Source organism: Phaeodactylibacter xiamenensis, assembly GCF_965229835.1.
Taxonomy (GTDB): Bacteria; Bacteroidota; Bacteroidia; order Chitinophagales; family Saprospiraceae; genus Phaeodactylibacter; species Phaeodactylibacter xiamenensis.
In genome coordinates this window covers 3,689,127-3,890,000 of the sequence record NZ_OZ245931.1, presented here as the reverse complement: position 1 = coordinate 3,890,000, position 200,874 = coordinate 3,689,127, and the positions used below count along the sequence as shown (strand labels likewise).

Sequence of the window (200,874 nt, the reverse complement as noted above, 5' to 3'; positions counted from 1 at the left end):
ATCCTCCAAGGCTAAATACTCCTGAGAGACCGATAGTGAACCAGTACCGTGAGGGAAAGGTGAAAAGAACCGCAAGAAGCGGAGTGAAAAGAACCTGAAACCGTGCGCTTACAAGCGGTCGGAGTCCCGGTGTTACCGGGATGACGGCGTGCCTTTTGCATAATGAGCCTACGAGTTGCTCCTGTCTAGCGAGTATAAGGCCTTCAGGGCCGGATGCGCAGCGAAAGCGAGTCTGAATAGGGCGAGAGCTAGGCGGGGCAGACGCGAAACCGTGTGATCTACCCATGGGCAGGTTGAAGTTGGGATAGTCTCCCAATGGAGGACCGAACCGGTACATGTTGAAAAATGTTCGGATGACCTGTGGGTAGGGGTGAAAGGCCAATCAAACTCGGAGATAGCTCGTACTCCCCGAAATGCATTTAGGTGCAGCGTCAGGAAGAGTATCATGGAGGTAGAGCTACCAATAAGGCTAGGGGGCTTCACCGCCTACCAACCCTTGATGAACTCCGAATGCCATGATACTGCACTGGCAGTGAGGCAGTGGGTGCGAAGGTCCATTGCCGAGAGGGAAAGAACCCAGACCATCAGCTAAGGCCCCCAAGTGTACGCTAAGTTGAATGAACGAGGTGGGGATGCTATGACAGCTAGGATGTTGGCTTGGAAGCAGCCATTCATTTAAAGAGTGCGTAACAGCTCACTAGTCGAGCGTTCCTGCGCGGAAAATGATCGGGCATCAAGCGTGCCGCCGAAGCTATGGATGCTGACATCTTCGGATCGTCAGTATGGTAGGGGAGCATTCTGGTTGCGCTGAAGCAGTACTGTGAGGTATTGTGGAGCGGCTGGAAAAGAAAATGTAGGCATGAGTAACGATAAACAGAGTGAGAAACTCTGTCGCCGTAAGACTAAGGGTTCCTTGATCGATGTTAATCAGATCAGGGTTAGTCGGGTCCTAAGGGGCAGCCGAAAGGCGAACCTAATGGCAAACAGGTTAATATTCCTGTACCTGCATACACTAAAAAGGGGACGGAGCTGTGGATTGCCCGCGCACTGATGGAATAGTGCGTTAAACCCTTCGGGGGATAGTACAGCAAGCCTGCGAAGGCGAGCTGATAGTAGCAAGAAGCAGCTTCCAAGAAAAGCCGAAGTATGCAGCCCGTACCGTAAACCGACACAGGTAGTCGAGGAGAGTATCCTAAGGCGCTCGAGTGATCCGTGGCTAAGGAACTAGGCAAAATAGCCCCGTAACTTCGGGAGAAGGGGCGCTCCGGTTAACCCCGGAGCCGCAGTGAAGAGGCCCAGGCGACTGTTTAGCAAAAACACAGGACTCTGCGAAGCTGAAAGGCGAAGTATAGGGTCTGACACCTGCCCGGTGCCGGAAGGTTAAGGGAGGCGCTAATCTTCGGAGAAGGCGTTGACTGAAGCCCCGGTAAACGGCGGCCGTAACTATAACGGTCCTAAGGTAGCGAAATTCCTTGTCGGGTAAGTTCCGACCTGCACGAATGGTGTAACGATCTGGGCACTGTCTCAGCCACGAGCTCGGTGAAATTGAAGTATCGGTGAAGATGCCGGTTACCCGCAACGGGACGGAAAGACCCCGTGAACCTTTACTACAACTTCGTATTGTGCTAGGGTATAAAATGTGTAGGATAGGTGGGAGGCTTAGAAGCTGCCGCGCCAGTGGTAGTGGAGCCGTCCTTGAAATACCACCCTTTTTATACTTTGGTCCTAACCCTTCGGGGGACAGTGCGTGGTGGGTAGTTTGACTGGGGTGGTCGCCTCCTAAAGAGTAACGGAGGCTTACAAAGGTACCCTCAGCATGGTTGGTAATCATGCGCAGAGCATATGAGTATAAGGGTGCTTGACTGAGAGAGGGACGCCTCGAACAGGTGCGAAAGCAGGTTCAAGTGATCCGGTGGTCCCTTATGGAAGGGCCATCGCTCAAAGGATAAAAGGTACTCCGGGGATAACAGGCTGATCTCCCCCAAGAGCTCATATCGACGGGGAGGTTTGGCACCTCGATGTCGGCTCGTCACATCCTGGGGCTGGAGAAGGTCCCAAGGGTTGGGCTGTTCGCCCATTAAAGTGGCACGCGAGCTGGGTTCAGAACGTCGCAAGACAGTTCGGTCCCTATCTGTTGCGGGCGTTGGAATATTGAGGAGGGCTGACACTAGTACGAGAGGACCGTGTTGGACGTACCGCTAGTGTACCAGTTGTGCCGCCAGGTGCAGTGCTGGGTAGCTATGTACGGAACGGATAAGCACTGAAAGCATCTAAGTGCGAAGCCGGCTCCAAGATGAGTATTCCTAGAGGGCTGTAGAAGATGACTACGTAGATAGGCTACAGGTGGAAGCGCAGTGATGTGTGGAGCCGAGTAGTACTAATTGCCCGAAAGCTTCCCGTGAAAGGGAGCAAGCGCACACTACAGCGCTATTAAGGCTTGATTTCAAAGAACTTTCTGACCCCAACTTGTCAAGATATAGCCTGCCAAAGGGCAGTGCAAGAATTGCTGGTGGTTATAGCAGGGAGGTTCCACCTCTTCCCATTCCGAACAGAGCAGTTAAGCTCCCTAGCGCCGATGGTACTACGAAAGTGGGAGAGTAGGTCGCTGCCAGCTCAATCTAACCTTAAGCCCCGTTGCAGAATACCGCAGCGGGGCTTTCTGGTTTTATAGCCATACGATATAACCCAATATGCACTGAATGTAAAACCTGTCCAGCCGGGGGGCTGAAATAATGCATGGCTTTACTATTAACAGTTGTTGTAGATTAGTACTCGGTGTTTGTCATTCAAGGTCCTTTCTCGTATCTTCAACCTTAAATTAGAAATAGAAGGAGTAGATGGGCTCATGCAACATAATGCTCCTACATAACAACAGACTCTCCCTTCATTGATTAATTGCACATTTATTTTTATCGGATACTCCCTCGGCTGAAACGTTAAAGTTTATAGTAGTTCAGCATTTAGGAGTAACTTATTTCGGAAACTTGCGTCCCAATAGTTCCAGTATGGAAGTTACAGGGGCGGTGTCAAAACAAGTACCCCTTGGAAAACACTTGCAATAAAGAGATGAAGGACCTGAAGGTCATTCATAGTTACCTCGAAACGCAGGCGGCTGCTTGCTTCAAGGTGCTATATGATCGTTATGTCGGCAGAATCTATGCCAAGTGCATCTCAATGCTGAAAGATGATGCACTAGCCCAGGATGCGACCCAGGAAATCTTTACAAAAGTGTTTCTCAATCTGTCGAGGTTTAAGGAGCAGTCAAGGTTTTCTACCTGGGTTTATTCTATTACCTATAACTATTGCATCGATTACCTGCGCCGCAAGAAAAAACAAAAGGATCTGTTCTCTGATGACATGGAGCAGGCTCCGGACCTGGCAGAAGAAGAGGTTTCGGATAAAATTATCTTTGAAATAGAACTGGACCAGCTGGAGCAGGTCCTGCAGGAAATACCGGATAGCGACCGTATGGTGCTTTTGATGAAGTATCAGGACCGTATGTCAATTAAGGAAATCGCAGATATAATCGGCAAAACCGAAAGTGCAGTGAAAATGAAAATCAAACGGGCAAAAGCCAAAGCTCAGGAAACGAGGCAGGCTTTATTCCCCCAACCAATAATGTAGTGGCATGGAAGAAGGACCGAACAATTTCGAACGGCTTTTAGAGCGGCAGGCGGAGGCCATTCGCCCTGATGTACAGGAGCGGACGGAGCAGGGGTTGTTCAAAACCTTTGAATCACTTCGGTTGGTGGGGCAGTTGCTCGATGTCTTTGTGCCCAAAATGGTCGATGTGCTGGTCGTGGCAGCAGGAGGAGACTCTAGCACGAAACCTGTTTCTGCCGGGCTGGACGCACATGCCCGCAAAGGCCCGGCTGCGTCTCCAGATAACCATGGCCCTTCACTGCCGAAAGAAGGCTTGGATGAAATCAGATAATCAATAATTCAAAACAATTCCACCGTGGACACAACCAACTTTAATCTGTGGAAAATCCTTGAACAATTACTGGCGGGCTTTGCTGCCGTAGTTCCTAACCTGCTGGGCGCATTCGCCGTATTAATCATTGGGCTGATCGTATCAAAAATGGCTAGACGGCTGGTCCGTAAGATGTTAAAGAGTATCGGCGCCGACCACCTCGCCGAGCGGTTGAATGAAATAGAGCTCCTTAGTAATAACAACATACGTCTCGTACCCAGTAAGCTGTTGTCTACGGTTGTCTATTATTTCCTGTTGTTCATTTTTGTGGTAGCCGCTACGGATATCCTTAATATGGAGGTGATCTCCGTGCTCGTTGGCGATATACTCAACTACGTCCCGGTGGTGATTTCCGCTTTAGCTGTTTTGGTTATTGGGCTGTTCATCAGTGATTTTCTAAAGAATATTGTCAAAACCACTTGTGACTCGCTGGCTATCCCGGCAGCGGGGCTTATATCCAATATTGTATTTTACTTCTTATTTCTAAATGTGATCATGATTGCCCTGTCACAGGCTAAAATCGATACCGGTTTTATCCAGGACAACTTATCCATTATACTGGCAGGCATCGTATTTGCTTTTGCGATCGGTTACGGTTTTGCTTCCCGCAGCATCGTGGCCAACTTTCTGGCTTCCTTTTACAATAAAGGCAAAGTCAGCCTGGGTGATAATGTCGAAATTGAAGGCGTGACCGGAAAGGTGATCGCAATCGATAATAGCACGATCACTCTTGATGCGAAAGACCGACGGGTGATCGTACCCCTGAGCAAGCTTACCGAAAAGAATATTGCCATCCTCAAGTCTGACGCTCCGGCCTAGCTAACGCTGGGCCACTTCTGACAACACCGGAGCAGGAAAATAACAAAGGCTGTCCAGTTGTGCCATATCTCCCTGGAAGACATTAAAATCCACAGGGCCCGCTATGCCCTGGAGATTGCCGCGGTTGCCATATTGCCAAAATTGCCAGTCCCGGCCACAGGCAGGGCGGGGCTCCCGACGGCTGTACCGGGCGATCCATAACGGATACTCATCGAAGTGCCCTGCCAGGTACTTATTATAAAATTTAAGGTTGGTATACAAAATGGGTTTGACGCCGTAGTGAATTTCCGAAAGGTAAAGCCAGGTGAGCACACTACTGACCAGCTTCACTTTAGATACGCCGTCCAGCACTTCCACATCCAGCACAGGAGGGAGGTCGCCCGGTTCGATCTGTACGGCCGTCTGGAAGTTGAAAGCCTGCTCGTATACAGGGGTTTGAGGCCTGAAGAAATGGTAGGCACCACGCCGGATATCAGCCGCTTTCATGGCCGCCCAGTTGTCACAAAACAGCGTATCAATGAGGGTCATCCCTTCAGAAGCTTTAACAAATGCAAACTGCACGCCCTGCTCTGCGACCGATTCCCAGTCAATTTCCGCCTGATAATGAGAGACATCAATCCCATGTACCTCGTAGCCGGGCATACGGGTCGTCTCCTGTTCGCAACCGAACAGGAAAAAACTCAGACCAGCAATCACAAAAAAGTAGCTTTTCGAGCCCACCGTTTTCCTGCGTTTAATGCCTAAAAATAAGTAAAAGCCGGAGTACCTTGCAGGTATCTGAACTAATATCGCTGATTAAAAGGTGCTTGTAAAGTGCTTACAGCAGCTTTAGTATTTTGATAACAAGCATAGTTTTATTAAATACGGTGCAGCTGCCTGTAAAGATGCGGAAACCCAATTTAATTTACCCCGCTTGTCGAGTGCAGGACAAAAAATCAATTTATGAACCTTCGTCAGCTGTTTTTACAACATGTCGCTCAAACCAGCGCTTTCCCTTTGATGCTGGAAATTGATTCTGCGCAGGGCATGTACCTGCACAACAAAGAAGGAAAGGCTTATCTTGACCTGATCGCAGGAATTGGGGTCAGTTGCCTTGGGCATAAACATCCGGCAGTGGTAGAGGCAATTAAAACCCAGGCAGACCGCTATTTGCACACACTCGTGTACGGAGAGTTTGTCCTGGCGCCACAGGTTCAGCTGGCAGAATTGCTGGCCAGGCAATTGCCGGATTCTCTGGAAAGTGTATACTTTGTTAACTCAGGTACAGAGGCTACGGAAGGGGCGATGAAACTGGCTAAGCGCTACACGGGCCGTACGGAGATTATTTCCTGCAAAAAGGCCTACCACGGCAGTACACAAGGCGCTGCCAGCCTGATGTGGCCCAAAGATTTTACACAAGCCTTCCACCCTTTGCTGCCGGGCATAAGCCATATAGAATACAATTGCGAATGGTGCCTGCAGGACATTACCTCCCAAACTGCGGCGGTAGTCGTAGAGACGGTTCAGGGGGAATGGGGCGTGCGGCCACCCACCGAAGGGTACCTCAAAAAGCTGCGCCAGCGGTGTACAGAAGTAGGCGCCTTGCTCATCTTTGATGAAATACAGGCAGGCTATGGACGGACGGGCACGCTCTTCGCCTTTGAGCAGTATGATGTAGTACCTGATATATTACTGCTGGCCAAAGGTATGGGGGGGGGGATGCCTATTGGGGCGTTTATAGCGAGTCGCGAAGTGATGCTGGCCCTTTCTGATAAGCCCATTCTCGGGCACATTACAACTTTCGGCGGCCACCCGGTGAGCTGTGCTGCCGGGTTAGCGACCTTGCAAACACTCCTTTCCACAGACTATATCCAACAGGTAAAGCAAAAAGAGGCGCTTTTTCTCGAATTGCTAAAGCACCCGGGCATACGGGAAGTGCGCAGTGCCGGTCTGTGGATGGCCGTGGAAATGATCGATTTTGACTTTATTCAGGCCGTCATCAAACGCTGTTTGCAAGCAGGGTTGTTAACCGATTGGTTCCTGTTTAATGACCGCTCCCTGCGCATCGCCCCGCCTCTCATTATTACAGAGGAGGAGATCCGATGGGCCTGCGAGGTTATTCTTGACGCCGTGGAGCATACCTTTAAGGACAGAGGGCTTACTCGCTGGGATGTACTGCACTAAGAAGCGACCAGGGTATTTTGACTACATTTCCGGGACGCAGCTTGGCATCGGACGCCAGACCATTCATTTTTATAATATCGTTCACGTGCACACTCTGAAATTGACTGGAAAACTCCAGTAAACGCTGGCGTTGGCGTATCACAAAATGAGCAGGTACTGCTGGTAGCTCTGGCTGATATGCGCCGGGTAACTGCAGGGCAGCAGGCAATGGGACCGCTGGCAGGTGGTCAAGATCAGGTACCCTGGGCATTGGTTGGAACCGGCGGATTTTTTTAGGATAAAAAACCCTGAGCTCTAGCCCTGCGTCAAGGGTATCCGTTTTGAGCTGGTTCCAGGCAATAAGTTGATGGACAGAAACCTTAAGCCGTTCTGCAACCGCTGCAACTGATTCTTCCTGTGTAACAAAGTAAACAGTTTGGTGGTACTGATCAGGGATAGGAGGTAAGGCTTTCACCGGGCTCCCGTCAAAGAAAGCGTCTGCCAGGTGGTCGGGCCGTTTGGCTTCCATATAGTCTTTGACTGCCTGCATGACACGCTTGGGCAGAATAAGGAAATTGCCAGTCGGGTCATTCGGGATTAAGTCCCGTTTGTAAGCAGGATTAAGCGTTTTTATCCTGTCAATGGAAAGCCCGGTCAACTGGCCAATACGGTAAAAGCTAATTGCATCATACACCGTAATGGCTTCTGTGATTTGCAGTTCCAAATCTGGATATACGGGTTCGATATCGTACTGCTTGTAGTATTCCATAAGATACGTAGCAGCAATGAATGCAGGTACATAGTTGCGGGTTTCCCTGGGCATATAACGGCGGATCTTCCAGAAGTTCTTGCTACGCCCTCTTTTGATCGCCCGGCTTACCCGGCCAGAACCTCCGTTATAGGCAGCTAGTGCCAGAGCCCAGTCGCCATACTTCTCGTAAGCCTTTTTGAGGTAATGTATGGCAGCTTCCGTTGACTTATGGGGGTCCCGCCTTTCATCAACATAATCGTTGACTTTCAGCCCGTAATCGGCAGCAGTACCGGGCATGAATTGCCAAAGGCCTTCTGCACCCACCGGGGAAATCGCATGCGGGTCAAGGGCAGACTCGACTACGGGAAGGTATTTAAGCTGCTGTGGCATGCTGTGCTTAGCCAAAAGCGCTTCTATCGTTGGAAAATAAAGTACTGCTCTGCCTGTAACAAGCTCGGCCTTCCGGGCTTCCCGGCGGTAAAGGTAGCCCCGGATGTAGGCACCTACAATACTGTTATACTTTAATTCAAAGATGGGGTCTTCGATCTGTTCCAGGCGGTCGATAATGGTCGCCTCGTCAAATTCGGGGGTGCTGTCTGCATAAAGAGGCTGACAGGAAAGCGCTAAGCTAACCAACAGCCCTAAGGACAGTTTGAAACACTGGGTTTTCATGGGTAGACATTATTGTGTGAACAGCACGTGGGGCTCTGCCTCAAGCACTGTTAGCCTCCAAAATTACGAAAAATAGGCAAGCCATACCCCGACAAAATGTTAAGATCGGGTTTGGGATTGATAATCAGGATGTTAAAGAGGGGGTTGAGGCGGTTGCTGAACAGTAAAAGCCCGTTTGTGTTCAGTGGAGCAGAAATATAGACCTGGTATTTCCTCTGGTCAAAAGCGTACAGCCTGCCTTAGTTACCCTTGTACAGGAAATGTTTTGCGAAAATTCGCTAAAAACCCCTATTTTTGATCTCTATGAGCAGTAAGACCCAAAATGAGCGAATACTTTTCGGATTGAAAGTGAAGCAGTTACGCCAGTCAAAAGGCTTTTCCTTTGCGGAGCTTTCCAGGGAGTCAAAATTATCAGTCTCTTATCTGAATGAGATTGAAAAAGGAAAAAAGTACCCGAAGCCGGATAAAATTGAGACCCTGGCAGTTGCGCTTGGGGTACCGAGAGCAGACCTGACCTCCTTCGAGCTTAGCAAAAGCATGGCACCGGTCGGAGAATTGCTGCAGTCGAATTTCCTAAACGAGCTGCCCCTTGATCTTTTTGGCATAGAGCTGTCAAAAGTAGTGGAGATCATCGCGAACGCTCCGGTGCGGGTAGGGGCATTTATTTCCACACTTTTAGAATTGTCCAGGAATTACGCGCTCAAGGAAGAGAATTTTTACTTTGGGGCCCTACGTGCCTACCTGGAACTGCACAACAACTACTTTGAAGATCTGGAGGAAGAAGTAAGCCGTTTCATAAAGCTTTACGAAATACCCGAGGCCCGCCCCATCCCGGAAGCCACGCTGCGCCAAATCCTGGAAGACCGCTTTCACTATGAAATTGTGGAAAACGGGCTTGACCCTTACCCGGAGCTCAAACCACTGCGGTCCGTATTTATCAGCAAAGACAAGAAACTGCTGCTCAACCGAAAGCTCAGCCCCATGCAGCGGGCCTTTCAGTTTGGTAAGGAACTGGGCTTTGAAGTGTTGCAGCTGAAAGAACGGGCGAGTACTTCTTCCCTGCTCAAAGGGCGGGTGTTTGAAGAGGTGATCAACCATTCCAAAGCCATTTACTTTTCCGTTGCTCTGCATATCCCCCACGATCCTGTCATTGCGGATATGAGAGCCTTCTTCGCTCAGCCTAAGTGGGACGGGGAAGCCTTCCTGAGTATCATGAAAAAGTACGAGGCGACTCCCGAAATGTTTTACCACCGCCTCACCAATATCCTGCCCCGTTTCTTTGAGATGGGAAAGCTGTTTTTTCTGCGTTTTCTGCATGATCCGGAAGAAGACATATTCGAAATCGATAAAGAACTTCACCTGAGCCGGCGCCACCATCCACATGGCAATGGCCTGTTCGAGCATTACTGCCGGCGTTGGGTGGCTTTGTCGCTGCTTAAAGACCTTTTTCAGATGCAGCGGGAGGGGAAATACGTCGACAATATTGTCCGTGCACAGCGGTCCAGGTATATGGGTACGGCTGATGAGTACTTTTGCCTGACGATTGCCCGGCCGGCTTACCCCTCACCCGATCAGAACGTCAGTGTAACAATTGGTATTCTGATCACCCCGGAGGTGAAAAAGCGGATTGCCTTCCTCGAAGACCCGGCCATTCAGTTCCGCGAGGTCAACAAAACCTGCGAGCGCTGCCCGGTACCGGACTGTGCAGAGCGTGCCGCGGCTCCCAAGGTGGTCACCCGCAGGGAAAACCTGAAGCGGATTCAGGCCCGCCTGCAGGATCTGGAAGGAGCGGCGCACTGACATTCCCAATAGTAGACCCCCGGTTTACAGAACAATCCCTCAGGAATTCCCTATTTTCGCAACGTTGAATTACATAAAAATCCAATCCCGATATGAAGAAAGTAGTATGGTTCATGTTATTCCTGCCTGTTTTTGCAGGATTGCACGCCCAAAAGGATATCACCCTCGAGGGTATTTGGAAAGATTACGAGTATGTTGCCAAATCTGTACCAGGCTTTAACTTCCTGAACGATGGCAAGCATTACACCCGTCTGGAAGACAACAAGGTACAGCAGTATGACATCACCACCGGTGCCCTGGTCACGACCATTTTTGACCCGGCTACAGTTCGGGACAATAAAGACTTTACCGGACAGGTAGATGGGTATGAATTTAGTGCCGATGAGTCCAAAATGATCATCCGCAGCGGGACGGAGCCTATCTACCGGCGCTCTGTGAAAGCTAATTATTTTGTGTATGACCGAAAGGCAGGCACCCTGACCACTGTTTTCGACGAAGGCAAGCACAGCTACGCCAGTTTTAATCCTCAGGCTGACCGGGTGGCGTTTACTTATGAAAACAACCTCTACTACCGCGATTTGTCTACCGGCAATGTGACACAGGTGACTACGAATGGCGAGCAGAACAAAATCATCTACGGTTCTGCAGATTGGGTGTATGAGGAAGAATTTGGCTTCGCAAAAGCCTTCTTCTGGTCAGAAGACGGTCAACGCCTGGCCTACTACCGGTTTGACGAGCAGGAGGTGCCGCAGTTTACGATGACCAACTACCATGACGACCTCTACCCGGATTACGAAACCTTTAAATACCCAAAAGTGGGTGAAAAGAATTCCGTTGTGGATATCTACATTTATGATGTGCGGCAGGCTAAGTCGCTCCCGGTTGTGCTGGGCGCGGAAAAAGACATTTACGTCCCCCGCATCAAGTGGACCAAAGATTCGGACAAGCTTTGTGTTTACCGGATGAACCGCCATCAGAACCAACTGGAGCTGCTTTTGGCTGATGCCCGCTCCGGTGAGACCAAGCTGTTGCTGAAAGAAGAAAACGATTACTACATTGCCGAAAGCGTACTGGACAACCTGATGTTTCTGGAGGATGGCAAGCGCTTCGTCTGGAGCAGTGAGCAGGACGGCTGGCACCACATCTACCTTTACAGCATGAAAGGGAAGAAGCTGGAGCAAATTACCAAAGGCGAATGGGAAGTAACTGAGCTCTATGGTGTCCATGAAGCAGAAGGCCGCATATACTATCAGGCCGCTGACAAATCCCCCATGGAGCGGCAGGTATACAGCATCGGGCTCGATGGCAAAAACCGTCAGATCATCGCGGGGGCCTCCGGTTGGAACAGCGCTCAGTTTAGCAGTACTTACGATTATTACGTGGGGCAATTCTCCACAGCTAATGCACCGGCTACCTACACCGTTTATGACAAGAAAGGCCGCACGCTTCGGGTAATCGAAGAAAATAAAGAGCTGAAGACCAAACAAATGGAATATGGTACACAGCCAGTTGAGTTTTTCAGTTTCGAAACCTCAGAGGGCGTGGAGCTCAATGGCTGGATGATCAAGCCCCGTGATTTTCGTGAAAACCGTCAGTACCCGGTCTTCATGTACCTTTACGGAGGCCCGGGCAGCCAAACGGTAACGGATTCCTGGAAAGGCATGAACTACTGGTGGTTTCAGATGCTGGCGCAGCAGGGCTATATCGTAGCTAGCGTGGACAACCGGGGTACCGGTGCGCGCGGAGAGAAATTCAAAAAAATGACGTACCAGCAGCTGGGGCATTATGAGACGATTGATCAGATTGAGGCCGCCAGGTATCTGGGCAGTCTGCCTTATGCTGATGAAAACCGCATCGGTATTTTCGGCTGGAGCTATGGCGGATACATGTCCTCTCTATGTGTACTAAAGGGCAATGATGTCTTCAAAGCTGGCATCGCTGTCGCTCCGGTAACCAACTGGAAGTGGTATGACACTATTTACACCGAGCGCTACATGCGGACCTATAAAGAGAACGAGTCCGGCTACCGGGACAACTCACCGGTGTACTTTGCTGACCGTCTGAAAGGGGACTATCTGCTGGTGCATGGTATGGGGGATGACAACGTGCACTTTCAGCACACCGCTGAAATGGCGAATGCCCTGATCGCCGCCAATAAGCAGTTTGATACCTATTTCTACCCAAACCGGAACCACGGCATCTACGGCGGTAACGCCCGCCTGCATCTGTACCGGAAAATGACGGACTTTCTGGAAGAGAGCCTGGATCCGGGAAAGAATATGATTGCGACCCGTCCGGGGCAGTCTCTCCGTAAGCAGAAAATGCTAAAAGCTAATCCGAATATAAAGGTGGCTCCCGCAGAAAAAATGGCGCCCTTGCAAAAACAGAAAGCAGCAGAACAGTAGCCGCATTGAGGATGCCGGAGGTGACCGTGCGTCATGGCTTTGTGCTGTGGCGCACGGTCCGCTTTCAGGTGAACTATTAGGTTTTCATTGTGGTTAAACTAATTGGACTCGTAGAAAAACCGGACGAATGGGCATAAGAAAGACTAAGGAACACGACGTAGAGATTATCAACCGCAAAGCAGGCTTTGAGTATCGCTTTTTGGATACTTTTGAGGCAGGTATCATGCTGCACGGTACGGAAGTGAAGTCTATTCGGAAGGGCAATGCCAATCTTCGGGATGCCTATTGTTTTTTCAGAAAGGGAGAGTTGTACATCAAAAGCCTTTTCATCGCGGAGTATGAGCATGGCAACATGTTCAATCACGAATCCCGCCGTACCCGAAAGCTATTACTCAAGCGCCGGGAGCTGGGCAAACTGGAGAAGCAGCTCAAGGAAAAGGGGCTGACGATTGTCCCTGTACGCCTGTACATCAATGAGCGGGGGCTGGCCAAACTGGAAATAGCGCTGGCTCAGGGTAAGAAGGTCTACGATAAGCGGGAGTCCATCAAGCAGAAAGATGTTAATCGTGATCTGGACCGGATAAAGAAAATGTACTAATCTCACTCTTCTAAACAACCGCTAGGCTTACCCAATTTCCTTCTGTACGAAAAGGTGCTGGCTGACTTTCTTAGTAAGTAGCTGTTCCCGGTCCGCGCCAATCCGCACTCTTACCGATTCATCGTACTCAAAGCATTCCAGTATTTCCACCTGTGTGCCCAATATGAGCTGCATGCGGTCGAGGTACTGCAGAAACCCCGAAGTGTGGTCATTGACTCCTACGATTGCGCCCTTTTCTCCCGGTTTCATTTCGTTGAGCAGGACCTGGCTCCGCTGAGCAAAGTTGCCATCGGCATCCGGTATAGGGTCGCCGTGGGGGTCAAACTTGGGCAGGCCAAGGTGTGCATCGAGGCGTTCTACCAGTTTAGGCGATTTGATATGCTCCAGTTGTTCGGCAATCTCATGTACCTCATCCCAGGAAAAAGACAGCTTGTCCACCAGAAAAACTTCCCAAAGGCGGTGCTTTCGGATCAGGTGGGTGGCAATGCGCTGCCCTTTGTTGGTCAAGGTAGCCCCTTTGTAGCGTTCATAGTGGATAAGGTCCTTGTCAGAGAGGCGTTTGACCATATCTGTGACCGAGGCAGCACTCGTGCTCATTTCTTTTGCAATAGCGTTAGTGCTGGCCGCTTTATTCCTGCGCTCAGAAATTTTGAAAATGGCCTTCAGATAGTTTTCTTCCGTGTGTGATATTTCCATATTGGTTAAGAGCTGTCGGTATTGAAACAATCCAAACGGAATACCGTTGATCTTTACCGGGCTTGTACATAAATTTACGGTATGTTGTTTTTTCGGCACTTATATTGCCGAAGCGAAAAAATTACTCATCCGACTGGTTTATTGGCAAGTTCATATTTGTATATTGCACATTTCAATTTTCCCGGCGGCTTTATGAAAAATAAGAGAAATTGGCGACTTCTGCTAGCATCACTGCTCTTTTCAGGGCTGGCTTTTGCATTTTCCGACCCCTTTAATACCCCGCCGATATTCCTTGCGCCTCAGGATGGGACCATAGAAGTTCTTACAGAACAGCCTTTTGAGCTGGACATTGAAGTGGAGGATATTGATAACGATATTTTGAATATCCGGGCAGAACATCTGCCGGAATGGATCACCTTCGACCCCTACCTGCTTCAACTTTACGGGCAGCCGACACGCCTGGACCGTGGGACTTACTACATTACCATCAAAGCTGATGATGGGCGGGAGGTACGCTCCAAGCGGCTCGAACTTAAAGTGAAATACGGGCATTCCGCTCAGCAACACCTCGAAGAGACGGTGCGAGCCATCTGTCAGGAGCGGCTAGCCAACCTCAAAGGGGTTTCCGCCGCAGTGATCGGGCCGGATGGTCAGTTGTCTACTGTGGTCCACGGGCACAGCGATGCTGCCCGCCGGTATGCATTGGAGCCCAATCATCGGTTCAGAGTAGCTAGTGTCACTAAGCTTTTTACCTCCACTCTTATCATGCGGCTGGTCGAGTTCGGCTATTTTGAGTTGGATGACCGCCTGGCGGAGTACCTCGAAGTGCCGGGCCTGCCTAATGGCAAAAGTATTACCATCCGACAGCTGCTCAGCCATACAGGAGGTGTGATCGATCACCTCAACCACCCCTCCTTTTACCGCGGCAACTGGAAATACCGGACCTGGGACGAAGGGGATATTTACCGCTTTGCTGCCGTCCGAAGTCCCCGGTTCTCCCCCGGGCAGGGGTACGACTATTCCAATACCGGATTTTACCTGCTGGGAGAGCTGGTGGAGGCGGTACTGGAAAAGCCATTGAAGGATGCCTTCCGGGAATACATCTTCACACCTGCCGGGCTTAATCAAACGATTTACGATGACTTCAGCGACCGCCGCCACCGCATTGACAGCCTGGCGGATAACGGCCGGGCTTATGAATACCACCTTTCCGCAGTTGGTGCAGCGGGTGCTATCGTAGCCACACCGGCAGATGTCGCACGTTTTGGGCATGCACTTTTCAAAGGCAAACTGGTTAGTGCACAATCCCTGGAGCTTATGCAGCAGGACCTGGGTTACGAACAAGGCGGTGACCACTATGGACTGGGTATGCGCATGTGGGACGATCACGGGATCAAACACTTCGGGCATACGGGTGCCCTGATGGGCTACCGCTCTATTCTCATGTACCTGCCGGAATACGAAACGACAATAGCCCTGTCCACCCACCATAGTCATTACCGCTGGTATGACCTGGTGAATGATGTGTTGTTGGAAATGGCGGATTACTATAGGTAGCAGTAAGGCCTTAACAAAACAACATTGTGTTATTGTTGGCGTTTTACTGTCAAACAACCCCTTCGATCATGCAAATTAGCACGCTCATCTTTGCTCTGGTCGGTCTGTTAGCCCTTCCGTTATCAGCGCAGTACCACAGTCCTTTCTCCATTTCAGCAGGCGCGTATCTCAGTATCGGCTCTTGGAGTCGAGAATCCGACTATGGCCCTGATGCCGCTAAGCAACTGCCAAGTCTTGAAGATGGCCCCGGGGTACAGGTTGCTGGCAGGTGGTTGCCCATGGGTAAATCTCTTGGAGTGTCTGTAATGGTGGGTTTTCAGCCCGCTCAGGCAGCAGTCGGGGATATGTATGACAGGCTTGCTCAGGTTAGGCATGAGGCGGTTTCCAATGCAGGTAGTGATTGGTGGCTTCTGGGCGGCCCAACTCTTCTGCTAAGAGAAGGCCCCAATGGTGACCGGGTCTTTTTTAATCTGCTTGGCGGTTATCGTCAGGTTAGAATGGAGGATATTACTGAAACGTTTATTAGCTTATCAGACCTGAAGTACCGGGAGAACCTCTATCGGTTCACAGGCGAAGGAGGGTGGATGATTATGCCAGGAATCTGCGCAGAAGCCCCCCTCTTTGGTCCAGTCAGTTTGCAGGTCTCTGCTAATTACACCTACGCCGAAGTAAAACAGCGGGTAGAGCGGTTAAATGTTTTTGGACCGACAAGACCCTCGGTATATCCTCAACAATTGACGCTCCGGCAGCATGCATTTTTTGGGACACTTGGCTTTACGGTTGAACTTTAAAAACTTGATTATGCGACATTTCGTTTCTTGCCTGCTCCTTGTCCTGATCGGATCGGGGTGCGTTCAACTTACTACTGACTACGATAGTACCTCGTATCCATCAGAAGAAGACTTTCTTGCTAATGACACCATCGCCTTTTTTCTCAATGATTTTCTGTGGCTGCCTCTTGGGAACACATCCGGATTCAAGGGATGGTCTGCTGGTAGCCCGAATACCTTTCAGTATCAGGCAAGTTATGATTCCACTGAAAATACCTATAGTTTTCGCCTCTTCCCATTTATGAACATTCAATATGAAGGGGAAAGAATTTTCAGTCAAAGCATGGATACGGAGATACTTAATGTCCCTGAGGAAGTGGTCCGGGAAGGGGGGACTGTGTTATTAGACGGAGCTGAAGGGCGGATGATGCAACTGGATGATGCAGTCAGAAATGAGGGATATTTGAATACCGAAACCCATACGGTACGGGTACTATTTCTCCCAATTGACCCTGCCACTAACCGGGTGGAAGCTCTATTTGATGGAGAAGTTGTTGCCCGCTTTGATGATGCTGACGTCTTTACAGTAAGAGACGGGCGTGTCACTATGTTTGTAGAATAAGGTTGACTGCGGAACCCGAACGTACTCAGGCTCCGCAGTCAGGGATTAAACTTACTCTTCCATACCGAGCTCCCGCATCATAAACCGGTACCGGTGTTCGTAATAATCAATCAACTGATCCGTTGATTGCCCGGAGCCGTGCCCGCTATCATAATTGATGTAAAGTAGAATCGGGTTTTCCTGCCCGAGGTTGTTTTGCAGGGCTGCGGCAAACTTTTTGGCGTGCAACGGGTCGACCCGGGAGTCATTTTCGCCTGCCGTCACCATCATCGTGGGGTGGTCTACGCCCATACGGATGTTGTGGTAAGGCGAGTAGCGCAGGATATTTTGGAAATCTTCCTTTTTGTCCGGATCTCCATATTCCGGAATCCAGTACCGGGCAATGAGAAATTTGTGAAAGCGGATCATATCCAGCAGCGGTACGCCACAGATGGCGGCTTTAAAGAGGTCAGGCCGCTGTGTTACTACAGCTCCCACCAGCAGGCCACCGTTGCTTCCCCCTTCAATGCCCAGCTTTTCAGTGCTTGTATAGCCTTCTTTGATCAGGTACTCACCGGCTGCGATAAAGTCATCAAAGGTATTCTGCTTTTTGAAGAGCATGCCGTCTTCGTGCCATTGCTCCCCGTACTCATCACCACCCCGAAGCCCAGCGTGCGCGAACACTCCTCCCCGGTTGATGAACATCGCCCGCATGCCAATAAAAGAGGGCGAAATACCGATGTTGAACCCACCGTACCCGTAGAGGACCGTTGGGTTATTCCCATCGAGCTCCAAGCCTTTTTTGTGGACCAGGAACAGCGGTACTTTGGTGCCATCTTTGGAGGGGTAGAAGACAATCTTGGCTTCAATCTCATCGGTATTGATGGGCACATCCTGCTTGTAGTACAATTCCCAGTTCAGTTGCTTTTTGTCCAGGTCCTCCGGATCAAGGCGGTAAATTTGGTAAGGGCTGGTGAAGGTGCTCAGCCCCACGAAAATGGCATCCACATCGCGGTTGTAGCTTACGGATGCGACGTTGCCGACCTCCGGTGCAGGAATCTCTTTGATCTTTTTGCCCTTGAGGTCGCGCAGCACCATCCGGCTTAGGACGTCTTTCTTTTCTACGGTGATCAGGTAATCGTCAGTGACGGCATAGCTCTCCAGCACGATGTCTTCCCGTTCCGGCACAAGCGTTGCCCAATGCTCAAAGCCCGGTTTTTTCTGATCCGCGACCATGAGCTTAAAGTTGGGCGCTTCGTGGTTGGTGTAGAAATAGATTTTCCCATCAATGGCGTAAGGGGAAACCCGGAATTTTTGGTTGGCATAGATTTCCGCCGGTTCGTCGTCGGAGCCCGTCTGCTTCATGCGCAGGGAGTGGGTAGCGTAAAAGTCACCCTCACTGTAGAAGGTCAGGTCGGCGTAGCGGGCATCGCTCACGCTCGCTGTATTTTTGGAATCTTCAGGCACGAGCAGGGTGATGTCCTCCGAGCGGTCACTGCCGATCTTGTGAAGGCGTACTTCGATAGGCTTTTGCGCATCGATCATTTCCTGTGTACGCACCCAGATGTAGGCGTGTTGCTCGTCCTTCGTCCAGGAAAAAGCACGCAGCCCCTCAACAGGGTTGCCAAGCACCTTGCCCGTCTGCGTGTCAATGATATAATAGGTGCTGATTTCCGCCCCTTTGGATTGCATGCCTACAGCTACCCGGCTGCCATCCTCTGTAAAGCTGCGGCCCGAGAGCGATGACTTACCGGAGGGGTCAATGGCTTCCGGGTCGAAAAGCAGCAATTCTTTCCCATCGATCAGCGTGTAGAGCTTAGATTGCTTTTCCCCCTTTTTGCGGCGGGTGAAAAACTGCCGGTCAGCTACCAGTTGCATGGGGCTCTCGATATCCCGGTCGATGTAAGCCTGAATCTCTTCCCGCAGTCCCGGAATAGAAGGGCATTCCGTATCGATGTAATTCAGCGTGGCATCGTGTTGTGCCCGCGTCCATTTTTGGACCTCCGGGTCAGTTTTGTCTTCCAGCCAGCGGTAAGGGTCCGTAAGGCGGTAGCCGTGAAGGGTGTCAGTCACCGGGCGGGATTCGGTATGCGGGAAAATGAATTGTGCGTGTGCCTGTTTCATACCTGCAAAGGTAAAGAGAAACAACAAAGCGGGTTGTAAATAGATCAGCTTCATATTGAGCGTCGTGGTTTTACAGGCAATATACGGCAAATGAGGGGTTCAAAATTGCAAAAAGGCTTGCTCCTGCCCGTTACCGGACAAGAACAAACCTTTCTTGCAGGGCGAGCAAAGGCGGTTCGCTCCAGCCCTGCCCCTAATCGGCAATCATAATTTTATAAGCTATAGTCTTCTAAACTTCTTACCGGTGGGCGCCGCTTTACGGAACGGTCAGGCGGGGAATCAAATCCTTCCCGTTGTGCTGTAGAGTACAGTTCGAAAATCCAGGCAGCACCACCCAGGAATATCAGGTTGCCAATAATGCCTAAGTATCCGGTCAAAACAAGCGCCAGCCATATACCAATGACAGCTACGCTGATGACCGCAAATATTGCTCGGAATGCTTTGGTTTGGGTGCGCATAACTGTAAATTTTTAATTCAGTTTCAAGGTATAGCAATTCACAGGTTGGCGCTATGATTTTGGCTACTTCGGGTGATGAGAAAAGTCATTCTGCTGCCTCACTCCGGCCGTGCTTCACTTCCTGCCAAAATTCCTCCGTCAATGTGCAGCTCAGTGCCGGTGACGTACTTCGATTCATCAGTAGCGAGGTAGAGCGCGGCGTACGCCACATCCTCCGGCTCACCAAATTTGCCGAGGGGAATGCCTGCCTCCACATTTTTTATGATTTGTGCTCTTTGTTCTCCTTCGCCGAGCATGGCATCCCACATTGGAGTCATAATGGCGGCCGGGTGGATGCTGTTACAGCGGATACCGTATCCTTTTTCTGCACAGTACAGGGCTACGCTCTTGGTGTGGTTGCGGACAGCAGCTTTGCTCGACGCATAGGCTACAGCACCCGGTATTCCCACAATCCCACTGCGGGAGGAGATGTTGATGATGCTGCCCCCGCTTGTTTTCATCAGCCCAATACCGTATTTGCAGCCCAGCATAGTACCCGTGCTGTTCACCCGGTGTACGGTGTCCCAGGTGCTTAGGTCGGATTGCTCGGGGTTAAAAGGGCCGGGTGCTTCCAGAAAACCGGTGATGCCGGCGTTGTTGACCAGGACTTGCAGCGAGCCGAAGTGCTGCCGGATAAAATGGTCTGCCGCCTGCCAGTCCGCTTCTTCCCCAACATCAAGGTGGAGGTAGTGCGCCCGCTCGCCCAGTTGATCAGCAATGGCCTGCCCTTCTTCATCACGTATGTCTGTGAGCAATACTGTGGCGCCTTCGGCGTGAAAAACGGTAGCGATGGCTTGCCCGATGCCCCGGGCGGCACCGGTGATGAGGGCGGTTTTGTCTTTTAGTCGTGCCATATTTTTTCTTCAAAGATAGCGGAGATGCCTTCTAGAGTCGTGCGAAAATGAAAAACCGTACCTCTTCTGTAGGCTTTAGCTTATCCGCAGCCCGTTAGGTACGGGCAGGTCGGTATTTAGCAAAACCACCCCGCCCGCTTCGCCCACCGCGCCCAGCACCAGGCACTCGCTGATCATATTGGCAATTTGCTTGGGGGGGAAGTTGACCACTGCAATAACCTGCCGCCCCAACAGCTCTTCAGGCTGATAGTGGTCTGTGATTTGGGCAGAAGTCTTGCGCTCGCCCAGCGGGCCAAAATCAATATGCAGGATGTAGGCGGGCTTCCGGGCCTGTGCATTGGGGTAGGCTTGCAGAACAGTGCCCACGCGCATGTCCACTTTCGTGAAATCGCTCCAGGTGAGGGCGTTATCGGAGGCATTAGGCTGAGACATAGTCAATGGATGGTTCCCTGCAAAAATAGGCCCCTGCATGGAATTTCCATGAGGAGCCTGTCTAATCTTGGGTGGAAAAAAGCAACAAGGGAGGCTTTATTCACCAATTTCCCCTTCCTGAGCGGCTTCCTTGAGGTCTTCATTCGCAACGATAGCTACCTCCACCCGGCGGTTTTCCTGTCGCCCGGCAGCGGTTTCGTTGGTGGCCACCGGCTTTTCCTCTCCATACCCTCTCACGGTAAACCGTCTGGAGCTCACATTTTGCTTGGCGAGGTATCCGGAAACGGAACGGGCGCGGCGCTCGGATAGCCGCTGATTGTAACTGTCTGTTCCCTGACTGTCGGTATGCCCTTCAATGATGATGTTGGTCTCATCGTACTCCTTAAGGGCATCAGACAACTCGGTCAGGTTTTCTTTGGTCTCTGCCCGGAGCTGATAGGAATCGAGGTCGAATAGCAGCCCGGAGTCAAAAGTAATGAGAATGCCCTCGCCTACACGTTCCACTTCGGCATCTTCGAGGTCTTCTTCAATTTCATCGGCTTGCTTGTCCATGTAATTGCCAATAAGGGCGCCGGCTGTACCACCTATGGCAGAGCCGATAATAACGCCCGCAGCGGTATTGTCCTCCCCGCCAATAACACCGCCGATGACGCCTCCGGCTGTTCCGCCAATCACGGCACCTTCTGATGTTTTTGTGGTATTGCAGGCTGTACCAAGCAGCAGGCTAAGGGCTAGTACAGGTACCCAGAAAAATCGAATTGTTGTTTTCATGGTTCAATAGGTTTATTTGCTGTAAAAGGCGTAGATCGCAGTGGTGTTCGTTTGTGGGCTGTTTCGAACACCAGCTACAACTTTCAGTTTCTAAAGCGAATGAAAACTGTATAAACCATGAACTACTTGAAAAAAGTAACACTGGCTGTTTTTGCCTTTATGTTCTCAATGGCTCTACAGGCTCAGGACCGTAATCCGGGCTCTGTTGGTATCGGTGCGCAATTCGGGCAACCAACCGGGCTGAGCGTGAAAGTGTACAACCCCAATGGCATGTCAACCGATATCCTGGCAGCCTGGGACTTGAATGATTTTTTCTTCCTCAATATCCACGGACTCATAGAAAACCATATCGGGAGTTCCGGACGCTTGCACTATTTTGTAGGGCCAGGTGCCTTTGCGGGCATTCGTGACACCGGAGGGGAGTCTCTATCGGATCAGGATTTTGAAGCTGGTATTAGTGGCAATTTTGGCCTGAATATCATTTTCGGTACCATTGAAGTCTTTGGGCAGGTGACTCCGCGCCTGAAATTGACTGATGGCACAGCCGGTGCCGTGGGTGGAGGCGCAGGTATTCGTTTTTATCTGCCATAACTTGGCGCTCATTTACTTTTTAAACCCTTCGATCCTGGTAAGCTGAGCTACCGCCTCCATGAAGTTGTGGATGGCATCAAAGTAAACTCCGGGCTGGTCAAGCCAACCGTAATGTCCGCATTCCGGTATCAGGACAAGGGTGGAATTGGGGAAAGCCTGATGGGCCCTTTCCCCAATTTTGGGTATAATGACATCCTCTTTTCCCTGAATAATCAATACCGGCTTATGAAAATCACTGGCTGCGGCTTTGGCATCGTACCCAATCCGTTGCAGGTCCTGCCAGATCAACTGGTTGATGCGCATATTACCCTGCGCCAGCCGGTCCGCCACCTGAAGGGCATATTGGTCATCATAAACATAGGCAGTAGCCATAAAAAAACGCCGCTGTTGTTGTGCAGTTTGTGTTGTGTCGCCGGCTTGAAGCTGTTCTGTCCAGTATATAAAGGAATCCCGCTGGGTTTCCGTCATCATGCGGGTGATATCATAATCTTCAAGCAGCCCCAGATCAATACCCCCGGACGCGGAGGAAATCAGAGCTTTAACTGCAGCCGGATATTTGGATAAATAGTAATTGCCGAGTATGCCGCCAAAGGAATGGCCCAGGATGGTCCATTGCTCTAATCCAAGGTGGATACGCAGCGCTTCAAGGTCGGCCGCCATCAGGTCCATCGTCATATTGTCAGCAGTGATCTTTTCCATTTTAGACCGTCCCGTACCCCGCTGATCATACAGGATGGCCTGATAATCTTCACTGAGGGATTCAGCCAGTGCCTGAAAGCCTTTGCTGTTGAAGCCCGGGCCACCGTTGATAATGACCATTGGCGTTCCTGATCCGTAAACTTCGTAATATATATTTACGCCTTTGGACGGGGCAAACCCGCTTTTGGATTGTGCATCAAGGAATAGCCCGGTAAGCAGGAAAAGAGAAAAAACAAAAGATCGCTTAGCAGTCATAACAGGTGATTTTTCTGAAAGCTAAGCGATCTTAGGTGTTAAGAGCGGTCAATTATTGCTAAATGCAGACTACTTCCACAGGTGCTTAGGGTACTGGCCTTCTGCCGTCAGTTTGGCGAAAGCTTCCTGTACCATGGGTTTGTCTTCCTGGTAAGTCACGCCGTACCAGCGCTCCGCATTAGGGATGACAGTGAGGTCAATTTTACCCTCATTGATCAGACGGTTGATGACGAGCGGGATGTAAAACTCCGCACGGGGCTGATCCCGGTGCGCTTCTACAAACTCGATGAAGTGCTGCCGGGTGACCTCAAAAACGTTGGGATGGAAACCCCAGAAGTTCATGGACACCAGTGCGTCCGGGCTTAGCGGGTGCTGTCCGTCATTTTCTTCGTATACAATGCCATTGGGCGTGCGCTGAATTTTGTGGCGCTCCACCACATCGGTCAGGTGGCCGGCTTCGTCTACTTCACACACCCCACGGTTGACATGGCCGGCATCAGAGAGTGTCTTATCCAGTTGGTAACCAATCATGCTGTAGTGGTCCGGTGCGCAGTCGTTTTTCAGGAAGTCTGCCATTGCCTTGAAGCTGCTGATGCCGTAGTAATCATCCGCATTGATGACCGCGAAGGGCTCGTTGATTTTGTCGTGAGCGACCAGCACAGCGTGGGCTGTACCCCAGGGCTTTTCCCGTTCAGGGAGTTCGCTGATGCCCTCCACGGGGGTATTGATGGCCTGAAAGGCATACTCGATTTCCACCTTATCGTCGAACTTGCCGCCGAACTTTTCGCGGAAAGCCTCCTCAATATCTTCACGGATGACAAAGACGATTTTGCCAAAGCCGGCGCGGATGGCATCGTAAATGGAGTATTCAATGATCACTTCTTCGTTGGGGCCAAGGCCGTCGAGCTGTTTGAGGCCACCGTAGCGGCTGCCCATACCGGCTGCAAGGATAAGCAAAGTTGGTTTCATGGATTTTTGCTGCGAATATAGTGGGAATCACCGGCATTGCCAGCCCGAAAGACGTTAAACCGGTATTACTTTTCCTGCCGGAGCAGTTTTTCGCGGCGGATTTGCTGTACCATCCGCTCTACCCGTTGTTCGACCCGAAACCGGTGCCATAATAGCCCCCCGACCAGAGACAGACAGCCAATGCCGAAGATAGTATTCCGGGAGCGTTCCACGAGGCCAGTGTGCATCTCATAAAAAGGACGGACGAGCAGCACTTCGATAGAAATCACCAGTGCGGCAAGCAGGAAAAGAAAAATAGCCGTGGCTTTGGCACGTTCCAGGAAGGCAGGCTCCATCCGGCGAAGGCATTTTTTGAGAAAGCCAATCGCGTCATTGTGGTAGGGGTCAATTCGGATAAGCTGCAGCAGGATGTAATGGCACTTTTCGTATTGTAGGCACTGAAAGTGAGAAGCAGCTTTTCTGAAAAGTAGTTGTTCGTAGAGGTTTTCTCCCGGCGGGCTCGCCACATTCTGCACAATGACCTCCTCGATCGCCACATCGACCATCAACAGATGCTTTTGGTGGAAGCCCACTTCAAAGAGACTATTGACATAAGCCACAAGCATTTCGAAGTATTCCTCAAAGTCCAGTCCGCGAATCGTGTCCTCCCGGTCTTCGTAGAAATGGATAATACGCCGGTAGTTGGTGGCCTCAATCCCTTTGAAGTCACGGAAAGTTTTGGAATGGTATGTGGACTGATAAAATGGCATCTATTCGAAGCGTTCTAAAGCGTACAGAACCGGCTTGCTCGGGCTGGCGTCGATTTCAAAGCTGGCCACCTGAAGGTTCAGTAAGTATAAACCATCCCGGATGGAATTGTTTACGTAAATCAGCTCAGTTATGGTACAATGTGCCCTGGGAGCCTCCGGATATTGCCAGAAAGCCCGGTGCCCGAGTAGCTGCCCGCCATCCTCTTCCCGGTCTACAGAGGGCAGGTCGAGCAGCAAATGTTCAACGCCCCGTTCCACGAGGTAGCTAATGGCCTCGTGGTGCAGATAAGGCGGATTGGCTCCGGAGTAGTTGGTGATCATTTTGAGGTCATCATTGGGCAAGGTACGAATGATCAGGGCGGTCGTGGGCGGATGTGCTCCAAGCAGAGCCTCAAGTTGTTCCCGGTAGATTACCCGGTCTCCCTCATCAGTTTTGGTGGGGAAGACGCTGATAAGCTGGCCTGGAAAGTGGAATTGTTGCAGGCACTGATTGATAGTGTAGGTCTCCTTTGCAATGTGCCCTACACATTCGGTATGAGTGCCGTTGCCGTGTGGCGTCAGGCGTACGGTGAGGAAGTTAACCGGGCCGCCTTCCTGTGTAGACCCGATGAAATCACCGGCTACTACGGGGCTGTGTTCCATAGGAGGGGCATAAAAACAATTGACTGTTTCCAGTCCCGCTTTGAGTGGGATAGCAATATCGAGTGGCTGTTGTAAGTCAGTGCTGTAGGTCTGTCCGTTCAGTTGCAGTGTGGTTTGCATGGGAATTGTGTTTTAGAGTGTTACTCATCATTTCGCGTATCTGATCCCCAGGCGAGCTTTTGCCGGATTGTGTCCATAAAGCTGACGTCATGAAGCTGTACCAGGCGGATACCAAAGTCGTTCTTACGGACGGCCAGCTGATGGGCTGCCGTGATCGTCTCGAAGCGGGAGTCCAGCGTGCAGAGGAAATTTTCTGCCCGCCCTTCAATTTCGAATGAAATGACGGAGCTTTCTGAAATGACAATGGGCCGGACATTAAGGTTGTGCGGAGCTACAGGGGTGAGGACAAAGTTGCCGGAATTGGGGAAAATAATGGGGCCGCCGCAACTCAGGGAGTAACCGGTGGAGCCCGTTGGTGTCGCCACAATGATGCCATCCGCCCAGTAGGAGTTGAGGTAAGCCCCGTTGATGAAGGTGTGAATGGTGATCATTGAGGAGGTGTCCCGCTTGAGCAGCGTGATGTCATTTAGCGCAAAGCGGATTTCCCCGAATATGGGCAGGTTGGATTCCAGGTAGAGCATGGAGCGTTCCTGTATGCTGTACATACCACGCTTGAGCAGTTTGATGGCGTCGTGAATGCGCTTTTTCTCAATACTGGCCAGAAAACCGAGCCGCCCCAGGTTGATCCCCAAAATAGGAACCTTACTGTCACGGATGTGGGTAGTGGCGGCCAGAATCGTGCCATCGCCTCCCAGCGTGATAAAGAAATCGAATTTATGGGTGGTAAAGTCCAGGTAGCCTCCAAAGGTGCCCACTTGTGCCGGCAGGCGGATTTCTCCCTTTAGCTGCTCCAGATAGGGGGCATAGACGTAAGCGTGGATGCCTTCCTCATGCAGGGCATCGAAGAGGTGCTGAATGTGCGGGATGTCTTTTTCCTTGAGAACTTTGCTGTAAACGACTACTTGCATCTTCTGGAATGATTCTAAAAGCCCTGGAGTTTTTATAAGGTAACACCAACAAAGTTGACAAACCTGAAGTGGCTGCTCTTTGAGCTACACTAAATATTCATGCTAAGGTGTAAAAATAACCCTTTTTCCATCAAATCGTTGAGGCTGTATTGGATTTGGATCACTTTGTCGTAGTAGAGCACGATGTCGAGCCCTATGCCGCCGCCCCATAGCAGACGGTTGCTGTGCGGGTTGTCGGGGCGGGCGTAGGGGCTGTTGACGTAGCCCAGGTCGTTGTTGAGCGAGAGGTTAAGTTTGATGGGCATGCGGCGGAGTTGACTAATTGGCATAAGTTTACCAAAGTTGAAATTATACTCGGCAAAACGAAAACGAAGGCTCGATTGGCCCATCGCCATGTCCATGCCATCGATGACATAGTATTCCCATCCCCTCATGGTATGCCCACTGAAGCCCAGCCCCCGGTTGTCCTGATAGGGCTGACGGGAGCGGATGATGGACAGCTTGGTGCGCATCACCAGGCCCAGGCTCCAGCGCTCGCCCCAGGGGATGTATTTTCCGTAACCGGTGAAAAGGGTAAGCCCGGAGCGTTCCCCAAAGAGGCCCAGGCCCTCTTTGAGGAGGCTGCCATAGCAAAATGACCCCTCCCATGGATAGGGGGCCACGTCCCGGTTTTCGTGGAAGTAGTTGTAGCGCAGCGCAAAGTAGCGGATGCGGTGCCGCCCGTCCAGCAGATAGTCCGGGTTGAGGTCCAGGGCGATTTCATCCCCAATGCGCTTTTGCGTGAAGCTAAGTTCCAAATCGTGATAAGATTGTAGCTGTGGCCGGAAGGTAATGCCTGCTTCACCGGTAAACCGCTCGTAAATGAAGCCTTCTTCTGACCGGAAAAACTGCTGCCGGCTATCGGTCGTGCGGTAATTGACCTCCCGGTTGCGCCAGTAGCCCACCCCTGCGAAGGCGCCCAGGGTTTGGGCTTTGTTGAGGTAGGGCATGCTGTAAGACAATGCATATTTGCGCGTGTAGCCATACTTCACCGACCCTTTGAGCTTGTCTTTGCGCCCGGTGAGGTTGATGTGGGCAAAGTCCACACCGTAGTTGGTGCGGTCAAGCGAGCGTTTTTGGTCTACCCACCAGACATTGAAGTTGCGGTCCGCCAGCTCAAACACCGGAATAGGGTACAGGTACCACATCTCTTCCACCGTCACCAGCAGTTGGACTTCATTGGTTTCCCCCTTCCAGGCCTGATAGCTGATCTGCGCCCGGTTGAACAGCCCGGTGTTCATAATCATCTGTTCGGACCACGTAATCTTCTCCGGCAGTTCCTCCAGGAGTATCGTATCCCCTTCCCGTATGGACATCTCCCGCAGGATGATTTCCGATAGCGTTTGCTTGTTGCCGGTCACAGCGATGGAGTCGATGTACACCACTTCCCGGTCACTGCTCCATGCGTTGAAGCAGCTCACCAATCCCACAGTAAGCAAAAGAAGACGGATCATGATGGATAGTGTTCCCTGGGGTATGCGTAGTTTTCTGTTTAGAGCTATGCCCTCAATTTAAAAGGTTTTAGGTAGGAAACAAAAATAAATAAGCAGCGGGTAAGGCAGCGGGCAGAATTAAAAAAATCCATCTGCCTTGCACTTTTGAAGGGAAAAATGTAAATTTAACAATGTTAAACACAAAAGCGCACTCTAACTAACCCGTTTTACGCCGTTCTGTCTGATCATCAGATTGGCATCAAACTACATTAATTGCACGAATCCAGGAACTGGGCTTTCAAAGAGTGTGAGAACATTCGTTGAGTTGCCCTTGCACTGTCTTTGCCGGGATTGTACTTGTGCAATGGCATAACAAAGAATCGCGCAAACCCCTAAATACCAAAAAGATGAAACTAATCGCTCAACTTCAACACTTAGACCGCCTGGACGATCTGATCCGGCGCAAAGCCACAGGCTCCTCTGATCAGCTCGCCGCCCGCTTTGGCTGCAGCCGCCGTACCATCTACAACTACCTGAAAATACTGAAAGAACTGGGGGCCGAGGTCGTCTACTGTGACCAACGCCGCTCCTATTATTACGAAACGCCATTGCCGGGAGACCTGCACGGGCTGCTTTATCCGGGTGAGGCGGGGTCGGAGGAATGATTTGGTGGGGTTTTTCGCCAAAAACTTCAAAAAAAATGGCGGGAAAATCGGGGAGTGCAAAATTTTTGCACAAACGGGGCTTATGTTTGTAGGGTACCTCAAAATTTTCAATCATGAAGCATTTAATTTTAATGGTTCTCTTAGGGCTGACAGCGTTCAGTTGTACTCACGCTCAAAAGGGCTGGATGGCCATCGGAGAGATCTAGGATAGTAAAGCAGTGCTGACTGCTGACAAAACGGAGCTGCTGCGGGCTTACAACCAAAACCTACAGCGGTTTTCAGGAATCAACGGTGAATTTACGGAGGTGAGCATAGAAACAGCTGCTCAGGGAGCTTATACATTGGTGTTTTTAGGCAAAGCCTACAAATCCACATTTCGGGTAGAAAAAGCAGATGGCACTGTATTGAGAGTAAATTACACGATTAGTTGTACCACCTCTGATTGTTCTCAAGAAACCGGCGGTTGCGAGCCAAGGTTCAACGGTGGAGACCGCGGCAACTGCAGCCCCTGTAGCAATGATGGAGAATGTACAAAAACGGTGAGCAGCAGTTCACTTCTGAGTGTTGGTGGCAAAGAGTAGGGTGGTTGAAATTCATAGAGTTTTGATTTTAGAGTGGATGATTAACAAACGAAAAAAGCCATAAAATAAAAATGCGATAGTGTTGCGATGAGCATCACTATTATGATTCGGAGAAAGATACAAACAAGAGGTGCACGTTTTACCTTTATTCCTTTAAAAGCGATATTGCTGGAGCAGTGAGGGCCTCTCAAAAAGAACGTGCCTGCGAAAACCTACTTTTAACTTTTCTGCAATGACTATTTTAAAATTTAGCTTTGTCACCTTTGTATTAGTTGGTGTGTTGTTATCCTCATGTTCAAAAAATGATGGTTTAACACCAGAAGTAACCTCTAAAGACGAGGTTTTGAACCAACTTACCCCGCAAAGTGCAAAAACAGATGAAAACATTATTTTCCTTATTGACGATGAAGTTACTGACAAAAGGAATTTTCAATTTAGAACCAAAGGGATGACTTATCATATTAGTATTGGGGAGAAAGACAATCCTGAATCAGAGAATATCTACTATATGGCGTTTTCAAACCCTAATGACTACGATAATTATATGCGTAGTGAAATTGGAAGAAAGTACGATGTACAACAAGCAATAATTGCACATTTAAGAGATTATGCACAAACAAGTGGCGCAGTTGATTATTTAGAGAGAAATGGTGCTGTCCCTCAATTTTATTTAGACTACGAGCAACGCTATTTGGAAGAGAATTTACCTACAGATTTTGCAAATGCTAATAACCAGAGAACAGTGATGGGCGTTCTTTTTAAAAATCTATTTTGCAACGATGCATTTAATGTTACACTTCCTTTAGCTGGCACTCCTTTCTTTATTTTTAACAATAATGAGGCTTCGGCATTTGAGGGGCTATTTATCGGTGGTTATCATACTTGTTTTGATAGGTCATTTTATAGAAGACCGATCTTTGGTTTAACAGTTTGGGGTTTTAACTGTTTGAACTTACCTCCCTCAGTAGAAGATAGAGCCTCGAGTTGGTGGACAGTTGGCATTTAATTTTTTACACTTAATCATAGGAGGCTAATTTTAGCCTCCTATGATTAAGTGTATGTTTGGAGGTGCACTTCGGCTGATAACCAAAGTGCACCTCCAAACATACACTAAGATTAAAGTTTAATGAGGAAAGCCATTGATTTTAAGATTTGTATTCTCAGTATAATGTGTTTTCTGTGTTTAGGTTTGAATGGGCAAACTAATGAATGGTCCAAAATGCCCGCAATCGAGGCATATTTTACTACTTTGAAATTAGAACGCTACTCTATTTCTTCTAATGTAAATTCAAATGAGTTTTACTATGAAAACACGACAAATCTTGCCCTTACCTGGCCGATCACAGAACGACTAAGAATAGGTACTCAACTTATGTCTATTGCGAATAGAGTAATTAGAGAACCTATAGACCGGTCTTACGGAGGAAGCTTTTTTGCGCAGTTTAATTTCCGCGCTCAAAAACGATTAGGTATTTACTTAGAAACAGGCTATGCTTTAACAAATCATTGTCCTTGTGGAGATGAGGAAGGTCGTTCAATTGATCGAATCAATCATTTTTTTCAAATGGGCTTAGGTGCAAATTTTAAAGTAAAGGATAGAATACACCTAAAAGCAGGATTTATAAATTATTCACCGCTTCAAGGTCCGGAAGATATTTACAACTGGACACAACCATTCATTGGATTGAAGTATCATTATTCAAAAAAATACAACACACCAGTTAAATCTCGTTTTTTGAAAAAGCCAAAAAAACCCGAGACTTACGTGCTTTTTTGGGAAGATGATAAAATAAGAAAATGGAATTTTGGAATCACATCAGCGGGGATAACTTTCACAGAGTATCAAAGCAGACCAGGACAAACAACTCCCTTGGCGCGTTACCGTGAGTTTACTATTGTTCCAAGAGTGAATTATTGGTTTAATCAAGCGATACTTTTGGGAGTTCAGGGAACCTTTTATTATTACGAAAACAATCTTGACCCAATAATTAATCAAAATAAAGGTTTTGGAATTGGTTTGCAATCAAGATTCTATCCACTTTGTTTTAAAAATCCAAATAAATTTCGAGCAATTCGTATTAGTAAAAACGGGAATTGGAATATTTCACCAATGCTTGGAGTAGAAGTGCATTTTGCCAATTATTCTTGGTTAGCACCACAAGAAGCAGGTGCTAAATGGCAGTACTTTGATGCTCAACCTTATGTTGGTTTTGTGCTTTCTTATCACCAGCTTTTAAATTTCACATGGAGTGTAGGACCTACATTTTCTGTTGGAGAAAATGAAGGGACCTCACCAGTTAATGGAGTTCGAATTATGGGGCTGGAATATAATTTTTAGCCTAACTCAACGGTTGCTGTAAAATCAGGAAGATAGCAGAGTGCAAAATTTTTTCACAAAGGCAGTTTAAATTTATACGATTATAGAGCACGTCTATAGCCAATGCTCCTGATTTTACCCACGATACAGGCGGTGGGCTCACTTTTTAAATGAAAAAACATGATTAAGCACACATTATTCTTGATAATTCTAATCTGCGCAAGCGTGAGTACACAGGCACAGGAAACAGACCTAAGGTTTGGCGTAGGCGGTTCCTTCTTAGGCTCAGGTGACATGCGCGCCATTATGCTGGAAAACGAAGCGAACCTCAAATTGAACCGGTACTTTGCGTTGAGCGGGGGATTGGGTTTTGGTACGAGCAATGACGGCGCTCTTGATCAGGCTTCCTTCCTGCAGCTAAACGCCAATGTCTATGTCTCGCCATTCAGGAATACAGGCAGAAATGACTTCAGGCTCGGAACAGGGCTGAGCTGGTATACGGTTTCAGAAAGTTACAACGCCTTATCGATTTCCCATACCGGAGAAATTGTTGATTCAAAGCTGCAGTCCGATCAACGTAACGCATTGGGCTTCAGCCTGATCATCGAAAACACCTATTCTGTGACGGAACGGCTGTTGGTGGGGCTGAAGGCCTTTACACAACCTTATCAAAATGGGGATATCAATTCTGGCATTCTGTTGAAGTTTGGGGTGAAGCTTTAATGCGACGCTACAGCTAATTGTGTTGGGTCGATTCCTAAAATAAGTTGAAAGATGACCGGGACAAATTTGAATTGTACGTCCGGTTGCTGCCATAAACATTGACAAAAACAACAAACATGTACCCCAGACTTTTCCTTTTAGGAACCATCCTACTCCTCTGCACCCTCACCCTCCCTGCCCAGTCCGGGCAAGTGATTTACAAACTCATCAGTACCGCTGAGCGCCACGCAACTTTGGATGAAGCAGCAAAAAGCCTACCCCCGGAACAGCGGGAAGGTTTTAAAACTAGCATGAAGGGTATGGAAGCAGAGTACCCTCAAATGCGCTTTGAACTTCTTTACACTTCCGAACATGCGCAGTACCGGCTTATCCCCTATCTACCCGTGGGTGATAAATTGGGGCATATAATGGCTAAAAGCACCACGGGAGCCAATAATGTATACTACCGCAACACCCAAAAGCAGGAGAAAATCAAGCAGGTGGAACAAACCGGGCAGCGCATCAACGTGCAAATGCCCTACGAAGAATACGAGTGGGCCATCACAGAGGAAGAACGCTACATCGGTCAATATGCCTGCAAAAAAGCGACGGCAGTGGTGGATTACTATGATAAAGGTCGCGAGCGGCAAATATACTATGAGATCGAAGCGTGGTTTACTACGGCAATCCCGCTGCCCTATGGCCCCAAGGGCATGGATGGGCTGCCCGGGCTGGTATTGGAGGCGGGGGTGGTAGGCAAACCCTGGTCCACCTTTACGATCGACTCCCTCACCGAAGGCTTATCTGCCGAACAAGAAAAGGACATCCGGCTCAAAAAAGGCAAAACGATTAGTAAGAAGGAATACGATGCCTACAATGAGCAACAAATCAAAAGCCGGCAGTAGTGTGGAACAACCGGATTTTTATAGCCGGGCTGCTCCTGCTGGCTGGGTGTCCCCTCCTGGCTCAATCGCGCCAAATTACCGGACAGGTACTGGACGATAGCCTGCGCACGCCTTTGCCTTTTGCCAATATTTCCTTCGTACCGGTAGAGGAAGGAGCTACCCTGCGTTTTGCAATGACGGATCAACAGGGGCGGTTCCGCTTTAAGGCAAGTGGCGCTGCAGGCCTGCGAATGACCACTACCTACCTCGGCTATCAGTCCACCTCTATAACCCTGCCTGCCGGAACAAAAGATACGACCCTGCAAATTACCCTGCGACTGCAACCCCTCGACCTGGCGATGGTGGAAGTCAAAGACCGTGCCCCACCGGTCGTGGTCCGTGGCGATACGGTCACCTATCAGGCAGATGCTTTCCGGGAGGTATTCGACTGGAAGCTGCAGGACCTGCTGCGCCGCCTGCCAGGTATGGAAGTGAATGAGCAAAACCGCCTGCGCTTCAATGGGGAAGTGGTGCAGCAGGTGATGGTGGAAGGGAAGCCCTTCTTCGGGGGCAGTTCCAGGTTGGCGCTAGAGCATATCCCGGCAGAGGTGATTGCCAAGCTGGAGGTCATCGATAATTATAACGCCGTTGATTTCCTGCAACCCCTGGGCACGGGCAATCAGCTGGTGCTCAATGTACGCCTGCGGGAAGACAAAAAACGCTTCGTTTTTGGGGATATCGCGGCGGCGGCTGGCCCCGAAAAACGCTACCTTGCCCACCCCAACCTCTTCTACTATTCCCCTGAGGTAAGCGTCAATAGCATTGGCGACCTGAACAACGCCAATCTGGAGCCGCTGTCTTTTTCCGATGTCATTCAGATGCAGGGCGGTATGGGCCGATTGCTGGCAGAGGGGCAAGCCGGGCTGTCGGGCCTGCAGCAGGATTTTATGCCTTACCTGTCACCGGGTAATAACCGCTCCGGCCGCTCACAGTTTGGCGGGCTGAATGTCAGCGCTGCGCCTCTCCCAGACTGGACCGTTTACGCCTATGGGCTGGGGCTCCGCAGTGTGCAGGGCTACCGTTCGCTGTCGCGCAATGCCTTCTGGCAGCAGGATGGGGCACCACTCGTTACCGAAAACCGGGAAAGCGAACGCGATACCGAACGGGCTACTTCCAATGGCAAGCTCAGCCTGGTGTACGATCCCAAAGAAGACTACTACCTGTCCCTGGAGTCCGACCTGCAGGTTGGAATGGCGGAAGATGCTTCCACCTTGCTTTCGCAAACGGTGCAGACCGGGCGTAACCTGTTCACAGAAGAGGAGCATGACTTTCAAAACCACAGCCATACCCTGGAAGCCCACCATAAATTCAGCGGGCATCACATTGGCACTTTGGAAGCTTCCTGGCAGCAGCGCAGAGCGGAGGACGAGCTTGGTCTGCAATCTAATCAGCCCCTGCTGCAAGGGCTGATTGGCTCACCACCGGAACCGAATGCCGGGCTTTCGCATCAGGGGCAGACCCGGCTTTCTGCTCTTTCCACCGCCTACCGGCATTACTGGGTGCTGAGTCCGCAGAACCACTTCGAATTCCAGCTGGGCTACCGTCAGTTGCATAGCCGGGCGCAGACCATGGACAATTGGTTGGCTGGTAACGGCACGCCCTTGTTGCTGCCTATTGATACCACCCGGTTTGGCAACGGCCAAAAGCTTCGGTTGGAGGATGCCTCGGCCCGCCTGTCTTATAAGTACACCCGCGATGCGCTGGAGGGCGAACTGGGCACCACCGTCCACCGTATGCAATGGCGGATTCGTGATGAGGGGCAGGCGGCTGCCCGCCAAAGGGAATGGCTGGCCCTGCCTTTCGCCAAAGCCACCACCACCTGGACGAATGTGGGCGAATTTGAACTGGGGTACCGCATTAGCCGGCTCTTCCCGGAAACGGAAGCCTGGCTGAGCCGGGCAACGATCACCGGCTTCAATCAGCTGGAACAGGGCAATCCGGATCTGCGCAACAGCCTTTCTCATATTTGGAACCTGGCTTACCGGCGCAGGGACTTTTTCACCCAGCGAAATTGGTACCTGCAGTTGTCGTACGCCCTGCGGAGCCTCGCCCTGCAACAGCGCATCAGCGGCACCGGTATCGATCAGCTACGGGAAACTTTCCTCCTTCGGGATGCTGGCCACGAATGGTCTTTCCGCGGGCGGATGAGCCAAAAAGGGGATCGTCTGGAATGGTCGGTCAACTTCAGGGGCAGGCAGTCCGCCTTCCGGCAAATCCTCTATGGCATAGACAGCCGGGTAGCGGAGTGGCAAGCCTTTGTAAATCCGGAAATCCGGTGGGAAATCAGCAAGGCAGCCGCCCTGCGTTTGGCCTACAGCCGGTCGCAGCGGTGGGTACGTCAGCAAGGCAGCTCACAAGCCCGGTTCGATCAGGATGAGCTGTCGCTGTCATGGGAAGTCCTGCCCATGGAAAACCTGCAGGTCAAAGGGGCAGCCGCTTTACATGGCTTTCGCCGGGCCGGGCAGTCTTACGATTTTTACAATGAGGTATCCCTTGATGCCCGTTACCAATTTGATGGCGGCCGCTGGGCGCTGACCCTTCAGGGCACCAATCTGCTGAACAACCGCTCCGTACTGAGCAGCCAAGTCACTCCCTTTTCATTTAGGGAGTATGAGGTTTTCCAGTTTCCGATGGTGTTGTTGGTGGGGGTGGTACGGAGGTTGTGACCTTACACATTCAAATAAGCCATCAAAGAGTCATAACGGTCGCGCAAAGAGTCGAGGTACTCAATCTCATTGAAGGAAGCCTTGACCTCGTATTCATAGCGCTCGAAAGTAGCCAGGATGTTCTGAATGTTCTGCCGGTTGATCTTAATGGTAACGTCCACCCGGATGGAATCAAGGCTGGTGGTAATGAAAGCGCTGAGCACGGCGGCATTCTCAGACTCCACAATTTGCGCAATCTGTGAAAGCTGATAATCGTGGCGGCTCATCTCCAGGACCACAATACTGCCTGGCTCAGAGAAGGAAGCTGTCTTGGTGAAGTACTGTAGCACATCTTCCATAGTGACAAGCCCGATGTAGTTCTCTTCTTCATCCACCACCGGGATTAGGGTGAGATGGTACTCCGCGATCAGGCGCAGGATTTCGTAAAGGTGATCGTTATACTTAACGTACGGGCGGATGAGCGAAAGCTGAAAGGAACCCACCGGCTCGTGCGCATCGTGCTCCAGAATATCTTCTTCGGAAATCAGCCCAAGCAGCTGCTTGTCATTGACGATAGGAAGGTGACGGACGTAGAAGTCATTCATAATGCCCAGGGCTGTATCTCCCGTTTCAGAGGTACGCAAAGGGATAATGCTGTCTGAGATGAGCTGTTGGGCCGTCATGCTTAATTGTCTTTCTGATTCATGAGTTCTAACGCAATTTAGCGAAACCTGTTGAGCCGGACCCTATCATTTGTACAATTCTGACAAATTCATGGCGGGTTATCCAAGCAGCCGCTTCTTTTGGATCGCAAATTCCTCTTCGGTGAGCAAGCCCTTTTCTCTCAGTTCGCCCAACTGCTTGAGCTGTTCGAGCAGGTGAGAATGGTCTTCCACTTCTTCTTCAGCAGGCATTCCCTGTTTATTAGACGATGCGGAAGGCGCAGACGCTGCCTCATTGCCCGGCAGACGGAAGCCATTCTTGGCAAAATCCTCAAATTCATCCTGAATGCGGAGATAGGCGAGCTTGTCGTGCTCCCGGATTTTCTCAAAGTCATTGAAGCCAAACTGCACAGCCAGATCGAGGTGGCGGAAGGCTTCCTCCGGCTGCTCACTAATCGAGTAGGCGCAGGCGATGTTGAAGTGGGTGGCCACATCACGGGGCTCAATCTTGAGTGCCTTTTTGAAGTCGGCAATTGCTCCGCTGTAGTCGTAGTCCTTGAATTTTTGCACACCGGTACTTTTGTATGGGTTGGCAGGTTTCTTAGCCCGGCTTGGGGCGCTTTGGCGCTTCGGCGTATTGTGCTTCTTAGGGCGGTAGTAGCTCCGCTCACTGCGGCTTTCCCGGCGGCGCTCGTAACGTTCCATACGGCGCATGGCCTCATCATCGCGGTAGTCGTAACTGCGTTCCTGCTCGCGGCGGTAGAGCAGCTCCCGGTTGTACTTTCGGTCGAACTTCTCGTTGTCCATAGAGAAAAACGCAATCGCATCGATCAGGCCCACAATCCACATCACCGGGAACCAGAAGAAGATCATATAAAAAATGCCCAGCCCGGTTTGGCCCAGGTAAAAGCGGTGGACGCCAAAGCCGCCCAAAAATAATGCGAGTATGCCTGCTACGTTTTTTTCTTTCATGCCGGAAATTACAAGTGCGCCACTGCTGTTATATGCGTGTCGAAATATCATTATTATTTGTTTAACATGCAAAGACAGGCAGAAGTTAAGGCCACACCGCCCATAATGCCACTTCTTTGGACGAACCTGTATGAACTTCAGACCGGGGCGCTCAACTTGTCCGCAGCCGAAGATGTTTCCTGACTTTAATCGGGGCATTGCCAAAAAGGCCCTACCTTTGCGGCAACTTCTTATTCCTCCTAAACAAAGGGCACACAGCCATGAGCGATCAGATCAAACACGAGTGCGGAATAGCGATGATCCGCCTGCTCAAACCGCTTGATTATTACCATAAAAAGTACGGTACGGCCTTCTACGGCCTGAATCAGCTGCAACTGCTGCTGCAAAAACAGCGCAACCGCGGGCAGGACGGTGCCGGCATGGCCACCATCAAACTTGATGTGCAACCCGGCAGAAAGTACATCAGCCGCAAACGCAGTGTGGCTTCCAATTACCTCGATGACCTTTTTCAGCAGGTACACCGCCACTTCAAAGACCTGACGCCGGAGCAGCTCAACGACCCGCAGTGGCTCAAGGACAATAAACCCTATGTAGGCGAGCTCCTTCTGGGGCACCTGCGCTACGGTACCCACAGCAATAATGGCGTGGAAACCTGCCACCCTTTCCTGCGCCAAAACAACTGGATTACCCGTAACCTCCTCGTCGCCGGCAACTTCAACCTGACTAACGTCGATGAGCTCTTTCAGGAACTCGTGGAGCTGGGGCAGTACCCCAAGGAAAAGTCAGATACCGTCACCGTGCTGGAAAAAATTGGCCACTTCCTGGATGATGAAGTGCAGCGCCTCCACACCTGGTACAAGCCCGATGGCTATTCTAATCAGGAGGTCAACGAGCTGATCTACAAAAACCTGGATATTCAGCGCCTGCTGCGGCGCGCCAGCAAGAAGTTTGACGGCGGCTTCGTTATGGCCGGGCTCATTGGCCATGGCGATGCTTTTGTACTGCGTGACCCGGCCGGTATCCGCCCCGCATTTTACTATCAGGATGACGAAATCGTAGTCGTGGCTTCCGAACGGCCCGCTATCCAAACCGTTTTCAATCTTCATATTGGCGATATTCAGGAATTGAAACGGGGGCACGCCCTCATCGTTAAAAAGGATGGCCGCGTTAGCGAAGTACGCTGTATGGACCCGCTCGACCGGGCGGCTTGTTCCTTTGAGCGTATCTATTTCTCCCGTGGCAATGACCGTGACATTTATCTGGAGCGCAAACAGCTCGGTCGGCAGTTGACAAAGAAAGTGCTGAAAGAGGTGGACTTTGACTTTAAGCACACCGTCTTCTCCTTTGTGCCCAATACGGCAGAAACTGCATTTTATGGCCTGATGGAAGGGCTGACAGATAGCCTGAACGAAATCAAAAAGGATAAAATCCTCAAGAAAGGCAAAGACCTGAAACCGGATAAGCTGGAGAAAATCCTGGCCATGAAGCCAAGGATGGAAAAACTGGTGGTCAAGGATGCTAAACAGCGCACCTTTATTGCGGATACGACCTCCCGGGAAGCTATGGTGGCACATGTATACGATGTGACCTACGGCATCGTGACTAACCACAAAGACACCCTCGTTCTACTGGACGATTCTATTGTACGGGGCACGACCCTCCACGATAGCATCATTAATATTGCCTCCCGCCTGCGGCCAAAGAAAATCGTGATTGTCTCCTCCGCCCCACAAATCCGCTATCCGGACTGCTACGGCATCGATATGTCGAAGATGAAGGAGTTTGTTGCCTTCCGGGCTTTGGTGGAACTGCTAAAGGAAAACGACAAGGAACACCTCCTGCACGAAGCTTACGAACGCTGCAAGGCACAGGAACATAGCCTGAAGGAAGACATCACCAATGAAGTGCAGGCGCTTTACGACGAGTTTGATTACGAAACCGTCTCGGATAAAATTGCGGAGATCGTTTCGCCCAAAGGCATAGAGCCAGAGATCAAGGTCATTTACCAAACGGTAGAGGGGTTGCAGAAAGCCTGCCCCAAAAACAACGGTGACTGGTACTTCTCCGGTAACTACCCCACACCGGGGGGCAACCGGGTCGTCAACCGGGCCTTTATCAACTTCATGGAAGGTAGGGACGAGCGGGGGTACGATTGATCCCGGTCAGCGTTTAGGGACAAAAAAATCCCGGGCTGCAACAGTTGTGCGGCCCGGGATTTTTTGTAGTCAGCGCAATGAAGCGTTTAGCCCCCTTCTTCAATGACGGCAGACAGCCCGCGGTCAATGAGTGCATCTTTTTTGGGCTTCAGTACATCCTTGGGAGCAGTTTTAACTGTCGCCTTGCCTTTGAAGTGGATGATGAGCGCCAGCTGTTCTGACTGCTCGTTGCTGTGGCCCAGGATATCCATAAAGCACTGAATCACCCAGTCAAAAGTATTATGGTCATCATTGTAAACAATGAGCTGGGCTTTTTCCCCTGTGCCCGAGTCGTCCTCGACCACAACCTCTTCTACTTCCTCCACAGATGTATTGAATAACTCATTGATCATACGCTGAAATAGTCTTGCTTCATTGACACCAACTAGTTAAGCTGGCCCAAAGTTTCCTTAATGGCCTCAAAATTAGGAAGATTTCCGGCATTATCAAGGACCTCCGCATAACGAACCACCCCTTCCTTGTCCACGACAAAGGCTGAACGCTTGGAAACCCCCTTCATGCCAAAGAAATCATCATAGATAGCACCGTAAGCTTCAGAAGCCTCTTTGTTAAAGTCAGAAAGCAGCGGGAAATCCAGGTTTTGCTCAGCTTTAAACTTGCCGAGGGTGAAGGGCGAATCTACGGAAATCGCCACCACATCAGCGTTCAGCTTTTGGTATTCCGCCATATTGTCGCGCATGGTGCACAGCTCCTCCGTGCAAACGCTGGTGAAGGCGAGGGGGAAAAACAAAACGATCAGGTTTTTGCCTTCATAGTCACTCAGGGCAACTTTCTCATTTGCGGTATTATTCAGGGCAAATGCCGGGGCTTTATCGCCAACTTGTACAGCCATTTTGGTTTAAGTTTTGGTTTGATATTAAGATGAATGACCACCTAACACCGAAAGGCGCAAACCCGTTTACGGAACTCCAAACTTTATACAGGGCAGGGCCTAATGATTTCTGGTTTTTTGCGTTGCTTTACAGCAAAATCAACCGGAACGCCATGCAGGAGGAAAAAAGAGCTTATCTGGAGCTGCATATTGCTGTTTTTCTATTTGGGTTCACCGCCATTTTGGGCGACCTCATTCAGCTGTCCGCCCTTGTCATGGTTTGGTGGCGGGTGCTCATTACGAGTGCAAGCCTGCTGCTGCTCATTAGGGTAGGGCGGGTGATGAAGGCCTTTACCCGGGCGCAAATCCTCCGCTTTATGGGCATTGGTGTACTCGTAGCGCTGCACTGGGTGGCTTTCTACGGAGCCATCAAGCTGTCTAATGCTTCCATCACCCTCATCTGCATGGCTACCACATCTTTTTTTACGTCCCTCATAGAGCCCGTGGTCATGCGGCAACGGGTACGCTGGTACGAATTGATGCTCGGGCTGCTCATCATTCCGGGCATGGCGCTCATCGTAGGCAGCACTGATGCCTCTATGAATACGGGTATCCTGGTCGGGCTGGCTTCCGCCTTCCTGGCTGCCTTTTTTGCCACCCTCAATAAAAAATATATCCGGCAGTCCTATGAAATGGGCATCACCTTTCTGGAGCTGGGGAGCGCCTGGCTTTTCCTCTGCCTGGTACTGCCGTTTTACCTGTTCTTTTCAGAAACCCCTGTACAGATGCTGCCGGTCAGCCTGACGGACTGGGGGTACCTCCTGGTTTTGTCTCTCCTTTGCACCACGCTGGCTTACGTACTTGCCCTGCGTGCCCTCAACCACCTCACGGCCTTCGCTTCCAACCTTACGGTCAATCTGGAGCCGGTCTATGGTATCCTGCTGGCCTGGATTCTGCTGCGGGAGAATGAAGAGCTGACACCGGGTTTTTACCTGGGCGGTACGGTCATTTTGCTGGCGGTCTTTAGTTACCCGCTTATCCGGCGCTGGCGCAGAAAGAGAGGCTTGGAGGCTTAGTTTTTGGGGCCCGGCTGAGTGAGCTGCTGGAAGTATGTTTCCCGAATAAGCCCCCGCTCTGCCGCATCCATAGCCGCCTGCTGATAGTTGTCCACGAGCTTCATATCCACGCCGGTTTGTGCGATAAACTGCCGGATTCTTTTAGCCCGCCGCAGCGAACGGACATCCCGTATGTAAATGGCACGGATGCGCCCGGGGCGGGCTTTGGCTACCGCTTCATAAATATAAGGGTCTTGCTCCCCGCTATCGCCGATGAGGACAAAGGGCAAGTTAGGGTAGGTATCAATAATACGCAGGATACTGCTGTGCTTATGCCCCAGATAACCTTCCGGGTGGTCCTGGTAGGGCAGCCCAAAGTCCCGCAGCAAAATTGGGCCTGCCGGCAAGTCATTGAGCGCAAGGAACTCTTCCAACAGGTCGTACAAATTCCAGGGGCTGTTCGAAACGTAGAATATCGGATTGCAGGGCTGCTGGCTCATACCACGCTGTAAGGCCTGGAAAAAAGCCGCAGCTTTACTGAAGGACTGCCGCAGGTCAGCCGTTTTCAGAAAAGTATGGTAAAGCACCCGCAGCTTCAGCAATGAAGTCACATCGGTCTTCATAATGGTGTCATCTACATCGCTGATGCAACCAAAGGAAGCCTGAGGATGTGGCACTAAGATGGGCACCTCAGCCCATACATCGACTTTTCGCCTGGGCGTTTCCCGCAGGTGCACCCTGGCGTTAAACCATTGGTCTTTGGGTTGTGGGACAGGCTGTTTTAGGGGGCGCTCCAGCAGGAAGTAGCCCTCTTCATCGGTCTGCACCGTGAAGGCTTCCCTATTAATTTCCACATGCACGGTGGCGCCCATCACTTCCCGGCTGTTGAACCGTTTATAGTTGTTGATCAATGCCCGCCAGGTGGAGTTGACTTCATCTTTAATAATACGCCGGTCCTTGATCACCCGGCCGCGCAGGCTGATCCAGTTGGGCCTTCCGTAGCCCCGGTAGGGCGCTATAAGGATGGGCCAGGTAGGCTGTTGCCCCAGCCACTCCCGCACGGTTCTGCCCATGCGTACGAAGAGGCGATCGAGCTGTTTAAGAGTTTGGAGTAAGGGACGCTTCAAAGTAGACCGTAGATTTTGATGCACCGGAAGATACAAAACCGCCAACAATTTTTCCCTTTAAGGGTTCCTCCATTCGTATGATGAATGTATTGATGTTACATGGTAATGGTGGTGGGCGCACCCGTTTTCTGCCTTTCCTGGAGGCGCTGCAGGATAAGCAAGCTGTGCCTTTTCGGGTACATCTCCCTGAGTTGCCTGGCTTTGATGGCCGCACCCTGCCGGAATCAGCGGATGGATGGGTGCCCTTTATTGATGCCTTGCAGCGCACAGTAGCGCCCCTGTGGAAGGAGCCATGGATCGTATATGGGCACGGAATTGGCGGAAGCCTGCTGCTGGAATGGGCAGCACGGGGCTGGGTATTGCCGGATTCAGCGGACTGGCAGCCCCAAAAGGTGTTGCTGCATGGTATCATTGGCGCATCCCTGGAGCACCGTTTCTTCCCTAAGCTAATGAAGCCGCTGTTGATCCGGAAAACCATGCAGGCACTGATTGCCTGGCCACCGATGCGCCCGGTCTGGGAAAAACGCCTGTTCCTGCAGCCGGAAAGTATCCCGGAGACGGTGCGGAAGCAATTCTTTAAAGACTATGCTCTGTGTGCAGCCTTTCCCGTTTTTTTCGACCTGATCACCCCGGCCTGGTACCGGGAGGTGCAGCAAAAGCTTCAGTACGAGGCATTCAACTTCATCTGGGGAAGCCGGGAGCGGGTTGTCGCCTCCAAGTACCTTTCGCTTTGGAAAAACGACTTCCCAAATGCTACCTTTGATGTTATTGAGGACTGGGACCATTTCCCGATGCTGGAAGACCCTGGTGGATTTTATGAAAAACTAACAGCCTACATCCTGCATGAGCAAGCTTAGCCAGCTCCAACAACTTGAATCCCTGGGATGGCCGGTGCCGGCTTTCACCTCTGTGGCTTATGCTGACTTTTTGGCCGGCGAGCGCCCCGAAGGATTGCGGTTCCCGGTGGCCGTCCGCTCTTCCTATCTCACGGAAGACGGAGAGGAGAACAGTCAGGCCGGGCAGTATCTGTCCCGGCTGAATGTTGGGGAATCTGAGCTGGAGGCAGCGATAGCCGACGTTTTCAACAGTTATCCGACTCAGGAAGGCACGCAGGTACTGGTACAGGAAATGGTGGATCCTGACTTCAGTGGCGTACTCTTTGCTTTCCGCGAAGGCAGTTGGAAGCTTGAATATACAGAAGGGTTAGGCGAGGCACTGATGAGCGGGCAGAAGAGCGGCCAAACCCTCCTACTGCCCCGCTTTGGCGCCTGGGATGTCCGGTGGTCCGCTATTTTTAACTTCTGGAAAGGCGCAGAGACGGGCGGTAAGCCTCTAAGGCGTGCATTCATACAACTAAGTTACATCACCGGGCAGCTTCTTGAACAACTGGACGCCCGTCACGGGCTCGATATCGAATTTGCTGTATCCAAAGGAAAGCTCTGGCTGTTGCAGGCGCGGCCCATCACCACACCGGAGGAGGCGGAAGAAGTACTGACTTCGGCTAACCACAAGGAGATTCTGCCTCCCGAGCCTTCCCGACTGATGACCGACCTGATCACGGATGCCGGTCCTGCCCTGTTCGGCTACTATCGCGATTTAGACCCTTCCCTTCCGCAGCGTGCTTTCCTGCGTGCTGCCGGAGGCATGCCCTGGATCAACCTTTCGGCCTTGCTGGATACCATGGTGCACTGGGGGCTGCCCACGCAGTTGGTATGCCGTTCGGTGGGTGCTGAAGATTTCTATCAGGTTGGGCTGCGCCCCTGGCGTTGCCTGGCTAAGCTGCCAGTCTTTTTTAAGGTGTTGGGCCAGCAGCGGCAGGCAAAGCAGCGTATACAGACGTGGCAGCGCAAAGCAGCGGTAGAAACGGATCTGGGCAAAGCAGAGCGAGAACCATTTTGGCTCATTGACCCGGCAAAGGCCTTCAGCCACTGGTGTGACAGCTTTTCCAGCCTCTATGTAGAATTGGTAACGAATATGCAGATTCTCACCGGGGCCATGTCCGGTCCGGTGGGGCTGCTGGAACGGCTTGGGCTGCTGCACCGACTGGCGGCGGCCATACAGCAAAAGAGTGCCAGCACGGATTACCTGCAGGCTTTTCGGGAGTGGGAACGAGGGCAACGGTCCACTACTCAGTTTCTGGAAGCATTTGGGCACCGGGGCTTTTATGAGTCCGACCTGGGGCAGCCTCGTTTTCGGGAATACAGCGAGGCAGATTGGGAAGCCCTTCGGAAAGGAGTGGACTTCACTGCTCCATCCAAGCCCCAGCCACGCCGTAAGCGCCAACCACTTTGGGCGTGGTTATTTCGTCCAGTCATTGACCTGATCCACACCCGGGAGTGGATCAGGCACGAAACGATGAAGTTGTTTTGGGAATACCGCGAAGAGCTCAATGGTAAACTGCCTTTTGCGCCGTGGTCTTTTACACAGGCAGAGCTCAGCGCGTTCTTCGAAAATGAATGGCGGGCTGATGAAATGGCAGAGCGGCAACCGCCAAAACCAGTAGGCTGGGATATGGATACCTTCCTGTGCAATCAGTTGGGGCGCCGCCTGCCGGTTACCGTGCTGTCCAACGTTTCTGCCAGTCAGCAAAATCATCAGCAAGGTATTGGGGTCTATCCCGGCAAAGTGAGGGGGCAGGTTTGGCGCGTAGCTTCCGCTGATCTGCGTACCGTAGCACCTCCCCCCTTTCCAGTCATTATTCTGGTAGCGGATGCCCTTGACCCCGGCTGGGTACCCTTTTTCTCAAAGGTAGATGGCGTGGCATCCTACGTAGGCGGGCTGCTTTCCCATGCTTCCATCATGCTGCGGGAGGCGCAGGTGCCGAGCATCACTCAAATTCCAGCTCAGTTAGACTTCCAAACCGGGGACTGGGTGGAAATGGATGCCCAAAAAGGCACGATTCGGCGGGTAGAGGAGGGTTAAGTGCCCCGGATGCTGTATATTTCAGGTCTAAAACACAGACTTCAGTGATATGGCAGACCTGACCCGTAACCTTCCTCAACGTCTCCTTTGGACGCTAATCATTACGGCCCTGTCCGGAGCACTACCACTCGCCGGGCAATTGCAGTGGCTGAAAACCATTCCGGAAATTACCGAAGAGACACCTGCCTGGGCGCAGCTGATGTACGCGCCCGAGCCGAATATCCGCCTGGTAGATAGCGCTTATCAGGCTTACTATCGTACCCATACCTTTGAAAAAAATACCCATACCCAAAACTACAAGCACTGGCGGCCTAAGGTAGAACCCTACGTTCAACAGGATGGAAGCCTAAACTGGCCAACGGCTCAGGAACGCCGCCAAACGGAAACGGCCTATCAGCGTGCACTGTCCGGATACGATGCTCAACGGCAAACCGGAATGTGGACGAATATTGGCCCTTTTGAGACGTTTACGCAAGGGCAGGGACAGTTCGAAGTATCCTGGCAGGTCAATGTCTACACCCTCGATCAGTCGGATACCAATCCTTCCGTGCTGTACTGCGGCACCGAAAGCGGAGGCGTATTCCGGTCAGACAACAGCGGGCAAACCTGGGCGCATGTCTCTGCCAATACGATGATGAACAACGTCCGTATCGTCCGCATCGACCCCAACAATGCATCGGTCGTGTACGCCGGTGACTGGGAGCGCCTTTACCGCACTACAGATGGGGGCGAAAGTTGGGAGATAATCCTGGATGCTGCCGACCTGCCACAGGCTGCACTCGGCGTAAACGCCATAGCGGTCAGCCCGGCAAATGGGCAGCGCATCCTGGTTGGGGGCGTGGGCGGGCTCTGGCTGACCGAAGATGAGGGTGCGAACTGGTCCCACCTGACGGGTGCTTCAGTTTATGATATCGAATTTAAGCCCGATGATCCACAGGTGCTGTACCTGGTACGTAACCACGGTACCGAGCCTCGTTGCATTTTTGAAAAGTCGGAAGATGGCGGCCAAAGCTGGACGGTTAAAGCCGAAGGCTGGTACAATCCCGACCAGAGCAGCCCTTTCCTGAATGATGGCGGTGCGAAGATCGCCGTCTCTCCGCTCGATCCGGACCTGGTGGTCGCCGGGCTGATCGGCAACTCAAAGGCAGGGGACGATGGTTATCTGGGGGTGTGGAAAAGCACGGACAGTGGGGAATCCTGGAGCCTTCAGGGGCCTCACGTGGGCGGGCCCTACGAATACAGCGGTGGGCCTGCCAGTCACAAAAATATTATGATCAATGAGGGTGGGGGAGGCCCGTATCAGGGCTTTTATGATTACGTGCTTGCGATTTCGCCCTTTGACGAAGCGATCATTTATACCGGTGGGGTCAGCCTGTACAAGTCAACAGATGGCGGTGCCTCATTCAACGTCATAGGCGGCTATCAGGGCAACACCTGGATCCACCCCGATATGCAGGAGATTACGGTCGGTCCGGACGGAATGTGGCTTGGCACCGATGGCGGCATAGACTTCACCGATGACGAATTTGCCACGGTAGAGTCGAGGAAGTACGGCATTACGGGCTCTGAGTTTTGGGGCTTTGGCAGTGCCTGGAACGAAGACCTGGTCGTAGGTGGGCGTTACCACAATGGCAATACGGCTATCCGGCCCGAATTTGAGCAGGGGCAGTCCCTGCGGCTGGGCGGAGCGGAGGCCCCAACCGGCTATGTGCAGCCGGGCGGGCGTAATATCGCTTACTTTTCCGATATCAATTCGCAAATTGTGCCGCAGAGTTTGTCCGGTGCCGTATTGCAGGCACCCAAGCTGGAGCTCTACCCCACGGAGTCCTATTTTTCGACCCACTCCAGCGAGATCGAGTTCTTGCCTCATTGCTACAACCATTTCTATCTGGGGCGGGAGAACAAAATTTGGAAAACGACCGATGGCGGACGTTCCTACACCCTGATCGCTGAGTTTGGCAACGATGATCAGCCAGTGATGCAACTGGAAGTTAGCCGGAGTAATCCGGATGTCGTATACGTTTACCAGCGCACTACTTTCACCGGGGCGCACCTGCTGCGCACTGAAGATGGAGGAGCCAACTGGACGGCCCTGGATTTCCCCGGTAGCCCGGTTTCGAAGCGTGCCGGCGGGCTGGCCCTCAATCCCGAAAACGAGAACGACATTTGGGCTTACTTCGCCCATAATGCCAACGACGGGGCCAAGGTCTTCCACTCGGTTGATGGTGGGCAGACCTGGGAAAATGCAACGACCCCGCTGCTGGACGGGCACCGCATTCATACCATGCTCTTTCAGGCGGGTACGGATGGCACGGTGTATATCGGTACCGACAAAGCCGTTTTCTACCGGGATGAAACCATGGAGGACTGGGCATTCTACAACGAAGGCCTGCCGATGCGCACGAACACCAATATTTTCCGACCTTTTTACCGGGATGGCAAACTCCGGGTTGGCACCTACAGTAACGGTGCATGGGAAGCTCCATTGGTGACTCCGAGCCGTTTGATGGTACAGCCTACGGTGGATAAGCTGGAGGCTGGCTGTTCACGGGATACCTTCTACTTTGATGATTACTCTGTACTCCGCCACGAAGGCGCTTCCTGGTCGTGGGCATTTGAGCCCGCCCCCACTTATATTAGCGATCCACAATCCCGCAACCCTAAAGTGGTATTTGGAGCTCCCGGAACTTATACGGCTGTACTCAGCATTACTGATGGTACGGGCGAAAGTGGCATGCGGGCCTTGCCGCCGATCACCGTGGAAGCCTGCCGGGCAGATAGTATGCCCGGCTTGTGCATGGAAACCCAGGAGTGGGGCGATTACGCGATTATTGACGGCCTGCCTGCCACGGCACCCGAGCTCACCCTCACCGCCTGGATACATCCCTACGGCGTACAGGCGGAATACACCGGTATTGCCATAACGGGAAGCGGGCCAGCCGCTGGTCTTAATTTTCGGCCAGATATGGAATTAGGCTACCACTGGCCGGGTGGTGCCTGGTGGTGGAGCAGTGGCCTTTTTGTACCTGCCGATGAATGGTCGCACGTAGCTTTGGTGGTAAAGCCTGATGGCATTACCGTTTACCTGAATGGCGAATCGGCTACCCATACTTTTTCCCCAGAGGCGGTGGATTTCCGCAATACAGCCCTCTTCCTTGGCAGTTACCGGGGATGGGTTCAAAGAGGCTTCAAAGGGCTGATGGATGAGGTCCGGATATACGACCGGGCGTTGTCGACCGCTGAGGTACGCCTAAGCCGTCACCTGACTGCCCGCCCCGAAACAGAACAAGGATTGGTCGGCTATTACCAATTCAATGAAGCAGAGGGCAGTATTCTCAACAAAGCTGGCGTCAACCATGCATTCCTGACCGGAGCTGCCGCCCGAACACTCTCGCAGGCACCGGTAGGAGGTGGGCAAAGTGCGCGGCAAACGGTCCAAAATGCAGGCAGTTATGCTTTCGGAGAGACCGGTGTAAGCCTGAGCCTGAATGCAGATCAGCCCATGGCGTCAGTAGTAGTCGCCACCCGGCTAAATGTACCGCCTAGCCTCGTAGCCGGGCCGATGGTACAGCCCGATACCGGTTACTGGATACTAAACACCTACGGCAACCTGCCAACCGCTGAGCCGGAGACGACCCTGCAGCTTTCCGGTTTTGAGCTTCACCCCAACGCCCCGGGGCAGCCGGAAGCCTTTGAGCTGGCCCGCCGGGATGCCAACGCGGGGGATACGCAGTGGATGACCGCAGGTGCGGCACTGGACGTACTGCCGGACAGCGAGGAAGTCGCCTTTGCATGGGAAGACGCGCTGAATGGTATGGATGGAGCGCAACTGCAAATCCTTCAGGGGGATCTCAACTCTACTGTAGGATGGCCAACGGGGCAGGCGGTTTTGGTGTATCCCAATCCGGTAAGGTCCGGGCAACCGCTGGAAGTTGTGGCTCAGATGGAACTACCTGCTGAGTTTTTCGTATACAATGCTCAGGGCCAACTGGTTTATCAGCAAATACTGGCACGGCAGCAGGTTTCAATCATGCCAAACCTGGCATCAGGTTCGTACACTTACCGGCTTACTGGTGCAAAAAAGATGTATACCGGAAACCTGGTCATTATACGCTAAAGTCCCTATACCCCCCCATTCATACGGTAAGGGTTAATTTGAAAAAACTAAAAGGACACTCATGAAAAGACAAATCTCAGTTTTAGGGGGGATGCTATTCCTCATCGGCATGATAGTGCAGTCCTGTGGGGGCACGCAGGCAGATGCGGCAGGTGCAATGGAAGCCTCTGCGGAACAGTTCACTATGCTGCCGGCATCCGAAACGGGCATTGATTTTGAGAACAAGATTATTGAAAAACCCAATCATCACCTGGGCTACTACGATTATTACTATAACGGGAGTGGCCTGGCTGCCGGTGATTTTAATAACGATGGGCTTACCGATCTGTTCTTCTGTGGTAATCACGCGGACAACACGCTGTACCTGAATGAAGGCGGGCTGAAATTCACTGATGTCACAAAGCAGGCAGGCATTATCTCAACCAATAAATGGTCGACCGGCGCAACGCTGGTGGACATCAATGAAGACGGATGGCTGGATATCTATGTCAGCAACTCCGGGCCCACCAACGACGGGCAGAAGCTGGCCAATCAGTTGTATGTCAATAATCAGGACGGCACCTTCACCGAACAGGCGGAAGCTTACGGCATAGCCGATGCTTCCCGTACAACACAGTCCTCCTTCTTCGATATGGACAATGATGGCGATCTCGACCTCATTGTGATGAACCATTCGCTGCGCAACCGGGAAGGGAATGCGGTAAAATGGCCATCTACATTTGCGGCTCTTGACCCCGAGATACAAGAACAGGACATCAATACCCTCTACCGTAATGACGGCAACGGAAAATTCACCGACATCACCCGGGAAGCGGGCCTGTATAAGCCGGGTTTCGGGCTGGGGCTTGCTATTTCTGACTTTGATGAAGACGGCTTCCTTGATATCTACATTGCCAATGACTACTTCATGCCTGACTTTTTCTACATGAACAACGGTGATGGGACCTTTACGGATAAGATCAAGAGCTATAACTCACACATCTCTTTCTACTCCATGGGGTGTGATGCGGCCGATATCAATAACGACGGCCTGGTCGATTTGTCCGTGGTGGATATGACTCCGGCAGACCACTTCCGCAACAAAACCCTGATGGCCTCCATGAATGTGGATCAGTTTACCTGGCTGAATGACATTCAGGGGTATGCACCGCAGTATATGTTCAATACCCTTCAGCTGAACCGGGGCTTTGGGGTCTTTAGTGAAATTGGCCTCATGGCGGGCACTTCGCAGACCGACTGGAGCTGGGCAGCATTGCTGGCAGATTTCGATAACGATGGGCTCAAAGACTTTCTGGTTACCAATGGCTACTACCGGGATACGAAGGACAACGACTGGCGCATCGGGCTGCAGGAGCGCTACGAGGCAGAAGGCAAATCACCGGAGGTCTACTACAAGCATCTGCTGACAGCGAATTCCCAACCCATTCCCAACTACATGTACCGCAACAAGGGCGACCTGACCTTTGAAGATGTCAGTAAGGCCTGGAACCTGGATGAGCCCTCTTTCTCGCACGGGGCTATATACGCTGATCTGGATCAGGATGGTGACCTCGACATCGTGACCAATAACCTGGCAGGCAAAGCGTTTGTGCTGAAAAACAACAGCCGGGAAAAAGGCAGCGGCAATTATATCCGGTTTAACCTGAAGTCAGGCAGTAACTTTAATGACTGCCTGAACGCCAAGGTGAGGATTTTCTACGGTGACGGGCAGCAGCAAATGACGGAGTACAGCTTTACCCGTGGGTATCAGTCCTATGTGGAACCGGCAGCGCACTTTGGTTTGGGCGAGGCCTCAGCAGTAGACCGGGCTGAAATTCACTGGCCGGACGGGCAGGTGACCACCCTGCAGAAGCCCGGTATCAATCAGGTGCATACCATTGATAAAAATAAGGCACAGCGCACTGCAAAACCGCAAGACAGCCGTCAGCCACTGTTTATGGATATCACAAGCCAGCAGCGGAACCTTACTTTCGTACATCAGGAAAACGACTACAATGACTTTGACACCGAGGTACTGTTGCCACATCGGCAATCCCGTCTGGGGCCATGTGTAGCGGTAGCAGACGTCAATGGTGATGGGCTGGAAGATTTTTACATTGGTGGTGCGAAAGGGCAGCCCGGCGCACTTTATCTGCAGCCGAATACTATGGTTTTTGAGCCTTCTCCGCAACCGGTCTTTGCCGCAGATGTCGGCTTGGAAGATTTGGGCGCACTGTTTTTTGATGCCGATCAGGATGGTGATCTCGATTTGTATGTGGCGAGTGGAGGCGGCGGGGCTTTTCGCGAAGGCAGCAAGCAATTGCAAGACCGTCTGTACCTGAATAACGGCAGTGGGCAATTCTCAAAAGCGGCGGCAGCACTGCCCCGCATCACGGCAAGCACGGCTGTAGTGGAGGCATCAGATTGGGATAAAGATGGCGACCTGGACCTGCTGGTAGGCGGGCGGACCTTCCCCGGGATGTACCCTAATCACCCGCAGTCCTATTTGCTGCGCAACGACGGCGGCCAATTTACGGATGTAACGAAGGAGTTGTACCCTGACCTGGAGCGTATAGGCATGATCACAGACGCCTCCTGGACCGATGTGGACGGAGACGGCTGGGAAGATCTTATGATCGTCGGAGAATGGATGCCCATCACTTACCTGCGCAATCAGGAAGGGCAGCTGCAGTCTATGCCGGTATTGGAAGACAAAGGCATACGCGGCTGGTGGTACAGCATTGAGCCTGGTGATTTTGACGGGGATGGCGATCAGGATTTCATTGCAGGCAACATTGGGCTAAACAATAAATTCCACCCCAGTGAAAAGAAAAACCTGCATGTGTTCTGCAACGATTTTGATAGCAACGGCACACCCGATATTGTGCTGAGCAAGCATTACAAAGGCGAAATTGTTCCCGTTCGGGGGAAGGAGTGCTCGACCACGCAAATGCCTTTCCTTGCCGATAAATTTAAGTCTTATGCCTCCTTCGCTTCTTCCTCCCTGGAAGATATCTACGGGGCGGATATGCTGGCGGAAGCACTGCATCTGCAAGTGGACAATTTCGCTACCGTGTACCTTGAAAATACAGGAAGCGGGTTCAAGATGCATCAATTGCCGAATGAGATACAATTGGCTCCTGTCAACAGCATTGTCGTGGAAGATTTCGATAAAGACGGCTACCTGGATGCGGTGCTGGCCGGCAATATTTTTGAAACAGAGGTAGAAACTGCTGCTTATGACGCAGGCAAGGGTTTGTACCTGAAAGGCCATGGCGATGGCACGTTTTCAACCTCGCTTTACATGCCGGAGAGTGGCCTGTTTGCGCACCGGAATGTAAAGGACATGGCGCTTATCCGTTTAGGCGGGCAGCGTCCGGCCCTGATCATTGGGAATAACGACTCCTCGCCTCAGGTATTTGCCTGGGTGGCAGACCGTGCGGTACAGTAACCCACAAGTGCAGCACGTAGACCGGGAGTAGGGCAACAGCAGCCTTGCTCCCGGTTTTTTATCGGTTGAAGGGGCTTTCATTGACCCAGTTGAACCCACGGCCCATCAGCAGGAATTGCTCCTTGTCCCACCGGGTAGCCTGCACAGATACCGTATCGCCCCGAACGATGCCCCGGAATAGCCAGGTAACCGCACCGGTACGGTCGTAGTACAACGTATCGCTGAAACGCCCCTGGGAGAAAACAGCCCGCTGCGCCGAGGTGTCCACTTCGAGATCAAACCAACGCAGGTGCCCCGGCATGGTTTGTATCACCGCCCGCCCGGGGAATTCTATTGCAATATGCTGCCAGCGCCGCCCATCCGTGATTAGCGGAGGCAGGGTATCCTGATTGCGCACCATCGTATCCACTTTGTACAACCCGTACATGGGCGGCTTAGGCTGATTGGAAAACTGGGTAGTAACGATAGCTGCCAGGGCGAGCCCTCCAATTATCGCCAATCTCTTCAGAATATTCTTGATGTTGCGGTAGCGGGCGCCTGAGAAAAGCTCCGGTGCGTGGGCAGGAGCAGTGGGCTGGTTGAGCACAAAAAGCCGGGCCAGCCGCGGGCCATCAAGTGCCAGCAGGAACAGGCAGAAGAGGACTAAATGGGTAGACAGCAGTTTGACCGGTACGTCATAGCAGAAGTTGAGCACCATCACGTTTGCCATGACACCGAGCGTGACGAGTGCGCCCAGCGTGGTGGTGGGTCGAAACAGCAGCAGGGCCGCTCCCATCAACTCGCCTATGCCCGTAAACAGGTTGTACCCATACGAATAACCCATGAACGTCCACAGCAGCCCCATAGGAGAGGACTCGCCAAACGGTTGCAGCAACCGGTGAAAAGCCGGCTCCGGAAATTGGGCGTGGAGCACTTTGGCCATACCGTAAAGCGCCATCTGCACCACCAGGTAATAGCGCACCACTACAATGAGCGCCTGTAGCAGCCAATCGTAGGCCTGCCGCTTGTCCAGTGTGGTCCAGATGAGCGTACTCAGCAGCGACAGCGACAAAAGGAAGACTACGCTGGCATAATTGTAAAGCCCGTCCCCACTCCCCGTATGCAGGACCTCCGTGCTGATTTCAGCACCGAACAGTGCTTTGGCGAATGCCAAAATAAGAGGGTCCCACAGTCCCCTCAGCAGGTTGGAGATGCCCGACTGATTGGATAGGATAAACAACAGAAAATAGGAGAACAGGAACCGGAAACCAGTCCTTGACAAGGCAGTCCACTTGAGTTGGCGGCTAAGGGTCATAGGGGGCAGCATTAGTTGTTCAGAAGATAGACGAACAAGCAGCCGTGAAAGTTAACAATTCTATCCTATCGGTGTTAAACTCCCGCTTTTGAGCAGTAAATGGCGAGTCACGGCCATTCCAAAGTTGCACAAAAGAAATAAAATCCTTATTTTTGATGTTTAAACACTGAATTGAAATATTCTGCTATGATGAATCAACAATTGCTGGACAGCAAATCGGCAAAAACAGAGACTTCGATACACCCGCTGATTAGCAAACGATGGAGCCCCCGGGCTTTTTCCAGTCAGCCCGTACCACAAGTGATCCTCAATACGCTGTTTGAAGCCGCAAGCTGGGCGGCTAGTGCATTCAACGAGCAGCCCTGGCAGTACATCTACGCGCATCATGCGGACGAAGCAGGTTTCAGCCGTTTACTGTCCTGCCTCAATGAGGGCAATCAGGCCTGGGCAAAGAATGCGGGAGTATTGGTGCTCAGCCTTGCTCAGCCTAATCTGAGCTACAATGGCCGCCCCAACCGGCACTACATGCATGATACCGGTGCTGCCAATACCAGCCTGTTGCTACAGGCGGCAGACCTGGATATCTATGGCCACATGATGGGTGGCTTTGACTATGAAAAAACCGTTGCAGAATTTGATCTGAACAAAGATGGGCTGGAACCGGTCTGTTTTATAGCATTGGGCTACCTGGGCGATCCTGAGCAGCTTGATGAGCCTCTGCGCAGCCGTGAGCAAGCCATCCGCAGCCGCAAACCACTAAATGCCTTCACCCATAAAATTACCGGATCATGAAAATCTTCCTTCCCTTTCTGGCCATTGCCGGGATGTTCGCACTAACGGGCTGTGCTTCTGAAGCCGCACCCCAAGAGTCGGTTAAATCGGTAGCGGTTGCACAGGCCGTTGCCGCCGATCCGGGCTTCAAAAGTGTATTGCATAAAGCAGATACCCGGGGCGAAACCCGTGCCAGCTGGCTGATTGGCAAACACTCCTTTTCCTTCAACCGGTACTATGACCCCGACCGGATGAACTTCGGGCTGCTCCGCGTACTCAACGACGACTGGATTGCCGGCGGTGGCGCATTTCCCATGCACCCGCATGAGAATATGGAAATTATTACCATTCAGCTGGAAGGCGGGCTGCAGCATACCGATAATAACGGTGGTCAGGGCGTCATACGCGAAAACGAGGTGCAGGTGATGTCTGCAGGGACCGGTATCCGGCATTCTGAAGCCAATGCAAGCCCAACGGAAGTATGCAGGCTGTTGCAAACCTGGGTATTTCCTAATCAGATGGGATTAAAGCCCCGTTATGATCAGCGGCGGTTTGATCCGGCTGGCCGGGACAACCAATGGCAGGTACTGGCGTCTCCGGAAGAAGGGGAGGCCCTGTACATTCATCAGCAGGCGGTATACAGCCGGGGCGACTTTGATGCCGGGAAAACAGTTAAGTACCCTATCCGGTATACGGGCAATGGAGTCTACGCATTTGTACTGGAAGGGCAATGCACCATCAACGGGCAGCCGCTGGAGCGGCGTGATGGTTTCGGCGTTTGGGAAACGGATGCCATAACGGTGGAAGCGACCACCGATACGGAATTGATCCTTATTGAGGTCCCGATGATTAACAAAGGATAGCTATGATGTTGCTGCACAATGCTTTCGCACAGGAGTTTGGCACCTATTTACAACTGGGCTTCACCCATATACTGGACCTGCAAGGGTACGATCACATTCTGTTTATTGTAGCCCTCTGCGCGCTATATCGTTGGGAAGAATGGCGTAAGGTGCTGGTACTCGTGACTGCCTTCACTATTGGGCACAGCCTGACGCTGGCGCTGGCTGCCCTGGATGTCATCCGGGTGCCGCAGGGCTGGATTGACCTGCTCATTCCGCTCACTATTTTGCTGACAGCGGTGCATAACATCAGGAGAGGGGCCGTTCAGGACAGTGGGCGGCTATTTGACCGCAGGCAGGTATTTAATTACGGGGCGGCACTGGTATTTGGGCTGATCCACGGGATGGGCTTCTCGAACTACTTCCGGTTTTTGCTTGGTGAGGAAAACAGCATCGTCAATCAGCTGCTGGCCTTCAACCTGGGGCTGGAAGGCGGGCAGTTGATCGTTGTGGGGTTGTTCATGCTGCTGCTGTTGTTGTTTACCCGCGCCCTGCGTGCCCCGCACCGGGAGTGGAACCTCGTGGTGTCAGGGGCGGCAGGCGGCATCGCGATTACCATCATCCTGGAGCTAATGGTAGCGGCATGAGGATGAGGTTGTCTTTGGCTGGCGTTTTGCTGATCGTACTTTGCTGTAGCTGGCACCCGCTGAAGATGAGTTATACTGCCGTGAAATACGAGCCGGAGAGGCGTTGCCTTGAAGTGAGCTTCCGGGTATTCCAGGATGATGTGGAAGCCGCTTTTTTGCGCAACTATGGCTATCGCTGCAATATTGTTCAGCAAGCGGAAGACCCGGAATTGCTCAGCTATCTGGAGGGTTACTTTGATCAGGTCTTCGATCTGTGGGCCGGCGGGGAAGAAATCTGCCTGGATTATCTGCGGATGCAGCCGGAGCAGCAAATGGGGCTGGTGCTTTATTTCAAAAGTACTCCGTTAACACCTCAGCAGCTGAGCAGGCTACAAATATATAATGCGATATTAGTCACCACATTTCCTCAGCAGGTCAATATGTTTTTTCTTGGCCTGGACGCTGACCGCCGCTACACTACCCAAATGGACGTGGAAGAGCAGCAAGTCAGCATAAATTTTGAACAATGAAAATTGACCTTACGCAACACCCGGTGGTGCATAATCCTGAGCGCCGCCGGTTCGAGGTGAAAATCGAGGAGAAAACGGCCGTGGCAGAGTATATCATGACGAGCCAGAAACTGATTCTGTCGCACACCGAGGTGCCCCGGGGGCTGGAAGGGAATGGCATTGGTAGCCACCTTGCCATAGCGGCCCTGACCTATGCGAAAGATAATGATTTAGTCGTGATGCCTCTTTGCCCCTACATGGCGGGTTATATCGCCCGGCATCCGGAGTGGAAAGCCATTCTGGCAGCGGGTATCAATGTCAGCGAATAATGACCCCTTGATATTCCGGAAAAACTCCCGGAGAATACGTACTATTGCAACTGAAACGAATCCATTCCATGAGCAGCATACGCGTTTTTCGGGACGAGGTCCCCACTCTTGATGTCCCCCAAATGATAGAAGTCGACCGTTTGATGACGGAATTCTATGGCATCACTCTTTTACAAATGATGGAAAACGCGGGGCGCTGCCTGGCGATTCTGGCCAGAGACCGCTTTCTAGATGGTATCCCCGCCGGTAAGTCGGTAGCCATCCTGGTTGGGAAAGGCCACAATGGTGGAGGCGCACTGGTTGCTGCCCGCCGGCTCATCAACTGGGGGGCCAAAGTACAAATCTTCCTCAGCCATTCACCCGAAGAGCTCACCAAAGCCACTGCTCAGCAGTATCAGACACTATCGGCGATGGGGGTGAACTTCCTCTCTGTAACTGATCTGCCTCCGCGTATGGAGGGTGAACTCATTATTGATGGCCTTATCGGCTACCGGCTGATGGGCGATCCACAGGGCATCATCAAAGCCTACATTGAGTGGGCCAACCGGCAGGCATCGCCCACACTGGCTCTGGATACGCCTTCTGGCATTGAGCTTTCAGCTGGTACTGTGCACACCCCGGCTGTCAAAGCCCGGGCAACACTTACCCTGGCACTCCCCAAAAAAGGGCTGTATGAGGAAGCGGTGCAACGCTACCGGGGCGAATTATACCTGGGCGATATTTCAGTGCCGCGTACGCTTTATGGTAACCCCGGGCTGGAGATCAATGTCCCTGACCTGTTCACAGAGTCGGATGTGCTTCGGCTTCCTTAGCAATCTCCTGTCTATTATATAGAGGAATGCTTAGTAAAGAGCACGGCTCTGTCCCCTGTGTCTGCCTATCCGTGTCTCCTCACCTGTGGGCTTTGGCCACCGGAAATTGTACTCAAAGAAATAAGAGTCAGGTATTTACACTGGGAAGTGGCTAGCGCTTGCCCTGACAAGCTACGCTTCGTCAGTGGCCGATGTCGCAAATCCAAGATTCCAGACGATGAATGTCTGTACTGTAAGCCAAACATTTATCGTTCCCCCGTGCTGGCCGTCAGCACCAGTAGGTGACCACTTCGTATTGCGTATAATGTAATATGATAAAGGAAAGGAGCGCGGCTTCACGCCGCCCTCCTGCAATAAAGGGCTTATTTGAATCTGTATAAGCCCCCCTTTAAAAGTCTTCTTAGTTGCCTTGAGTTACAGTCGATACGTTATGGTTTCCAGTCATTGAAGTGAAGGAAGAGTGATTGTCGCCAGACTGATGAATGTCAACTGTATTCATATCTCCGGTGATTTCCACCCCGTCGGTAGTGAACCAACTGCTACCTACACGGTTGCCGTCACCATTTTCTTGTATGATATCAATATCGTTATTATCACCATTCACGCTACCGGTTGTAAAGTTGTTGTTGCCGTTGTTGACAGTGATGTCTAAAGTGTTGTCATCTGAACGCTCCGGGAAACTTGAAGAAATACCCCAGGAACCTCTATTGCTGTTTCCATTCACTTCCAGGTTAGCCTCATTGTTGTCGCCTCTAAATCCAAAGCGGTAAAAGTTATCATCCCCCGTTTGTGCGCCGTCTAAAGTATTATTTGCTGAGCCTGCCACCAGTTTCGTTTCCAGGTAGTTGCCACTTCCATCCTGGTCAAAGCTCACACTGTTAGCGTTTGCTCCACCGAATACGCCGGCTTCAACTAAAACGTCATTATCATCACCTTGCTGGATTACATCTACATCGTTGCGGTCTCCCATAACGGTCACATCAATGTTGTTGAAATCTCCGTACTGTTCCATAGTCATCCAGTCATCACCAGCTGAGCCATTGGCTGCATTGCCGTTATCATTACCTGTGATGCTGATAGTAGCAGTATTGGCTTCGTGGTTGCCTCCGCTAATCCCCTGGAGCACCTCTGTTTTGTTGGCATCACCAAGCTGGTCCAGGTCAGTGCGGTTTGCTACAGGAATGGCGCCACCAAAAGCAACCTGCGCTACGTCGGCTTCGTTGTCCATACCAATTTGCTGAACATAAGCCTTGTTCTTTTGATTGCCCTGATACAGGCCCATTGTATTGTTGCTGCCATCCTGAAGCAGGGTGAAATCAGCTGTTGCTCTTTGGCGGGCGGCATCGCCAGCCTGCGTTTTTGAGTTTTGAAGGGTGTTGTCATCACCACTCTGAGTAATAACCGCAGAGTTCTCTTTTACCTCCTGGCTAAGTTGACTCAGGTTGTTCGCTCCGGTCTGTGTAACCGTAGCGCCGTTATTGTTACCGCTTTGGCTTACGTCCGACTTGTTGCCCTGAGCCATAGCCATGCTCACGCCCAATACCAGGGCAAATGCTGTTAGAAGTACCTTTTTCATTGTTCTAAGGTTTGTGTTAATTAGGTTGATTACAAAATGAGAATTTTCACCTTTTGCAGGGATGAGCAGTTAGCCGCGACATACGCGAGTCCTCGCGATAGCAGAGCCTTTATCGCTCTTTCGCCTCCAAATTTTTTGTGATACCTGAAAGTAGAAGATAGTCTGCCGGGCCGTTACGCTGAATCAGTAGGACTCGGACCTGCGACAGACCGTCCAGTATAAAATTACCGGGAGGTAAAACAGGGGGGTAAATAAGAACAAGGCGCCTTGACGGGCCATGACCTTATCCTGAAATTTTGTAGTGTGCACTCTTCCGAATACACAGTATAAAATTACACGCTCCTTTCCTTATTATCCAGACGTTTGGGTCCACAATCCTGCCAAAATACAGCAATACAAGCCCTGTGTGACATAACGTAAACTGGCAGGCCGCCCGAAATGAACCCTGATGATGCCGGCAAGCAGGGCAGGAAGCCATACAGCGCTAACGTGGCGAGTTATACCTTATTGGCATTTCCGCTGTGCCGTAATTCCGGACTGGGATCAGTATAACGGTTTGGACTACCAGTTCGGCTGCTGCAAATGTCATCGCATGTCGGCCATAGATGCATCTTCGAATAAAAAGCGGCGCTCTGTACCGTCAAGCTTAACCGACATAATCGAGGAGGGGCCCACCCCGTCATTGGGCATACTGGTAAAAATGACTCTTCCCCCCGTAGAAGAATACCGGGCCTGAACATCGTTGGTACCGGCAGCCTTTTGTCCTGACAAATTAAGAGTGCTGCCAGTACTAATGCTCCGAATGAAAATTTCCGCATCAATCAGCCGGCCATTGGCGTTTTGGCTTTCGCTGACGTCATAAGTATAGAGTACGGCCGTCCCATCTACTGAAAACATAGGGTTGCCCAGGGTGCCCGGCTGATCAGCCACGAGCATATTCATAGTGCCGGCAGGGTTGATCAGGTAAAGTTCATCCTCGTAGTGGTTGTTGCCTCTTACCCTTGCTGCCACGTGATTAGAGTGAGCGGTCCAGTCGAACCCGGTAAACGCCCTGTTCTGAGGTGCCTGAGCAAATAATTCCATCCCGGTACCATCGGCATTGATTTTGTAAGCCCGGTCAAAATTCATGAACAGAAGTTGCCCGCTGTTAGGCGACCAGGCATAGTCAATCTGCTCAATTTCGTAGCTCATCACGGGAATTTCATCGGTTACCTGACGGACGTTACTGCCATCCCGGTCCATCACAAACAGGTGCGGGGCTGTACCGCTGAAAGAGAGGAAAGCCACTTTTTCCCGGTTGGGGCTCATCCGGGGTTTCCAGCAGTCGCCCATACCGCTTGTCAGTTGAATCTCCTCTATGCTGTTTCCCTGGAAATCGCCGGTCTGCCCGGTAAAAACGTTGAGTTCTCCCGTGATGCTGTCTGCCCGTACGTAGTGGTAGCGGTAATCGGGGAATATTTTGGTTGAGAATTTCCAGACCGGGCCAAAGACGGGCTCCTGCTCTCCATTATCAGCCCTGACCTGCCAAAAGTAGGTGGTGCCGTAGTTGAGGTCTTCCAAAAGTACAGAAGTGTCAGTCGTGGCCTCAGCAACCACCCTGCCTTCCGGGTCGTGTTCTGAATAAAGGAGCACATCGTAGTAGATGGTATCCTGAGTGGTGTTGCCCGGCGACCAGGAAAGCGACAATTCAACCTCGAGCCCTTCCAGCCCATCCTGTGGCTGTGGTTCAACCGGAGTGCTGAGTGCATCAACTGTCTCGGGCTGCGCAATCATCAGGATAGTAGATTGCCGGGTCCGGTCGGGCTCAATTTCCACATTCTGGAGCCCTTCCCGGTATCCATCCGCCTTAATACGTATGGTATAGTTGTCTGCTGCGAGGGAGTCGATAAAGAACCTGCCCTGCTCATCAGAGATGAAAACATTGGTGGTAGGGACCGTTGTGATAATGGCATCGGGTATAGGCTCGAAGGTTTCTTCATCGAGTAGGGTGCCCTCAAGGCTTCCGTAGGCATCGACCTCAATAGGGTCTTCCTGGCAAGCCGCCAGAAAGCCTGTCAGGAGCACAATAAGGAGGAGTTGATAAATGGACTTCATGGTTATACCTGCTTATTTGTTAATGAAAAACTTCACGCCTGCCCGTACCCGCCAGAGGAGGTCATTGTAGCGCCCTGAGCGGATATCGTCCAGCTCATCGGTGAAGAGAAAGTGATAATCAGCGCTGGCATCAAGCGCCATCCAGTCATTGATATAAAATTCCATGCCGATGCCGGTATTGGCCTTAAGGTAAGTCTGTCCAGTCCCGCCTGCGGAAAGGGTGTTGGTCTGGTCCAGGATTGCACCGGCTCCAAGAAACAGGTACGGAGAAAGCCTGTCTCCCGGAAGTATACGTGTAATGAGGTTGAGGTCACCGTACAGGATACGTTCTTCATAGAGCTCGGAAGCTACGGCCAATTGGCTGGTGCCGAGGTTGAGCTGAGCCTGAAAGCGTGGGGAAAGGGAAATGCCAAGGCCTACCTCTGCACCAGGCCTTAATCTTGACTGGGGGTAGTCGCCATCGTAAATCATTCCGCTGGCAGCAACAGTGATGGATGCGCCGGCTTCCCGGTCATAAAGGGTACGGCCAAGCAGTTGGGTCTCCTGCATTTCCGCCCGCTCCTGCTTGAAGAGAGCGACTTGCCGGTCTGTAGCTTTCTGTTGCTCCGGGTCTGCGGCCCATAGTCCATCAATCAGCCCCTCCATAACGAGTGCATAGACGGCTTTTTCTATCGCCTCTGTTACGGCCATTTCGGAAGGTTCGTTGTAGGTGAACCCGGTTTCTGCTTCCAGTAATCGCTGGAACCGTACGAAGCGGAAGAGGCCGGCATCGACCGACTGAGACAGAATGGTTTTGGACGTATAAACGGTCTTGAGGACTTTGCCGTTGGAAGTGGAAATGGCCCGCAGGTAGACGGTAACCCGGTCTTGGCGGTACTGTCCGGAAGCGCCGGCTCCAAAATAGCGGAGCCCGGCTCCACCCGTTACAATATTGGCATCATAGGAAACGATGCCCCCTTCCAGGATAATGCCGGCAAAGAGCAGGGGAGGGAGCACCGGGCCGGCATTGTTCTGTTCGTACTGCTGCCGGCTGGAGCGGATGATTTTACGTTCATTGAGCAGATTAGCCACATTTTCCCGTTCAATAGGGACAAACCAGCCGGAATCATCCATCGCTTTGATAAGGATACTGGTACCGCCCTGTGTGACGGCTGTTGACCAGTTGGCGCCAATCTCGGCGGGCCGGTACTGCCCGGACTGATCGCGGAATTTATATACGGCAGCTACAACTTTCTCTCTGGGCAGGGGCAACCGCCGCAAATCATCGGTGATTTCTGTTTCCTCGCCCAGCCGGGCAGGGGAGCTGCTCAGGGGCTGGTTCATGTATGCCCCACAACTGCTGAGCAGGAGCATCACGATCAGGCTTGGCAGCCAGGTTTTAAAAATGAAATTCATAGTGATTAGAGTTTGGAGCGCCCTTGTGTTTGGAAAAAGCTTAGCCACCCATCTAGCCTATAGAGGAAGACAAAATATATCTTGCTTTCAGTTCATTAAGGCCAGGGCAGCCAAGCCATCCAAACTCTACCTTTCAGCCAAGGGCTTAGTTTTTATAAATACAGGGGGGAGGGGCTGTATTTTACTTTGATTTGGTTAGAAATAGGGTACTGTGATTTGAGTCTGTCCTCCATTGGCGAAGTCAATAATAGTCACGTTGAGCCCGTCCAGGCCAGGGACCACAGTGATTTCAAAGTCGCCGAGGTTGTAAGTGCCTTCTTCCAGCCCGAATTCACCAAACTGGCTGGTGACCAGTTGGCGGGAGATCTGGCTAAGCAATTGACGGTTGAGGGTTTCCGTGAAGTTGTCCAGTGAGCTACGGCTGTTGGCTGGACTCCGCCGGTCTGCATTATTCTCCAGCGCGGGGTCTGTGAGTCCGTTCTGGACATTTGCGGAGTTGAGCATCCAGCTGTAGTTGAGGTAATTGCCGCCAAAGGCAGGGTTCTTAGGCTGGTAAGTGAAATCCTGCGCATGCAGGGAGGATTGCCCTGCCAGCAGAATCAAGCTGAACATGACAAGGAAGGAAAAGGGTTTCATGGTTTCAAAAATTTAGAGTTTGGAAATCATTCCGAAGCAGTGAGGCTTAATACAAGCCGCTGCCAGTTTGGTCGCCTTCGAGCGCCTGCTCGACCTGCGCCTGTTGTACTACTTTTTGGTTGATGTAATTAGCCACTGCCTCGGCAAGCTCCCGGATCAGTTCGGATTTGGGCGGGAGCATTCTGGCAAAGACCTCTTCGCCATCGAGGATGACATTGATGCGGGTAGACCTTCCCGGAGCAGGTTTTTCTTCAATGCGTATAAGGTAGCCCAGCTGTGTTTGCGGCTCCTGCCAGCTTTGATAGAAAGCCTCGTAAAACTCCTGCCCGGAGCGTGTGCGGGTCTCATCCACGATGAAGCCGCCACCGAGCTCTATATCCTGTCCGGCTGAGCCGTACCCGTTTTGCGGGCCATTTTTTTTTATATCCGGAGTAGGTGAAGGAGCCGCTTTGGGCTGGGTATCTTTTTTGGGGATCTCACCAACAACTTCCCTGGCCTGTGCGAGAAGATTTTCACCTTCGTAAATATCCAGTGTAGCGAGTACGTAGCTGCCATCATCGATGTTGACAGACGTGACGGACAGCCGTCGCTCGCCCTCATGGCCAAGTTCAAATGATCCGCCCTGTTTGGAGGAGGACCGGTTTTGCCGGGTATCTATCCTGAGCATGGTGAGCTGGTAGGACAAAGACCGGTCTCTCCCGGAGTTATTGGTGCAGTGGGCGGAAAGTTCAAGCTGGCCATCCGTTTTCGTGACCTTTAGGGTGGCTAGTATATCTTCCGTTTCTTCTGTTTGGGCAACAGCGGCAGTGCTGAAAAAGAGTCCCAGGAAGACGATAAGTGCTGTAATCCTGAAATTCATGGCTTAAGTTTTTTAATTACTGCCCCCGTTCCGGATAGAAGGAGGAAAATTGGATTTGAATATTGGCACCACCGGATTGCCGGACCACGAAAGGGTTTTGGGTGGCCGGTGTGAGGCCATCTTCGACCTGCTGCAGCTGATTGCCATTGCCCTGTTGCTCAACGATCATGTTGACGCCATCGACTTCCGGCGTGAATCCTGCGGGCCCTGAGCGGTCGTAAAGGTTATTATCACCCTGCTGGGCTACGATCATCCGGTTGTTATCGCCACTGAAGCCCCCAAGGTTCGCCTCGTTGTAGAAGCCCTGCTGTGTGACGAGGAGCTCATTAGCCTGCCCGGTATTGGAAAAGTTGATATTGTTGAAACTGCCTCGTTGTTGGAGGTTCAGGCTTTCTTCCGACGTTTGTTGCTGCTGTATAAAGATGTTATTGTTATCGCCCTCCTGTAGCACGCCGAGCCCTTCGGACAGCCCCAGCTCATCCAGGTTGAGCCCATTGTCGAAAAGGGCCTGAGGGGCAGGTGCATTTACGGGCTGACTGTAGCCGGTTATCCAGGCTGATGCGAAAGCGAGGAAAAAGATGAAGTTGCGCATGAGTTTGGAATATCTTGGTTAAGAAAAAACCCGCAGTGCAAAAACCTTGCACTACGGGCATTATGATCTTATGGTGTAGGGCCCTGCTTAACAACGCAATTGTTGTTATTGCCAAAAACCGCTACATGCGAGTTGTTGAATGCTCCGGTCTGTTGGACATCCACCATATTCATGTTACCGAGAATGCCGACTTCAGAGGTATTGAAGCTGCCATTCTGTGAAATATTGATGGTATTGTCGCTACCGATCATGTTAATCGTTGACAAGTGCCCGGTACCATCCTGGTCAATCATTGAGCGGTTGTCGTTACCGAACAACTCAGTGATCAGGGAGGTATGCCCCAGGCCATCCTGCCGGACCTCAGCATAATTATTACTGCCACCAACGTCCCCCAAGACGGAAAGGTGGTCGTTGCCGTTTTGGTAAATATGTGCATCATTGGCATCCCCCATCAGCTGTCCTGCAACTGAGGCGTTATTGTTGCCATTTTGGTAAACTGATGCGTAGTTTTGGTTGCCATTGATCTGCCCGATGAGTGAGCTGTTGTCCTCACCGATCTGATCTACGTAGGCCTCGTTTCCAGTGCCGGTTTGAAAGGTACTGGCAGAATTTCGGGAGCCATTTTGGTTGGTGCGGGCGGTATTGTTGGTACCATCCTGCACTACGATAGCTTCCCCTTCGAATGCATCACCAAGCCCGGCCATCCCCTGATTGATTTCAGCGGAGTTGCTGCCGGTTTGGCTGACGCTTACTTCGTTTTCATTGCCTTGGGTATTGATAAGGGAGGTATTTCCCAATTGAGCAAAACTCAAGGTATGGATGACCAAGAACAGACTTACCGTAAAAAATAAATTTTTCATTGGTTCCTGAATTTGAAAGTGTGCAAAAGCATGGTCGATAAAGAGTTTGGAAACTTTTGTTGTCATCCTAAGGATGGGAGAGCAAGCCTTTGATGACTAGCCCTCCCGATCTTCTTAGCATAGCGGACTTTTCACAAAGTTTAGGGAAAAACCATCTTCCCTTATGAAGATGTGTAAAGCCGAGCTATGTTTCTGTAGGATCTACTTTGCTATAGTCATTTCCTTTCTTCATCTGACTTTCAGCAATTCAGTTGATTAAAGACCGTTGTTCTGATTAACAGTGATATTGTTACCGTTGCCAACTGCGCGGTTAGTAGACATGTGGTTTTCACCAGTCTGATTGATAAGCATTGTGTTGTTATCACCACCGATGAGTACACCATCCTGAGACCACTGGCTGCTGGAGGTCACTTTGTTACCAGTGCCATCCTGATTAACATCAATATCATTGAATGCGCTGCCATCACCTAGTCCACCGGAAATAGTGTTGTTGTCTCCATCCTGCATCAGGTCTATCGTGTTGTCATCAATGGAGCCAGAACCACCAACTGGAACGGCGAGACCGTTGCCGTCAGCGTTAATGAAGATACCGTTGTTGTCTCCAAGCTGGCTGGAAGTGATTGCATTACGGCTGCCTTGCAGCTCATAGCGGGTGCTGTTATCGTTACCATCCTGCATTGAAGTAATAGTGTTATCGTCATTCATACTTCCAGTCATGAAATCGCTGTAGGCATTACCATCGCCCAACTGAGTAACCGTAGTTTCGTTAGCGTCACCTTTCTGATTGACAGCAGCAGAGTTATCGTCACCCATCTGTGTGATTCCGAAGTTGGCAGCGCCGCCTGGAGTAGCATCAAAAGGAGCTGAACCAACGTTGTTACCGTTACCATCCTGGTTAACATCAATGGAGTTACCAGCACCATTAGATGTAGTGCTTGCCTCGTTGCCGCCACCGTTTTGGTCAATTTCGGCATCATTGCCACCTAATTGGCGTACGAAAATACCGTTGTCATCTCCGACTTGGCGCAAGTCTGCGTCATTGGAGCCATTTTGGTTCAGGATAGAGGAGTTGTCATCACCATCCTGGAGCTGGTACCCACGGTTACCATCAATGCCGCCCTGAGCGTTTGCACGAGCAAGGTTGTCATCACCTAGCTGAGTCTGTGTATGCACTTGTGTAGCAGAAGTAGCAGTGTTGCCAAATGTAGTCTGCCCCTGTATGAAGGCGCTGTTGCGATCACCATCCTGAAGCTGTGTAGCGATGTTCCAGTCACCTGCCTGATCAGTTACGGCTGTATTGTCGTCACCCATCTGGTCGATATCTGCACTGTTATCATTGTGAGGTAGTGCAGCTGGTCCAGGAGTGCTTGCGTCTCCCTGTTCAACGGTGGCACTGTTGTTCTGACCGGTTTGGTCTACAGTAGTGGTGTTGTCGTCACCCACTACATTTACGTCTGACTTGTTTGCCTGAGCCATAGCCAGGCTTACGCCCAATACAAGGGCAAATGCGGTTAAAATTACCTTTTTCATTGTTCTAAGGTTTGTGTTAATTAGGTTTATTAAAAAATGGTTGTTCACTGTTTTTGAAGCATAGCTCGGGCATTGCCTCTGGATGCAACAGCACACTAAAGGGCAAAGAAAGGGCTGCCGCCGTACAGGCTACTTAATGTGCTGCACAGCGATACCATACCCTGCATCTGCACATTCCATCACGCAAATAGCATTCAGGGAATATGCATGACAGCATAGCCGGTTCGGAATAGCCGAAATGTAAAATTGTAAGCGGGGGAATAATGAGTGGGAAGTCAATCGCTGGTCACTTCCCGGAAACTTAAATCAGTTATTCATAGTGTTGTATGTCCCTCCATAAGGACAATACAAATGTAAGTAAGGTATTCCGCACAATTCTGACACCTTATGCCACAATTCTGCCAAAGTCAGTTATTCTTGATTTCTTCATTAGGACGCACACCATAATGCTTATAATACACGCTGGAGAAGTAATCCGCTCTTTGGTAGCCAACCATCTTCGCCAGTTTGTTGAGGTCTCCTTTATAGCCTTTCCGGATAATCTCTCTGGCTTTTAGCATTCTGGCCTTGCGAATATATTGGTTCGGTGTTTTGCCCGTCAGTTTTTTTAACTTGCGGTAAAATTGCCGTTCACTTACGAATAGCCGCATCGCTATTTGTGCTACTACAAAAGAAGTGTCTTTCAGGTTGCTCGTAATGATACGGTCAACTCTTGCCAACCACTCTCTTTGCGCTGGAGAATGGTTTGATTTTGATGCTTTGGTTGAAGGGGATAACATAGCTTTGGTGATTGATTGTGATTGTTCCGTGCAGCTGGTAAAATCCGTGATGCTCTGTGTGGTGTGCAATGTGCAACCTTGCAGAACAAAAGCCGGAAAGGACGTCCTGTGCAGGAACGTTGGTTTAATTGCATATTGGCTGGTCTCTCATGGTGAGCCCTGATCTTTAAAAAACATCAATAGACTGGCTGGGGCGAAAACCATATCGTGACTCGAATAGCTTAGAGAAGTAATTGGTTTTCGCATACCCAACCAGGTTGGCCAAATGGCTTATGCTTTTTACTTTTCCAGCATCTAAGAGTGCTTTTGCACGCTCCAGGCGCCAACGTTGCATAAGTTGGTTAGGGGTGCGGCGGGTAACTTTTTTGATTTTCCGGTAAAATTGGCGTTCACTCATGTGCATTTGAGTGGCAATTTCATCTACGGTAAGTGAAGGCGTAGATAGCTGCTGTTCTACTTTCAGCTTAACTTTTTTGAGCCATAGCTCATCCTCACTTGGCGGTTTGCTTTTTTGAAGGTCCCCTTTTGCAATTGAATGAAGGAATGGTGTTGTGTTGGACATTGGGTTCGGTTTAAGTGCTCTATCATTCACCGTGCATACCTGTCCTTGTCAGCATTCAATCTGTTGAGCATAGGCATACTTTCTACGTCAGCCATAGGCTCATTGTAATTTGTGTAAGAGGGATACTTTTTGATATTAGGGCTAAGGCAGTAATTGTTTTCTTAAGAAAATGAAAAGAGTTAAAGCCAGTTGGAATAACCTGGTAAAACAGGCTGTAGTTTGCCCTAATATTAATGATGAGATAAAGGTAAGATTTTTCCAGCCTATTATTCTGCCAACATTGGTGGTTTTGGCTAATTATGCTTGGTTTTGTAACAGGGCTTCCAATTTTAATATTGGTTTAACATCAAGCATGTTGATTTTTACGTTATGTCGGCAAGTTTGGCCTTATAAAACAGCTCCGAACAGTTCTCTTCGGTGAGAATGGCATTGGCGGCCCGGTGCAGGTCTTTGGTGGTAATTTCCTGGTATAAAGCGGCTTCCTGATTGATGAGGTCTGCATCGCCGAGCAACTCGAAAAAGCCAAGGTTCATGGCCTTATTGACTACATTGAGCTCTGAGAAAATCAGTGTGCTTTCCACCTTGTTCTTTAATTTTTCCAGTTCTCTCTCCGGTATTGGAGAAGCTTTGAGCAATTCCAGTTCCTTCCAGATTGCTTCCGCTGCGGCTTCCAGGCTTACCCCTTCTGCTGGCTGGCCTTCAATAACGAGGAGGCCGGGGTCTATACTTCCGGTGACGTAGCAATCAATGGTAGTAAAGAGCTGTTGCTCCTTTAGCAGCCTGCGGTACAGGCGGGAAGAGCTGCCATTGCTGAGCACATCAGAGATCAAATCGACCACATAGTAATCCCTTTGGTAGCGCGAAGGCATATGAAAAGCCAGGTATAGCGCATCCACGGGCACATTGGCTTCATTGATGCGTTTTTCGAACCGCTTCTGTGGGGGCTCCTGAGGCAGTTGCCGCTTTCTTTCTGGGCCACGGGGGATTTCACCAAACCACTTCTCGGCCAAACGGCGGACTTCAGTAGTAGTTACATTCCCTGCTACAGATAAAATGGCATTATTAGGCCGGTAATGGGTGTAGAAAAAGTCCTTCACATCCTCAATTGTAGCATCTTCTACATGCTTGGGCACTTTTCCAATGGTGGGCCAGCGGTAGGGGTGGACCTTGTAGGCCATGTCGGCAATATGGTGCCATACATCCCCGTAAGGCTCGTTGAGGCAGGTCTCTTTGAACTCTTCGAGCACCACTTTGCGCTGCACCTCCAGCACCTCCTCATCAAAATTGAGGGCCATCATGCGGTCGGATTCCAGCCAAAACGCCGTTTCCAGGTTTTCGGCAGGCAGCACCTCGTAGAAGTTAGTGATGTCATTGTTGGTAAAGGCGTTGTTGTCGCCCCCTGCCATTTGGATGGGCGTATCAAAATCAGAAACATTGGCAGAGCCGCCAAACATCAGGTGCTCAAAGAGGTGGGCAAACCCGGTCTTCTCCGGAGATTCATCTCTTGCCCCTACATTATACAGCACGTTTACTGCCACCATGGGGGTGCTGTCGTCCTCATGAACGATGACCCTCAGGCCATTTTGGAGTTCAAACCGCTCGAATTGTATCACTTGCTCTGGCTTATTTTGTTTCCGTTAAACTACTATATGGACACTGCTTGCACAGCGATTGTCCGCTATTTACTGACAAATGCTTGAAAAATCAAGCCCTATGCACCAAACAAGAACATTTCTGCATCTGTCAGGTTGTAATCGATTCCCGAAAAATTAACCACACTGGGCCCGGTGGCAAAACCATTGCCATCATGAAAAGAACAGATATTTCCCGCCTGCGGTATGCCCGCAGCGCCAATCTTCAGCTTGGCCTGATCGCCGCTTTAGGTCTGGTGATCACCGCTTTTAACTGGACTATAGAAGACCACTTTCCTGACCGTTATGAAGAACGTATGCTGACTAATGAGCTGGAATACGAAGTGGTGCGCACCCAATCCGCTCAGCCCCGTCCTAAACCACCGCAGCTACCTACTGCCGAAATAGAACCTGTGGAAGAGCCCATTGCGGCATTCACACCGGAGCCGGTAATCATTGACCTGCCCGTTATTTCAGAACCCGGCCCTGCAGTTGGCACACCGGAACCGGTCATTTATGAACCTGCGCCAATACCGCCCAAACCTAAAGACGAAGCTCCACCTGTTTTTAAGGTCGTGGAAGAAATGCCGGTTTTTGGAGACTGTGCTGTATTGCCTTTAGCCGAGCGGGGGAAGTGCTCCGACGCGGCTTTGCTCAGCTACATCTACAAACACATCCGCTACCCGGGAGCAGCCCGGGAAAATGGCATAGAAGGAACCGTCTATGTGCAGTTTGTGGTGGAAAAGGACGGTAGCGCGAGCCAAGTCAAAATTCTTCGGGATATTGGCGGGGGCTGCGGCAGAGAAGTGGAGCGGGTGGTGGCCAAAATGCCGAAGTGGTCAGTGCCGGGCAAACAGCGGGGGCGGCCGGTGCGTGTACAGTTCAACCTGCCTGTCAAATTTAAACTTCAATAGAATGCACCGGATACTTTTGTTTTTGCTTTTAGGGCCGCTTTTAGCTTGGGGGCAGGCGGAAGAAGGTGCCGCTAAGGAAGAATCTATCTGGCTTAACGGCGATGAACCCCCTTACCTTGCGGCATGTGCAGGAGACAAGGGGCAACGCCGGAGTTGCACAGAATCGTTGTTTTGGGATGCTTTATTAGGCAATCTTGTAAGCCCGGAAATAACAGATCGCCTCAACCCTAAAGCTTATATAGTTTTGCAATTTGAAATTACTGCTGAGGGCTATATGGAAAACGCCCGGATTGCCATAGACCGGTTGGGGCCCTCCTTCGCGGATGCTGCTTTAAGTGCTTTATTGAAAGTCGTCAATAAGGCTGAGAAAATGCGCTGGGTGCCATTCAAATCGTTTGGCAGGGCTCATCGGGTGACCTACAATATACCTCTCCGGGGGTATCATTTTTTAAGATTGAGGGCGTCACAGAACAATCTGGCAAACAAGAGCAAAGAAGATTCTGTAGTTGTGATGCTCACTTTCAGAGGCGCTGGAATGCCTGGTCAGAGGCAGGTGGCTCCATATGCTGTGCCTCAGTTAGCAGCTTGCAATGAGAACACTGTAAAGGGGGGCGTCAGCGAATGCACCCTGTCCCGAATTCAGGAGTACTTGGGAGCCCATTTGCGCTGCCCTTCGCAAGAGAAAGGCTTTTCGCCTCAGTATCCTGGCGTTACCGCCCGCTTTATCATCCGCGCAGATGGGCAGATGGAGCCGGAAGCAGAGGTGGTCCGGACGATTGGGCCAGAATACGGTCGGGCTGTTCGGTTGCTTCTCCGGCAAATGGCTCGCGATACTTCTATAAGGTGGACGCCGGGTGAACGCAGCGGACAGGTTGTGGACACAGAGGTATTCCTTTTTGTGCCTTTGGAAATCTTTGAGCAGGCCTGTTTGAGCAACCCAAAGCTTTTGACACCACCACCCCCGCCGCCACCCCCGCCGCCGATAATCCGTTGCAGTGAAATATTCAAATGGGTGCCAAATATGCCCCGCTTTCCAGGCTGTGAGGATCTGGCAGACCGGAGTGACCGGGAAAAATGTGCAAAGGAGCAATTGAATGCCTACCTGCAATCAAACATTCAGTACCCGGAAGAAGCCGTCCGCCTTGGCATAGAAGGCACAGCTAAAATCCGGTTCATCGTGGAAAAAGACGGAACAGTGAGCAGTGAAACTATTGTGCGTGATCCTGGCGGCGGGCTGGGAGAGGAGGCGTTGCGTATTGTGCAATCCATGCGCCAACAGGGGATTCAATGGGTCATTTCCGGAAGGTCAGGGAGTCGGGCTGTTGATGTGCAGTTTATCGTTCCAGTTGTATTCAGGCTGTCTGACCATATGAAAAAATAAGAATTACTGGTAGTTTTTCGACAGAGCAGTGGCCTGAAGTTTGGGCCCTGCTCTTTTTTTGATTCGACTGCAGTGTGCCAGCGCGGGCAATACAAAGTAAAACGAGTTAATCGCTGGCAATGAGATTTCAAGTCGACATCCTAAAAGAATAATTCCTTTACCTCAATACTTTGAGATAAAATCTGGAATGGCTCTTCTACTTCGTCTTCGTACTTTCTCCAAATGAAATTTGCGATCCAATCAATAAAAATTAGCCTTTTGTTGTTGTGGCTTTCTTCCGGCTGGTAGCTTATTCTCACTGTTGAGCTACGATTGAACCATAACTCCGTTTTCAAAAGATCCGGGTAACTATTAAAACTTTCTCTTGGGACACTTCTTTTATCAGGAATAACATTAACCTTCTTTAGGGCGATGAGATTAGAACAAAGGGCTTCCTTTGCCATGTAGTTGTACAGGATGTTTTCGCTATTTTCTTCCTTGATGCAATCGGGGGTCTTAGATTTTTTGGCAGTTATCGCTCCTATTATAATATTTGGATGCCTTTTGAGCATATTCGAAATATCCCTGGCCATTGACCTGGCTCTTTTGTTTGAAAAGTCAGACCCTTTATATTCTTTTTCTGAGCCCCTCTCTTTATTGAATTTGGTGACGAACCTGTTGATGTGCTTATTTTGTTCATTTGGTATGATTAGGTAGGCAATAGTAAAGAACTGACTTGACCCTCCTTTCCTGAACCTTCTATCCAAAATCCAGCCGAGGTCTCCGCTCTCGTCGAAGTAGGCATCGTAGTCCATTTATCTTTGGTTCCCGGGGGTTAAAAAAGAGGTCTTCAGCGTGATACTAAAGACCTCTTTTGAAGAAGCAACCTACCGGCGACGTACTCAAATTACGTTTAGGATAATGCGCAGTGAACTACGGATCGTCCCGCTTGGAGTAGGATTTTTAAGTCTTCTAAACAAAAATATGTCTTTTTAAGAAAGCATGCAACTGTTCCATACAGTTTTGTATAACAAATCGGTGAAGATATACCTGCGATCCTCTTCGATATACAACTATTTGTTTAGCATCCGCGCTCCAGGCAGAACTTTCAGGAAAAGGTAGCTACCGTAAATCTTTAATTCAGTGTTTTTGAGGATTTGTTTGACATGGCCTGACAATTATCATTCGAGTCCTAATCGGCTGTTTCTTATATTTGGAGCCGTATCAAAAGCCATCTATTATGCCACGCCCGGATTATAGCAAGCTCGAACTAGACTTTGACCTGCTCACCGATCAGATCCCTGAGGGAGAAGCCTGGGAAACCCCTGAGAAAATTGGAGTGCCTCCTTCGGTCACCCCTGATTTTTCCAAAGACCTAAAGCATTTGGCTTACGCTGCCGGATTGCCGCCCTACCTCAGGGGGCCATATAGTTCCATGTATGCCGTTCGCCCGTGGACGATTCGGCAATACGCTGGCTTTTCTACTGCAGAGGAGAGCAACGCCTTCTACCGCCGAAACCTGGAGCAGGGACAAAAAGGCTTGTCGGTCGCTTTTGACCTGGCCACCCACCGGGGTTATGATTCTGACCACGAGCGCGTAAGTGGCGATGTGGGCAAAGCAGGCGTGGCCATCGATTCTGTAGAGGATATGAAAGTCCTCTTCGATCAGATACCACTGGACAAAATGTCGGTGTCCATGACGATGAACGGGGCGGTGATCCCGGTCATGGCCTTCTACATCATCGCAGCCGAGGAGCAAGGAGTGAAGCCGGAGCAACTTAGCGGCACCATTCAGAACGACATTCTCAAGGAGTTCATGGTACGGAACACTTACATTTATCCGCCGCTGCCATCTATGCGGATTATTGCGGATATCTTCGAGTACACGGCTAAGCATATGCCACGCTTCAACTCGATTAGTATCAGTGGGTACCACATGCACGAAGCCGGGGCTACGGCTGATATCGAACTGGCTTATACCCTGGGCGACGGGCTGCAGTACATCCGCGCCGGTTTGCAAGCCGGTTTGAAGATTGACGACTTTGCGCCCCGCCTGTCCTTTTTCTGGGGCATTGGCATGAACCACTTTATGGAAATTGCCAAGATGCGGGCTGGCCGTATGCTTTGGGCTAAAATTGTGAAGCAGTTCAATCCGGAGAACCCCAAGTCCATGGCGCTGCGTACGCACAGTCAGACTTCCGGTTGGAGCCTTACCGAACAGGATCCTTTCAACAACGTCGGGCGTACAGCCATCGAGGCGCTGGCGGCTACGCTGGGCGGCACACAGTCCCTGCACACCAACAGCCTGGACGAAGCGATTGCGCTGCCCACGGATTTCTCTGCCAAGATTGCCCGCGATACACAGATCTACCTCCAGAAAGAATCGGATATTACCAAAGCGGTCGATCCCTGGGCCGGCTCTCACTACGTGGAGTACCTGACCAATGAGTTGGTCAACCGCGCCTGGAAACTGATCGAGGAGGTTGAAGAACTGGGCGGCATGGCTAAAGCGATTGAAGATGGCCTGCCTAAACTCCGTATCGAAGAAGCGGCTGCCCGAAAACAGGCTCGCATTGACAGTGGAAAAGATCAGATTGTAGGCGTCAATGTGTTCCGCCTGGATACGGAAGACCCCATTGATATCCTGGAAGTGGATAATACGGCTGTGCGGGAATCCCAAATCCGCCGTATCAATGAGGTGAAAGCTAACCGTAATGAGGAAGCGGTTCAAAAAGCACTGGAGGCCATATACGAGTGCGCCCGCACCGGGGAGGGCAACCTTCTGGATAAAGCGGTAGATGCAGCAAGAGTCCGGGCTACCCTTGGTGAAATTTCGGATGCGATGGAGCGCCACTTCGGCCGTTTTGTAGCACAGACCAAGTCAATATCCGGAGTGTACTCCAGTGAAATTAAAACCGATCAGGAATTCAAAATGGCACATGAGCTGGCGGACCGTTTTGCAGCACTGGAGGGCCGCCGTCCTCGTATTATGGTAGCCAAGCTGGGGCAGGACGGGCACGATCGTGGTGCCAAGGTGATTGCGACAAGCTTTGCTGACCTGGGCTTTGATGTCGATATTGGTCCGCTCTTCCAGACCCCGGAAGAAGCGGCGCGTCAGGCTGCAGAAAACGATGTGCATATTCTGGGCATCTCTTCTCTGGCTGCCGGCCACAAAACGCTTGTTCCGGCTACTATCAAAGCCTTGGAGGCCATTGGGCGCGAAGATATTATGGTGGTGGTAGGTGGTGTCATCCCCGCTCAGGACTATCAGTATTTGTACGATCAGGGAGTTGTGGGCGTTTTCGGGCCTGGAACAAAGATTGCCAAAGCGGCCTCGCAAATTTTGCAGGTGTTGATTGAGGGCGTAGAGGAGACTACCGTATAAAAAAACACCCCACCTCAATGGGAACGGAGGTGGGGCATCTAACCGCTAATTTTTTGGAACAGCCGGGTGGACTCGTGCCGGGTTATAACCCCCCTTTTGGATATGCTCTGCACGAAATAGCCAGCAACTTAAAAATCAGCAGCGGTAATGGTATTGATTTGACTAAGATTAAAATGGGTCAAACAAACGAACAAATTGTTTATAGTGCTTCACAACGCTCATCTGCGTCGGGAGAATTGCTTATAGCTAAGGGTGTGTTTCCGCTTTAAAGATAACTTTGTGATCATCACTGTCACAATCAGGCAGTCATAGCAGACACCTTGGGTTCGAAGCTTCGGATTTCCCGCACGAGGCGGTCATTAGCACGAGGGGCAAAAAGCGAAGCCATGCCCTCGCGGTCGTCCTGTACTTCAATGCGCAGCTCTTTGGCAAAACGCTTCGCCAAATCGCCCATGCTACAGGCAAATGTTTTGGTTTTGCCCATCGCCATGAACTGATCAATAACAGCGGTACGGATTAGCTCATAAGCATCAAGTTGCAACAGCATTTGCCGTTGTGTTTTGCCCTGAGCGGGTTTGCCCATCGCCATTAGTTTGCGCCTCAGTCCGGTCGCAGAATAGCCCAGGACCTCAGCACGGTATTTCCACCAGTTGGCGGTCTGACCGCCGTTGCGGGCCTCGTATACTTTAAGGTGGCTCTTTTCTGCCGCTTCCTGACAGGACACCATGCTCATCGCCTTGGTCAGTTCCAAAACCTTCATCACATCTTCTTCATTGAGGCGGGCTGTATTGGCTTGCGCTTCTTCCGATTCAGTATGCGATAACAGTTTGGCATACTTCAGCTTCACCTTGCTTTTGGACGACAGGCAAATGAGCTTGGCCAGCTCTACGGTCAGGTAATAATCCTTTAAAATTGGATTGCCCTTGATCTTCCGGTTGGCGAAGTCACGAAGCTTCTCAGGCCGGCGGATGTCATCCCGGAACTCGTAGATGTCCGTAATCCACCGCTTCACATTGGTCGCGTAGTGGTGGTCGGTGAGCTGCAGCGCCTGATGCAATTCAGTAGCGGCTACTACTTTCGTTCCTTTTTTGCTGATGTAAATGGGCAGGTCCATATGCTACGTATCTGATTACGTATACAAAAATGCACGAAATGTTTTTATTTGTCAAGTTTTTAAACAAATAATTTTTCACTTTTTTGTTGCTTCTCTTTTTTTGTTGCTTTAGTTATTGTTTGTCAGGTGTTTAGGGGTGTGATTTTTAGAGGGTTATTCCTGTTTAAAATAGAGTTTAATTTATTTGGTGATGTTTTAGAGGGCGATAAAATGGAGGGTTGTTTTAAATGAGTAGCTTTAAATTAGCCCTGCAAGGCCTTGCAACAGTTACTTGCAGTTTGCGCTCTCAGGTTAGGAAAGGGGAATGTATTTTAAGAAATCGCGTTATTTCTTAAAGTCAACTTTACCAAATCACGTAATTTCCAAAAAGTTGGGAAACCTACCACCAAGCCACCTACGACACGGTAGACCAGGACAACTTTCTAAACTTTGTGGTGTAGCGCAACCGGGGCGTACGCTGCTACTTGTCTGTATTCACAAGCAGCCCCAGTCCCCCCATTTTTTGCAGCAGCGCTTCATTGACACTGAGGTCATAGTCTATGGGGCCACCCACGACTTCCAATTCTGTTGAACCCGGTGGGATGAGGGCGTGGCTGGGATAGCCGCATAGCTTCAGTTCTCCGCAAAGCTGTTCGGTCTGACGGGCGGTGAGCAAGTGGTGCGCTCCACTCAGGTTATGCGCTTCGATGACGGACCTCCACCTCGGCTCCGGCGACCGGGAGGCGAGGAACAGCGGTTGCACCCGGCTGGTATCCATTTTGGCCAGAAAGGCATTGTAGTGCGGTATTTCCCGCATACAGGGGCTGCACCAGGTGCCCCAGCTGACCAGATAGATGTACTTTTCCTGGTAGGGCTGCAGCAGCTGCTTCAGGTCTTCGGAGGCTAGGTCTATACTTTGGGCATCGTTATTGGTGGGCGCGATTTCCGGGTTGGTATAAGGCTCGTAGAGCGCTTCCAAATCTTTGAGGAGGCCCTCGTGGGTAATATGCGCTTTGTATTCTTCGTATAGTGCCCACCGGTCAGCATCTGTTAGTTGTGTAGACTCTGCCAGGCTATACAGAGACCGGATTAGCAGGGCTTCGCGCAGGGTTCGGTTTTCGGTTGCAAAGGCAGCTTCGAGCATAGCCCGTTTGATCACCTTTGCATCGCCCCTAATATTTTCGAATTCGTGTAGTTGATATTGGGTCTCCGCTAGAAAGTAATGGTAGTATACATTCAGGAAGCGGCGGTAATATAAATTGGCCTCATAGCTGGGATGGTATTTAAAACGGTCTACGTCTGCTGCGTATTGGGGTGGGAATGCCACGGTAGAGGGCTGTATATCCTGGCTCAAAGGTTTAAACAACCGATAGTTCAGCTTCTGCCTCAGGTACTTGAAGTATATATCGTTTTGTGCCCACTGATATAAAAAAGGGTGTAGTTCATGCGCATCATGGTAGGCCTCAAGAAAGGCTGTTCGCCGCGCGCGGATGGTCTGCAATGCCGCCAGAAAGGAGTCGATTTCCATGGTTTCCATCTCTTTGGTATACACATAATTGGGACCATCGTCCAAATCTGCTTCCAGATATGCGTGCAATTGCTGATGCAATTCCTCCGTGATTGCACTGCCGCTGACCCCTAACCCATCCTCGCCACGGTAAACCAACTCTATATGTTCGTTAGGAATCAATAAGACATGGTGGTACTCCCGGGCTCCAATGAAAGCTTCAATGGTATGTGGTAACTCCAACTCCAGCCGAAATCGCCCCATGCTGTCAATAGGGCACCGGTGCCGGACCGCCTCCCCGGAGTTCAGGTCATCGTAAGACACTACAAGTGCTTCCACATCACTAGCGGGGCCATAGGGCACTACAGTTCCAGTAAGGACGGTCTTGCCAGGCTCCATTAATGCGGAATCTTCCGGTGTGCAGCTGACGGTAAACAGGGCTGCGATGGTCAAGGTAGTAAGTAAGAGGTCGCGCATAGCAGTAGGGTTTCTTATAAAAATAACCATTTTTCGGTTAAATGTCTACTGCTCAGCGCTTTTTGCTATCAGGATCAACCGGTTTCCTGCTTTGCAATGCTGCGGTGTAAAGTTTTTGGCGTGCCAAAGTTCTGCACCATCCTTCCCAGTCCCTCCTCGTACCCCGTCACTTCAAAACCCGGGAACCGCTCCCGAAATTTCCGGTCGGACATCACATAGGGGTAGCGGAACTGATAGCCCATCTCCCGCACTTCGCGCAGGGGCGGGATGAACAAGCCGGTCAGGCGTTGCAGCCAGAATGGTAGCATGCGGGCTTTGAAAGCAGTGCCAAGAAGCTGGTTGAAAATAGTTGTGGCCTCCTGCATGGTAATGGGCGGGTTTACCGGCAGGTGCCAGGTCTGCCCGTAGGTGTCTTCCGCCAGAGCCAGGGCAACCAGCGCCCGGCCAATATCTACTGTATCTGAATACGTATGAGGAATGTCGGGTGGAAAGAGTAACTGCGGCGCCTTGCCCTTCAGCATGTGCTCCAGGAAGGAAACATAAAGCATGCTGTTGGTGGCGTAAGGCCCGTAAAAGTCGGCCGCCCGCCCAATAACGGCCTGTACCGTTCCCTTGTCCATAGCGCTTTTCAGCAAGTCGAGGGTAGCCTTCCTGGCTTTGCCTTTCTCGCTTTCCGGCTGTTGAGGATGGGATTCGTCAAAGGGTTGCTGAAGTGGAGCCGGGCCATACATGTACACGTTGTCCAGGAAGATGAGCCGGGCATCGTTTGCCGCACAGGCATTGATGACGTTGCGCATCAACAGCGGCCAGTCCCGTCTCCAAACCAATGCAGCATAGGGCAGCCCTACGCACAAATAGACGTGGGAAGACCCGCGGATGGCCCGATGGGCGTCTTCCACCTGCAATAAATCTGCGGGCACTGTGGCTATTCCCGATTTATATATGGAGCGGCTGACGGCACGTGCCGGAAGCCCCCGGCCGAGCAGCTCATCGACAACGGCCCGGCCAACTGCGCCGGAAGCACCAAGGACGGTGTGCAAATTGTAGTGAGGCATAAACAATGATTTTGCCTTAAAGCTAAGGAGTGGTCATGCCCCAGTCCACCTTTTTGCCGCCAAGGGCCGTAAAGCGCTGGCGAATCAGCATAAAACCAAAATGAAGCGTAAGTAGCGAGAAAACGATTATTCCTCGGACTGCCTGTACGGCAAGGTAAAAAAGAACGTGCTCCCTTCACCAGGGCCAACGGATTCCACCCAAATCTTGCCTTTGTGCTGCTCCACGATCTTCTTGCAAATACTCAGACCCAGCCCGTTGCCTTCAAACTGCTGCTCCCGGTCGGCCCGCTGGAATAAACCAAAAATGCGTTTCTGGTCTGCTGGCCTGAGCCCGATCCCGTTATCCTTAACGGCAAACCGGTACCCATTTTGTGTAGGCTCTGCTTCCAGATGGATGAATGGCATACGGCCTTCCGGGGTGAATTTGATGGCATTGATGATCAGGTTCTGGAGCAACTGTTGCATTTGCCGGTAATTGGCCTGAATGGTGGGCAGGTTTTGGTATTGAAGCTGAGCTTTACGCTGCTGAAGGGTCAAAGACAGTTGCCCTTCAATTTTGTAAACCAATTGTTGAAAGTCCACCTCTTTCATGTCCTGTACAGAGGAGGTCGACACCCGTGCATATCGAAGCAGCGCATCTATGATATCACTAAATCTTTTGACCTCTTCCCAAATCATTTCGATGTACTCGCGGCTGGCCGGGCTGATGCCAGACTGATCGCGCCGAAGTAGATCAGCAAAGCCCTGCACATTGCGCAGTGGTGCTTTCAGGTCGTGGGAGACCACATAGGCAAACTGTTCCAACTCCGCATTGGAGCGCAGCAAATCATTGGCTTTGGCTTCGAGCATCTGCTCCATGCGGCGGCGCTCCCTGATTTCCTGTTTGAGCAGCTCATTGGTCCGGAAATTATACATCAGGTAGCTGGCCTTAGTAGCCATTACGGTGAAGGCGTGCCGGTCTTTCGGGTTGATGGGGTCATAAAACCGCTGATCGGCTTTCTGCTGACCAGCAACGACGAGACCGTAGAAGGAGTTGTCGGGGCGGTACATAGGAGCTACGAGGGCGTCCTCCAATTGCAGAAAAGCCAGTTTGGTTTTAAAAGACGGGTGCTCGCCCAACAAAAAACCTGCACGCTCAGGCAGGTCTTTGGACAGTAATGGCAATACGCAGGGAATCACCGTATTGTTGAACCCAAATTGCCCAATGACCTGAAGTTGTCCATCCTCCCGGCATTCAGCAAATAAGCAGTGGGGCTGCTGAAAAGCTTGTATGAAATACTCCGTTGCCACTGTGGCAAAGCCTTCTATAGAATCCTGGAAAAGGCCTTCTTTACTAAAATCCTGTATGATTTTGAACCGGTTGAGTTCCTCATCAAGCTCGTTCTTGATAGAGATCAGCTGCTGCTGCGTGCTGATACCACGGGTGACCCGGTCTTGCAATTCTGCGCAGAGCCGGCTCAGTTCTTCATAGCTGAGCTTATCCTGGTCTGAGGAGTCAACGGGGTCCATAAGCCTATCGTCTGATCAGTGCATAAATTGAAGTCGTATAGTTGTGAAAAAGGTTTTTGGCTTTTAACCGGGTGAATTCCCCAAACCCATACATGCCCAGCCAGGGTAGGGGCGTGCCCTTAGTAAGGGGCTGCTGCATATTCTCGATAATCTCATCCTTGACGATTGCGTCAAACATGGCCCGGCCGCGCGCTGCACAGTCCGTGTGGAAAACCGCAGCCACTTCCCGGTTGCCAATTTGGGCCGTTAGGCGCTTCATCATTCGGTCCAGTCCGCCAAAAATCAGTTCTTCGTCTCTTTCCACTATCCAAAGGCGGGTGCCCTGGGGGCAATCTACCGGCATATAAAAACTACCGTCTTCATCTACTTTCACGATAACCCGCAGGATATGATTATTATCATAAGGTTCCCGAAAGTCTTCAGGCAGTAGTTCTGCCATACCCGCTACCGGGATACAGGGCCCGGGGTGAGTATCCGCCGGGAAGTCAAGCTTGCTCATCAGATAAGGCCACGCTGCCTCTCCTTCTATCTCGATAACCCGGTTGCCTTCTGACCGGGTCACCGAAAAAGGTTGCCCAATGGGTACGCTGCCGTGGTGCACGCCCATTTCCACTGTCAATGTGGGGTCAGAATAGCCAATCATGATCGCTCCCCGTTCCAATACCTTACCATCAGCAAACTGGTAGGAGCTAATAGCGCGCATATTATCAGAGCTGGTGCCGCCAAAAATGGGAATGTTCTCTCCGAATACAGACTCAATGCCTTCAATGGCACGGTCGGCAGCAATATCAATACCAGAGGCGAGAAATTGTATCATATTGATATCCGCTCCTGTTGTTTTCAGTTCCAGTGCCATTTTTCGGGCTTCTTCATAGGAGTTGTGCCCGCGGATGTTGTCGCAGCTCGTCACATGGTATTCCTGTGCTTCGCCGGGTACGATTGCCATCACTCCCAGTGCACGCATACTTTCATTGGCGCCTTCCTTGCCAATTACGCCCGCACAGGTACAACCTACGAGCTCTGCCTGCGGGCAAACTTCGCGGGCACCAGCTATGATTTCATCAAAGTCGTGCCCAATGGTACTATGAACCACGATCAGCATTTTATCCCGAAAAGTGCTGGGCGGCGCTTCACCTAACGCAGCAGTAAGGCACTGCTGAATGGCCTTTTTAGAATTAACCTGCCCGTTGCTGGCAGAATAAAAATTCAACATCGTTTTGGTGTTTAGTTGAGTTTGGAGAAAAACATTTGGCGGCAATTGGCATTTAAATATACTAATTTCATTGATCTATCCGGGGCATTCCGGATTTTTTAAACTTTATGTAATCAAAATTCGGAATGGACCTTTACGCTACTTTTGACTTCGATGCCTTCCCGGTTGTGGTGGTTGCCTTCACAGGAAGCCAGGCAACGGAAGAGAATTTCCGGCAGTACCTCAATGATTTATACGAAGCTTATGACCGGGCGTTGCCCTTTGCCTATCTTTTTGATGCACAAAATGCTGTATTGCCGGGATTTAAATTCCAAAAGATGCAGGCCGAATGGCTGAAGGCGAATGAAAGCCTGATGAAAAAACACTGCCAGGGCACAGCTTACCACATTCCAAACTCCATCATCCGGACTGCGCTTAAGGGTATTTTTGCGCTACAAAAGCAGCCGGTGCCCTATAAAGTAGCAGGGGATTTCCAAACGGCAATGCAGTGGTGCAAAGACGCAGTAACTTCAGGTTAACGCGCGGCGGCCCGCCGCAACCGGTCATTGATGGCCCGCCCAAGCCCTTCTTCCGGGAGCAGCTCAGCTACGATAACGGACAAGGGTTGACTATCGAGCTGCCGCATCCCTGCAAACAACCTCCGGGCGGCTTCCTGATCGTCCCCTGAGGGGGATAGAATTAACTGCTGTGCTTTGGGCACGCCATGAAATGCCTCTTGAAACCGGATGCAGCCTATCTCTTCAACCCGATATTTTGCGATGAAGTCTTCAGGGTTGCCCAAAACCATGGGCGTGCGCGGGGCATAATGGCTTTTTAGCATTCCAGGTGCCTGTGGGTTGGATGAAGAATGAGCTCTGACCTCAACCGGGCCAGCCACACCTTCCAGGGCTTCTACAGCGATGCCGCCTTTACGGTAGACTGTGGGCTTCCCTGCTGGGAACCCTACGATGGTACTTTCCAGGCCTATCTCGCAGGGCCCGCCATCCAGAATATAAGGTATTTGTGGACCGAGTTGCTCATCGACATGTGCTGCCGTAGTTGGGCTGATGTACCCAAAAGGGTTGGCACTTGGTGCTGAGAGTGGGAAGTCGAGCCTTGAAAGCAACTGCTGTGCCATGGGGTGGGCCGGTATGCGCACTGCCACCAGCGCAGATCCGGCGGTGACTATATCGGGCACTTGTTCTGATTTTTCCAGGAGTAGTGTTAGAGGGCCGGGCATAAAAGCAGCAGCCAGTACGGCCGCGGCTTCAGGTATAGCTTTTACATAAGGGGAGACAGCAGAGAAAGCAGGCAAGTGGATGATCAGCGGGTCAAAACTCGGACGGTTCTTAACTTTAAAAATTTGAGAGACAGCGGAAAGGTCAAGTGCATTGCCGGCAAGGCCATACACCGTTTCGGTAGGAATAGCAACCAATTGCCCTGCTTTCAACAAAGCCACCGCGTGATTAATATCTGTGCCGATCATTGCCAACTTTTGTTTAGCCTGCAAAAATCAACACTTTAGCGGGAATTTCAAAGAACCGGACCTGCATATCAAAACATACGCGATAACCGCCAACGAAGCCACTGCCATCCGGTAGTACGGTAATTAATGCTGAGCTGCCCATCGGGTCGACGACTCAGTATTTCCCTACGGCCAAGGGTCACGGATATGTCCTGAGGCATCTGCTTCAAAGACTCCAGTAATTTACCTGCTTCGGCAGGTTGGATATGAGGCCGGACAGAAGAAAGGAAGTGCCGGAAAGTCGGGGCGTTCTCAAAGTGAAGGCGAATCTGATTATCGGGCCGGGAAGCAGTAAAACGTGCTTCACCATGGGGCGACTCCAGATTGAGTTGCCCTTCAATGGACAGCTGGGAAAGATAGGTGGAAATATTCATCGCGATAGGTCTAAAAACAGGCATTGCTCTCGGGGGAGAGCAATGCACAGGGTTCAGTGTAGGGATATCTTATTTCTCAGTAGTTGTGATTTTCAGCGTACCGTTCATTTTCCACTGTGCATGCTCTGCATCATCAGCGGTACTGCTGGGCACGTGAAGTTCGAAACCCTCAAACTGATAAGAAATTTCTGCGTTTCTGCCAGTTAGGCGTTCAAACAATCCAATCGCGAGGTCTGGCCAATTCTTAGTTTCGTTAGTCATTTTCTCTTCTTTAGTTTACTAATTTTCAATGATATAACGAGAGTGGCCCTTCGATGTTCAGGCTATTTGCAACTGTTCCCGCCGGCGCAGTAGCCAAAACCCACCGGCAGCTACAGCGCTTGCTGCGAAAAGCACATACCAGAGCGTTCCGAAACCTGCCCAGGCTACCAGTTGCAGCCCCAGATTGGGTGCTATAACGTGCGAAAGGGAGTAGGTGACCGAAAACAGGCCCATGTAAGCCCCCCGGTTGCGTTTATTGGTAAAGCCCATAGCCATGGTAGCGATGAAGGGCAGGCTCAGAATTTCCCCGAAAGTCAGCATCAGCATGGCAGCAAGGGCGACCCATGCCGCCGTGCCCAGACCACTGAATAACAGGTAAGTCAGACCGATCATAAAGGTGCCAAGTGTGATGATCTGTGTAGCACTGAAGCGGCGCTCCAGCACATAGATCAGGGGCATCTCAATTAGGGCGATCACCAAGCCATTCATGGCCATCAGCCGGCCAATCTGCCCCTCGTCGAGCAGGACTTCCTGCTTAAAATAGACCGGAAGGGTAGAAAACAATTGCATAAAGGCAATCGCATTGAGCAAAGCCAGCAGCAGGAAAAATAAATATCGCTTATCGTGGTGGGCTTTGCCCTGAAAAATGCCTGTTTCGGTTTCTTCCTCCTCATCGGTTTCCAGGAAGCGCTTAGGTAGAGCAGCCCGGAAAAAGAGAGCGGCAGCTATGCAGGTCAGCCCGTCCACCCAAAACAGCCATTCGTACCCGTAGGCAATAGCGACCATACCACCTACGGCGGGCCCTACAGCCCAGCCCAGATTGATAGCGAGACGGAGCAGGGCTACTGCCCGGGTCCGGTTGGCGCTGTGGCTGTAAGCGGCTACAGCCGCGAAGTTGGCCGGGCGGAAAGCATCTGCTACCGTACTGGCCAGGAATACCATCGCGCAAAGCCCGTAGAAGCCTTTCACCTGCCCCAGCGCAATGAAGATAAACCCGCTCAGGAATAACGACCAAAACTGCGTCTCGTAGAACCCAATCCGGTCTACAAGTTTGCCACCCGCATAAGCGCCAAGAATGGAGCCTCCGCCAAAGCAGCTCATGATCCAGCCCGCCTGGGACAGGCTGAAGCCTACGTCTTGTGTAAGATAAACAGAAAGGAAAGGAAGGACCATCGTGCCGGCCCGGTTGATGAGCATTACGCTGGAAAGGAGCCATATCTCTTTGGACAGCCCCCGGAAGGCATCCACATAAACAGCAAAACCTTTTTGGAACATTGGGTGTACTTTTCAGCAGCGGTTGCCTGCTATAGTTATGCAGTAATTATGGAATACTACACACAGGCACTGCGGATAAGTTCCCCGGCAGGACTAAATTATGATTGCTTTTCGCGGTCTTCGTACCAATGCCCGTCTGAAAAGGTCTTTTCACTGCGCTCGCTGGAACGCAAGACAATCACGGTCTGTACCAGGAGTAGTACCGGCACCAGGAACATGCCCAGACCGATTACCAAGCCCGTGGGGTAAAGCATCATTAAGACGACACTCAGTACCAGAACCGCGAAAATCCAGGCCGTAGCCGTTTTGTAATGCATAAAAAATGGTTTTAGGCAGCCGTTAATACGTCTGCTTCGAGTTCGTTGAGGACATCCAGCCAGCATCCGCCGTTATAGACCTCTTCAAAACCGAGGGTTTGTAAGGACAGGGCGACTAATCCGGAACGGTAGCCTTCTTCGCAGAAAAAGACGAGCGGTTTGGGGTATTCCATCAGCTCATCCAGATAGTAAAGGTGAAGGTCCCACGGAATGTTTACCGATCCTGGTACATTGCATTGGTCAAACTCTTCCCGGTAGCGCACGTCAATCAGCGTTCCGGCTCTGACGTTCTTGATATCTTTAGTCCACATGATAATCAGGTTTATGGTGAAAAAGCAAGATGAGATTCAAAATACGAATATCTGAGCCTGCCTGCACTGTCATTTATCACCCTAAGGCACTGATTTTCAAAATTATGCTGACTTTCGGACTAAAAAACAAACTGTCCAGGCAAGGAAGCCTTGCCTGGACAGTTGCATTCGAACTATTAATCCACAAGCGGCTCCACCGTGTAACCTGCCTCCCGCAACAGCGCGATCACCCCTTCCTCACCGCCAAGGTGGCCTGCACCAACGGCGAAGAACGTAGGCCGCTGTTTCATAGCTTCCTCCATGATGGGGATCCAGTTGCGGTTGCGGCGCACCAGCAGCAGGTCTTCGTACCCGGCAATGCCGCCTTCCTCGTCCATCATGCTCTGCATAGCATAGATGTCCTGATCTTTGTAGAGCTTGACCATCTCATCAAACTGATCAGTGGCGCCACCGCCTTCAGCGTTGATGGCATCCATCAGCATTTTGGCCTGCACGCTGTAGGGGATGCTGTCAAACATGCTCATCTGGAACTCAGCGGTCTCCAGCCCGTCAATGTCCATTTCCCTTTCCTGCGCCATTTTCATGAATTCCATCTCGTAGGAAACCATGCTGCTCTCGGCATTGGGATTGAAGCTCATCATGTCCTCGCCGCTGCCCAGTACCGACAGGAACATCGGCTTGATGCGGTCCACAAACATCATCGGTAGCCCTGCCTGCTGGAAGTGCGCGCTGACCTGTGCGTATTCCTCTTCGGTCAGTAAGTCCTTAAGGGTTGTGTCGCCCACCATGAAGGCCTTCATCATCAGCGGCATCATTTTGGACATGTCTGTCATGTCTTCCATGTCAATTTCAAAAGCTACATGCTTAACAGACTCAAAAGCTTTCTTAGCCGACTCGGTCAGGAAGTAGTCGTCCCGGCCAATCATGTGAATAGTGCCGTAAACGTAGGATGGAACCTCGAGGTCGTTGCCTGTTACCTTCCAGAGCAGCGCTTTGTCGGTAGGCGCTGGTGCGTATTTGGCCGAAGCCGGTTGCGCCCAGAGATTAACTGCTGCAATAAGCAGTAGGAAAGAAAATGCGAATCTTCTCATTGGTGTTGACTTAAGATGTACAGGGCAGTACCCGCTTTCTGTAGCGAGCCAGCTGCCCGGAGTATTACAATAGGTTTAAAACGTGAATATTCAGCGCCAAACGGAGCACTATTTACTACAAATGTTGCTCCCTACGATCATACGTTTGAGCGGCCTGAATTATTTTGGCTGGCTGTTTGCGTTCAGATTTTCGTAACAAAGGAATGGGCTTTCGGTTGCATGCCATAGCAGTTTTAAGACCTTTTTACGATATTGGCATCAAAACATGACACCATTCCACCTGGCTTTTCCGGTTAGTGATATTGAGGCCACCCGTCAGTTTTACGAAGGCACCCTGGGCTGCAAAATAGGCCGCAGGGCCGAACGCTGGATCGACTTCGACTTCTTTGGGCATCAGCTATCGGCACACCTGACGGATGAGCGCCCGGCAGACCCTATGACCAACCCGGTAGACGGAAAGACGGTGCCGGTACGCCACTTCGGCGCTATTCTTGACATGGAAACCTGGGAAAAACTGGCGGACCGGCTGCGGGCGGCAGGGACTGATTTTGTCATCGAGCCTTATATCCGCTTTAAGGGGGAACCCGGTGAGCAGGCAACGATGTTTTTCCTCGATCCCAGCGGGAATGCCCTGGAGTTCAAAGCCTTTCGCGACCGGGCGAAGATTTTTGCCACCAGCTAAAACAAAACTGCCCGGAGCGTTATCGATCCGGGCAGTAGGTATTAAGGTTTAGATCATGTTTTCCGGGCGAACCCATTCGTCAAACTGCTCTGCCGTAAGCAGGCCCAGCTCAATGGCCGCTTCCTTGAGGGTGGAGTTCTCAGCATGCGCCTTTTTGGCAATCGCCGCTGCGTTGTCGTACCCAATGTGGGTATTCAGTGCGGTCACCAGCATCAGCGAGTTGTTGAGATTCTGTTTGATACGGTCGTAGTTAGGCTCGATACCCTTGGCGCAATTCTCATCAAAGCTTACACAGGCATCACCGATCAGGCGGGCGGAAGTCAGGAAGTTGAAAATCATCACCGGTTTGAAGACATTCAGTTCAAACTGCCCGGTCATGCCGCCCACGTTGATGGCTACATCATTGCCAACCACCTGCGCCATCGCCATCGTCAGGGCTTCTGACTGGGTCGGATTGACCTTACCAGGCATAATAGATGAACCCGGCTCATTGGCAGGGATGATGAGCTCGCCAATGCCGCAGCGGGGACCGGAAGCCAGCATACGGATGTCGTTGCCAATCTTCATAAGCGAAACGGCGACAGTCTTTAGTGCACCGTGTGACTCTACGATAGCGTCGTGTGCTGCCAGGGATTCGAACTTATTGGGTGCGGTCACGAACGGCAGCCCGGTGAGGTCAGCGATATGCTTCGCCACGTTTTCTGCATAGCCTTCGGGTGTGTTCAGGCCCGTACCAACTGCTGTGCCGCCGAGTGCCAGTTCTGCCAGGTGAGGCAGGGTATTCTTAATGGCACGCAGTCCGTGGTTGAGCTGAGCCACATAGCCGGAAAGCTCCTGGCCCACCGTGACCGGCGTAGCATCCATAAAGTGAGTACGGCCGATTTTCACGACGTCCATGAACTCCTTTGACTTGGCGTCCAGCGTATCGCGCAGGGCTTCGATGCCCGGGACGGTCGTTTCCATCAGCATCTGGTACGCCGCAATGTGCATGGCCGTAGGGAACGTATCGTTGGATGATTGCGACTTATTGACATCATCGTTAGGGTGGAGGAATTTCTTCTCGTCTGTCAGTTTACCGCCTTTGAGGACATGAGCGCGGTTGGCCACCACCTCATTGACATTCATGTTGGACTGCGTACCGGAGCCAGTCTGCCAGACTACGAGCGGGAACTGATCGTCCAGCTTGCCCGCCAGGATTTCATCGCATACCGCCGCGATAGCTTCCGCTTTGTCAGCCGGCAGAACGCCCGCCTCCTGATTGGTCATAGCCGCTGCCTTTTTGAGAATGGCAAAGGCGCGGATGATCTCCTTCGGCATAGTGTGGCCACCGATGCGGAAGTTCTCGGAAGAGCGCTGGGTCTGGGCAGCCCAGTATTTATCAGCAGGTACATCTATGTACCCAATGCTATCTTTTTCCTTTCTGAATTCCATATTCCTATTGGTTTTTGATCTCTAAATTAAGCGCCGCTAAGGTACAGCATAGCGGGTGATTTTGGGAGCCGACAGCCAAAGATATCGGGCAGGACCGGTCAACTCTGCGGCTTTTTAGGTAAACTTAAAATGAGGCTCGGCGTTATCCCTGTAAGAACGGTCTGTTTGAGTGGCAGGCCGTTGACAAAACGAATAAATTCCATAACTAATCAAAACTCCAAAATTATGGCTTTCGAATTGCCAAAGTTACCTTACGCCTATGACGCCCTGGAGCCGCATATTGACGCGCGCACCATGGAAATCCACCACACAAAGCACCACGCAGGATATACCTCTAAGCTGAATGCCGCTATCGAAGGCACAGACCTGGAGAAGAAAAGTATTAAGGAAATTCTCGCCCATGTATCGAAGCATAGTGCTGGCGTACGAAATAACGGCGGTGGCTTCTACAACCACAAACTGTTCTGGGAAGTAATGTCTCCGGACGGTGGCGGCGAGCCATCCGAGCGCATGAATATCCACAAGGCGATTATGCGCGACTTTGGTTCTTTTGAGAAATTCAAGGATGAATTCGCCAATGCTGCGGCAACACAGTTCGGTTCCGGCTGGGCATGGTTGTGCGTAGACAAAAATGACAAACTGTTCGTCACTTCTACCCCAAATCAGGACAACCCGCTGATGGACGTCGTGGACGCGGACGGCACGCCTATCCTTGGCCTGGACGTATGGGAGCACGCCTACTACCTGAACTATCAGAACCGCCGCCCGGACTATATCGAGGCATTCTTTAATGTCATCGACTGGGGCAAAGTGAGTGAAAATTACAATGACGCGAACGAAGGTGCTTCATCCTTCTAAACTGACATTTTAAGAAAACTTTGACATAGGCGCTTTCCTGGTATTGGGAGAGTGCCTGTTTCTTTTTTAGACGCTGGCTGTCAGTGATTTATTCTTTGTGCAATGCTTGTTTAACGGAATTTGGTATTGTCGTTTGGCAGGCATAGAGACAATAGGCACCTTGCGGCGAGTGGCCAAAATCCGTATCTTTGAGAAAGTTAATAAGATGTTCTTTTACAAACAACATGCTAAAACGATCTGACAGTCATCTGGGTGTCAGGCCGGGAGAAGAATGATATCAAACCCATTTATTCACTTTTAATCCCTTTCCCATGATCATTCTAAGCATTCTTCTGTTGATCCTGATCTTCTTCAATGTCGATGTACTAAAAGAAGCATTTTAGGGTCCCATTCAGAAAATCACATGTACGAAAAAAAGGCTTCCGCAGTAATTTGCGGAAGCCTTTTTCTGTCTAAGGCGCTACTTCGCCCGGCGCACTACTTTCGCCGGGTTTACTTGCCTTTGAGATATAGCAGACCGGGTGAATGCCCCAACACCGGCTTGGGTTAATGCACCCGGTGAGATGTGTATCAGGTTTGCTCATGAAGCTTACCCCTCCATCGTTCTCCCTTACTGCTTCACCGCCTCATAAATCCGCTCGGCCTCTTCAAGAGATAAGGTGCTCGCCATCCCGGCAGAGAAAATGATCTCCTGATCGCCCTGCAGATGGATGTAGCGGAAGTTGTAGTTCAGGTTGTTGCTGTCGAGTGCCATTTCGTAGAGGAAGCCCTTCTCCTCCTCGCTGACGATTCGGGAGAAGTAGCGGTTGGTCTTGACGGTCGCAAGCTGCTCCGCCTTAACGCGCGCCAAATCACTGGTCGTCGCACTCGAAGCCATGATTTGCAGGTCGTAGTTTCCTTCGCCTTTGACCGTGACGTCTTTCATGAGCGTACCCATATTGCGGGCCTTGACTGTAGCACTGTCCGGAGCCATAATTGTAACAGGCACACCGTGCTGCATCAGGTCGGTTTCTACCAAATCTGAGCTTCCATCGGTTTGGCAGCTCCACAATAAAACAACGGACAGGAGGGTAAATAGTACTTTTTTCATTTTATCTGGTTTCATTTTATTCGAATTTCATGCATCAATCCGGGGCAAAATAACGGATTTGCCGACAAATTATTGAGCAACAGCTTTGATAAGCGGCCGCAATTGACCAATTTCGGGCAACGCGCCGGAAACGCGTAGCGGCAGGACACCAAACACCATCTTTTAACCGGGCTCCAATAATCGGGAAAAGCCGTACCTTTGCCCTGCAAATTTTGAACATTCGCTATGATTGAGCGCCTTCACATCCGGAATTACGCCATCATCGAGGAGTTGACGATCGACTTCTCGAAGGGGCTCACCATTATTACTGGTGAAACCGGGGCCGGTAAGTCTATTTTGCTGGGCGCGCTGGGCCTGGTCATGGGCCGGCGTGCGGACATCAAGTCCCTCTACAATCTGGACTCCAAGTGCACCATCGAGGGCTTTTTTAATGTCGAAGCTTATGACCTGCGCAGCTTCTTTGATGAGCATGACCTGGACTTTGATCCTCAGGTGGTCATTCGGCGGGAGATCACGCCTTCCGGCAAATCCCGGGCGTTCGTCAACGATACACCGGTAACGCTCAACGTACTGCAGGACCTGAGCTCCACGCTTATCGACCTGCATCAGCAATTTGACAACCTGGACATCCACAAAGTGTCTTTTCAGCTACGGCTGTTGGATGCCCTGGCAGAGAACCGCCCGCTGCTGGCACAGTACCAAAGCCTGTTTAGTGCTTATCAGCAGGATCAAAAACAGCTCAAAACCCTCATCGCCCGTCAGCAACAGTCTGCCAAGGAGCTCGAGTTCCTGCAGTTCCAGCTGGAGGAGTTCAATACAGCTGAACTGGTGGATGGAGAACAGGAGGAACTGGAGGAAGAGCTCAGCCGCCTGACCAATGCCGAGGACATCAAGCGCACCCTGGCGGCTTCTTTTCAGCAGTTGTCTGAAAGCGAGGTCTCGGTGATCGGGCAAATGGAAGAACTGACGCAGGCTATCAAGTCGGTCAGTAGTTTTGACCGGCGTATTGAAGGGCTCTATGGCCGATTTAGTGGGCTCGTGGAAGAGCTTCGGGATGTGGCGCAGGAGTTTGAGTCTATCGCGGATGAGACCGAGCATGACCCGGAGCGTACGCAGGAAGTGCAGGAGCGCCTCGATATGGTCTACCGGTTGCAAAACAAGCATCAGGTTGCTTCCATCAAAGAGCTTTTGGACATACAGGCAGATTTGCAACAGCAACTTGATGATATTGGTGACCTCAGCCAGGAAATCGAACGGCTACAGCAGTCCACGCAGGAGCAGCGCCAACAGCTGGAGACGATGGCTGAAGAACTGAGCACCCGCCGTCATAGCGTGGTGGGCGGCTTTGAGAACAAAGTCGAGCAAATGCTGGCACAGCTGTCCATGCAGCATGCCAAACTTAAAGTTGATATCAGCAGAACAGAAGACCTCGAGCTTACCGGGTTTGACGAAGTTAATTTCCTGTTCGCCGCCAACAAAGGCGGCCGCCTGCAGCTGATCAAGGATGTGGCCTCGGGTGGTGAATTGTCCCGCCTGACCCTTGTGGTGAAATCCCTCGTGGCCAGTGCCATCCCGCTGCCGACCCTGATCTTCGATGAGATTGATACCGGTATTTCCGGGGACGTGGCCCTGAAGATGGGCTCCATCTTGCGGCAACTCAGCAATGAGCATCAGGTGGTGTCCATTACCCACTCTCCGCAGATCGCCTCCAAGGCTAATGCCCATTACTTTGTGTACAAAAAAGACAAGGAGGACCGCACCGTCACGGAGGTCCGCCCCCTCGAAATGGAAGGCCGGGTGTATGCTATAGCGACTATGCTCAGCCAGGACCCGCCCAGCGAGTCCGCCATCAATACGGCTAAAGAATTATTGCTGCAGAGCAGTTAAATGAAAAGCAGAATTCAAACGATATGAGTACCAACTTACTAGCAGGAAAGCGCGGCGTCATCTTCGGTGCGCTTGATGACAAATCAATCGCCTGGAAAGTGGCCGAGCGCTGTGTGGAAGAAGGCGCCACCATTACCCTGACCAACGCCCCCGTTGCACTGCGTATGGGCGGCATTCAGGAATTGGGCAAAAAACTTAATGCCGAGGTCATCCCGGCCGATGCCACAAGCGAAGCAGATCTTGAGAAACTCTTCGGCGAATCACAGGAAATTCTGGGTGGCAAGATTGACTTCGTGCTGCACGCCATTGGCATGTCGCTCAATGTGCGAAAAAACCGCACCTACACCGACCTGAAGTATGAGTGGATGCAGAAAACATTCGATATTTCAGCTATCTCTTTCCACAAAGTGATGCAGCAACTGTATAAAATGGATGCGATGAGCGAGTGGGGCTCTATTGTGGCTTTAAGCTACATCGCAGCTCAGCGTACCTTCCCGGACTATAGTGAGATGGCGGAGTCTAAAGCCCTGCTCGAGTCCTTTGCCCGTAGCTTTGGCTACCACTTTGCAGAGAAAAAGGTACGCGTGAATACCATTTCCCAGTCTCCAACAGTTACGACTGCCGGCAGCGGTATCAAAGGCTTTCAGGAGTTCTTCGATTATGCCGATAAAATGTCGCCATTGGGCAATGCTTCGGCGGAAGCCTGTGCGGACTATTGCGTAACGATGTTCTCAGACCTGACCCGCATGGTGACCATGCAGAATCTCTACCACGATGGCGGCTTCTCCAATATGGGGATGAGCCCGAAACTGCTGGAAGAGTAAGGTGAAAGTTGAAATGAATCTATACAGAGGGCAGGCTCCAGGGCTTGCCCTTTTCATTAGACCTGCCACATATCACCCCACAGGCGGGACCCTCCGTCGATGTAAAGGGTCTCGCCCGTCACATAATCGGCCAGCGACAGGAATAAGACCGCTTCTGCTACTTCCTCCACCTTGCCCAGCCGCTTTACCGGTATCGTGCTGCTAACCTGAGCCACCATTTCCGGCGGATAGTTTTCCAGGCCAGAGCTTTTGATGATACCAGGTGCCACAGAATTGATGCGCACATTGCGGTTGGCCCACTCCACGGCAAGCGATTTCGTAAGGTTGTCTACACCTGCCCGGGCGGCACCGGTATGTGACATGCCCGGGAAGCCCCGGTAGTGATCTACGATGATATTGACGATGCTGCCTGATTCCTGAGGGAGGAAAAAGGTATTGGCCATGGCTTGTGTCATAAACCAGGTGCCGTTCAGATTAGTGTTGATGACGGCCAGCCAGCCCTTTCGGGCAATGCCTTCAGCAGGGGAGGGGAACTGCCCGCCTGCATTATTGATCAACAGGTCGAGCTTACCGCTCTTGTCCATGATGTATTCCGCCAGCTCATCAATTTTTTCCGGCTCCCGGATGTCGAGGGCGAAGTGGTGGCAGGTGCCCAATTCATTGAGCGCTGCTGCTGCCTCTTTCAGGGGCTCCTCCTTGCGGGAAGCGATGTAGACCTCTGCGCCGTAGTTAAGCAGTTGACGGGCAATTTCGTACCCAATGCCACTGCGGCCGCCGGTGACAAGGGCGGTCTTGCCTTCAAAAATCTTGTCCTGAAACATGTCGTTCGTCTTTTTGCGGAGGGCAAGATAGGAAAATTGGTAGAGTTGGGGGCGGAGGGTTTTACGCTGAGGTCGCAAAGGAGTGGGCGCAAAGATTGCGGAGGGCTCGGGCAGGGTAGGAGGTTTTTGCCTGTAGGCTTACTTTGGTACGTGTTTTCTGACCTCTGAACGCGAAGTACTGTGGGGATGCTAATATTTTCCGGTCATTTTGTCACTTGTTATTGGTTGTTGGTGTCAAAATGACATGTGTTTTGTTGTTTTCCCGGTAAGTTTGTCCGCCCTTCCGGGTTGGTATGCCAATTGCATAGCATAAAGTGTAATTAATCAGACAACCAACAAAAAAGAATACAACCATGACACTTGTAACCGTTAAGCCAAACCGCACTGCAGCCCCCTCGCTTTTCACCGACTTTGACCGGGTGGTTAATGAAGTTTTTGGAGCGGCCCACCGGCCGGTAGGCACTCGTACTTTCAAGCCTGCGGTGAACGTCATCGAGCGTGAGGACAACTTTGAGCTTCAGGTAGCAGCTCCGGGGCTGCAGAAGTCCGACTTTGAGATTGAGCTGGAAAAAGGCCTGCTTACCATTAAAGTAGAGCGCGACTGTAGTGCCAGGGAAGGCGAAACCATTAAGCGGCAGGAATTTGGCAACTACCGTTTCCAGCGGTCTTTCCGGCTCGGTAAGCTGATTGATACGGAAAACGTGGAAGCTACTTACGAGCAGGGCGTCCTGCAGGTTAATCTTCCTAAAAAAGAGGAAGCCAGGCCCAAGCCTGCCCGCAAAATTGAAATTGCTTAGACTATTGCTTTTACACAGCTTTTACACAAAGCAGTGAATTTCAGCAGCAACCTATTTGTTCTTCTAAGTAGAGTGTAGGGGATAATGCAATGAAAGCAATGGGTACCTGAGTGTGTTAACCTTCATCTGTGCGCTCATTGCTCTTATTGCCCACGAAATCTGTCTAAGAAGGCTATTTGTTAAACCAAATGTTAAATGCTATGAAAAATCTGGTGAATTATCAACCAACAGGAATCAGCAAGATGTTTGACAACTTCTTTGGCAATTCCATCACTGACTTCATGGGTGGGGACTTTGCGATGACTCAGCCCTCCGTGAACGTCGTGGAAACTCATGACCACTTCCGGATTGAAGTGGCTGCTCCCGGCCTCGAAAGAGATGACTTTGACATTCAGGTGGAAAACGACCACTTGCTGATCAAAGCAGAACGAGAGCACAAAGACGAAGTAAAGGAAGATAACTTCGTCCGCCGCGAGTTCAATTACACTTCTTTCATCCGTAACTTCCAACTGCCTAAATCTGTAAATGGTGAAGGCATCGGAGCGAAGTATGAAAACGGCGTGCTGACTATCGAGCTGCCGAAAAAGGAAGAAGTCAAAGGACAGCCTGTAAAGCGCATCGAAATCAAGTAGATGCTGTATCAGGGTCAGGCTCCGCACCCTGACATTTAACGGAGCCAAAAATAGTTAATAGGGTTTTAGGTGTTTATTTTGGTAGCCGGTACATACAATTGTACCGGCTTTTTTTATCCTATCTTTCCACTCATGCGTTATTTTTTTGTTCTTTATTGGAACAAGGGTCTAAAATGCACTTTCTGCGTTTGAAATCCCGGTTAACCCAACCTATTTATGTCAAAAGTTATCCTTATCACCGGTGCCAGTTCTGGGCTGGGAAAAGCACTTGCCCGGGAGCTCAGCCATCAGGGGCACACCGTGTTTGGTACGAGCCGTTCGCCCGGGGGCGATCAGGGCAATATTCGCATGATTACAATGGACGTACAGGATGAAGCGAGCGTGGCGTCCGGTGTGGAGCAGGTATTGGCTGAAGCCGGGCGGCTCGATGTCGTGGTCAACAACGCGGGCATCGGCATAGCGGGGCCTCTGGAAGACTGTAGTATGGAGGAGGTACAGCGGGTCATGAACACTAACGTTCTGGGTGTTATCCGGGTATGTAAGGCAGCGCTCCCCATCATGCGGGCTCAGGGGCAGGGGCAGATTTTTACCATTAGTTCTATCGGAGCTAAGGTCGGATTGCCCTACCGGAGTGTATATTGTGCCAGCAAGGCAGCAGTTGATTTGATCACGGAGTCGCTGCGCCTCGAAATGAGAGGGCTGGGCATTCAGATCACTGGCATTCACGCCGGCGATATCCGGACCAATATCAACGCCAACCGGATCAAAGCCTATGACCCCAATGGCCCTTACGCCAAGAGTTTTGAGCGCGCCTACAGAATTATTGATCAGGAGGTGGAAGAAGGACTGCCCGCCGAAGTTGTCGCGAAAACTATTGCCCGCCGTATCAACAGAGGGCACCTTCATCCGTTCTATGCTATAGGGAAACCGTTGCAAAGGTTATCCCTTATACTCAAGCGGCTATTGCCCGGTGCGTGGTTTGAACGCCTTATCGCCCGTTATTCCGGAGTGTAACCCTTGGCAGATTGCCGCGAATTATTTACTTTCAGATTACTCAAATGACCAATCGCCCTATTATGAAAACCCTGAATATTTTAACCTTCGCCCTCGCCGCACTGATTTTTACAGCCTGTGGCGACCCCAGCCGTATGGCGGATGAGGACAAACCCAAAGACCGGCTGGCAGAAGAAATTTTGGCTCTGGAAGGGACGTTGAAAAAACAAATGGACAACCCTACGATTGACACCGCCTCTGCAGTCAGCCTTATTAATAAATCGGATCTTTTCGCTGACCGTTTTCAGCAGGATTCCCTTACGCCTCATTTCCTGTTTAAATCCGGTGCGGTTGCCAGGGGCATTGGGCAGTACGAAAAAGCAATAGACCTTTGGGACCGTGTGGTCACCGTTTATCCGGATTTTGAAAAAGTACCGGAATCATTGTTTTTTCAAGGCTTTACCTACGACAACGACCTGGAGAATATGCCGAAGGCTGAGGAGAAGTACGAGGCTTTTCTGCAGCAGTTCCCAAAGCACCCTATTGCCAAAGACGCTAAAATGCTGCTTGCCGTCGTTCAATCTGGTAAGTCAGCTAATGAAGTCGTCAAAGAATTTCAGCAAAACAACCAAGCAACGGAGTAACTCATGAAGCGTAATTTTATACTGTCATTTTTCGCCATACTTTTTTTCCTGTCCGGCAGCAGCAACCTGTTGTCCGCTCAGGGCATTGAATTCTATCAGGGGTCCTGGGAAGATGCCTTGTTGAAGGCTGCCCAGGAAGATAAAATCATTTTCGTAGACGCCTACGCAGAGTGGTGTGGCCCCTGCAAACGGATGGCCCGGGAAGTTTTTCCGCAGGAGGAGGTCGGTGCCTTCTTCAACCGCCACTTTATCAATATGAAAATTGATATGGAAAAAGGGATGGGGCTGGAGTTCCGCAAGAAATACCCGGTCTCGGCTTTTCCCACCTTGTTTTTCATTGGTCCGGATGGCGAGGTCGTCCAAAAAGCCAAAGGTGCACAACAGGTGGATGGACTCATTAAACTGGGGCAGACGGCCCTCTCCCAAGCCGATAACCTGGAGGAGTATCAGGCGCAGTACGAGGAAGGCAAGCGAGACCCTGCTTTTCTCTACCGCTATGTAAAAGCCCTGAACAACGCCGGGGAGTCCAGCCTCCGCGTAGCCAATGAATACTTCGACACCGAGCCGGACCTTAGTGCTGAACTGAACCTCAAGTTCCTGTTCGAGGCTGTGACGGAAGCGGATTCCAAACTTTTTAATATGATGGCAGAGCGGCGGGAAGCCATCTCCGCTATTGTAGGCAAACAGGCAGTGGCCGATCAGTTGCGCCGTGCCTGTGAGGCAACCGTGCAGAAAGCCCTGAAATACGACAGTGAGATGTTGCTGGAAGAAGCCATCAGCAAAGGCAATGACTATCTGGGCGATGAGGCAGAAGCTTTCGAGCTGGAAGCCCAACTCGCTTTTTATCAGTCCCGGGGACAGGCCGATGACTATCGGAAAGCGGCTAAAAAGTATGCGAAAAAATGTATTGATAAAGACCCCGAAGCATTGGCTACACTTGCCAAAGACATGTCCGAAGCCTTCAAAAACGACGACAAAGTGATGTCTGAAGCACAGGATATTGCAGAATCAGCGGCTTCCCAGACCACCAAATACCAGCATGTGCTCATCTATTCCAATATTCTCCTGCAAAACGGAGACCGTACGGCTGCATTGGAAGCAGCCAACCGTGCACTGGAAATGGCAACCGCTGACAGCCCGTTAGCGGTTCGTGCCGTAGAGCACTACATCAAGCAAATTCAATAAATACCATACCAATGAAGAAATTATCCATCGCCTTAGCACTGATTGCAGCTGTTGCCACCGCCGGACTGGCGCAGGAAGGCATTCAGTTTGAAGAGGGCAACTGGAAAAAAATCCTGGCCAAAGCAGCGGACCAGGACCGCCTGATCTTCGTGGATGCCTACGCCGAATGGTGCGGGCCCTGCAAAATGATGGCCAGGGATGTGTTCACCCAAGCCGAGGTTGGCGAGTACTACAACAGCAATTTCGTCAATGCCAAAATTGATATGGAAAAGGGTGAAGGGACCGGGCTGGCACGCAAGTACCAGGTACGTGCCTATCCAACGTTGCTGTTTATTGACGCCAATGGCCAGCTGGTGCACCGTGCCGTAGGCTATCAGGATGCAGAAGCTTTCCTGCAGCTTGGCCGGGAAGCTCAGGACCCCTCCAAACAGATTGCCGCTATGGAGCGCAAGTTTGAGGCAGGCGAGCGCGATCCTGAATTTCTGAGAAACTATGCTATCGCTGCTGCCGATGCAATGGCCGCAAATGCGAATGAGATTGCCACTACTTACCTGAGCACCCAGAAAGACTGGACCGGAGAGGCTGAAATGCAGCTCATCTTTCAGGCGGCGACTCAAATGGATGACCCTTACTTCAAGGAAATCCTGAAGCGGCGCGAAGCCTACGAAGCATTGTTTAGCGAACGTTACATCACTAATAAGATTCAGCGCGCTATCCTGCAGACGCTGAGTGCAGAGGATGGAGAAGAAAAGATGATGGCAGATGCGGAGGCGAAGTTCAAAGCTGCTTTCCCGGAAAACCCGGGGCCCATTTTTGCCAACTTCAAAATGAATTACTACAGCATTAATAACCCGGACGCTTTCCCCCAGGCTGCAGTGGATTACCTTAGGGATTATCCTTCCGAAGATGCCAACGAGCTGAACTCCATCGCCTGGACTTTCTACGAAAGCGTAGACGACAAGAAGATGCTGAAAGAAGCCGTGAAGTGGGCCGAGCGCTCTGTGGAGATCGAGTCCACTTTCTACAATAATGACACCCTTGCTGCCCTGTACTACAAACTAGGCAACAAAAAAGCGGCCAAAGCCGCCGCAAAGAAAGCCATCGAACTAGCCAAAGCCAGTGGCGAAGACTATACCGAGACCAAGGAACTGCTCGAAAAAATAGAGCGTCTGTAAGTTTGGCCGTACCTTTGCGCGCCAATACAGCAAGATATAAATTATGGCCAACGAATCTAATACGCCCAAACGCACCGACGTGAATACACTCGGTGAGTTTGGGCTTATCGACCACCTCACGCAGCGCTTTCCGCTGCACCACAGATCTTCCGTTAAAGGCATAGGTGATGATGCCGCGGTGATTGACCATCAGGGCGCACTTACCGTTGTTTCCACCGATATGCTGGTGGAGGGGATACACTTCGACCTGATGTATACGCCCCTGAAGCACCTGGGGTACAAATCGGTGGTCGTCAATCTTTCTGACATTTACGCCATGAATGCCATCCCTCAGCAAATTACGGTTTCAGTGGCGCTGTCTAACCGCTACTCGGTTGAAGCCATGGAAGAACTGTACGAAGGAATCCGTATGGCTTGTAGTGTTTATAATGTTGACCTTGTGGGCGGAGATACCACTTCTTCGCCCAAAGGACTGGTCATCAGTGTGACTGCGATCGGAAAGGGGCATAAAGAGCGCCTGACTTACCGCAATACCGCAAAAGTGGGTGACCTGATTTGCATTACCGGCAACCTGGGGGCCGCCTACATGGGGCTGCAAATTCTGGAGCGGGAGAAACAGATTTACCTGTCTGACCCCGAGCTGCAACCTACGCTGGAAGGGCACGACTATCTGCTGGAGCGCCAACTCAAACCAGAGGCCCGAAAGGACATGATTGAGGCTTTCGCCAAAGCAGGCTTGGTGCCCACGGCTATGATCGATATTTCGGACGGGCTGGGCTCCGAGCTGTTCCATATAGCGAAGCAATCGGGCGTAGGTGTGCTGCTTGAAGAAAGTGGCGTGCCCATTCACGAGGATGCACAGTTCCAGGCCATTGATTTCAATATGGACCCGATTACCGTTGCCCTGAGCGGGGGAGAGGACTATGAGCTGCTGTTTACAGTAGACCCAAAGGACCTCGATAAGGTGAAGTATATGGCGGATATTTACATCGCCGGAGAAATCGTGCCTGCCGAAGATGGGGTGAAGCTCAATTCCAAAGGAGGCAAACTTCACGACATCACCGCGCAAGGCTGGAAACACTTCGATCCGTCTAAGAATTAAGCAATTAATATCATGCAAAGAATAATTGTAGTCCTGGGGTTCAGCCTTTTGCTGTTGCTGAACAGTTGTAGCACGGATAGCAGTAGTGAAAGCCTCCCGCCTCCTCCGCCGAAAGAGAAAGTCAGCGTACCGAAATTTGAGCGCGACTCCGCTCTTGCTTATGTCGCCCGGCAGGTCGAATTCGGTCCCCGCGTGCCTAATACCGAAGGGCACCGTCGGACCAAAGCCTGGCTGGTGGAACAGTTGGAGCGCTTCGGCGCAAAGGTCATAGCGCAGGACTTTGAAGCCAAGGCCTACACCGGCGAGGTGCTGCAGTCCACTAATATCATTGCCCAGTTCAACCCCGGGGCCCAAAAGCGTATTCTCCTTGCCGCCCACTGGGATACCCGCCCCTTTGCAGATTCTCCAATCAGTGAAGAGCGCCGGGACGAGCCCATCCTGGGTGCAGACGATGGGGGCAGCGGCGTTGGCGTGCTACTGGAAGTCGCCCGTCAGCTACAGGCTAATCCTATCGAGATGGGCGTCGATATTGTGCTTTTTGATGCCGAAGACTTTGGCGAAAGCGGTGGCGAAACCCCGGATACTTACGCATTGGGGTCTCAGTACTGGTCGCGCAACCCTCATGTCACCGGTGCACAGAAGCCAAAGTACGGTATCCTGCTGGATATGGTAGGCGCAAAGGGCGCACGCTTCCCCAAAGAGTATTTTTCCATGCAGTATGCCCCGCAGATTATGAATAAAGTGTGGGCGCTGGCACAGAATATGGGCTATGGCAATTACTTTGTCAATCAGCAGGGGGGCGCCATTACCGATGACCATTACTACGTCAATACCATCGCACGCATCCCAATGATCGACATCATCAACCGGGCGCAGGGCACCCAAACCGGCTTTGGCGAGCACTGGCATACCCACAACGATGACCTCGACATCATCGACAAACGGACCCTCCGGGCAGTGGGGCAGGTGGTCCTCGCGGTGGTATACCGGGAAGCTAACGGCGAATTTTAAGATTAAGTCCGCTTTTTCATTCCCGGACGATTGCCGGAACAGGTTGCAGCACCTTTGTATCAAACAAAGATGATCGCTAATGAAAACGATCCTAACTGCAACCATGATGCTATCTTTCCTTTTCCCTCCGAAGCCGGGGCCTGCTCAGCGGCTTAAAAAAGCAGAGCGCAAAATTGAAAAGCTGTTTCAGCGTGAGCTGGATAAGCCCAAGGTTCACAATGCCTTCCTCTCCGTCTATGCGCCGGGCCGCGGCCTGCAGTGGACTTTCACCGGGGGACAATTTGAAGACGGCAGCCTGGTCAGCCCTGCCAATCCCTTTCATTCCGCAAGTATTGGCAAAACCTTTACCGCTACACTAGTCATGCTGCTGGTGGAAGAAGGGAAGCTGGAGCTCGATGCGCCACTAAGCCAATACCTTCCGGAAGAGGCCTACGCCGGGCTTCATGTGTGGAATGGCGTGGATATGACCGGGCAAATCACCATCGCTCAGTTGCTGCAGCATACCTCCGGGCTGCCCGATTGGTTTGAGGACTGCCCGGAGCAGGGCATGGCTTTTCTGGAGCGTATGCTGACCGAGCCCAACCAATTCTGGACACCTCAGGCCATTTTGGACTATACCCGCCAAAACCTGAAGCCCCACTTTCCACCGGGGCAGGGTTATTACTACACCGATACGGAATATTTTCTGCTCGGGCTAATTATAGAACGGCTGTACCGGCAGCCCCTGCACGAGGTGCTGGAAGCCCAAATCCTGGAACCACTGCAGCTCACCCAGACGAGTATGTATTTCCGTTCGGACCCTTTGGATCCCTACATCGGGCGAATGGCAGAACTTTATGCAGATGATGTGGAGATCAGCACCTTTAGAAGCCTAAGTGCCGACTGGGCTGGCGGTGGGCTGCTCACTACCACGGATGACCTCCTGCAGTTTATGGAAGCCCTGAATACTGGCAAGCTCATCAATCGCAGTACCTACGAGGCTATGCAACAGTGGGTGCCGGAAACCCGTGGTATGGAGTACGGTTATGGCCTCCGTAAATTTCGCCTGAGGGGGCTTTTTCCCCTGCTGCCTGACCTGACGCTCATCGGGCATTCCGGCTCTACCGGCTCCTACATGTACTACTGCCCGGAACTGGAAGTCTACCTGGCTGGCACTTTTAATCAAACTGGCTATATGAAAGAGCACGTGGTCTTTATGGTGAAAGTCCTGAGCGTGCTAAAGAAGCAATTTTAAAAAAAAGCTGAGCTGCTGTGATTTTTGCCCCGCCCACATCGAATAATAAGATGTAAACCAATTCAACCACACGCATCGTGCCAAACAAAGCTAAACATCCGGCTCCCGATTTCGAAACTGTACTGCAGCAGCACCGTGGCATCATCTTCAAGGTAGCTCGCCTGTACACCCGCAATGAGGCTGACTTTGAGGACCTGGTGCAGGACATCAGCATACAGATTTGGCAATCCCTCGGCAACTACAAGCCGGCCTATGCTTTGTCCACCTGGCTTTACCGCATCGCCCTGAATGTCAGCATCGACCGGCTGCGGAGGGAAGAGCGGCGCCAACGGCATCAGGAAGTTTTTGAAGCACTACCCCATACCGGGCAGCCTGGGCAGCCTTCAGGGCGAAGTGAGCAACTGCACCGCTGGGTACAAGCCCTGCCGCCTTTGGAGCGCGCTTTGATGCTTCTCTACCTGGAAGATTACCCGCATGAGGAAATCGGAGAGATGCTGGGCATCAGCAAGAGCAACGTGGGCACGAAAATCAGCCGGCTGAAGCAGCGGCTCAAAAAAGAACTAAAATAAGACCATTATGGAAACGAATGACTGGAAAGCCCTCTGGAAAAGCCATCAGGCGCAATTGGACCAAAATACCCGGCTAAATCTGATGATCGCCCGGCAAATGGAGCAGCAAGCCGCTCGCCGCCCTTTGCGGGCGCTGTGGGCCGCCCGGATAGCCGAAACGCTGGTTTGGGTACTCCTGCTGGCCGGGCTGAGCACCTGCATAGCCACTTTTCAGGGGCATACTGCTCCGCAAATATCAGCAGTGGTATTGAGCTTATTCGCAGTGGTGGGCATAAGCGGCAGTGCAGGGCAGCTCATCCTGCTGGGCATGCTCCAATTTGACGGGCCGGTAGTGGAGGTGCAAGTGGGGCTGGAACGCTTACGCAAGCACCGCCTCGCCATTACCCAAATACTCATGGGCAGTGTGCCCTTCTATCTGGCGCATGTATTTTTCTGGTTCCAGCTGCTCTTCGGCATTGATCTTTTTGCCAGCGGGGACCCGCAGTGGCTGCTCGCGCAAATGGCACTGAGCATAGCCCTTCTGCCTTTTACCTTTTGGCTCATCCGGGAAATGGGCAAGCCAACGCCCCGTTATACCTGGATTACCGGGCTGCGGCGGAGTATTGCCGGCGAACGGGTGGAGCAGGCGGTGCGGGGGGTAGCCGAGCTGGAGGATTTTAGCACCCGATAATACGTCGTCTGGCTGAAGGAGTGCTCTTATATGGAATAACTATAAATTGACAAATTTGACAGCTAATTCAGTATTGACGGTGCTTTGCAGCTTGAAAGCTCATGGCAAAATTTGAGAACCTCAGAAAATTGTAATTGCAAGGGCTTAGCGGTGGGCATACATTTGTGGTAACAACAGAAAAAGCCACAACAAATGTCACAATGTAAATTTTCAGTATGCCTTCGGGGCGGGCTGATTGCAATGGTGTTATTCCTTGGGAACGCCTGTACCCAGGAATACATTGAGCCTGATTCCGGTATTTGTTTTGAACAGGATATTCTTCCCGTCTTTATTTCGAACTGCACGCAGAGCGGTTGTCACAACAGTATTGACAGAGAAGAGGGATATGACTTCACCTCTTACGAGAAAATTGTAAGCCGTGGCATCGTTGCCGGTAACTACAAAGCCAGTGAAGTCTACAAGGTGCTTGTCAAGCCCTTCGGCGAAGAGCGCATGCCCCCAGCCCCCAATGAAATGCTGTCTGTCAGAAATATTCAGAACATTGCGCTCTGGATTGATGAAGGCGCAAAGCCTACTACCTGCGCCCCTGCTGCCTGTGATACGGCGGCTATCTCTTACGCCCTGCATGTACAGCCGCTTATGCAAACCTGGTGCAATGGTTGCCATTCATCAGGCGCCCCTTCGGGCGGCATTGCTACCGATAATTATCCTGGCTTAAAATCAATAGCAGATAATGGCAGCCTGATTGGCTCAGTTGTCCACGACTCCAGCTACGAACCCATGCCTCAGAACAGTGATCCGTTGTCAGCCTGTGATATAGCCCTCCTACAGCAGTGGGTGGCGGATGGCGCACCCGAAAATTAGAGCTTTCCCAAACTATAAAAACAAAAAATCATGATAACCACCATTCGAATGATGATGGGGCTGCTGTTGTGCACCGCCTTGCAGACAGCCTTGCCTGCCCAAAGTAAGTTTTTTACCCGTAGCGGTCAGATCACCTTTGATGCCGAGGGCATCACGGATTATTTCGAAGAAATTAAAGCCCTCAATAAAGAAGCGGTCTGTGTACTTGACTTTCAGTCTGGAAAAATGGAATGGGCAGTACGTATGAAGGGGTTTCATTTCAAAAATGGCCTGATGGAGGAGCATTTCAATGAAAACTACGTGGAGAGCGAGCAGTACCCGAAAGCTGTATTTAAGGGTGACCTGACCGGGCTTCCCGATGAGGCAGCTCTGCAAAAAACTGGCTCCTGGCCGGTAACCGCCAAAGGGTTGCTTACCCTTCATGGCGTGACCCATCAGGTTAGTTCAACGGGGAGTATTCAGAGTGATGGGGAGGGGCTTCACGCTGTGGCTGCTTTTTCCGTCAAACTCGAAGACTACAAAATCAAAATACCCTCTATAGTAGGCAGTAAAATTGCAGAGGTTGTCGATATCACAGTAGACGCCAATCTTCAACCCCTTAAAAAATAGTAACGATGCACAAATTGAAAATCATAGTTGCAGGCTTATTGATGCTGTGGGTATGGCTGCCTGCTGCCTTGGCTCAGGAAGATGATTTGCTGAGCCTGATCGAAGAAGAGCCTGCCACAGAACAAATCACCAATGCCTTCAAAAGCAGCCGGGTCATTAACGGGCACAGCATGGAGATGATAGGCGAAGGGGTTCTGGATTTCCGTATCCTTCACCGCTTCGGGCGAGTCAATCAGGGGTACCAGCAGTTTTTTGGTTTAGACCAGGCTTCTATGCGTATGGGTTTTGACTACGGTGTTACCCCTAATCTTACTGTAGGGGTGGGGCGGTCTACGTTTCAGAAAGAGCTTGATGGCTTTGTGAAGTGGCGCATCCTGTGGCAGTCGAAAGGGGCGAAAACTATGCCTGTCTCTCTCGTCTGGGTTAGCGGGGCAACATATAACGGCCAGGAACAACCCTTTCCCTTTACAGAAGTGGAGCCAACCTTTACCCGCCGCATGGCGTACTACCACGAGCTGATTATCGGGCGCAAATTCAGCAACGAGTTCACCCTGCAGCTCTCCCCGGTCCTCGTGCACCGTAATATTGTGGAAAACCGCCTGGCTACCAATGACTTTTTCGCCCTCGGCATTGGCGGGCGGTATAAGTTGACGAACCGGGTGGCGCTGGTGGCCGATTACTACCACGCCTTCAACCGTTTCCCCAATAGCTGGGTGTACAACCCATTGTCAATCGGAGTGGATATAGAAACCGGGGGGCATGTTTTCCAACTGCACTTCTCTAACAGCAATGGTATGAACGAACGCGCCTTCCTGCTTGGCGACAATGGTTCCTGGCTCAACGGAGACATTCAGTTTGGCTTTAATCTTTCCAGGGTTTTTCAGGTTAAAAAGCCTGTGCTGAAGTAACACAGGCACAAATACTTCAAATTATGCAACTTAAACATCAATTGCTCGCGGCAGTAGTACTGGCTTACCTGTTGATGCCTGCCTGTGAGCGTGAGCCCGCGGTGGTCCCGGGCCCCAATTCAACAATCAACAACGGTACCAATCCCTCCAACCCAACAGATAGCACTGATACAACGGTAAACACTATGCCCTGCGACCCGGACAGCGTTTACTTTGAGCAGCAATTATTGCCGATCCTGGTTTCCAATTGCGCGATGTCGGGCTGCCATAGCACAGAGTCCCACCGCGATGGCGTCGTTTTAGTCGATTATCAATCGGTGCGCACGACCAGCGGTATTCGACTGAATGACCCTACAGACAGCGAGCTTTATGAAGTCCTTTCGGATAGCGACCCGGAAGACCGTATGCCGCCCGCGCCCCGTGACCCACTCAGCAGTTCAGAAAAAGCGATGATCCTGGCCTGGATTCAGCAGGGTGCACAAAATCTTCACTGTGATCAGGCTTGTGATACGGTCTCGGTAAGCTTCAGCCTCCATATTGCCCCTCTTGTACAAACCCAGTGTGCTGGCTGCCATCAGGGTAGTAATCCAAGTGGAGGGGTGCTCCTGAACAATTATGCCACGATCCGCGAACAGGCGCTTAGTGGCCAGTTAGTGGGTACAGCCGCCCATCTGCCGGGATTTCAGCCTATGCCGCCTGCGGGTGCCGGTATTTCAGATTGCGAAGTGCGGCAATTGGAGTTGTGGGTGGAAGCCGGCGCTCCGGAAAATTAAAGTGGGATGCATGAAAATGTGGATTTTAGCGATGAATTTAGCGAATTTTCGCTAAATTCATCGCCACAAATTAATCCACCATGCACCCAACTTACCCAAAGCTGCTTGCCCCCCTCGACCTGGGCTTCACCATCCTCAAAAACCGTGTGCTCATGGGCTCCATGCATACCGGGCTGGAGGAAGAGAAAAACGGATTCGAAAAAATGGGCGCCTATTTCGCCGAACGGGCCCGGGGTGGCGTCGGGCTAATGGTCACCGGGGGCATTGCGCCTAACCGGGCAGGCTGGGTGAGCCCTTTTTCTGCCAAGCTCTCCAACCGCAGGGAGATGCGCAACCACCGGGTTGTAACCGATGCCGTGCACGAAGCGGATGGCAAAATCTGCCTGCAAATCCTGCACGCCGGGCGCTACGGTTACCATCCATTGGCCGTCGCGCCTTCCCGCCTCAAGTCGCCTATCTCACCTTTCAAGCCGTGGAAACTGAGTGGCGGTGGGGTGGAGCGCACCATTCGTGCTTTTGTACGCACGGCCCAACTGGCACAGGAAGCCGGGTACGATGGGGTGGAAGTCATGGGCTCAGAGGGCTACCTCATCAATCAGTTTATTGTTGCCAAAACCAATAAGCGGACCGACAAATGGGGCGGCCCTTACGAGAACCGTATCCGTTTCCCGATTGAAATCGTACGCCGTACCCGGGAAGCAGTGGGGCCCAATTTCATCATCATTTACCGCTTGTCTATGCTCGACCTGGTGCACGACGGCAGCAGTTGGGAAGAAGTGGAGCACCTCGCCCGGGAGATCGAAGCGGCCGGCGCGACCATCATCAATACCGGCATTGGCTGGCACGAAGCCCGGGTTCCGACGATTGCGACGATGGTGCCCCGGGGCGGATTCAGTTGGGTCACACAGCGCCTGATGGGCAAAGTGGGCATCCCGCTCATCACCACCAACCGCATCAATACACCGGAAAAAGCGGAAGAAATCCTCGCGGCGGGCCATGCCGATATGGTGTCAATGGCGCGCCCCTTCCTCGCTGATGCCGACTTCGTGCAGAAAGCGGAAGAAAACCGGGCAGACGAGATCAATACCTGCATCGCCTGCAATCAGGCTTGCCTCGATCATGTGTTCAAACAAAAAACAGCCAGTTGCCTGGTCAACCCACGTGCCTGCCACGAGACGGAGCTTAACTACACGCCTGCGCAGACGAAGAAAAAGCTGGCAGTGGTAGGCGCTGGCCCGGCAGGGCTGGCCTTCGCTACCGTAGCCGCACAGCGTGGACATGAAGTCCACCTTTTTGAAGGCAGCCAGCAAATTGGCGGTCAGTTCAACATGGCGAAGCGCATCCCGGGCAAGGAAGAGTTTTACGAAACCCTGCGTTACTTTGAGCGTCAGATTGAAATACAGGACGTCCACCTCCACCTCAATACCCGCGTGGACGCCGATGACCTGACGAGTCAGGGCTTCGATGAAGTCGCCCTGGCTACCGGCGTTGCTCCCCGGCAGATTCAGTTGGAAGGCATCGACCACCCCAAGGTGCTGAGCTATGTGGACGTCCTCCTGCATAATCAGGAAGTAGGGCAGCGCGTTGCGATTATCGGTGCCGGCGGCATTGGCTTTGATGTCTCTGAGTTTCTCATCCACCCACCATCGGATACTCCTCAGCCTGTGGAGGCATTTATGGAGGAATGGGGTGTGGATACCAACTATCAGAACCCCGGCGCACTGACCAAGCCAAAGTCAACACCGCCTGTCCGCCAAATCTACCTCATGCAGCGGTCCAAAGGGAAGCCCGGTGCCGGCCTCGGCAAGACCACCGGATGGATTCACCGGCAGAGCCTGCGCAAGAAGGGCGTGGAGATGCTCAGCGAAGTGCAGTATCAACGGGTGGATGATGCCGGGCTGCACATTCTGCATAAAGGCGAGCCCCGCCTGCTGGATGTCGATCATGTAGTGGTCTGCGCCGGGCAGGAGCCCCTGCGTACCCTGCAGCCGCCCCTGGAAGCAGCCGGGCTCAAAGTCCACCTCATCGGCGGCGCGGACGAAGCCCGGGAATTGGATGCCAAGCGGGCGATCAGTCAGGCGAGCTGGCTGGCGGCGGTGGTGTGAGGCGGGCGCCTCACCGGGTGCACCCAAACAAAAACCCCGATCCAAACGAACCGGGGCTTTCAACCTATCTAGCATTGTCTACAAAAAATCTTAGAAGCAGTAGCCGTTCGCTTCAATCATGCGGTCGGCAATCATGCGGCGGGCTTTCTTGACGTTGGTCGGTGTGTACTTGGTGAAGCGCTTCAGACCCATCAGCATGGTGCGCAGCAGATCGCCTTCGGCAAAGGAAACCAAGGCATCCGTGCCGTTTTTGTGGATACGGGCGGTGGCATCGGTCATAAAGACTTTCAGCATAGCGTCGTATATTTCCTGTGGCTGCTCCTTATTGTCCATCCCCGCTAGTTTCTCCACCCGCATCAGCATAGATTCTGCGGTGAGGGTGTCGAGCAGCATATCGGAGACATTCATGATGATCTCCTGCTCTTCCTTGAGGTTGAGCTCGCCGTCCATTTGCATTTTAGCAGCAGCACCAGCCGTCATCAGTACGGCTTTTTTGAACTCCTTGATCGCTTTCTTCTCGGCGGCGTAGGCGCCCTCGGGCTGATCAAAGGAAGGCATAGACGCCAGTTCCTTCTGTACTTCCCAGGCTGGCCCGACGATATCGAGGTTGCCCTTCAGCGCGCGGCGGAACAGCATATCGATGGAAAGCATGCGGTTGATTTCGTTGGTGCCTTCGTAGATGCGGTTAATGCGGGCGTCGCGGTAGGCGCGGGCAGCGGTGCCTTCTTCAGAGTAGCCCATACCACCGTGTACCTGCACGGTCTCGTCGACTACATAGTCCAGTACTTCTGAGCCGAGCACTTTGAGCAGGGCGCACTCGATGGCGTATTCTTCGGCTGCTTCGAGCTTCGCTTCTGCAAAGGTTTTTCCTTCTGCCATCAGAGCCTTATTCTTTTCCTGTAGCAGGTGAGATACACGGTACATGGCGCTCTCCGCTGCGAAAATCTGAATGGCTTGCTCGCCCAGTTTGTGCTTGATGGCGCCAAAGTTGGCAATCGGCTGCTTGAACTGAATACGCTCGTTGGCGTACTGCACGGCGGTCTCAGCGCTTTTCTTGGCACCGCCTACGCAAAGTGCGCACAGCTTAAAGCGGCCAATATTCAGGGCATTGAAGGCAATAAGGTGACCTTTGCCAATTTCGCCCAGTACGTTTTCTTTAGGCACTTTTACATTTTCAAAGAAGACCTGACGGGTGGAAGAGCCCTTGATGCCCAGCTTTTTCTCTTCTGCGCCCAGGGTTAGCCCCTCAGAATCACGCTCCACGATGAAGCCGGTGAACTTGTCGCCGTCAATCTGTGCGAAAACAATGAAAATGTCTGCAAAGCCAGCATTGGAAATCCACATCTTCTGGCCATTGATGACGTAGTGGTTGCCATCCTCGCTCAGGTCCGCCCGGGTTTTGGCAGCCAGGGCATCAGAACCGGAACTTGGCTCCGTCAGACAGTAAGCGGCTTTCAGTTCGCCATTGATCAGGCGCGGTAGGTAAGTAGCTTTCTGAGACTCATCTCCAAAGTAGAGAATGGGCAGCATGCCAATGCCAGTGTGAGCGGCATAAGAAACGGTGAACGCAGCGGCCGGGCCAAAAACATCACAAATCATGGTGTTGGTGTTGGTGTCCAGCTGCATACCACCATATTCCTCGGGCATGTGAGAGCCCAGCAGGCCGAGCTCTGCCATTTTTTCCAATAGCTGTGGGGCCAGCCCTTCTTCCTGCGCCTCAATGCGGTCGATGTTTGGGAGGATTTCTGTATTCAAAAAGTCCCTTACCGTATCGCGGATCATGAGCTGTTCCTCATTCATTTCTTCCGGGATGAAGGTCGACTCCGGGCCGGGCGTATCGCTGATCAGGAATTCGCCCCCCTTGAGTACATCGGTTTTGCTGAGCGTGTCTTGCATGGTAAAATCTTATTTTAGTAGCCTAATGCTTCGTTAAAGTTGCTGAGTTACGGAGCGTGGAAACCACTCCGGATTCGCCTGTAGTTTGTTTAAAAAGGCTTGATTTGTAGCGCCTTGTAAATCATTCAGCGAATTTTCGCTACTAATTTAGGGGCTTATCGGCAGAAAGTAAAGGATAAGGGCTGAAATTTTGCGAATTTTCGCTAAATCGTGACTTTGGTCCGTGTTTTGGCGGTTTATAGAACGATTTTCCAATAAAAAAAGCCCCGGCGCACCACAGCACCGGGACTTTCAGATCAAACCAAAACGTATTTTTTATCCTATTATTAAGGCAAGTGTTGTCAGCAGACCGGTCAGTGCGCTGAGGGCTATCGTATTTTTGTTGGAAGTCACCAGTTCCCGGTCCTGATAGTGCTCCCGAATATGCCGGAAGATCAAAATACCTACAGCCAGTGAAGCAACGCTCACGCCAATCAGCCAGGGATTGGTGTCAGGCAGGAACCAGACAATCGCGAGATTAGACAGAAAAGCCATAATCAGTATCGACAGATATATATAGGTGCTCTTTTCCTTGCCGAAGGTAACGACGAGGTGGTTTTTGCCGGTCTTAGCATCTGACTCCGCATCCGGAAACTCATTGATGAGCAGGATATTGGCGGTTAGCAGGCCCACAGGCAGTCCAATCAGGAACGCCATTGGGGAAAGCTGCTGCGTTACTACATAAGCAATACCCAAAGTAACCAAGGGACCAAATGCCAAGGCAATCCCCAGTTCTCCCAACCCTTTACGAGCGACCAGGCGTACCGGAGGCGCGGTATACAAATAGCCGATAGCCAGTCCCGCCAGCCCAATCAGTAACGTCACCCAACCGGTGACTGCTGTCAGGTAAATACCGATGAGTGTCGCACCGGCAATCAGCGCCAGACCCAGGCGTTTAGTACCTTCGAGGGTAATTAGCCCGAGCTCTATAGCCCGGCTGCCGCCAGAAAATTGCAGGAAATAGTCGTTATTCGCCCCATCGGTGCCGTCCTTGACATCGAAGTAGTCGTTCATGACGTTGCTGCCGAGGTGGAGCAGCGCCACGCCAATTACTGCAAGGGTAAACAACCACCAGTTGAACGCACCGGGCGAACCCAGCTCGTAGTGATAAGCATACGCGCCCCCTATAAACGCTGGCATCAGCACTGCCGACAGAAAGGGCATACGTGTGATCGCCAGCGCTTTGATCAGCTTGGTGGAGAACTTAATAGTTGGGTTGACCTCCTCCTCAATCACTTCAGTCACCCCGCAATAACCGGTTTGCCCGTTGTCCTTCCCATTGGCAAAAGTGGGCGTAACGCGGATTTTGGCATTGAATGGCGTGCCATCTTTACGCACAAACTTGGTTTTGGCGGTGTATTTGCCGTGCTTACTGGCTTCATCGAGCCAGACTGGTACATTTTGGAGCACAATCTCTCCCGGAGAAAAGACAGAAACCCGCTCTTTCCCGATGACCTCATCCGCAGGATACCCGAACATTTCTTCCGCGCCTTTATTAAAGGTCTCAATCCGACCCTCCATATCACAGGTGATGACACTTTTCATATTTTAAATTCGTTATTTTCAGTAATTTTTGAAAGTATAACACGCAAGCTAAATTTTGGTTCTTCCGCAAGGCGATTAAGCACTCATTATTTGCGTGTATACCTGATAAATATGATAGTTGTTAAAGGCGAAGACCACTGCGCCTAAGAAACAGGGCGCCATGAGCCAGCCTGCAGCCTTGTGGTGCCGGTAGAATTGCAGACCTGCGACTCCAATAGCCGACGCCACGACAATCATATCGATAAATGCAGCAAGTGGAGATTGCAGCCCGAAAAAGAGCAGCGACCAGCTGCTGCTGAACAGCATGACGCCAACGTAGGCAAAGGCCGGCCAGAAGATTTCGTGCAGTGACCGGTTTTTCCAGACGAGCCAAAAGGCAAAGCTGCTTGTGAGGTACAGCACGATTTCCGCAATATCGACCTGCTGGAAAGTAAATGTCCAGGCATTGGCCTGTACTTCATCATACCAGTCTGGAATCTGAAAAAGGTTATTCAAGCCGAACGCCCCGATACTAAATAGAAGAACGGGAAATAGCTTTTCGTACTTAGGCGTATCCATTGTTTTGATTTTCAGTTACTAATGCATGTGTAACTGGAACAAGGACAGGGCGCAGATGTTGATTTTTGCTACGGGCGGCTGACTTTGAAACTCAGTGCGCCAAGTGGGAACGGGCTGTAATAGAAGCCCCCGGCATTCCAGCCAATCGGGTAGGTAAGGTTGAAGTCCAACCGCCGGCCAATGAGCTGTATGCCGGGTAGGACAACCGTGCCTTCTATAGGGGCACCGGTCAGTATTTCTGCCTGTAGGGCGAAAAAAGATTTGACCGACCAGTTCATATTCATGGTGTAGACCGGAGAGGGGCGCAGGTTGCCCTCCACCTGTACCATTGCCAGCCCTGTCGAGAGGTTGCGGCTCCGCGAGCCCACAGAGAAAGTGGCGTGGTAGAAATTATGGGTAGAGAAACCGCCTTCGTAATCAGGCAGGTTCAGAAAAATGCCACCGATCCCTACGTTGATCAGGTCCTTTCGGATGGGGATGCTGAACTTTGGGGCGATGGCATAGGTGAAAGTATGGTCAGAGGCAGTTAAAATACTGGAAGCAATATCGAAGCCGGCACCGATGGAAAAGTAATCCGTTATCCCCACAGCGGCAAAGTTGGCGGTGAGCATATAGGAGCGCCAGTAAACCTCGCCCTTCTTGAGCCCGTAACCGGTATTGGGACCAATCTGATTCAGGTAACTGCCTACCGGCGGGCTCCACAGCCCCAGTGTATCAATGCGATGGATTTGATCTTGGTTGATCATCGTTTCCCGCCGTGCATCTTTTAGCCAAAACTGGTACCCGCTACTGTCCTGCCGTACACTACGCCCCTTCAGGGCCCGCCCGTCTGTTGTGGTGATGAGGACTTCGTAGTCTGGCGTGAACTGAGCTGCCGCAACAGCGGGGAACAGGCTCACAAAAAAGAAGAAAAGGACGGAAAGCCGGGAAACACTCCAATAAGGCATTGACATCTCGGATGATTTAAGTCATTCAGTCTATAAACACAGACCGCTTATCAACCCGGCATTGCCCATCGATATAGACGCGCTCCACCAGATCAGTGCCGAATGCGTAAGGCAGGTACGCCAACGAGGGCAGGGGAGCAGTAAGTACAAAACTGCCGCGTTTGCCCATGGCTATGCTGCCGAGTTCGGCTTCCAGCTCCATAGCTTTGGCGCCATTCAGCGTGGCGGCACAGATTGCCTCTTCGGGCAACATGCCACACTTCAGGCAAGCCAGGGCCAGCACGAACTGCATCCGTCCGGAAGGGGTTGACCCCGGGTTGTAGTCCGTGGCTAGAGCAACGGGTAAGCCGGCATCAATCAGCTTACGGGCGGGTTGATAGTGTCCTCCAATGAAGAAGGGGGCCGAGGGCAAAAGGGTTGGGATGCTTTGCCCGCTTTTTAGGATTTCCAACTCTGCATCCGAGACGACTTCCAGATGGTCTACCGAAACAGCACCATGGGCTACCGCTGCTTCAATACCGCCCATGCTGTTGAATTGGTTGGTGTGTACTTTGGCTTTCAGCCCGTATTTGGCACCCGCTTCCATGACGCGTTCCATTTCGGCAACGGTAAAGAACCCTTTCTCGCAGAAGGCATCCACGTAATCCGCCAGGTTTTCTTCCGCAATGCGGGGCAGCATTTCATTGACGATGAGGTCGAGGTAAGCTTTGCGGTCTGATTGGTAAGCCGGCGGCAGGGCATGGGCACCAAGGAAGGTCGATTTGACGGGGATAGGGGCCTTTTCGCCCAACCGGCGGATGACCCGGAGCATTTTGAGCTCGCTCTCTACAGTCAGCCCGTAGCCGCTTTTGATTTCAATGGCCCCTGTACCATAGCTGATGACCTCGCGGAGGCGCCCCCATGCAGACTCGAACAGCTCCGCTTCGGAAGCTTCCTGCAACCGGCGGGCAGAGTTGAGAATGCCACCGCCCCGGCGGGCAATTTCTTCGTAGCTGAGCCCTTTGATACGGTCCACGAATTCTTCTTCCCGGCTGCGGGCAAAGACCAGGTGGGTATGGGAGTCGCACCATGCGGGCAAAACAGCACGCCCGCTGCAGTCCACCACTTCGTCAGCTTGGACCGGGCAGGTTTCCATGGGGCCAAAGTTGGCGATCTTGCTTTTTTCGATGAGCAAAAAAGCATCTTCCATTACCGGTATGTGCTGCATGGCAGTGCCGGCATAGGAAGCCTGAGGGTGAGTCTCTGCGAGGGCGAGGAAACGAATATTACGGAGGAGGAGGCTGGACATGGTTCTCAAGTTGGTGAAGGGCAAAAATAAAAAACGGATGCTCTTAAAGAAGAACATCCGTTAAGCTGGGTCGGCCAGCTGGCCTGAAAATACGGGGGGTAAGGCACTTTGCTGGATCAGCTATTCCATTCCATTATTTTTCAATCTCTTTGACAAAGCTGTCGGGGTATCTTGCAGCTACTGTTTTTTGGTACTGTTCAGCCTCTGCCCTGGTATTAAAATCAACGGCGCATAAACGATATACGGTACGACCATTTGAGCCTTTTACAGGGAACACATGCCCTGTTGCTCCGTAGCGTTCAAGGTTGCCCTTTTCCCGGTAAGCGTTCTGATAGTTGGAGAAGACGCCAACCTGCAAGGCAAAGGAGCTTTCCGGGCGGGCTGCTATATGGTTTTGTGGACGGGTATAAATACTAGGGTAGTGTTCCGTATAAGCCGGGCGTACTGCCTGTACCTGGTTTTGAGTCAGGCCTGATTGCTGCCGGGAATAGTCAGCGGCACTGCCGGAAGCAATATCAGGAACCAGCCTCGGCCTGAAGATTTTGCGGTCTACAGCTTTGTAGGCAGCCGGCCACGCATTTCCACCTTTGGCTTTGGCAGGCAAAATACGGTATTCCGGTGTATCGTAGTTGCGAAGCGTAGCCAGCATTTCATTAGCGGTCTGCTTGCCGGTGAGGCCACCGATAAGTTCCCCTTTTGTACTAAAGATTAAGGTAGTGGGCAGCTGATTGATCTCATACTGATGTTGTAAACGGGCACCTTCCGGTTGTTCTATGTCCACTTCAGCTGCCAGGTAATTATTTGAGATATATGCTGCTAACCGTTCGTTGGAGAACGTGTGCTTTTCCATCCAGATACACTGCTCGACATGATCAGCTGTAAAGTGTAAAAAATAAAGTTTGCCTTCTGTTTTTGCTTTTTGCTGGATTTCGAGGTAATCAGACGCTGTAAACTGAAGCGGATTATTAGGTCCCGTAATGGTATCGGCTGCACAAAGGCAGAAGCCGGGCAGCAGCACGGCCAGGGTGAGTAAAATTTTCATAAGATACGGTTTTCGGTAAGTACTAATCTTGACAGGTGTAGTTTTTGTGCACATCATTTGTACGGTCGTTTGAGTAAATAGATTCATATATACAACTCATCTTCCGGCTGGGTAATTACCGAAAAAAGGGTTTTCTCATTGTAACTGAGCTGCGTGGTTAAATCCGGACATATTGAATGCAGGACGCAGCCAGCCCCAAGTGCTGTGGTATATAGTGGTTTGTTCTTAGCTGTGTTCTGTGTTGACTGGTATCAGGAGGAGTGTTGTGCCAAAGTGCCGCTTGAGTAGAATGATCAAGCTGTTTGCAAGAAGTGTTGGGAAAATAACTTTTGTGAATATAAAGATAAGGGAACGTCAAATAACAGTCAAGAATCAGGTGGGAATATTTGAATAAAAAATAATTATTTTCCTTTGATGTGACACTTTACAAAGTCAATTAACGCTTTATGATTCCCTGCCAGTTCTTCTGATGCATCAAAGAGTTCTTCGAATTTCATAGCCGCCATTTGATAGGCTTTTGAGCCGCGCGTCGATTCATCAAGCGAATTGGTCTTATATTCGAAGCAAGTATGTATGCTATTGATTACCTTAAGGAGCTCGTCTGCCCTTTTTGTGAATTGCTCGATCAGTTCAGCTTCATTGGCAGAAGGCGCCTGATAATGATCATTGGCGGCCTGAAGGTTGTCCACCACACTTAAATCCCGCTTGGTCAGGTCAAGAATGGGGACACCGAAGAGGTTGGAGAGTTTCAGCAGGTTACATATCTTGGGTTCTGCACTACCGTTTTCGTAGGAGGCGATATTGCCCCGGTTGAGCCCGATGCGCCTGCCCAGTTCTTCCTGACTGAGTTTCATTTGCTTACGTAAAAAGCGAATGTTCCGATGTAGTAGAATGGTATCTTGTTGTTCCTTAACCAGGCTCATGATTGGATGGCTTTTCCTGCAAAAAGACCGAACGATGAAGTTTACCGTTTTGCATTATTCATTCTAAAATACAAATGAAGCTCCGCATGGTTTAGTTGTGTTAAGATTTTTAACGATTCGGAGGGGCATTGCCATTGAACTGTCAAATCAACTACACCTGCAGCAGAAAGCGCCGTCCGAGGGAAATTTTATTTGCAAAATTGATGTTGGAACTGTAAATTTGTAAATAATAATTACAAAAGCTAATTCATCAAACATAAATCACCGACTATGCTATATACAGTGCAAAATCAGATTCAGGAACAACTGGACAGCATCAGCAGTTCGCTTCGGGCGTTTTCGCTTAAGCTGACCGGCAATCCGGTTGATGCTGAGGATCTGTACCAGGATACAGCAGTCCGCATCATCACCAATGCAGATAAATACAAGCAAGGCACGAACTTCAAAGCCTGGGCGGTGACCATCATGCGTAACATCTTCATCAACAATTACCGTAAGAAGGTGCGCCGTAATATGATCATCGACCAAACGCCCAATAATTATTACCTCAACTCCGGAGATAAAACAGTGGAGAACGATGGGGAAAATAATGTGGCCTACAAAGAGCTGATGAAAATGGTTAACTCTTTACCCGAGGACTTCTGCCGTCCCTTCATGATGGCTTATCAGGGGTATAAGTATGACGAAATTGCAGAGCAACTGGGCTCTCCACTTGGTACCATTAAAAGCCGTATTTTCTTTGCACGCAAAAAGCTGCAAAAAATGTACGCTGAGGCTCAAAAAGAGCGCCGGGCTTAAAAAGTGCCGAAAGATTAATGTTGTTGTAGATAAGCGGGGTTGAGCTATTCAGTAGTTCAACCCCGTTCCTGTTTCTATGCCTTAGGGCAAGCTCCTGTGGTACAAAGGCGCTATTATCCATGAAATATTTCTATATTGGTTATCGGTTACCAAATCCCCGAAAACAAAGCACATGAGCAAACTTAAAGTCCGCAGTGGTAAAGGTGAACTCACCCTCAAAAAAAGTAAAGCCCTGGTGGGGCTGCGCACCGCTGAAGAAAAAGCAACCGAAGACCAGCCTTTCGTCAAAAAGGAAGTCCACCAGAACCTGGGCGGTTTCAAAATCGTAAGCCTGAATGCAGAAGGGCAGAATATTGATCAGAAACTGGACGCAGTGCGTACCCGCGATGAAGTAGCCGTAGGCACTCATGTATACTACGCTGAGGGCAGTGACAAGCCTCTTGTTGCTACAGGTGAGCTGTTTATTACCTTTGAAGAGGGCGTGGATGAAGAAGAGCAGGGCATTGTACTGGAAGAGTACAAGCTGGAGCTCGTCGAACGGCGGGACCAACAGCAAATCGTTGCCCGGGTAACAGCAAACTCCCCCAATCCGCTGAAAGTCGCTCATTTGCTGCAGGAAATATCTATGGTGAAGGTCGCTGAGCCTGACCTGGACACGCTGCTCGATGAGTACGAATACCATGAGCCCAACGATGATTTGGTCACTCAGCAGTGGCATTTGCGCAATCGTGGTTACATTCCTGGTGCCAACTACCGCCTGCGGCAGGGGGCTGATGCGAAAGTGTTTGATGCCTGGCGCAGGCTCGATGGCATGGGCTCTGACCGCATTACCATCGCCATTATTGATAATGGCTTTGACGTCAACCATCCGGATTTGAGGACTAAATTATTCCGGCCTTTTGACCTGTGGACCGGTTCTTCCAACATGACGATGGGCGATGCCCGGTTTACACACGGTACGCCCTGTGCAAGTGTTGCCCTTGCGGTAAGCAATGGTCGGGGCATCGTAGGCGCAGCACCGGAATCCCGGTTTATGCCGGTCAATGGCACTTCATTCAGTAACCGGGCTACGGAACAGATGTTTGACTATTGCATGCGCAATGGAGCAGACATCATCAGCTGCAGCTGGGGCACCACAGACCCTAAGTTCAGCCTGGGCAGCATTAAGGAACAGGCGATTGCGAAAGCCGCACGGCAGGGCCGTAATGGCAAGGGCTGCGTCATTCTGTATGCGGTAGGCAACGATGATAAAGATTACGTCAACTTTTATGCCGCGCACCCCGATGTCATCGCGGTGGCTGCCTCCACCAGTAAGGATACCCACGCCAGCTATTCCAACCGGGGGCGGGAAATTGATATTTGTGCACCTTCCAATGGCGATTGGCCAATCCTGGCTGCCCGGGCATCATGGGACCCCGGGCTGAGCTGGGAAACGGGCGTCTACAAGTATTACCGGGACGGGCGTGACCGGGGCCCGCACTACAAGCACTTTGGTGGCACTTCCAGTTCCACCCCTTTGGTTGCTGGTATTTGCGCCCTTATGCTTTCCGCCAATCCTGACCTTACAGCCCGGGAAGTCAAAGAAATCCTTCGCGCTACCGCAGATAAGATTGGCGCTCCATCCGAATACGTCAACGGGCGGTCTTTGAAATATGGCTACGGCAGGGTCAATGCCGATAAAGCAGTAGCAGAAGCCTTGCGCCGGCGTGACCGTCGCGAATCGTCTAATGTGGTGCCACAGCCCACACCAAAGCCTTCTCCCCGCCCAACCCCGTCTCCGTCGCCTGCTCCGTCGCCCTCCCGGGGGAGTGTAGCCCCGCAGGTTTCATCAGGGCAAGGGTTGTTCCGGTTTAAGGTTGCGCCTCAACCGGCTCGGGGCTGGGGGGTGCAGATTGGTGTATTTGGTGATTATGGCAATGTGCTGGTACAAGCAGAAAAGCTGGAGCGGCAGTTTGAGCAGCCCGTTATCGTCAACATCGCCGATCTCAATGGCAAAACGGTTTACAAAGTGATTGTGGGCGCTTTTGATAACTTTGATCAGGCCCGCCGGCTGAATGATCGCGTGAAATCAGAACTAGGACTGAGCACCTTCCCCGCAGACCTTTCAAAAATGGGATAAGATGAAAAATAAAGGGTTCCGGGCGTTGGCGATCCTGCTTGTGGTCGCAATGCCCCTCGCACTGTCGGCTCAACTTGCAGACAGCTGCCGCTTGCGTATTGGTACTAATCTGGCAGGGCCGGCAGACTGGGGCAGCGAATGGCCCTTTGCTGATATTATGAAGTACGGGCGTACCTGGATTACCCACAATGCCTATTGGGTAGACGGGGGCGCGAATGACTGGGACACCGATGTCCTTACCTACATTCCTCTGGATGAGCACGGCTATCCGTTGTCATTGCCGGTAGCGGATATACCTGGTACGGAAGCACCGCAGATCGTCCGGTCTGTTTGGGCAAATACGGAGGCACTGCCGGAAGGGGTATATGTTGTGCTGTACGAAGGTACAGGAGCCTTTGATTTTTGGGGTGATGCCGAAGTGATCACCGCTGTACCTGGCCGGATAGAGGTTGAAGTCACCCCTGGTATAGCTGATATTATGGCCATGGAGCTAATGTCATCAGCAGCAAACGACCCCGTAAGTAATATCCGCTTTTTGCTGCCCGGCACTGAAGCAACCTATACAGATCAGCCCTGGTCAGAAGCCTGGTTGAGCAAACTGGAGCCGTTCAACGCGCTAAGGTTTATGGACTGGGGGCATACCAACAGCTCGCCCCTTCAGCACTGGGCTGACCGCCCGCAAATAGACGACTACACCTATACGCCTCACGGTATCCCCTATGAGTGGTGGGCCGAAATCTGCAACCTGAAGCAGGCAGATGCATGGGTGTGCATCCCCCACGCTGCTGATGAAGACTATATCCGTCAAATGGCGAGGTTATTCCGGGATGAACTGGACCCCGGCCTCACTATCTATGTGGAATACTCCAATGAAATCTGGAACTGGATCTTCGAACAGACCCACTACTGCCATGACAATGGTGATCAGGAGGTGCCCTGGCCGGAGCGGATCGTCCCCTTTGTACAAAACGCTCTGGATATCTGGACAGAGGAGTTTGAAGGGCAGGAAGACCGGCTCGTGCGGGTGGTGGGCGTACAGCTGTCATGGCAGGACGTAAGCAACCGCATCGTATTCAATATGGAGCCCGGTAGCTTTGATGCCTTTGCACCAGCTGCCTATTTTGGCTTTTCAGATGAAGGCATTGCGGCTTTGGAATCATTGGGGGCAGCGGCCTCAGCGGGGGATGTCCTGGATTGGGCGCGTGATGGGATGCTGGGCAGGGCTGTTCCATGGGTGAAGGCACAACAGGCGTCTATCGCAGACGAACTGGGCATCCCCATGCTTTTCTACGAGGGCGGCCAGCACCTGACGCCACAGCCCTTTGGCTCTGAGCAACCTTACAATCCGGCATTAGTTGACGCACAGTCCCACCCGGGTATGTACGATCTGTACCAGGAATGGTATGATTCGCTGCGTACGTTGTCTGTTGGCCCGGACCCCACGTTGCTTATGAACTTTTCCTTCATTGGCCCTACTAGCGGGCGGTACGGGAGCTGGGGGTTGCTGACGAGTCAGTTTTATCAGGATGCGCCCTATGAGGATGCGCCCAAGTACCGGGCGGTCCTTGACAATATTTTTGATTGTACACCGGCAGTCGCTACCGAGGAGCCTTCATTTCAGTTTTCGGTAAAAGCATTTCCCAACCCGGCAGGAGAATGGTTCTACCTGTCTGCAGGGGTGCCATTCAAAAATACCGGGCAGGTGGCCATCTACAACAGTCTTGGGCAGTGCGTACAGCAGGGCATTTGGCCGGCTGGGCAAAGTCAGTTGCAATGGCAGTGGGGGGCACTCCCTCCCGGCTGGTACGTAGTGGTGGTGCAGGAAGGGGCACAACGCTGGCAGTCCACTGTACTCAGGCAATAACGCATACGCCGCCTGCAGCAAACAGGCTACAGGCGGCGTACGCTTTAACGTCTTTTGGGATCGTGTTTAATTGCTGCCCAGTGGCTTACTGCCTTTCGACGGAGCGTCCGGGTTAAGCCCCTGAAAAGTATTCAGCCCACATTCCAGGAATTCAGCATAATCCTGAACGCCCTCCTTATAGCCGCGGGGTGGGGCAAGGACTTGCTCGTCCGGGCTCATCATGACGTAGAGCGGCTGAGAGTTCTGCTCAAAATTGACGATCTGGAAGTCTGCCCATAGGTTGCCCACATTGCGCAGCTTCTCCTGGCGAGGGATAGACAGGAGGGTTTCCTCCAGTTCCTTCCGGTCATCCACATAAAGTGAAATGAGCACAAAGTCCTGCTCCAGTTTGTCCTTGACGACATCTTCCACCCAGATGTGCTCTTCGGTCTTACGGCAGTTGACACAGCCATAGCCGGTGAAGTCAAGCAGAATAGGCATATCATTCTCTTTGGCGTAAGCCACGCCCTCTTCGTAGTTTTTGAAGCAGTCCAGGTCATTGGCACACTTCGTAAAGGAAGGGTACTTGGCCTTGATACTTTCGTCTGCCTCTCCTTTGGCCAGCAGGATGTTGTAATTGGCAGGAGGCGCCAGGCCGCTCATAAGCTTCAGGGCATTGTAGCTCTTAGTATCTTCGTTGTACATGAAGCCGGTGACGAGGTATATGGTGAAGGCCAGCGACAAGGCGGCAAAGCCACCTCGGGTGGGCGATAATTTCTTAACAGGGCTGTCGTGCGGGAATTTGATCCAGCCAAAGAGATAGGCTGTCATGGCTGCGAAGACCAAAATCCATGCGCCCAGGAATACCTCGTAGGGCAGAATGCCCCAGTGCATCGTCATATCCGCAACCGAGAGGAACTTGAGGGCCAGTGCCAGCTCCAGGAAGCCCAGGACTACTTTCACCGAGTTCATCCAGCCGCCCGAGCGGGGCAGCGAATTGAGCCAGCCGGGGAAAGCCGCGAAAAGTGCAAACGGCAGTGCCAGCGCTGTGGAAAAGCCGAGCATCACCACAAATGGGCCGAGGCTGCTGGTAGCCGATTGTACCAGGGCCGAACCAATGATTGGGCCGGTGCAGGAGAAGGAAACGAGAGCCAGGGTAAAGGCCATAAAGAAAATGCCAATCAGCCCGCCGCGGTCCGCCATGGCGTCACTCTTATTAGCCCAGGAACTGGGCAGGGTGATCTCGTAATACCCAAAGAAAGAAAAGGCAAAGAATAAAAAGATTACGAAGAATAAAGTATTGGCAATCCAGTTGGTCGACAAGGCATTCAGTGCGGTGGCACCGAAAATCCCAGTAATGAGCAAGCCAATAGCCACATAAATCACGATAATAGACAAGCCATAAATCAGTGCATTGCGTACGCCTGCGGCCTTATCCTGAGAACTCTTGGTGAAAAAGCTCACCGTAAGCGGGATCATAGGGAAGACACAGGGCGTCAGCAGAGCTAAAAGGCCACCTGCAAAGCCGAGGACGAAAGTCCAGAGCAGGCTGCTTTCTTCGTCGCTTTGGGCTTCCTTGCCACAGGTTGCTACCGGTGATTTGTGTGTTTCGCGTATGGCAGGCACCGTTTGGTCAATCGCTTTGAGCCCGCTGGCCGGGTCTACCTGTACGATCCCCCCTGCACCGGCTGCCAGGTTGATGGCAAAGTCCACATCGGCAGGGATGCACTCGGCATCATTGCAGGTCATATAAGTCAGATAACCGGTTACAGGCTGAGTGGGGTCCATCGCAACCAGCTGCTGAGTGAAAACCGCGGGGCTTTCTACAAATTTCGTCACTTCTACCTTGAAAACCGGGTCCATTCCTGTTTTAGTCTTTCCGGATTCGGAAATGGCGCCCACCAACTGATACTCGTCGCTGTCTTCAAAGTTGAAAGTGGTTGGCAACGGGCCGTCATCAGGATTGGTATGGACGGAATAAATCGTCCAGCCCGCTTCGATATCGGCGGTGAAGGTCACTTCGTAGAGGCTATCCTGTAAGAGCTTGCTGCTAAAGGACCACTGCACCGGCTCCTTCATACCCGATGAGGCGCCTGCATCGCTGACCAGTGCATCTTCTGTACCGGAGATGGAAAATTTCGGGGCTGTTTCAGCTGTTGTTTCATCAGTAGCCGGCGCTGTTTCGGTTTGCGCAGACTTGGGCTCTGCCGTTACTGGAGCGCTTGCGGTGGGTTTCAGGCTAAAGCTGAAGTCCTCTGCGGATGGTGGCAGGCATTTCTCTGCGTCACAAGCCATGCATTCCACATAGCCAGTAATGGGCTTCCCGAAGTCACTGACCCTGACCCGCTGCGTGAAGGTGGCATATTTCTTAAAGTAGGCCACCGTGATGTTGTCAAACAAAGGCTCAAGCGCTTCCTGACGGTTGTCAGACTCCTTTAGCTTGCCGATGGTCTCAAAATGATCGCCCTCGTCAAAGTAGATGCCGGTAGGGACCGGGCCGAAGACGTCATCGCCGTAAGACTGAAAAGGGGAGTAGGTCTTCCAGCCATCAGCAATATTGGCTTTGAAGACCAGGTCATAGGTGTTCTCACCGGCAGGCTTGGCTTCGAACGACCAGGTAACCGGCGTTTCAACCTGCCCCATCAGCAGGCTTGCCAGGAAAAGTATCGGAAGGAGCAGAAGCGTTTTTTTCATGACTTACGTTTAGCTTTGCAAGATTAACAAGGTGTGCGGGAGGTCAGTTGAAGCGCAAAGATAATAACCTTTAGCAGCTTAAATTGTGATCTGGAGTACAATGCCCTGCTTCGGTCACCCGCGGAACGAAAACGCAAAGGGTATTTCTGTAGGGGGCAGGCATTGCTCATCGTCACAGGTCATAAATTCGATATAACCACTGACGACTTTTGTCTTCTCGGAAATGACGGCTCTTTGAGTAAAAACGACTTCATTTTTGAATTTCCGGACGTTCATTTGAAAGAGCTCATCCATGCCTTCGATTACCGGGCCGGCTTCCTTGGTCTTACCAATCAGTTGTAAGCCCTCTGCCGGGTCAAATGCAATGGTGGTGGGAATGGGGCCGCCCTCTTCCAGGTCCTGTGCATAGAGGTACCATCCCTTTTGGATTGCGGCAGTAAAGGTCAGGTCAAAGGTGGTATCATTGACCATTTTGGCCTCGAATGCCCAGTTTACTGGCTGGAGCATATCTTGCTGTGCTGTAAGCTGTACTGTTCCCCATCCAAGGAGCAAACACAAAAGGAGGTATTTCATAGTCTGGCTTTGTATTATGATGAATACGGTAAATTTACACGCTACCATGCTAAGTTACTGAAGCTCAGCAAGGCAATAATAAAAGTTTAACAGTTGAGGAGGGTCCGGGAAGAGGGAGGCCTTGATGTGGGCTGCTGCTATGTGGAATGACATACGGCGGTGGCTGTTTTTGCATCAGTAAAGGGGACTGTATTTGCGCGCTCCAAACCGCACAAGAGAGCTACAGATCCGGGAAAATCATAGGCTGGAACTGCAGGGCCAGAGCAATCACGAGTAACAGGAGGTGCAGGACTTCGGCCATGCGGCCAGGCATACGCACAAAGTTGAGGGAGAGCAGCAGTCCGATAGGCGCTGCTGTAATCAGCAAGTGGTCAAGTTGGATGTCGGCCTGAAAGACCAGGCTCAGCGTAGTAATAATCAGGCCCCAGTATACGATGCTGATCTTGCGTTGCACTTCAATATTTTGCTTCAGCATATAGCTGCGGTGGCTGAACAGCACCACAAGCACCAATGCGCTCATAATGCCAAGGTCACGATATACCCGTACCGGCGAGGCTGCTACATAGCTTAGCCACTCGAATCCATCGGTTAGTATTTGGGCATAAGCTGGGTACCAGCCGTTCCAAAAAGCCCATACACCGCCCAGGAATACCGGGATGAACAAACCGGAAAGCGCCATCAGGCGCTCTCTTATCTTGAACGCGCGCAGAATATTGAGCCCCGTAAATCCGAACAGCAACAAAAGTATAAGGGAAGGATAAAAAAGAAATCCTACACCGGACCAAAGCCCAATATTGAAAATCCGGTCGGCGACCATGTTCTTTTTGTAAGTGGCAAAAACTTCTCCCATTACAATCAGGAAAAAAGTATTGCCCATTAAAACCGGTGATAGGTAGTGAAAGGAAGGGAGCAAGCTGCAGATCAGCACATAGAAAACGCCAGGAAACAAACTGACTTCACTGGCCAGCCGGTGCTCCATGACCATGTAATTCAGATAAAAGCCCTGTAGCAACAACAGCACCATCGCCACAATAGATGGTAACTGCCCACTGTGACCGATCCAGTCATAAATCCAGATGGAGAAAGGACCGGCACCGTGAGGCGCCATATCAACAGGCACAAAGAATACAGAGCCTCGCACAAGCAGGATGTAAAATGCGAGCAGTACACTCGCCATAAGCTGGTTGGATCTGAATATGGCTAACACAGCAATTCGTTCTGTTGATGCTCAAATGTACCGAATTCAACCTAATGGAAAAAACGAAAACTAAGTCTCCTGCCTGCGAACTAAGATAAATCGATGGATTATTGGGGGCAAATGATTTTTTTTAAAACTACGCCGGGTTTCAAAGTGCTGATTGTCAGAATTTTAGATAGAAACGAGGTAAAAAAATAAAAAAAGTGCCTTTTCATTTGTGGAAAATCGGCGCGCCTTTACTCTTATCTGCAAAACCATTAAGAAAGCATTTAGACCTTGTATAACCCCAAGGACTCACTTATCAATCCCTACAAATTTTGAGAGAGAGTAACCCCAAAAAACTAAATCTCTCCAGATTCGTTCTCAATTTGCTAAACCCGGCGCCAAAGCCGGGTTTTTTTGTTGGCGTTTATAGGTGCAGGCTTTTTAAAAACCGTAGCGATTGTTCGACCAATTCCCGGCTATGGGCAGGTAAGGCATCTTTTTCAAACGGGTGCTGTCCGCCAAAGACGTGGTCTGCGCCCTCGATCAGGTGCAGCCGGGCATCTGTTTTGCCCTCTTTCAGTGCCTCCGCAGCCGAGGCGGGAACTGCCGGGTCTGCTGTGCCGTGCAGAATCAGCATGGGGATGTCCAGCCGCTGAAGGGCCCGCTTTACATCCATAGCTTCCTCCCGGGCTTTGTAGTCGCGGTACATTTGAAAATAGATGGGCATTTGTTGCCCGGTCCGCCCATTGACCACTACATATTGCCCGTCTACTTCCCACTGCGCAATCATGTCCGGTGTTTTCCAGGCATAATCCAGGCTGGCAACCGAAGCCCAGGTCAGCAGGCTCGAAATCCGCTCATCCTGGGAGGCGTAAATGATTGAAATTGCACCTCCCCGGCTATGACCGATCAGGTGAATGCGCCCAAGGTCGGCTTCTTCAGCGGGCAGCCTTTCATCACCGTGGTGCAGCCAGGTGAGTACGGCCTGCAGGTCATTCAGCTCTTTGGAATAGTTATTCTGCCCGAATGCTTCCAGGTCAGCAAAGTCGGTTGGCGCAGCCAGCGTCGTGCCGTTGTGCGAAAAGTTGAATTTGATAAAAACAAAACCGGCTTCCGCAAACTGCCGGGCAATAAGGTCCCAGTGGCCCCAGTCCTTGAAGCCTTTAAAGCCGTGGGCGAACAGCACAATAGGCTTGGGCTGGCTGCTTGGCACGTAGTACGCATCAAGGAGGAACGGGCGGGCAGCTGCCCCGGTGAGTTGCAGATTGCGGAGGATTTGCATGGAAGTTTTACAGAGGAAACAAAACAGAGGGGGGCGTTGGTTCAATAGTTGGGAAACTCCAAATTTGACGGGAGGATTGCGGGAATAAAAATGAGAAATGCTCCAAAGCGAAATTTCGGGTAGTAGTTTTAGATCTTATCTTTTAACTAAACTACTTACTGAATGAACCTTAGACGTTTCTACTTATTGTTTGCGCTCTTATTTGGAGGAATCCTTACTAACGCTAATGCCCAATGCTCTGTCGGAGCATTACTCACCAACGGATCTATTACAATTACCTGCGATGAGAACGACTTTTTTGACCTGGAGTTAGATGGTACAAGTACCATTCCTGCGACAGGCGGATTAGGTTGGGAGTTCTCCGATGCTCTTGGTGGCACAGGTGGGCTTGCCGGTGGTTTTACGATTACCAACTCAAGCACACCCAATTCTTTTGATGCCAGCCTTAATGGCATCATGCCCGCCAATAACCTGAATAACCTTTCCGGGACATGGGTGGTTAAAGGCGTGGTGTATGAAGATGCCGGCGATCCGCTGAATACCGTTTGTGCAACGACTACTGATTCGTTGATCATAGATTTTCTAAGTGAGGAAAGCCCGGTGATTACAAGCCTGGTTGATAACGAAGATGGCTCTGCTACCGTTGAGGCTAGTGGTGGAACGGAACCTTACACCTATCTCTGGTCTGATGGGCAGACCACTGCTACCGCTACCGGGCTTACAGATGCTGTATATACCGTTACTGTTACGGGCGCTAATGGTTGTACAACTACAGGAGAGGTAGCCGTTGGGAATGCTGTTACCTGTCAGGTAGGCGTATTAACTACTGCCGGGGAAGTATCAATATGTACTGCGGATGGCACCTTTGATGTTGCTACTGATGGTACAGAAACGATTCCTTCGTCCGGCGGGTTTGGCTGGGTATTCTACAATGCGCTCGGCGGCACAGGAGCGCTCGGCGGTGATTTTATCCTGACCAATTCACCTGCCAGCGCTGCCTATGATGCGGATCTTAACGGGGTGCTAAGTGGCAACAACTTCCCGGCATTTAGCGGTACCTGGGTCATTAAAGGCGCTGTCTATGAGGATGCGGGCAATGCTTTCAACTCGATTTGTTCCCTTACTTCAGACTCTCTGATTGTTAATTTCGGAGGTACGATAGCTATTCTGGAATTGGTGGATAACGGTGATGGCTCTGCTACGGTAACTGCAGAAGGTGGCACGCCACCATACACCTACATGTGGTCAGATGGGCAGGAAGGCCAAACGGCTGTGGGCCTGGAAGAGGGTTCATATACTGTCACCGTAACTGACGCAGATGGTTGCAGTGCTTCTGAAAGTATTTCCATTGGAGGAGGTGCAGAACCTTGCCTGGACTGGATGGAGCCTAATCCGGGAGAAGGCTGGATTGACTTTAATTCCAACTTTGGAGGTGCTCCCTGTGACGATGGGAGTGGGTGTCCTTTCAACGAGATCACAGACTTTGAAGTGTTTGCATCGGAAGCGTACTCTGTAGATGGTTTCCAGGAAGGCGGAACGTACACCTTTAGCATGTGTAATGGCCCGGGTGCCGGAAGCTGGGTACCTGAGTTTACGATTATCGCGCCCAGTGGCGAAGTGGACGCCTTCGGTGCTGGTGACGGCGATGCCTGCTCCATCACCTGGACGGCATCAGAAAGCGGTACTTACCTGATCGTAATCAACGAAGCCGGCAGTTGCGGTGGCGGCGACAATATCGCCACAAGCAATGGCTTCCCTGCGCTGACTTGTACTGGCGGCCCTGAAGTGGCTTGCCCTGTAATTTCCTGCGCCGTGGGTGAGCTGGCCACTACCGGTGAAACAGTAGTTTGTGGTCCGGAAGGGACTTTTACTATCGAAACTGACGGTACAGATACTATTCCTGAAACTGGTGGTTTTGGCTGGCAACTTAGCGATGCTCTGGGCGGTACCGGGGGCTTGGCTGGCGGATTTACCCTGACCGGCTCTAACCCAAGCTCTACTTTTGATGCCGACCTGAACGGAGTTATGAGCAGTAACAATCTGGACCCGCTTGGCGGCACCTGGGTATTTTACGGAGTGGTCTACACCGATGCTGATAACGCTACAGGAACCATTTGCGGAACAACAACCGATTCACTCATCGTAACCTTTAATCCTGAGTTGCTGGCTTCCGCAGTGGATAATGAAGATGGGACAGCAACGGTAACCGCAGAAGGTGGCACGCCTCCATATGCTTACGAGTGGAGTGATGGACAAACGACTGCTACGGCTACCGGACTGATGGAAGGCGTGGCTTCTGTTACCGTAACCGATTCTAATGGCTGCACCGCTGTAACAGAAGTGGAAGTCATTTCCAGTGTTGGTGTGATTAAAGGGTTGAATAGCCTCTATCTGGGTCCGAACCCAACGAATGGGCAGCTGACAGTTCAGTTGGAACTGGATCAGCCAAAGGTACTGCGTTTGGAAGTAGTCAATACGCAGGGGCAAATTGTTCAGCGTGTTCAGGCAGGCAAAAATGCAGTGCTGAACCATAGCTTTGACTTCAGCAACCGCGCAGATGGTCTTTACTTTATCCGCATTATCGCGGGTGATGATGAGGTGACTCGACGGATAGTCGTCACGAAATAAGGAATGAAAATTTAGTTTAAAGCTGTAAAGAGAGCGGCTGTATCAATGATGTATTGGTACAGCCGTTTTCTGTTGTGGGGTCAGTTGAGGGAAAAAGCAGGTGTAGCTTCAGCCGTATTGAAAGAAGTCAGCTGATTGATTTCCACTTGCATGAAGGGCGTGAGCGGGAAGTCCGACAGCATTTCGAGCACCTCCATTTCGGAGTTGGCATTAAAGATAGCCCAGAGCTTGGCACTTTCCAGAGCCAGGGCATAGTTCACCAGGGAGCCTTCCGACAGGTAGCGGTCCACCACAGCCCGCTGATAGGGGATGAGGTCTGTAAATTCGGTGGAGAGTTCCTCCGGGAGCGTAAAGTCTACCATGAACTGACTGGTCGGATTGATCATGCCACTTTTTTTGCAAACATACTCAAATTCAGAGGCTTTGTGTGCCGGATGAGGCTGAAACCCGCTCGCTTTGCGTTCAATCTGACAATTCTGATCCCGTAGAATGTGCTATATTCGGCCCATGGTAGCACGTGTGATGATAGAACCTTACAGCGCTGACTGGGCAGTGGCTTTCCAGCAGGAGCAGGGGCGTTTGGAATCCTGTCTTACTGTTTGGTCGCCCGAAGTGCAGCACATCGGTAGCACAGCAGTGGAAGGGCTGGGTGGGAAGCCCGTCATTGACATCATGGTGGGCTTTTCGGATGAAGAAAGCCTAAGTGCTGCCGTGGATCCACTTTTGAAAGCAGGTTACTGTTATTATCCCTGTTTTGAGGAGCCTCCTTTCCGCGACCGGCGCTTCCTGGCCCGGTTGCAGGATTTTCCGGCTACTGTTTTTGAAAGCCCGGAGGACTTCCCTGACCGGGTTGCCCATCCGCCTGTTTTCCATCTTCATCTGCTACGGCACGGCTCTCCTTTCTGGAAACGGCACCTGGCCTTTCGTGATTACCTGCGGCGGCACCCGATCACCCGCGACGCTTACTACCGCATGAAAGTCAAGCTGGCCAAGGGCGTTTGGGAAAGCCATAACGATTACGCCAAAGCCAAAACCGCGTTTATCCGCCGGGTGGAGCGCCTGGCGGAGCTGGAGGGCTGAAGCTATTCAGGAACCTGACTTTAGCGATGCTTTTTCCTTGCACATCAGGCGGTAATTTTGCATTTTTCCTCAAAAAACGATGCGCCCCTTCTTTCTGCTCTGCTTTTGCAGCTGTTTTGGATTTCTTTTTGGGCAGGATTTTACGCCCAAGTATGAATATTTCCATGGCAATAACCTCCGTTTCAGCGTAAGCTCGGATGGGCGGCTTTTTCACGGAGGCAGGGAAGGCGATTTGAGGCTCGACTACCTGGAAGACCGGGGCGATTACGCCAGTAGCCTGCAATTTACCGGGCTTTGGATGGGAGCGCTTAATGCGGTTGGCGCGCTGTACACCACCGTCCATATGGAGGATGACGAGGAAAACGGCTTCTGGCCGGGCATTGCTTTTTCCAACCTTAAAGGAGCAATGCAAGACTCCATCCTGGAAGGCACCAACAACGTTTGGCGGGTCACCCGCGCCGAAATCCTTAAACATCAGCGCGACTATGCGGACAATGGTAGGATTGATGACCCGCAGCCTGCCATTTATGCCTGGCCAGGGGCACGCAACCCTCATTTCGGGCCCTATAACAACAATACAACAGGGCTGCCTGCCGAATTACTTGGACTGGCGCCCTTCTGGGATGAAGATGCCGATGGGGTCTACAATCCGGATAATGGGGATCACCCGGTACACGATGAGTCTACATTATGTGGAACAATAAGGATCATGCCTGACGAAATTTTCTGGGTACCTTTTCATAATTTCAAGCCTGCTGCCTTTCTTAACGAAGGCTACAGCGGGCTACAGTTTTATCTGACCGGCACGATTTACTACTGTGGCCGTAACCGCTTTGCTGAAGGAGCCAGGATTGCAGAGATGAGCCATACGGTCTTTCTCGATTACAGGTTCCAGCACAAGGGGCTTACGCCATTGGATTCCATGTACATCGGGCTGTTCATGGATCATGATCCGCAGTGTGGCCCCGGAGGTTACCTGGGCTCCAAGCCGGAACAGGAACTATTGTATTTTTATAATACCCTGCCCTCCTGGACCTTAGGCTGCGAGCTGACGGAGGCGGTAGGGTGTACCGTGGTAATCCCTCCGTTTAACAGAACGCATGCATCTAATGGTACGGATACCCTGGTTGAATCGCGCTTTCAAAACTTCATCCAACTGTTTCCGGAAGGAGAGGAGCCCACACCAGGGCAGCGTTTCCCGCAAAGTCCATTTGAGGTATACCGCTGCCTGAATGGGCAATGGCGAGACGGTACGCCCATAACTTACGGAGCACAAGGCTATGAGGCATCTGGGAATGTTGTAAATGCCATCTTCCCGGATTTTCCTGGCGAAGGGTCCGGGTGGTCTGAACTCGCAGTAGGCAATAGCCCCGGCCGAAGGATGGGGCTGATGACCGCCGGGCCATTACAGATCAATCCTTTTTTTGCAGGTCGTTTCAAAGTCGCGCTTCAGGTCAGCCGTCCCTACTTCGCGGACGAACCGCTTAATTTGTTTTTCGCAGATGGGGAGGCAATAAGCCACTGGGACGACTGCTTTCCGCCTATCTATCAGGGCTGCGTACAGGAAGACCTCACTCCTCCGGAACCAGAGGAGCCACCGGTTGAGCCTGCACTTTTTCTCTGGCCTAACCCAACCCGCTCCATCGTCACCCTCAATGCAAGGGGCATACCGATCTACTGGTACCGCATTTACAATACCAAAGGACAGCTGATGTACGCCAATGATGCACCGGATGAGGTGGAACAGGTGCCGGTAAGTGGCTGGCAGACCGGCGTGTATTTTGTGCAGGCCGGCTGGGGCGGCGAGGTGGTGACGCGGAAGCTGCTGGTGCGGTAGGGGGGGAGAAAAAAGTTGTTATTAGCGTTGCGGTGTCGCTGACTTTCCTGGAATTCCGGGATGGCTTTGATGTTTTGCCATTTTTGCAATGTTTTTCCTGAGAAAACTTTGAAAATATTTGGAAATATCGCGGGGGGGGGGATCTTGCATCTAATTGAATGAACATTGCGGCACAAAATTTCAGAATAGGGTCAGATCGATAAGTTTTATTGCCTGACCTGGAATGTAGTTTCTTTCTAATGAATGCACGCGCTGGCGCTTACTAAAACTGTATGAAGCGTGTTTTTTTTGGACTTTTTTAGGCATCAACCTGGCCCGTACGGGCCAGGTACATTAATTTTTGAACATGCGAAATTTTTTGATTTTACTCTGCTGTATGGCCGGATTTACCTCCAACCTATCCGCCCAAAAACACGATTACACCTGGCTGTTCAGTGAACAATACATCACTAGTAATGACTGGGGGGAAGCGTCTATGCTCGACTTTAATTCCAGCCCCCCTGCCATCACTGCTCCAGACAGTGTACAGATGATTTTTGGGGGTACCAATTTTACCATGAGCAATGCAGAAGGGGAACTGATTTTTTATACTAACGGGTGCGAAATACACAATGCCCAGCACCAGCTTATGGAAAATGGGGATGGAATTAATCCAGGTGATGTGCATGATGTTCATTGTGACGAAAGCCAACACTCTCCTGGCTATACAACCCCTTTTCAGGGTTCACTAGGTATTCCAATGCCAGCCAGTGATAGCATTTTTTATTTATTTCACATAAGGTCTGCTTACGACCCGGTAAACGGTCCTCCATATGGAGCGGACATTCAACTACTCTATACTGTCATTGATGTTTCCCAAAACTTTGGTAACGGAACTGTATACGAAAAAAACACAGTCTTGATAGATAATTTTGAAAGCTTTACTTCCTTAGGCGAAATCACAGCGGTCAAACATGCCAATGGACAAGACTGGTGGGTGGTATGCCCTGAAAAGGTAGGCAATAAGTACTATTTTTTTCTGCTCACTTCAGATGGGGTTGCTTTTAGCCACGAACAGGAAATAGGGCACGCTCAAACTGATTATTTTTGGGGGCAAACTGTTTTTTCACCCGATGGGTCTCAGTTTGCCTACTGTGTCAATAACGAAAATGACGGGGTCCGCCTTTTTGACTTTGACCGTAGCATAGGGCAGTTTAGCAATCCCAGATTCTTTCCAATGCCTGAGGATTATGGATGGCAAACAGGTACTGCTTTTTCGCCAAGTGGCCAGTACCTTTATGCCAGCATTAATCTAGAGCTGTACCAATTTGATCTTTGGTCCTCTGACATTGAAGCGAGCCGCATTCTCATAGACACTTACGATGGGTACGCGGACCCTATACCTACTCACTTTTCAAATATGCAATTAGGACCGGATTGTAGAATTTATGTCTTTTGCTCAAGTTGCACTACGATCCACGTAATCCATAATCCGGACGAAGGAGGAACAGACTGTAACTTCGAGCAGAACGCCATTCAGTTGCCCTTTGGCATGCGCCAGGCATCTAACTCTATTTACCCCAACTACCGCCTCGGGCCCATTGACAGTCCCGGTGAGCCCTGTGACCCTGGTATCGTTAATAGTTCCAATACCTTACTGCCCGCGAAAGGCATTTCCCTTTTCCCTAATCCTTCGTCAGGGGAGGCCATTCATCTTCAAACCGGCTGGACGGAAGCCAATACGGCAGAGGCCATACTGTTTAATGCCCTTGGGCAGCCAGTCTGGCAACGTACCCTTGAGCTCGCAGGCGGTAATGCCACTTTCCGGCTGGACCACTTGCCGGAAGGCTGGTATCAGTTGAGCCTCCGGGCGAAAGGGGAGCAAAACGTTATTCCGCTAATGATACAGCGGTAGGGCTTTTCTGAAAAACGAAGGCTCCAATTAGCGCTATGAAAGTACTTCACCCCTCCACCCGCTCAATCCGTGCACCCAGGGCTCTCAGCCGCGCATCAATCTGCTCATAGCCCCGGTCGATCTGATGGATGTTGTGGATGACGCTCTTGCCTTTTGCCGAAAGGGCCGCAATCAGCAGGGCTACCCCGGCACGGATATCCGGTGAGGACATTTCGATGCCCCGCAGCTGGTTTTTCCGCCCCAGCCCGATGACGGTAGCCCGGTGCGGGTCGCAGAGAATGATCTGCGCGCCCATGTCAATGAGTTTATCCACAAAAAACAGGCGGCTTTCAAACATCTTTTGGTGGATGAGCACGCTGCCCTTGGCCTGTGTGGCGATGACCAGCATAATGCTCATCAGGTCGGGCGTAAAGCCGGGCCAGGGGGCATCGTAGATGGTCATGATGGAGCCATCGATGAAGGTTTGTATCTCGTAGGTGTCCTGCTGCGGGATACGGATGTTGTCGCCTTCGAAGTCGAGCTTGATACCCATACGCCCGAAGGTAGTGGGGATGATACCAAGCTGATCTATCCGGGCATCTTTTATGGTGATGTCTGACTGAGTCATGGCGGCCAGGCCGATGAAGGAGCCAATCTCAATCATATCGGGCAGGAGACGGTGTTCGGTGCCTTTTAGTTCGTTTACCCCTTCTATCGTCAGTAGATTGGAGCCGATGCCTTCGATTTTGGCGCCCATTTGCACCAGCATGCGACAGAGTTGCTGCACGTAGGGCTCGCAGGCGGCATTGTAAATTTGTGTGGTTCCCTTAGCGAGGACGGCAGCCATCACTACGTTGGCGGTTCCTGTGACGGAAATCTCATCCATCAGCAAGTAGGTGCCTTTCAGCCCTTCCGGTGCGGTAACGGAGTACTGCCGTTTGTCAGCTTCGTAGTCGAAATGTGCGCCGAGCTTTTGGAGGCCGACGAAGTGGGTATCCAATCTGCGTCGGCCGATTTTGTCGCCGCCTGGTTGTGGGAGAAAAGCCTGTCCGTACCGGGCCAACAGTGGCGCAATAAGCATGACAGAGCCCCGGATGCGGCTGGCATCCCGGCGGAATTCCGGTGTTTCAAAGAAGCCAAGGTCTATAGCATCGGCCTGAAGCTGATAGGAGTGGGGGCTTTTTTGTTCCACCTTTACGCCCAGCCCGCGCAGCAGGTCGAGCAGGCGGTTGACATCAAGGATGTTGGGGAGATTGGAAAGAGTGACCGGGTCGATGGTCAGAAGGGTGGCACAAAGCACCTGAAGGGCTTCATTTTTGGCACCCTGTGGGGTGATGTTTCCGCTCAGTGGCAAACCACCGTGCACTTCGAAGGCATCGAAAGACATAGCGTTGTTTTGGTTTTACCGCAAAGGTAAGCCCAAAAAGGAGGAAAGTCGAATGTAAGAAGAGATTCCTGTTCCCGAAACAGTAATCATTTCGGGAACAGGACTGAGGTCATCTAGCGTTTGCTACGGCGGTAATTGCTGCGCCCTCCGCGGGAGCTGCCACCACCGGAACGCCCGCCTCTGGAGCGGCCACCACCGGACCGTTTGTTGTTGGAGCGGCGGCGGTTGTTGTTGGTGTTATTACTATTGGTGATGTTGTTGTTGCTGCCTTTAGCGAGGTTTTCGATATTCTCGTCCTCATCCATGGTCAGCTCGCCTTTAGACAAACCTTTAAGGTCAGACTTGATGACTTCATCACTAACATAGTGCTCCTTGTTCCAGGTGCGGTAGGCCAGCTTCATGTAAGAACCAATAGTAGCGACAAAGCCGTCCCGCTTGGGGCCTTCCGGCATTTCCTTTGCTTTTTTGATGAGCTCCTGCACGTTATGGCCATAGTGACGGTAGCGCGCTTCCCAAATCGGGTAAGGAACCTGTTCGGGGCGCTTGCGGTGCTCCTCTTCAGTAGGGGGCTCACCGTAGGGGTAATCTACATCAAGGTCGTATTCTGCAATGCGGTAGACGTGCTTCCAAAGGCGCTCGCGGTAATCTTCGATACTGCGGCTCTGCGGGTGCATCATCTGCATCATGTCGATGATCTTTTCGATGTGAGCCTGCCGCTCAGCTTTGTCCTCTAATGCCTTCGCATAGTGGATCATTTTCTGCACATTACGCCCGTATTCCGGGATGATGAGGTGCTCTCGGTTAGAGTTATACTCCATCCCGATTTTGTTCGGATCGTTCATAAAAATTCGTTGACGTTGTTTTACTCAACAGTTACAGACTTCGCCAGGTTTCGTGGCTGGTCCACATTACAGCCGCGCATAACGGCAATGTGGTACGAAAGCAACTGTAGTGGGATAACGGAAAGCAACGGCGTCAGCGGCTCTTCCGTATCTGGTATTTCAATAGTATAGTCCGCCATTTCGCTAATGGTTTTTTCACCTTCAGTGACGACGGCGATAACCATGCCTTTACGGGCTTTCACTTCCTGAATGTTGCTGACTACCTTGTCGTAGGCACTCCGGTTGGTTGCAATCACAATGACCGGCATTTCCTCGTCGATCAGAGCAATAGGGCCATGCTTCATTTCTGCTGCCGGATAGCCTTCTGCGTGGATGTAGGAAATTTCCTTAAGCTTAAGGGCGCCTTCCAGTGCAACGGGGAAGTTGAAACCTCTGCCGAGGTAAAGGGCGTTTTGGCGATCTTTTATTTCTTTTGCAATATACTTAATTTGCTCTTCACACTGTAATGCCCGCTCAATTTTTGCAGGAATATTGTGCAATTCGCTGATTAATTTATGGAAATAGGAGTTGGGGATACGCCCTCTTTTGTAGCCCAGGCTGATGGCCATCATCGTCAATAACGCCACCTGCCCTGTGAAGGCTTTGGTGGAGGCCACCCCGATTTCCGGCCCGGCGTGGATGTAGGAACCGGCATCGGTCAGGCGGGCGATGGAAGAGCCAACAGCATTCACCACCCCATAAAGCATCGCACCTTTGTCTTTGGCCAGCTCCAGAGCGGCCAGGGTATCTGCAGTTTCTCCAGACTGAGAAAGGGCAATCACCACGTCGCCTTCCTGAATGATAGGGTTGCGGTAGCGCAGCTCAGAAGCATACTCTACCTCCACGGGTATACGGGCAAGGTCCTCAAAGAGATACTCTCCAATCAGCCCGGCATGCCAGGACGTACCACAGGCGGCAATAATGAAGCGCTTCGCGTTGGAGATGGTTTTTTCGTATTCATCAACCCCGCCCAGCTTGACGTAAGGGGCTTCCAGGCTCAGCCGCCCGCGCATACAATCAGCAAGGGTTTGAGGCTGCTGATGGATCTCCTTTAGCATGAAGTGTTCGTATCCACCTTTTTCCAGTTCTTCCACCTGCATGTCAAACTCCTGAATGAAAGGAGTCTGCACTTTGTTGTGAATATTTTTGATCTGCAGGTCCCCATTGCGGTGTACCACGGCAATCTCTTCATCATTCATGTAAATGATCCGCTTGGTGTGCCCGGCGAGCGGTGCTGCGTCCGAAGCGAGGAAGTATTCATCATCGCCAACGCCGATAACAAGGGGGCTGGCTTTTCGGGCGGCGACGAGCTTGTCGGGGTGTTCCCGGTCCATCAGCACAATCGCATAGGCGCCTACCACACGATCCAGCGCCAGGCGTACCGCCTCTTCGAGTGGCAGATTGCCATGGTCCTGTATCTCTTCTATGAGGTGCACCAGCACCTCCGTATCGGTTTGGCTCTCAAAAACATGCCCTTCTTTTTGCAGTGCTGTCTTCAGAGAGCCGTAGTTTTCAATAATTCCGTTGTGGACCATCACCAGCCGGCCGTTCCCGGATCGGTGTGGGTGGGCATTGATATCGGTAGGCTCGCCGTGGGTAGCCCAGCGGGTATGGCCCAGGCCGACTGTACTGCTGTGGTCTTGCCCCTCAATGAAGGCTTCTAATTCTGCAACTTTGCCTTTGCGCTTGAAGACTTTCAGGTCGCCGTTCAATACCGCAATGCCGGCACTGTCGTACCCGCGGTACTCCAGCAGTTTCAGGCCGTTAATGAGAAGGGGGCTTGCCTGGCGGGGCCCAATGTAAGCAACAATTCCGCACATAGCTCTTTGGGTTTAAAGTTGTACAATGATTATGATGTGTTGGGGTACAGGCAGCTACTGATTGGTCTTCCGGAGAATTGTACCCTGGTAAAAAAATCAGTAGTATAGCCGCATACTTATTTTGAGCGTCGCTCGGTACTCCTAACGTAAAGCCCGGGGAACGCACTTTGGGTTCATTTCATTAATGGCTTTATCAACCATGAACAGCCTTGGAATTTAATGGGATTAGGATTCAATATGGTGCGAGTGTTGTTCTGGTAAAGCAGAAAACCAACTTGCTGTTCAGTGCTTTACCGAAGCTTTGTTTGTTCCCGAAACAGGCGCGGGTCCGCAAAGTACAAACTTTTGAGGATTCCCGCATCACTTCTGATAAGATATTCCATTTTACAATGTTACAACCGTGTGAAAGTAACGCTCAGTGTGACAGGAAATTGTGGGTGGTTTCCTCCGTAGAATAGCACCCGTTCTGCTACTTCTGATCGCTTCGTATCGGTAAGGTCGTTGTTTTCAATGGGTATGAGGTAAAACTCATCGGACATCCTGCCTTCCAATACCTCCTGCAGGTAAGTGGAAATGGCCATTCGGTATCGGATGGCGCCCTTGGATTCGATAAATTCCGGAACACCTCCAAAACCGGAGGCAAAGGGTATCTGGGCGTTATCTGCAACAATCATATCTGAAATAAACACTTCCTCCCCTACGTCATTTTCTGCTTTCACCGCTATTTGCCTTGCAAGGGGGTAGTTAGCGGTGTCGAGGCTTTCTCCTCTGGCAACGTAAAAGTCAAGGAAGGCTTGGTTGATGGCAACATTCTCAAATACGCTGAGGTCAGGAAGCTTAATCTTTGAGCGTAAACCGGCCATGCCCTGAACAAAGAGCAGGCTGTCATTCTCCTCTCCGTTTTCGAGGAGCGCCACGGCGTCAGTATCTTCGTAGTTGTGCTCAAAAGTGGCGAATTGAACGATCGGATCAAGCTGGTCGTTCTCGAAAAACAGCTGATAATCACGGGGAGAATCGGTGCTGTCCCGGTAATAAATATGAACTCCTGCCCGAATAGACTGCAGCGTAAAAGCGAGCATGCCGGCGGTTGGCAGGGTGGGCTCCAGCTGAAAGCCCGGGAAGCGTTCCAGAAAGCGGTTGCTTTCATTGAACACGGTCGTATCCGCCAGATAAAAGCTGATCAGGGAGTCTGCCCAAACGGTAGGCAGCGGGACGCGAAGATGCGGAAAGCTAACCGTGTCGGCTTCTGCCGGCTCTGCCAGCGAATTATTATCCAGGTAGTTTGTATAAGGTATACTATCGAGCGTGGCGACGAATTCAATTTCCGCCAGGGGTGCACTGGCAATGCCCGCTTCGTGATCAGAGAAGTACTCCAGGTCCTCGTTAAAAACCTCGGTCAGCTCTGTAACCCGTATCCCGAAGGTTTCGCCTTCCGTCTTCCCGTAGAAGCCACCACGTGTGTAAGGCAGGATCAGGACAACGGAGTCCACGCCGGTGATGTCCGCAAAGTTTGGGTGAAACACAGGGGCACTATTCGTACGTGGAGGCACCAGCTGCACATTGATCGTCGACTTGGCTTGCCCGAACACCGGGTCCCGGAAATCCCCGAACAGAAACCGGTCTGCCTGCAAAACGGGAAAAGGAGAGTAGGTCATAAGCGGGTCGCTGAGTTCGGTAGCGACTTGTAGCGTGAAGGTGTCCGTAAATCCAACTTCTGCCCGGTCTTCATCAAGCAGCCCTCCTCCTACCAGAGTAGGGTCAGAGCAGGCATTGATGAGCATAGTGGCGAGGAGGGCTCCCAGCCCCCAGAATATATTCCGTTTCATAATTCTTTTTTTGCTAAAGCTTGCGCGTAGTGGATAACTCCACCTGTTTTTAACGCCAGACTTACCGGAGCATTTCAATCAATGGGTTAGGTTTGTCTTTCCTGCGCAAAAGTAGTTACCTGAAGGGAAAGAGTAAAAAAAAGATAAGCCCGTTGTATACAGAAGAAAAAATTCAGCCCTGCTAAACCGTTTGGGGAGAGCAGGGCTGAAATTGGTGTTATGGCAAAGTTTTTTGAACTAGCTTTCCTCCACTTCCTCTGTCACGAGGGTTTCGAAGAACTCCTTAATTGGCGCTTCGAAGCCTTCTTCACCCTGATAATCCAGGACGGGCTTGTCGGTATCAGAGAGGGCTTTGCTGACACTATCGTCAATCTGCTCGCTACCCTGAATCAGGGCATCGGCGAAGTTGATCGCGCCGTGGTGAAGGGTTACTCCTTTGCCATTCTGATAGGCGCTAAGGTCATCCTCTGTCAGGTTATTGATAGAGGCTTTAGCCATGAAGGCGTCTGAAAAAGTCTTTTCCGGAGACCCATTGTAGATAGAATATACCACTTTGGCATTCTGGAAAAGTGGCTCATTCTTGTACGCCGTCTTGAGGTATAATGGGATAAGGCTCGTCATCCAGCCATTACAGAAGACTACATCCGGAGCCCAGCCAAACTTCTTGACCGTCTCAATAACGCCTTTGCAGAAAAAGACCATGCGGTCGGGGTTGTCTTCGAATGGTTGGTCATCAGCATCCGTGAAGATGCGTTTGCGCTTGAAGAAGTCTTCGTTGTCCAGGAAGTAAACCTGCATGCGGGCCTCAGGCAATGAGGCTACCTTTATAATCAGTGGATAGTCGTCGTCATCCACAATAATGTTCATTCCAGAAAGGCGAACGACTTCGTGCAGTCTGTGGCGGCGCTCGTTAATCGTGCCAAAACGTGGCATAAGCACCCTGATTTCCATTCCGTTTTCCTGTATATATTGCGGAAGCTTCCGTGCTATATTGGCAATTTCTGACGCAGCGGTATAAGGCTGCATTTCCTGCGAAACAATCAGCACTCTTGTCTTACTCATAAGCGGTAAAAATTTAAAAAAATAACGATGTCACCGAAGGTTCAATGAACAAGTTTGCAAATTTAACAAAAAAATGCTGTTATTGCCGTATTTGTCTGGCTCTTAATGCGCTGTTAACAAAAACGTCTATATTTGCGCCCTGATTGGCCGCCCTATTGGCCGTGCCATTGATTTTTGAACTTTACCTGATGTATTTATTCAAGAAATCAGCGGACTTACAGGCTTTTCTGGCGGACTATCGCTCCAGAAACCGGCAAATTGGCTTTGTTCCTACAATGGGCGCATTGCACAAAGGCCACCTCTCTCTGCTGCACGCTTCCCAAAATACTGCCCACGTTACCGTTTGCAGCATCTTCGTCAACCCCACACAGTTCAACGAATCTGCTGACCTGCAACATTACCCCCGCACGCCGGGCAGAGACATTGATCTGCTGCACAACGCAGGGTGCGACATCTTGTTTATGCCAGAGGTGGAGGAGGTGTACCCCGCGGAATATGAGGTACCGGTGCCGGATGTTGCGCTTGGCCATTTGGCAGAAGTGATGGAAGGCGAGCACCGGCCAGGGCACTTTGAAGGGGTGATGCAGGTGGTGCTGCGGCTGCTCAGTCTGGTACAGCCGGATTTTCTTTTCATGGGGCAAAAGGATTATCAGCAGCTGACCATCATCCGCGAAATGATCCGGCAATTGAGCCTGGAAGTGGAGCTTGTCGGTTGTCCTACCCTTCGGGAGCCCGACGGGCTGGCCATGAGCTCGCGTAACGTACGGCTTTCGCCGGAAGACCGCAGCCGGGCTCTGGCCATCAGCCAGACACTGGCCGAGGCAGGCAGTTGGGCGGCAGCTTTGTCTCCGGGCGAAATACAGGAAAAAGCACTGAATGCCCTTCGTGAAGCGGGCCTGGTACCCGAATATTTTAAGCTGGCTGATGCGGAAAACCTGCAGCTGGTCGATACCTTTGAAGCGGGCCGGGAGGTAATCGCCTGCGTGGCTGCCCGCGCCGGGGATGTGCGCCTGATTGATAACCGGGTGATTTATCCGGGATAGTCTTGGGTCCACCTCAAAAAAGCAGGTGGTGAAGACTCTGGAGTATAAACCTTACGTAATTTTGTATTGTTATTGAGGCGTTTTCAGGGCGAGATAATCTAAATGTGCCTGAAAACTATTACCTGAACAAAATTTCATTCCTTTCGGAATATATCATGCTGATTCAAAGATTCAAATCCAAGATACACCGCGCAACTATCACGCAAGCCGACCTCAACTATGTTGGCAGCATTACAATCGACCTCGACTTAATGGATGCGGCGGGGCTGATTGATGGTGAGAAAGTGCAGGTGGTTAACAATAATAACGGCGAACGCCTGGAAACATATGTCATTGAAGGCGAGCGGGGCTCCGGCGTGATTTGCCTCAACGGCGCAGCCGCCCGGCGGGCGCAGGTGGGCGATACCGTCATCATTATAGCCTACGCATGGATGTCAGAGGAAGAAGCCAAAGCTTATCAGCCGAAGGTCGTCTTCCCGACAGATGATAACCGGTTGCCAGGCTAAGCAAACCTCCCTGGCTCTGCTTCCTGCATCATTTCAAGAATGCGCTCAAACACATCCTCCGGATTGGGTTTGGAGTAGTAGTCGCCATCCGTCCCGTAAGGAGGCCGGTGGTCTGTCGCGGTAATGGTTACCGGCTTGCTGTCCAGCCATCTGTAGCCGCCCTGTTTTTCCAGTACCTGTTGCAGCAGATAGGCAGAAGCGCCACCGGGCACATCTTCATCAAGCACCACCAGGCGGTTGGTCTTTTGAAGAGAGCCAACGGTCAGGTGCTCCAAATCGAAAGGCAACAGGCTTTGGGCGTCTATCAGTTCCACCGAAATCCCTTCTTCTTCCAGTTGGTCACAGGCTGCTTCGGCAACCCTTACACAAGAGCCATATGTGAGCAAAGTGACGTCTTCGCCTTCTCTGAGGATTTCCGGCACCCCAATGGGTACCGTAAAGGTATTGAGGTTGTCTGGTAGCCGTTCTTTTAGCCGGTAGCCATTCAGGCATTCGATAATTAGTCCGGGGTCATCAGACTGTAGCAGTGTGTTGTAAAACCCAGCCGCCTGCACCATATTTCTGGGGACCAGCAGGTGGATGCCCCGCAAGGCGCCCAGCAACACGCTAATTGGAGAGCCAGAGTGCCAAATACCTTCCAGCCGGTGGCCTCGGGTACGTATGATAGCCGGGGCAGCCTGTATGCTGTTGCTGCGGTAGCGGAGTGTGGCGAGGTCATCAGAAAGCGGAGAAAGACCGTAAATCAGATAGTCCAGGTACTGAATTTCCGCAATTGGGCGCAGCCCGCGCATCGCCATGCCCAGGGCATAGCCCATGATGGTCCACTCCCGGATGCCGGTATCAAAGATGCGTTCTGCGCCGTGCTTTTCCTGCAGCCCGGCAAAGCCCTGGTTGACATCGCCGATTTTACCGACATCCTCTCCGAAGGCAAAAAGCTCCGGCCGGCTGTTCATCGCCTGATCGAAGAACTGATTGAGGATTTCATACCCGTTCAGGAGCGGTGCATCGTCGCTGTAAACGGCTGGGTTTACCGGTACCTGCAGGGCTGCACGATCTGTTTGGCTGTAAAGGTGAGTGTGGTAACGCTGCTCCATGGTCTGGTTGACCTCCTCAAGGAAAGCTTGCAGGCGCTGCCGCTCTGGTGTGTCGAGTTGCCGGGTGGCAAAAAGCATTTGCCGGATCAGCTTGACGATATCCGCCCGTACCGGATTGATCAGAGCTTTTAGGGCATCCTCAATGCGGCGGGCACGGTCTGTGCCCGCATCGGTTGCCAGCTGGGCGAAATCAGCCTTTAGGGTTTTCCAAACCTGCTGAATGGGCTCGTTGTATCGTTTCCAGGCCCGGCTACGTGCTTGTTTTACCGCTTTTTGGGCTTTTTGCTCCAGGTCTTCGAGCTCCTGCTCGCTTGCGATGCCTTCCTCCAGCAGCCAGCGCTTAAACTTACGGTTGCAATCGTGTTCGGCTTCCCATTTCAGGCGGGCTTTGGACTTATACCGCTCGTGGGAGCCAGAGGTGGAATGCCCCTGTGGCTGCGTCAGCTCCTCCACGTGAACCAGTGCAGGGCGGTGGTTAAGGCGGGCTTGGGCAGCGCTTTGTTCATAGGCCTCGCACAAAGCCGGATAGTCCCAGCCTTTGACCTTGTAGATACCAATACCGTTGGTGCCTGATGAGGCTTCCATACCAGCCATGGCTTCACTGATGCTGTCTTTGGTCGTCTGTACTTCCCGGGGTACGGAAATGCCATAGCCATCATCCGCTACCGTCGTTACCAGTGGCAATTGATGGACCCCCGCGGCATTCATGGTTTCCCAAAAAGCACCTTCAGAAGTCGAGGCATCTCCAATACAGCAAAAGACCACCTCCTGCCCGTTATCGGAGAAATTTTCTGCTTTCAGGTCCGGCCGGTCTCTGTACTTTTTGGAAGCCATGGCCAGGCCGATCCCACGGGCCATCTGCCCGGCAGTTGTGGAAATATCGGAACTGAGGTTGTAGCGCTCCCGGTGATTGAGCCAGTCGCCTTCAGGTGTGATCAGCGGAGTGGCATGGTGGTTATTCATCTGACGGCCGCCGGAAAAGGGGTCGTTGTCGGCGTCTGCATAGAGTTGTGCAAACAAGTCCTCAGGGGTGGCCAGCTCGAGCGCCAGCAATAAAGTATGCCCCCGGTAATAGTCTGATCTGAAATCCCCTTTTCGAAACGCCTTGGCCATAGCCACCTGAAAAAGCTCTTTGCCGTCATCGGAAACGCCGAATTTAGCCTTCCCGGTGAGTACTTCCCGCCTTATCGTCAGGCTAACCTCACGGCTGAGGCAGCAGATGTAATAATCTTGCAGCGCCTCCTCGGGCGCTATAGGGAGAACATCTTGTTGAACAGTCGTTTTTTTCAAAATACTCGGCGTCGCTTGATTCAAAAATGTACCGGCATCACGGTGGTCAGCCGACCGGCGATTGGGTATAATTAGATGGGGTTCAATACCTTGCGGGGTGCAAATATACGACTATATTCCCGAATATGGTTGTGGTGGGCTGCCAATGCCTGAATCTGACAGGCTGTTGGGGAGGCTTGGAAATCGGAAGTGGCAAAAGGAATGATGGGGCGGATTGCTGGTTCTCCAAAATAAAATGCTTAACTTTATGCCAACGCGATATTAATCACGTTCGCCTGTCAGCATCAAAAATAATCTCAAAGCGTATTGCTTTGGTGGATTTTCCAAATTAGCATTTCATCTTTACTTATTTTATTACGCCCGGTTATTAAGAAAACTGTGGTGCCCTGAGTGCTGCAGGTTCTGCAACTTGTTTATTGGATTAGTATGAAAAAACAATTAGGCGGTCTTCCGTATGGAAGCCGCCTTTTGTTTTGCGCCGGTAGTTCAGTCGTTTTCTCATTTTACACCTCCGGCAAAGGATGCAACCGCTGCGCCTCAATTGATGCGGGCAATTGTCTGTTCGGGCTGTAGCCAATCAGAAAACCGCCGCCGCCGGCACCACAGAGTTTCAGGTAAAACTGATGGGATTGCAGCCCCTCTTCCCAAACTGGCCGGAAGAGCTCTGGAATAAAGTCCCTGAGCAGGTTGAGCTGGGCTGTCGCGATTTGAAACAAGGCGCGTTCGAGCTGGGCTGTATTTTGTTCCAGATAGGCATGGGTGGCAGCGGTGGTTGGCGTAGCCAGTTGGCGCAGTGCCTGTTCCCGGAAATGATCAGACCCACACTTGGCTTTGAATTGCTGAACCAGGGGCCCTGTTCGCCGGCTAATCCCTGTATCTATAAGGAAAAACAGGCCGCTGTCTCCGGAGCTTTGGGCTACAGAGACCGGCCGGATAGTATTTTGCTCAATTAGCAGGGGGTGCTGCAGATAGCAGATCAGGGGGTCTGCCCCGGAGCTTTCCCCGTGGAAGTAGCTCTCCAGTTGTGCCAGCTGTTGCTGCAGCGTAGAAAGGGCGGTGGTATTGTCTTTTGCGATTGCCGGATTAGCATAGCGTTCATAAACAGCTGCGCAAAGTGCGCCAGAGCTGCCGGCACCATATCCCACCGGGATGTTGGAATGGAAGTACAGGCCAGATTTTACCTCCTGAAGGAACCGTTGAGTGTCAAGGGGAGCCAATAGTCGCCCCTCCTGATCCAGGAAATAGAGGTGCGCTGCAAAAGGTAACAGGTCGTGGCTCGGTGGGGCAGAACCGGTTGCCCATTCTCCAAAAAGGTGGGGTAGGGGCAGTGCCAGAGCCGTGCTGCCCAGCAAGACGGTGTATTCACCAAAAAGGAGCAGTTTTCCGGGCGTACGGGCGGTACTCATGCAATCAGCCGTGGTGTTTCCGTAAAGAATTTTTCTTTCCATTCTTCCGGGCAGATCAGGTAGCCAAGGTTGGGTTTGGGAGGCGGCTTCCCAAATTCTACCGGCTGCCGGTTGAGGTAACTGTGGCTGTACCCTAGCTCTTCAACAATAACTTTCTCTCCGCTTAAGTCCCAGTAAGGGATTCGGGGGGACAGGAATATATTAACGTCAAGTTCGCCCTTCGCCATCATGAGGGTACGCCGGGCATCTGTCCGGAGTATCCGGTCGTCATCAGCGCCCAGTTTGCGGTAAAGGTTGTTGTAACGTTCGCCCCGGTAGCGCAATGGATGTGCGAAAGTAAGGGCTTCGACCGGCTTAGGAGCAGGAGGGGTGATCCGTTGTGGTGCGGCTCCTCCTTCTTCAATATAGGCCCCTTGTCCCTTAATTGCGTAAATCAGCGTGTCAATCCGGGGATAATAAACCAGGCCTACGCACAGCCCATGCTCGGGATGATAGTAGGCTGATTGATGCGAAAACCCTTTTTTAAGGTCTATGTAGTAGCTCGTGCCGTCAAGCTCATCGGCTATAATGTAAGGCCTGCTGCGGTCGATCGCCGACTTGGGAGACTCTTCGCTGTATAGCTCGATCCCATTGAGTTCTGCTTCCACCTGAGCCTGCAGTAGCTTAGAGATGGCCAGGTCTACATCCGTTACCCTTGAATGGTCGGGCTTCTCGTAGACTTTGTATTGCCCGTCAATCCGTTCCATCATTATAGATCCGGCTTCCCGGGCGATCCGCTTAAGAAAATTGAGGACGTGTGTTGCGTTCATAGCTCAAAGATACCGCCAAAAAAAAGAAGTTTGCAAATCTGAGTATTCGATAGCACAAACCTGGGGCTCCTATTGTTAATATTTTGCACGTTTACGAGGGTGTTATCTTTGTTTTGGTAATTATTTGAGCGATTTTAGGGGTTGGTGAAGCTGGAGTAGTAGTTAATTACCAAAAAAAATAGCTTAAAGGTCAAAATGCCCTTTTGAAGTGATAAAAAGTGAAAAAATTTGGAATTCCCGAAAATTTCATTCATATAAAAGTGGTCCCGGAGAAGCCCGGTGAACTGAAATCATTGAAATCATAAAACCCTTAAATATTTATGGCTAACTGTTTTGCACTCATGGGCTGGAGCCTGCCCGTGATTGAGAGTGTACAAAAATCTGGTCTCCCTTACGTTGTTGTTTCATTTCCTGAATTTGGCGCTTATGCCAAAGAGCATAATATCCCGTTTGTCGGATACAAACTGGATGAGTTTGGTTCGCATTCCAATTCTCTGGAATTAGTAGAATTGCTCAAGCCTTTCAATGCTGATGTAGCAGTACCCCTTTATGAAGAAACTGTGGAATGGGCAGGAGCACTGAACTCGATCTATCGTGATGACCCCCGCGTACTCAACCGGGCCTTCCTTTTTCGAAATAAGGCAATGATGAAACGTAAGGCGCTGCTGGGCGGCCTGAAGGTAGGGCTGTTCGAAGAGGTCTATGACAGAGAGCATGTCCATAAGTTCCTTGATCGCCTCAATGAAGCAGAACTGCAGTTGCCCGGCGAGGAAGATGCCTGGTTCCACGCCAAACCATTTGCAGCAGCGGGTACGGTTGGGCATCACTTTATCCGGTCCCGTGATGATATAGACCGTAAGATGACGGTTAAGGATTTTCCCTGCCTGGTGGAAAGCCACCTGAGCGGCAAAGAATTTTCCTGTGAAGCTTTTATCCACAAAGGAAAGATCCGCTTTCTCAATATAACAGAATACGTAAAGCTGGGCTATTCCAACTTCATCCCGGCAGGCCCTGAGCTTGAAGCTAAGCGGGAGCTGATTCACAATGAAGTGCAGAAAATGGTGGACATCTTCGGCATAGAGTTCGGAATGGTCCACCCGGAGTGGTTTGTCAGTGATGATGGCAAGACCATTAATTTCGGCGAGGTCGCCTGCCGGATTCCCGGTGGTCATATTTTGGATCTCTGTGGGCAAGCTTATGGCTTCGACGCACTGCTCGCTTTTGTAGTCAGCCACGACCCCAATATGTCGGAGGAGGAACTGGACAAATATTTCCCACCCAAGGGCTATATGCCGGAGAAAAAGTACGGCAACGTCATGGTGTTCCCCAAACCCGGACAAATTTCCCGCTTGGAAATCCCGGAAGAACTATTGGAGGAGCCTTACTATCTCGATAATAACCTTGTAGAACCGCTCGGTCCACAGAAAATCACGGAGCGCAGTGGTTTTGGTAATCACTTTGGTACGGTTAACTTCGCTGGAGAAGACCCCGAACGCATGCGGGAATTGTTGAAACATTATGAAGATGTACCTTTTTACGTATAAATAATATATGGCATTAACCTTAGATCAGTTGGAAGACCGTTTTCTGCATAGCCTGCAAGCTTTTCAGGAAGCACCTTCTTTTAGCAAGGATGACAAGCGGAAACGGCTCATCAGTCAGATCGACTTACTTAGCCGAAATGAAGAGGGAGGGCAACTCCTGTATCACCGGCTTCCCGAGCTGGATGAATCCGGATTTTTTAACGGGACGGTCTGGGAAAATCCTAACAATCTCATACCCGGACTGGTAAGAGGGACACTGCTTGCGGGCTCGCCCACGAGTACGATCGAAATGCTAAACGAATTTCGAATACTCAATATCAGCGAAGGCAGGATCAGCCACCCTGATTTTTCGGCTGAACAGGCAAGGGGCTTCATCTACAGTATGCTTGTGAATACCTTTGAGTTGGCCTTTGAGGATTTTGAGCACGAAGGGTGGAGCGCCCGGTATGCAGATGGAGAGCTGAAAAAGATCAGAATGCTCTTCGGTATAGTCCGGGAGCGGGTCGACCTGCAGCAGATTAAACCTCATTTGCTGGAAAAAATCGAGGTTATTGTAGCGCACCGCCCTGTGGTCGTTACCCGTATTAAGCGGATTTTAAGCGTAATCAGCCGGGAGCTTACACTTGACCTGAGTGAAAAGCAGGACCGCCGGCTGAGCTATTTTATCAACACCCTCTTCGGTCCTACAGAGCTTGCCCGCAAGTATAAATCTCCCGGGCAGTACGAGACCGCCCTGGAAAACCTGGATGCAGATGCCTTGCGGCGGGAGTGTCAGGAAGTGGGCAAAATGATGGTGGATACCGGGCTGGTTTCGGAACATCAGTTGGTGCTGTTGCAATTTGTGCGCAAGTATCATACGGATATGATACCTGAAGTGCTGGCCCTGAACGCTCATGGCCGGGCAGATTACGAGCGGCATCAGGATTTTGTACATCAGGTAATTCAGGATTTTATTGTTCCCGGCAACAAACAAGCGGTGTATGGGCTGGCGAGAGTACTGCAGCGCAACATCTTTTCCCAAAAAACAGCCTGGCATGCCATCAACCGGTTGGTGAAAATCAAGGTGCACCCTGAGGTTGCAAAGCGGCTTGAACAAGGTAACCTGACCCGGTTTGATTTGTCTCCCATACAGTCACTTATCGGGGGGATACTCTGTGTGCTGGGGCTGCCGCTCGGCGTCCGTCAGGGCAACAACCCTACTTGCCAATCTGCAAGAGGCATTAGTATGTGGAGCCGCTACGCACCGGCCAAGCTCATCAATATGATGATTGATGCTGCAACTACCAATAATGTAGTCTTCCGCTACGAAGGTGATCAGATAAAATCGCAGGATGTCACGGAGGGTTTGACCCAGCAGTTCGACTTTCAGCTGGATCCGGTTTCCATTGTTTTGGTCCCGCTGCTGGATAAGGTGTACAACGAAATGATGAAACGCGCCGGGCTAAAGCACTTTGGCAAAGATCCCCATGCGTCGGTAAACCCTGCCTTTTACGGGCATTGGATCCAAACCGGCTTCCGTTCGGTGTACAACCCTGCACTTCATGCCGTGGAAAAGTACGATGAGTTTGTGCGTATTTTCTATGCTTCCTTCCATCCGGATTACAATGGAGGCCACCATCTGATTTATCCGGTGCCTACGGGGATTTTCATTACAGACTCCTCGGCTCAGATGCTGGGCTACCATGCTATTTCGCTGTTGCGCATTGAAACAGCACCCGAATCGGAAGAATGGCGGGCCTACTTCTTCAATCCCAACAGTCAGGGCAAGCAGGACTGGGGACAAGGCATTCAGCCAACAGTTTGGGGCAACGGAGAGCGCCATGGAGAATCTTCGCTCCCGGTAGACGAGTTCGTCTCCCGGGTCTACGCGTTCCATTTTAATGAGTTGCGACTGGAAGATAAACACCAGAAAGTGCCAGCCGGGACAGTTTCAAAAGTTACCAAACTATCAAAGGAAAGCTGGGGGCGAAAGTACCGTTGGATTTAACGAAAAAGAATTATGACAAGAAAGCAAATCGGGCACTTTGAGCCTTTCGTAAGGAACGTGAAGCACACCTCCCGCATTGAGCTCAGTCAGTCCGGGCTAAAGAAGAATATCAACTTTATTCGGAAGAAACTATCTGAGGGCACGCGCCTGTCCTGTGTGGTAAAAGCTAATGCCTACGGGCACGGCATACCGCAAATCGTGACTATGTTGGGCAAGGTTGGTGTTGACCACATTTCTGTGGCCTCAGCTTACGAAGCGGAAGAGGTACTTGAGTTCCGGAAAGCAGGTACAGATATTATGATCATGGGCATTCTGTATGATAATGATATCGAATGGGCCATTGCGCATGATATTGAATTTTATGTGTTCAATTACGAGCGGCTGAAGCTGGTGTTGGAGAAAGCCAAAAAGCTTAATCGCAAGGCCAAAGTGCATATTGAAGTGGAAACGGGCACCAACCGTACCGGCATGACGGAAGAGTATTTCAAGAAAGCAGTTACTTTCCTCAAGCGCAATAACGAATATATTATCTTCCAGGGGTTGTGCACCCATCTTGGAGGCGCCGAGTCTCTGAGCAGTACTTTCCGGACAGAACAACAAAAAGAACGATACAAAAACTATTTGGCAGAATGTAAAAAGCGAAAGTATATGCCAGTAACCCGGCACATCGCCTGCTCTGCTTCTGCTTTGGTAATGCCCGAAACGCACTACGATATGGTTCGGGTTGGTGTGGCAACCTATGGGTTTTGGCCGAGCCCGGATGTTTACTATCAGCACCTGCAGTCCGTGAATAAGATGAAGGATACTCCAATGAGCCGCATCATCACCTGGAAGTCGGATATCATGGATATCAAGCATGTGCCGAAAGGAGACTTCATTGGCTACGGTACGGCTTTTCAGGCTACGCACGATATGGACATCGCTGTCATCCCGGTGGGCTACTGCAATGGTTACCCCCGCGGGCAGTCCAACCGGGGCTATGTGCTGATCAATGGCCGGAAAGCCCGGATCACAGGCCTGATTAATATGAATCTTTTTATGGTGGACATCGGCGACATCCCAAACGTAAATACAGGGGACGAGGTGGTACTGCTGGGCAAGCAGAAGAACAACACCATCAACGTCAGTTCATTTACCAATTATACGCAGTTGCTGAACAATGAGATGCTGAGCCGTTTGCCCACTGCTATTCCCCGAAAAATTGTCCGATAGAAGAATTTATGGAGCAGGAACCTATAGTATTAATCAAGTACGGTGGCAACGCTATGCTCAACGACGAGCTGAAGTCTGCTGTAGTCGCTAGCATTAAAAAATTACAGGAGTCAGGTGCCAGGGTGGTGTTGGTGCACGGTGGCGGTCCGTTTATCAAAAGTATCCTGAAAACGGTGGGTATTGAGTCCGAATTTATCGGCGGCCACCGCAAGACGACACCGGAGGCGCTGAAGTACATTGAGATGGCGCTCAAGGGCGAAGTCAACAGCAGCCTGGTTCATTTGTTAAATAAAGCAGGAATGCGTGCGGTAGGCTTGTCTGGTAAGGACGGGCGAATGGTCACCGCGGTAAAGCGTTACCACGAAGTGACCGAAAACGGGCGGACTGAACGTTTCGACCTCGGTCAGGTCGGGGATGTCACTAAAGTAGACACCCGGCTTTTGGAGACGTTGCTTTCGAATAACTTTGTGCCTGTTGTTACCTGTATTGCTTCCGATGAAGCGGGGCAGGACTACAACGTGAACGCCGACATGTTCGCCGGTGCACTGGCTGGTGCCCTGAAGGCACAGGATTACCTGGTGCTGACGGATGTTGACGGGCTGCTAAGGGATATTGACGACCCGTCTTCGCTCATTCGGCGGCTAACGCTTGAAGAATTGCCTGGGCTTTATGGCAGTGTGATCAAAGGCGGCATGATCCCCAAGTTGGAATCCTGCCAAATTGCTTTGGAGCACGGTGCCCGGCATGCCCGCATTATAAATGGCACGAAGCCAGACACTATCGCTGAAGTCGTGCAATCCGATAACCACTCAATAGGAACAGAAATATGCTTGTAGAGGAACAAACCACAAATGCCACCTTACATCAGGTAGATAAGCAATATTACCTGCCCACTTTTAACCGTATGCCGCTGGCGTTCAGCCGTGGTGAGGGCGCTAAGCTCTGGGACGTGGAAGGCAACGAATACCTTGACGCCCTGGCAGGCATCGCTGTTTGCAATTTGGGGCACTGCCACCCGCACGTCGTGAAGAAGCTGCAGGAGCAGGCGGCCAAGTTGATGCATATTTCTAATTTTTTCGTAAGCGAGCCGCAGGTGGAACTGTCGGAGCAACTAGTGAAGCGGTCAGGTCTGGACCGGGTGTTTTTCTCCAACAGCGGCGCAGAATCAGTGGAAGGCGCTATCAAAATTGCCCGTAAGTATGCCCACTCGAACGGGAGGGGGGGCACCATTATTTCTATGCAAAAGTCCTTCCACGGGCGTACACTAGCTACGATTGCTACCGGGAAAAAGAAAATGCAGAAGGGCTTCGGCCCTATGCCTTCCGGCTTCCAGAAGGTGCCTTTCAATGATATTGAAGCGGTGCGCGCAGCGATTACCGAAGAGGTGGCGGCCATCATCGTAGAGCCTGTACAGGGCGAGGGCGGCATTAATGTAGCCAAGCCTTGCTACCTGCGTGCTTTGCGCGAGCTTTGCGATAAGGAAAACATCGTGCTGATTTTCGATGAGATTCAGTGCGGAGTCGGGCGTACGGGCGAACTTTTTGCCAAGGACCATTATGAAGTACAGCCGGATATTATGACGCTGGCGAAAGGACTGGGCAATGGATTGCCGGTTGGGGCCATCCTGAGCAATGAGAAAGTAAGCAGCACCATCGAATTTGGTGACCACGGAACGACTTTTGGAGGCAACCCTATGGCTTGTGCTGCCGGATTGGCCGTTCTGGAAGCGATGGATCAGGAGGGCATTTTGCAGCAAACCCAGCGCAAAGGTTTTTGGCTGAAGGAAATGCTCGACGACCGCCTGGGTACCCACCCGAAGCTACGTCAGATTCGCGGGCTGGGGCTGATGATTGGCGTGGAGTTCGACTTCCAAACCAAACCGCTCGTGCTGGAAATGCTGAAGCATGGTGTTCTCGCTAATGCCACAGCCGACAACGTGCTGCGCATGGTGCCCCCACTGGTGATTTCCTACGAAGAGCTGGAGCGCCTGGCAGACACCATCGTCACTTGCATCAAAGCACTGGAATCGCGCGGCGAGTTGTAAAACCACCCACAAAAACAATGACACCTACATATAGATGATCAAAACAGCAATAGTTGGCGCTACGGGCTACACCGGGTCTGAGCTTGTGCGTCTGTTGTACAACCACCCGGATGTGGAAATTCAAATGATCACTTCGGAAAGCCGCAAAGGAGAGCCCTTTTCGGCCGTCCACCCACACTTTGAGGGGTTGGTCGATCATGTCCTGCAGCCGGCTTCGGCTGTTCTGGAAGCAGAGCTGGATATGGTATTTCTGGCGCTCCCGCATGGTGTTTCCATGGACTACGTGAAGGGGTACCAATCGGCAAAGTTTAATGTTGTCGACCTGTCCGGGGATTTCCGGCTTTCTTCCCCTGAAGTTTATGAAGCCTGGTATAAAAAAGACCACACTCATCCCAAAGGCTTCGAAGATGCCGTTTATGGGTTGCCTGAACTGCATAGCGCTGCCATTGAAAAATCCTCATTAGTTGCTAACCCCGGCTGCTATCCTACGAGCGCTATTCTGGGGCTCGCACCGCTGATTGATGCAGGTTGGGTGGATCCGGCACATGTGATTGTCGACTCTAAGTCAGGCATAACGGGTGCCGGCATCAAGGCAAAACCTACCACGCATTACTCCAACGTCAGCGATAATTTTAAAGCCTACGGGCTGAAGTCTCATCGCCATACTGTGGAAATACAGGAGCAGCTGTCCGGTCTGCGGCCGGAGCCTCTTCAAGTACAGTTTACACCCCATTTGCTGCCGGTTGACCGGGGTATTCTGTCCACCATTTACACCACCCCCATTCGGGAGGAGGTGAGCGATCAGGCGCTTAGGAAGCTGTACGAAGACTTCTACGCAGATGCTCCTTTTGTGCGTTTGCGCAAAACACCACCTACCCTGAAGGACGTGCGGAGCTCCAACTTCTGCGATATCTTCACGACTTACGACGAGCGTACCAACCGGATCATCACCTTGGCTGCCATCGATAATTTGGTAAAAGGTGCGGCAGGCCAGGCTATGCAGAATATGAATCTGCAATTTGGTCTGCCCGAAACCCGTGGCTTTGTATCCTTGCCACTCAACCCATAAACCCTATATACTGCATGAACACCAACAACAAAATGATAAGAAACCTTACCACGGTCCGGGGCATCAAATGCTGGGGCGCACACATTGGTATCAAGTCGATGCGGCGTGACCTGGCGCTTATTTACTCGGAAGTGCCTGCCAGTGCGGCTTGTACTTTCACTCAGAACGAAGTAGTGGCCGAACCGGTCAAGCTTTCCCGGGAGCACATCAAAAGCGGGAAAGCCCAGCTCATCGTTTGCAATGCCGGCAATGCTAATGCCTGTACCGGCGAGCAGGGCCGCCTGGCAGCTGAAGCCATGGCGCAGTCGGCTGCCGAAGAACTAGGTATCGAAAAAGAGCTGGTCATTGTAGCCTCTACCGGTCTGATCGGTGAGCCTTTCCCAACTGAGGATGTCGTCTCAGGCATTCGCGAGAATATGGCGAAGCTTTCCAATGATGCTAAAGCCGGCTCTTTTGCGGCCAACGCCATCCTGACCACCGACACCTTCGCCAAAGAGGGCTTCATGGATTTCGACCTGAATGGCACCACCATTAATATTGCGGGTATCTCTAAAGGGTCGGGTATGATCCACCCCAATATGGCGACCATGCTCGGCTTTATTGTCTGTGACCTGGCCATCGAGCCTAAGCTGCTGAACAAAGCGGTAAAAGAGTGTGTCGACCTGTCTTTTAATATGATCACGGTAGATGGGGATACCTCTACCAATGACATGGTGGCTGTACTCTGCAACGGCATGGCCGGGAATGAAATGATCAAGTCAGAACAGGATGAAGGGTATCAGCTGTTCCGCAATCGACTGGAGGAAATGATGGTCCACCTCGCGAAGCTGATCATCTCCGATGGGGAAGGGGCGTCCAAGTTCATTGAGTATCAGGTTGTCGGTGCACCCTCTGACAAAGTGGCGCGCACGCTGGTCCGCGAAATTTCGGACTCCACCCTGGTGAAGGCTGCCATGTTCGGGCGTGATCCTAACTGGGGGCGTATTGTTTGTGCGGCGGGCAATGCCGGTGTGTCATTCGACTACGCTAATGTCGATCTGCATCTGGGCGATAATGAGACTTTGATACAGGTACTGGACAAAGGAAAGCCCGCAGACTTCGACCGCAACCACGTCAAGCGGCTGCTTCGGGAGTCTCACCTGCGCATCCGGCTGGATATGAATGCCGGCGACGGGCAGGGCGTTGGCTGGGGAGCTGACCTGACAACGGATTATGTAATGTTCAACTCGGTTTATACAACCTGATTGGTCTGTTACGGAAAGAAATACCGGGCAGGTGTTGAGCATGATCAGCACCTGCCTTTGTACTTTTAGGCCACTTCCTTCAGCTTTTTCTTCAGCGCAAAGAGCTCGTCCCGGAATTGTGCAGCTGAGATGAAATCCAGTTCCTTGGCTGCCTTTTTCATCTTACGCTCGGTATCTTCGATCATCTTTTCCACCTTGTCGCGGCTCATGTACTGTAGCACCGGATCAGCAGCGAGGCTAGGCTCTTCAGGCTCCACATAGGCACGCTTCTGATTGCCCCGGATGTCGAGAATGGACTTCTTGGCCATAATTTCGTCCCGGCTCTTGCGGACGGTCTGTGGGGTGATGCCATGCTCCTCGTTATAAGCTGTCTGTATGGAACGCCGGCGGTTGGTCTCGTCGATGGTGCTTTGCATGGCATCGGTGATCTTGTCGGCGTAGAAGATGACTAGACCATTAGAGTTTCGGGCTGCCCGTCCGGCAGTCTGGGTCAGGGAGCGGTTGTTGCGCAGGAATCCTTCCTTGTCAGCATCGATAATGGCAACAAGAGACACTTCCGGCAAGTCGAGCCCTTCCCGCAGAAGGTTGACCCCAACAAGCACATCAAATTCACCCAGGCGGAGGTCACGCAGGATTTCCACCCGCTCCATCGTGTCCACCTCACTGTGGATGTAGCGGACCTTGATATTCATCTGCTGCAGGTATTTGGTCAGTTCCTCGGCCATTCGCTTGGTGAGGGTGGTGACCAGTACACGCTCCTCCCGTTCGATACGCTTTTGAATTTCTTCCATGAGGTCATCAATCTGATTCATGCTCGGACGCACTTCAATGGGCGGGTCGAGCAGGCCGGTGGGGCGAATGATTTGCTCCACCAGTTCACCTCCGGTTTTTTCCAGCTCGTAGTCGCCCGGCGTCGCACTCACGAAGACGACCTGATTGATGAGGGATTCAAATTCAGAGAAATTCAGCGGGCGGTTGTCCATGGCCGAGGGCAGGCGGAAGCCATTGTCTACCAGGCTCAGCTTTCGGGCGCGGTCGCCTCCGTACATACCCCGGACCTGAGGCACCGTCACGTGGCTCTCATCAATAATCATGAGGTAGTCGTCCGGGAAGTAATCGAGCAGGCAGAAGGGGCGGGTGCCCGGGCGGCGGCCATCAAAGAAACGGGAGTAGTTTTCGACGCCGTTGCAATAGCCCAGTTCCCGGATCATCTCCAGGTCGAAGGTAGTCCGCTCCTTGATGCGCTTGGCTTCGAGGAAGCGGAGTTCGCGCTCAAAGTATTTCTCCTGTTCGTGCAGTTCATCCTCAATGTCCCGGATGATCTGATTCATGCGGTCTTTGGGGGCGATGTACAGGTTGGCAGGGAAAATCGCCGCGGTTTCCATGCCTTCAATCCGCTTGCCGGTTTCAATCTCAATGCGGTCAATGGACTCAATCTCGTCCCCGAAGAAAACTACCCGGTAGCCGAAGTCAACATAGGGCAGGTTGATGTCAACGGTATCGCCCTTCACGCGGAAGGTCGCCCGCCGGAAGTCAGTCTCGGTGCGCGAATACAGGCTGTTCACAAGGCTGTACAGGAAGTTGTTCCGGGAGATTGTCTGTCCCACTTTGATCCGGATAATGCTGCTTTTGTAGTCTTCCGGGTTGCCCATACCATAGATGCAGGACACAGAGGCCACGATGATGATGTCGCGCCGCCCCGACAGGAGCGAGGAGGTCGCCCTGAGCCGCAGCTTATCCACTTCTTCGTTGATGGCAAGGTCTTTCTCAATAAAGGTATCGGTAGTGGAAATGTAGGCTTCCGGCTGATAGTAATCGTAGTAGGAGACAAAGTACTCCACCGCATTATCGGGGAAAAATTCCTTGAATTCACCGTAGAGCTGTGCGGTCAGGGTTTTATTGTGGGTGAGAATAAGGGTCGGGCGGTTCAGGCGGGCAATGGCGTTGGCCATGGTAAAGGTCTTACCGGAGCCGGTTACGCCGAGCAGTACCTGCGCCTGTTCTCCCCCTTCCACACCCTGAATGAGCTGCTCAATGGCCTGTGGCTGATCGCCGGTGGGGCTGAAGGGGGATTGGAGATTGAAGGGCATAGAAAATTGTTATTTATTCTTCTTCCTGCGTTTGTTCCGTAAGCTCCTGTTCCAGTAGAGCTACAAGGTTTTGGATATAGGACTTTGGCAAATTATCTAAGTCTGATTTGTCGAAAAGGTCAAGTAAGTAAACTTCTTGGCTTTCGGTATCTGCTATTCTGCTGTAAAGGAAAGTGATAACTCGCAGGCCGCCACTTTTGCCTTTTCCTTTGCTTTTTACAGCTAGCCTTATCTTGTAAGTGTTTTCGCCAATTTTGATCCCTTTTACAGGGTTCTCCTCCAGCTCTGTAATCAGCCCTAGTAAATCCTTTTTTAATGACCTATATTTTTTGCTCAACCGCTTGGCTGTCTTTTTGAACGTGGAGGTCAGGTAAACTACAACCATCGGGGCAAAGATTAAAGCGCTTCAATAAAAGACCGAGCCTCTTCTTTAGGCACTTCCCCCTTGATCATTTGCGCCACTTCTGCATAGGCCTTTCTCAAAGGAGTGTTTACAGCGCTCATCTTTTCGAGCTTCAGCAAATCTTCTTTTAACTTCAGCCAGTCTTCGAGTTGTATTTTAACGGCAGTTGTTGCACCGGAATCATCCGTTATGTATTCAAGCTCAATATTTTCTAAAGAGGAAACCATATCGATAAGCTTTGAGAAGTGATGAAGATCTAACTATAAATATACAACTTTTCCACACCAAACGTTCCCCCTTACCGCTTACGGGCCACCAAAAGCCCATCACGGATCGGCAGCAGCAGATTGTCCACCCGCTCGTCTTCCTGCAGCGCTACATTAAAGGCGTGCAGCTGCTTCGTGTCGGCATCGGTTTCCCGGAGACCAGTAGCCACTTTGCCACTCCAGAGGACGTTATCGGCAATAATCAGCCCGCCGGATTCCACCCGGTCAATGATGAGGTCATAATAGGCCTGATAGTACTGTTTGCCGGCATCAATGAACACCAGGTCGAAGGTGCCGGGCAGAGTGGGAATGACCTGCATGGCATCCCCAATATGGACTTCTACCTTGTCTTCCAGTCCCGCTTTTTTCAGGTACTTCCGGATAATATACTCCAGCTCCGGATTTGCTTCAATGGTACGCACCCGGCCCTCCTCCACGAGCCCCTGCGCCAGGCAGATCGTGGCGTAGCCGGTGAAAGTGCCAATTTCCAGTACAGACTTTGGTCGCTGCAGTTGGCTGAACAATTTAAGCAGCTGGCCCTGCAGGGCACCGGAAAGCATCTGCGGGGCGAGGGTCCTGAGGTGTGTCTCCCGTTCCAGTTCATACAGCACCGGGTCGGGAGGTGCAGACCATTGCTCGCAGTAGTCGAAAATAGTAGCGTCTAATCGTTGCATACTCGAATCAACGCTTAATTAGGCCAGAGGTTGAAGGGTTAAAGCTGCTTCGTCAGTTCCGCAAGGTCCACCTTCGTCATGAGGTGGAAGTTTTCCCGGAAAATTTTGATGGCAATCGCCAGCAGGATGATGCCAAAAACTTTGCGGAGCACGTTGGCACCGCTCTCGCCCAGCTTTTTGCTGATCCAGTCGCTACTGCGCAATACCAGGAAGACAATCAGAGTATTGAGGACAATGCCCAGGGCAATATCAATTGGGGCGTATTTGGCTTTCAGGGTCAGAATAGTGGTCATGGTACCGGCGCCGGCCAGCAGGGGGAAGGCAATAGGCACAATCGTTCCGGTTTTTTCCTCCAGGTGGTCATCCCGGAACAACGTAATGCCCAGCACCATCTCAATGCCCAGCAAAAAGATGATAATAGAGCCCGCTACGGCAAAGGACTCCACGTCCACGCCAAATAGGCTCAGCAAAGGGCGGCCGGTTAACAGGAATAACAGCATCAGCACCATAGCTATCACGGACGCTTTAGCCGATTCAATCTTCACGCCCCGCTTCTTCATATCGATAATCAGAGGGATGGAACCGATAATATCGATAACAGAAAACAGGATCAGAGATACAGAAATGAGGTCTTTTGGATTAATCATGTCGGATGTTGTGTTCATGGTTTCTCAAAAAAGCGCGCAAAGGTATGCCCGAAATTTTGAAAAAGTAAACCCCGGCAGGATTAATTGTGGGTTAAGATTTTCGCTGATTTAAAAGAGCAGCAGATGCAAGTCAAACAGCTTCACAATAGCCAGTAAAACCACGGCTACCAGCAGGCGGTGCGCCCATACATTAGCCTGAGGGTAGGTCGCTGCGTAGTGTGCAGTAAAAAAGCCCCCAATCGTTTGCCCCACCGCCATGAGCAGCCCCACTTTCCAGTCGATGAGCCCCTGCCATTGGAAGATCAGGATGACGAGAAAGGTGTAAGCGCCCACGACAAAGACCTTAACGGCATTAGCATCAACCAGGCTGTACCGTGCATACAACACCATCACGGCCAGAAAAAAAACACCCATGCCCATCTGAATGAAGCCGCCGTAGAATCCCAGCGCGAGGTAGAGTGGTACAGCAATCCAGGGGTTGGTCTGTTTGCTCAGGTCAGATTCCCGCAGCCAGCGTTTTGGCTTTACGAGAATAACGATAAGCATGAGAATCATCAGGAAACGGAAGACGCTGCGGAAGGCTTCATTGCTCACATTCACGGCCACCGCTACGCCCCCTATTGCTCCAATAATGGTAAACAGGATTGGCCAGCGGCTGCGCAATAGGTCGAGTTTCCCACCCCTGAAAAAGGCATAGGAGCCCGCTGCACTCTGTGTAAAGATGCCCACGCGGTTGGTGCCATTGGCAAGATTGCCAGGCAGCCCCAGCAGCTCAGTCAGAATGGTGAGCGTAATAGCTGAGCCATTGCCCGCCAGCGTGTTGATGCTGCCAGCCAGAGCACTGCCAAAAAAAACGATAAGGAGGTGTTGCCATGAAATATCCATAGCTGCCAAAGGTAGCGGTTTCCGGCTTAGGGCTTCTCGAAAAATCAGTTTTCGAATTGGGTTTTGCTTTGGGGAGGCACAAAACCAACCATCGTACGGGTGGGGACTTCTTAATGTAAAAGCTACCAGAGCAATTGATCCCGATAATTATCTGGATTGGCCCACTACTTATCGAAGGTAGGCTCTGAGTAAATCCATTTCCACACGCAGATCATGGCTTGGATGATGCTGTACGTAGCGCAGCAAGCCCACGTCCTGCGCAAAGAAAAGCGTATCGTAACGGATCTCGGGGTTATCTCCGTCAGGCGTATACAGAGCCACTTCCATTGAGTAGGCCCGGGTGGCATAAGTGCCATAGGCCGTGGTCAATACCGGCCCCTCATCAATGCTGCCGGTTGCAGATTGTGCGTTTTCAGGAAGTAGGCTGTGGGGCACGCTGAAGTTGCTCTTGTTGATTTGAGTGGAGAAGTAAAGCTGGCCGGAGGTGTCTACGGCTTCAGGGCCGGAAACCCGGAGAACGGACTCGAAAGCCGCGCCCAGACGGGTGCCTTTTTGCACGTGGTAGAGTGCCCGGTCAATGAAGGTATCGGAGGCGACATGAATACTGTCCAGTTTGGAAAGCGAAAGGGTGTCACCGGTTTGTAAATTGATGTTCCGGCTTTGATAAACCCATGCATTGCCCGGGCTAAGCTGCAAGTACTGATTAGCAGGTACAGATGGCGGTAGCGTTGGTAACGGCTCAGGCAGTGGCGCATCTTTGCTGCATGCCCAGAAAGCCATCAAAAGCAACATTATAGGGGCGCGGTTGAATATCATAGGTCGTTTTCTCGATAATCGGTTCCTTTCGTAGAGCCTTTTTGAGCGCAATTCGCTTCCTGATGCTCAAAAATTAACATTCTTAGGCGGAGGTTTCGGAAAAATGGGAGATGCAATGAGCATATGACCCTAAAATCCGTTGTATAATAAATTACTGAAAATCAAAAAGTTAAATATGAAAAGGGACGGAAGTCGCATATCAACTCACGAACACGAAGATATCCTGTCATGGGCAGAAGCCCGGGAAGCCCGGCCAGTCGAGGTGCGCAACTTCGATGGGGAGAAAATTAACGACCGGGTCCGGTTCCGTTTTCCGGGAGAGGAATACCCCGATGAGTCTGACCTGGAATGGGATCAGTTCTTCGACATCTTCGACCGCGAACAACTTGAATTTCACTTTGAGGATATCGCTGATGAAGCATTGGAAAACAGGAATGTCTATCAATTCCGGCCACGGTCTTATTGACACGGTGCTTTCAAAATATTAGTTTGGTTTAGTCGATCAGGTGTGTGGCATTGAGCTGCGCACCTGATTTTTTTATCCCGCCGGCTATTTCTGCTGTAGCCACTGCTGAAGCTGATCGAAGGCTGTATTCATTTCCGGGCAGCAGGCTCTGACGAATCCTTCATCGAGGGGTTTGTCTTTGTAGGTAGTGCGGGCGAGCTGAAGGGCCATCGCGCCATCGAAGTCTACGTACGACAGTCTGGCCGTCAGTTCTTCAGAAGGGCGGCCAAAGTCATAACTCGGGAGCAGGGCGATGCCGGTATCTTCCAAAAGGCGCTCACAGAGCTGCCCGCTGTTGCTGATCCCTTTATTACTCAGGTTGCTTTGGTAAAACGCAAAATTGGGGAACAGATAAAAACCGCCTGCCGGCTTGGGTGCAAATACCCGCATTTGAGTCAGGCGGCTGTGGAAGTGCCGGCCTACACTCCTGAGGATGCGCTGTGCATCCCGAAGATACCGGTCAATTTCCTCGTGGGGGCGGAACGCTTCCACCGCCGCATACTGTATGGGTGCACTGGTAGAGGTAAAGGTTTCGCTGGCCACAATAGCCATGGCATCAAGCAGCCACCGGAGTTCTTCTGGAAATACAAACATGCCCAGCCGCCAGCCACCTGCGCCACACCACTTCGAAAGCCCGCTGCTGATGATGGTGCCCTCGGGGTAGTACCTGGCTATACTGACGTGCTGGCCGGAGTGGTGGAGTTCCCCGTAGATTTCATCAGACAGCAGGATAACCTTGTATTTTCGTGCCACCTCTGCGATTTTCTTTAGCCGGTCTGCGGTGTACGTGGCACCGGTGGGGTTGGCCGGGTAGTTGAGAATGACAATGCGCGGGCGCTCAGGGTCAGTCTCACAGATGCTCTCCAGTTCCTCCGGTGTCAGGCGCCAGTCATTTTCCTGATGGGTTTTTACCCAATTGACCCGCCGCCCCAGAATGATAGCCTGTGGAGAATAAGAGACCCAGCTGGGTGTCGGAATAACCAGGTCGCCGTAATAAGCGAGTTGGAGAATGAAGAGCAGTTCCTTTGAGCCTGGCCCGATGAGCACATCCTCGGCGGTCCGCTTTATGCCCTGCTGCCGCTCGTAAAAGCCGGCAATAGCCTGCCGTAGAGCCGGTAAGCCTTTTACCGGAAGGTAGTCCTTCTCATGGGCGTGCTGCCGCAGGCTTTCCACTACGGGGTCCGGTACCGGGAAAGGGGACTGCCCAAAGCCCAGTTTGTACACTTGCCGCCCCTGCTCCTGCAGTTCGCGGGACTTTTCGTTGATGGCTAAGGTTGCGGATTTCTTCAGCCCCCGGATATTGAGGTTGAGGTCGATGCGGACATTTTGCCGTTTTGCCACGATGCGTTGTTATTGGTTTATAAGGTTCAAGTTATCAAAATATTGGAATAAAGAGCCCCTGAAGCGTCGTTCTATCCACACTTCAGGGGCATCATTGGCTGTCTGGCTTATTTAGTTCAGTGCGGCGCCCTGCGCTATGCCATTTGAAATGCTTTTAGACGGCTTAGTGGATTTTGCTGGCCGAATGATCGGATATTCTTCCTCAAAGAAGAACCGTTCCTTACCAAAAGCAGGGTAGAGGTCGTCCAGCCAAATCGCTTTAGGGTCGTATTTGGCAAAGAATGGCCGCGCCACCCAGTCCGGATTGCGCCCCTGCAAAAACTGTAGGGTAAAGACGCGCTCGCCAGCCACCTCGCTCACGCCTACGATGTGTACTTTGCCGGGGCCTGCCGACATCGACGGCCCGCGCACGGTCCGTGCAACGCCACTGACCCGCTGATACGCTCCCCGGAAAATGCGCCAGGCGCGTTCAAGTGACACCGCGAAGTAGTCCTGAGCGCCAGTATCCCGGGCGACAAAGAAGTAATACGGCACACAACCCAGTTCCACCTGCTCCTGCCACATTTCAGCCCAGGCATCCGAGTTGTCATTGATTTTTCGCATGACGGGCGATTGTGTGCGGATCACGGCACCGGTATTGAGGATGCGGTCAATCGCGGTCTTTACTTCATCGGTGCGCAGTTCTGCGGGCGCATTGAAGTGGCCCATGAAGGCAATATGCAGGCCTGCCTTTTTGGCTTTCTCAAAAACACGCAGCAGCTCATCCGCATCATTGTCCTGTGTGAAACGCTGCGGCCAGTAGCCGAGCGCCTTGGTGCCAAAGCGGATGGTGCGGAGGTTGGGCAGCTTTGCCTCAATCAGCGCATCAATGTAGGCACTGATGATTTTGGTCTTCATGATGAGCGGGTCGCCCCCTGTGAACAGGATGTCCGTCACACGCGGATGAGCACGCAGGTACTTAATGACCAGCTCAGTGTCCCGCATAGCAAACTTCAAATCGTTCATGCCTACAAACTGTGGCCAGCGGAAGCAAAACGTGCAGTAGGCATGGCAGGTCTGCCCCTGACTGGGGAAGAAGAGCATCGTCTCCCGGTATTTATGCTGTACACCGGTGAGCTCAGTGCCATCAATCTGCGGCATATTTTGAGAGCGTTGCCCGGCCGGGTGCGGGTTCAGCTCCATTCTTATTTTGTTAGCGATCAGCTTGAGTTCAGGTTTGCGTGCACCGGCGCGGATGGCGCTCGCCATTTCTTTGTAGTGTTGGGGTTGCAGCATGTCCCTTTGCGGGAACGTCAAAATATAAATAGGATCCTCCTGGTAATTGTTCCAGTCAATCAGTTGCTCAACAACATAATTATTGGCTTTAAAAGGCAGGACATTGCCCACGACCTCGATATCGAATAGCTCTTCTTCGGAAAGGTGTTGTTGCAACTGAGGGATTTCCCGGAAGTTCCGTAAAGTATAAGCGCTGTATTTTTCCATGGCTCCTTAAATTTATAGGTGGTACAAAGGGTTGAATCAGGATAGTAGGATATTGGGGAGCCGGTTATTCTGGAGGGATGTACATGAATTTTTGTCCGCCCCATGTACAATGACGGCTTAGCAGGTAAAAGAGTCTGGTTTTGGAATGCATCATACGCGATTTGTTTATGGTGTTCAGAAAAGGGTATACGCTGTTGCTTAATTTGCTCATTTGACAACATGCATTAAGCCAGTGAGGCCTGCCAGGCAGGTTCACCGATGCTTTTTGTTTGCTTGGGGCAAGGGCCTGGTGGATGGGGCCGCAACTGCATGATCAGTTAACCCCGATAGCTGTTGGAAGGCAATAGCAAAGACTCCGCAGGCAAAAACTAGCAGTTAATTTGGGCTAGTCGTACCAGGCACTTATTCAGCAAATTATCCTATAGGCTGTTGCTGTAGCGGAAGGAGCCTGGAGGCGATATAATACGATACCCTGTTGATGCCCTAACATTCGGCTTCATGCAGGTGGCAGACTAGTTTCGAGGCGCTGGAAAAGCACAAACGGTCACCGGCTGCAAAGACATGCAGCGTTGAGATTCGCATGAATGGTGTTTTGAAATGCTAAGGACAGGGAATGAACCCTCTAAGCTCCATTAGTGATTCACAAGATAAGAAAAATACTGGATATTTTGGGACTGAATCCGTCCCATGTGTGTATAACAAATTGCACAGCTATGCCGCTGCGACAAGTTGCTGGATCGTACTCCACGCTCCACTTTTACGATAGCACCGCAAATCCGCGATGGCTTGCGCCCCATCAACCGTCCAGCGTTGGCCGGATAATTTGAGCCGCTGCTGCAAGACACTACGATGAGCGGCCTCTACTGGTCCAGAGCCGATGAGCAGCCCTTCATCCCTGTAGGTTTTGTACTGCATACGGTCTTCATGCTCTTCGTAATAAGATAGCAGTTTCGCCTTAGCTTCCCGGGCTTCGTGATTTCTCGCTCTGAGGCAGCTTACGTTATCCACTACCTCGTGCACTCTATTGGCTGAGAGTACTTCACACTGGCCAGCCACCCAGGCTTTGCGTTTTTCATCTACTCTAAACTGATGTTTTGCAAAGAGCACCAGTTTTTCTTTGGCGTGATAGAAGTCTAATATTTGACGGGCCCCAGGGAAGTTGTCCTCGGCCCAACGCCATATCCATGGGGCTCCATCTCCCAAAATGACCTTTTTTTGATAGGGTACTAGATGGCGCTCCAGTTTAGGGAAAAACTGGTCGACACTGCCAAAATGGGACACATAGACGGATTGGCGTATTTGTCTGCGCTTGGCCGACAGTTGTACCACATCTTGGTGTTGAAATATGCGGCCGAGCTTAATTTCTTTCCAGCTCTTTTCCTCTCGTGTAGGGAGCATCATGCCATCCATCATCACATAAGTAGGCGCTTGCTCATCAGTAATTTCTAAACTGGGTATGGCCCCTTCCGCATCCGCGCTGACCAATGGGCCTACTAAACTGCCATAGTGCATACAGACACGCTGTATTTGCATACCAGATAAGTCTAGCCTAAGCAGTTCTTCCAGTGTCTCGCTAGCCTGCTCGTAAACACTGCCCTGTCCTAGCAGGCAGCACAGCTCCCGCAGGCGCTCACTGAGGGCAAAGCGTTTTGTGCCTTGGCATAGCACGTGGTTTTTAGACAGCGTAAGCTGCCCAAAACTTGTCAAGACTTTTTTTTAGCGTTGCGGCTCTTTGGCAGTGGCCCATCTTGTTGGGTAGCTACCTTTTGGGCAAATTGGCGGGCTAAATCTAAAACGCTATTCTCATAAGCTGACGATGAGGTCGCGTTGGCTTGAGATTGCAGAAAGTCGAGTAGCTCGGCACGCATGCCACTTAGTATCTCGTCGGCAACTTGTTCTAGCTCGCTCGGGGTGGGGGTTGGCTTCTTCATACTTTAAAGATAGCTAACTTGTGCAATTTGTTATACACACCCGTCCCATTGAGAGCGAAAAGGGGTTGCACCGTGCGGGAATATGGTGCACGGTGCGTAAAAGATTCCTGAAAGTGTGCTTAATGACCGCACGTTGTAAGGTGCGAAAAGCGCTTTTGATCACTTAAGTATTGGGGGGCGTTAAGATTAATCTTCGTCCTCCTCGTCATCTTGCAGGCGCAGGTCCTGCTCATCGACATCCGTATCGTCGTCATCCTGCATGCCTTCAAGGCTGATCATATCGCTGTCAATATCATCGACATCGATATCATCATCATACACACCATCCACGTCAAAATCATCTTCATCGTCCAGGTCAACGGGCCGGACTGGTTTGGCGGCAGTTGATTTCCGGATCACGCGGGTAATCACCTTGTTTTTCGGAGGTTTAGGTGTTTTGCGCTTTGGCTCTTCGTCTTCATCGTCTTCAGGCGTACTTAGCGGACGGGTAGACACCGGAGGCTGGGTTTTAGCCGCCAGGCTTTTCGTAGTGGTTGGTACCGCCCGCAACCGCTTTTTATCGATAAGCTCGCCGGTGACGGTGCAAATGCCGTAGACTTTATTTCGAATTCGGATCAGCGCATTTTGCAGGTCCTGAATATACCGGCGCTGACGGATGGCCATATTATTAAGCATTTCGACATCGCTGCCGGTGCTGCTGTCATCCATCCAGTCCACACCGTGATCATCACCGGAGTTTTCGGCAATTTCCAGTATTTGCTCCTGCAGGGAGCTCAGCTGAATTTGTGCTTTTTCGAGCTTGGACTCAATGAGTACTTTGAATTCTTCAAGCTCAGCATCGGAGTATCTTACAACTGTATTAGCCATTATTCTAAGGTTTGCTGATTAGGGATAACCGTTTTGCCTTTATTTTGCGGGTGCAATCTGAAGTATTCTTTTGAAATAATCAAGCATTATTATCGAATTATAGCCCCGCGTTATTCTAAATGTACGCTTAACATACAAAGTTTGCAGCACTTTTTCCAGTATCGTAATTTTGTCAAAAATAATATGACAGACGAAGGCTACATCAAATTTTCGGCTGATTGGCAGCATGCACCGCCTTTTCCGGCAGCAGCAACCGCACAGCTTAATGCCTTTCGGCAAGAGCTTTACGAAATGGGACTGATTGGGGCTTATGAGAATGGTATTGGTTTCGGGAATATCAGTTGCAGAGCGGAAAATGGGGGATTGTTCTATATTTCGGGTTCAAAAACGGGCAACTTTGCAGAGTTGGATAGCCGCCACTACGCTTTGGTCACTGATGTGGGGGCTCCCGAAAACCGCCTCAGCTGTACCGGTCCAATCATTGCGTCTTCCGAGTCTATGAGCCATGCTGTGATCTATGAAGAGTGCCCCGATGTGAACGGTGTGATCCATGTCCATGACTTCCATCTTTGGAAAAGCCTGATGCACGAGGTGCCTACTACTGAGGCCTCCGCACCCTATGGCTCTCCGGAAATGGTGGAAAGTATTCGTAGGTTACTGGTGGAGGCCGACCTGAAAGCATGTAAAATCTTTGTGATGGAAGGACACGAGGAAGGTATTTTTACTTTTGGGAAGGACCTTGCAGAAGCAATGGCCGTTCTGAAAGCCTACTTATAAAAAATGCCCCCGCGACGACGGAGGCACTTGACATACAATTAGAATCCCATGATAAAAAGTTACACCACTTTTGTGGTGGAATTGCGTTCTTAACAGGTGTTGGATAAACGTCTGCCTCCCTGGTATAATTGCATAAAGCAATAGGAATCTGGCGGGAAAATACGTTTTCGGGACAAACGCAGGGGTGTGTTATTTAAGAACGCTATCTTTAGCGTATATTGTTACTTCTTTTGCATCTCCCGTCAAAATGAAGCACACTCATTATTTTATCAAAATCCATAAAACAATTGCATTATGTCTGTAAAGGCGAAATACCAACCCGTACTCGACCTCGGCGAAGAGCTCAATATTCAGGATGGCTACGTTGAGGAGCTGGATGGCGTGCTCAAGGTAGGCGGTACAGCAAGCACTCAGTACCATAAAAACCTGCTTTGGGATAAAATCAAGGAAATTGGCGGCGAAAATCCTTCTGATATTCAGGCGGACATCAAAATTGCCACTGAAGACTATTTCCACAAGCATACTGTGAAAGGTGGGGACAGCCTTTCTAAAATCGCGAAGCACTACTACGGCGATGCGTCTAAGTACATGGTGATCTTCAATGCGAATACGGACCAGCTGAAAGACCCTAACCTCATCCATCCGGATCAGGAGCTGACCATTCCTTTCCCAGCTTAAGGTGCGGTGAAAATTGCAAACAGAGCAGGCTGCGTACTCCTTGACGTGCGTAGCCTGTTGCTGTTTAGGAAAGAACCGTCTTCAGGATGCTATGGGCGTTAATCTCCGGAAAGTTGTCAATATGATAGCGGTAGAAGGCCAGCAGTTTGTCGAGCAAATCCTGGCGCATCTGCCGGCCGATCCTGACGTTATGGCACTGGGCGTAGTCGCACCGCAGCAATTGATAAAGCACCTGGCTGGTAACGATGTCAAGGTACTGGTGGCTGGTCGCTTTGCTGCTAGCGAACAAGCCTTCCTGCAGATCAAAGTATGGCGTTTCCTCTGACCATGCTCCTCCAGGGACAAAGCCCAGGTGAAAGCTCAGTTCCAACAGGAAATGAAGATGTAGATTGGCGATGGGCAAAGCGGTCTGGTCCAAAAACTGAAAGGTGCGGAACAGGAACTCAAACAACCGGGGGTTCTCCTCGGGCTCCCGGATCGACTTACGGGCAACCTCTGCGATGAACAGACCCACAGCACTTTTGTGGACCTCGAAGGGCAATGACTGGTACACCACTGCGCTTTTGATCTCCCGGATCCGGTTGAGCCCTTTTTCACTTTTCTCGTAAGCTACCATATCAACTAGCGACATGACCTGCAGCAGCCCCGGGCTGATCCGGGCATTTTTTCGCCTTACGCCCGGCACGAGATAACTGCGCATGCCCCGCTCCTCCGTGAAAATATCCACTATTACGCTTGACTCGCTGTACTTTATTGATCTGAATACAATACCCCGTGTCTTGATCAGCACGCTTTCAGGTTTTTAGGCAAGGTACGCCAATTCATCGAAAAACTATCCGGGCTCATCCATCTAACTGGACTGGTGCAACCTTCCGGGCTTACCTTCGTCTATATAAAAAAGCAACAGCCTTACCCGTTGTTGTGAATCACCCGACTTAAAAGAAAATGATGAAAACCCTATTCCTGACAACCCTGTACATGGGGTTTAGCTTCGTGGTATTGGCATCGGCTGACCCTTCGCCCGCTAAACCGGAATCCTGCCTTGTAGCTCCTGTTCTTGCAAAGCACTTGCCTAATGGTGTTTGGTTGGGGACAAGTGCCGATGGGCAAAAGCTCTCGGTTGTTTTTTATGAGAATGGTGTCGCGCAGTGGAACGAAGGCGCTGGTCAGGTTCCTGAAGTTGCCTTATATGGCTGGGAGGTCATACCTGGCGTTGGCGGTTGTGCATTTTTGCAGATGACAGGACAGGCGTCTGGTAACACCTATAGCTATGCAGTAGATGTGAAATGCAATCAATTACAGTTGATCGCTACAGATTTTTCAGCGCATTCCCTGAAACAGATTAAAGCCGGGAATGGTGAAAAATACAGGCAGCTGCTTAGCGGCGCATGGGGCAATACCACTTACCCGTTTGAAGTCTCCCGCCGCAAAGCGCCTGATATGGAAGACGCTTATCTGCAATACCAGTTTTCTGAAGATGGTACTTTTGTGCGTAAACTCGGCAATGGCAACCGGAAGTTAGAGGAAGCGGGCTCGTATTTGGTCAGCGATGATGGGCATTATGTGCTGTTGCAATTTGATAACAGTTGCATCACTGTGGTAGCGCTGAAGTACCTTCAGTTAGACGAGTTGGTGCTGCAACATGTACTCCGCTGTGAAGACCCGGCCTTTGCCACGGGTAGAAAAGACTTCTACTTCAATAAGTTATAAAATACATTTCCTGTTTTAGAATTTTGGCTTGGCCACGGAGGATATTTTCCTGCCGTGGTCATCTTTTTTGGCAGAGCTGCTATGGTGTCCTCGAAAACACCCTGACCAAGTCATCCGCTTCTTTTTCATAAACCCTGTTTCCCTGATACCGGACCTGTACATCTGAATTGATACCCCCTCTCAATACCTGTTCCTGTAAAGTTTCCGGATTGTAGGCACGGACACGGTGGTCGCTGTACAGGACCAATTTCCCATCTTGTAGTTGCAGGGACACCACATCCGGGTAGGGGAGGAGTTGATGGAACTGCCCGAAATTATCAAAGACATAAACACCCTGCCCTGGACAGTTGAGGTACACGATATTGTTATTGGCTAGTAGTTGTGTCGCTATTGGAGGAGCATCAAGCAGCGAGCTCAGGTTATCGCTTTGGATCAGCACTTCGCCATTTTGGCCCACCTTTTTCAAACGGAACGCTGCCTGATCATAAACCCAAATGTTGTTGTCCGTAGCCAGCCCGATCGCCGTAGCATTAAAAATCCCCGCGGTGAAGAGCTCGAGTACTGCGGTTTCATTCATGGTTCGGTCTAAGGTCGCCACCACTTGCAGCTCCGGATAAAACAAAAGCAGATTAAAAGGATCAGTAGGGTCAATATATTGTAAAGTGCCCCGGGTGTTATTATTAAAATGGAATTGCTCCCGCCCATCCGGCCCGTATTTATGCACCCGGTTATTTTTATCAACTACATAAACATTCTGTAACTTATCAGTAGTAAAGTCCCGACAAGGCGTTGACAAAGTATGCAAGTGCCTTTGAATGCGCCCCGTATCAAGAACACCCACTCCCTCACTGCCCCACTGCCCACTGCCCCACTGCCCACTGCCCCACTGCCCACTGCCCACTGCCCCACTGCCCACTGCCCCACTGCCAAACTGCCCCACCGCCGACTCAAAACCTGCCCACTGCCCCACTGCCCCACTGCCCACTGCCGAACTGCCCACTGCCAAACTGCCCACTGCCCCACTGCCAAACTGCCCCACCGCCGACTCAAAACCTGCCCACTGCCCCACTGCCCCACTGCCCACTGCCAAACTGCCCACTGCCCCACTGCCAAACTGCCCACTGCCAAACTGCCCCACCGCCGACTCAAAACCTGCCCACTGCCCCACTGCCCCACTACCCACCAGAAAACTACCCACCACCAAAAACCCGACCTTCTTCATTTTCAAAAAAAGCTAAATTGACAGAATCACCATCGAAGACAGCGTAAGAATTACTGAAGAGCCATTCCCCCAGATTAATATAACGGCTGTACCCGTTCTTTAGCGTGTATTCGATAGGAAGATGCCGGTGCCCGAACACGAAGTAGTCGATAGGCTCCCTTTCCAGCTTGCGGTTAGCGTAGGTGATCAGCCATTCCCGATCCTCGCCCAGAAAATCTTTTTCTTCGGGGTGGTCCGCTGCCCGGCTGCGTTGTGACCAGAAATTAGCCAGCCCAATTCCAAAGTTTGGATGTATACGCTCAAACAGCCATTGGCACGCTGGATTAGCAAAGACTTTCTTAATGCGCTTATAGCCATAATCACCAGGTCCCAGCCCGTCACCGTGCCCAATCAGGAACTGTTTGCCCATGATCTCCCGGCGGATCGGTTTGCGGTAGGTTGGAATACCCATTTCTTCTTCAAAGTAGCGGAAAACCCACATGTCGTGGTTGCCAGTAAAAAAGTAAATGGGAATACCCTGATCGCGCAGCTCCGCCAGCTTTCCCAAGAGCCGTACATACCCTTTAGGCACTACCGTCGTGTACTCAAACCAAAAATCAAATACATCCCCCACCAGGTAAATCGCTGCCGCATCCTCACGGATATACTCCAGCCAGCGGACAATCTGCTTTTCCCGCTCACCACTCGTCAAACGGCCATCAATACCTAAGTGAAAATCAGAAGCAAAGTATACTTTTTGCATAGGCTATCATCTACCCCCACAAAAGTAAGTAAAACTCCCCAACTGCCCACTGCCCACTGCCCAACTGCCCACTGCCCAACTGCCCACTGCCCAACTGCCGACTAAAAAACTGCCGACTAAAGAACTGCCCACTGCCGACTAAAGAACTGCCGACTAAAGAACTGCCGACTAAAGAACTGCCGACTAAAAAACTCCCCCACTCCCCACTAAAAAACGCCCCAACCCCCTACTGCTTCTCCATAACCGTCCCACAATTATCACAGGTCCGCAGCTCCTCCGAGCCCATGAAGTTCTGAATAGCCGCCTTCAACTGCGCAACGATATCCTCAAGCGGAAAAGACTCCTCGTGCAATTTATGGTTGCAATTTTCACAGAACCACATAAGCTTGTCCATCTCACCATCCCGGCGGTAGCGCTCAATGACCAGCCCAATGGTATTCGCAGGGCGTTGCGGTGAATGTGGGATACGCGGCGGCAACAGGAACATTTCGCCTTCTTTGATAGGAATTTCTTCCGGATCTCCACCTTCATTGATGATCTTCAGGGTAATGTCGCCTTCAATTTGGTAGAAGAGCTCTTCCCCCTCTTCCCAGTGATAATCCTTACGGCCGTTTGGGCCCCCCACCACCATGACAATGTAGTCATCGTTGCCTTTATAGACTTGCTGATTGCCCACGGGAGGCTTAAGAAGGTGACGGTTGTCATCTACCCATTGCTGAAGGTTGAAAGGTTTGGCTAGTGGCATAAGTTAAGGTTTGTATGAAATTCTTTAAATTTAGCCGGAATATACAAAACACACTCCATGAACTTAGATTTGAAAGGAAAAAATGCGCTCGTCTGTGGCAGCAGTAAAGGAATTGGAAAAGCCGCCGCTTTTGAACTGGCAGAGTTGGGCGCTAACGTAACCCTGGTTTCCCGTTCTGCTGATAAGATGGCAGCCATCACCAAGGAAATGGCACGGGTCAAAGGGCAGCAGCATGACTTTCTTGCTGCCGATTTTACCGATACCGCTGATCTGCGAAAGAAGGTCCGGGGGCTCACCGCCACCAAGCCTATCCACATCCTGGTCAACAATACCGGTGGTCCTCCCGGCGGGCCGATTACGGAGGCAGAACTAGAGGAATTCACCAAAGCCTTCACTACACACCTCATCTGCAACCACCTTTTGGCGAAAGCTGTACTCCCTGGCATGCGCAAGGAAGGCTACGGCCGCATTATCAATGTGATTTCCACTTCCGTAAAGGCACCATTGCCTGGCTTGGGCGTGAGCAATACAGTACGTGGAGCCGTGGGCAACTGGGCTAAGACCCTCGCCAATGAAGTGGGGGCGGATGGCATCACTGTTAATAACATCCTCCCCGGAGCCACCAACACTGGCCGCCTGCAGGAAATCATTGAGAAAAAGGCCCTCGCAACCGGAAAGTCTGTAGAGGATGTAACGGCTGCCATGCAGAGCAGTATCCCCCTGCAGCGCTTCGCAGAACCCGGAGAAATCGGCGCTGCCATTGCTTTTCTGGCTACACCTGCGGCTGCCTATATCACAGGGGTCGCACTGGCTGTGGACGGGGGACGCCTCAAAAATATGTAACAAAAAAGTCACCGAAATGCGTTGCTCTGTAGTATTCTTTTTATTGTCTCTGCTGCCTGTTGCAGGCTTAAAGGCACAGCCTGCTACAAATCACCAACTATTGTGGGCCATAGACGGTCCGGATCTACCGGGGACTTCCTATCTGTACGGGATGGTATATCTGGAAGACGAGCGGGTCTTTCGCTTCAGTAATGAAATTTGGGATAAGCTTTTGGAGACAGAGGTTTTGATATCCGAGATAGACCTCGAGACCTTTATTACCTGGACACGTGAAATCGGCGTTGATGAAAGGCTGACCCCCCGCTTGAAAACCGTGATGACACCGGAGAAAATCTTTCAGCTTGATAGTATACTGCAAGCGGCAGGCTATCCTCCAAATCCCAGGCTGGCAGATCAATATCCTTCCCGGATTCGTGACGAAATCAGCAATTGGTATAGCCCTTCCGGACTGCGAGGGCGAAATATTGATCTTGCGACGCTTTTCTTTAAGGTAGCGCGGAGCCTGCGCCTTACTGTAGAGCCTCTTGATGATATCGAAGCCTTTAACAGATATGCCGTAGCCGACTTGCAGGCAATTGTCGCTGGAAATATAAAGGTGCCGCCAAGAGATTCAGGGGCACTGCAAGACAGTCTGTATGAAACAGGCATTGCAGCATTTCAGTCCGGAGATTTGAGCCGCATTCGGGAGGTTATGCCCAAAGAGGGACTGAATAACGCCTTCAGTAGCTATCGGGTCGGGTCCCGGAGCAAGAAGTATGTCCGGCAACTATTACCCATCCTGAAAAGTAAGCCTGCCTTTATCACTCTGGGGGTAGGTATGCTGGCTGCAGAGGAGGGAATCCTTGGCCAGTTAAGGGCAGCAGGGCTGACGGTGAAGCCGGTAAAAGTTACCTTCGATGGTGCGGGGCCCGCTCCTCCGGAAGGGGAAGAGCCTGTTCCTGTAGTCAACTGTTATACCGATAGTATAGCTGGTTACCGGTTATGCACACCTGCTTTCTCATATGAAGAGCCGGCGCCGGTTGATTTAGATGCCTACATACAATATGACTTTTGGGGCTTTGATTACCTGAGCAAAACTAACTATATAAGTGCTCATATTGACGATGCTCCGCTGGGTGGTAAGCCTATGGCGAAGTCGCTGGCCAAAGCTTTTGCCCTGAACTTAGGGTGGGAAGCAGGGCCATTAAAGGAAATAGCCTCGAACCGGTACAAGTGTTGGGCAACGACTCAGCAGGGCGGTCAGTTTGAAGTCCGGCTCATTCAGCGGGATAAACAGTTTTTTATCCTGGCAGCAGGGAGGGTTGATGAGGAAGTGCCAGCTATCTATACGAAGGGCTTTTTCGAAAGTTTTACCTTGTTGCCACCGCACCCGGAAGCCTATTGGTTGCTGTCGGCACCGGAGCTGGGTTTTGAGCAGAGGTTCCCCCGCCGGCCAGCCTATTATTATTCAAGTCAACCCTGGCCGGAGGATTCCCTGAAGTATTTCCGGTCCCATACTTACAGGTGGACGAGTGCCGACGAAAAATGGGATTATATAACGAGCGTCAAAGATTATCCGATTGGGATTACGGTGCTTAATACCGGTGAACTGCTGGATAATAGCGAGCGCGAGATACGATCTTTATTGGAAGATGCAGAGGTCTCGGTGGATACCTTCCCAATTGATGGGTTTCATGGCCGGCAGATGGTATTGCTTCAGGACGAAGTGCGATACGAGTGGAAAATGCTGATTCGTGGCAGCCGGTCTTATATACTGTACGCCAATGCGCCCGATTCCGCACCCAAAGATACACTGAATGCCTTCTTCCGTACCTTTAAGCTGATGCCTCTATCGGATTCCTCCTATCCCCTGCGGCGACTGAAAAAGCACAACCTTTCTATCCGAACCCTCCCCATACTCCATATTCAAACAGAAGAGGTCGCTCCTGACGACCATCCGTTGATGGATATGGTGTACTATTACATGGAAGACACACTCAGTGCCCGGGACATGTTTGTGCAGGTGAAATCCCTTGACCCTTATATTACGCTGGATCAGGAAGCGCTGGCATCAGAGCTGGCCTTTAATGCAGGAGCGTATTTGGAATCTCCAAGACTACTTTTTGCAAAAGACACCACTGTACTTGGGTACCCCGCTCTGTGGCTGCGTTTAAAATTGGTGGCTGGGGTTGGTGTTGAAGATCAGCTCTTGTTTTTTCATGGCCCCTACTTTTATTATATCTGGCATGAAACGGGCACAGATGAGGAAAGGTGGAAGGAGCTATGGGCGTCTATTCAGCCTCTACAATCGTTTCCGCCTGATTATTGGCAGCAAGACAAAAAGAGTGAACTGGTTAAAGATCTGGGGAGCCAGGATCCGCATACTCGCCGGTTAGCTATGCGGAGCCTTGACCGGTCTATGCTCACCCGGGAACAACTGCCTTTGATCTATGAGCTGCTGCGGCAGGGCCTGCCTGAGGACACTATTAATGAAGTACCGCTCCGGTATCAGTTGATTCGGGAGTTTCAGTATAATCAGGACGAGCACACCCTGCCTTTTATCGACAGCTTGTTCCGTACAGCCCCGCCTGAAGAGCAGAAAGAATTATTGCTGGTTTTAGGTAAAATCAAATCCCGGGAAAGCTACGATCAGTGCCTTGCTTTGGTGGAAAGGTTGGATCAGGATACTACTGCTGCGTCTCTTGATTTCGGAGGGCTTGCCATCGTACTAAAAGACAGTACAGCCTTACTTTGGCCCCATACCGATCAATTGTTGAGGCTGCAAAAAAAGCCGGCAGTGGATGAGCTGGCTTACGAGCTTCTCTATCACCTTGTGCTTTCTGATACAACGGAAGGATTCGCAGAGCGGCTCCAGCCTTATCAGGGTTTCTATCTGGAGCAGGCACAGCTTATTTTGGAAAAGGCAAAAGCTAATACCATTCAGGATACCCTGACCGCTCTGGAGTCTCCACGACTGTCGCAGCTCTATAATTTGTGCAGCTTACTAGGGGAGCTTCCACCACAACCGGAAGTGGATACTTTCCTGAATGAGGTGTTGCAAGCCGGAGCCCCTTTTTTAATGCCTCCGGCAATAGATGGCCTACTGATGCATGGTGCACCTGTGGATAGTGTTCATTTTGCAGTGCTTCGACAGTATCCTTACTATTGGGGCAACTTATTACATATGCTGGATTACGAAGGCCGTCTTGAAGTCATCCCTTCATCCCTGTATTCTCCTGAAAGTATGGTCAAAGCGTATGCTTACTTCAAATTTGGGAATGATGTGGCACCGCTGACTGGCTTCGACTGGTTTGATGAATTGCCATTTATAAGTGAGGGGACCGTTTACACCTTGTATTACTTCCTGTTCGAGCTGGAAGGGTACGAGGGGACTTATATGGGGATCGGAGGCGTGCCCAATGATGCTCCGCCCAGCGCTGCCCCTTTCTTTTTTGACTACTCAGGAACACCTTACGATGGGTACAACAGTGATGCACTAATAGAGGAAATATTACAAAACTGGTAATGCCGTTTTTATGGTAAGCTTGGTTAACTTGGTGGAAAAATGCGATACTGGACTTTTGTTATTTTAATGCTTCTCTTTATGGGCTGTCAGCAGGAGAAGCCTTCCGCTGAACCGTCCCGCTTTCAGCCTTTTACTTATGAAGACTCTGAGTTTATCGGGCCGAAAAGCGGGCAGGTGTACCTACCTCCTTCCTACTTCACAGATACGCTGCGGCAGTACCCGGTGCTCTACATGATGGACCAGCAGAACCTCTTCTTTGACAGCCTGGCCTACGGTGGTGCAGCCTGGCAGATCCACCGCACTACAGACAGCCTCTCCTCAGCAGGGCAAATGCCTGAAGTCATTATCGTTGGGGTCAACCACGCCAGAGAAAAACGTTTTCAGGAGTACCTTCCTGAAAAGCCTGCGGCCCGCTTCGATAGCCTGCTTGAAGCGCGGGTGGGCGGCACCGCCTTTTCTGATGCTTACCTGAAGTTTCTCACACAGGAGCTGAAGCCTTACGTCGATCGCACTTACCGCACCAAACCAGGCAAGGGGCATACCTACATCGGTGGCTCAAGTATGGGAGGGCTGGTATCTATGTATGCGGTGTGCGAGTACCCGGAGGTTTTTGCTGGTGCCCTCTGCCTGTCTACGCATTGGCCGGTTTCCCTGCAGGATGACACTCCGGAGGCAGCTCAGGTCATCATTGACTACTTTGCCGCCCATTTGCCGAAAGGCAAGCGCTGGTACTTCGACTACGGCACAGAAGGGCTGGACCAATTCTATGCGCCCTATCAGCAACAGGTAGACTCCATCCTGCAGGCGCAGGGCTATCAGGCGGGGCAAAACTGGATGACACAGGCTTACCCCGGTCACGACCATAACGAGCGCTACTGGCGGGAGCGGGTGCATTTGGGGCTGCGTGGTGTTATTCAGGAGTGAAATTCTGCAAAAAATGCCTATTTTTCCCAAAATCAAACTAATGACCGATTACATGCAACGTCTGACAATCCTGGCGCTCCTGACTCTTTGGAGTGCCGCTCTTTTCGCCCAATCTCCCCTGCAGCGCGTAGAGCCGCCCAACTGGTGGGCTGGTATGCATAACCCTGAGCTCGAACTCCTGCTCTACGGAGACAATCTGGCGCAATACAAAGCTGCCCTGAGCGACTACAAGGGTGTGAAAATCACCTCTACGGTGCGGGTGCAAAACCCCAACTACCTCTTTGTCAACCTGGAACTGGCCGAGGGCGTGGAGCCGGGCATTTTTCAGGTGCAGCTGCTGGATGGCAAAGATGTCGTGGCCTCCTACGATTATGAACTGCGGGAACGCGAACCGGGATCTGCCCTGCGCGAGAGTTTTACGCCGGCAGATGTCATGTACCTCATTACTCCAGACCGCTTCGCCAACGGCAACCCTGATAACGATGCGGTGGCGGGCATGATGGAAAAGCCCAACCGCGACTTCAAAGGCGGGCGCCACGGGGGCGACATTCAGGGCATCATCGATCAGCTGGATTATATTGACGATATGGGCTTCACGGCGATCTGGCTCAATCCGGTTTTGGAAAACGATATGCCTGACTACTCCTACCACGGCTACGCAGCCACGGACTTCTACAAAGTGGATCAGCGCTTTGGCAGCAATGAAGAGTACCTCGACCTCATTCAGCGGGCAAAAGATAAGGATATCAAGATCATCATGGATATGATCCTCAACCACTGTGGCTCTGAGCATTGGTTCGTAAAGGATATGCCCACGGATGACTGGATCAACTTCGGAGGGGAATACGTCAATACCTCCCACCGCCGGAATACCGTGCAGGACATCCACGCTTCGGAGTACGACAAGCGCATGTTCTCCGATGGCTGGTTTGTGGAAACCATGCCGGACCTCAATCAGCGCAATCCGCTGCTGGCCACCTACCTCATACAGAATACCATTTGGTGGATTGAATACTCCGGCCTTTCCGGCATCAGGATGGATACCTACCCTTATCCGGATAAAGACTTTATGACAGAATGGACTTGTGCCCTGCGTGCTGAATACCCCAATTTCAACACCGTAGGCGAGGAATGGGTGACCAATCCGGCTATCGTATCCTACTGGCAGGAAGGCAAGGACAACCACGATGACTATACCTCCTGCCTGCCTAGCCTGATGGACTTTCCCATTCAGTTTGCGCTTACGCAGGGGCTGGTACAGGAGGAAAAGCAATACGGCAGCGGGCTCATCGAGCTGTATAAAATGCTGACGCAGGACTTCCTTTACGCGGATCCCTACAGCCTTGTGACCTTCCCGGACAATCACGATATGGATCGCTTCTACACGCAGGTGAACGAAGACCTCGACCTCTTCAAAATGGGCGTTGCTTACATTCTGACCCTTCGCGGTACACCTCAGCTGTACTACGGCACCGAGATACTAATGGACAATGAAGGCTATCCGGGCGACCACGGTATCATCCGCACCGACTTCCCCGGCGGCTGGGCAGGCGATGAGGTCAACGGTTTCACCGGCAAAGGCCTGACAGAAGACCAAAAAGAAGCCAAGGCCTACATCAAAAAGCTGCTCAACTGGCGCAAAACCAACGAGGCGATCCACCATGGCAAGCTCATGCAGTTTGTGCCGGATGGCGGCTTCTACGTCACCTTCCGCTACACCGACACTAGTAAGGTCATGACCATTCTCAATAAAAACGAGGACGCCACGCCTCTGCAACTCGACCGCTTTGCAGAAATGCTGGGCGGTACCACGCAGGGCAAAGACGTAATGACCGGGAAGGCCTACAAAACTTCAGGAACCATCAATGTACCAGGCAAGTCAGCCATGATCCTGGAAATCGAGTAACCCCCTATACGGTTAGCTCGTAAGGATTGGCGATGGTTTTCCGGCCGAATCGGCGGAGCAGTTGGGCTTCATTGTTGATATCCAGGTGCTCCGCTTTGATGATTTCCCGGACACGGGGCTGACCTAAACCAGGAATGCGGATCAGGAAGAACGGCCAGAGAGACTTACTTTTATAGACCTTGTTCAGGTCGGGGAAACCTACGATAGGATAGAATTCATCAGACCGGGCTTTGAAGTCCTCACTGTAGGCGAAGGTCCATACGCCTTTCTCACAGCTCAGTTCTCCTACTTTCAAGTCCTTTAAGTATAGGGTAAAGCGCTGCTCTTCCTCTTTGGGGAGGTGGAGGTTAGAACCGGTGGATTGGTCCTTTTGGAATAGTTTGCGCAGCTTACTAAGTAGCCCTATCATGGTTACGAAATTGATAATACTTCCTTGTGTTGGCTAATGTGAGCAATCGTTTGCTTGAGATAGTTAGGGTTAGAGAAAAGGCTCCGCTTACGGTCATTCCAGCTATTGAGCTTTTCCTGTATAAAACCAAATTCAAGTGTACCGTGTTCCTGGGCAATAAAATCTACAGAAGACAACAACTCAAGGGAGAAGTCAGCGTAATAACCATTGAGAAAAGCCTTAGTCTTTCCAGCGATTTCAGTTAGTGCTACGTCCTGTTCCATGTAGGCCTTAACATCTTGATAGCCTTCTCCGATAAGTGTCAATGGGGCAAAAGGTTTTTTGCTCATGTCACTGTAGCCCATAAGGTAACTCCCATTCAGCTTATTCAGGAGAAACCGGACTTTTCCAGAGTAAGGCCCGTAAAAGTAGGGCTGGTACTCCAATTTCAGGTGTTGCCGTGCTCCAAATCGCTGAAGGAAGTAACACACTTTTTCGCTGGAAAATTCAGATACGTATTCGCCTTGGCTTACCAAGTCGTAGAGTACGCTTAGTAGGAGGGCTCGGGAGGGGGTGAGTATCTTAAATATCATGTGTTTTATGTAGAGGCTTTCTTATTTTTGCATATATTTTGAATATTGGATCTGAAAATCTTACATGTCTTTTATCTCTAGAGAAAGTCAGAACAGGAGATATTTCAGTGCTATTTAGCAAGGTATCCATGTATTGTGATGGCTTAGTAAGATCATAAATTTCTCTCGCTTGATCATATATGTCTTCTATTAAGATGTAGTTCTGTTCTGCTAATGCAAAAAGCTTTAACATCAACTCTGTTTCAGAAGATGTTCTACATAGCGAGCAGTATCTAAATTCTTGCGTTATAGATATTTTCCCTTCTGTTAATCGCTTTTTTATATGATCATATGTTTCTAGAGTTGCTATTTTCCTTTGTTTTTTAAAAGTCTCTAAAAGTAATTCTTTGCCCAGTAGGTGAATGAAATATGGAAAGCCTTCAGAATCCTTGATCATAGCTTCTTCGACTTCTTTTTCAAATATAATCGCCCCTTTTAGAGAGTCAATAGCAACTTTGATGATTTGTCTTAACTCATTAGAAGGCATTGGGTTAACCAGAATATTAGTTATTTGCCTTCCAATTGATGAATGGTTTTCGATTAATTCTTCAACGTTACTACCTATTCCAACTATACCAAATTTTACAAATTTTGAAGTACAAGATTTTATCAATGACGCAAATCCTGTTTTATCACTTATTATATCAAATTCATCAATTAAAATAAGGAGACCATCCTTTTTTTGATTATCCTTTTGGGTAGTTGAAAGTGCAAGTCTAAATTGCTGAATCAAATCATCAGAAATATGAGTTTCAAAAGTTTTCTCATCTTCTCTATGAACGTCACCTTTAAATACACCTCCATTCACTCCGCCAGCTATTTTGTTCTTTTCTTTGAAAGAGGCTAAACGTTTATCTCCATTCTTGTTGTGATGAAAAATAGATGAGTTTTTATCATCTCCATATAGAATCCTTTTAATCAGTGCAGGAATATCTTTTACAAATTCATCACAACTTACTAAATGGACAATATAATTGAACCCTTTTCTTGGGAGTAGGTATTCCAAGTGAAGGTTTTTGGGAAGAGTTTTATCTCCCTCTGCAATTAACTTAATTTGATTGGCAATAGATGATTTCCCAATTCCTCGTAGGCCAAAAATTGAGATAAATGCACCATCCGTTGTTAAGCTTAGTATTGCAGACTCAATTTCTTCATACCTACCTATAAACTTTTTGGGATCAGTAATTTCTATAGATGGAGAGAAAGCGGCGTTGATGTCAGTAATATCTATTTTCATAACTTGTTTTGAATGTTTATCACCCCTATTAACGACATTGCGATTACTGCCTAGGTCGTAGTAATCAATGGAAAAGTTGATTGCTAAATTTAGATCGGATTAATAAAAATGCCCCCAAGCAATTAAATGCTTTTACGAGTTTATCAATGTTTGGTTACAAAAAAGATCAACTTTTTTGTTTAAAGCAAATAAAGCATGGTTTTTGTGAACTACATTAATATTCTAACTCTACTAGTCTTTATTTCACCTCCACCTCCAAGAACTGACTAGTATCCACCCCCAAAATATCCACCACCTTTACCATTATGCGATACTTGCCAGGCTTTCCATACACGCGGGGCACTGAAGTGAATTCCAGCGTCCGGTCCTGCTTGGTGCGGAAGCTCTGCCACTCATTTTCGAAAATGTAGTTGCCCGTCCACTTCTCCTCTGCGGTGGCGTCCTCAGCTTGCAGGCGGATGATCTCTTTCTTGCTGTCGTAGTCAAAGTCCACGCTCCAGTAGTCGATCCAGTCGTGCCACTCGGTGGTGAGGGGCTCGCGCTTTTGTACGCCGTTTTTGTCTTTGCTCACTTTGATGGTTTTGCCCGTTTTTTAGCCGCACTCGGATTTTTTTGAAAATGATTCATAAGCGCGTATAGATATATTATTGCGTAAAATAGCAAACTATTATCCTTTTCTTAAGGACAAGGGAGGGGAAAGTTGCCCGACTCTTGTAATGCGAACGGTAAGTTGGTTTTTTATAGTCACTTTGGTATAGGTCTGATCCTGACAGCTATTGGAAGCGACCCAATTTGGAGCTAAAACCCATTTGCAGAGTGGTTTTTCCAGCTCTCTAACTCCTCCTAAAAACAACAAAAGCGGACCCGCCCACGCGAATCCGCTCCTGTCATTTTTTATTTTAGCAGGTAGACTTTTAATCCACCACAATCATGCGCTGTGTGGCGCGGTCGTTGGCGGTTTCTACGGTGTAGAACAGGACGCCGCTGCCTTTCAGGTCGGTGCGGTTGAGCTGCCATTGCTGCTCGCCGGCATCGTAGTCATTTTCCTGTACCAGGAGGACCTTGCCGCTGATGTCCGTTACGGTTAGCCGTGCCCATCCAGCCTCCGGCATGCGGAAGTTGATGAGGGTGGACTCCCGGAATGGGTTGGGCTGGTTCTGCTGCAGGGCAAAGCCGCTCGCATCAGCGCCGGCACCTTGCTCAAATACTAAGCCAAGGTTAGATACCTGCAAGCCATTACTGTAAGCTTCTGCCTTTACCTTCTGCTCGCTCAGTGCCAGTGCTTCGCTCAACTGTACCGGGCGCTTGGCCTGGAAGGTGAGGAAGAAGAGAGGCTCCTCTGATTTTACTTCAAAGCCTGAAGGTTTAACCCAGCTGTTGGTGATTTGACCTTCCTCTTCGAAGATGCCAAAGTGGTCTTCGGTCAGGTTAGTCAGGCTGCCTGGTTTCATGCCCTGAAAGTCCAGCATGTCCGTATCAAAGTCGAAACCGAACTGGTAGCCTTCCAGGTTGGCAATAGCGGCTGAGGTGACCGGGATGTCATAAACCTGCCCGGCTTCAAGCTTCATATTTTGCATTTGGAAGAGAGTCAGGCTACGCTCACCCACTTCACCGGAGTGGAAACCATTAGGAATGGCATCGCCGGTAACGTCCGCAACTTTAACCGCAATGAACTGCAGGGCCATATCTTCAGAGAGGACATCCTCTACTGTAATGGTTTCCGGGAAGTCTTCCCCCTGCGGCTCGTCCGTCTGGAATTCATATTTGGCATCTACAAAACGCCAGGAGAAGTTGTTGGGGAAGAAGTTAGCTTGTCCCAGGATGACCCGGCGGATGTAAATTTGGTCCAGTACTGTAATGGTGCCGCTACGGTTAACGTCTGCAGCAATTTGCTTGTACGGGCTGTCCAGGTTAATGACACCAAGGATGTGCTGCTGAATACGGATAAGGTCCGCTGTAGACACACCGTTGGTGAGGTCATCGTCCCGTTCCATGCCGATCATCGTTACATCACATGCCGGTACGCCCCAGAAGTCAAAGCGGCCTTCGTCATTGGTCATGAGGTTCATCGGGCCGGTGGTGTTGATGACATTCACCATCACGGAAGGAACAGCCTCGCCGGACTCTGTGACTACCTCGCCGGTAATATCAGAAGTCATGTGGTCACAAATCTCATCGTGGCTCATAGCTTCGAACACCTTGTCCTGCATCAGCTTGATGGTGGTATTCTTCATCAGCACATCGTGCAGGGTGGTATTTTTGATCCAGTCCTTTTCAGCATCGGTTAGAACGGGGTCGTTTTCGTAATAAAAACGGTCTCCGTCCCGCAGGTTAGTGAATTGTACCTGGAGAACACGATTGAGTGTTTGCCCAAGGATGGACCCGGGTGCAGGCTCTTCTGCCAGCATGCCGACCCATGGGTCGAGCTCATCAATATTCCCATACAAGCCGATTAGCCGTGCATACACTTCCTGATCGTTGTTGATCTGCTGGAAGAAAGAGTAGCGATTGAGCCCAAAGTTTTGGCGGATGGTGTTGAAGTCGGCCACGCCACGCTCCCGGGCCCGCTGTATATTGATGGCTACGAGGTCAAGTCCGCCTGAGCCCGGAGGGCCAAAGAGGAAGTTGCGGACGTCGTCGACTACCTTGGAGTCAAAGTTCTGCATCTTCTGTTCGCCCATACCCTGGAAGAAAGGCTCCAGTCCAAGCTCCATTACGGGATAAGGATTGAAGAAGGCATCGCGAAGCAGCATATGGCCTTCAGGAATCTCATTGCCGTTCTCATCTACGCGCAGCAACTGACTGTTGAGCAGGGTATGCCCAAGTCGGAAAGCAGCAGCGGTGAAGACATTGAACAACTGTGGGTGGACGGTTTCATCATAGCCCTGATAAGGTTCCAGTTGAACGCCCATAGCAGGCAGCCATTCGTCATAAACGATGGACTGAATCAAGCCGCCTACCAGCTTGCGGGCATGCTGATAGAGCTGCTCATCGTTCCAGTCCGGATGCTCCTGTGCCAGTTCGTCGCACAGCCGGTTGTGCTCTCTTACAAAGAGCGCATGGAAGGCGAGCAGCAATGGGTTCTCGCCGGCACGGGGGTCACCACATACAAAGACTTTCTCTGTCAGGCCAACAGGGTTGTCCATATGTGGCGTGTTCGGGTCGATAGGAGCGTCGTATTCGCCGTTGAAAGTATTGAAAGGTGGGAGGTTGCCAGAAGACACCTTCAGTTTGCCCTTTTCAAAGCTCCGCAACCAGTTCGCCCGGAATTCATCAGATCCGTAAACACCGGAACCATCAATAAACGCAGTGATTTCGTTTGGATGGCGGCGTGGGTTGAAGGTATTGGTGCCGGTGGAAGGATCAAATACATTGCGGACCATTGGTATAATAGCCTGACCGGTGTTGAAGGGGTCAAACATAGGGTCGCCCTGAGGTACGCTGATGTTCATTGGCTCTGTACCATCGGGGGTGAGCCCAAAATCGTGGTCAAGAAACTGGCCAAAAGCCCAGATAAAATCGCTCAGTTCAAATGGGTCAAAGAGGGGGGCTCCCTGAGAGAATAGCGAATTACTGACTCGCCGTGGGTTAGGCCGGTTGGGCCCTGCAGGTTCGTCAATGAGGTTTTCGTAGGCCACCTGATTACCGGAAATAAGCAGATTAGTGTGTGCCTGCCCCCAATCCGGATTGTTCGGGTTGTTGAAGGAGCCATCGTAGGTCCGATAGAGGTCTACATTCAGCGGCTGCGCGAATAGTGCCGTTGAGACCAGGACTCCAAGTAGCATTAATTGTAAAGATCGTCTTTGCATAGTGCGATAGTTTAGCTCATGGGTATTTATGACTTATACCTCTGTCAAAGTAACAATGAATCAATAACACAAAATTTCAGTTACTGCCAAAATTTAAGGGAGCTGTAACCTGTTTTGGGTAGATGACCAGACTTATTTGTTTTGGTATGCAGACGAGTCAACGCAACAAAGCTCTGTACGCTGTACTTTGATTTAGCCTCTTGTTAAGGCTTATTCAATATAGTTTACGAGGGGGATTTTTAGACTGTTGCAATCTGAGGCGAAAATAACTAAATATTTTAGATATTTCCACCTCTTGCCTTCAGATTGTATGTCTGAATTTGGTTAAAAACAGAATTAGATCAACTCTGTTGTGATAGCGGCGGCTTTTTTGCCCTGATTTTTCACTGAAATGTTAAATTGTATTAATTTACACAACCGAATTTCCTGCTTAGCGAATAAATCCTGACCAAAATCGGTTTAACAACCGCTACGGCTAATGAGTGGTATGGCAAGAGTGCCTTACACTCAATAGCCATACAACAGTCGGGTGATTTCTTGAAGAAAGGGCAGCTTTTGTTGCCCTTTCGTTTTTGACTTTACCCGGACATCCCCTCCGCCGCGGTGTACGCCAACTGCTTTTATTTCGTTATTTCGGGAAACGCAACGCAAGTAAACACGCATGCCAAAGGCAGTCAGGATATGGGAATGGATCGATGCATGGGGAAGTATGGCCTGCCGGGCGATGGCCTTATGCTGGTTCCTGTTCCTGTTTACCAATCTGTCTGCTCAGGATACCCCCGCCAACAATTTGCGCACTATTGAATATACGCCTAACTCTTCCTTGTCGTGGTCGGATTCGCTGACCATCGTGCCTGGCAGCCTTGTGGCCATGGATACGCTTGGGGAACCGCTTCCCAAAGCCTGGTTTAGGGTGGTGGACCGGCAGATTAGGTTTGATACTTCAATTTTGCAGTACCCCAAAGTGCAGCTTTCCTACCGGGTGCTGCCCTTTGCGCTGGGCGCGGAGCAGCAACGCCTGGATACCAGCCTGGCCAAGCCCCTGGATGACGGAGGCATCGGTCTGGCGTACAATCCCTACGAGCGCGATGAGCAGCTACTCGACTTCCGGGGGCTCAACTACAACGGCAACTTCACCCGGGGCATTTCCTTCGGCAACAATCAGGACCTGGTCCTCAACTCCAGTTTCAACCTGCAACTCGCGGGCGAACTTGGCGACGGGGTGGAGATCGTGGCGGCTATTACAGACGAGAACATCCCCATTCAGCCGGAAGGCAACACGCAGCAGCTCCGGGAGTTTGACCGCATTTTTATTCAGTTGCGCAAAGGGCAGAATCAGCTCACAGCTGGAGACTATGAATTGCAGCGGCCGGACAGCTATTTTATGAATTATTTCAAAAAACTGCAGGGCGCGACTTTTTCCAACGTCTCCACCTTTGAAAATGGCGGACGGTTATCGTCACAAGCGAGTGTGGCCATCAGCCGGGGGCAGTTTACCCGCAATTTTATTGATGCTATTGAAGGCAATCAGGGGCCCTACAAACTCCGGGGTGGGGAAGGGGAGCGTTTTATCATTGTCCTTTCCGGTACAGAGCGGGTCTTCCTGGATGGCGAACTATTGGTGCGGGGGCTGGAGGAAGACTACATCATCGATTACAACCGGGGCGAGCTCACCTTCACCAACAAGCGCCTGATTACCAAGGACAGCCGGATTGTGGTGGAGTTTGAATACGCCGACCAAAACTATGTGCGCTCCCTTTACGCTGTAGGCTCTACCTACGAAAAAGACCGTTTTAAACTCAATTTCAACCTCTTCAATCAGCAGGACAGCAGAAATGCAACCGGGGAATTGCAGCTTACCGATGAGGACAAACGCTTGCTCAGTGAGGCGGGCGATCGGGAGGGTGGAGCTTTGCTGCCAAGCCTGGATACACTGGGGGAGTTCTCTCCGTCACGGGTGGCTTACCGGCAGATCGATACCCTGATCAGCTGCGGGCTGCAGGATACGCTGGTACAATACCTTGTTTTTACCACCGAGCCACAGGACAGCCTGTTTACCGCCCGCTTTTCCTTTGTGGGGCAGGGTAACGGGCAGTACGTCCTTGATGCCAGTCAGCCTGCCAATGAGCGCGTCTATCGTTGGGTGGGGCTGGATGAGAATTGTCAGCCTGCCGGGGACTTTGCGCCGGTAATTCAGCTGACGCCCCCCCGGCAGCAGCAGCTCTACACCCTGGGAGGCAGCTATGATTTTTCTGAGCACACCAGGGTAATGGCAGAGGTAGGTATGAGCCGCAATGACCTCAACCGCTTTTCGGACCTGGACAGCGAAGATGACCTGGGTTTTTCAGCCTACACCGAGTTGCAGCACCGGTTGCTCCCGGGGGGCGATAGCAGCGGATGGCAGCTGGATGCCCGGTTGAGCTACGAATGGGTGCAGGCCAATTTCGAACCCCTCAATCCCTACCGCAACCCGGAATTCCTTCGAGACTGGAGCCTGGCAAATGTACAGGGGCAGGGCAGTGTGCCGGAAGCTGAAGAGCAAATTGGAAGAGGTGGCATTGACCTGCGCAAGCGAGGTGTTGGGGAGCTGAGCTACGAACTGAGCGGCTTTCGCAGAGACACCCTCTATCAGGGATGGCAGCACCGATTTCAAGTGCGGGAACAGCTCGAAGACTGGCAGGTGGAACTGGATGGCAGCCTGCTCAGCACGGAGAGCACTGAACAAAGCACACGATTCCGGCGCCCACGTGGCACTATCGCCTACGCGATACCCTGGCTGGGGCGGACCCGCCTGGGGGCATACGGTGAGCAGGAGCGCAATGCAAGATTCACCGCCGGTGCTGATACCCTTGAGGCCAGTAGTTTTTACTACAATCGCTACCGCTTTTTCCTGGAGTCCCCGGAGCAGGACAACTGGCAGTGGGGCAGCAGCTTTAGCGAGCGTATTGATTACGCGCCGGTAGGGGAGCGCTTTTTGCAAAGCGCCCGGGCAAGCGAGGCGAATATCAATGGTAAGTGGCGCTACCAAAAATCCCGAAACCGGCTGCAGCTGGCCGGCAATTTCACCTACCGCCGCCTGGGCATCAGCCGACCGGAAACGACCAATCAGGAAGCCGGGGAAACTTTCCTGGGGCGGGGCGACCTTAACTTTACCATCCTGAAGGGTGTGGTGCAATCGTCCAATACCTATGAGATTGGTTCCGGGCAGGAAGCCAAGGTGGAATTTACCTACGTGAAAGTGCGGCCGGGCGAGGGCACCTACATCTGGCTGGATTCACTCTATAATAATGATGGTGTCATTCAGCAAAATGAAATGGAAATTGCCCCCTTTCAGGACCTGGCCGATTATGTGCGGGTAACGGCAGTGACGGATGAGTTTATCCGCACCGATGATGTGCGCCTGAACCAAAGCCTGCGCATTACCCCCAAAGCCGTGTGGTACAACGAGGAGGGCTGGAAGGCTACGCTGGCCCGCTTTTCCACGCTGTCCAACCTAACCATCAACCGGAAAACTCAGGCCACGGAAAGCGTGGCGGCCTGGAACCCGTTTCAGCTGGATGTAGCGGATACGGCCCTGGTGGCGGTTACCTCAAATATCCGAAACGTACTTTTTTTCAATCAGGCGGACCCCACTTACGATTTGCAGGTGGGCATGAGCGATGTGCGGAATAAGTTCGTACAGACTTCCGGCTTCGAAAGCCGCCGCAACAGCGAGCAGTACTTGCGGGGCCGCTGGAACATCTCAAAGGCAGTGAGTACGGAATTTGCCTTGTCGCAGGGGCGGCGCACCAATGACTCTGAGTTTTTCAATAATAAGGATTTTGATATCCGCTACTACGAGGCGGGGCCTGAAGTGACGCTGATCCCTTCCCGGGCTTTTCGGGCCACCCTGTCGTATGAGTTCCGTCAGGATGATGACCAGCTACCGGATGGGAATGCCTTTGCCCAGCGGCACAGCTTTGAGGCAGAAGCCCGGTACAATCAATCCACTCAGACGTCCATTCAGCTCCGTACCTCTCTGGTCGCTGTGGATTTTGACGGACCGGCAAATTCTCCGGTGGGTTTTGCCATTCTCAATGGCCTGCAGGATGGGCGCAATTTCCTTTGGAGCCTGACTCTTGACCAGCAGCTGGCCAAAAACATCCAGCTCCGCCTGAGCTACGAAGGGCGGAAGACAGGGGAGGCGAATGTTGTCCACACCGGCCGGGCTCAGGTGGCGGCCAACTTCTGATTACCGCGGGCTCATCCTCACCACCGGGCAGATGATCTCCTCCAGGCTGATGCCGCCGTGCTGAAAAGTATTGCGGTAGTAGTTGTTGTAGTAATTGTAGTTGTTGGGGTAGAGGAAATACTTGTCCTCCTTTGCAAAAATGAAGGTAGAGCTAACGTTCGGCCGCGGAAGCTTGGCGTGTTTGGGGTCACGCACATCGAGGACATCCTTACGGTCGTACTGCAGGTTTTTGCCCACTTTGTAGCGAAGGTTGGTGGTGGTGTCCCGGTCGCCGATCACCCGGCTCGGCGTTTTGACCCGGATGGTGCCATGGTCAGTAGTCACGAAAAGCTGCGCCCCTTTTTCAGCAGCCTGCTGCAGGGCTTCCCACAGTTGGGAGTTGCGGAACCAGGAGCGGGTGAGCGAACGATAGGCCTTCTCATCACCCGCAAGTTCCTTGAGGACCTCCATCTCCGTACGAGCGTGGGACAGCATGTCAATGAAGTTGTAGACGATGACCGTGAAGTCGTTATTCAGGTGGTTGAGGATATTGTCGTTGAGCTGTTTGGCGTGATTGGCATTGGTGACCTTGACGTAATCGAACTTGATCTCTTTGCGGATAGTGCGCCCGATCAGCTCTCTGAGAAAGTCGTGCTCATGCAAGTTTTTACCGCCCTCATCAATATCATTTTTCCACCAGGTAGGGTAGTATTGCTCAATTTCTGAAGGCATGAGCCCGGCAAAGATCGCATTGCGGCTGTACTGCGTGGAGGTGGGGAGGATGCTGTAGAAGTAGTCTTCCTCTTCGGTGCGGTAAAATTCGTTGAAGATAGGCTCCAGCATTCGCCACTGATCGTAGCGCAGGTTGTCTAGCAGCAGCAAAATGGTAGGGGCATCGCTGTCCATTTTTGGAAAGACCTTAGACCGAAGCAGGTCGTTGGACATCACCGGGCCGTCCTTGTCGCGGATCCAGCTCAGGTAGTTCTTTTCAATGTATTTGGAGAAGGCCGCATTGGCTTCGCTCTTCTGATCAGAGAGGATGTCCCACATGCCACTTGAATTGGATTCGTCAAGCTTGATCTCCCAGTTGATGATCTTGCGGTAGATGTCGACCCACTCTTCATAATTGAGCCCGCTGTTGATTTCCATGAAAATCTGCCGGAACTCCTGTTGGTAATCGGACGAGGTTTTCTCCCGCACCAGGCGTTTATTGTCCACAATTTTCTTGAGGGTCAGCAGGATTTGATTGGGGTTGACCGGCTTGATGAGGTAGTCGGTAATCTGTGCACCGAGGGCTTCCTCCATCACATTCTCTGCCTCGTTTTTGGTAATCATCACGACGGGCAGGTGCTGCCGTTTCGCTTTGATCTTTGAGAGGGTTTCCAGCCCGGTAATGCCCGGCATGCTTTCGTCCAGAAAGACAACGTCGATGTCATTGCGTTCATCGCACTCTTCCAGCGCGTCGTACCCGTTGGTAACGGTAATGACCTCATAGCCTTTCTTTTCCAAAAACATAAGCTGAGGTTTGAGCAGATCGATTTCGTCATCTGCCCAGAGAATGGTGATGTTTTCCATATTGCTTTTTTGACTGTTTCTCGCCTTGGTCTATTGTAATAAGCGCATATTTAAGGAAAACGTTGTATGGCGGTGGGTTTATTATCTGCTAACGGATGTTATTCGGAAAAAGGGCACTGATTGGCGCAGTCTTTCCCCGGAGTGGGTTTAAAATATTAACTTTATCCAAAACCAGCCGTTTCACCTGACAAACAGCAGAAAGACTTCAAATGAAGAACAAAAAAATCCTCAACGACCCGGTCTATGGCTTCGTTGGGATTCCCTACGGCATCATCTTCAACCTGGTAGAGCACCCCTACTTTCAGCGATTGAGGCGCATCAAGCAGACGAGCCTTACGCACTTGGTTTATCCGGGGGCCTTGCACACCCGCTTCCATCATGCTCTGGGCGCTTTGCACCTGATGCAGCAGGCTATAGAAGTGCTGCGCTCCAAAGATGTGGACATCACGCAGGAAGAAGCCGAGGGCGTTTGCATCGCTATTTTGCTCCACGATATCGGGCACGGCCCTTTTTCCCACACCCTTGAGCATACCCTCATGCAGGTCACGCACGAAGACCTGTCGCTCTACTTTATGGAAGAGCTGAATGAAGCCTTTGGCGGCCGGCTGGAGCTGGCGATGTCCATTTTCAGAGATGAATACCCGAAGCACTTTCTGCATCAGCTGGTTTCCGGCCAATTAGATATGGACCGCATGGACTACCTCAACCGGGACAGCTTTTTTACCGGGGTGCATGAGGGCGTGATCGGGTACGACCGCATTATTAAGATGCTGGCAGTGCGGGACGGTGAGCTGGTGGTGGAGGAAAAAGGCATTTACTCCATTGAGAAATTCCTCATCGCCCGCCGCATCATGTACTGGCAGGTATACCTGCACAAAACGGTACTCTCAGCCGAGCAAATGATGATCGTTGCACTGAAACGCGCCAAAGACCTGGTGAAACAAGGTGAAATGGTGGAAGCCCCTCCGGCCCTAAGCTTTTTCCTCAACGGCGCCCCCACTGCTGCCGATTTTGAAGAGAACCGCAGTGCCCTGCTCCAACGCTTTGCGGCCCTGGACGATTACGATGTGATGACGGCCTTCAAATACTGGCAGCATCATTCAGACAAGGTGCTGGCTTACCTGTCGCAGTGCCTTATCAATCGCCGTCTTTTCCGGCTGGAGTTCAGTTACGAGCCCTTTGATGCTGCTTATCTGGAGCGGGTGAAACAGGCGGTGCTGGACTGGAGTGAGCTGGACTCCCGTGCGTTGGAATACCTTTTTATACAGGGAGCAGAAGCCAATGCGGCATATCGCAAAAGTAAAGACGAGATTAAGATCCTGCGCAAAAACGGGCAGGTGTGCCCCATGTCAGAAAGCACCGACTACGATATACAATCCAAAGCCGTGCGCAAATACTATATCTGTTACCCCAAGATTAAGTTCTGATCTTTAGCAGCCCCGGTGCAACTATTGCCTGCCGTTAAGGGTTTGTGTTGGAACTCGAAAGCTGCTAAAAAATGGTCAAAACTGCACTGAATGCCCCCGAAACACCCGTCATGAACGAGAAGCTGCTGCTTTTTCTTCTGGCGATGGTGCAATTCACTCATATTATCGACTTCATGATCATCATGCCGCTGGGCAAGCAGTTTATGCAGCTGTTTGATATTAGCCCGCAGCAGTTCAGTGTGATCGTATCTGCCTACGCGCTGAGTGCCTTCGCAGTAGGTTTTCTGAGTGCTATGTATATCGACCGGTTTGACCGGAAAAAGGCACTCGCTTTTACTTATTTGGGCTTTACGCTGGGGACGTTTGCCTGCGGGCTGGCCAATGATTACTACATTTTTCTGGCAGCACGGAGCATCACCGGCGCTTTTGGTGGTGTGCTTTCCGCTCTGGTCCTTTCTATTATTGGCGATGCTGTTCCGCTCAAGCGGCGCGGGCAGGCGATGGGCGTTGTAATGACCGCTTTTTCTGCCGCCTCCGTTGTGGGCGTGCCGGCGGGGCTTTACCTGGCAGCATCTTTTAGCTGGAGGGCCACCTTCTTCGTGATTGGCGGTATTGCTGCGGTCGTCCTGGTCCTGATCTTCTTCTTCATTCCGGCACTCAACCGGCACCTGCAGGGAGAGGGTATACAGCGCAACCCTTTCCGCGTGATGGGCAATATCTTCAAAGATGGCAACCAGCGAATGGCGCTGTTGTTTACCACTATCCTGATGCTGGGGCACTTCACCATTATCCCTTTCATTGCCCCGTATATGCAGCTCAATATCGGCTTTTCGGACCATCAGGTGACCTATATTTATGCGGTTGGCGGGGCGCTCACTATATTTCTGTTGCCGTTCTTCGGGCGGCTGGCAGACCGGTTTGGGCATGCGCGCGTGTTCACCTTTGCCAGTTTAGGCGCGTTGGCGTCCATTTATGCCATTACCAATCTTGATACGGCGTCCATCGCGTTGGCCTTGTGCGTGACGTCCAGCTTCTTTGTGGTGGCCAGCGGCCGGAATGTGCCGGCTACTACGATGGTGACTTCAGTAGTGCGGCCTGAGAGCCGCGGCAGTTTCATGAGTGTGCGCACGTCCATCAATCAAATGGCAATGGGGCTGTCTTCTTTTGTGGCGGGCCTGATTGTGCAGGAAAATGCAGATGGTTCGCTTGTTGATTATGAGTACGTTGGCTATATCGCCATTGTGATGAGTTTGCTCGCAGTAGCCCTGGCCTGGCGTTTGAAGGCAGTAGAGTAGTGATCAATTCCGCATTTCTGTAATTTTTTCCTGCAGCCACTGCCGGGAGGCGAGGGCGTCACAAGCCTGAACCTGCTGCTCGATTTTGTCCAACGCCTTGTCGTCGCCGGGATCGACCCTCGACAGCCGGCGGGTAAACCGGATAACGTTCACGTACTGTTCCTTGACATCGCGGGCGATTTCCCGGTTACGCCGAAGGTAAATGCGGAAGCTGTCGAGCAGAGAGTCCAGGGCCAGAAACTCACCCATCTCAAAATAGGTCAGCAACAGCAATAGCTTACTGCCCAGGGTATAGACGATAGACTCGTACTCCACTTCCCGCAATTGGGCAATGACCTCATCGTACTTTTCCTGATGGAAATAGACTTTCGCGAGGTTGTATGTCAGTGCATTACGCTGGTGCTCTTCGGGCAGCTTTTCAGTGTAATTCTGAATGAAGTATTCCACCCAGTCCAGCTCTTTGATATGCAGCCCAACCGTGATGATGTTTTTGTAGTCCTGATAGCTGAGTACTCCGTTTTTCATCAGCAGGCCCGCTTCGATCGCCTGACGGTAGACATCAAACAGCTCGTTGAAAAACCGGGCTTCTCCGGCATTGATCTTTTTGATGATGCAGTAGTTGCTCAGGTGGATGCATAGGGCGTTGGCATCAGGCTCGGGGACCTGTTGGACAATATGCTCAAAAAAAGCAGATTTGAGCTGATGAAACAACTCCTCCCCATCTTCAGCCTCAAAGAGCCGGGCAACAAGAAGGTAGGCACGCAGCCAGGGCTCCTTCTCGGCATAACTTCCCTGCTCCATTTCCTGAAAAAGGTGGCCAGGGAGCCGGATGTCCGGTTTTTGTGCAGAAAACAAACCATAGCCCAGCGCATCGCAGTAATGCCGGAGCTTATGCAGGTAGTAGGAGCAGTTCAGGTAGTAGTCGGCTTGCTCCAGATGGGAAAAATCGGTCTGTTTTTCGGCACGGGCTTCGAGTTGCTGATGGCAGGCCAGGTGGTAATCGTAAAGTTGGCGGTAGTGGTCCTGCTCCGGCCGTTCAGCGTTTTGCTGAAGGGTGTTGAATTTTCGGGAGAGCCCCCGGAAATGCTTGTCCTGATGGGGCTCCACCACCGTTTTCAGGGCCTTCAAAACCTCTTCCTTCTCTTTAGAGGCGCAGGTGTTGATGTAGATAAAACGGTAGGCCAGCTGCAATAGCTCCGAGCAGATTCGCCTCAGGGTCCCGTCCTTGTAAGGCGCCTTTCCATACAAACTTTTCCAAACAACCTTTTTTTCTAATTGTTTGTCCCGTTGGAGCACGTGCCTCCTGCTGTCGTCTAAATGTCCATTGAGGTATCGGAAAAGCAAAAGCAAAGTCTCGCTTTCATTAAAGTAAGGAGAGCTCAGAAAACGCTCAAATTGCAGCCGGTCTCTGGCAGAAAAAGTGGAAAGAAAGGAGATGAGCTTTGGGCTTATCATATTTGGGGCGAACAAATTTTAATACCCGGGCTTGTTAAGTTGTTTTAAATCAGGGTATTGTGTTTTTGATGTCTGGTTAATCAGATGACAAAATACGATTTTTGTCCTTTAGTACAAGTGGATTTAAGTGCATTTTTGGAATATGGATGGTCTACATAAAACGATACACATGCAACTTTTACGTTTTGGCTTGATCTTGGGGGGATTTATCTTTTTTACCGGTGGCTACCTTTTTGCACAGGAAGATTGTATAGATCCCCAGCTAATCGACGAAA

Annotated in this window: 173 protein-coding genes and 2 rRNA genes (2 of these 175 running past the window's edge); 85 read left to right on the top strand and 90 right to left on the bottom strand. The window is 51.2% G+C overall.

What is annotated here, in order from left to right; all coding sequences use genetic code 11:
- The 5 genes from ACO08I_RS14690 to ACO08I_RS14670 all read left to right on the top strand — a co-directional run.
- Window positions 1-2,400 (top strand): 23S ribosomal RNA (locus tag ACO08I_RS14690) (it extends 385 nt beyond the left edge of the window).
- Between the two features lie 105 nt (window positions 2,401-2,505).
- A 5S ribosomal RNA gene (rrf, locus tag ACO08I_RS14685) occupies window positions 2,506-2,614 on the top strand.
- A gap of 428 nt (window positions 2,615-3,042) precedes the next feature.
- Window positions 3,043-3,624 (top strand): RNA polymerase sigma factor, encoded by a 582-nt coding sequence (locus tag ACO08I_RS14680; RefSeq protein WP_238578235.1) that lies wholly within the window; start codon window positions 3,043-3,045, stop codon window positions 3,622-3,624.
- Window positions 3,625-3,628: 4 nt separating this feature from the next.
- Window positions 3,629-3,934, top strand: a complete 306-nt coding sequence (locus ACO08I_RS14675) for a hypothetical protein (protein ID WP_282777533.1) — start codon at window positions 3,629-3,631, stop codon at window positions 3,932-3,934.
- Between the two features lie 24 nt (window positions 3,935-3,958).
- Window positions 3,959-4,792: a mechanosensitive ion channel family protein gene (locus ACO08I_RS14670; protein WP_282777531.1), complete on the top strand. Its 834-nt coding sequence runs from the start codon at window positions 3,959-3,961 to the stop codon at window positions 4,790-4,792.
- Here ACO08I_RS14670 and ACO08I_RS14665 read toward each other — a convergent pair whose 3' ends face one another.
- Window positions 4,793-5,488, bottom strand: coding sequence for a glycoside hydrolase family 25 protein (locus ACO08I_RS14665; RefSeq protein WP_282777529.1), 696 nt, complete (start codon window positions 5,486-5,488; stop codon window positions 4,793-4,795).
- Window positions 5,489-5,734: 246 nt separating this feature from the next.
- Here ACO08I_RS14665 and ACO08I_RS14660 point away from each other — a divergent pair, with 246 nt between their 5' ends.
- Window positions 5,735-6,955 carry an aspartate aminotransferase family protein gene (locus tag ACO08I_RS14660; RefSeq protein WP_421949695.1) on the top strand — a complete coding sequence of 407 codons (1,221 nt, stop codon included), beginning with the start codon at window positions 5,735-5,737 and terminating at the stop codon, window positions 6,953-6,955.
- On the opposite strand, the gene ACO08I_RS14655 is transcribed toward ACO08I_RS14660, so the two are convergent.
- Window positions 6,930-8,357 carry a lytic transglycosylase domain-containing protein gene (locus ACO08I_RS14655; RefSeq protein WP_052515791.1) on the bottom strand — a complete coding sequence of 476 codons (1,428 nt, stop codon included), beginning with the start codon at window positions 8,355-8,357 and terminating at the stop codon, window positions 6,930-6,932. The two genes, ACO08I_RS14660 and ACO08I_RS14655, sit on opposite strands and share 26 nt — an antisense overlap.
- A 348-nt stretch (window positions 8,358-8,705) precedes the next feature.
- Here ACO08I_RS14655 and ACO08I_RS14650 point away from each other — a divergent pair, with 348 nt between their 5' ends.
- From ACO08I_RS14650 to smpB, 3 genes are all read left to right on the top strand, one after another.
- Window positions 8,706-10,157 carry a helix-turn-helix domain-containing protein gene (locus tag ACO08I_RS14650; RefSeq protein ID WP_421949694.1) on the top strand — a complete coding sequence of 484 codons (1,452 nt, stop codon included), beginning with the start codon at window positions 8,706-8,708 and terminating at the stop codon, window positions 10,155-10,157.
- A 92-nt stretch (window positions 10,158-10,249) separates the two neighbouring features.
- Entirely contained in the window at window positions 10,250-12,562 is a 2,313-nt protein-coding gene (locus ACO08I_RS14645) for a S9 family peptidase (RefSeq protein ID WP_282777523.1), read from the top strand.
- A 127-nt stretch (window positions 12,563-12,689) separates the two neighbouring features.
- The gene (gene smpB, locus ACO08I_RS14640) at window positions 12,690-13,160 is read left to right on the top strand and encodes an SsrA-binding protein SmpB (protein WP_282777521.1); all 471 of its coding nucleotides are present in this window, start codon (window positions 12,690-12,692) and stop codon (window positions 13,158-13,160) included.
- Window positions 13,161-13,187: 27 nt separating this feature from the next.
- Here smpB and ACO08I_RS14635 read toward each other — a convergent pair whose 3' ends face one another.
- Window positions 13,188-13,856 (bottom strand): metal-dependent transcriptional regulator, encoded by a 669-nt coding sequence (locus ACO08I_RS14635; protein WP_044217411.1) that lies wholly within the window; start codon window positions 13,854-13,856, stop codon window positions 13,188-13,190.
- Window positions 13,857-14,048: 192 nt separating this feature from the next.
- Between ACO08I_RS14635 and ACO08I_RS14630 the strand changes: the two genes are divergently transcribed.
- The 3 genes from ACO08I_RS14630 (at window position 14,049) to ACO08I_RS14620 (ending at window position 16,805) form a co-directional block, all read left to right on the top strand.
- Window positions 14,049-15,413, top strand: coding sequence for a serine hydrolase (locus ACO08I_RS14630; protein ID WP_421949693.1), 1,365 nt, complete (start codon window positions 14,049-14,051; stop codon window positions 15,411-15,413).
- A 68-nt stretch (window positions 15,414-15,481) separates the two neighbouring features.
- A complete protein-coding gene (locus ACO08I_RS14625) occupies window positions 15,482-16,204 on the top strand; it encodes a hypothetical protein (protein ID WP_044217407.1) in 723 nt (240 codons plus the stop codon).
- Window positions 16,205-16,214: 10 nt separating this feature from the next.
- Window positions 16,215-16,805, top strand: coding sequence for a hypothetical protein (locus ACO08I_RS14620; RefSeq protein WP_282777514.1), 591 nt, complete (start codon window positions 16,215-16,217; stop codon window positions 16,803-16,805).
- 51 nt (window positions 16,806-16,856) lie between these two features.
- Here the strand turns inward: ACO08I_RS14620 and ACO08I_RS14615 are convergent, their stop codons facing one another.
- The 5 genes from ACO08I_RS14615 to ACO08I_RS14595 all read right to left on the bottom strand — a co-directional run bounded on the left by ACO08I_RS14615 (window position 16,857) and on the right by ACO08I_RS14595 (window position 21,462).
- Window positions 16,857-18,962: a prolyl oligopeptidase family serine peptidase gene (locus ACO08I_RS14615; protein ID WP_421949692.1), complete on the bottom strand. Its 2,106-nt coding sequence runs from the start codon at window positions 18,960-18,962 to the stop codon at window positions 16,857-16,859.
- A gap of 158 nt (window positions 18,963-19,120) precedes the next feature.
- Entirely contained in the window at window positions 19,121-19,366 is a 246-nt protein-coding gene (locus ACO08I_RS14610; RefSeq protein WP_421949691.1) for a hypothetical protein, read from the bottom strand.
- Between the two features lie 98 nt (window positions 19,367-19,464).
- Window positions 19,465-20,259: a glucose 1-dehydrogenase gene (locus ACO08I_RS14605; protein WP_421949690.1), complete on the bottom strand. Its 795-nt coding sequence runs from the start codon at window positions 20,257-20,259 to the stop codon at window positions 19,465-19,467.
- Between the two features lie 75 nt (window positions 20,260-20,334).
- Window positions 20,335-20,691, bottom strand: coding sequence for a tRNA-binding protein (locus tag ACO08I_RS14600; protein ID WP_421949689.1), 357 nt, complete (start codon window positions 20,689-20,691; stop codon window positions 20,335-20,337).
- Between the two features lie 96 nt (window positions 20,692-20,787).
- Complete coding sequence (locus ACO08I_RS14595) at window positions 20,788-21,462, bottom strand: OmpA family protein (RefSeq protein WP_421949688.1); 675 nt, start codon at window positions 21,460-21,462, stop codon at window positions 20,788-20,790.
- A 117-nt stretch (window positions 21,463-21,579) separates the two neighbouring features.
- On the opposite strand from ACO08I_RS14595, the gene ACO08I_RS14590 reads away from it, so the two are divergent.
- A complete protein-coding gene (locus ACO08I_RS14590) occupies window positions 21,580-22,053 on the top strand; it encodes a hypothetical protein (protein ID WP_421949687.1) in 474 nt (157 codons plus the stop codon).
- 12 nt (window positions 22,054-22,065) lie between these two features.
- Here the strand turns inward: ACO08I_RS14590 and ACO08I_RS14585 are convergent, their stop codons facing one another.
- The 6 genes from ACO08I_RS14585 to ACO08I_RS14560 all read right to left on the bottom strand — a co-directional run bounded on the left by ACO08I_RS14585 (window position 22,066) and on the right by ACO08I_RS14560 (window position 27,888).
- Window positions 22,066-23,007, bottom strand: coding sequence for an alpha/beta fold hydrolase (locus ACO08I_RS14585; protein ID WP_421949686.1), 942 nt, complete (start codon window positions 23,005-23,007; stop codon window positions 22,066-22,068).
- A gap of 69 nt (window positions 23,008-23,076) precedes the next feature.
- Complete coding sequence (locus ACO08I_RS14580; RefSeq protein WP_282782019.1) at window positions 23,077-23,976, bottom strand: nucleotidyltransferase family protein; 900 nt, start codon at window positions 23,974-23,976, stop codon at window positions 23,077-23,079.
- 65 nt (window positions 23,977-24,041) lie between these two features.
- On the bottom strand, window positions 24,042-24,725 hold the full coding sequence (locus ACO08I_RS14575) for a hypothetical protein (RefSeq protein ID WP_282782018.1): 684 nt from the start codon (window positions 24,723-24,725) through the stop codon (window positions 24,042-24,044).
- Window positions 24,726-25,487 (bottom strand): cyclase family protein, encoded by a 762-nt coding sequence (locus ACO08I_RS14570; protein ID WP_044217390.1) that lies wholly within the window; start codon window positions 25,485-25,487, stop codon window positions 24,726-24,728.
- A gap of 20 nt (window positions 25,488-25,507) precedes the next feature.
- Window positions 25,508-26,395 carry an NAD kinase gene (locus ACO08I_RS14565; protein ID WP_282782015.1) on the bottom strand — a complete coding sequence of 296 codons (888 nt, stop codon included), beginning with the start codon at window positions 26,393-26,395 and terminating at the stop codon, window positions 25,508-25,510.
- Between the two features lie 89 nt (window positions 26,396-26,484).
- Window positions 26,485-27,888, bottom strand: coding sequence for a POTRA domain-containing protein (locus ACO08I_RS14560; protein WP_421949685.1), 1,404 nt, complete (start codon window positions 27,886-27,888; stop codon window positions 26,485-26,487).
- Between the two features lie 386 nt (window positions 27,889-28,274).
- On the opposite strand from ACO08I_RS14560, the gene ACO08I_RS14555 reads away from it, so the two are divergent.
- The 7 genes from ACO08I_RS14555 (at window position 28,275) to ACO08I_RS14525 (ending at window position 35,742) form a co-directional block, all read left to right on the top strand.
- Entirely contained in the window at window positions 28,275-28,532 is a 258-nt protein-coding gene (locus tag ACO08I_RS14555; RefSeq protein WP_421949684.1) for a helix-turn-helix domain-containing protein, read from the top strand.
- Between the two features lie 218 nt (window positions 28,533-28,750).
- The gene (locus tag ACO08I_RS14550) at window positions 28,751-29,113 is read left to right on the top strand and encodes a hypothetical protein (RefSeq protein ID WP_282782006.1); all 363 of its coding nucleotides are present in this window, start codon (window positions 28,751-28,753) and stop codon (window positions 29,111-29,113) included.
- Between the two features lie 232 nt (window positions 29,114-29,345).
- Window positions 29,346-30,119 carry a hypothetical protein gene (locus ACO08I_RS14545; RefSeq protein WP_282782004.1) on the top strand — a complete coding sequence of 258 codons (774 nt, stop codon included), beginning with the start codon at window positions 29,346-29,348 and terminating at the stop codon, window positions 30,117-30,119.
- A gap of 243 nt (window positions 30,120-30,362) precedes the next feature.
- Window positions 30,363-31,451, top strand: coding sequence for a hypothetical protein (locus ACO08I_RS14540; RefSeq protein ID WP_421949683.1), 1,089 nt, complete (start codon window positions 30,363-30,365; stop codon window positions 31,449-31,451).
- 204 nt (window positions 31,452-31,655) lie between these two features.
- On the top strand, window positions 31,656-32,153 hold the full coding sequence (locus ACO08I_RS14535) for a hypothetical protein (protein ID WP_421949682.1): 498 nt from the start codon (window positions 31,656-31,658) through the stop codon (window positions 32,151-32,153).
- A gap of 116 nt (window positions 32,154-32,269) precedes the next feature.
- Window positions 32,270-33,037, top strand: coding sequence for a GLPGLI family protein (locus ACO08I_RS14530; protein ID WP_421949681.1), 768 nt, complete (start codon window positions 32,270-32,272; stop codon window positions 33,035-33,037).
- Complete coding sequence (locus ACO08I_RS14525; protein WP_421949680.1) at window positions 33,037-35,742, top strand: carboxypeptidase-like regulatory domain-containing protein; 2,706 nt, start codon at window positions 33,037-33,039, stop codon at window positions 35,740-35,742. The genes ACO08I_RS14530 and ACO08I_RS14525 overlap by 1 nt, the downstream gene beginning before the upstream one ends.
- Window positions 35,743-35,744: 2 nt before the next feature.
- Here ACO08I_RS14525 and ACO08I_RS14520 read toward each other — a convergent pair whose 3' ends face one another.
- Both ACO08I_RS14520 and ACO08I_RS14515 read right to left on the bottom strand, forming a co-directional pair.
- Window positions 35,745-36,404: a CBS domain-containing protein gene (locus tag ACO08I_RS14520; RefSeq protein WP_282781993.1), complete on the bottom strand. Its 660-nt coding sequence runs from the start codon at window positions 36,402-36,404 to the stop codon at window positions 35,745-35,747.
- A gap of 99 nt (window positions 36,405-36,503) precedes the next feature.
- Entirely contained in the window at window positions 36,504-37,406 is a 903-nt protein-coding gene (locus tag ACO08I_RS14515; RefSeq protein WP_282781992.1) for an NINE protein, read from the bottom strand.
- Between the two features lie 209 nt (window positions 37,407-37,615).
- On the opposite strand from ACO08I_RS14515, the gene ACO08I_RS14510 reads away from it, so the two are divergent.
- Window positions 37,616-39,511 carry an amidophosphoribosyltransferase gene (locus ACO08I_RS14510; protein ID WP_282781990.1) on the top strand — a complete coding sequence of 632 codons (1,896 nt, stop codon included), beginning with the start codon at window positions 37,616-37,618 and terminating at the stop codon, window positions 39,509-39,511.
- Between the two features lie 86 nt (window positions 39,512-39,597).
- Here the strand turns inward: ACO08I_RS14510 and ACO08I_RS14505 are convergent, their stop codons facing one another.
- Window positions 39,598-39,903, bottom strand: coding sequence for an ATP-dependent Clp protease adaptor ClpS (locus tag ACO08I_RS14505; RefSeq protein WP_282781988.1), 306 nt, complete (start codon window positions 39,901-39,903; stop codon window positions 39,598-39,600).
- A gap of 32 nt (window positions 39,904-39,935) precedes the next feature.
- Window positions 39,936-40,403, bottom strand: a complete 468-nt coding sequence (locus tag ACO08I_RS14500) for a redoxin domain-containing protein (RefSeq protein ID WP_044217230.1) — start codon at window positions 40,401-40,403, stop codon at window positions 39,936-39,938.
- Between the two features lie 152 nt (window positions 40,404-40,555).
- On the opposite strand from ACO08I_RS14500, the gene ACO08I_RS14495 reads away from it, so the two are divergent.
- Window positions 40,556-41,458, top strand: coding sequence for a DMT family transporter (locus ACO08I_RS14495; protein ID WP_421949679.1), 903 nt, complete (start codon window positions 40,556-40,558; stop codon window positions 41,456-41,458).
- Here ACO08I_RS14495 and ACO08I_RS14490 read toward each other — a convergent pair.
- Window positions 41,455-42,564, bottom strand: a complete 1,110-nt coding sequence (locus ACO08I_RS14490) for an App1 family protein (protein WP_421949678.1) — start codon at window positions 42,562-42,564, stop codon at window positions 41,455-41,457. The genes ACO08I_RS14495 and ACO08I_RS14490 overlap by 4 nt on opposite strands.
- 77 nt (window positions 42,565-42,641) lie before the next feature.
- Between ACO08I_RS14490 and ACO08I_RS14485 the strand changes: the two genes are divergently transcribed.
- The 4 genes from ACO08I_RS14485 to ACO08I_RS14470 all read left to right on the top strand — a co-directional run bounded on the left by ACO08I_RS14485 (window position 42,642) and on the right by ACO08I_RS14470 (window position 53,033).
- Window positions 42,642-43,421, top strand: a complete 780-nt coding sequence (locus ACO08I_RS14485; protein WP_421949677.1) for an alpha/beta fold hydrolase — start codon at window positions 42,642-42,644, stop codon at window positions 43,419-43,421.
- Window positions 43,408-45,486: a PEP/pyruvate-binding domain-containing protein gene (locus ACO08I_RS14480; RefSeq protein ID WP_421949676.1), complete on the top strand. Its 2,079-nt coding sequence runs from the start codon at window positions 43,408-43,410 to the stop codon at window positions 45,484-45,486. The genes ACO08I_RS14485 and ACO08I_RS14480 overlap by 14 nt, the downstream gene beginning before the upstream one ends.
- 49 nt (window positions 45,487-45,535) lie before the next feature.
- Window positions 45,536-49,603 carry a LamG-like jellyroll fold domain-containing protein gene (locus ACO08I_RS14475; RefSeq protein WP_421949675.1) on the top strand — a complete coding sequence of 1,356 codons (4,068 nt, stop codon included), beginning with the start codon at window positions 45,536-45,538 and terminating at the stop codon, window positions 49,601-49,603.
- Window positions 49,604-49,664: 61 nt separating this feature from the next.
- Window positions 49,665-53,033, top strand: a complete 3,369-nt coding sequence (locus ACO08I_RS14470) for a VCBS repeat-containing protein (protein ID WP_421949674.1) — start codon at window positions 49,665-49,667, stop codon at window positions 53,031-53,033.
- A gap of 58 nt (window positions 53,034-53,091) precedes the next feature.
- On the opposite strand, the gene ACO08I_RS14465 is transcribed toward ACO08I_RS14470, so the two are convergent.
- Entirely contained in the window at window positions 53,092-54,327 is a 1,236-nt protein-coding gene (locus tag ACO08I_RS14465) for a hypothetical protein (protein WP_421949673.1), read from the bottom strand.
- A 186-nt stretch (window positions 54,328-54,513) separates the two neighbouring features.
- On the opposite strand from ACO08I_RS14465, the gene ACO08I_RS14460 reads away from it, so the two are divergent.
- From ACO08I_RS14460 to ACO08I_RS14435, 6 genes are all read left to right on the top strand, one after another.
- Entirely contained in the window at window positions 54,514-55,119 is a 606-nt protein-coding gene (locus ACO08I_RS14460; protein WP_421949672.1) for a nitroreductase family protein, read from the top strand.
- The gene (locus ACO08I_RS14455) at window positions 55,116-55,961 is read left to right on the top strand and encodes a pirin family protein (protein WP_421949671.1); all 846 of its coding nucleotides are present in this window, start codon (window positions 55,116-55,118) and stop codon (window positions 55,959-55,961) included. Before ACO08I_RS14460 ends, ACO08I_RS14455 begins: the two co-directional genes overlap by 4 nt.
- Window positions 55,962-55,963: 2 nt before the next feature.
- Window positions 55,964-56,587, top strand: coding sequence for a HupE/UreJ family protein (locus ACO08I_RS14450; protein WP_282777415.1), 624 nt, complete (start codon window positions 55,964-55,966; stop codon window positions 56,585-56,587).
- Window positions 56,584-57,096 carry a DUF6702 family protein gene (locus tag ACO08I_RS14445; RefSeq protein WP_282777413.1) on the top strand — a complete coding sequence of 171 codons (513 nt, stop codon included), beginning with the start codon at window positions 56,584-56,586 and terminating at the stop codon, window positions 57,094-57,096. The genes ACO08I_RS14450 and ACO08I_RS14445 overlap by 4 nt, the downstream gene beginning before the upstream one ends.
- Complete coding sequence (locus ACO08I_RS14440; RefSeq protein ID WP_421949670.1) at window positions 57,093-57,404, top strand: GNAT family N-acetyltransferase; 312 nt, start codon at window positions 57,093-57,095, stop codon at window positions 57,402-57,404. Before ACO08I_RS14445 ends, ACO08I_RS14440 begins: the two co-directional genes overlap by 4 nt.
- A gap of 68 nt (window positions 57,405-57,472) precedes the next feature.
- Window positions 57,473-58,216, top strand: coding sequence for an NAD(P)H-hydrate epimerase (locus tag ACO08I_RS14435; RefSeq protein ID WP_282777409.1), 744 nt, complete (start codon window positions 57,473-57,475; stop codon window positions 58,214-58,216).
- 400 nt (window positions 58,217-58,616) lie between these two features.
- Here ACO08I_RS14435 and ACO08I_RS14430 read toward each other — a convergent pair whose 3' ends face one another.
- The 11 genes from ACO08I_RS14430 to ACO08I_RS14380 all read right to left on the bottom strand — a co-directional run bounded on the left by ACO08I_RS14430 (window position 58,617) and on the right by ACO08I_RS14380 (window position 70,712).
- Window positions 58,617-59,792, bottom strand: a complete 1,176-nt coding sequence (locus ACO08I_RS14430; protein WP_282781445.1) for a hypothetical protein — start codon at window positions 59,790-59,792, stop codon at window positions 58,617-58,619.
- Between the two features lie 585 nt (window positions 59,793-60,377).
- Window positions 60,378-61,886, bottom strand: coding sequence for a carboxypeptidase regulatory-like domain-containing protein (locus tag ACO08I_RS14425; protein WP_421949669.1), 1,509 nt, complete (start codon window positions 61,884-61,886; stop codon window positions 60,378-60,380).
- A gap of 12 nt (window positions 61,887-61,898) precedes the next feature.
- Complete coding sequence (locus ACO08I_RS14420) at window positions 61,899-63,281, bottom strand: CsgG/HfaB family protein (RefSeq protein ID WP_421949668.1); 1,383 nt, start codon at window positions 63,279-63,281, stop codon at window positions 61,899-61,901.
- Window positions 63,282-63,476: 195 nt separating this feature from the next.
- Window positions 63,477-63,917 (bottom strand): curli production assembly/transport component CsgF, encoded by a 441-nt coding sequence (locus ACO08I_RS14415; RefSeq protein ID WP_421949667.1) that lies wholly within the window; start codon window positions 63,915-63,917, stop codon window positions 63,477-63,479.
- Window positions 63,918-63,963: 46 nt separating this feature from the next.
- The gene (locus ACO08I_RS14410) at window positions 63,964-64,776 is read right to left on the bottom strand and encodes a CsgE family curli-type amyloid fiber assembly protein (protein ID WP_421949666.1); all 813 of its coding nucleotides are present in this window, start codon (window positions 64,774-64,776) and stop codon (window positions 63,964-63,966) included.
- Window positions 64,777-64,792: 16 nt separating this feature from the next.
- Window positions 64,793-65,368, bottom strand: a complete 576-nt coding sequence (locus ACO08I_RS14405) for a hypothetical protein (RefSeq protein WP_282781435.1) — start codon at window positions 65,366-65,368, stop codon at window positions 64,793-64,795.
- A 68-nt stretch (window positions 65,369-65,436) separates the two neighbouring features.
- Complete coding sequence (locus tag ACO08I_RS14400; RefSeq protein ID WP_421949665.1) at window positions 65,437-66,228, bottom strand: hypothetical protein; 792 nt, start codon at window positions 66,226-66,228, stop codon at window positions 65,437-65,439.
- Between the two features lie 255 nt (window positions 66,229-66,483).
- Window positions 66,484-67,758 carry a hypothetical protein gene (locus ACO08I_RS14395; protein WP_421949664.1) on the bottom strand — a complete coding sequence of 425 codons (1,275 nt, stop codon included), beginning with the start codon at window positions 67,756-67,758 and terminating at the stop codon, window positions 66,484-66,486.
- A 407-nt stretch (window positions 67,759-68,165) separates the two neighbouring features.
- Complete coding sequence (locus ACO08I_RS14390; protein WP_282781431.1) at window positions 68,166-68,537, bottom strand: helix-turn-helix domain-containing protein; 372 nt, start codon at window positions 68,535-68,537, stop codon at window positions 68,166-68,168.
- A 166-nt stretch (window positions 68,538-68,703) separates the two neighbouring features.
- Window positions 68,704-69,099 carry a helix-turn-helix transcriptional regulator gene (locus ACO08I_RS14385; RefSeq protein ID WP_282781429.1) on the bottom strand — a complete coding sequence of 132 codons (396 nt, stop codon included), beginning with the start codon at window positions 69,097-69,099 and terminating at the stop codon, window positions 68,704-68,706.
- 362 nt (window positions 69,100-69,461) lie between these two features.
- Complete coding sequence (locus ACO08I_RS14380; RefSeq protein ID WP_421949663.1) at window positions 69,462-70,712, bottom strand: M16 family metallopeptidase; 1,251 nt, start codon at window positions 70,710-70,712, stop codon at window positions 69,462-69,464.
- A gap of 194 nt (window positions 70,713-70,906) precedes the next feature.
- Between ACO08I_RS14380 and ACO08I_RS14375 the strand changes: the two genes are divergently transcribed.
- A complete protein-coding gene (locus tag ACO08I_RS14375) occupies window positions 70,907-71,644 on the top strand; it encodes a TonB family protein (protein WP_421949662.1) in 738 nt (245 codons plus the stop codon).
- A 1-nt stretch (window position 71,645) separates the two neighbouring features.
- Window positions 71,646-73,025 carry an energy transducer TonB gene (locus ACO08I_RS14370; protein WP_421949661.1) on the top strand — a complete coding sequence of 460 codons (1,380 nt, stop codon included), beginning with the start codon at window positions 71,646-71,648 and terminating at the stop codon, window positions 73,023-73,025.
- 140 nt (window positions 73,026-73,165) lie between these two features.
- On the opposite strand, the gene ACO08I_RS14365 is transcribed toward ACO08I_RS14370, so the two are convergent.
- Window positions 73,166-73,819, bottom strand: coding sequence for a DUF3800 domain-containing protein (locus tag ACO08I_RS14365; protein ID WP_282781421.1), 654 nt, complete (start codon window positions 73,817-73,819; stop codon window positions 73,166-73,168).
- A 425-nt stretch (window positions 73,820-74,244) separates the two neighbouring features.
- On the opposite strand from ACO08I_RS14365, the gene scpA reads away from it, so the two are divergent.
- Together scpA and ACO08I_RS14355 are read left to right on the top strand one after the other, a co-directional pair.
- Entirely contained in the window at window positions 74,245-76,389 is a 2,145-nt protein-coding gene (scpA, locus tag ACO08I_RS14360; RefSeq protein WP_421949660.1) for a methylmalonyl-CoA mutase, read from the top strand.
- 17 nt (window positions 76,390-76,406) lie between these two features.
- On the top strand, window positions 76,407-76,658 hold the full coding sequence (locus tag ACO08I_RS14355) for a hypothetical protein (RefSeq protein ID WP_421949659.1): 252 nt from the start codon (window positions 76,407-76,409) through the stop codon (window positions 76,656-76,658).
- Window positions 76,659-76,687: 29 nt separating this feature from the next.
- Here ACO08I_RS14355 and ACO08I_RS14350 read toward each other — a convergent pair whose 3' ends face one another.
- The 5 genes from ACO08I_RS14350 to ACO08I_RS14330 form a co-directional block, all read right to left on the bottom strand.
- Complete coding sequence (locus ACO08I_RS14350; RefSeq protein WP_282781416.1) at window positions 76,688-77,503, bottom strand: hypothetical protein; 816 nt, start codon at window positions 77,501-77,503, stop codon at window positions 76,688-76,690.
- A 460-nt stretch (window positions 77,504-77,963) separates the two neighbouring features.
- The gene (locus tag ACO08I_RS14345; protein WP_421949658.1) at window positions 77,964-79,466 is read right to left on the bottom strand and encodes a TlpA family protein disulfide reductase; all 1,503 of its coding nucleotides are present in this window, start codon (window positions 79,464-79,466) and stop codon (window positions 77,964-77,966) included.
- A gap of 74 nt (window positions 79,467-79,540) precedes the next feature.
- On the bottom strand, window positions 79,541-80,521 hold the full coding sequence (locus tag ACO08I_RS14340) for an NAD-dependent epimerase/dehydratase family protein (protein ID WP_421949657.1): 981 nt from the start codon (window positions 80,519-80,521) through the stop codon (window positions 79,541-79,543).
- 126 nt (window positions 80,522-80,647) lie between these two features.
- A complete protein-coding gene (locus ACO08I_RS14335) occupies window positions 80,648-82,030 on the bottom strand; it encodes a sensor histidine kinase (RefSeq protein ID WP_282781412.1) in 1,383 nt (460 codons plus the stop codon).
- A gap of 4 nt (window positions 82,031-82,034) precedes the next feature.
- On the bottom strand, window positions 82,035-83,243 hold the full coding sequence (locus tag ACO08I_RS14330) for an FIST signal transduction protein (protein WP_282781411.1): 1,209 nt from the start codon (window positions 83,241-83,243) through the stop codon (window positions 82,035-82,037).
- A 125-nt stretch (window positions 83,244-83,368) separates the two neighbouring features.
- On the opposite strand from ACO08I_RS14330, the gene ACO08I_RS14325 reads away from it, so the two are divergent.
- Window positions 83,369-83,761 (top strand): hypothetical protein, encoded by a 393-nt coding sequence (locus ACO08I_RS14325; RefSeq protein ID WP_282781410.1) that lies wholly within the window; start codon window positions 83,369-83,371, stop codon window positions 83,759-83,761.
- On the opposite strand, the gene ACO08I_RS14320 is transcribed toward ACO08I_RS14325, so the two are convergent.
- From ACO08I_RS14320 to ACO08I_RS14290, 7 genes are all read right to left on the bottom strand, one after another.
- Window positions 83,758-84,714, bottom strand: coding sequence for an L-threonylcarbamoyladenylate synthase (locus ACO08I_RS14320; RefSeq protein ID WP_345894650.1), 957 nt, complete (start codon window positions 84,712-84,714; stop codon window positions 83,758-83,760). The genes ACO08I_RS14325 and ACO08I_RS14320 overlap by 4 nt on opposite strands.
- 62 nt (window positions 84,715-84,776) lie before the next feature.
- Complete coding sequence (locus ACO08I_RS14315; protein WP_282781408.1) at window positions 84,777-85,121, bottom strand: hypothetical protein; 345 nt, start codon at window positions 85,119-85,121, stop codon at window positions 84,777-84,779.
- 69 nt (window positions 85,122-85,190) lie between these two features.
- Entirely contained in the window at window positions 85,191-85,382 is a 192-nt protein-coding gene (locus ACO08I_RS14310; protein ID WP_282781407.1) for a hypothetical protein, read from the bottom strand.
- A 57-nt stretch (window positions 85,383-85,439) separates the two neighbouring features.
- A complete protein-coding gene (locus tag ACO08I_RS14305) occupies window positions 85,440-86,657 on the bottom strand; it encodes an MFS transporter (protein WP_282781406.1) in 1,218 nt (405 codons plus the stop codon).
- 98 nt (window positions 86,658-86,755) lie between these two features.
- Window positions 86,756-86,974, bottom strand: a complete 219-nt coding sequence (locus ACO08I_RS14300; protein WP_044217190.1) for a hypothetical protein — start codon at window positions 86,972-86,974, stop codon at window positions 86,756-86,758.
- A gap of 11 nt (window positions 86,975-86,985) precedes the next feature.
- Window positions 86,986-87,285, bottom strand: a complete 300-nt coding sequence (locus ACO08I_RS14295) for a rhodanese-like domain-containing protein (RefSeq protein ID WP_052515778.1) — start codon at window positions 87,283-87,285, stop codon at window positions 86,986-86,988.
- A gap of 176 nt (window positions 87,286-87,461) precedes the next feature.
- On the bottom strand, window positions 87,462-88,376 hold the full coding sequence (locus ACO08I_RS14290) for a TraB/GumN family protein (protein ID WP_421949656.1): 915 nt from the start codon (window positions 88,374-88,376) through the stop codon (window positions 87,462-87,464).
- Between the two features lie 265 nt (window positions 88,377-88,641).
- On the opposite strand from ACO08I_RS14290, the gene ACO08I_RS14285 reads away from it, so the two are divergent.
- Complete coding sequence (locus tag ACO08I_RS14285; RefSeq protein ID WP_421949655.1) at window positions 88,642-89,058, top strand: VOC family protein; 417 nt, start codon at window positions 88,642-88,644, stop codon at window positions 89,056-89,058.
- A gap of 48 nt (window positions 89,059-89,106) precedes the next feature.
- Here ACO08I_RS14285 and fumC read toward each other — a convergent pair whose 3' ends face one another.
- On the bottom strand, window positions 89,107-90,489 hold the full coding sequence (fumC, locus tag ACO08I_RS14280; protein WP_282781403.1) for a class II fumarate hydratase: 1,383 nt from the start codon (window positions 90,487-90,489) through the stop codon (window positions 89,107-89,109).
- A 225-nt stretch (window positions 90,490-90,714) separates the two neighbouring features.
- On the opposite strand from fumC, the gene ACO08I_RS14275 reads away from it, so the two are divergent.
- A complete protein-coding gene (locus tag ACO08I_RS14275) occupies window positions 90,715-91,347 on the top strand; it encodes a superoxide dismutase (RefSeq protein WP_282781447.1) in 633 nt (210 codons plus the stop codon).
- Between the two features lie 610 nt (window positions 91,348-91,957).
- On the opposite strand, the gene ACO08I_RS14270 is transcribed toward ACO08I_RS14275, so the two are convergent.
- Complete coding sequence (locus ACO08I_RS14270; RefSeq protein ID WP_282781402.1) at window positions 91,958-92,437, bottom strand: hypothetical protein; 480 nt, start codon at window positions 92,435-92,437, stop codon at window positions 91,958-91,960.
- Between the two features lie 225 nt (window positions 92,438-92,662).
- On the opposite strand from ACO08I_RS14270, the gene recN reads away from it, so the two are divergent.
- A complete protein-coding gene (recN, locus tag ACO08I_RS14265) occupies window positions 92,663-94,324 on the top strand; it encodes a DNA repair protein RecN (protein ID WP_421949654.1) in 1,662 nt (553 codons plus the stop codon).
- A gap of 23 nt (window positions 94,325-94,347) precedes the next feature.
- Complete coding sequence (locus tag ACO08I_RS14260; protein WP_044217173.1) at window positions 94,348-95,148, top strand: enoyl-ACP reductase FabI; 801 nt, start codon at window positions 94,348-94,350, stop codon at window positions 95,146-95,148.
- A 56-nt stretch (window positions 95,149-95,204) separates the two neighbouring features.
- Here the strand turns inward: ACO08I_RS14260 and ACO08I_RS14255 are convergent, their stop codons facing one another.
- On the bottom strand, window positions 95,205-95,969 hold the full coding sequence (locus ACO08I_RS14255) for an SDR family oxidoreductase (protein ID WP_282781398.1): 765 nt from the start codon (window positions 95,967-95,969) through the stop codon (window positions 95,205-95,207).
- A gap of 353 nt (window positions 95,970-96,322) precedes the next feature.
- On the opposite strand from ACO08I_RS14255, the gene ACO08I_RS14250 reads away from it, so the two are divergent.
- The 16 genes from ACO08I_RS14250 to ACO08I_RS14175 all read left to right on the top strand — a co-directional run bounded on the left by ACO08I_RS14250 (window position 96,323) and on the right by ACO08I_RS14175 (window position 111,240).
- The gene (locus ACO08I_RS14250; RefSeq protein WP_421949653.1) at window positions 96,323-96,766 is read left to right on the top strand and encodes an Hsp20/alpha crystallin family protein; all 444 of its coding nucleotides are present in this window, start codon (window positions 96,323-96,325) and stop codon (window positions 96,764-96,766) included.
- Window positions 96,767-96,966: 200 nt separating this feature from the next.
- Window positions 96,967-97,398: an Hsp20/alpha crystallin family protein gene (locus ACO08I_RS14245; RefSeq protein ID WP_421949652.1), complete on the top strand. Its 432-nt coding sequence runs from the start codon at window positions 96,967-96,969 to the stop codon at window positions 97,396-97,398.
- A gap of 216 nt (window positions 97,399-97,614) precedes the next feature.
- The gene (locus tag ACO08I_RS14240; RefSeq protein WP_044217165.1) at window positions 97,615-98,412 is read left to right on the top strand and encodes an SDR family oxidoreductase; all 798 of its coding nucleotides are present in this window, start codon (window positions 97,615-97,617) and stop codon (window positions 98,410-98,412) included.
- 62 nt (window positions 98,413-98,474) lie between these two features.
- Window positions 98,475-99,035 (top strand): tetratricopeptide repeat protein, encoded by a 561-nt coding sequence (locus ACO08I_RS14235; RefSeq protein ID WP_282781393.1) that lies wholly within the window; start codon window positions 98,475-98,477, stop codon window positions 99,033-99,035.
- A gap of 3 nt (window positions 99,036-99,038) precedes the next feature.
- Window positions 99,039-100,220: a thioredoxin family protein gene (locus ACO08I_RS14230; protein WP_282781392.1), complete on the top strand. Its 1,182-nt coding sequence runs from the start codon at window positions 99,039-99,041 to the stop codon at window positions 100,218-100,220.
- A gap of 11 nt (window positions 100,221-100,231) precedes the next feature.
- Window positions 100,232-101,395: a thioredoxin family protein gene (locus ACO08I_RS14225; protein ID WP_282781390.1), complete on the top strand. Its 1,164-nt coding sequence runs from the start codon at window positions 100,232-100,234 to the stop codon at window positions 101,393-101,395.
- A gap of 43 nt (window positions 101,396-101,438) precedes the next feature.
- Window positions 101,439-102,497, top strand: coding sequence for a thiamine-phosphate kinase (gene thiL / locus ACO08I_RS14220; protein ID WP_282781388.1), 1,059 nt, complete (start codon window positions 101,439-101,441; stop codon window positions 102,495-102,497).
- Between the two features lie 12 nt (window positions 102,498-102,509).
- On the top strand, window positions 102,510-103,508 hold the full coding sequence (locus ACO08I_RS14215; protein ID WP_421949651.1) for a M28 family peptidase: 999 nt from the start codon (window positions 102,510-102,512) through the stop codon (window positions 103,506-103,508).
- A gap of 79 nt (window positions 103,509-103,587) precedes the next feature.
- Window positions 103,588-104,742 carry a serine hydrolase domain-containing protein gene (locus tag ACO08I_RS14210; RefSeq protein ID WP_421949650.1) on the top strand — a complete coding sequence of 385 codons (1,155 nt, stop codon included), beginning with the start codon at window positions 103,588-103,590 and terminating at the stop codon, window positions 104,740-104,742.
- 77 nt (window positions 104,743-104,819) lie between these two features.
- Window positions 104,820-105,311, top strand: coding sequence for an RNA polymerase sigma factor (locus ACO08I_RS14205; RefSeq protein WP_421949649.1), 492 nt, complete (start codon window positions 104,820-104,822; stop codon window positions 105,309-105,311).
- A 7-nt stretch (window positions 105,312-105,318) separates the two neighbouring features.
- Entirely contained in the window at window positions 105,319-105,981 is a 663-nt protein-coding gene (locus tag ACO08I_RS14200) for a hypothetical protein (protein ID WP_421949648.1), read from the top strand.
- 192 nt (window positions 105,982-106,173) lie between these two features.
- On the top strand, window positions 106,174-106,845 hold the full coding sequence (locus ACO08I_RS14195) for a c-type cytochrome domain-containing protein (protein ID WP_282781378.1): 672 nt from the start codon (window positions 106,174-106,176) through the stop codon (window positions 106,843-106,845).
- 30 nt (window positions 106,846-106,875) lie between these two features.
- Entirely contained in the window at window positions 106,876-107,454 is a 579-nt protein-coding gene (locus tag ACO08I_RS14190; RefSeq protein WP_081968622.1) for a YceI family protein, read from the top strand.
- A 5-nt stretch (window positions 107,455-107,459) separates the two neighbouring features.
- Window positions 107,460-108,362, top strand: a complete 903-nt coding sequence (locus ACO08I_RS14185; protein ID WP_421949647.1) for a DUF5777 family beta-barrel protein — start codon at window positions 107,460-107,462, stop codon at window positions 108,360-108,362.
- A 23-nt stretch (window positions 108,363-108,385) separates the two neighbouring features.
- Window positions 108,386-109,135 carry a hypothetical protein gene (locus tag ACO08I_RS14180; RefSeq protein WP_421949646.1) on the top strand — a complete coding sequence of 250 codons (750 nt, stop codon included), beginning with the start codon at window positions 108,386-108,388 and terminating at the stop codon, window positions 109,133-109,135.
- 80 nt (window positions 109,136-109,215) lie between these two features.
- Window positions 109,216-111,240, top strand: a complete 2,025-nt coding sequence (locus tag ACO08I_RS14175) for an FAD-dependent oxidoreductase (protein ID WP_421949645.1) — start codon at window positions 109,216-109,218, stop codon at window positions 111,238-111,240.
- A gap of 90 nt (window positions 111,241-111,330) precedes the next feature.
- On the opposite strand, the gene ACO08I_RS14170 is transcribed toward ACO08I_RS14175, so the two are convergent.
- The 7 genes from ACO08I_RS14170 to ACO08I_RS14140 all read right to left on the bottom strand — a co-directional run bounded on the left by ACO08I_RS14170 (window position 111,331) and on the right by ACO08I_RS14140 (window position 119,478).
- Entirely contained in the window at window positions 111,331-113,136 is a 1,806-nt protein-coding gene (locus ACO08I_RS14170; protein WP_282777482.1) for an acyl-CoA dehydrogenase family protein, read from the bottom strand.
- 315 nt (window positions 113,137-113,451) lie between these two features.
- Window positions 113,452-114,720, bottom strand: a complete 1,269-nt coding sequence (locus ACO08I_RS14165; protein WP_421949644.1) for a UbiA family prenyltransferase — start codon at window positions 114,718-114,720, stop codon at window positions 113,452-113,454.
- Between the two features lie 75 nt (window positions 114,721-114,795).
- On the bottom strand, window positions 114,796-115,278 hold the full coding sequence (locus ACO08I_RS14160) for a TspO/MBR family protein (protein ID WP_421949643.1): 483 nt from the start codon (window positions 115,276-115,278) through the stop codon (window positions 114,796-114,798).
- A 68-nt stretch (window positions 115,279-115,346) separates the two neighbouring features.
- Window positions 115,347-116,231: a hypothetical protein gene (locus ACO08I_RS14155; RefSeq protein WP_421949642.1), complete on the bottom strand. Its 885-nt coding sequence runs from the start codon at window positions 116,229-116,231 to the stop codon at window positions 115,347-115,349.
- 19 nt (window positions 116,232-116,250) lie between these two features.
- A complete protein-coding gene (hutI, locus tag ACO08I_RS14150) occupies window positions 116,251-117,513 on the bottom strand; it encodes an imidazolonepropionase (RefSeq protein WP_421949641.1) in 1,263 nt (420 codons plus the stop codon).
- A 133-nt stretch (window positions 117,514-117,646) separates the two neighbouring features.
- Complete coding sequence (locus ACO08I_RS14145) at window positions 117,647-118,555, bottom strand: SPOR domain-containing protein (protein ID WP_421949640.1); 909 nt, start codon at window positions 118,553-118,555, stop codon at window positions 117,647-117,649.
- A gap of 401 nt (window positions 118,556-118,956) precedes the next feature.
- Complete coding sequence (locus ACO08I_RS14140; RefSeq protein WP_044217136.1) at window positions 118,957-119,478, bottom strand: helix-turn-helix domain-containing protein; 522 nt, start codon at window positions 119,476-119,478, stop codon at window positions 118,957-118,959.
- Between the two features lie 270 nt (window positions 119,479-119,748).
- Here ACO08I_RS14140 and ACO08I_RS14135 point away from each other — a divergent pair, with 270 nt between their 5' ends.
- The 3 genes from ACO08I_RS14135 (at window position 119,749) to ACO08I_RS14125 (ending at window position 124,259) form a co-directional block, all read left to right on the top strand.
- Window positions 119,749-120,276 carry an RNA polymerase sigma factor gene (locus tag ACO08I_RS14135; protein ID WP_044217134.1) on the top strand — a complete coding sequence of 176 codons (528 nt, stop codon included), beginning with the start codon at window positions 119,749-119,751 and terminating at the stop codon, window positions 120,274-120,276.
- A 172-nt stretch (window positions 120,277-120,448) separates the two neighbouring features.
- Window positions 120,449-122,395 carry a S8 family serine peptidase gene (locus tag ACO08I_RS14130; RefSeq protein ID WP_421949639.1) on the top strand — a complete coding sequence of 649 codons (1,947 nt, stop codon included), beginning with the start codon at window positions 120,449-120,451 and terminating at the stop codon, window positions 122,393-122,395.
- A gap of 1 nt (window position 122,396) precedes the next feature.
- A complete protein-coding gene (locus ACO08I_RS14125) occupies window positions 122,397-124,259 on the top strand; it encodes a T9SS type A sorting domain-containing protein (protein WP_421949638.1) in 1,863 nt (620 codons plus the stop codon).
- 66 nt (window positions 124,260-124,325) lie between these two features.
- On the opposite strand, the gene ACO08I_RS14120 is transcribed toward ACO08I_RS14125, so the two are convergent.
- The 4 genes from ACO08I_RS14120 to ACO08I_RS14105 form a co-directional block, all read right to left on the bottom strand.
- Window positions 124,326-126,932, bottom strand: a complete 2,607-nt coding sequence (locus tag ACO08I_RS14120) for a protein-disulfide reductase DsbD family protein (RefSeq protein WP_421949637.1) — start codon at window positions 126,930-126,932, stop codon at window positions 124,326-124,328.
- Between the two features lie 114 nt (window positions 126,933-127,046).
- Window positions 127,047-127,505: a protein-disulfide reductase DsbD domain-containing protein gene (locus ACO08I_RS14115; protein ID WP_282777503.1), complete on the bottom strand. Its 459-nt coding sequence runs from the start codon at window positions 127,503-127,505 to the stop codon at window positions 127,047-127,049.
- 220 nt (window positions 127,506-127,725) lie between these two features.
- A complete protein-coding gene (locus tag ACO08I_RS14110; RefSeq protein ID WP_282777505.1) occupies window positions 127,726-128,682 on the bottom strand; it encodes a hypothetical protein in 957 nt (318 codons plus the stop codon).
- Between the two features lie 430 nt (window positions 128,683-129,112).
- The gene (locus ACO08I_RS14105) at window positions 129,113-129,970 is read right to left on the bottom strand and encodes an alpha/beta hydrolase family protein (protein ID WP_421949636.1); all 858 of its coding nucleotides are present in this window, start codon (window positions 129,968-129,970) and stop codon (window positions 129,113-129,115) included.
- A gap of 162 nt (window positions 129,971-130,132) precedes the next feature.
- Here ACO08I_RS14105 and ACO08I_RS14100 point away from each other — a divergent pair, with 162 nt between their 5' ends.
- Entirely contained in the window at window positions 130,133-132,598 is a 2,466-nt protein-coding gene (locus ACO08I_RS14100; protein ID WP_421949635.1) for a T9SS type A sorting domain-containing protein, read from the top strand.
- A gap of 80 nt (window positions 132,599-132,678) precedes the next feature.
- On the opposite strand, the gene ACO08I_RS14095 is transcribed toward ACO08I_RS14100, so the two are convergent.
- On the bottom strand, window positions 132,679-132,984 hold the full coding sequence (locus tag ACO08I_RS14095) for a muconolactone Delta-isomerase family protein (RefSeq protein WP_282779905.1): 306 nt from the start codon (window positions 132,982-132,984) through the stop codon (window positions 132,679-132,681).
- Window positions 132,985-133,105: 121 nt separating this feature from the next.
- Between ACO08I_RS14095 and ACO08I_RS14090 the strand changes: the two genes are divergently transcribed.
- From ACO08I_RS14090 to ACO08I_RS14080, 3 genes are all read left to right on the top strand, one after another.
- The gene (locus ACO08I_RS14090; RefSeq protein WP_421949634.1) at window positions 133,106-133,678 is read left to right on the top strand and encodes a GrpB family protein; all 573 of its coding nucleotides are present in this window, start codon (window positions 133,106-133,108) and stop codon (window positions 133,676-133,678) included.
- 79 nt (window positions 133,679-133,757) lie between these two features.
- Window positions 133,758-135,515 (top strand): T9SS type A sorting domain-containing protein, encoded by a 1,758-nt coding sequence (locus ACO08I_RS14085; protein ID WP_421949633.1) that lies wholly within the window; start codon window positions 133,758-133,760, stop codon window positions 135,513-135,515.
- A 346-nt stretch (window positions 135,516-135,861) separates the two neighbouring features.
- The gene (locus ACO08I_RS14080; protein ID WP_421949632.1) at window positions 135,862-137,409 is read left to right on the top strand and encodes a hypothetical protein; all 1,548 of its coding nucleotides are present in this window, start codon (window positions 135,862-135,864) and stop codon (window positions 137,407-137,409) included.
- 46 nt (window positions 137,410-137,455) lie between these two features.
- Here the strand turns inward: ACO08I_RS14080 and murA are convergent, their stop codons facing one another.
- The 5 genes from murA to ACO08I_RS14055 form a co-directional block, all read right to left on the bottom strand.
- The gene (gene murA / locus ACO08I_RS14075) at window positions 137,456-138,775 is read right to left on the bottom strand and encodes a UDP-N-acetylglucosamine 1-carboxyvinyltransferase (protein ID WP_421949631.1); all 1,320 of its coding nucleotides are present in this window, start codon (window positions 138,773-138,775) and stop codon (window positions 137,456-137,458) included.
- 113 nt (window positions 138,776-138,888) lie between these two features.
- Window positions 138,889-139,617 carry a DUF4290 domain-containing protein gene (locus tag ACO08I_RS14070; RefSeq protein ID WP_282777776.1) on the bottom strand — a complete coding sequence of 243 codons (729 nt, stop codon included), beginning with the start codon at window positions 139,615-139,617 and terminating at the stop codon, window positions 138,889-138,891.
- Window positions 139,618-139,637: 20 nt separating this feature from the next.
- Window positions 139,638-141,476, bottom strand: coding sequence for a glutamine--fructose-6-phosphate transaminase (isomerizing) (glmS, locus tag ACO08I_RS14065; RefSeq protein ID WP_282777774.1), 1,839 nt, complete (start codon window positions 141,474-141,476; stop codon window positions 139,638-139,640).
- A gap of 392 nt (window positions 141,477-141,868) precedes the next feature.
- Entirely contained in the window at window positions 141,869-143,302 is a 1,434-nt protein-coding gene (locus ACO08I_RS14060; protein ID WP_282777773.1) for a DUF4270 family protein, read from the bottom strand.
- A 237-nt stretch (window positions 143,303-143,539) separates the two neighbouring features.
- Window positions 143,540-144,364, bottom strand: coding sequence for a glycogen/starch synthase (locus ACO08I_RS14055; RefSeq protein WP_282777771.1), 825 nt, complete (start codon window positions 144,362-144,364; stop codon window positions 143,540-143,542).
- Between the two features lie 188 nt (window positions 144,365-144,552).
- On the opposite strand from ACO08I_RS14055, the gene panC reads away from it, so the two are divergent.
- Together panC and panD are read left to right on the top strand one after the other, a co-directional pair.
- Window positions 144,553-145,407: a pantoate--beta-alanine ligase gene (gene panC / locus ACO08I_RS14050; RefSeq protein WP_421949630.1), complete on the top strand. Its 855-nt coding sequence runs from the start codon at window positions 144,553-144,555 to the stop codon at window positions 145,405-145,407.
- A 155-nt stretch (window positions 145,408-145,562) separates the two neighbouring features.
- Window positions 145,563-145,913 (top strand): aspartate 1-decarboxylase, encoded by a 351-nt coding sequence (gene panD / locus ACO08I_RS14045; protein WP_044217325.1) that lies wholly within the window; start codon window positions 145,563-145,565, stop codon window positions 145,911-145,913.
- On the opposite strand, the gene ACO08I_RS14040 is transcribed toward panD, so the two are convergent.
- The 3 genes from ACO08I_RS14040 to ACO08I_RS14030 all read right to left on the bottom strand — a co-directional run bounded on the left by ACO08I_RS14040 (window position 145,910) and on the right by ACO08I_RS14030 (window position 150,512).
- Window positions 145,910-148,297 carry a thiamine pyrophosphate-dependent enzyme gene (locus ACO08I_RS14040; protein ID WP_282777766.1) on the bottom strand — a complete coding sequence of 796 codons (2,388 nt, stop codon included), beginning with the start codon at window positions 148,295-148,297 and terminating at the stop codon, window positions 145,910-145,912. The two genes, panD and ACO08I_RS14040, sit on opposite strands and share 4 nt — an antisense overlap.
- A gap of 503 nt (window positions 148,298-148,800) precedes the next feature.
- Window positions 148,801-149,703 carry a mevalonate kinase family protein gene (locus ACO08I_RS14035; protein WP_421949629.1) on the bottom strand — a complete coding sequence of 301 codons (903 nt, stop codon included), beginning with the start codon at window positions 149,701-149,703 and terminating at the stop codon, window positions 148,801-148,803.
- Entirely contained in the window at window positions 149,700-150,512 is an 813-nt protein-coding gene (locus ACO08I_RS14030; protein WP_044217101.1) for an inositol monophosphatase family protein, read from the bottom strand. The genes ACO08I_RS14035 and ACO08I_RS14030 overlap by 4 nt, the downstream gene beginning before the upstream one ends.
- A 320-nt stretch (window positions 150,513-150,832) precedes the next feature.
- Here ACO08I_RS14030 and ACO08I_RS14025 point away from each other — a divergent pair, with 320 nt between their 5' ends.
- Genes ACO08I_RS14025 through argJ form a run of 7 tightly spaced genes read left to right on the top strand, consistent with a single transcriptional unit; the run spans window position 150,833 to window position 159,612 of the window.
- Entirely contained in the window at window positions 150,833-152,056 is a 1,224-nt protein-coding gene (locus tag ACO08I_RS14025; RefSeq protein ID WP_282777761.1) for an ATP-grasp domain-containing protein, read from the top strand.
- 7 nt (window positions 152,057-152,063) lie between these two features.
- A complete protein-coding gene (locus ACO08I_RS14020) occupies window positions 152,064-154,043 on the top strand; it encodes a hypothetical protein (protein ID WP_421949628.1) in 1,980 nt (659 codons plus the stop codon).
- A gap of 12 nt (window positions 154,044-154,055) precedes the next feature.
- A complete protein-coding gene (alr, locus tag ACO08I_RS14015; RefSeq protein ID WP_421949627.1) occupies window positions 154,056-155,255 on the top strand; it encodes an alanine racemase in 1,200 nt (399 codons plus the stop codon).
- Between the two features lie 8 nt (window positions 155,256-155,263).
- Window positions 155,264-156,091, top strand: coding sequence for an acetylglutamate kinase (gene argB, locus ACO08I_RS14010; protein ID WP_421949626.1), 828 nt, complete (start codon window positions 155,264-155,266; stop codon window positions 156,089-156,091).
- Window positions 156,082-157,299 carry an aspartate aminotransferase family protein gene (locus ACO08I_RS14005; RefSeq protein ID WP_282777756.1) on the top strand — a complete coding sequence of 406 codons (1,218 nt, stop codon included), beginning with the start codon at window positions 156,082-156,084 and terminating at the stop codon, window positions 157,297-157,299. The genes argB and ACO08I_RS14005 overlap by 10 nt, the downstream gene beginning before the upstream one ends.
- Before the next feature lie 34 nt (window positions 157,300-157,333).
- Window positions 157,334-158,368 carry an N-acetyl-gamma-glutamyl-phosphate reductase gene (gene argC, locus ACO08I_RS14000; RefSeq protein ID WP_421949625.1) on the top strand — a complete coding sequence of 345 codons (1,035 nt, stop codon included), beginning with the start codon at window positions 157,334-157,336 and terminating at the stop codon, window positions 158,366-158,368.
- 32 nt (window positions 158,369-158,400) lie between these two features.
- Entirely contained in the window at window positions 158,401-159,612 is a 1,212-nt protein-coding gene (gene argJ, locus ACO08I_RS13995; RefSeq protein ID WP_345894623.1) for a bifunctional glutamate N-acetyltransferase/amino-acid acetyltransferase ArgJ, read from the top strand.
- 65 nt (window positions 159,613-159,677) lie between these two features.
- Here argJ and uvrB read toward each other — a convergent pair whose 3' ends face one another.
- The 7 genes from uvrB to ACO08I_RS13960 all read right to left on the bottom strand — a co-directional run bounded on the left by uvrB (window position 159,678) and on the right by ACO08I_RS13960 (window position 165,393).
- The gene (gene uvrB, locus ACO08I_RS13990; RefSeq protein WP_044217086.1) at window positions 159,678-161,702 is read right to left on the bottom strand and encodes an excinuclease ABC subunit UvrB; all 2,025 of its coding nucleotides are present in this window, start codon (window positions 161,700-161,702) and stop codon (window positions 159,678-159,680) included.
- Window positions 161,703-161,715: 13 nt separating this feature from the next.
- On the bottom strand, window positions 161,716-162,087 hold the full coding sequence (locus ACO08I_RS13985; protein ID WP_044217083.1) for a hypothetical protein: 372 nt from the start codon (window positions 162,085-162,087) through the stop codon (window positions 161,716-161,718).
- A gap of 11 nt (window positions 162,088-162,098) precedes the next feature.
- Window positions 162,099-162,332, bottom strand: coding sequence for a hypothetical protein (locus ACO08I_RS13980; RefSeq protein WP_044217080.1), 234 nt, complete (start codon window positions 162,330-162,332; stop codon window positions 162,099-162,101).
- Window positions 162,333-162,403: 71 nt separating this feature from the next.
- Complete coding sequence (locus ACO08I_RS13975) at window positions 162,404-163,045, bottom strand: O-methyltransferase (protein WP_044217078.1); 642 nt, start codon at window positions 163,043-163,045, stop codon at window positions 162,404-162,406.
- Between the two features lie 38 nt (window positions 163,046-163,083).
- A complete protein-coding gene (locus ACO08I_RS13970; protein WP_238578230.1) occupies window positions 163,084-163,710 on the bottom strand; it encodes a MarC family protein in 627 nt (208 codons plus the stop codon).
- 90 nt (window positions 163,711-163,800) lie between these two features.
- Window positions 163,801-164,577, bottom strand: a complete 777-nt coding sequence (locus ACO08I_RS13965) for a sulfite exporter TauE/SafE family protein (RefSeq protein WP_044217074.1) — start codon at window positions 164,575-164,577, stop codon at window positions 163,801-163,803.
- A gap of 168 nt (window positions 164,578-164,745) precedes the next feature.
- Complete coding sequence (locus ACO08I_RS13960) at window positions 164,746-165,393, bottom strand: hypothetical protein (RefSeq protein WP_282777744.1); 648 nt, start codon at window positions 165,391-165,393, stop codon at window positions 164,746-164,748.
- Between the two features lie 175 nt (window positions 165,394-165,568).
- On the opposite strand from ACO08I_RS13960, the gene ACO08I_RS13955 reads away from it, so the two are divergent.
- Complete coding sequence (locus ACO08I_RS13955; RefSeq protein ID WP_044217070.1) at window positions 165,569-165,859, top strand: hypothetical protein; 291 nt, start codon at window positions 165,569-165,571, stop codon at window positions 165,857-165,859.
- 84 nt (window positions 165,860-165,943) lie between these two features.
- On the opposite strand, the gene ACO08I_RS13950 is transcribed toward ACO08I_RS13955, so the two are convergent.
- From ACO08I_RS13950 to ACO08I_RS13930, 5 genes are all read right to left on the bottom strand, one after another.
- On the bottom strand, window positions 165,944-167,239 hold the full coding sequence (locus ACO08I_RS13950) for a pyridoxal phosphate-dependent aminotransferase (RefSeq protein WP_044217068.1): 1,296 nt from the start codon (window positions 167,237-167,239) through the stop codon (window positions 165,944-165,946).
- A 111-nt stretch (window positions 167,240-167,350) separates the two neighbouring features.
- Window positions 167,351-168,721, bottom strand: a complete 1,371-nt coding sequence (locus tag ACO08I_RS13945) for a KamA family radical SAM protein (RefSeq protein ID WP_044217066.1) — start codon at window positions 168,719-168,721, stop codon at window positions 167,351-167,353.
- A 711-nt stretch (window positions 168,722-169,432) separates the two neighbouring features.
- A complete protein-coding gene (locus ACO08I_RS13940; protein WP_081969018.1) occupies window positions 169,433-170,428 on the bottom strand; it encodes a UPF0236 family transposase-like protein in 996 nt (331 codons plus the stop codon).
- Window positions 170,425-170,652, bottom strand: coding sequence for a hypothetical protein (locus ACO08I_RS13935; RefSeq protein WP_044220747.1), 228 nt, complete (start codon window positions 170,650-170,652; stop codon window positions 170,425-170,427). The genes ACO08I_RS13940 and ACO08I_RS13935 overlap by 4 nt, the downstream gene beginning before the upstream one ends.
- A 186-nt stretch (window positions 170,653-170,838) precedes the next feature.
- On the bottom strand, window positions 170,839-171,519 hold the full coding sequence (locus ACO08I_RS13930; protein WP_282777739.1) for a TraR/DksA family transcriptional regulator: 681 nt from the start codon (window positions 171,517-171,519) through the stop codon (window positions 170,839-170,841).
- A 183-nt stretch (window positions 171,520-171,702) separates the two neighbouring features.
- Between ACO08I_RS13930 and ACO08I_RS13925 the strand changes: the two genes are divergently transcribed.
- Window positions 171,703-172,296 carry a class II aldolase/adducin family protein gene (locus tag ACO08I_RS13925; protein WP_421949624.1) on the top strand — a complete coding sequence of 198 codons (594 nt, stop codon included), beginning with the start codon at window positions 171,703-171,705 and terminating at the stop codon, window positions 172,294-172,296.
- Window positions 172,297-172,590: 294 nt separating this feature from the next.
- Window positions 172,591-172,974, top strand: a complete 384-nt coding sequence (locus ACO08I_RS13920) for a LysM peptidoglycan-binding domain-containing protein (RefSeq protein WP_044217061.1) — start codon at window positions 172,591-172,593, stop codon at window positions 172,972-172,974.
- A gap of 64 nt (window positions 172,975-173,038) precedes the next feature.
- On the opposite strand, the gene recO is transcribed toward ACO08I_RS13920, so the two are convergent.
- On the bottom strand, window positions 173,039-173,764 hold the full coding sequence (gene recO / locus ACO08I_RS13915; RefSeq protein WP_282777735.1) for a DNA repair protein RecO: 726 nt from the start codon (window positions 173,762-173,764) through the stop codon (window positions 173,039-173,041).
- Between the two features lie 155 nt (window positions 173,765-173,919).
- Between recO and ACO08I_RS13910 the strand changes: the two genes are divergently transcribed.
- The gene (locus ACO08I_RS13910) at window positions 173,920-174,684 is read left to right on the top strand and encodes a hypothetical protein (protein ID WP_282777733.1); all 765 of its coding nucleotides are present in this window, start codon (window positions 173,920-173,922) and stop codon (window positions 174,682-174,684) included.
- 79 nt (window positions 174,685-174,763) lie between these two features.
- Here ACO08I_RS13910 and ACO08I_RS13905 read toward each other — a convergent pair whose 3' ends face one another.
- The 3 genes from ACO08I_RS13905 to ACO08I_RS13895 all read right to left on the bottom strand — a co-directional run bounded on the left by ACO08I_RS13905 (window position 174,764) and on the right by ACO08I_RS13895 (window position 177,393).
- On the bottom strand, window positions 174,764-175,906 hold the full coding sequence (locus tag ACO08I_RS13905; protein WP_421949623.1) for a hypothetical protein: 1,143 nt from the start codon (window positions 175,904-175,906) through the stop codon (window positions 174,764-174,766).
- A complete protein-coding gene (locus tag ACO08I_RS13900; protein WP_421949622.1) occupies window positions 175,875-176,648 on the bottom strand; it encodes a UDP-2,3-diacylglucosamine diphosphatase in 774 nt (257 codons plus the stop codon). The genes ACO08I_RS13905 and ACO08I_RS13900 overlap by 32 nt, the downstream gene beginning before the upstream one ends.
- 226 nt (window positions 176,649-176,874) lie before the next feature.
- The gene (locus tag ACO08I_RS13895; protein WP_282777727.1) at window positions 176,875-177,393 is read right to left on the bottom strand and encodes a 3-hydroxyanthranilate 3,4-dioxygenase; all 519 of its coding nucleotides are present in this window, start codon (window positions 177,391-177,393) and stop codon (window positions 176,875-176,877) included.
- A gap of 57 nt (window positions 177,394-177,450) precedes the next feature.
- On the opposite strand from ACO08I_RS13895, the gene ACO08I_RS13890 reads away from it, so the two are divergent.
- The 4 genes from ACO08I_RS13890 to ACO08I_RS13875 are packed head-to-tail and all read left to right on the top strand — an operon-like array spanning window position 177,451 to window position 184,571.
- The gene (locus ACO08I_RS13890; protein WP_282777725.1) at window positions 177,451-178,236 is read left to right on the top strand and encodes an SDR family oxidoreductase; all 786 of its coding nucleotides are present in this window, start codon (window positions 177,451-177,453) and stop codon (window positions 178,234-178,236) included.
- A 16-nt stretch (window positions 178,237-178,252) separates the two neighbouring features.
- Window positions 178,253-181,741 carry a TraB/GumN family protein gene (locus tag ACO08I_RS13885; RefSeq protein ID WP_421949621.1) on the top strand — a complete coding sequence of 1,163 codons (3,489 nt, stop codon included), beginning with the start codon at window positions 178,253-178,255 and terminating at the stop codon, window positions 181,739-181,741.
- Between the two features lie 39 nt (window positions 181,742-181,780).
- Window positions 181,781-182,665 carry an alpha/beta hydrolase gene (locus tag ACO08I_RS13880; RefSeq protein WP_421949620.1) on the top strand — a complete coding sequence of 295 codons (885 nt, stop codon included), beginning with the start codon at window positions 181,781-181,783 and terminating at the stop codon, window positions 182,663-182,665.
- 40 nt (window positions 182,666-182,705) lie between these two features.
- Window positions 182,706-184,571 (top strand): glycoside hydrolase family 13 protein, encoded by a 1,866-nt coding sequence (locus ACO08I_RS13875; protein WP_421949619.1) that lies wholly within the window; start codon window positions 182,706-182,708, stop codon window positions 184,569-184,571.
- A 4-nt stretch (window positions 184,572-184,575) separates the two neighbouring features.
- On the opposite strand, the gene ACO08I_RS13870 is transcribed toward ACO08I_RS13875, so the two are convergent.
- The 5 genes from ACO08I_RS13870 to ACO08I_RS13850 all read right to left on the bottom strand — a co-directional run bounded on the left by ACO08I_RS13870 (window position 184,576) and on the right by ACO08I_RS13850 (window position 190,637).
- Window positions 184,576-184,980 carry a HipA N-terminal domain-containing protein gene (locus tag ACO08I_RS13870; protein WP_421949618.1) on the bottom strand — a complete coding sequence of 135 codons (405 nt, stop codon included), beginning with the start codon at window positions 184,978-184,980 and terminating at the stop codon, window positions 184,576-184,578.
- A gap of 2 nt (window positions 184,981-184,982) precedes the next feature.
- Complete coding sequence (locus tag ACO08I_RS13865) at window positions 184,983-185,552, bottom strand: hypothetical protein (RefSeq protein ID WP_421949617.1); 570 nt, start codon at window positions 185,550-185,552, stop codon at window positions 184,983-184,985.
- Complete coding sequence (locus ACO08I_RS13860) at window positions 185,542-186,828, bottom strand: hypothetical protein (RefSeq protein WP_421949616.1); 1,287 nt, start codon at window positions 186,826-186,828, stop codon at window positions 185,542-185,544. The genes ACO08I_RS13865 and ACO08I_RS13860 overlap by 11 nt, the downstream gene beginning before the upstream one ends.
- 238 nt (window positions 186,829-187,066) lie before the next feature.
- The gene (locus tag ACO08I_RS13855) at window positions 187,067-187,399 is read right to left on the bottom strand and encodes a DNA methyltransferase (RefSeq protein WP_421949615.1); all 333 of its coding nucleotides are present in this window, start codon (window positions 187,397-187,399) and stop codon (window positions 187,067-187,069) included.
- 343 nt (window positions 187,400-187,742) lie between these two features.
- A complete protein-coding gene (locus ACO08I_RS13850) occupies window positions 187,743-190,637 on the bottom strand; it encodes a peroxidase family protein (protein WP_282778200.1) in 2,895 nt (964 codons plus the stop codon).
- 661 nt (window positions 190,638-191,298) lie between these two features.
- Here ACO08I_RS13850 and ACO08I_RS13845 point away from each other — a divergent pair.
- The gene (locus ACO08I_RS13845) at window positions 191,299-194,868 is read left to right on the top strand and encodes a hypothetical protein (RefSeq protein ID WP_421949614.1); all 3,570 of its coding nucleotides are present in this window, start codon (window positions 191,299-191,301) and stop codon (window positions 194,866-194,868) included.
- Here the strand turns inward: ACO08I_RS13845 and ACO08I_RS13840 are convergent, their stop codons facing one another.
- Window positions 194,869-196,422, bottom strand: a complete 1,554-nt coding sequence (locus ACO08I_RS13840) for a response regulator (protein WP_421949613.1) — start codon at window positions 196,420-196,422, stop codon at window positions 194,869-194,871. It lies immediately after the preceding gene.
- 209 nt (window positions 196,423-196,631) lie between these two features.
- On the opposite strand from ACO08I_RS13840, the gene ACO08I_RS13835 reads away from it, so the two are divergent.
- The gene (locus ACO08I_RS13835) at window positions 196,632-197,849 is read left to right on the top strand and encodes an HD domain-containing protein (protein ID WP_421949612.1); all 1,218 of its coding nucleotides are present in this window, start codon (window positions 196,632-196,634) and stop codon (window positions 197,847-197,849) included.
- A gap of 71 nt (window positions 197,850-197,920) precedes the next feature.
- The gene (locus tag ACO08I_RS13830; protein WP_421949611.1) at window positions 197,921-199,144 is read left to right on the top strand and encodes an MFS transporter; all 1,224 of its coding nucleotides are present in this window, start codon (window positions 197,921-197,923) and stop codon (window positions 199,142-199,144) included.
- Window positions 199,145-199,147: 3 nt separating this feature from the next.
- Here ACO08I_RS13830 and ACO08I_RS13825 read toward each other — a convergent pair whose 3' ends face one another.
- Window positions 199,148-200,599 (bottom strand): hypothetical protein, encoded by a 1,452-nt coding sequence (locus tag ACO08I_RS13825; protein ID WP_421949610.1) that lies wholly within the window; start codon window positions 200,597-200,599, stop codon window positions 199,148-199,150.
- A 169-nt stretch (window positions 200,600-200,768) separates the two neighbouring features.
- Between ACO08I_RS13825 and ACO08I_RS13820 the strand changes: the two genes are divergently transcribed.
- On the top strand, window positions 200,769-200,874 hold the 5' end (the start) of the coding sequence (locus ACO08I_RS13820; protein WP_421949609.1) for a T9SS type A sorting domain-containing protein. Its footprint extends 1,448 nt past the window's final position; the window shows 106 of its 1,554 coding nt (coding positions 1-106); the start codon lies at window positions 200,769-200,771; its stop codon lies off the right edge, out of view.

Bases quoted from the DNA above. Each gene is read 5' to 3' on its own strand.
- ACO08I_RS14025 (WP_282777761.1), top strand. From the start codon at position 150,833: ATGGCTAACTGTTTTGCACTCATGGGCTGGAGCCTGCCCGTGATTGAG.
- ACO08I_RS14085 (WP_421949633.1), top strand. From the start codon at position 133,758: ATGCGCCCCTTCTTTCTGCTCTGCTTTTGCAGCTGTTTTGGATTTCTT.
- ACO08I_RS14660 (WP_421949695.1), top strand. From the start codon at position 5,735: ATGAACCTTCGTCAGCTGTTTTTACAACATGTCGCTCAAACCAGCGCT.
- ACO08I_RS14005 (WP_282777756.1), top strand. From the start codon at position 156,082: ATGCTTGTAGAGGAACAAACCACAAATGCCACCTTACATCAGGTAGAT.
- ACO08I_RS14395 (WP_421949664.1), bottom strand. From the start codon at position 67,758: ATGAAAAAGGTAATTTTAACCGCATTTGCCCTTGTATTGGGCGTAAGC.
- ACO08I_RS14460 (WP_421949672.1), top strand. From the start codon at position 54,514: ATGATGAATCAACAATTGCTGGACAGCAAATCGGCAAAAACAGAGACT.
- ACO08I_RS14630 (WP_421949693.1), top strand. From the start codon at position 14,049: ATGAAAAATAAGAGAAATTGGCGACTTCTGCTAGCATCACTGCTCTTT.
- ACO08I_RS14445 (WP_282777413.1), top strand. From the start codon at position 56,584: ATGAGGATGAGGTTGTCTTTGGCTGGCGTTTTGCTGATCGTACTTTGC.
- ACO08I_RS14625 (WP_044217407.1), top strand. From the start codon at position 15,482: ATGCAAATTAGCACGCTCATCTTTGCTCTGGTCGGTCTGTTAGCCCTT.
- ACO08I_RS13980 (WP_044217080.1), bottom strand. From the start codon at position 162,332: ATGGTTTCCTCTTTAGAAAATATTGAGCTTGAATACATAACGGATGAT.
- ACO08I_RS14070 (WP_282777776.1), bottom strand. From the start codon at position 139,617: ATGAACGATCCGAACAAAATCGGGATGGAGTATAACTCTAACCGAGAG.
- alr (WP_421949627.1), top strand. From the start codon at position 154,056: ATGACAAGAAAGCAAATCGGGCACTTTGAGCCTTTCGTAAGGAACGTG.
- ACO08I_RS14260 (WP_044217173.1), top strand. From the start codon at position 94,348: ATGAGTACCAACTTACTAGCAGGAAAGCGCGGCGTCATCTTCGGTGCG.
- ACO08I_RS14200 (WP_421949648.1), top strand. From the start codon at position 105,319: ATGGAAACGAATGACTGGAAAGCCCTCTGGAAAAGCCATCAGGCGCAA.
- ACO08I_RS14620 (WP_282777514.1), top strand. From the start codon at position 16,215: ATGCGACATTTCGTTTCTTGCCTGCTCCTTGTCCTGATCGGATCGGGG.
- argB (WP_421949626.1), top strand. From the start codon at position 155,264: ATGGAGCAGGAACCTATAGTATTAATCAAGTACGGTGGCAACGCTATG.
- ACO08I_RS14455 (WP_421949671.1), top strand. From the start codon at position 55,116: ATGAAAATCTTCCTTCCCTTTCTGGCCATTGCCGGGATGTTCGCACTA.
- ACO08I_RS14135 (WP_044217134.1), top strand. From the start codon at position 119,749: ATGCTATATACAGTGCAAAATCAGATTCAGGAACAACTGGACAGCATC.
- fumC (WP_282781403.1), bottom strand. From the start codon at position 90,489: ATGGAATTCAGAAAGGAAAAAGATAGCATTGGGTACATAGATGTACCT.
- ACO08I_RS14570 (WP_044217390.1), bottom strand. From the start codon at position 25,487: ATGCAAACCACACTGCAACTGAACGGACAGACCTACAGCACTGACTTA.
- ACO08I_RS13825 (WP_421949610.1), bottom strand. From the start codon at position 200,599: ATGATAAGCCCAAAGCTCATCTCCTTTCTTTCCACTTTTTCTGCCAGA.
- thiL (WP_282781388.1), top strand. From the start codon at position 101,439: ATGGCCAACGAATCTAATACGCCCAAACGCACCGACGTGAATACACTC.
- ACO08I_RS13845 (WP_421949614.1), top strand. From the start codon at position 191,299: ATGCCAAAGGCAGTCAGGATATGGGAATGGATCGATGCATGGGGAAGT.
- ACO08I_RS14250 (WP_421949653.1), top strand. From the start codon at position 96,323: ATGACACTTGTAACCGTTAAGCCAAACCGCACTGCAGCCCCCTCGCTT.
- ACO08I_RS14080 (WP_421949632.1), top strand. From the start codon at position 135,862: ATGCGAAATTTTTTGATTTTACTCTGCTGTATGGCCGGATTTACCTCC.
- ACO08I_RS13850 (WP_282778200.1), bottom strand. From the start codon at position 190,637: ATGCAAAGACGATCTTTACAATTAATGCTACTTGGAGTCCTGGTCTCA.
- ACO08I_RS13830 (WP_421949611.1), top strand. From the start codon at position 197,921: ATGGTCAAAACTGCACTGAATGCCCCCGAAACACCCGTCATGAACGAG.
- ACO08I_RS14180 (WP_421949646.1), top strand. From the start codon at position 108,386: ATGCAACTTAAACATCAATTGCTCGCGGCAGTAGTACTGGCTTACCTG.
- ACO08I_RS14355 (WP_421949659.1), top strand. From the start codon at position 76,407: ATGGGAACGGAGGTGGGGCATCTAACCGCTAATTTTTTGGAACAGCCG.
- ACO08I_RS14165 (WP_421949644.1), bottom strand. From the start codon at position 114,720: ATGAAAAGTGTCATCACCTGTGATATGGAGGGTCGGATTGAGACCTTT.
- ACO08I_RS14515 (WP_282781992.1), bottom strand. From the start codon at position 37,406: ATGATATTTCGACACGCATATAACAGCAGTGGCGCACTTGTAATTTCC.
- ACO08I_RS14225 (WP_282781390.1), top strand. From the start codon at position 100,232: ATGAAGAAATTATCCATCGCCTTAGCACTGATTGCAGCTGTTGCCACC.
- ACO08I_RS14240 (WP_044217165.1), top strand. From the start codon at position 97,615: ATGTCAAAAGTTATCCTTATCACCGGTGCCAGTTCTGGGCTGGGAAAA.
- panC (WP_421949630.1), top strand. From the start codon at position 144,553: ATGTATTTATTCAAGAAATCAGCGGACTTACAGGCTTTTCTGGCGGAC.
- ACO08I_RS14130 (WP_421949639.1), top strand. From the start codon at position 120,449: ATGAGCAAACTTAAAGTCCGCAGTGGTAAAGGTGAACTCACCCTCAAA.
- ACO08I_RS14580 (WP_282782019.1), bottom strand. From the start codon at position 23,976: ATGAAACCAACTTTGCTTATCCTTGCAGCCGGTATGGGCAGCCGCTAC.
- ACO08I_RS13875 (WP_421949619.1), top strand. From the start codon at position 182,706: ATGACCGATTACATGCAACGTCTGACAATCCTGGCGCTCCTGACTCTT.
- ACO08I_RS14465 (WP_421949673.1), bottom strand. From the start codon at position 54,327: ATGACCCTTAGCCGCCAACTCAAGTGGACTGCCTTGTCAAGGACTGGT.
- ACO08I_RS14345 (WP_421949658.1), bottom strand. From the start codon at position 79,466: ATGCGCGACCTCTTACTTACTACCTTGACCATCGCAGCCCTGTTTACC.
- ACO08I_RS14370 (WP_421949661.1), top strand. From the start codon at position 71,646: ATGCACCGGATACTTTTGTTTTTGCTTTTAGGGCCGCTTTTAGCTTGG.
- ACO08I_RS14285 (WP_421949655.1), top strand. From the start codon at position 88,642: ATGACACCATTCCACCTGGCTTTTCCGGTTAGTGATATTGAGGCCACC.
- ACO08I_RS14495 (WP_421949679.1), top strand. From the start codon at position 40,556: ATGCAGGAGGAAAAAAGAGCTTATCTGGAGCTGCATATTGCTGTTTTT.
- ACO08I_RS14405 (WP_282781435.1), bottom strand. From the start codon at position 65,368: ATGCGCAACTTCATCTTTTTCCTCGCTTTCGCATCAGCCTGGATAACC.
- ACO08I_RS13890 (WP_282777725.1), top strand. From the start codon at position 177,451: ATGAACTTAGATTTGAAAGGAAAAAATGCGCTCGTCTGTGGCAGCAGT.
- ACO08I_RS14605 (WP_421949690.1), bottom strand. From the start codon at position 20,259: ATGGCACGACTAAAAGACAAAACCGCCCTCATCACCGGTGCCGCCCGG.
- ACO08I_RS14190 (WP_081968622.1), top strand. From the start codon at position 106,876: ATGATAACCACCATTCGAATGATGATGGGGCTGCTGTTGTGCACCGCC.
- ACO08I_RS14510 (WP_282781990.1), top strand. From the start codon at position 37,616: ATGAGCGATCAGATCAAACACGAGTGCGGAATAGCGATGATCCGCCTG.
- ACO08I_RS14430 (WP_282781445.1), bottom strand. From the start codon at position 59,792: ATGAAAAAGGTACTTCTAACAGCATTTGCCCTGGTATTGGGCGTGAGC.
- ACO08I_RS13895 (WP_282777727.1), bottom strand. From the start codon at position 177,393: ATGCCACTAGCCAAACCTTTCAACCTTCAGCAATGGGTAGATGACAAC.
- ACO08I_RS14315 (WP_282781408.1), bottom strand. From the start codon at position 85,121: ATGAATATTTCCACCTATCTTTCCCAGCTGTCCATTGAAGGGCAACTC.
- ACO08I_RS13865 (WP_421949617.1), bottom strand. From the start codon at position 185,552: ATGATATTTAAGATACTCACCCCCTCCCGAGCCCTCCTACTAAGCGTA.
- ACO08I_RS14585 (WP_421949686.1), bottom strand. From the start codon at position 23,007: ATGACTGCTAAGCGATCTTTTGTTTTTTCTCTTTTCCTGCTTACCGGG.
- ACO08I_RS14305 (WP_282781406.1), bottom strand. From the start codon at position 86,657: ATGTTCCAAAAAGGTTTTGCTGTTTATGTGGATGCCTTCCGGGGGCTG.
- ACO08I_RS14425 (WP_421949669.1), bottom strand. From the start codon at position 61,886: ATGAAGTCCATTTATCAACTCCTCCTTATTGTGCTCCTGACAGGCTTT.
- ACO08I_RS14600 (WP_421949689.1), bottom strand. From the start codon at position 20,691: ATGTCTCAGCCTAATGCCTCCGATAACGCCCTCACCTGGAGCGATTTC.
- ACO08I_RS14520 (WP_282781993.1), bottom strand. From the start codon at position 36,404: ATGACGGCCCAACAGCTCATCTCAGACAGCATTATCCCTTTGCGTACC.
- ACO08I_RS14675 (WP_282777533.1), top strand. From the start codon at position 3,629: ATGGAAGAAGGACCGAACAATTTCGAACGGCTTTTAGAGCGGCAGGCG.
- ACO08I_RS13900 (WP_421949622.1), bottom strand. From the start codon at position 176,648: ATGCAAAAAGTATACTTTGCTTCTGATTTTCACTTAGGTATTGATGGC.
- ACO08I_RS14195 (WP_282781378.1), top strand. From the start codon at position 106,174: ATGTCACAATGTAAATTTTCAGTATGCCTTCGGGGCGGGCTGATTGCA.
- ACO08I_RS14410 (WP_421949666.1), bottom strand. From the start codon at position 64,776: ATGAATTTCAGGATTACAGCACTTATCGTCTTCCTGGGACTCTTTTTC.
- ACO08I_RS14420 (WP_421949668.1), bottom strand. From the start codon at position 63,281: ATGAATTTCATTTTTAAAACCTGGCTGCCAAGCCTGATCGTGATGCTC.
- ACO08I_RS14100 (WP_421949635.1), top strand. From the start codon at position 130,133: ATGAACCTTAGACGTTTCTACTTATTGTTTGCGCTCTTATTTGGAGGA.
- glmS (WP_282777774.1), bottom strand. From the start codon at position 141,476: ATGTGCGGAATTGTTGCTTACATTGGGCCCCGCCAGGCAAGCCCCCTT.
- ACO08I_RS14230 (WP_282781392.1), top strand. From the start codon at position 99,039: ATGAAGCGTAATTTTATACTGTCATTTTTCGCCATACTTTTTTTCCTG.
- ACO08I_RS14365 (WP_282781421.1), bottom strand. From the start codon at position 73,819: ATGGACTACGATGCCTACTTCGACGAGAGCGGAGACCTCGGCTGGATT.
- ACO08I_RS13985 (WP_044217083.1), bottom strand. From the start codon at position 162,087: ATGGTTGTAGTTTACCTGACCTCCACGTTCAAAAAGACAGCCAAGCGG.
- ACO08I_RS13860 (WP_421949616.1), bottom strand. From the start codon at position 186,828: ATGAAAATAGATATTACTGACATCAACGCCGCTTTCTCTCCATCTATA.
- ACO08I_RS14655 (WP_052515791.1), bottom strand. From the start codon at position 8,357: ATGAAAACCCAGTGTTTCAAACTGTCCTTAGGGCTGTTGGTTAGCTTA.
- ACO08I_RS13835 (WP_421949612.1), top strand. From the start codon at position 196,632: ATGAAGAACAAAAAAATCCTCAACGACCCGGTCTATGGCTTCGTTGGG.
- hutI (WP_421949641.1), bottom strand. From the start codon at position 117,513: ATGTCCAGCCTCCTCCTCCGTAATATTCGTTTCCTCGCCCTCGCAGAG.
- ACO08I_RS14055 (WP_282777771.1), bottom strand. From the start codon at position 144,364: ATGAGTAAGACAAGAGTGCTGATTGTTTCGCAGGAAATGCAGCCTTAT.
- ACO08I_RS14310 (WP_282781407.1), bottom strand. From the start codon at position 85,382: ATGACTAACGAAACTAAGAATTGGCCAGACCTCGCGATTGGATTGTTT.
- ACO08I_RS14095 (WP_282779905.1), bottom strand. From the start codon at position 132,984: ATGATCAATCCGACCAGTCAGTTCATGGTAGACTTTACGCTCCCGGAG.
- ACO08I_RS14140 (WP_044217136.1), bottom strand. From the start codon at position 119,478: ATGAGCCTGGTTAAGGAACAACAAGATACCATTCTACTACATCGGAAC.
- ACO08I_RS14500 (WP_044217230.1), bottom strand. From the start codon at position 40,403: ATGGCTGTACAAGTTGGCGATAAAGCCCCGGCATTTGCCCTGAATAAT.
- ACO08I_RS13905 (WP_421949623.1), bottom strand. From the start codon at position 175,906: ATGAAGAAGGTCGGGTTTTTGGTGGTGGGTAGTTTTCTGGTGGGTAGT.
- panD (WP_044217325.1), top strand. From the start codon at position 145,563: ATGCTGATTCAAAGATTCAAATCCAAGATACACCGCGCAACTATCACG.
- ACO08I_RS14475 (WP_421949675.1), top strand. From the start codon at position 45,536: ATGGCAGACCTGACCCGTAACCTTCCTCAACGTCTCCTTTGGACGCTA.
- ACO08I_RS14035 (WP_421949629.1), bottom strand. From the start codon at position 149,703: ATGAGTACCGCCCGTACGCCCGGAAAACTGCTCCTTTTTGGTGAATAC.
- ACO08I_RS14325 (WP_282781410.1), top strand. From the start codon at position 83,369: ATGGACCTTTACGCTACTTTTGACTTCGATGCCTTCCCGGTTGTGGTG.
- ACO08I_RS14185 (WP_421949647.1), top strand. From the start codon at position 107,460: ATGCACAAATTGAAAATCATAGTTGCAGGCTTATTGATGCTGTGGGTA.
- ACO08I_RS14565 (WP_282782015.1), bottom strand. From the start codon at position 26,395: ATGCAAGTAGTCGTTTACAGCAAAGTTCTCAAGGAAAAAGACATCCCG.
- ACO08I_RS14375 (WP_421949662.1), top strand. From the start codon at position 70,907: ATGAAAAGAACAGATATTTCCCGCCTGCGGTATGCCCGCAGCGCCAAT.
- ACO08I_RS13955 (WP_044217070.1), top strand. From the start codon at position 165,569: ATGAAAAGGGACGGAAGTCGCATATCAACTCACGAACACGAAGATATC.
- ACO08I_RS14415 (WP_421949667.1), bottom strand. From the start codon at position 63,917: ATGAAACCCTTTTCCTTCCTTGTCATGTTCAGCTTGATTCTGCTGGCA.
- argC (WP_421949625.1), top strand. From the start codon at position 157,334: ATGATCAAAACAGCAATAGTTGGCGCTACGGGCTACACCGGGTCTGAG.
- ACO08I_RS14255 (WP_282781398.1), bottom strand. From the start codon at position 95,969: ATGTTTCAGGACAAGATTTTTGAAGGCAAGACCGCCCTTGTCACCGGC.
- uvrB (WP_044217086.1), bottom strand. From the start codon at position 161,702: ATGCCCTTCAATCTCCAATCCCCCTTCAGCCCCACCGGCGATCAGCCA.
- ACO08I_RS14485 (WP_421949677.1), top strand. From the start codon at position 42,642: ATGATGAATGTATTGATGTTACATGGTAATGGTGGTGGGCGCACCCGT.
- argJ (WP_345894623.1), top strand. From the start codon at position 158,401: ATGATAAGAAACCTTACCACGGTCCGGGGCATCAAATGCTGGGGCGCA.
- recN (WP_421949654.1), top strand. From the start codon at position 92,663: ATGATTGAGCGCCTTCACATCCGGAATTACGCCATCATCGAGGAGTTG.
- ACO08I_RS14210 (WP_421949650.1), top strand. From the start codon at position 103,588: ATGAAAACGATCCTAACTGCAACCATGATGCTATCTTTCCTTTTCCCT.
- ACO08I_RS14400 (WP_421949665.1), bottom strand. From the start codon at position 66,228: ATGAAAAATTTATTTTTTACGGTAAGTCTGTTCTTGGTCATCCATACC.
- scpA (WP_421949660.1), top strand. From the start codon at position 74,245: ATGCCACGCCCGGATTATAGCAAGCTCGAACTAGACTTTGACCTGCTC.
- ACO08I_RS14175 (WP_421949645.1), top strand. From the start codon at position 109,216: ATGCACCCAACTTACCCAAAGCTGCTTGCCCCCCTCGACCTGGGCTTC.
- ACO08I_RS14610 (WP_421949691.1), bottom strand. From the start codon at position 19,366: ATGCGCACCCAAACCAAAGCATTCCGAGCAATATTTGCGGTCATCAGC.
- ACO08I_RS14275 (WP_282781447.1), top strand. From the start codon at position 90,715: ATGGCTTTCGAATTGCCAAAGTTACCTTACGCCTATGACGCCCTGGAG.
- ACO08I_RS14215 (WP_421949651.1), top strand. From the start codon at position 102,510: ATGCAAAGAATAATTGTAGTCCTGGGGTTCAGCCTTTTGCTGTTGCTG.
- ACO08I_RS14270 (WP_282781402.1), bottom strand. From the start codon at position 92,437: ATGAAAAAAGTACTATTTACCCTCCTGTCCGTTGTTTTATTGTGGAGC.
- ACO08I_RS14560 (WP_421949685.1), bottom strand. From the start codon at position 27,888: ATGATCCGTCTTCTTTTGCTTACTGTGGGATTGGTGAGCTGCTTCAAC.
- ACO08I_RS13970 (WP_238578230.1), bottom strand. From the start codon at position 163,710: ATGAACACAACATCCGACATGATTAATCCAAAAGACCTCATTTCTGTA.
- ACO08I_RS14235 (WP_282781393.1), top strand. From the start codon at position 98,475: ATGAAAACCCTGAATATTTTAACCTTCGCCCTCGCCGCACTGATTTTT.
- ACO08I_RS14340 (WP_421949657.1), bottom strand. From the start codon at position 80,521: ATGCCTCACTACAATTTGCACACCGTCCTTGGTGCTTCCGGCGCAGTT.
- ACO08I_RS14290 (WP_421949656.1), bottom strand. From the start codon at position 88,376: ATGAGAAGATTCGCATTTTCTTTCCTACTGCTTATTGCAGCAGTTAAT.
- ACO08I_RS14060 (WP_282777773.1), bottom strand. From the start codon at position 143,302: ATGAAACGGAATATATTCTGGGGGCTGGGAGCCCTCCTCGCCACTATG.
- ACO08I_RS14545 (WP_282782004.1), top strand. From the start codon at position 29,346: ATGACTATTTTAAAATTTAGCTTTGTCACCTTTGTATTAGTTGGTGTG.
- ACO08I_RS14595 (WP_421949688.1), bottom strand. From the start codon at position 21,462: ATGAAAACAACAATTCGATTTTTCTGGGTACCTGTACTAGCCCTTAGC.
- ACO08I_RS14645 (WP_282777523.1), top strand. From the start codon at position 10,250: ATGAAGAAAGTAGTATGGTTCATGTTATTCCTGCCTGTTTTTGCAGGA.
- ACO08I_RS13870 (WP_421949618.1), bottom strand. From the start codon at position 184,980: ATGATAGGGCTACTTAGTAAGCTGCGCAAACTATTCCAAAAGGACCAA.
- ACO08I_RS14615 (WP_421949692.1), bottom strand. From the start codon at position 18,962: ATGAAGCTGATCTATTTACAACCCGCTTTGTTGTTTCTCTTTACCTTT.
- ACO08I_RS14335 (WP_282781412.1), bottom strand. From the start codon at position 82,030: ATGGACCCCGTTGACTCCTCAGACCAGGATAAGCTCAGCTATGAAGAA.
- ACO08I_RS13840 (WP_421949613.1), bottom strand. From the start codon at position 196,422: ATGGAAAACATCACCATTCTCTGGGCAGATGACGAAATCGATCTGCTC.
- ACO08I_RS14530 (WP_421949681.1), top strand. From the start codon at position 32,270: ATGTACCCCAGACTTTTCCTTTTAGGAACCATCCTACTCCTCTGCACC.
- ACO08I_RS14155 (WP_421949642.1), bottom strand. From the start codon at position 116,231: ATGTCAATGCCTTATTGGAGTGTTTCCCGGCTTTCCGTCCTTTTCTTC.
- ACO08I_RS14575 (WP_282782018.1), bottom strand. From the start codon at position 24,725: ATGCCATTTTATCAGTCCACATACCATTCCAAAACTTTCCGTGACTTC.
- ACO08I_RS13885 (WP_421949621.1), top strand. From the start codon at position 178,253: ATGCGTTGCTCTGTAGTATTCTTTTTATTGTCTCTGCTGCCTGTTGCA.
- ACO08I_RS13935 (WP_044220747.1), bottom strand. From the start codon at position 170,652: ATGAAGAAGCCAACCCCCACCCCGAGCGAGCTAGAACAAGTTGCCGAC.
- ACO08I_RS13880 (WP_421949620.1), top strand. From the start codon at position 181,781: ATGCGATACTGGACTTTTGTTATTTTAATGCTTCTCTTTATGGGCTGT.
- ACO08I_RS14295 (WP_052515778.1), bottom strand. From the start codon at position 87,285: ATGTGGACTAAAGATATCAAGAACGTCAGAGCCGGAACGCTGATTGAC.
- murA (WP_421949631.1), bottom strand. From the start codon at position 138,775: ATGTCTTTCGATGCCTTCGAAGTGCACGGTGGTTTGCCACTGAGCGGA.
- ACO08I_RS14090 (WP_421949634.1), top strand. From the start codon at position 133,106: ATGGTAGCACGTGTGATGATAGAACCTTACAGCGCTGACTGGGCAGTG.
- ACO08I_RS14440 (WP_421949670.1), top strand. From the start codon at position 57,093: ATGAAAATTGACCTTACGCAACACCCGGTGGTGCATAATCCTGAGCGC.
- ACO08I_RS14125 (WP_421949638.1), top strand. From the start codon at position 122,397: ATGAAAAATAAAGGGTTCCGGGCGTTGGCGATCCTGCTTGTGGTCGCA.
- ACO08I_RS13930 (WP_282777739.1), bottom strand. From the start codon at position 171,519: ATGGCTAATACAGTTGTAAGATACTCCGATGCTGAGCTTGAAGAATTC.
- ACO08I_RS14435 (WP_282777409.1), top strand. From the start codon at position 57,473: ATGAGCAGCATACGCGTTTTTCGGGACGAGGTCCCCACTCTTGATGTC.
- ACO08I_RS14020 (WP_421949628.1), top strand. From the start codon at position 152,064: ATGGCATTAACCTTAGATCAGTTGGAAGACCGTTTTCTGCATAGCCTG.
- ACO08I_RS13975 (WP_044217078.1), bottom strand. From the start codon at position 163,045: ATGCAACGATTAGACGCTACTATTTTCGACTACTGCGAGCAATGGTCT.
- ACO08I_RS14480 (WP_421949676.1), top strand. From the start codon at position 43,408: ATGAGCAAGCTTAGCCAGCTCCAACAACTTGAATCCCTGGGATGGCCG.
- ACO08I_RS13965 (WP_044217074.1), bottom strand. From the start codon at position 164,577: ATGGATATTTCATGGCAACACCTCCTTATCGTTTTTTTTGGCAGTGCT.
- ACO08I_RS14635 (WP_044217411.1), bottom strand. From the start codon at position 13,856: ATGGAAATATCACACACGGAAGAAAACTATCTGAAGGCCATTTTCAAA.
- ACO08I_RS14350 (WP_282781416.1), bottom strand. From the start codon at position 77,503: ATGGACCTGCCCATTTACATCAGCAAAAAAGGAACGAAAGTAGTAGCC.
- ACO08I_RS13945 (WP_044217066.1), bottom strand. From the start codon at position 168,721: ATGGAAAAATACAGCGCTTATACTTTACGGAACTTCCGGGAAATCCCT.
- ACO08I_RS14300 (WP_044217190.1), bottom strand. From the start codon at position 86,974: ATGCATTACAAAACGGCTACGGCCTGGATTTTCGCGGTTCTGGTACTG.
- ACO08I_RS14160 (WP_421949643.1), bottom strand. From the start codon at position 115,278: ATGGATACGCCTAAGTACGAAAAGCTATTTCCCGTTCTTCTATTTAGT.
- ACO08I_RS13960 (WP_282777744.1), bottom strand. From the start codon at position 165,393: ATGATATTCAACCGCGCCCCTATAATGTTGCTTTTGATGGCTTTCTGG.
- ACO08I_RS13925 (WP_421949624.1), top strand. From the start codon at position 171,703: ATGACAGACGAAGGCTACATCAAATTTTCGGCTGATTGGCAGCATGCA.
- ACO08I_RS14390 (WP_282781431.1), bottom strand. From the start codon at position 68,537: ATGTTATCCCCTTCAACCAAAGCATCAAAATCAAACCATTCTCCAGCG.
- ACO08I_RS14110 (WP_282777505.1), bottom strand. From the start codon at position 128,682: ATGGCGAGTGTACTGCTCGCATTTTACATCCTGCTTGTGCGAGGCTCT.
- smpB (WP_282777521.1), top strand. From the start codon at position 12,690: ATGGGCATAAGAAAGACTAAGGAACACGACGTAGAGATTATCAACCGC.
- ACO08I_RS13920 (WP_044217061.1), top strand. From the start codon at position 172,591: ATGTCTGTAAAGGCGAAATACCAACCCGTACTCGACCTCGGCGAAGAG.
- ACO08I_RS14505 (WP_282781988.1), bottom strand. From the start codon at position 39,903: ATGATCAATGAGTTATTCAATACATCTGTGGAGGAAGTAGAAGAGGTT.
- ACO08I_RS14115 (WP_282777503.1), bottom strand. From the start codon at position 127,505: ATGAAATACCTCCTTTTGTGTTTGCTCCTTGGATGGGGAACAGTACAG.
- ACO08I_RS14105 (WP_421949636.1), bottom strand. From the start codon at position 129,970: ATGCAAATCCTCCGCAATCTGCAACTCACCGGGGCAGCTGCCCGCCCG.
- ACO08I_RS14330 (WP_282781411.1), bottom strand. From the start codon at position 83,243: ATGTTGAATTTTTATTCTGCCAGCAACGGGCAGGTTAATTCTAAAAAG.
- ACO08I_RS14170 (WP_282777482.1), bottom strand. From the start codon at position 113,136: ATGCAAGACACGCTCAGCAAAACCGATGTACTCAAGGGGGGCGAATTC.
- ACO08I_RS14030 (WP_044217101.1), bottom strand. From the start codon at position 150,512: ATGAACGCAACACACGTCCTCAATTTTCTTAAGCGGATCGCCCGGGAA.
- ACO08I_RS13910 (WP_282777733.1), top strand. From the start codon at position 173,920: ATGATGAAAACCCTATTCCTGACAACCCTGTACATGGGGTTTAGCTTC.
- ACO08I_RS14450 (WP_282777415.1), top strand. From the start codon at position 55,964: ATGATGTTGCTGCACAATGCTTTCGCACAGGAGTTTGGCACCTATTTA.
- ACO08I_RS14590 (WP_421949687.1), top strand. From the start codon at position 21,580: ATGAACTACTTGAAAAAAGTAACACTGGCTGTTTTTGCCTTTATGTTC.
- ACO08I_RS14385 (WP_282781429.1), bottom strand. From the start codon at position 69,099: ATGTCCAACACAACACCATTCCTTCATTCAATTGCAAAAGGGGACCTT.
- ACO08I_RS14120 (WP_421949637.1), bottom strand. From the start codon at position 126,932: ATGAAAAAAACGCTTCTGCTCCTTCCGATACTTTTCCTGGCAAGCCTG.
- ACO08I_RS14245 (WP_421949652.1), top strand. From the start codon at position 96,967: ATGAAAAATCTGGTGAATTATCAACCAACAGGAATCAGCAAGATGTTT.
- ACO08I_RS14145 (WP_421949640.1), bottom strand. From the start codon at position 118,555: ATGAAAATTTTACTCACCCTGGCCGTGCTGCTGCCCGGCTTCTGCCTT.
- ACO08I_RS14470 (WP_421949674.1), top strand. From the start codon at position 49,665: ATGAAAAGACAAATCTCAGTTTTAGGGGGGATGCTATTCCTCATCGGC.
- ACO08I_RS14555 (WP_421949684.1), top strand. From the start codon at position 28,275: ATGAAACTAATCGCTCAACTTCAACACTTAGACCGCCTGGACGATCTG.